Source organism: Acidaminococcus sp. HCP3S3_H5, assembly GCF_052122235.1.
GTDB lineage: Bacteria > Bacillota > Negativicutes > Acidaminococcales > Acidaminococcaceae > Acidaminococcus.
In genome coordinates, this window is record NZ_JBQKCS010000004.1 from 57,329 (window position 1) to 245,677 (window position 188,349).

The window sequence follows — 188,349 nt, forward strand, 5'->3', positions numbered from 1 at the left end:
CCTACGAACTCCAGGGCGGCGGGTATCTGAAGCCGGAGAAATAAGAGTGAAGAGTAAAGAGTGAAGAGGGTCTGATCATGAAACAAACGAAAAAAATCACGGCGTCTCTGCTGGCGGCTCTGGCTTTGACGGCTCCCTGCTTTGCCGCGGGGGCTGCGGCCCAGCCGGCCGGTGATAAAACGGTCCAGACGGCTCCTCTGACCAAAGAAGACCGGGAACGGGCGGAACTGCGGACCAAGACCTACAAGGCCCTGCTGGATCTGTACAAACGGAAACCCCAGTCCCGGAAGGCCATCCAGAACGCTTTTGGCTATGCAGTGTTCGTGGACACCAGCTACAGCGTGGGACTTTTAGGTGGGGGCCACGGCCGGGGACGGGCCATCAACCAGCACAGCGGCCGGGAAGTGTTCATGAAAATGGGCGAGATGAAAGTGGGCCTGGGCCTGGGGGTCCGGCAGTCCAACATCATCTTTGTGTTCGGCAATGAAGACGCCTTCAATTCTTTCATTACCAAAGGATGGACTTTTGGTGGTGAAGCGGTGGCTGCTGCCGGAGACGGAGTCAACGGGGACGCCCTGGAAGGCTCCTTCCAGGTGGCACCGGGCATGTGGATGTACCAGGTGACCACCAAGGGACTGGCCGCTGATCTTACCGTAAAGGGCACCCGGTTCTACGTAGACAAGGGCCTGAACGTGAACACGGTGGTGAAATGACGGAACCTCAATCCCTGGAACAGGGCCTCCTAACCCTCCGGCCGGTGGCCTGGTACCGGGGCCTGCTGCCGGAAAAATTCGGCCTGCCCCGGCAGAGCGGCCTGGTGCCGGATCTGACAGGACGGGTGGAAATGGCGGAAGGGTTCCGGGAACGGGAAGCCCTCCGGGGCCTGGAAGGGTTCTCCCATCTGTGGCTGATCTGGGGCTTTTCCCGGAACCACACCTGGTCGCCTACCGTGCGGCCGCCCCGGCTGGGAGGCAATACCCGGCTGGGGGTCTTCGCCACCCGGTCCCCTTTCCGTCCCAATCCCCTGGGCCTGTCCCTGGTGGAACTGGACAAAATCATTTGGGAGGGCCCCCATGGGCCGGAACTGTGGGTGAAGGGGGCGGACCTGATGGACGGTACCCCCATTTATGACATCAAGCCCTATGTGCCCTACGCCGATGCCCGTCCCGACGCACGGAGCGGCTTCGCCCAGGGGGCGGACAGCACCCTGGAGGTCCGGTGTTCCCCGGACCTTCTGGCCAAACTGCCGGAAGACCAGCGGGGGGCCCTTTTGGGGATCCTGTCTCAGGACCCCCGGCCCCATTACCAGAAAGATCCGGACCGGATCTACGGTATGGCCTTCGGAGAATGGAATGTAAAGTTCCGCATTGCAGAAGAAAATGTAACTGTAATTTCCATTGAAAAGATTCAATAATCATCAAAATAAGAAAAAAAGAGCTGTTACCTGTATTTTACAGAGAACAGCTCTTTTTTTATCTGTCTTGCAATTCCCTCTTCCGACCAGATGCGGCTGTTTATCCAACCGCATCTTTTTATGTTATACTAGGAATATTAAGGAAAAAAGGAGCGTGGAACCATGTTTAAAAAAGCGGCTTTGGCGGCTCTGGCCCTTTGCTTCAGCCTGTCCGTCCCGGCTTTTGCCGAGGTGGAAAGCCAGCAGGCCCAGGTGGGGAACCTGGAAATGACCTGGCCGGTGGTCCATACCAAGAACAAAAAAGCGGATACCATGATCAACAAGGATATCAAGACCTTTATGGATGATTTCCGGGCCGGGTTCGTGGACCGGAAGTTCACTTCCGGCCGGACCTGGTATGAAACCAAATACGAGGACAACCAGCTGGTTTCCCTGGTGCTCAGCGATCTGCGGACCCAGGGCGGCGACAACAAAGTCCGGACCAGCGCCGTGGTATACGAACTGGCCAGCGGCCAGCGGCTGCCTCTGTCCGCCTTTGTCCGGGTGACGGTGGCCGACCTGAACGGATACCTGGCCAACCAGTGCTACAACAGCAGCGATGTGAAGATCCATCCCACCAAACAGGTGACCCGGGTGCCGGAAGATTTCTTCCTGAACCAGGACGGGAGCATTTCCATCCTGTTCCAGACGGACGAACTGGGAACCCTCCTGGACGGGCCGGTGTACATCCGTCTGAGCCAGCCGGACCTCCGGGACCTGAACACCCGGAATCCCCGGGCCTGAGATGGTCCTGAAAAGGAATCAAGGGGGACGGCTGGTCCGTTTTCTGGCGGCCGCTGCCCTGCTGGTGCTGCCCCGGGCGGCCTGGGCGGCATCCCAGTCGGCGCCGGACCGTCCGGTGAAGCAGGCGGCCATGACGGCCATGGCAGCGGCCGTGTGCGCCGGCAGCTATCACCCGGAAAACAGTGAAGAAGTCCGGTATCTGGAAGACTACGGCTGGAAGCTCACCCCCTATACCCTGAAGGACGGGAAGACGGAAGTGAACTTCACCCTGGCCCGGAAACCGGATCCCCTCCGGGGGAAAATCTGGAATGTGCTGGCCTTCCGGGGCAGTGCCTCCAAAGGGGACTGGAAGCTGAATCTCCAGATGGAGACGGTGGACTATCCTTCCGGGAAACCGGCCGCCGAAGAAATGGACAGCCCGGCAGTCCACAAAGGCTTCCTCCAGTACGCCCGGACGGCTCTTTCCCAGCCTCTGGATGTGGATGGGGACGGGAAGACGGAAAACCTGGGGGACTACCTGAAAACCCATCCCAGGGAACGGCTGCTGCTCACCGGCCACAGCCTGGGTGGAGCCGGAGCCACCCTGGTGGGAGAAGAACTGGCGGCCCAGGGGGTATCCCGGGCCCAGATCCCGGTGATCACCTTCGGGGCCCCGGCGGTGGGAAACCGGGCCTTTGCCCGGGAATACGGAACGAAGATCAGCCTGCTCCGGGCGGTGACCTCTTTGGACCCGGTGCCCGGGGCGCTCCAGACCGTGACCCGGTCCGGGTATCAGCAGTTTGGAGAAAAGAAAGAATATGCCCTGTCGGGAAAATACACGGACTACCAGCATCCCATTTCCTATTATCTGGACCTGGCGGTGCGGGATTATTATCAGGAACGGCAGAAGGCAGTGGAAGCGGGAATCTGGCCCCCGGCACCCCGGGAGCAGCGGGAGGGTACCGGTCCCTTGACGGCCCTGGTGATCCTGAGCCGGGACAACGGGGCGGATACCCGGTATTCCCCGGATCTGGGCCAGTTCCTGCTGGATGAATACCGGAGCCTGCTGCCCCGGTATGTGGTGCTGGAGTACCGGCACACCGCCGGCAGCGAGGACCTTTGGTCCCAGGAAGAGATCCGGCAGAAAGCCCGGAAGGCCGGGGCGGACATCCTGGTGGTGGCCCAGGTGGACCGGCACCGGGTGGGCCAGAGCGACAAATGGTCCATCCAGCTGGACCAGGAAGTGCTGGACCTGAGGATTGGCGGAGTCCATAGGGTGACGGCAGGCAGCACCCGGGTGCGCTTCGAGCAGGGAGTGCTCCAGAGCCTGCTGACCCTGTGGGAAGAACAGAAAAAAGAAGTACAGAACGTCCTGCCGGAAGCCAACAGGCAGGAACCATTGTGGATATTTTTGCGGGAAGAGGGGAATTTGAATGAAAATCATTGACGGCCATATGCATTTTTTCCGGTATGAAGGCTTCGACCAGGTGGCCAAAGCCGCCGGCCATGAAAATACAGTGGAGAACTATTTGAAGGCCTGCCGGGAGAACAACGTGGTGCTGTCGGTGGCCATGGGCAACGCACCTCTGGGGCCCAGCCGGTTCGGAGGGGTGGTACCCAGGGTGCCGGATCTGGCGGGCCCCTGCACCCTGGATCCTTACAACCAGCCGGCGGAAATCGCCTTCTGTGCCGGGCTGGAAAGCAACGCCCTTACCAAAGAGAACTGCGAAAAGACCGCCCAGGAATTCGAACCGGTGGTTCGGAACCCCCACTGTGTGGGAATCAAGATCTACACCGGCTACAACCAGGTGTACGCCTATGATCCAAGGCATTTTCCCCTGTATGAACTGGCGGAAGCCTATCAGGTGCCGGTGGTGTTCCATACGGGAGATACTGCCGGAGGCCACGGGCTTTTGAAATATGCCCATCCTCTCACCATCGACGAAGTGGCGGGCCAGTTCCCCCGGGTGAAGTTCGTGATCGCCCACTGCGGCAATCCCTGGATCCTGGACGCCATGGAAGTGGTGGCCAAGAATCCCAATGTGTATGTGGACCTGTCCGGGCTCCTGGAAGGGAAGTTCGACGGGGCCATCTTCTACGAAAAGCACCGGGATTATTTCCGCTATATCCGGATGTGGCTGGACTATGTGGACCGGTACGACAAGGTGATCTATGGCACTGACTGGCCGCTGATCAACATCCACAGTTACATCGACAACATGAAGCTGGTGGTGCCGGAAGCCCACCACGAAGAATTTTTCTACAGGAACGCCCTGCGGGTCTACACCAAGCTGCTGGGGCTCCTGCCCAAGGAGGAGAACGCATGATTACAGGAAATCTGGACCATTTGGACCGGCTGGCAGGCCAGCTTACCGGGCCGGTGAAAAAGGCCCTGGAACTGCTGGCGGAACGGGATGTAACGGAGCTGCCGGTGGGAAAGAAACTGCTGGCCGGAGAAGACATCTTTGCCAGCGTCAACGAGTATGAAACGGAACCGGCCCGGGACCGGCGGCCGGAAAAACACTTTCAGTACATCGACATCCAGATCCTGGGTGTCGGACGGGAAGCCATCGGCTACACCGACGTGGAAAACGCCGGAGAGATCACCGAAGACCGGCGGGAAGCCAATGACGTGGTGTTCTACGGTCAGGTGAAAAAGGAAAACGTGGTGAAGCTGGAAAAACGGGATTTCGCCATTTTCTACCCCTGGGAAGTCCATCGGCCCAACTGCCATTTTGACGGGAAGGCGGAAAAGGTTAAAAAAATCGTAGTCAAGGTACGGATGGATCAATAAAAGCAAGGAGTCAGCCTGCTTTTTATGTGAAAACCCTGCAACATTTCTGCGACTGTTCCGGAGGCGAAGCCAAGCGGGTGTGGATCGCCACGGTGCTGGCCCAGCAGCCGGATCTTCTGTTCCTGGACGAACCAACTGCTTTTCTGAACATTTCCTACCAGGTGGAAGTGATGCAGCTGGTCAAGAAGCTGAATCGGGAAAATGGTATGGGCATCGTCATGGTCCTCCATGACCTGGGCCAGGCTCTGGAAGTCAGCGACCGGGTGGTGGTGATCCAGAACGGGAAGAAATACGCGGAGGGCCCTCCGGAAGAACTGCTGGCTCGCCGGGTCCTGTATTATGCCTTATGGAAGAAAGAAGTCGGAGACAATGCGGCTGGAAAGAGAGAGGAAACATGAACATACTGACTGCAGGCGTGGATTATTTCATCAAAGGGGGCTGGGTCATGTGGCCCCTGCTTTTTTGTTCCATTGCCGCCCTGGCCATCGGGGTGGAACGGATGCTGTTCTTCCGGAAGGCAGACAGCGGCCGGGAATTCACCAAGGCCTTCTGCACCTATGTGGAAAACAATGACTGGTACCAGGCCAAGGAACTGGCGGACCACACCCAGGGAGAAATCGCCAAGCTGGCCACCATTGTCATGGAGCGGCATGACAATTACGGGTACCTGGAAAACTTCATCAGCTACCGGGCGGAACGGGCCCTGGACAAATTCGAGAAGAACCTGCCCTATCTGAACATTATCGTGACCCTGGCTCCGGTGCTGGGACTTTTGGGTACCGTTACCGGGATGATGGGAGCTTTCACCCACCTGACCCAGCGGATGACCAACCCTATGGGAGTTACCTCCGGCCTGGCGGAAGCCCTGATTACCACGGTATTTGGCCTGTGCATCTCCATTATCGCCGTAGTGTCCCATGGATATTTTGAACGGCGGATGAAGACCATCACCCTGAACATCGAGGAAATGGGCAACACCCTTCTGGAAGCGGTGCGGAAGAAGGAAACCTGCAGCGAATTCTGCCATCCGGAACGGAGGCGGGCATGATCAAGCTGAAGGACCGGGAGAAAAACGACCTGGGGATCATGATCAGTCCCATGATCGACATGAGTTTCCTGCTGCTGGTGTTCTTCATCGTTACCACCATGAACATGAGTGAAGTGGAAACGGTGCCGGTCCAGCTGCCAGCGGCCACCCAGACCCGGATTCAGCCGGAAGCCCGGTTCAATGTGGCGGTGAAGGCGGACGGCAGTCTGTACCTGGGGACGAAACCGGTGACCCGGGAAGCCCTCATCGCCCAGGCCAAAGCCGCTGCGGCCAAAGACCCCCAGTTTTCCCTGGTAATCTACGGGGATGGGCAGGTGCCCTATGAAAAGATCCTGGGGCTCCTGGACGACTGCAAGGCCGCCGGGATCCTCCGTGTGGGCCTGGCGGCGGAAAAGGCGGCGGACCATGGGCAGCAGTGACAGCCGGAAGGGGCTGCTGGTGTCCCTGGGGGTCCATCTGGCGGTGCTCCTGGCTCTGGGAAGCGCCGGGTTCCAGGCCTGGCAGAAACAGCAGGAACAGGATAAAGTCTACACCGTAAACATCGTTTCCGGCAGTCCCTATCATGGGTATGGGGAAGTGCCCGGGGCCCGGCTGGGGAACGGGAACCCTCCGGCTCCTGCAGCAGGACAAAAGCCGATGACTGCTGCTTCCCGTCCCCAGGTTCCGGCGGTGCCCCGGATGACGGCCCCGGATGCCATTCCGGAAGAACGGACCGCTGCCCAGAACAGCCCGGCAGCCCCTGTACCGACAGAAAATGCCAGTCCGGCTCTGACCGGCAGCGGAGACGCATCTTCCAGCGGCCAGGCTGCCGGGGATCCGGAAGGGGGCAGTCCTGACGGAGTCTCCAATGGGGGCAATCAGTCAGGCAGCCCGGGAGAACCTCCGGGCCCGGCAGGGGCGGATGGCCCCGGCTTCGACACGGAAGCGGTCCAGTCCGATGTATCCGCCAGCTTCCTGGGAGGGCCGGCGCCGGAATATCCTGATGCGCTCCGGAACCACGGGATCCAGGGCTCCGTCCGGGTCCGGATGATTGTGGGGAAGGACGGCTCCGTGGAAAGCGCCACGGTGGTGTCCAGTTCCGGCTATGGTCCCATGGACCAGGCGGCCCTGGATGCGGCCTACGGCTATGCTTTTGAACCGGCGTACAAGGAAGGATACCCGGTCCGGTGCTATGCAACAAAAACATTTACCTTCCGGCTGAACTGACAGGGGAGACCGACCGCGGCTTTCGGGCGGACCGGTCTCACGGGGGGAATCTGAAACATGCGGAAAGGAATGACCTGCAAAATACAGTGTAGAGGAGCGTTACCATGGATCAAACGTGGCTGAAAAGAAGAATCCTGCTGGCGGTAAGCCTGGCAGCCGTACTGGGCGGTGCCCAGCTGTGCAGTGCCGCAGAGGCATCTGATACTGCGATGGACAATCTGGAACTGGGAGAGACGGTGGTCACCGCCACCCGGACCAAGCTGGAGGAAAAACAGGTCCCCATGGCGGTCCAGGTGATCAAGGCTGACGAAATGAAAAAGAAAGGGGCCTACAACGTCCGGGATGCCATCAAGAACGCCACGGGCATCGACGTGTCCCGGAACGGTACCTCCATGGTGGGGAACAATGTAAGCGTCCGGGGCATGGGAATCACGGAAACCCTGATCCTGGTGGATGGCCGCCGGATTGCCGGAGAAGATTCCGCCAGCACCATGAATGCCTACGAGCTGGACCGGATCAACGTGAACCAGATCGACCGGGTGGAAATCCTCCGGGGATCCGGTTCCGCCGTCTGGGGCAGTGATGCCACCGGAGGCGTGATCAACATCATCACCAAAAAGAACAAGCCCCAGGGCGGCTATGCGGGTACCCGCACCGGCAGCCTGGAATCTTCCGTGTACGGAGGCTTTGCCACCGGGGACATGGGGAAGCTGAACATGAACTTCGATTTCAACCTGACCAAGGTCCGGAAGGAGGACAACAACGGCAGTACCAACATGTACGGCCCCCGGCGGAATTTCTCCTTCAATGGGAACTACCGGTTCAATGACCACAGCGGCCTGGACTTCGGGGCCAGTTTCATGAAAGAACAGCTCACCAGCCTGTCCGGCAGCACCACCGCCGGCACCACCACCAGCTACTATGACAACAACCGGTCCGATTATCATGTGAAGTACTACGGCTTCGACCGGAAGAACGACTGGGAGATCCAGTCCTACTACAGCCGGCTGGGGAAAGTGGGCCGTACCCGGACAGCCGCCTGGGACGATTTCAACCATGCCCGGTATTCCACCTGGGTCAACGAAGCCAAGAACACCTACAAGATGGACAAAAACAACACCCTTACCTACGGCATGGAAGTGAAGAACCAGAAAGCCGGGGGCACCCGGTTCGCCAACTCGGGCGGGGGCACCCGGATCGAACGGTATCTGGGCATGACCAGTCCCTACGGGTCTGCCAGCCAGAATTCCTATGCCTTCTATCTGGAAGACGAAATGAAGCTGGGAGACAAGCTGTTGTTCGTTCCCTCTGTCCGGTTCGATCATCATGACAGCTTTGGCAGCGAATGGTCCCCCCGGGCCGGGCTCACCTACAGCTTCAGCAAGGCCAGCCGGCTGAAAGTGAACTACGGCAAGGCCTTCCGGGCTCCCACCATCTTCGAACTGTACTCCCAGATGATCCATTCCCCCATTGCCTCCATGCGGGTGATCGTGGAAGGGAACCCGGATCTGCAGCCGGAAAAATCCACCAACTTCGACATCAGCCTGGAAGGGGAAAAGGGCAAGGCCACCGGGAAACTCACCTACTTCCGCAACAAGATCTCCAACCTGATTGATTCGGAAAGAGTGTCCCTGAGCTTCAGCGGCGGGATCCGGAACTTCCTGTACAAGTACCGGAACGTGGACAAGGCCACCTTTAACGGGGTGGAAGCGGAAACCCGGTATAAGTTCGACAAACACTGGAGCGCCCGGGCCAACTACACCTACCTGGATGCCCGGGATGGGAACACCAACAAGCGGCTCACCGGCCGGGCCCTGAATACCGGCACTGTGGAACTGTCCTGGACCGATGCCAAAAAGGCTCCCTGGACTGCCACCCTGTACAACCAGTGGTACCAGAACTATCTCACCAGCGCCGACAACAAGTCCTATTCCTACAGCCTTACCAATTTCGTGGTGACCAAGGACATCGGCAGCCTGTCCCTGTACGCAGGGATTGACAACCTGTTCAACAAAAAATTCGACAGCAGCGACAGCATCTGGACCGACGGACGGGTCTGGAGAGCCGGCGCTGAATGGAAATTCTAAGGAGGATGCCCATAAAAACCATCGTACTGTATTCCAGCCGTACCGGCAACAACCGGAAGGTGGCGGAAACCATAGCCGCCGCCCTGCCGGGATCTGGAAAACGCCGCCTGGTTCGCCCGTCCCTTGTTCGAAGCCAAGTGCCTGGTATTTGGCTTCCTTCGGCAGCTGACCATTGACCGTTGACTGTTTTTTCTTTTTCTCCAAAAAAAATTAAAAAACCTGTTGACATTTTGTACCATCTTTTATATAATAACACTCGCAGCGCATGAGCGTCGCAAGAATTCCCCGATAGCTCAATGGTAGAGCACTCGACTGTTAATCGAGTTGTTGTAAGTTCGAGTCTTACTCGGGGAGCCAAGTGGCCGGATGGTCAAGCGGTTAAGACACCGCCCTTTCACGGCGGTATCGGGGGTTCGATTCCCCCTCCGGTCACCACTTCTTTTGGGCGCTTAGCTCAGCTGGGAGAGCGTCTGCCTTACAAGCAGAATGTCAGCAGTTCGATCCTGTTAGCGCCCACCATATTTTTTTTACCTTTTTTTGTTTATAACCAAGTTGGCCTGTACGTGCGACGGGGCGTAGCTCAGTTTGGTAGAGCACCTGCCTTGGGAGCAGGGGGTCGTAGGTTCAAATCCTGTCGCTCCGACCAATTTTTCTCATGCGGGTGTAGCTCAATGGTAGAGCCCTAGCCTTCCAAGCTAGTTACGTGGGTTCGATTCCCATCACCCGCTCCATTTTATTTGGCCCTGTAGCTCAGCTGGATAGAGCAACGGCCTTCTAAGCCGTGTGTCGAGTGTTCGAATCACTCCAGGGTCACCAAGTGAAAGTGCAGAGGATATTGCAGAAATCATGCAGTATCCTCTTTTTTTGTCAGCGGTCAACGGCCGAAGGAAATCAATTTTTGCAAATTGATTTTGAACGAGTACCTCTCAGGCACCTCCCTTTTCCAAATGAAAATAAAAGATTTTCATAAAATATTCATAAACAAATAATAAACTTATACCCCGGATTTTCCTGATGGAAGCAAGTTTGGAAAAAACAACTTAAAACGAATTTTATTTAGACAATCATAACTAAATATGATACAATACAGCTGAATTGCTTTAGGATTGACGCCCTGCCAGATGGATTATGCAACTGAACCGGTCCAGGGAATCCGAAAGAAAGAATCTAAACGGGAGGGGTATTATGAAGAATCAAGAACGCAGAAAGAAAATCCTGGAAATTTTGCGCAGCAGCAATGGCCCGGTGACTGGGGATCAGCTGGCCAAGGACCTGAACGTATCCCGACAGGTGATTGTTCTGGATATGGCTCTCCTGCGGAGCGCCGGTACGGCCATTGTTTCCACCCGGCGGGGGTATCAGATCAACGGCCGGAGCCTGAGCATGGACTTTGAATGCAGATACAAAGCCATGGATACGGACAGCGCCCGGGATGAACTGAACATTGTGGTGGACAACGGGGGCATGATTGCCAGCATTACCCTGGTGCCGGATTTCTGCGGGCCCATCCAGGCGTTCCTGAACCTGAAGAACCGGCGGGATGTGAAGCAGTATCTGGACAATTTCCGAAAATACAACATCCCTCTGATCGCTACCCTTTCCCAGGGGGTCCATACCCTGACCGTGGCCGCGGATTCCCAGGATGAACTGGAAGCCATCCGGGACAGCCTGAAGGAAGGCGGTTTCCTGATTGCGGAAGGGCCGGAAGAAAGCAAATAAAAAGAGGCGCATTTCAGGACGGAAAAGGTTTTTGTCGTGAAATGCGTTTTTTTTGTGTCCTGGCCTCTTTCTTTTCTCGCCAAAAATAGATATAATATCTTTCGACTGAAAACATAGGAATCGCTGATGGCAAGGAGGCTGTATGGATTTGCATGTTGAAACTTCTGCGATAAAAAATGAAAAACTTTCCCCCTATCAGTGGATGGAACGGCACTTTTTTGCCCGGCAGATTCCCCGGGACTGGGCGTCTCTCCTGGATTTGTATCTGAATTTCCACGGCCGTCTGGGCCGGGTGGAGCTGGCCCTCCGGGGGGCTCTCCTGTTGGGTGGGGCCAGCTGCCTGACCTTTTTCCTCATGGGCTGCGTGTTCATCTTCACCCTGTTTGAAAGCGGGGTGGGGGCCATTGCTCTCATGGGCCTGTGGATGCTCACCTATCTGGTGATGTTCCTGTGCGGCCTGTCTCTGTTGGCCCGCCGGTTCCACGATATGGACATGAGCGGCTGGTGGACCCTGCTGTTCCTGGTGCCCATCCTGAACCTGGCCACGTATATTTACCTGATGGTGAAAAAAGGTGACAGCGGAGCCAACCGGTTCGGAGGAGTGCCGGAATAAGGTTCTGCAGCAGGAGCAGCAGAACTGTCAACGGCAGCTGACCGCTGACGATCAGGGGGCATTGCACGTAACGTGCAATGCCCCCTTTTGTGCTATAATAATTACTGATGCAAATGTCAAGCGAGGGGAGCCCTTATGATGCTGGAATTTTTAGAGAGTGAACAAATCAACCCGGAACTGATCCAGGGGATCCGGGCGTACCGGAAGGAATTTCCCACCCCGGAAGACCTGACGGCCCGTGTCCCTGTGCCCCATTTCCATTATTATGGAAAGGATGTGTGGGAAGAGGCCATTGCGGCCCTTCTGTGCGGCCAGAATCTGCTGCTGGCCGGACCCAAGGCCACCGGGAAGAACGTGCTGGCGGAGAACCTGGCAGCGGTGTTCGGCCGTCCCATGTGGAACGTGTCCTTCCACATCAACATGGATGCCACCGGGATGCTGGGCACTGATACCTTCAAAAACGGGGAAGTGGAATTCCGTCCCGGACCGGTGTACCAGTGCGCGGTGAAAGGGGGATTCGGGGTCTTCGATGAAATCAACATGGCCCGGAACGAAGCCATGGCTGTGCTCCATTCTCTGCTGGACTTCCGGCATACGGTGGATATTCCCGGTTATGACCTGCTCCATGCCCACAAGGCCTGCCGGTTCATCGCCACCATGAACTACGGCTATTCCGGTACCCGGGAACTGAACGAAGCCCTGGCTTCCCGGTTTGCGGTGATCCAGCTGCCGCCCATTTCCATGGAATCCCTGGACCGGCTGCTCCAGGACGAATTCCCCAGACTGCGGAAGGAACCCCGGAAGGCCTTCTGTCAGATCTTCAAGGACCTGGAAAAGAAATGCCAGGAAAGCGAAATCTCTGAAAAGGCCCTGGACCTGCGGGGGATGCTGGATGCCATCCACCTGATGGAAGCCGGGCTGGAAGCCCACAAGGCCCTGGATCTGGGAATCGTGAACAAATCCTTCGATGAATATGAACCGGGGCTGATCCGGGACGTGATCAATCTCCACATTCCCGGGAACTATACCAAAAAGGACATTTTCGAGGACTGAGGAACCATGGGAAAACTCAAGTACGATGCCAAACGCCGCCGGGCTTTGAATATCGTATGGGACGTGTCCTGGGACTACCGGTTTGATCCCGATTTCCTGGCCTATACGGAACAGGGTACCCCGGATCTGTATCTGAACGCGGTGGTGGGCTTCACCCGGAAATATTATGATGTGAAGCTGATCCACCAGATGTTCGAGGAAATGGAAGACAGCGCTCTCCGGGATACCTTTACGGACCTGTTCTGGCTGGGACTGGAATACGCCACCTACGCCAAGGAGGCTCCGGTGCGGCCGGTGCTGCCCTATCTCCGGCAGCAGCATGCCAGGGCCTATTTTGACGGCACCAAACTGGACAAAACCGGAGTGGCCCACGAAATGCAGGCGGCACGGTGGCACGAGGTGCTGGGGGAGGGACTGGATCTCCATGACCCCTGGGCCAAGGGGCTCTATGCCAATCTTTGCTTCGATCCGGCCTGGGATACCAAGCAGCTGTGCGACCATTTCCGGAAGATCACCAAAAAGTACTTCGTCTCCCATTTCCTGGTCCGGGAAAGCCTGGAAAAAGTCATCATCAGCAAAGGCCTGGGGGACTTTATCGACTGGCTGCTGCCCCATGTGTTCCGGAAGCAGGAAAGCGTGTTCAATTTTCTCTATTCCAAGAAGCAGGCCATGGACATCCTGGCCGGGAAAAACGCCCACAACGGGCTCATGGCCATTATCACCGGCCAGACGGCGTCGGAAAACTACAACTATATCATCGACTGTTTCGGCGCCAGCATCTACCCGCCCCGGAAAATGCTGGATATTGACCAGGCCTGGTGCAACGGGCCTCATCAGGGGTGCCATCTCCACTTTACCCGGGGCCGGCTGGGGAGCAAAGGGGCCACCGGGGAAGCTTCCCGCTGGCTTGAGGGAGCTCACGCCCAGCGGGTGAAGAACCTGGCCTACTACAAGGATCACGGGGAACAGTGCCGGAAGAGCATTGCCCGGCTCACCAGCCAGCTCCGGAGCGTCATGCGCATGGCCCAGACCCGGCTGCCGGTGCCCGCCAAGGAAGGGGAACTGGTACCCGGCCTGGTGTGGCGGGCCCTGAAGGTGAATGACAGCCGGGTGTTCTTCGAACGGGAGACCGTCTCCAGCCCGGATTTCACCGTGGATCTGATGCTGGATGCTTCCGCCTCCCGGGGGGAGTATCAGCAGGTAATCGCCTCCCAGGCCTATGTGATCGCCGAAAGTCTCCGCCAGTGCGGGATTCCCTACCAGGTGTATTCCTTCTGCACTCTGCGGAACTATACGGTACTCACCCTGTTCAAGGACTATGCGGACAAGAAGCGGTGCACCAATATCTTCAACTATGTGGCCACCGGGTGGAACCGGGACGGGCTGGCCCTCCGGGGAGCCCGGCAGCTGATGGGGGACTTTACCCAGACCAAAAAGATCCTCATCATGCTCACGGATGCGGAGCCCAACGACGACAAGCCTCTGGTGGGAGACGGGCTGTTCAGCTCTTCGGAATACCGGGATGAAAAAGCCGTGGCCAACACCGCTGACGAAGCCGCCAGCCTCCGCCGGGAAGGGATCCGGATTATCGGGCTCATCAACGGAGAGAATCAGCACATCATGAAAGATGCCCGGAAGATCTTCGGGGAAGACTGTGTGGAAGTCCGGGATCTGGATAAAATGGCCGACAGCGTAGGCAAGATGCTGTGCCGGCAGATCGAGGCGCTGTGAAAAAGGGGGTGTTGCACGTTTTGTGCAGCACCCCTTTTCTGTCGGCGTTCAACGGCCGCTGACCGTTGACGGGGATTTGAAAGGGTCCACCCCATTGACAATCCCGCGCCCCCTTGTTACAATGACTCCATACAACCATACAGCCAAAGGCGATGATGGGAAGGAGTACAGCGCCCCTTGTACCGGCAGAGAGGATGCGGGTGGTGGAAGCATCCGGGCAATGCGCTGGAAGTCGTCCTGGAGCCGGCAGGAGGAAAGCCCTGTCCGTCACGGCACGTTACGCCGCTTTAAGGTGCTCAAGCAATTGAGAATGTAGGTGGTACCGCGAACAACTCGTCCTATACAGCAGGACGGGTTTATTTTTTTAAGGAGGCAGAGTTATGGCAGAAGAAAACAACATCCCCAAGGTCTATGATCCGGCTGCGGTGGAGAAGAAATGGTATGCATACTGGATCGATCACGGCTTTTTCCATCAGCCGGTGGACAAGAGCCGGAAACCCTTCAGTGTGGTGATCCCGCCTCCCAACATTACCGGCAAGCTCCACATGGGCCATGCCCTGGACAATACCCTCCAGGACATCCTGGTGCGTTGGCACCGGATGATGGGGGACAACACCTGCTGGCTGCCGGGCTATGACCATGCAGGACTGGCCACCCAGATCAAGGTGGAAGAGGAACTGAAGAAGAAGGAAGGCCTGACCCGGTACGATCTGGGCCGGGAAGAATTCATCAAACGGGTGTGGAAATGGAAGGAAGCCTACGGGGACGAAATCGTCCGGCAGCTGAAGAGCCTGGGGATTTCCTGCGACTGGGACCGGCAGCGGTTCACCATGGACGAAGGCCTGAGCCAGGCGGTCCGGGAAGCCTTTGTGAGCCTTTATGAAAAGGGCCTGATCTACAAGGGTACCCGGATGATCAACTGGTGCGTCAACTGCCGTACGGCTTTGTCCGATGTGGAAGTGGAACACCAGGACGATGCTGGTGCCCTGTGGTACATCAACTATCCCATTGTGGGCGAAAAGGATCAGTACCTGACCATCGCCACCAGCCGTCCGGAAACCATCCCCGGAGATACTGCCGTGGCCGTGAACCCCAAGGATGAACGGTACGGGAAACTGGTGGGGAAGAAAATCGCCCTGCCCACCACCAACCGGGAAATCCCCATTATCGCCGATGAATATGTGGACCTGGAATTCGGTACCGGCGCGGTGAAAATCACCCCGGCCCACGACCCCAACGACTATGAAGTGGGCCAGCGGCACAACCTGGAACAGATCGTGGTCATCGGCCTGGACGGGAAAATGACCAAAGAGGCCGGCAAATACGAAGGGGAAGACCGGTATGAATGCCGGAAGCACATTGTCCAGGATCTGAAGGACATGGGCCTTCTGGTGAAAATCGAAGATGCTCCCCACTCCGTTGGCCACTGCCAGCGCTGCCACCATGTGGTGGAACCCATGGTGTCCACCCAGTGGTTCGTGAAGATGAAACCCCTGGCGGAAGCAGCCATTAAATGCGTCACCGAAGGCCATACGGAATTTGTTCCCAGCCGGTTCACCAAAACCTATCTCCAATGGCTGGAAAACATCCATGACTGGTGCATTTCCCGGCAGATCTGGTGGGGGCACCGGATCCCGGTATGGTACTGCGACGACTGCGGGGAAGTGTCTGCTTCCCGGACGGATCTCACCGCCTGCCCCAAATGCGGCAGCACCCACATCCATCAGGAAGAAGACTGCCTGGACACCTGGTTCAGCTCCGGCCTGTGGCCCTTCTCCACTTTCGGCTGGCCGGAAAAGACGGAAGAACTGGAACACTGGTATCCCACCAGCGTGCTGGTCACCGGCTATGACATCATCTTCTTCTGGGTGGCCCGGATGATCACCATGGGTGAGGAATTCATGGGGAAGGAACCCTTCAAGCACGTGTTCATCCACGGACTGGTCCGGGACGAACAGGGCCGGAAGATGAGCAAATCCCTGGGCAACGGCATCGACCCGGTGGAAGTGGTGAACAAGTACGGGGCGGATACCCTGCGGTTCATGCTGATCACCGGCAATACTCCGGGGAACGACATGCGGTTCTATTGGAACCGGATCGAAAGCACCCGGAATTTTGCCAACAAAATCTGGAACGCCTCCCGGTTCGCTCTCATGAACCTGGACGGTTATGACAAGGATGCGGAAAAAGCACCGCTCACCCTGGCGGACAAATGGATCCTGTCCCGGCTCCAGCACACCATCCGGGATGTATCCAACTACCTGGAAAAATTCGAACTGGGCGAAGCGGGCAGGCTGATTTATGACTTCATCTGGGGAGAAGTGTGCGACTGGTACATCGAACTGGCCAAACCCCGTCTCTACGATCGGGAAAACGCCGCTGCCCGGGCTACGGCCCAGACGGTACTGTGCCGGGTACTGGGCGACGCCATGAAGCTGCTCCATCCCTACATGCCTTTCATTACGGAAGAAATCTGGCAGCACCTGCCTCATGAAGGCCAGAGCATCATGATCGCTCCCTGGCCGGTGGCGGATGAAGGGCTGATGGACGACACCGTGGAAAAACAGATGACTGCGGTGATGGATGTGATCAAGGCCATCCGGAACATGCGGGCGGAAGTGAACGCGGCTCCCGGCCACAAGGCTCCGGCCACGGTGCTGGTGGATGCCGACCTCCGGGATGTGTTTGCCGCCAACGGGGATTACATCCGGCAGCTGGGTACGGTGGATGTCCTGACCCTGGGGGCCATGGATGACGCCGCTCAGGAAAACGCCATGGCGGCCGTGGTGAACGGAGCCAAGGTGTACCTGCCTCTCAAGGGCCTTATCGATGTGGACAAGGAACTGGCCCGTCTCCAGAAGGAACTGGACGGAGCCGAAAAGGAAGCCAAACGGGCTGCCGGGAAACTGAGCAACCAGAACTTCCTGGCCAAAGCACCTGCTGAAGTGGTGGAAAAGGAAAAGACCAAACAGACGGAGATCCTGGCGCGGATCGACGGCCTGAAGGAACGGATGGCAACCCTGCGCAGCCTGTAAAAGGGAAAGGAGCAGACTATGGAATATGCGGACGCAGTAGACTATGTAGAAAGCCTGGGCAAGTTCGGCATCCATCTGGGCATGGAACGGATCCAGGGGCTTACAGCCCTTTTGGACCATCCGGAACGGAAGATCCGGACCGTCCATGTGACCGGGACCAACGGCAAAGGCAGTGTCACCACATTTCTGGCCAACATGCTCCAGCAGGCGGGGCTGAAGGTGGGGAGCTACACCTCCCCCCACTTTGTCCGGTACAACGAGCGGATCTGCCTCAACGGGGAAGAGATTTCCAATGAAGACTTTGCCGCGGTAACGGAAAAGACCAAAGCCGCTCTGGACCGGTTCCTGGCCCAGGGAGGAGAACAGCCCACCCAGTTTGAATTCATCACCGCCATGGCCTTCCTGTATTTTGCGGAAAAGCAGGTGGACTGTGCCGTGATCGAAGTGGGCATGGGCGGCCTGTGGGATTCTACCAACATCATTAGCCCGGAGGTGTCCGTGATCACCAATGTGACCCTGGAACACACGGAACGGCTGGGGAAGACCATCGAAGCCATTGCCGCCCAGAAGGCGGGAATCATCAAACCGGGGGTGCCGGTGGTGACGGAGGCGGAAGGGAAGGCTCTGGAAGTGATCCGGGGTGCGGCGGAAGCCAACCATGCCCCTCTGTATGTATATGGGGATGATTTTTCCACCGAAGAACTCACCAGTTCCATGGACACCCAGACCTTTTTGTACCGGCTGGGAGAAAAGGAACTGGAAGTGGCCATCCACCTGCCCGGGGAACACCAGATCCTCAACGGGGCGGCGGCCCTTACGGCAGCGGAGATCCTCCGGGACAAGCACGGGGTGCCTGATGAGGCGGCCATGCTCCGGGGGATGGAGGCAGCCCGGTGGCCGGGACGGCTGGAGCGGATCCACCGGAACCCGGACATTATCCTGGACGGGGCCCACAATCCCTCCGGGGTGACGGTGCTCCGGAAGGCTCTGGATGAGTATTATCCCAAAGCCCGGCGGATCTACGTGTTCGGTATGATGGCGGACAAGGACGTGAGCCAGGTATCGGACATCCTGTTCTGTCCGGAAGACACCATCTATACGGTGCTGGCCCATGAGGGAGACCGGTCGGAGAAACCGGAAAAACTGGCCCAGCGGCTCCACAAGAATGCGGTTCCCATGGAGGATCTCACCGCTGCCTACCAACGGGCGGTGTCGGAAGCGGGGCCGGAGGACGTGGTGATCGTCTGTGGGTCCCTGTATCTCATCGGCACCTTCAAGGAACTGGGATTGGACCGGTAAGATCATGGGAAGACCGCAAGGCTGGGGTCTCCCCGCATCCTGGAACCTGAATCAGATTATTTTCGGGGTCCTTTCTCTGCTGTTTTTCATCCTGCCCCTGCATCAGCTGGGGGCGGGAATCGTGTTCAGCATCTGTTTCCTGCTGAACCTGGTGAACATCTGGAAGACCGGGCAGTTCTGGCCGGCCATCCAGATTCCCCGGACCATCAGCCGGCCCCTGTGGGCCCTGTTCATCCTGAGCGGGGTCAGCACCCTGTGGTCGGAAAACCCGGCCGCCTGCGCCCTGAACTGGCTGTGGGTGGTGGGCCAGGAGGCGGGGATCTTCTACCTGGTGCTCCGGTACGCCAGTACCGGCCGCCGGACCCTGTTCCTGACCAAGATCTTCATGATCTCTGCCGGGATCGTGGCGGCCTTCGGCATCTGGCAGTATTTCTTCGGCACCAGTCTCCAGAATATGGAATGGATCGACCACCAGGCTTTCAAGCATCTGTCCCGGCGGGCCATTTCCACCCTGGTGAATCCCAACATCCTGGGCACTTTCCTGGTGTCCACGGTGGCTTACTGTGAAGGGCTTTTCGCTCCTCTGAAGGGAGGAAAGACCCGGTGGGCCCTGGTGGGGATCTTCCTTCTCTCCACCGCCTGCCTGATTTTGACCTTTTCCCGGGGCAACTGGGTGGCCTATTTCTGGGTGCTGTTCATCTTTGCCGGAGCCTTCTATCACAAGGCTTTCCTGCCCTTCATTGGAGGGGGCCTGGGGGTGCTGTACCTGTTCTGGAACCAGCTGGCGGAACGGCTCATGTCCATTTTTTCCGTCCATGACACGTCCGCGGAACTGCGGTTCTTCTACCTGGAAAGCTCCCTGGACATGATCCGGGACCATCCTTTCGGAGTGGGCTGGTATGGATATGGCTATGCCTTCCCGGATTACAACTTCTTCATTTCGGAAGATGTGTTCATGTACCACAGCCATAACCTGCTGCTGAACGTAACGGCAGAACTGGGGATACCAGGGCTGCTGCTGTTTCTCTGTGTGATGGTCCGGCTGTTCCTGCTGGCCCGGGAAATCCGGCACCGGAACCGGACCCTGCCCTGGCTGAGGGGGGTGGCCTGCGGGTACATGGCTTCCCTGGTGGGGATCTTTATCAGCGGCCTTACTGACCATACCCTGTTCAACAGTCAGCTGGGCATGCTGTTCTGGGCAGGGAACGCCATCCTGCTCATTGCGGACCGGCTGAGCGGCGGAAGAGGCGGCCCATCAGGCACCGCATCTTCCTGTGTGGCGTCTGAAGTACGGAACAAGTAGAAGCCAAACGCAGTCGGCCTTTGGCCGGGATGGGAAACGCAGCTGACGCTGCTAACCCACCACCAGCCTTGCGGCTGGTCCCCCGCCCTTGAAAAGGGCGGATATATGCTTGGGCCTTCGGCCCAATGCTTTTGTGGCACGAGAGAGCAGCCTGCGTGATAGTATCCGCCCTTGAAAAGGGCGGATATACGCTTGGGCCTTCGGCCCAATGCTTTCGTGACACGAGAGAGCAGCCTGCGTGATAGTATCCGCCCTTGAAAAGGGTGGATATACGCTGGGGCTTTCAGCCCAATGCTTTTGTGGCACGAGAGAGCAGCCTGCGTGATAGTATCCGCCCTTGAAAAGGGCGGATATACGCTTGGGCCTTCGGCCCAATGCTTTTGTGACACGGGAGAGCAGCCTGCGTAATAGTATCCGCCCTTGAAAAGGGCGGGGGACCGTTGCGCTTGCGCAATGGTGGTGGGTTAGCAGCCTACTGGCTGCGTTTTTCTTCAAATGAATCTGGCCAAAGGACAGGTTCTATCCATTGGTCCGAGCCTCACGACTCAAGACCTCAAAAAAGGGGCTGTTGCTTATGCAACAGCCCCTTTTTTTCATAAATATGGTAAAATAGACAAAGAGACAGCGACTGCAGGGGTATATTTTCCTGTTCTTACCAGCTTGCAGACAGTTGTATACGAAAAACATGCAGCACCTATCTTTACAGGAGGCGATGATTTTGAGGAAAATAGAATGTCTGGCTATGATCCTGGCCGGCGGCAAGGGCAGCCGTCTGGGAGTCCTGACCAAAAACGTGGCCAAACCGGCGGTGCTTTTCGGCGCCAAATACCGGATCATTGACTTTACCCTCAGCAACTGCCGGAATTCCGGGATCGGTACCGTGGGGATCCTGACCCAGTACCAGCCTCTGGAACTGAACTGGTACATCGGCAACGGAAGCAGCTGGGACCTGGACAGCGGGGACAGCGGGGGCACCTTTGTGCTGCCTCCCTACATGAACGACAAGGACTCCTCCAACTGGTACCAGGGCACGGCGGATGCCATCTACCAGAACCTGAATTTCCTGGACATGATCGATCCCCAGTATGTACTGATCCTGTCCGGGGACCATATCTATTCCATGGATTACAGCACCATGCTGGCTTTCCACAAAAAGCACCGGGCCAAGGTCACCGTCAGCACCTTCCGGGTACCCCTTTCCGAAGCGTCCCGGTTCGGGATCATGAACGCCAATGAGGATATGAGCATCCGGGAATTCGAGGAAAAACCCGCCCAGCCCAAAAGCAACCTGGCGTCCATGGGCATCTACATTTTCGACAAGGATGTGCTGAAACAGTACCTGATGGAAGATGCGGCCCGGGAGGATTCGGACCATGATTTCGGGAAGAACATCATCCCCCGGCTGCTGGAAGACAAAGTGCCCACCTTCGCCTATCCTTTCGAAGGGTACTGGAAGGATGTGGGGACTTTTGAAAGCCTGTGGCAGGCCAATATGGACCTGTTGTCCGACAACCCGCCCATCAGCCTCAACGACCCCGACTGGCGGATCTATTCCGGGAACCAGTCCCTGCCCGCCCACTATGTGGGACCCAATGCCTCGGTGATCAGTTCTCTCACCGGGGAAGGGGCGGTAATCCTGGGGAACGTGTTCCATTCCGTGATTTTCTACAATGTAACGGTGGAAGAAGGGGCCACGGTCACCGATTCGGTGCTGATGCCCGGTACGGTGGTGGAAAAAGGCGCGGTGGTGGACCATGCCATCCTGGGTGAACGGTGCCGGGTACGGGCTGGCGCAGTGATCCGGGGCGCCGCCGGCAGCATCAAAGTGTTCGGCAACGACCATGTGGTCACCGGCAGCGAAGGACTGGAAGCACAGGTCCAGCCGGCAGGCCCCAGCAGAAAGAAGGACGGGAAAGGAGCGGTGGTCAATGGATAACAACATCATCGGGCTCATCAATCTTCAGGGGCCCAATTACATGGCGGAACTGAGCAGGAAACGGCCCATGGCTTCTGAACCTTTTGCCGGGAAATACCGGCTCATCGATTTTGCCCTGTCCACCATGGTCAACGCCGGGGTGGACACGGTGGGGCTGCTGCTGCCCTTCCACAGCCGTTCCGTACTGGACCATGTCCGGTCCGGTAAGGACTGGAGCCTGGCCCGGAAACAGCACGGTCTGTTCTACCTGCCGGTGGACGAGGCCCGGGAAGTGACCAATCCTCAGACCGGGGACATCCGGACTTATTACAAGAATCTGAGGTTCGTGGAACGGGAACGGAACCACTACCTGCTCCTTTCCGGCTGCGATGTGGTCCACAACATCGACTACAACCAGCTGCTCCACTATCACCGGAACCGGAATGCGGATGTGACATTGGTGTACAAGACCCTGGAAGCGGACTGTGAAGGGGACGGATATGTGGTATCCGTCAACGAAAGCGGCCATGTGACCAAACTGGTGAAATCAGAAACCCTGAAGAAGGGGGACAAAATCTACCTGGGGAGCATGCTCCTGGACGGAGGCCTGTTCGTGGCCATGGTCCGCAGGGCCTTTGCCCAGGATCCCAACCAGTATCTTATGGACGTGATGGCCCGGAACGCGTCCCATCCCGGGATCTACGGCTATGAATACCGGGGTTATGCCAAACGGATCCATTCTCTTAAAAGCTATTACGAAGCCAATATGGACATGCTGAACCTGGACAACTGGAAGGCCGTGTACCGGCCGGACCGGAAAATCTACACCAAGGTGAAGGATGAGGCTCCGGCCAAATACATGGCGGATGCCAAAGTCACCAACTCCCTGGTGGGGGACGGATGTGTCATCGAAGGCACCGTGGAAAACTCCATCCTGTTCCGCCGGGTGCGGGTGGGACGGAATGCGGTGGTGAAGAATTCCATCATCATGCAGAACACGGTGATCGGCGAAGAAGCCCGGGTGGACCGGGTAATCTGCGACAAGAACCAGGAAGTCCAGCCGGAAGCGTTTCTCAACGGAAAGCCGGATGCGCCCCTGTGCGTGATCCAGTATGATATCCTCTGACCTGTCCGGCTGCGGAAAAGGAAGGCGGGGTCATTACGAAAACCTGGAAAAATCCAAAACAATTTGTCAGTCTCTTCACCCAGAAGGCCAAGGTCCTGTTCAATGAGGAACCGGAAGCCCTGAGTCCCAAAAAGGTGTACCTGGTGCTGGCCAATCTGGTGAAGGACCTGATCTATGATGACTGGCTGGCTACGGAACAGCGGTACGATTCCCGGCAGGCCAAGCAGGTGTATTATTTCAGCATCGAGTTCCTGCTGGGCCGGCTGCTGGATGCCAACCTGATGAACTGCGGCATGGAGGACCTGGCCCGGGAAGGACTCCGGGAACTGGGGTTCGATCTGGATGCCATCCTGCCCCAGGAGGCGGATCCGGGGCTGGGGAACGGAGGCCTGGGCCGTCTGGCGGCCTGCTTCATCGATTCCATGGCAGCGCTCCAGCTGCCGGGCCACGGGTGCAGCATCCGGTACCAGTACGGTCTTTTTGAACAGCATATTGTGGACGGTCAGCAGGTGGAACTGCCGGATACCTGGCTCCAGGACGGGTTCCCATGGGAAACCAAACGGTCGGACAAGGCGGTCCATGTCCGGTTCGGGGGGAACTGCTACATGCGCCCGGACGGCAAGGGGGGGCTGGAATGCGTCCATGAGGGATACAGCTCGGTGCTGGCCATCCCCTATGACGTGCCGGTGCCCGGGTACCGGAACCATACGGTGAACACCCTCCGGCTGTGGCAGGCGGAATATGCCCCGGACGGGATCCTGAGCCCCAGCCAGGGCGGGGACTTTCGGAAGATCCTCCAGTACCAGGACACCACCCAGCAGATCTCCCGGTTCCTGTATCCGGATGATTCCACGGAAGAAGGCCGGAAGCTGCGGCTGATGCAGGAATATTTCTTCGTATCCGCCGGGCTTCAGAGCATTGTCCGCCACTACCGGGGGCTCCACCGGGACATCCGGGAATTCCCCCGGCATGTGGCCCTTCACATCAACGACACCCATCCTGCCCTTTTAATCCCGGAACTGATGCGGATCCTTCTGGACGAAGAGGGATTGGGGTGGGAGGAAGCCTGGAACCTTACGGTATCCAGCATATCCTACACCAACCACACCATTATGCCGGAGGCCCTGGAACGGTGGTCCATTCCCCTGTTCCAGAGCCTGCTGCCCCGGGTGTATCTCATTGTGGAAGAACTGAACCGCCGGTGGCTGGCCGCCTACCGGAAGAAATTTCCGGGACGGGAAGACAAGGCGGAACAGGTGGCCATCCTCTGGGGCGGCCAGGTGCGCATGGCCAATCTGGCAGTGGTGGGCAGCCACAGTGTCAACGGGGTGGCAGAGCTCCACACGAAAATCCTGAAGGAAAGCACTCTGCACCCCTTCTATGAGGTGTTCCCGGACCGGTTCAACAACAAGACCAACGGGGTGACCCACCGCCGGTGGCTGCTGGAATCCAATCCACCCCTGGCTTCTCTTATTTCTGACACCATCGGCACGGAGTGGATCCGGCACCCGAAAAAACTCAAGGACCTGATGGCCTACCGGGACGACCCTGTCTTCCAGGAAAAACTGGAACAGGTGAAGCAGGACCGTAAGGATGCCCTGGCACGGTGGGTCCAGGAGACCAAAGGGATCACCCTCGATCCCCATTCCGTCTTTGACATCCAGATCAAGCGGTTTCACATGTACAAGCGGCAGCTGCTGAACATCCTCCATGTGTATTCCCTGTATCTCCGTCTGCTGGAGGACCCGGAAGCGGTGCCTCTGCCCCAGACCTTTATTTTTGGCGGCAAGGCGGCAGCTTCCTACGGGGAGGCCAAGGTGGTGATCAAGCTGATCCATACTGTTTCCCAGCTCATCGACCGAGAGCCCCGGGTGCGGGAAAAACTGAAGGTGCTGTTCCTGGAAAACTACAATGTGTCCCTGGGCCAGCGGCTGTTCCCGGCGGCGGATGTAAGCGAGCAGATTTCCACCGCCAGCAAGGAAGCTTCCGGAACCGGCAACATGAAGTTCATGATGAACGGGGCCATTACCCTGGGGACCCTGGATGGAGCCAATGTGGAAATCCGCCGGCTGGTGGGGGACGCCAACTGCGTGATCTTCGGCCTCCGGGCAGAAGAAGTCCAGAAGTTCTACCGGGAGGGGGGCTATTCCTCCTGGGAACTGTACCGGCAGGATGAGGAAATCCGCCGGGTACTGGAAATCTTCCAGGCCAATCCCCTGTTCAGCCAGCTGTATGAAGACCTGCTCCGGCGGAACGATGAATACTTCGTCCTGAAGGATTTCGATGCCTATCGGAAAGCCCATCAGGAAATCCTCCGCCGGTATCAGGACCGGCCGGGATGGCTCCGGGCTTCGGCGGTGAACATTGCCCAGTCCGGCCATTTCTCCAGCGACCGGACCGTGTCCCAGTATGCCCGGGACATCTGGAAGGTGAAGCCCGTACGGGTCTGAACCATGGAAAGGAGCCCTTATGCGTCTGAGTGCCATTGATTCATACAGTATGTACCTGTTCCACAACGGGACCAACGGAAACAGCTGCCGTCTCCTGGGAGCCCACCGGACCGTATGGCGCAGGAAACCCTGTGTCCGTTTTTCCCTCTGGGCTCCCCATGCCCAAAAGGTCAGTGTGGTGGGGGATTTCAATCACTGGGATCCGGAAGCCAACCCTATGGAACGGGCAGAAGACGGGGAAATCTGGAAAACCTTTGTTCCCGATCTGCCGGAAGGGACCCTGTATAAATATGCCATCATCACCGCTTCCGGGGAAACCATCCTGAAGGCGGATCCCTATGGATTCCGGGCCCAGCTGCGGCCGGACACCGCTTCGGTGGTGGCTTCCCTGAACTACCGGTGGCGGGACGGAGCCTGGCAGAAGAGCCGGGCAAAATACGATTCCTACCATGGGCCCATGAACATCTACGAAGTCCACGCCGGCAGCTGGCGGCGTCATGAAGACGGCAGCTTCCTGAGCTACCGGGAACTGGCGGATGCCCTGGTGCCCTATGTGAAGGACATGGGCTATACCCATGTGGAATTCATGCCCCTGTGTGAATATCCCTTTGACGGGTCCTGGGGGTACCAGGCCACCGGGTATTTCGCTCCCACCAGCCGGTATGGGAAGCCGGAAGATCTCATGTATCTGGTGGACCAGTTCCACCGGAACGGCATCGGGGTGATCCTGGACTGGGTCCCTGGCCATTTCTGCCGGGATGCCCATGGGCTCCGGTTCTTTGACGGGGAGCCTTTATACGAATCGGGGAATCCCCTGCTGGCGGAAAACAAGGACTGGGACACCATGAACTTCGACTACGGCCGGCCGGAAGTACGGAGCTTCCTCATATCCAGTGCCCTGTTCTGGCTGGAGGAATACCATTTCGACGGTCTCCGGATCGACGCGGTGGCCAGCATGCTGTACCTGGACTACGGGAAAAAGGACGGCCAGTGGCAGGCCAACAAATACGGGGGAAGGGAGAACCTGGAAGCAGTGGAATTCCTCCGGCAGCTGAACACGGCGGTGTTCCGGGAAAAGCCCCAGGCCCTTATGGTGGCGGAAGAATCCACCACCTGGCCTCTGGTGTCCCGGCCGGCGGATCAGGGAGGCCTGGGCTTCAACTACAAATGGAACATGGGCTGGATGAACGACATGCTCCAGTACATGAGCACGGATCCCCTGTACCGGAAAGGGTGCCAGGACCTGATTACCTTTTCCCTGTACTATGCTTTTTCGGAAAACTTCATCCTGCCCCTGTCCCACGACGAAGTGGTCCATGGGAAAAAATCTCTCATCGACCGGATGCCAGGGGACTACTGGCAGAAATTTGCCGGGCTCCGGGCCTTTTACGGGTATTGGATGAGCCATCCCGGGAAGAAGCTGCTGTTCATGGGCGGGGAATTCGGCCAATTCATCGAATGGCGGTATGCGGAGCAGCTGGACTGGCTGCTGCTGGATTATCCCAAGCATCAGGAACTGCAGGCTTACAGCCGGGCACTGAACCATTTCTACCTGGACCACCCGGAATTCTGGCAGGTGGATTACGACTGGACCGGCTTTGAGTGGATCAGCTGCGACGACCGGGACAACAGCGTCATTGCCTTTGTCCGGAAGGGACAGGATCCGGATGCGGAAACCGTTGTGGTGTGCAATTTCACCCCGGTGGTACGCCGGGAGTATCGGATCGGGGCCCCGGAGCCGGGGACCTGGGAAGAAGTGTTCAACAGTGACGCCGAAGGGTTCGGCGGCAGCGGAGTCCGGTGCGGGACGCTCCGGGAGGACGGCCGGGTGCTGGTGGAAACGGAAAAGGTGCCTTTCCACGGCCGGGAACAGTCCCTGGTGCTGACCCTGCCGCCTCTGGGTGTGCTTTATTTGAAAAAAATCAGGAAAACCGAAGGGGACGGAACCAAGAAAGTCAATCTCCCGGGTAAAGAAAGAAGAAGGTGATTCCCATGAAAGTGTTATTGGCAGCTTCAGAAGCCGTGCCCTTCATCAAAACCGGGGGCCTGGCGGATGTAATGGGGGCCCTGCCGGCCAAACTCCGCCGGGAAGGGGTGGAAACAGCCCTGGTGATCCCCAAATATGCCCAGGTGGCGGAAAAATACGGTGGTCGGATGGAACAGGTGTGGCAGGGAACCGTGGATCTGGCCTGGCGCCGGCAGTACGTAGGGGTGGAAAAGATCACCCTGGAAGACGGGGTGCCGGTGTTCTTCATCGACAACGAATATTATTTCAAACGGGAGGGCCTGTACGGGTTCTTCGACGACGGGGAACGGTTCGCCTATTTCTGCCGGGCGGTGCTGGCCATGCTGCCCCATATCGGGTTCCGGCCGGATATCATCCACAGCAACGACTGGCATACAGGGCTTATGGGAGTGTACCTGAAGGAGGACTTCCAGAAGGATCCCTTCTACCAGGGCATCAAAAGCCTGTTCACCATCCACAACATGAAATACCAGGGCATCTACGGGCCGGAAATCGTGGAGGATGTGCTGGGGCTGTCCCGGAGCCTGTTTGACAGCGGAAAAATCGAAAACGGCGGCTGCGTCAACTACCTGAAGGCCGGGATGGAATATGCGGATGCTGTGACCACCGTAAGTCCCTCCTATGCGGAAGAGATCCGGTATCCCTATTTCGGGGAAGGACTGGACGGCTATGTGCGGCTGTGCCAGGGGAAGATTACCGGGATCCTCAACGGCATGGATGAAAAGGCCTATGACCCGGCGGAGGATCCTCGGATCCCCTATGGCTATACGGACAAAGACGTGTTCATCCGGAAGCCCCTGGACAAGGAAGCCCTCCAGAAGGAACTGGGACTGCCGGTGAGCCGGCGGGTGCCGGTGTTTGCCATGATCTCCCGTCTGGTGGAAGCCAAGGGGCTGGATCTTCTGACCTGCATCATGGACGAACTGCTCCAGGAGGACATCCAGCTGGTCATCGTGGGCACCGGGGACAAGGCTTATGAACAGGCCCTTACGGACCTGGCCTCCCGGTATCCGGACAAGGTGTCCGTGAACATCCTGTTCAGCGAGGATCTGGCCCATCGGGTGTATGCCGGGGCGGATTTCTTCCTGATGCCCTCCCGGTACGAAGCCTGCGGCCTGAGCCAGATGATCTCCATGAAATACGGCACCATTCCTGTGGTCCATGCCACCGGAGGCCTGCGGGATTCGGTCCAGAACTTCGAAAAGTTCTCCGGGGAAGGGAACGGCCTGTCCTTTGCCCACTTCAACGCCCATGAGCTGCTGTTTACCATCAAACGGGGGCTCAGCGACTATGAGGAGGACACGGTGTGGGAAAAGCTGGTGCTCAATGCCATGCACAGTGACAACAGCTGGGACAAGTCCGCCCGGGCCTACAAGGCTCTGTATGAAAAGATCGCCGGACCGGAGGAAGCCCTGGCCCCGGCTGTGAAGCTGACCCTGGGAGATGTGGCGGTAAAACTGCCGGAAGAGGCACCGGGGGAAGGACTGCGGACCAAAGCTGCCGGCACCCGGAAACGGGCCCTCCGGAAAACCGCCGCCCACAAGAAGACGGCCCGGAAGACGCCGGTCCGGAAAGCCGTCCGGAAAAAACCGGAGTTCCGGTAAGGGACTCCGGGAATCCGGCTGGAGCAGAAAAGGACGATTATCGTGGAAATTACAGCCTATCATGATTCTCATCAGACAGCCTGCCGTTTCCCCTTCGGAGCGGTTCCGGGAGGGACTGCCGTAACCCTGCATCTTGTGGTGCAGGGACGGGGGACGGAGGCTGTCTTTCTGCGTCTCTGGGAACAGGAACGGGAAATCCTCCTGCCCATGGACTGCACAGAGAAAGAACAAGAAGCCCCGGAGAGGGCGGAAGCCCGGCAGCCGGGGGAGGAACCGGAAGTCAGGTCCCGCCGGTACGGAATCACCTTCACCGTGCCGGAACGGGGCTGCCTGGTGTGGTATTATTTTCTGATCCGACAGGGAGAGGAAACCTGCTGGTACGGCAACAATGAGGCCCAACAGGGAGGAATGGGCCAGCTGTGGGACCGGGAGCCCCCTTCCTTCCAGATCACCGTCTACGACCGGGACTCGGTGACGCCGGCCTGGCTGAAACAGGCGGTGGTGTACCAGATTTTTCCGGACCGGTTCTGCCGGGGAAAGGTGCCGGCGGACCGGTTCCAGGGAAAGCCGGGAGCCCTGATCCACAGCGCCTGGGAAGGGAATCCCTGCTATGTAAAGGACAAAGAGGGCCAGGTGGCCTACTACGACTTCTACGGAGGCACCTTGGAGGGAATCCTGGAAAAGCTTCCCTATCTGGAAAAACTGGGCGTGAACTGTCTGTACCTGAACCCCATTTTCCAGGCCCGGAGCAACCACCGGTACGATACTGGGGACTACAAGGCCATCGATCCCTTCCTGGGTTCTGAAGAAACCTTCCGGATCCTGTGCCGGGAAGCACGGCACCATGGGATGCGGATCCTCCTGGACGGGGTGTTCAGCCACACCGGGGCCGACAGCCGGTACTTCAACCGGGCCGGGACCTATAAGGGCCTGGGCGCCTGGCAGGGATCCGCTTCTCCCTATTACAAGTGGTACCATTTCCGGGAATATCCGGAAGACTATGGCTGCTGGTGGGGGGACCGGTCCCTGCCGGAAGTGACGGAAACGGAGCCTTCCTACCTGGATTTCATCATCCGGGACAAAGACAGCGTGCTCCATCACTGGCTGAATGCCGGGATCAGCGGCTGGCGGCTGGATGTGGCCGACGAACTGCCCGACGGGTTCCTTACCTGTTTCTACCAGGAACTGAAGGCAAAGGAGCCGGAGGCGGCCCTTATCGGGGAAGTGTGGGAAGACGCCTCCAACAAGGAAAGCTACGGAATCCAGCGCCAGTACCTGTCCGGGGGGAAACTGGACAGCGTGATGAACTATGTGCTCCGGAACCTGATGCTGGATTTTGCCCTGGGGAAAACGGACGCCCAGGGAGCGGACCGCCGGTACTGGCAGCAGGTGGAGAACTATCCCCGGGAGAACCTGTATGCCATGCTGAATCTTTTGGGGAGCCATGATGTGGAGCGGCTCCGGAATCTGTTGGAAGCCCGGTATGAACCGAAAAAGGCCCGGGCGCTCAACGGACTCCTCCGGGCCTGGCAGATGACCCTTCCCGGGGCTCCGGCAGTGTATTACGGAGATGAAGCCGGGCTCACCGGGGGCAGGGACCCGGAGAACCGGAAGCCCTTCCCCTGGGGGAAGGAGGACAAACAGCTGGAAGGCTGCTGTCGGAGCCTGATCCAGCTCCGCCGGTCTCATACTGCCCTGTCCACCGGACGGTTCCAGACCTTCCGGGCCCAGGGAGACGGGTATGTGTATGGAAGGTTCCTGGAAGGGGGCCGGGACGTGTTCGGCCAGCCGGGTGAAAACGGAGTCTTTGTAATCGCCCTGAACCGGGGAGACCAGCCTCTCCAGGCGGAAGTGGATACGGAAGGCCTGGCGTACGGAGAACTGGAACCGGTATGGAACCTGGGGGACTGGCTGGAAGCAACGCAGACGGAAAGAAAACCGGTGCTGGTTACGGGAGGTTCCTTTGTACTGGAACTGCCGCCCTGGAGCGCTGTAGTGTACCGGTGCCGGGAAAAAGCCCCGGAGAAGGCCCCTGGCAGGCCGGTGGAACGGGGAGCCGGGGTGCTCCTCCATCCCACTTCCCTGCCCGGGGAAAACGGCCGGGAGATCCTGGCTTCTGCTCTTCGGTTCCTGGATTTCCTCCAGGCTGCCGGCCAGAAGATCTGGCAGATCCTGCCCCTCAATCCGCCAGGGCTGGGAGATTCTCCCTATTTGTCCCAGTCTGCTTTCGGAGGTCAGGAAGCTCTGTTTGCCGGGGCCTTCCCGCTGCCTCGGAAAGAGGACCCGGAATTTGCCGTATACTGCCGGAAGAACCGGTACTGGCTAGAGGATTATGCCCTGTTCCGGGCTCTCCAGGGCAGGTTTCCCGGGCAGTCTTGGCAGACCTGGCCGGAAGAACTGAAAAACCGGGAGCCGGAGGCCCTGGAGAAAGCCCGCCGGGAGCTGGCAGACCAGATGACCAGGGCCGCCGGAGGGCAGTTCGTGTTCTGGAAAGCCTGGCAGCAGATCCGCCGGGCCGCCCGGGACCGGGGCATCACCCTCCTGGGGGATATGCCTCTCTTTGTGGCACCAGACAGTGCTGATGTGTGGGCTCACCGGGAACTGTTCCAGCTGGACGGGGACGGATATCCCACGGAAGTGGCCGGAGTACCCCCGGATTATTTCAGCCGGACGGGCCAGGTGTGGGGGAACCCTTTGTACAACTGGCAGGCTATGGAAAAGGAAAACTGGCGCTGGTGGCAGGAACGGTTCCAGGTGCTGGCCACAGAGGCAGACTGGGTCCGGATCGACCATTTCCGGGGGTTTGCAGCGGTTTGGGGGGTGAAAGCCGGTGCGCAGGATGCCCGGGAAGGCCGGTGGATCCCGGGGCCGGGAGCGGCTCTTTTTGAAGCCGTGGAGCAGGCCGTGCCGGACCTGGGCTTTGTGGCGGAAGACCTGGGGATCATCACCCGGGATGTGACAGAGCTCCGGGAAAAACTGGGGTTGCCGGGAATGCGGATCCTCCAGTTCCACAGCCGGACCCGTGAGGACGGAATCAGGGATTTTGCCACGGAACCCGGGTGCCTGGCCTATACCGGAACCCATGACAACAACACCCTGGTGGGGTGGCTCCAGGAAGACCTGGAGGAGGATGACTTCCAGAAAATCTGGGCCATGGTAATGCCCCGGGAAGCCGGAGTGCCGGACCGGAAGCGGGCTGCAGAACTGGTGGAGCCCCTGATCCGGTATCTGTACAGCCGGAACGCCCGCTGGACCATCGTCCCTGCCCAGGACCTGCTGGCCCTTCCGGGAAAATACCGGATGAACACCCCGGGCACCCCCACCGGGAACTGGCAGTGGAAGCTGGAAAAAGGCCAGCTGACAGAGAAACTGGCAGAGCGGCTGAGGAAGATGGTAAAGGAATGGGCCCGCTGAGGCGGGCCCATTCTGTCAACAGACAGCTGACAAAAAAACCACCCCCGAAGGGGTGGCTTTTTTGTATGAATCTTACAGATGGAACAGACCCAGCATCAGGCCGCAGGCCAGGGAGATCCAGGACAGAACCCACAGGCGGGGAGCACAGAAGGTGAGCAGTTCTTTGATGGAGATGCCAGCCAGGCCGCAGGCCAGGAAGGTGGTGGCAGCGTGAGGAGTAACCATAACGCCGTAGTTCTTCCCGATCAGCATGGCCATAGCCATGTTGTGAGGATCAACGCCGAACTGCTGGCCAACGCCGATGGCCAGAGGCAGCAGGCCGAAGAAGTAGGAGTCGGTACCCAGCATCATGCCGATGGGTACGGCGAAGAATCCGAACACATCCTGCAGATGGGGCCCCAGAGCTGCGGGAACAATGGCAATCAGCATCTGGGCCATAGCCTTCATCATGCCGGTCTTGGAGAGAACCCCCAGGAACACACCGGATGCCAAGAGGATCATGGGCATGGTCAGAGCGGTGGCAGCGTGCATCTTAATGGCACGAGCCTGGTCTTTGGCGGAATGGAAGTTGGCAACCAGGGCCACGGCCAGACCGAACATGAAAGCACCGTACAGAGGAATCTTGGTGAAGCACAAGAGGCCGATAACGAACAGGGTCAGGATGCCGTTGAACCAGATCATCTTGGGACGGCGCATGAATTCAGCATCTTCAGCGGACAGGTCATCGTCAGCGGATTTGTCTTCGTCGTCGTCAGACAGCTGAGCCGCTTTGCCGGTAGGATTCAGACCAGCTCCACGGCGTTTTTCCATAACCCCCATGTAAGCGGCGAATACCAGCAGGATGATCAGACCAACGCCCTGCAGGGGCAGCAGTTCCTGCCACAGAGCGTTTACGTCAGCATTCAGCACCACGCCGGTACGGGCTACAGGACCGCCCCAGGGCAGCAGGTTCATGATGGACATGGCCGCGCCGATGATGCACACCAGCACCACAGGACGCATGTGGAGCTTTTTGTAGATGGGGAGCATGGCGGGGATGGTGATCAGTAGGGTGGAAGCCAGAGCGCCGTCCAGGTGGGAAATAACAGCGATGCAGGCGGTGGCCACCGTAACCATCACAATGTTGGAACCGGCTTTTTTCACCAGCCAGTTCACCATGGGATCAAACAGACCCATATCACCCATCATGGAGAAGTAAACGATGGAGAAGATGAACAGTACAGCCGTAGACCAGGTCTTGCTCACCCCGGCTTTTACAAAGCCAAAGATTTCCGCAGGGGAGAACCCGCAGATGAGAGCCGCAATCACAGGTACCATCACAAACAGAGGTACCGGGTTGGATTTACCGCGGATCAGAGCGGCCACGATAATCACAACCATCAGGAAACCAACAATGCCCAAGAACATAATGCATTTCCTCCTTTGAATGGATTTTTGCCTCCGGAGCGGGCAGGCATCCGGGAGCGGATGAAAGATGAATCCTTTTCCTTACGCCACCATGGTAACATATGAACTTTCTGAAAACTAATATAAACATGAATATGCGATATATAAGAAAATTCTTATAAAACAGGCCAGAAACAAGGTGCCATGCGGGGCTCGGGGAATGGATATAATTTTCAGACTTTCACAGCAATAAAAACTTCTTGGGAAAACGCGGACCAGTAACAAAAAAACCACCCCCGAAGGGGTGGCTTTTTTTATGAATCTTACAGATGGAACAGACCCAGCATCAGGCCGCAGGCCAGGGAGATCCAGGACAGGACCCACAGGCGCGGTGCGCAGAAGGTGAGCAGTTCTTTGATGGAGATGCCAGCCAGGCCGCAGGCCAGGAAGGTGGTGGCAGCGTGAGGAGTAACCATAACGCCGTAGTTCTTCCCGATCAGCATGGCCATAGCCATGTTGTGAGGATCAACGCCGAACTGCTGACCAACACCGATGGCCAGAGGCAGCAGGCCGAAGAAGTAAGAGTCGGTACCCAGCATCATGCCGATAGGCACGGCGAAGAACCCGAATACATCCTGCAGATGGGGCCCCAGAGCGGTAGGAACGATGGCAATCAGCATCTGAGCCATAGCCTTCATCATACCGGTCTTGGACAGCACACCCAGGAATACGCCGGAAGCCAGCAGGATCATGGGCATGGTCAGAGCGGTGGCAGCGTGCATCTTAATGGCACGAGCCTGGTCTTTGGCGGAATGGAAGTTGGCAACCAGGGCCACAGCCAGACCGAACATGAAAGCACCGTACAGAGGAATCTTGGTGAAGCACAGCAGGCCGATGACGAACAGGGTCAGGATCCCGTTGAACCAGATCATCTTGGGACGGCGCATGAATTCAGCATCTTCAGCGGACAGATCATCGTCAGCGGATTTGTCTTCGTCGTCGTCAGACAGCTGAGCGGCTTTGCCGGTAGGGTTCAGACCAGCTCCACGGCGTTTTTCCATAACGCCCATGTAAGCGGCGAATACCAGCAGGATGATCAGACCAACGCCCTGCAGGGGCAGCAGCTGCTGCCACAGAGCGTTTACGTCAGCATTCAGCACTACGCCGGTACGGGCTACAGGACCGCCCCAGGGCAGCAGGTTCATGATGGACATGGCCGCACCGATGATGCACACCAGCACCACAGGACGCATGTGCAGTTTCTTGTAGATCGGCAGCATGGCGGGGATGGTGATCAGCAGGGTGGAAGCCAGAGCGCCGTCCAGGTGGGAGATAACGGCGATGCAGGCGGTGGCAATGGTAACCATTACGATGTTGGAACCGGCTTTTTTCACCAGCCAGTTTACCATAGGATCGAACAGGCCCATATCACCCATCATGGAGAAGTAAACGATGGAGAAGATGAACAGTACTGCGGTGGACCAGGTCTTGGAAACACCGGCCTTTACGAAATCGAAGATCTGTACAGGAGTGAACCCGCAGATCAGAGCAGCGATGACGGGAACCATCACGAACAGAGGAACCGGGTTGGATTTACCACGGATCAGAGCTGCCACAATGATGACAACCATCAAGAAACCAACAACGCCCAAAAACATAGTGCAATTTCCTCCTTTGGAAATAAAATGGGGTGTTCCCTGGACGGGCAAGTCCGGGAACCGGAAAATAGTGCATAACACTCATACATAGTAACATATGAACATATTGAAAACGAATATAAAAATCGGAATAAATCCCATAAGCATATACTTATAGAAACGGTGCAACCCTAGGCTGTATGCGGGTTTCAGAAGAAAAGCGAAATTGTTTCATTTGAACATAAATAGAGATAATTTAAGAATATTTTAAAAAAGGGGGTGAGGGATCGGAGAATAAAAAAAAGCCATCCCCGAAAGGATGGCTTTTTCACTTATGGAATTAGAATTCCGCTTTCTTAACCTGACGGACTACGTCCATAACGGAACCGTCACGGGCTTCGATGATGCCCACGATCCGGTCGCCGAACTGTACAGGGTCAGGAGTGCCTACCATCTTGTATGCGGTATCCCGCAGTTCTTCGATGGTGCAGATGGGCAGATCGGTGTCTTTTACAGCATCGATGATATCCTGACGGCGGGGGTTGATGGCAATGCCGTAGTCGGTGACAACCACGTCAACGGTTTCACCAGGAGTGGTGACCGTGGTGCATTCGGTGCAGATAGCCGGGATACGGCCCTGGAGCAGCGGAGCGATGACGATGGTGCATTTGGCACCGGCAGCGGTATCCGGATGGCCGCCCTGAGCCCCGGTGATCACGCCGTCAGAACCTACCACAACGTTGACGTTGAAGTGGGTATCCACTTCAAGTGCGCCCAGGATTACATAATCCAGCTTGTTCACATAAGCGCCCTTGTTGAAGGGATCGGCATACTGGGAGGTGGTGATTTCGTAATGGTTGGGGTTGGTTTTGATGTCTTCGATGGAAGCCATGTCAAAATCCTGGGTGTCGGCAATCTTGTCGATCAGGCCTTCATGCTGGAGTTCGCAGATGGCCTGGGCAATACCGCCCATGGCAACCCCGATGTGGATGTTGTCTTTCCGCAGATGTTCTGCCAGGAATTTGGTGGAGGCAATGGAAGCACCGCCTACGCCGGTCTGGTAGATGAACCCGTCTTTGTACCAGGGAGTGTGCACCATGAAGTCAGCGGCATACTTGGCCATCAGGAGCTTTCTCTGGTCGGTGGTGGGTTTGGCAGCACCGGTGGCAATCTTGGTGGGGTCGCCGATGGCGTCCACTTTGACCACATAGTCCACGTTGGTCATGTCGATGGAAGCAGGCACGTTGGGGAAGGGTACCAGGGTATCGGTAACCACAACCACTTTGTCCGCATACTGGGCGTCTACGGCAGCATAGCCCAGCACGCCGCAGTCAGCGCCGTTCTGGCTGCCTACTGCACGGCAGTTCCCCATGTCATCAGCGCTGGGAGCACCGATGAAGGAAATGTCGATGTGGGTTTCGCCGGATTCGATGGCACGGACACGGCCGCCGTGGCTGCGCATGATGGCCAGGCCTTTCAGTTTGCCGTTGGAGATGGCTTCACCGATCTTGCCCCGTACGCCGGAAGCCTGGATGTTGGTGATGGTGCCGTCTTCGATCATGGGAACGATGGCGTTCTGAGCCTTGCCCAGAGAGGTGGCGCAGATGGTCAGGTCTTTGATGCCCATTTTGTGGACAGCTTCCATAACCATGTTCACCACATAGTCCCCTTCACGGAAATGATGGTGGAAGCCCAGGGTCATGCCGTCTTTGATGCCGCATTTCTTCAGGACTTCTTCAATGGAATCCACTACTTTGCTGTAGTTGGGGTCAATCACAGGGGCAACTTTGTGGGTTGCGGCCTGGTATACTTTCTGATGTTTGGCATAGCTGCCGGCAAAAGCGTCTTTCCCGGTCAGCTTCAGGATTTCTTCAGGAATCTCTCTACCTACTGCGTTCTTCATCTTATAAATCCCCCTTGTACACACCGGCAGCCTTGGCCATGGAAATGGTTCTCTTGGCGCCGTCATAGAAGGCGATATCCAGCATCTTGCCGTTCAGCTGGAATACACCGATACCCATGGCTTTCTTGGTATCGATTTCCCGTACCACAGCTTCCGCCCAGCGGATCTGTTTTTCAGTCGGGGTGAACACGTCATGGCAGACAGGGATCTGACGGGGGTTGATGATGGATTTCCCATCGAAGCCCATTTGTTTGATCATTTCCACATCCTTGCGGAAGCCTTCCATGTCGTCCAGGTCGGTGTACACCGTATCGAAGCACATACGGCCGGTGGCACGGGCGGTGATTACCATCTGCTGACGGGCGCCCATCAGTTCCACACCGCTCTTGGAAATGCTGGTCTGCAGGTCACGGGTGTAGTCCCCGCCGGACAGAGCAATCCCGAACAGACGGTCGGAAGAGGTGCAGATGTCATACAGGTTCAGCATCCCTTTGGTGGATTCGATGGCAGCCATGATCAGGGTGCTGCCGATGGGACGGTGGAATTCCTTTTCAGCGGCCAGGATGTGTTCTTCCACAGTCTTGATGTCCTTGCCGGATTCAGTCTTGGCCAGACGGATGGCGTCGCAGCCGCCGGCAACGGAAACACGGATATCTTCTTTCCAGTGAGGAGTTTCCAGACCGTTGATCCGGACCACTCTTTCACAGCCATGATAATCGATTTCTTTCAGGGCATGGAACAGGGAGTACCGGGCAGCATCCTTCTGGTTTTCTGCAACGGCATCTTCCAGGTCCAGCATAATGGAATCGGGTTTGTATACATACGGGTCTTTGACCAGGCTCGGTTTTTGAGCGTTCAGGAACATCATGGATCTTCTCAGACGCTTGAAGTTCGGATTCGTATTGATAACCATCTTACAGCACCTCCCAGGGATTCGGCGTATCAGGATCCTCGTTGACAGAACGGAACACTGCGCCTTCCACGCGTGCTTTTAAAGTGCAGTCCAGAGCGCCCTTGTCCACAACAGAAACCTTTGCATTGGTTACGTCCAGTTTCTTCAGGGTATCCAGGACAACAGCCTTGATCTGCCGTCCATACTGATGGATGACGCTGCTTTCAATGGTGAGCTCAATGCCGTTGGTCCCGGGTTCTACCGTGATCTGGGCATCGGAAGACTCAACAGTGCCAGCCATGGCTGCCTTCTTCAATTCCATTAAAATCACTCCTTCTGAAAATCGTACATTGTACATTATGATGCACTTTGATAGTATCACAGGAAAAATTGGAAATCGAATATAAATAATGATATAATCTGTATAAGTCATTCCTTATCAAACGGCAGAAACTCCCACTCCATGCGGGGTACGGGGATTTGTGCAATTGTGTCAAAATATAAGAAATTAAAACTTCTTTGGAAATAGGGGAATTTTTGGGAAAAAAAAAGGAAACGGAGGGTGTTATGAACCTGAAACATGCGCAGTATATTATGGAAATCATCAAGGAAGGGAGCATCACCAATGCTTCCAAGACCATGCACGTATCCCAGCCGGCCCTGAGCCAGACCATCAAGGCGGTGGAAAAATACCTGGGGGCTCCCATCTTCCTGCGGAACACCAATCCCATTGTGCTCACGGAAGCGGGGAAAAAATACATTGCAGCGGTGAAACAGGTGATCACCATCAGCTCCAATCTGCTCCATGAGGTGGCGGATATCCAATATGAAGGGTACGGCACCCTGCGGCTGGGAATCCCGGTCCAGCGGGCCATGCAGATGCTGCCCGCAGTGATGCCGGTGTTCCGTCAGCGGTATCCCCATATCAAGCTCCAGATCCATGAAGCGGGCAGCAACATTACGGAAAACGAAGTCCTCAACGGGGGCGTGGACCTGGCTGTGCTCACCACCACGCCCACCAACGACGAACTGAAGTATGAACTGGTGGAAACGGAAGACGTGGTGCTGGTAGCCAACAAAATGACCACCCTGGCCCAGCGGGTGAAGCCCGGGACCCCCATCCACATCACCGAAGCCAAGAACGAGGAATTCGTCTCCATTACCGAAGGCCACAATGTACGCCGGGTCCAGGATACCCTGTTCAGCGTCTATGAAATCAAACCCAATGTGATCCTGGAAACCTCCAGCATCGAAGTGGGGAAACGGCTGGTATCCGCCATGGAGGCAGTGTTCATCTGCCCGGATGTGTATCTGGACAATTACTTCTTGTCACAGGACAAGTGTGTGTTGTATCCTTTACTGGGCGTGGCCAACAAACGGTACTGCTATGTATGCTGCCGGAAGGACGCCTATCTCAGCCCCTATGCCCGGGCCTTCATCGAACTGATCCGGACCCTGGGGAAAACAAGGAAGGAACCATGACTCTATGAAAGAACCTGTAATCCATCTGGCCGGCCCGGCTGTGGAAGTGCCGGATATGCTCCTGGCCCGGGACGGCCGTGCTGCCGCCCAGAAAAAACTGCTGGAGCGGTATCACAAGCCGCTGCTGTTCTTCACCCAGAACATCCCGGGGCCGGTGAAGACTTCTGTCCTGATCCATCTGGGGTTCCTGGAGGGAATCCGCCGGTTGGAAAAGGCCCTGGCAGAAGCCGGGATCCCCATCCTGTTCCAGAAGGTCATTGACTGGAAAACCGGCTATGAAAAATACTATGTACTGGACGGGGATGCCCTCCGTATCAAGAAAATCGCCTGCACCATGGAAGGACAGGACCGGCTGGGCCGGCTCTATGACATGGATGTGCTGGCAGAAGACGGGCACAAGATTTCCCGGACGGACATCGGGCTCCCCGGCCGGCTGTGCCTGGTGTGCTCCCAGCCGGCCCAGGCCTGCGCCCGGAGCCGGAAGCACAGTGTGCCGGTGCTGGTGCGGAACATCCACCGGATATTGGAAAATTTTCTCATGGACCGGGTGGAACAGGCACTGCGCCAGGGACTCCAGGGAGAAGTGGATGCCACTCCCAAACCGGGGCTGGTGGACCGGGACAATCCGGGCGCTCACCGGGACATGGACTGGCACACCTTTGCCCGGAGTACTGACGCCATTGTGCCCCATCTCCGGCAGATGGCTGAAAAAGGCTGGAACTGGGAAGGGGAGGACGAAGCCCTGTTTGCCGCCCTCCGGCCCATGGGGGCGGCGGCGGAAAAGGCCATGTTCCGGGCTACCGGGAATGTGAACACCCACAAGGGAATCATCTTTTCCCTGGGCCTTGTGACCAGCTTCACCCTCCGTCACCTGGCCCGGACCGGAAAGGTGGAAAGCGAGGCGGTGCTCCGGGAAATCGGAGCGGCGGTGACACCTCTTCTGGAACGGGATTTTGCCAAAATCGACCGGTACCATCCCCACACCCACGGAGAAGTGCTCTATGTGGAACAGGGGTGCCGGGGAATCCGGGGGGAAGCCATGGACGGGTTCCCGGCGGTGGCAAAAATCGCCCTGCCGGCTCTGCGGAAGTTTCGGCAGGAAGGGAGACCGGACAACGAGGCCTATATCCAGACTCTGCTGCTGCTCCTGAGCCAAGTGGAAGACACCAACATCCTCAGCCGGTCCGACCAGGCTACCCTGGAACAGGCCCAGAAAGAGGCCGGGGCCGTGCTGGACAAAGGGGGCGCCTTCACCCGGGAAGGGCTCCAGGCCGTCTGGGACCTGAACGAAAGCTTCGTAAAAAAGAACATCAGCCCGGGAGGCTGTGCGGATCTCTTGATCCTGGCCATTTTTTTGGAGAAGATGGAGGGATTGACGGCTGACCGCTGAAAAAAAATGGGGCGTGCTGCTCCATTTTTTTTTCTTGACAAATTCCCACTAATTAGCTATACTTTTCTCATGCATTTAATACATAGTGAAATTATATGAATTCTAAATCTGAAACGGGGAGAAGAATCATGGGAACGTACACGATGTGTTGCTGTTGTTGCCGAATGTGCAGCAGCGGCGGGACGGAGACTGTATAACCGGTCTTTGGACAAATGAACAGCTCTGCACGGAACATCATCAGCAGCGGAGGGACTGGCCCCTGGGAAGCTGCAGCGGCGGGAAATATCCCGGATGCTTGGTCAGCGGGAAAGATCCCGGCAGATGAGTCAGTGCAGACCCATGGTTTTTCTATTGCGCGCCATCTGTCGGACAGGTGGCGCTTTTTTGCGGCCACCGGAGCAAAATACAGATGAGGTGGTTATCATGGCAAACGAAACGAAAATCCCGGCAGTCCGTCCCACAGGGCTGCTGGGCAGCGAAGACTGGTGGGCCGTATGGCTGGGCCTGTTCATTACGCTCCTGGGTCTGGGAAAGATCTGGGGCTTTGACCTTTTGGGATGGGCGGCCACCTTTGGAGTGTGGATCGATCCTGCCAAAGCGGTGGGCACCGGATCCAAGGCCTATGCCTGGCTGGGCAGTGCCGGGGCTCTGGCAGCCACCTGGGTGTTCACCCTGGCAGTCACCTCCCTGGGGGCTCATTTCATGAAGGCGGATGTGAAAAAATTCGCCGGGGGCTTTTCGGTGATCTACTGGATCACCATCCTGTCCAACATCCTGGGGAACTACGCCTACCTGGCCGCCACGCCCAACAAACGGGAAGCCTTCCACATCGGCTGGTCCCTGAGCCTGGGAGAACTGGGCTTTGTGTTCGCCCTGCTGGCCGGACTGGTAATCGGGAACTTCTTTCCCGGCCTGGCCAAATATCTCTCCCATGCAGGCAAACCGGAATGGTACATCAAGACCGGCATCGTGATCCTGGGAGCCAACATCGGGATCCAGGCCATCAGTGCCCTGGGTCTGGCCAGCACCGTAATCCTCCGGGGTTTGTGCGCCGTGGTGGAAGCCTACCTGATTTACTGGCCGGTGGTGTATTTTGTGGCCCGGAAATTCTTCAAGTTTACTCCGGAATGGGCCGCTCCCATGGCTTCCGGGATCTCCATCTGCGGGGTGGCCGCCGCCATTGCCACCGGCAGCGCCATCAAAGCCCGGCAGATCATCCCCACCATCCTGGCTTCCGTAATCATTGTGTTCGTGGCAGTGGAACTTTTGATCCTGCCCTTTGCCGCTGCCTATTTCCTGCCCGGGGATCCCATGGTGGCCGGCTCCTGGCTGGGTCTTGTGGTGAAAAGTGACGGAGGCGCCGTAGCTTCCGGGGCCATTGCGGACAGCCTGATCCGCAGCCGGGCCCTGGAACTGTTCGGGGTCCGGTACCAGGAAGGATGGATCCTCATGGCGGCCACCACTTCCAAAGTGTTCATCGACATTTTCATCGGAGTCTGGTCCTTTATCCTGGCGGTGGTCTGGTCCGTGTACCATCTGAATGATCCCAAGGCTGCTGCCGGCGGCGGAAAGGTATCCAAAAAGGAAATCTGGAACCGGTTCCCCAAATTCATCCTGGGCTTCGTCCTGGCTCTGGTGGGGATCTTCCTGGCGGGCTGGGCCCATCCCTCCATTGTGGCCGGGGCCAAAGCCGGTGCCGGTCAGGCCAACCTGCTCCGGGCGGTGTTCTTCGGCCTGTGCTTCTTCTCCATCGGCCTGGTGACCAATGTGCGGAAGCTGTGGAAAGCCGGCCTGGGCCGGGTGATCGGGGTCTATTCCGTAGCCCTGGCCGGGTTCATCATCTGGGTGGGCCTGGGCATCTCCTACATTTTCTATCACGGCATTCTGCCGCCTACCCTGTAAGATCTTTTTGTGAGAAAGAAGGGATATAATATGGAAAGCGAAATCCTTACCAACGTCCATTCCACCGCCGATCAGTATTATGAAAGACAGGTGGTCCGTCCCACCGGGGCCAAAGTCCATGCCGCCCAACTGGAGGCTGACGAAGAAGAATACTTCCCCCTCCAGCCCATAGAGAAAAAACTCTGCGCCTGGTCCCTGGGAGTGGGACTGACGTTGATGGCCGTGTTCATCGGGGTGTTTGAGAGAATATAAAAAAAGAGCTGTTGCATGCGCAACAGCTCCTTTTTTTATTCCTTCCCAAACACCTGCTCTTTCAATCTCTTCCCTGTCTTGGTGACGGCCAGGCCGCCGCCGGCGGTTTCTCTCAGGGAGGCGGGGAGAGCGCTGCCCACAGCCCGCATGGCTTCTACACATTCATCCACCGGGATACAGGAACGGATCCCGGCCAGGGCCATGTCCGCTGCAGAGAAGGCGATGACCACCCCGCTGGCGTTCCGCTTGATGCAGGGGATTTCCACCAGTCCGGCCACCGGATCACATACCAGGCCCAGCTGGTTGGCAATGGCCATGGCACAGGCGTCCGCCGCCATCTGGGGAGTGCCCCCGGCCAGTTCCACTAGGGCTGCCGCTGCCATGCCGGAAGCACTGCCGCATTCTGCCTGGCAGCCTCCCTGGGCCCCGGCGATGCAGGCGTTCTGGGCGATGACCATACCGAAAGCGCCGGCGGTGAAGATGGACATGATCACATTCTTCCGGTCCATGCCCTTTTCTTCCATCATGGTCAGGAGACAGCCAGGGAGGATGCCGCAGCTGCCGGCGGTGGGGGTGGCCACGATCCGGCCCATGGAGGCATTGCAGCCTGTTACGGACAGGGCCCGGGCAATGGCGTGGTCGATGATGGTGCCGGAGAGGCCGCCGTTGGTCCGGGCGGTGTAGTCGTTCATTTTCCAGCCTTCCCCGCCGGTGAGTCCGGAAGTGGACTTCTGGTCTTTCTTTTCTCCGAATTTCACCGCATCGATCATTACGTCCAGATCGGTGGACATCCGGTCGAATAGTTCTGCCTGGCTTTGTTCCATGGATTCCGCCTGGTCAGCCAGGACCAGTTCGCTGATTTTTTTGCCGCTTTTTTCTGCGGCTTCCACCAGTTCAGCAATGGATGTATAGGTAAACATGGTTTCCTCCTTAAATGGCACGGATCAGGATTACGTTGGTGACGTACTGGACGGAACGGATGGCGTCGATTACATCCGCCGGGGGCATCCCGTCCACTTCGATGGTCATCATGGCAATGCCGCCCTTGACGGGACGGGTGAGCCGGAAGCTGCCGATGTTGATGTCCTTGTGTTTCTGCCACATAATATTGGTTACAGCCGCAATGACCCCCGGCCGGTCGTAATGGGGCACCAGGATGGTATTCCGTTCCCCGGTGAAGTCCACCTTCATGCCGTCCACATAGTCCACCCGGATGTTGCCGCCGCCGATGCTGGCTCCCTGGACCGTGTGCTGGCTGCCGTCAGCACAGGTCACCTGGATCCGGGCGGTGTTGGGATGGGAATTGGGGATCTCCGTGGGGATGTAGGTGTAATGGATGCCTTTTTTGTCCGCAATGGAGAAGATGCTGCGGATCTCTTCAGAATAGCTGTGGTACCCCAGGATCCCGGCCAGCAGGGCCTTGTCCGTGCCGTGGCCTTTGTAGGTTTTGGCGAAGGAACCGGACAGTTCGATTTTAATGTCCTTGGGCTCGCTCTGGAGCAGCTTGTTGGCCACCCGTCCCAGACGGACGGCACCGGCAGTGTGGGAACTGGAAGGACCGATCATCACCGGCCCGATAATATCGAAAATGTTCATGATGAACCTCCTGAAAGTGAAATAAAAAAACGTTCCATTCTCTCTGTCTGACCGGAACCGGACGCAGGGAGCAGGCTGTCAGGGAAATCCGGTAAAACAGGAAGGATTGTCGGATGTTTCCCTGACAGCATACCCATGGTGCCTGAATCTTGTCAAGCAGACAGCTGCAGAAGGGGATCAGATGGAGATGGAACGCTTTTGACGGAAATTATTTTTTGATCCAGGTTTTGTAGATTTTGTCCACCACTACGGCGATGGCATTGTCCCCGGACACGTTGCAGGCGGTCCCGAAGGAATCCTGGGTAATGTACAGGGCAACCATCAGGGCGCAGATGGGGCCGTTGGGGTCGCCCTGTTCTTTCCCGAAGATCATCCACAGGAAGGGCAGGGCCGTCATGATGGAACCGCCGGGAGCACCCGGAGAAGCCACCATGGCAACCCCCAGGGTCATGATGAAGGGAATGACCGTGCCCAGGTGGATGGGGATCTGGTACATAAGGCAGACCGCCGTGGCACAAGCAGTAATGGTGATCATGGAACCGCACATATGGATGTTGGCGCACAGAGGGATCACGAAGTTGCGGATCTGTTCGCAGACGCCGTCAGCCTTGGAGCATTCCAGGTTGACCGGAATAGTGGCTGCGGAAGACTGGGTCCCCAGGGCGGTGGTATAGCCCGGGATCTGGTTCTTCATCAGGGTGAAGGGGTTTTTCCCGCTGAAGGAACCGGCAACCATGAACTGTACGAACAACAGAATCAGATGCATGGCGATGACCACCAGGAAAACTTTCCAGAGAACACTCAGGATCACGAAGGCCTTGCCGGAACGGGTCATGTCCACAAAGGTGCCGCAGATGTACAGCGGCAGGAAGGGAACAATGGCATGGGTCAGGACCTGGTCGATGATCTTGGAGAAATCTTTAAAGCAGTTGTACAGGGTATCCCCGATTTCCTTGCCCCGGAGGGAAGACAGGCACAGGCCCACGATGAAGGCCAGCACCACAGCGGAGATGGTGTCCAGGATGGGCGGAATGGAAATGGAGAAGAAGGGCGGCAGGCTCTTGCCGGCAGTCTTGGCCAGTTCTTCCAGCACCCCGGCGCTGATGAAGGACGGGAACAGGGTGTCTGCTACGGTAAAGGAGAAGGTCCCGCCGATCAGGGTGGAACCGTAGGCGATAATGGCGGTAATCAGGAGCAGCTTGCCTGCGCCCTGGCTCAGATCTGCGATGCCCATGGTCACATAGGCCAGAATCATCAAAGGAATGACGAATTTCAGGAAATTGCTGAAGATGCCGGAAAGAGTAACGACGGTACGGCAGACATCTTCCGGCAGATACTGCCCAATAAGGATACCAATGATAATGGCGATGATGATTTTTGGTACAAGACCGAGTTTCATGAAAACTAACCTCCCCTGAACTTGACAAACCGCTTCCCGCCGGCTGGGAAGCTTGCGTTTGACTTTTCTGTTTATTCAGTGTACTATGGTTGTACTCATAAAGCAAATTAATAAACTCGATTTAATCGATGAAAATTTTTAATAACAACAAGGGGCTGTTGACAAAATGGAACTAAGAGAATTAAAAAGCTTTCTGAAAATTATGGAACTGGAAAGTTTCTCCCGGGCGGCGAAGGAACTGGGGTACTCACAGTCCGCCCTCAGTGTACAAATTCATTCTCTGGAAAATGAGCTGGGGGTCCGTCTTTTTGACCGGCTGGGCAAGCAGGTAACTCTGACTCCTCCTGGCAGGCAGCTGGCCCGGCGGGTACTGCCCATTCTCCAGGAGGTGGAGGAACTGGAGAATGTGATGCACAACCGGCCGCCGGCAGAAGCCCTGCGGATCGGCATGATCGAAAGCCTGTGCAAGGCCCACATGCCCCAGGTGATGGATTACGTATGCCGGAACCTGCCCCAGCTCCATATCACCATCACCATCGATTCGCCCAGTGTGCTGCTGGACGCCCTGAACCACAACAAGGTGGATCTGGTGTATGTACTGGACAAGCCTTTATATGATGGAAAATGGGAAAAGGTTTTCCAGAAACAGGAGAATATTGTGTTTGTGTGTTCTGTGGATTCTCCGCTGGCCCGGGAAAAAGACCTGAAACTGGACCAGGTGATCCGCCAACCCTTTTTCCTGACGGAAAAGGCAGACAACTACCGGCTGAGCCTGGACCAGCAGCTGGCGGCCCGGCAGCTGGCACTGAACCCTATATTGGAAGTCAGCGATACCGGATTCATCCTGGATATGGTCCAGCGGGGACTGGGCCTGTCCTTCCTGCCCCAGTACGTGGTGGAAAACAGCCCCTACCGGGACCGGCTGCAGATCCTCCAGGTGAAGGATTTCCACATGCACATGTACCGGCAGCTGTTCTACCACAAGGACAAATGGCTGACCCAGGCCATGAAAGTGTTCCTCCGGCTGGCACTCCGGGAGAATCCTCCGGACAAAGGGGAGAGAACCCCGGATTTTTCCTGGAATAGGGAGAAGGACTCTTGCACGGACAAGGGGAGTATGATATAATTGTCAAGCGTTAATGTCGGGATATATTAATGCAATTTCAGAAAGAGGTGTTTCATAATGAAAAAGGGTATCCATCCTAACTACGGTGAATGCACCGTGATTTGTGGCTGTGGGAATACATTCAAAACTGGCAGTGTGAAAAAGGAACTGCGGGTGGACGTTTGCTCCAAATGCCATCCTTTCTTCACTGGTAAGCAGCGTGATATGTCTGCCAGAGGCCGGATCGAAAAATTCAACAAACGGTACGGCAAAGACGCAAAATAAAAAATGCGCTTGAACAGGGAGTGACTTGCAGACATTGCAGCACTCCTTTTCTTGTATCCAGGGAGTCATGGTATGACCAAAAAATTAAGTGTCGGTGGCCAAGCGGTCATCGAGGGAGTGATGATGCGGGGACCGGGGAAGATTGCCGTAGCGGTGCGCAAACCCAACGGAGAGATTACCGTGGACCTGAAGCCTGCAGGAAGCATCAGCGACCGGTATCCCATCCTGAAGAAGCCCTTCCTCCGGGGGGTGGTTTCCCTGGTGGAATCCCTGGGGTACGGCATGAAGGCTCTGTCTTTTTCCGCCCAGGTATCCGGGGACGAAGAGGACGGGGAAGAATCCATGAGCAGCCTGGAAATGGCAGGGACCATGGCGGTTTCCATCGGACTGGCGGTGCTGCTGTTCGTGGTGCTGCCCACCGGGGCCATGAAGCTGCTCCAGAACCAGGGAGTGGGGCCCATGGTCCTGAACCTGTGCGAAGGGCTTATGCGGCTGGCCATTTTCCTCCTGTACATCTGGGGGATTTCCCGGCAGAAAGACATCCAGCGGGTGTTCCAGTACCATGGGGCGGAGCACAAGACCATCTATACCTATGAACACGGGCTGCCTCTGCGGGTGGAGAACGTACGGCCCTTTTCCACTCTCCATCCCCGGTGCGGCACCAATTTCCTGATGATTGTCATGCTCATCGGGATCTTCATCTTTGCCTTTCTGGGCTGGCCCAGCCTGTGGGAGCGGATCCTGTCCCGGATCCTCCTGATGCCGGTGGTGGCCGGGATCAGCTACGAAATCATCCGGTTTGCAGGAAAGCATATGGACAAGGCCTGGGTACGGGCCGCCATACTGCCGGGGCTGGCCCTCCAGAAACTGACCACCCGGCAGCCGGACGACGACCAGATCGAAGTGGCCATCGCTTCCCTGAAAGCGGTGCTGCCGCCGGAAGAAATCATTGAATGACGGGGAACGCCTATGTTTGAGAATTTGGATAAACTCCAGGACCTGGAAGACCGGTACCTGGACCTGGAAGCCAAGATCAGCGATCCGGAAGTGATCGCCCGGCAGGAGGAGTGGCTGAAATACACCAAGGCCCATTCCAAACTGACGGAGATCGTCACGGTGTACCGGGACTACAAAAAACTGGTGGACACCTGGAAGGACGATGAAGCCATTGTCAAAGCCAGGGAAGACCAGGAACTCACCGCCATGGCGGAAGAGGAAATGAAGGAACTCCAGCCTCAGCTGGAGGCCTATGAGGAAAAACTGACCCTGCTGCTTTTGCCCAAGGATCCCAACGATGAAAAGAACATCATCATGGAGATCCGGGCGGGAGCCGGGGGAGACGAAGCGGCCCTGTTTGCCGGGGACCTGTTCCGGATGTACACCCGGTATGCAGAACAGAAAGGCTGGAAGGTGGAACTGATGGATTCCAGTCCCACTGGCCTGGGGGGCTTCAAGGAAGTGGTGTTCATGGTGTCCGGCACCGATGTGTACAGCCACATGAAGTTTGAAAGCGGGGTCCACCGGGTCCAGCGGGTGCCGGATACGGAATCCCAGGGCCGGGTCCACACCTCCACGGTGACCGTGGCGGTGATGCCGGAAGCCCAGGAAGTGGATATCGAACTGAACCCGGCGGATATCCGGGTGGATACCTATCGGGCCGGAGGGGCCGGGGGCCAGTACGTGAACAAAACCGAATCCGCCGTCCGGATGACTCACATCCCCACCGGGATCGTGGCCCAGTGCCAGGACGAAAAATCCCAGGCCAAGAACCGGGAAAAGTGCCTGCGGGTGCTCCGGTCCCGGATCCTGGAAGCGGAACAGGAAAAACAGCGGGCGGCCACCGCGGCGGAACGGAAAAGCCAGGTGGGCACCGGAGACCGGAGTGAACGGATCCGGACCTACAACTATCCCCAGGGCCGGGTCACCGACCACCGGATCGGGCTCACCCTCCACAAGCTGCCGGACATCATCAACGGGGACCTGGATGAACTCCTGGATGCCCTGATGATGGCGGAACAGGCCAAGAAACTCCAGCAGGTGAAATAAGATGCAGGAACAAAGAACCGTTTGGACCATATTGAAAATCCTTCAGTGGACTCAGCAGTACTTCAGCTCCAAAGGCGTGGAAAATCCGCGCCTGGATGCGGAAGTGCTGCTTTGTGCTGTGCTGGACAAAAGCCGGATCCAGCTGTACACCAATTTCGATGAGCCCCTGGAAGAACAGGAACTGAAACAGTACCGGAGCTATGTGGCCCGGCGGGCGGCCCGGGAGCCGGTGGCCTATATTCTGGGACACAAAGGGTTCCTCCAGTATGATTTCAAGGTGACCCAGGACACCCTGATTCCCCGTCCGGAAACGGAGCTTCTGGTGGAACAGCTGGTGAGCCTGACCAAAGACCGGGGTCCGTTACGGATCCTGGATCTGGGCTGCGGCAGCGGGGCCATTGTCGATTCCCTGCTGGCAGAACTGCCGGAGGCTCATGGCACCGGGGTGGACATCAGCCCGGGAGCCGTGGAAGTGACCCGGGAAAACGCCCGGAGCCTGGGGGTGGAGGACCGGCTGGATACGGTGGTGTCCAACCTGTATGAAAAGGTCCCGAAGGAACCGAAGTTCCAGGTACTGGTCTCCAACCCGCCCTACATCCCGGAAGGGGATCTGGCCGGGCTCCAGGCGGAAGTCCACCGGGAACCCCGGCGGGCCCTGGATGGGGGCCGGGATGGCCTGGACTTTTACCGGCGGATCCTGAAGGATATCTGGGAGTATCTGGATCCCCAGGGCCTGGCGGCCTTCGAGATCGGCCAGGACCAGGGAGAGGACGTGGCCCGGCTGTGCCGGGAAGCGGGCCTGGATTGTGTGAAAGTACGGAAAGATTACGGGGACAAGGACCGGATGGTCTTTGCCGCCAAAGGGGGTTCTGTCTATGGAAACGCAGTGCTGGAAATTAAAGAACGATGAACCGCTGGATTCCCAGCTGGAACCGGCGGCTGCCCTGCTCCGGCAGGGAGAAGTGGTGGCCTTTCCCACGGAAACCGTGTACGGCCTGGGGGCGGACGGGCTGAACGGAGAGGCCTGCCGGAAAATCTTTGCCGCCAAGGGACGTCCGGCGGACAATCCCCTGATCCTCCACATCAGCGAAATGGAAGAGATCCGGCCCCTTACGTCCGGGCTTTCCCCCATGGCGGAAAAACTCATGGCTGCCTTCTGGCCCGGACCCATGACCCTCATTGTGCCCAAGTCGGAGATCATCCCGGATGTGGTCACTGCCGGTCAGGAGACGGTGGCGGTCCGGTTCCCCAGCAATCCTGTGGCCCGGGCCCTGATCCGGCTTACCGGACGGCCTCTGGCGGCTCCTTCCGCCAACAAATCCGGGAAGCCCAGCCCCACCAACGCCCAGGATGTGCTCCAGGACATGGAGGGCATCATCGGAGGAGTGGTGGACGGAGGCCCCTGTGACATCGGGGTGGAAAGCACCATCATCGACACTACCGGGAAAGAACCGGTGATCCTCCGTCCCGGGGGCATCACCGAAGAGATGATCCAGCAGGTGATGGGGGCCGTGGAACTGGACCCGGGACTGGTGAGCCCGGACCAGAAGCCCAAGGCTCCGGGAATGAAGTACCGCCATTATGCGCCCAAGGCCCCCATGGTGCTCATCGAAGGACCGGATGCGGGAGCAGGGGTGATCCGGGCGGCTATTATGGGGGAAGCCTGGGGACTGAAAGTGGGGGTGCTGGCCCTGGACGAAACGGTCCAACACCTGCCCCATACGCCCCATCTGGTGATCTGTGATGCCGGAAAGGATCTGAAGGATCTGGCAGAGAACCTGTACACGGAACTCCGGGAATTCGACCGGCAGCAGGTGGACATCATCCTGGGAGAAGGGGTCTCCACCCAGGGACTGGGCCTTGCCATCATGAACCGGATGCGGAAAAGCGCCGGTCACAACATCCTGGTCTACGACCGGGGGCTGTACAAAAAACAGAGCGGCCAGGTGCCGGAGTTTTTACAGGGAATGGTAATAGAATAACAGGTGTGTTACAATAAATATGATATGCGGCGAACGCATTTTACTTTGGAGTAGGGAGGCAAAACTTATGAAAATCATGATCGGCTGTGACCACGGCGGTTTTGAATTGAAGGAAGTTTTGAAGAAATATCTGGCGGACAAGGGCTATGAAGTGGAAGATGCAGGGGCTTACACCCCGGACCGGGTGGACTATCCGGACTACGCCAAGAAGGTGGGCGAAGGGGTGGCTGCCGGCAAGGCGGACCAGGGCATCCTGATCTGCGGCACCGGCCTGGGCATGTCCATTGCCGCCAACAAGATCCACGGCATCCGGGCCGCGGTGTGCGGAGACTGCTACAGCGCGGAAAAGGCCCGGGAACACAACAATGCCAATATCCTCTGCCTGGGGGCCCGGGTGCTGGGCACCGGCCTGGCGGAACAGATCGTGGATGCCTATCTGGGGGCTTCCTTCCTGGGCAGCTACCATACCCAACGGGTACAGAAGATCATGGACCTGGAGAAATAAGGTGAGACCATGAATCTGGAGGCACTTGCACAGGAAATCGAGGAAGATGCGGAAGAACTGATCGGTGTGGCCAAGGGCAGAGCCGGTCAGGTACTGGTGGTGGGCTGCAGCAGCAGCGAGGTGCTGGGAAACAAAATCGGCACCGGTGGTTCCATGAAAGTGGCCAAGGTGCTCTACACCACCCTCCGGAAAGTGTGCCGGAAACACAAGATGATCCTGGCCGCCCAGTGCTGCGAACATCTGAACCGGGCCCTGGTGGTGGACCAGAAGGCCATGGAGAAATTCGGCTGGCAGCAGGTGACGGTCCGTCCCATCGAACATGCCGGCGGGGCTTTTGCAGCCACGGCCTACAATGAACTGAAGAACCCGGTGGTGGTGGAAGAAATCCAGGCGGACATGGGGCTGGATATCGGCCAGACCCTGATCGGCATGCACCTGAAACGGGTGGCGGTGCCGGTGCGTCTGTCCCGGAAAAAACTGGGGAATGCGGTACTGACGGCAGCACGGACCCGGCCGCCTCTCATCGGTGGGGAACGGGCTGTGTACAAATAAGCGGAAGACCCTGAAAAGAGCCGATCCGTATCAATCCAGCGAGGAGAAAACGAGATGAACAACCAGAAACTGGGCCTGGCAGATCCCCAGGTGGCGGCGGCCATCGGGGAGGAACTGGGCCGGCAGCGTCACAAAATCGAACTGATTGCTTCGGAAAACTTTGTGTCCCCGGCGGTAATGGAAGCCATGGGGACCGTCCTCACCAACAAGTACGCGGAAGGGTATCCCGGCCACCGGTATTACGGGGGCTGTGAATACGTGGACAAGGTGGAAGAACTGGCCCGTCAGAGAGCCTGTGAGCTGTTCGGGGCGGAACACGCCAATGTGCAGCCTCACTGCGGGGCCAATGCCAACCTGGCCGCCTTCTTTGCCTTTGTCCAGCCGGGAGACACGGTGATGGGCATGAATCTGTCCGAAGGGGGCCATCTGTCCCACGGATCCCCGGTGAACATCTCCGGGAAGTATTTCCACATCGTCCCTTACGGAGTGGATCCTGAAACAGAACGGATCGACTATGACAAGCTGGAAAAAATCGCGGAAGAATGCCGACCCAAAATGATCATCGGCGGGGCCAGTGCCTATCCCCGGATCATCGATTTCGAACGGATGGCGGCCATCGCCCACAAGGTGGGGGCCTTCCTGATGATCGACATGGCACACATTGCCGGTCTGGTGGCGGCAGGACTCCATCCCAGCCCGGTGCCCTATGCGGATGTGGTGACCACCACCACCCACAAGACGCTTCGGGGACCCCGGGGCGGCATGATCCTGTGCCCGGAAAAATACGCCAAACAGATCGACAAGGCGGTGTTCCCCGGCACCCAGGGCGGCCCTCTCATGCACATCATCGCCGCCAAGGCAGTGGCTCTGGGCGAAGCCCTGAAACCGGAATTCAAGGATTACCAGAAACAGATCATCAAAAATGCCGCTGCCCTGGCGGAAGAACTGACCAAACAGGGTCTGCGGCTGGTTTCCGGCGGTACGGACAACCATCTGGTACTGGTGGATACCCGGTCCAAAGGCCTTACCGGCAAGGACGCGGAACACATGCTGGATGCCATCGGCATCACCTGCAACAAGAACACCATCCCCAACGACCCGGCCAGCCCCTTTGTGACCAGCGGCATCCGTCTGGGTGCGCCGGCTGCCACCACCCGGGGATTCCTGGAAGAAGACTTCCGGGAAGTGGCCCGGATCATCGGCCTGGTGCTCAGCAATCCTGGGAAAGAAGAAGCTCAGAAAGAAGCCGCTGCCCGGGTGGCTGCCCTGTGTGAAAAATACCCTCTCTATCCGAATCTGTAATTGGGAAAGGAACCTGAAACCATGCAAATCCATGTTGTGAACCATCCTCTGATCAAAGAAAAAATGACCCACTTGCGTGACAAAAAGACGGCTCCCCGGAATTTCCGCCGGTTGCTGGATGAAATCGCCCAGCTGCTGCTGTTCGAAGTGACCCGGGACCTGCCCATCCGGGAAGTGCCGGTGACCACTCCCATTGCGGAAACCACCGGGTATGCCTTGGACATCACCGGTATCACCGTGGTGCCCATCCTCCGGGCGGGGCTGGGATTCCTGGATGCAGTGCTGGACCTGATCCCGGAAGCACGGGTGGGGCATATCGGCCTGACCCGGGATGAAAAGACTCTGGAGCCCATCAAATATTACTGCAAGATCCCCAAGGACAAGGATGCGGAAATCATCCTCATCGACCCCATGCTGGCCACCGGCGGCAGTGCCGCTGCAGCCCTGTCCATGCTGAAGGCCGATGGCTACAAGCACTTCCGGTTCATGTGCCTGGTGGCCGCTCCGGAAGGGGTGGAACTGGTGAACAAACTGCACCCGGATGTGCCCATCTATACAGCGGCCCTGGATGATCATCTCAATGAGCACGGGTACATTGTGCCCGGGCTGGGGGATGCCGGGGACCGGGTGTTCGGGACGGTGGAATAAGGTATGGACAGACCTGACTGGGACAGTTATTTCATGGAAATCGCGGAAGTGGTTTCCAAACGGTCCACCTGCCTGCGGAGAAAGGTGGGGGCCGTGCTGGTGAAGGACCGGCAGATCCTGGCCACCGGGTACAACGGGACTCCAAAGGGGCTGCCCCACTGTGAAGTGGTGGGATGCCTCCGGGAAAAGCTCCATGTGCCCAGCGGTCAGAACCATGAGCTGTGCCGGGGCATCCATGCAGAGCAGAACGCGGTGATCCAGGCGGCGGTGAACGGGGTATCCACCCTGGGCGCCACCTTGTACTGCACCCATCAGCCCTGTGTGGTGTGTTCCAAGATCCTGATCAACGCCGGGATCAAGCGGATCGTCTACGCCAATCCCTACCCGGACAAACTGGCACAGGAAATGCTCCACGCGGATACTTCCCTGGAGCTGGAAGAGTTTCATAAGAAGTGATGCAAAAAAGGGGCTGGTGCATGCGCAACAGTCCCTTTTGTTGTCAGATCTGCTGGGACAGCAGCAGATCGACATTTTCCGTATCATACTCGATTTGCTCGGACCAGCGGCGGGGGGCTTCCAGCAGGTCTCCGGTGCGGGCGGCCTGGAGCAGGATAAACTGGGTGCTCTTTTGGGCGTAACGGGCCAGGATATCCATGCCGTAAGAGGCTTCCTTGTCCAGCTGCCGATAGAAAATGTACTGGTACAGACGGTCGAAGAAGAGCAGGGGAGCATTCTCCGCAAAAGTATGGTACCGGTCCAGGGCCCCCTCCAGGTCCCTTTCAATTTTCTGGAGGTCCCGGGTCCAGGCTTGGTCGATGGGCTCTGTGGCGGAAAGTTCCCGGATCATTACTTCCAGCTCTTTCCGGGTCAGATCCGGAGAAAAATGGAGCTTTGCTTCCGGCAGGTCCTCCAGCCCCATTTCTTCCAGCAGTTCCGGAAAGGTGAAAACATCTCCGGTTTCTTCCTGGGTAAAGTGGAGGGGCCCCGGCAGCGCCGCCATGACCTCGCAGGTCTTCTCACAGCACAGGCCGGTGCCGCAGAGAATGTATTCATACACATAGGTGAAGAACCGGGGATGGACGGTGCAGATATCGCAAAGGGCGTCTTCCCCCAGTTCCTTGATCACCCGGCACAGTCCGTCCGGATCCAGCAGATGGCAGTATCCCTGGGGATTCAGCCGGAAATGCCAGGTGCCGTCTTCCCGGACCATGGACCGGCGCAGGTCGTCCCCCAGCTTTCCGGGCAGTTGCCGGTAGTATTCCGCCGTGTCTTCATCGATGTCGATTTCCCACACCTGGCAGCAGGTATGGCGGCAGGACCCTCCTTTGCAGGCAAAATCGTTGAACCCTTCCGGGATGATGGAAATCATGGAAACCCCTCCTTTTGACATGACATCATTATAACACGGAAGTTTTGCTGAAAAAATTGGAACACTTTCACAGTTTATGGTAAAATATAAGCTAGGTTTGTGTGTGATTTTAGCGTGCGGCTCCTGGGAGAGCTGCAAAAGAAGTTCGAGGGGATTGACCATGATCAAGAGAGAAAAAACCGCAGTGGAAGCAGCCAGACACCCGTACAAGACCCGCAACGGCGGGGCCACGGTCACTGTTTTTGTGCCTTATGACTGCCGGAACCACTGCCCGTTCTGTGTGAATAAAGAAGAGTATGCCGATATGACGGGATTTTCCCTGGAGGCCATCTGTGAAAGCATCCGGAAAATGGATGCCCTGACTCCTTACTGCGACTTTGTCTTTACCGGAGGGGAGCCCCTGGCCAACCTGAAAAGTCTCCAGGTGATGCTGGACCAGGTGTCCGATACCCATAAAGTGTACATCAACACCACCCTGCCGGTAAGCCGGGAACAGAGCGAAGAGGAAGTGCTGGCCTTCCTGGAGAAGAATGCCGGGAAAATCACCTGCCTCAATATCAGCCGGCACATGCAGCACTATGTGGAGGAATCCAATGACGGACTCCTGGCCCGGCTGCCGGTCCGGTTCCGGATCAACTGCGTCCTGTACAAGAAGTATCCCAAGGATCAGCTGATTCCCTTTATGGAACGGTTCCGGAAGGTCCACGCCCCTTCCATCCAGTTCCGGTTCGACTATACGGAGACCACCCCGGAAAACCTGTATGACGAACCCCATGACCAGATTCTCCGGGACCTGAAGCAGGTGGCCTGTTACACCGGTCTGGACGGCTGCCGGATGCGCTGCGGGTTCCATTTCAAATACAAGGATCTGGAGCTGGTGTACCACAAGACCCTGCCCTACAGCACCATTGTGGAAAAGGATCCGGCAGACGGGGAAACCTATGCCATCCTGTACGATATCCTGATCAAGCAGAATGGACGGATCGATTCGGACTGGGATGGCACGGTAATGGATCTGGACGCCTACGCCCGGTGCAAGTTCGAGCCCTACGATCTGAAATGGCTGGAACGGGTGCCCGCCCGTCAGGTGGAAGAAGAGAAAGAAGAACTGTTGGGGGCCCAGCCCTGTACGGCAGTGTGAAAGAGGGGTGTTGCGCAGGCAACACCCCTTTGCTATAATGGGGAAAAATCCAAGAAGCATGGTAGGAAAGGAAGATTGTTATGAAACTTGACCAAGTGCGTGCCAAAATCGATGCCATCGATCCTCAGATCCGGGCTCTTCTCATGGAGCGGCTGGACTGTTCCAAACTGGTGGCGGAAGCCAAACAGGAAGCCGGGGAGACCAACATTTACCGGGCGGACCGGGAACAGGCCATTCTGGAAAAACTCTCCCAGGGCGTGCCGGAAGACCGGCTGCCGGAATACCTGGCGGTGGTCCGGAAGATCATGGAAACCAGCCGGATGTACCAATACGGCATGCTCTTTGACTGGAATCCCCAACTGTTTGCTCAGCTGGCCAAAGACATTGACATCCACTCCGGAGGCACCCGGGTGGTGGTCCGGCTCACCCGTCCGGATCAGCCCAATGCCATGAGCAGTATCCTGAACATGGTGGGGGATTACGGGTACAACATGCAGTACATGGAACTGCTCCATTTCAATAAACCGGAAAAAACCGTCACTTTCGACCTGACCATCCTGGGGGATCTCAGCGAAACCAACATGCAGAAGCTTATGTTCCAGCTGTCCAAGGAAAGCCAGGATTTCCGGATCCTGAAAAACGAATAAGAGGGAATCATGACTAAATCCCAAAAAGATCTGTTCTGGCTGGCGGCTTCCCTGGCCGCCGGCTTTGCCGTAAGACTGCTGCCGGCACCGGCTCCCTTGACCCAGGAGGGGCTGGCGGTGCTGGGCATCTTCCTCACCTCCCTCATGATGTGGATCACCATTTCCATTGACTGGCCCAGTCTGATCACCGTGTTCCTTCTGGGCTTTTTGCCCCATTTCGGGTTCGGGAACACACTGAAGGGAACCTTCGGGAACACCACCGTGGCCTTCCTGCTGTTCACCTTCATGCTGGTGTATCCCCTGTCCCAGACCCATTTTGTCCGGCGCTGCACGGTGACCTTCATCACCAACGCCATTGCCCGGCGGGGCCCCTGGTCTTTTGTCACCTTCCTGTTCTTTGCGGTGACTTTCATGGGGCTGTTCATTTCTCCTTCCGTGCTGTTTGTGGCCTTCATGCCTTTTCTGGAAGACATTTTCCAGGTGCTGGAGCTGAAGAAGGGGAGCCCTTCTGCCAATATGATCATGCTGGGGACGGCCTTCTGCATCAGCCTGTCCTCTGGGATGACCGCCATCGGCCATGTGTGGCCCACTATGGCCATGGGGTACTATACGGCAGCCACCGGACGGGATGTGAACCAGTTCCAGTACATGGCCATGGGGATCCCCACCGGGGTGCTGCTGGTGATTTTGCTGCTGCTGGTGTTCAAGTTCCTGTACCGGCCGGCGGATATCCAGGCCATCGACCCTCAGAAGGCCATGGGACTCCGGGGCACTGTACCCCGGGCGGACAACCGGGAAAAGATCATCCTGGCCACCATGGCCCTGACGGTGCTCCTGTGGGTGGGGCCCAGCCTGGTAAAAGGCTGGAATCCGGGCCTGTATAAAATGATCAGCAGCTGGACCACTGCCATGCCGCCTCTTCTGGGGTGCATCATCCTGTTCATTGCCCGCCATGAGGGGAAACCCATTATGAACTTCAAAGAAGTGATGACCAAAGGGGTGCTGTGGGCTTCCATCGTCATGACCGGGGCCGCCACCATGCTGGGGTCCGCCCTGACCCACAACGAAATGGGCATCAAGGCCTGGCTCAGCGGCATGCTGGCGCCGGTAGCCAGCGGACTGCCGGTCCTGGGGCTGATTTTGTTCTTCTTTGCCTGGTGTGTACTGGAGACCAACTTTTCCTCCAATATCGTCACTACCACCGTAGTCAGCGCCGTGGCCCTTTCTGTGTGCCAGGCTCTGCCGGCGGGAGTGATTTCCGTAGGGGCGGTAGTGTGTCTCATCGGTTTCGGGGCCGGGATCTGCAACATGACCCCGGCGGGCCAGTCCACCATCAACACCGTGGCCATCGGGTCCGGCTGGACCACCGCCCGGGATATGTTCATCTGGGGAGGCATCTTCGCCCTCCTGGCCATTCTGGTGATGACCTTTGTGGGATATCCCATCGGGAGTGTGGTTCTGGGGTAAGAGGGGGGTGTGAAGAAATTCACACCCCCGGTCACTCGGCCAGTGACCAGTGACCGCTGACCAGTGACAGAAAGGGGCTGTGAAAAAATGATTTCTCATTTTTTCACAGCCCCTTCTTTTTGCTATAATAAACAGTATGGATAAGACAGGAGGTTGGAAAAGATGATCAGATTTTGTCCTCACTGCGGGAAGGAACTGGAGCCCGGGGTACGGTTCTGCCCTTCCTGCGGGAAAGCGGTTCCGGAAATACAGAGCCAGGGAGCAGAGAGCACCCGGCCGTCTGCACCGGCGGGAGGGAACCCTGCCTCTGCCAACAGGAACAGGATCCTGGCAGGAGGGCTTGTCGTCCTGCTGCTCCTGGGCGGAGGAGCCTTTTACTTCCAGCATCAGAAATCCCAGGAAGCGTCCCAGGCAGCAACTATGGCGGCTCAGGAAGCCAAAACGGAAAAGACGGAAAAAACGGCGGAGCCACAGGAAACAAAAGACCCTGTCGGGACCGTCCAGAAAATCCTGGATCAGGAAGGTCTTTCCGGAAAGGTGATGGCCACCTCCTATGGTCATGATCCCAACGGCAGTCTGAGCCTGATCGGGGGCAAGGGACGCCGGCTGCTGGTCATTGATGAAAAAAATCACCAGAAGGCTTTTGTGGATGCCACGTCCAGGCTGTACCAGTTCATCAATCATCGTACCGGGAACCTGCCTCCTGTCACCTTTCAGATGCGGGTCCTCAGCGAGCAGCCAGGCGACGATGAAAAAGCCGGGTATTGGGATGGAACCAGCCATGTAATTCCCGTTTATGCCCAATATTCCTTCGATGGGGAGGGAAAAGTGGTCCCGGGGATGCTGAATACGGGAGTTGGCGCCAGACCGTCCCATTACCATGACTATCTCAAAGAACAGCGCCATGTGGATCTGGCCAATCTGGTCCTTACAGAAATGCAGGCCCTCCACGAAAACGCCGATGCCAATCATGTGCAGCTGTAATCCCTGCAAATTTTCAAGAAAGAGGTTTTGACCCTATGGAATTTTTTCTTTTTGTACTGCTTCTGACCCTGGTTTCTTTTTCCATGGCTGTGCTCTGCTATGGACTGACCATGCGGTTTTTCAACGGATCCAAACTGGCCCGGTACATTCTGACCCCTCTGGCAGTGGTGGGGTGGGACTTCCTGGTGGTAATCCAGGACCAGACCATGCGGTGGGTTTTGGGGCTTCTGCCCATTGCTGCCCTGGCGGCCCTTTTCCTCTACGCCCGGAAAAAGTATGCGGAGGATCCGGAACCGCTGGAACTGGCCCGGAGACAGAACGGCTTTACCCCGGATCGGAAAATGCGCCGGTACCAGAAAAGAAATCAGAAAAAAAGCAAAAAATAAAAGGGATTTTTCGCAAAAAGGCGAATAATATCCATAAAGAGCAAGGAAGGGGATGAATGTATATGTTCCAAAAAATCTTGGTGCCGGTAGATGGATCGGATACGGCGTGGAAGGCCCTGAAAACAGCGGCAGCGCTGGCGTCCAGATTTCAGGGAGAAATCCGGGTATTCACTGTTATGGAACCGTACAACAGCCTCAGCCTGTTCCAGATTACCCTGGATCAAAACCTCATGGACCGCAGCAACCGGGAAATGAAAAAAGCCAGTCTGGCGGTCCTGGATACGGCCAAAGAAAAACTCACGGAATATGGCTTCCATGGCAAGGTTTCCTATGAAGACGGTGAAGGAAATCCGGCAGAACTGATCCTGGAGAAGTCCCGGGAAGACGGCTGTGACTCGGTGGTCATCGGCAGCCGGGGCCTCAGCGGGATCACGGAATTCCTGTTGGGCAGTGTCAGCTCCAAAGTGTCCCAGTATGCGGAAGTACCTGTATTCGTAGTGAAATAAAGGGGGAGATTCTATGTTCAAAAAAATCCTGGTGCCGGTGGATGGTTCCCAGACTTCTTGGAAGGCTCTGGAAACGGGGAAATCCCTGGCGGAAAAATATGACGGCGTCCTGATGGTCATTACGGTGATGCTGCCCTACGGGGCCGGCGGCCTGCTCCAGATGTCCCTGGACCAGACCCTGATCGATCAGAACAATGCAGCTATGAAAAAAGCCGGTTTTGCCACCCTGGAACTGGCCAAGGAAAAACTCAGCGGCTATAAGGGTGAAGTGGAATATGTGGAAGAAACCGGGAACCCGGCGGAACTGATCCTGGACGCCTGCAAGAGCAAGGGCTGCGATACCATCGTCATCGGCAGCCGGGGCCTCAGCGGAGTGGAGGAATTCCTGTTGGGCAGTGTCAGCAGCAAGGTGTCCCAGTATGCCAAAGTCCCTGTTATGGTAGTGAAATAACCTGACAAAAAAATTGCTGCTTCGGCAGCAATTTTTTTTCGGAAAAAGCAGGAATTTACAATCTTTCGGTGAATATACTCTATAAGAAAGAAAAAATTGTAACGAAAAATGCGTTGGAGGTGGTTGTATGTTTGAAAAAATCTTGGTTCCGGTGGATGGGTCTGAAACGTCCTGGAGAGCCCTGGCGGAAGCCCGGGAACTGGCGGAAGCCTTCAAGGGAGAACTGCTGGTGGTGAACGTAATCCAGCCCTACAACAATTCGGCCATGCTGGTGGTGCCTTTGGATCAGGCAACCATCAGTCAGGGAAATGAAGAACTGACGAAAATCGGCAACAGTGTCCTGGATACAGCCAAAGAAAAGCTGAAGGACTTCAAAGGCAAGGCAGAATTCGACCTGGAAGTGGGCCATCCGTCTGAACGGGTGCTGGCCGTATGCAAGGACAAGAAATGTTCCGCCATCGTCATCGGCAGCCGGGGCCTCAGCGGCATTGCGGAATTCTTCCTGGGCAGCGTCAGCAGCAAGGTGTCCCAGTATGCCGATGTGCCGGTGCTCATTGTGAAATAACCCAAGATTGTTCCGGAAAAGGGGGAATATCTTATGATCAACAAAATCCTGGTTCCTGTAGACGGTTCGAAAATTGCCCTCCGGGCTCTGGATTTTGCCATGGAACTTGGCAGCAAATTCGGATCCCAGATCATTGTGATCAATATTGACGTGCCTTATGACCTGAGCCGGATCAAACCTCCCCGGAAGGACAAAAACGGCAATATCATCCCGCTGGAAGCGGCTGCTCCCACTCCGCTGGAAGAAGCAGAACGGGAAGCCAAGAAAGTTTCCTACAGCACCATCACCTTCAAGAAAGTGGTTGACATCGATCCGGCAGAACGGATTTGTGGGGAAGCCGAGAAGGATGATGTGGACATGATCATCATGGGCAACCGGGGTATGGGTGTACTGGCAGGGTTCTTCCTGGGCAGTGTCAGTACCAAGGTATCCCAGAGCGCTCATTGCCCGGTGACCATCGTAAAGTAAGAAGGAACCGGCCACAACTCCAAACGCGGGAATAAAAAGGGGGTGTTGCACATAAGGTGCAACACCCCCTTTGGTTACAGGTGTGAATTTTTTCACACCCCTTTTTTCTTCAATCTCATTCTGGCCCGTCTGTGGAGCAGGAACAGGGCCAGCAGCAGAAGACCGATGCCGGTGATGAGGGTCAGGACCACGCTGCCCCCGGAGAAACCGGCGGCCAGGTAGGCCATGAAACAGCAGGCGGCCACCAGGCAGGCGTAGGGGATCTGGGTCCCCACATGCTGGATGTGGCTGCATCCGGCCCCGGAAGAGGAGAGGATGGTGGTGTCAGAAATGGGGGAGCAGTGGTCCCCGAACACGGAGCCGGCCAGGGTGGCGGACAGGGTCACGGTCATGATGGTGGGAGTGGCGGACTGGCAGATGAACACCACAATGGGGATGAACAGACCGAAGGTGCCCCAGGCAGTACCGATGGAGAAGGAAAGCCCGGCTGCCACCAGGAATACAATGGCCGGCAGCAGTTCCATGGGTAGATGGCTGGTCTGGACCAGCATGCCAATGTATTTCCCGGTGCCCAGGTAGTTCTGGCACAGGGTGCCGATGGTCCAGGCCAGGGTCAGGATGATGTAGGCAGGGACCATGGTGTTGATCCCGGCACCGATGCTGTCCATGAACTGCCGGAAGCTCAGGAGCCTGCGGGGAACGAACTGGACAAAGGCCACCACCAGGGCCCAGAACCCGCCCAGCACCAGCGCGGCGGAAGAATTGCTGTTGCCGATGGCGGCCTGGAAGGAGAGCCCTTTGGACCAGTAGCCTCCGTTGTACAGCATGGCCAGGATGGTAAAGACGATGAGAGCGGCAATGGGGATCAGCAGGTCATACACGGTGCCTTTGGCAGTCACCGGCTGCTGCTGTTCCCGGGCTTTCTGATCAATGGCGCCCAGTTCTCCTTTGGTTTCCGCCAGGTCTTCCACTGTGGCCATGGGCCCGAATTCCAGGTCCGTAACGGACAGGACGGTGACCATCAGGATGGACAGGATGGTGTACATGTTGTAGGGGATGGTGGCGAAGAAAGCGGACATTTCATTGGGGAAGGCGCCGGTTTCGTACAGGGTGGACCCTACGGCAGCAGCCCAGCTGGAAATGGGGGCGATGATGCACACGGGGGCGGCGGTGGTATCGATGATGTAGGCCAGCTTGGCCCGGGAAATCCGGTACTTGTCCGTTACCGGCTTCATGACCGTACCTACGGTGAGGCAGTTGAAATAGTCATCGATGAAAATCAGGATCCCCAGGATGCTGGTGGCCAGTTCTGCAGCCCGGCGGCTGGTGATTTTTTTGGTGGCCCACTGACCGTAGGCCTGGGAACCGCCGGCCTTGTTCACCACAGCCACCAGGGAGCCCAGCAGGGCCAGGAACAGGATGATGTTGAACTTGTCCGGAGTACCGACGGTTTTGGACATGATCTCAAAGGCGGCGGAGCTCATGTCCACCAGGCCTCCGCCGGAAGCGGCCGCATAAATCAGACCGCCGGACAGGATCCCCAGCATCAGGGAGGAAATCACTTCTTTGGTGATGAGCGCAAGAGAAATGGCAATAATCGGGGGCAGCAGGGACAGGATCCCCACATCTACAGGTTCCATAATTGACTCCTTTTCTTACAGGGTATAGATTGATTTTGGAAAAAATATGTTTTATTTTATCATATTTCTACCGTCATTTCACAAAGACGACGAAATTTGTTGAAAAACTTTCAGACTATGTTATAGTAAAAGAATAAAAATATGAATGAGGGAGATGCTTATGGAGAATTTGTTTGCATGGATCAACTCTGTCCTGAAGTTCGTCGGCCCCCTGTCCGACTTCTTCTGGGACATTCCTACCCAGTTTGCATGGTACAAAAACCTGCCCCTGTTGGGAAGCTTTTCGTTCGCCATTATTGTGCTGGTAGGATCCGGCATCTATTTCACCTGCCGGCTCCACTGTATCCAGCTGACCCATATGGGAACGGCCATCCGGCTGCTGGTCCACCGGCGCAGTGCCGCCACCGGGATCTCGCCGCTGGCGGCCTTTATGCTCAGTTCCGCCATGCGGGTGGGCCCCGGGAACATCCTGGGGGTCACCGGGGCCATTTCCGTAGGGGGACCGGGAGCCCTGTTCTGGATGTGGGTATCTGCGTTCTTCGGCATGGCTACCGCCTTTGTGGAAGGGACCATGGCCCAGCTGTTCAAGGAAAAACGTCAGGGACAGTTTGTAGGGGGACTGCCCTTTTACGGACGGGCTCTTTTCGGAGGCAGCCAGGGTGTGGGCATCTTCCTTTCTCTCCTGTACATCTTCTATGCCCTGGGATGTCTGCCGGCCCAGGGATACAATGTGGTTTCTTCTGTAGGGGCCATCGGGTCCATGGTCAGCGGTACGGAGATTCCCACCAACTCCCTCTTCTATTACGGCACGGCAGCTGTGGTACTGGTCTTTACTGCCCTGCTGGCCTTCGGGGGCATCAAAAAGGTGACAAAGGCCACCAATGCCATGGTTCCGGTGATGGCGGTGGTATACGTGGCCACTACGGTGCTGCTGATTGTGGGCAATGTACGGTCCGTTCCTTACTTTTTTGAAGCGGTGTTTGCGGGAGCCTTCCGGCCGGAAGCCTTTTTCGGCGGGGTGTTCGGTACCGTCCTGGTCCAGGGAGTGAAACGGGGGCTGATGAGCAACGAAGCGGGCCAGGGGACCATTACCATGTCCGCCGCATCCGCCGATGACGAACATCCCTGCGAACAGGGGCTCCTGTCCGCTGCCGGGGTGTTCCTGGACACTCACATCATCTGCACCATGACCGGGTTCATTGTGATCATGGCCCATGCCTGGACCCAGGATCCTGCCGCCTGGAAAGCCGCCGGGAAGCTGCCCAAATATCTCCTTTCCGTGACCCAGCTGACGCCCACTGCCGGGATCAATACGGCGGTGAACCTGGCCCTTACCCTGTGCTTCTGCCTGTTTGCCTACACCTGTCTCATCGGAATGGTGTCCTTTTCGGAAATCGCCGCTGCCCGTCTGAGCAAAAATCCCCAGGTGATCGTCACTGTCCGGTGCCTGTGCCTGCTGGTGGCCGCCTTCGGCATCCTGGTGAACATTGCCGGCTATGACCTGAGCAACCTGTGGGCCTTCTCCGACCTGGCCAACATCATCATGGTCTACTGCAACGTGCCCCTTTTGTACAAGGGATTCCAGTACGTGCTGAAAGCCCAGCGCCACTTTGTCAGCGAAAGCCCTGAACCCTTCGACGGAAAAAAGATCCTGGGCATTGATACCCCCTGCTGGCCGAGAAAATAAGGGGGTGAAAGATTCGCGACCCGCGACCCAAAAATGGGGCTGTTGCTTATGCAACAGCCCCATTTTTTACTTCCCTTCTTTGATCTCCTTCAATGCTTCAGCCATCCGTTTTACCCCTTCCACAATCCGGTCATCAGGCATGTTGGAGTAGTTGATCCGCATGTGCCGGTCGTTCTTGATGTTGGGGTAGAAGAATTCGCCCAGTACACCGGCCACGTTCTTTTCGATGCACTTGTCGAACACCTTCCGAGCGCTGACCCCTTCCGGGAAGGTCAGCCACAGGAACAGGCCCCCTTCCGGATGGGTCCAGGTGGTGCCGTCGGTGAAGGTTTCTTCCATGGTCTTCAGCAGCAGGTCACGGCGGTGCTTGTACAGCTTGTTGATTTCCGCCACATGGTCATCCAAGCTGTATTCATCCATGTACCGGTCGATGATGGCCTGGTCAAAGGCGGAGGTGTGCAGGTCGGCACTCTGTTTTACCTTGACGAATTCCTTCATCAGGGTGGTGGGAGCGGCCAGCCAGCCAATCCGCAGCCCCGGGCAGAAGGTCTTGGAGAAGGTCCCCATGGCCATCACCAGGTCTTTGGTGTCCATGCTCTGGAGGGAGGGGAGGGTTTCCCCTTCATAGCGCAGTTCCCCGTAGGGATTGTCTTCCAGCACCGGGATATTGTATTTGTTGACGATTTCCATGAATTTCTGCCGCCGTTCCAGGCTCCAGCAGATGCCGGTGGGGTTCTGGAAATCCGGGATCACATAGATCAGTTTGGCCCGGGGCGTTTCCGCCAGGATCTTGTCCAGTTCTTCCGGGATCATGCCCTTTTCGTCAGTGGGGACTTCCTTGAACACCGGCTGGTAGGCCTTGAAGGCATTGATGGCAGCCAGGTAGGTGGGGCTTTCCATCAGCACCACATCCCCTTCGTCAAAGAAAATCTTCCCGGCCATGTCCAGGTTCTGCTGGGAGCCGGTGGTGATCAGGATGTTTTCCGCTTTCAGATGGGATTTGTATTTCCGGTTCATCCGGTCGGCAATCTTGGCCCGGAGGGTGGGACGGCCTTCTGTGGTGGCGTACTGGAGCACCTTGTGGCCTTCAGCGGCGCAGACTTCCTGACACACCTTGCCGATTTCTTCCACCGGGAACAGTTCCGGTGCCGGCAGCCCCCCGGCAAAAGAAATCACTTCCGGACGCTGGGTCACTTTCAGGATTTCCCGGACCGCAGAAGCCTGCATCCCGGCCATCCGTTTGGCAAATTTGTATTCCATAATAAAAACCTCCCCCAAAATCAGCTGTCTTTTCAGGACAGTACCAATTTCATTGTATCCTAGAAAATGCTATCACTATTGATTTTTACCGTCAAGAAAATGCATTTAATATATTGTATACAAAAGTCCTAAAGAGTTATTTCTGTACAGTTCTATACAAAAACAGAAGAATAGAAAAAATACAGTAATGTAGTATGGATTTATCAGCAGGCAACGGCCGCTGACCGTTGACGGGAACTGCTGCCCCCGCAACAGCTCCCCCTGTCCCTTTCAAATATGGTATAATAATACGATTAGAATAACACTGAGGATGGTGCGCAATGGACGAAAAATTCCTTCTTATTGACGGCAGCAGTCTGATCCACCGGGCTTTCTTTGCTCTGCCGCCTTTGACCAATAAAAAAGGGGTCAACACCGGGGCGGTGTACGGCCTGTGCAATATGATCCTGAAGCTGCTCCAGGAGATCAAACCCAGCTACATGCTGGTGGCTTTCGACAAATCCCGGAAAACCTTCCGAACGGAAAAATTCCCGGACTATAAGGGCCAGCGGAAGGCTACGCCTCCGGAACTGAAGGAACAGTTCCCTCTGTCCATCCGACTGCTCCAGGCCATGGGGATCCCCACCCTGGAAGTGGACAACTACGAAGCGGATGATATTATCGGCACCCTGTCCAGCGGGGCTCCGGACAGTGTCCAGGTCCGGATCGTCACCGGGGACCGGGATGAATTCCAGCTGATCAAAAACAATGTCCAGGTGCTGTTCACCAAAAAAGGGATTTCCAATATTGCCGTCTATGACGAAAAGGCCTTCGGGGAAGAATACCAGGGACTGGAACCCCGGCAGATCATCGACCTGAAAGGGCTCATGGGGGATACCAGCGACAACATCCCCGGGGTACCGGGAGTGGGCCCCAAAACGGCCCTGAAGCTGATTGCCCAGTACGGCACCGTGGAAAACACCCTGGACCATGCGGAAGAAGTGAAGGGAAAAGCCCTTCAGGAGAAGCTCCGGAACAACCGGGATCAGGCCCTTTTGTCCAAAGACCTGGCCACCATCTGTCTCCAGGTACCCATTGAAAAGGATCCGGCGGCCTATCCTCTCACAGGTCTGACGGAAGAAAGCCGGAAACTGATGCAGGAACTCCAGTTCAAGAACCTGTGGGACCGGTTCGTACCGGTACTGGGCTGCGCAGCAGGCACGGAAGGGGCCAACGATGATCCTCTGTCCCTGTTCGGTCAGCCGGTAGCTGCAGATACCCTGGAAAGGGTGGAAATCAGCGACGATGCCCAGGGAGACAGGCTGGTGGAAGAAATCCGGGCCAAAGGGGACCAGGTGGCCCTGGCCTATGTTCTCCAGGGCAATCTGCCCAGCCAGCGGCTGGAACAGCTGGACCTGGTCTTTGCCGGAAAGCATTATGTCTTCCACCCGGAACAGGCGGGGAAACAGGCGGTGCTGGCACTTCTTGAGAATCCGGATCTGCCCAAGGCGGTGGCAGATCCCAAGGAGCTGTACAAATATATGATGGGACAAGGGAAAGCCCTTCAGGGAGTCACCGACGATCCTTCCCTGGCCGGCTATCTTTATGAACCGGGAGCCAGCAGCTACGGGATCCAGGGTTTGGGAGAAGAATTCCTCCCGGCGGCCAGCGGAGAAGCCGCCCAGGATACAGCGGCCCTGGTGCCGGTGCTCCGGGACAGGCTCCAGGAACGGGGACTTACCCGGCTCTATGAAACCATCGAACTGCCCCTTACGGAAAACCTGGCGGAAATGGAATGGAACGGGATCACCATCGACCAGGCCATGCTGGACGAAGTCACCGAAGAAATGACCAAAAAGGTACAGGCTCTGGAACAGCAGGCTTTTGACCAGGCAGGGGAACAGTTCAACCTGAATTCTCCCAAACAGCTGGGGGCCCTGCTCTTTGAAAAACTGGGGCTGCCCGTTATCAAAAAGACCAAGACCGGCTATTCCACTGATGTGTCGGTACTGGAAGCTCTCCAGGGGGAACATCCCATCATCGAGACTCTGATCAGATATCGGCAGCTGTCCAAACTCCTGTCTACTTATCTCCTGGGTCTCCATCCCCTGATCAACCCGGCCACCGGCCGGATCCACACCCATTTCAACCAGATGGCCACAGTGACCGGCCGGCTGTCCAGCACGGAACCCAACCTTCAGAACATCCCTACCCGGACAGAAGTGGGGAAACGGATGCGGGAAATGTTCGTGCCCGGGAAAGATTACGATCTGCTCATGAGCTGCGATTATTCCCAGGTGGAACTCCGGGTGATGGCCAGCATTGCCCAGGATGAACTGCTGCTGGATTCCTTCCGTCACGGCCAGGATGTCCATGCCCGGACCGCTTCGGAAATCTTCGGGGTGCCTCTGGACCAGGTGACACCCTACATGCGGAGCAAGGCCAAGACTGTGAATTTCGGGATCATCTACGGGATCAGCGATTTCGGCCTGGCCCGGCAGCTGGGGGTGCCCCGGGGAGAGGCGGCCCAGTATATTGAAAGCTATTTTGCCCGGTACACCGGGGTGAAGGATTATATGGAACGGGAAAAACAGAAGGCTCGGGAAATGGGCTATGTGGAGACCCTGTTCGGACGCCGCCGGTACCTGCCGGACATCAACGCCAAGAATTTCAACCGCCGGAGCTTTGCGGAACGGACTGCCATCAACACTCCCATCCAGGGAACGGCGGCGGACATCATCAAGGTGGCCATGCTGAAAGTAGCGGAAAACCTGAAGAAAGCCCAGGTGAAAAGCCGGGTGCTGCTCCAGGTCCACGACGAACTGGTGTTGGAAGTCACGGAAGAAGAAAAGGACCAGGTGGCCCAAATCGTCAAGGACACCATGGAACACGCGGTGGAACTGGCGGTACCCCTGGTGGCGGATGTAGCCACCGGGAAAAACTGGGCTCAGGCCAAGTAAGGAGGAACCATGCCGGAACTGCCGGAAGTGGAACAGGTACGGATCAGCCTGCTTCCTCATATAACAGGAAAAACCATCGAAAAGGTCCGGGTGGATCTGCCCAAAATGATCCTCCATCCGGATCCGGGAACTTTTGTCCAAAAGCTCCAGGGAGCCCGGTTCACCGGAGTGGAGCGCCGGGGAAAATACCTGCGGCTGGACCTGGAAAAAGGGGACTGGCTGCTGATCCATCTCCGGATGACCGGAGCTTTGCTGGCCCTGCCCAAAACCGCTCCGGAACCGCCCCATACCCGGATGGCTTTTTATCTGTCCGGAGACGAAAACCTGTACTTCAGTGACATCCGTACCTTCGGAGTGGCAGCCCTGGTGGGGGAAGATGAATGGAAGGACAAAGGGTACGAAAGCCTGGGACCGGAGCCTCTGGATCCGGTTCTGACTCCGGAGTATCTCCGGGAAAAGGCACGGGGAAAGACCGCCGTAGTGAAAGCCTTCATCCTGGACCAGACCATTATTGCCGGCCTGGGAAACATCTATGCCGATGAGGCCCTGTTTGCTGCCGGGATCCGCCCCACCCGCCGGGTGAACCGGATGACCCGGAAGGACTGGGAAGCTCTGGCTATGGCCATCAAAGGGGTGATCCGCCAGGGGCTGGAACACCATGGTACCACCTTCCGGAACTACCAGGATGCGGACGGGCACATGGGGGACAACAGCCTGTATCTCCAGGTGTACCATCGGAAGGGCCTGCCCTGCAAACACTGCGGTACCCTGCTGAAGCAGATCAAAGTGGCCGGCCGGGGCAGTGTTTACTGTCCCCGGTGCCAGAAATAAGGAGGAACCATGAAGGTAATCGGACTCACCGGAGGCATTGCTTCCGGGAAGAGCACGGTCAGTGCCTATCTGAAAGAAAAGGGAATCCCGGTGTTCGACGCGGATGCGGCCGCCTGGGAAGTGGAAAAGGCCGGATCCCCCTGTCTCCGGCAACTGGTGGAGGTTTTCGGGCCGGCCATCCTGACGGAGAAAGGGGAATTGGACCGGAAGGAAATGGCCCGGCTGGCCTTCCATGACCCGGCGGTGCTCCGGCAGCTGAATGCCATTGTCCACCGGGCCGTGGAGGAAAAACGGGATGCTTTTCTGGCTGCCCACCGGCAGGACCCCGTGGTGATTTTGGATGCCCCTCTCCTCCTGGAATGCGGCTGGGAAAAGGTGACGGATACCGTATGGCTGGTGTATATTCCGGAAGAGGAGCAGATCCGCCGGGCCATGGCCCGGTCCGGCATGACCCGGGAAGAGGTAAAAGACCGGATCCGGAAGCAGCTGTCCCTGGAAGAAAAACGGAAACAGGCCCAGGTGGTGCTGGACAATCGGGGTACCCTGGAAGATTTGTACCGGCAGGTGGACCGGGAACTGGACCGGCTCTCTCTCTGAGTTTGCCGTAATGTTGCAAAGAACAGTTGAAACACCGCCGGCAGATTTGATATGATAGTAGGAAAAAAGAAATGGACGCCTTCCGGAAGAGCAGGGACTTTTCCGGAAGAGCGCGGAAGATAGATTTATTGTGAGGGATTGTTTTGGAACGGAAGAGAAAGACAAAGCGGCCCGGGTGTCTGCCGGTGGTGCTGGTGTTCCTGCTGCTGATGGTGGCTGGGTATTTTGGCTGGAAGACGGATACTGCCCAGCGGAAGTTCGTCTACAACTGGCCTTATGCCCGGGAAATCCATCTGTACAGCGCCCAGTACCGGGTGGATCCCTTCCTGGCGGTGGCTGTGATCAAAAACGAAAGCAACTTCAAACCGGAGGCCCAGTCCAAAGCCGGAGCCATGGGACTTATGCAGATCACCCCGGAAACCGGGGCCTGGATCGCCAAATGCACGGATTTTCCCAATTTCCGGGATTCCATGCTGCTGAAGCCGGAGCTGAACATCAAATTCGGCTGCTGGTACCTGGCGGAACTGGAAAGCGAATTCCACGGCAATGAGGTGCTGATGCTGGCCGCCTACAACGCCGGCCGGGGCACGGTGAAGGAATGGATGAAGGATTATGGATGGGATTATGATTTCAACAATCCTGCCCAGATCCCCTTCAGTGATACCCGGGCCTATGTGCAGAAGGTTTTGAACGACAGGGACAACTACCAAAATTTATATAAAAAAACATTAAAAAACTATTGACGAAGATTCCTGATTGTGGTATTATTTCTTTGTTGCCGATTGAGAAATAAACAAGCGGGCATGGCGGAACTGGCAGACGCGCTAGCTTCAGGAGCTAGTGGGGGCAACCCCGTGGAGGTTCAATTCCTCTTGCCCGCACCAAACTTTTCACCTCAGCAATCACACAACTTTGCGGTTGTGGCGGAAAGGCAGACGCGTCAGCTTGAGGGGCTGGTGAGGGAAACCTCATGCGGGTTCAAGTCCCGCCAACCGCACCAACTTTCCAATACCGGGGGAAAAGCGAGAGGGCTCGACAACAAATTTCATATGCGGGCATGGCGGAACTGGCAGACGCGCTAGCTTCAGGAGCTAGTGGGGGCAACCCCGTGGAGGTTCAATTCCTCTTGCCCGCACCATTCAAAGAATGAGCACACTGTGGAAACAGTGTGCTTTTTTGTTGTTGCATACCGGGACGGGCGTGCCCCGGCCCGCTCTTTCTGTTCAAAGGCAAATGGAGCGTATTTGCCTTCCTTCGGCCGCTGACCATTGACAAAGAGGGGCGCCTGGCGCCCCCCCTCTACTTATACACTCCCAAAATCCGCTCCGCTTCCTGGGCCATCTTTTCCCTGACCCATTCCGGCCGGGTGATTTCCACCCCCGGGCCCAGGGCCATGATCCACCCCAGGAACTGGGCACTTACGTCCACCTTTACCGTAAGCCGTACCTGATCTGGTCCATCCGGGACCAGCATGATGTTCTGACCGAACCGGTCGATGAAGATCCCCACTTTCTCATTGTGAATCTTCAGCTCCACTTCCGTTTGTTCTCCGTTGAACATGCCGAAATGCACATCGGTGTATTTGGGGATATCCAGCTGGTCATAGGCTTCCTGTCCTTCCCGGGGCTGGCCTTCCAGCAGTTCCAGGTCCGTGATCTTGTCCACCCGGTAGTGGCGGATTTCCCCGGTTTCCGCATAGTAGGCGGCCAGGTAGTAGTTTTCTTCCGACAGGATCAGCAGCCAGGGGCTGACCTGGAACCAGTTCCCGTTGTTCCGGGGCACCAGCTGCTTTTTGGCATTCCACCGGTTGTAGTGGAACCGGACCTGGACATTGGCATTGATGGCCTGGTTGAGCCGGTCCACAGTCAGGTAAACAGTCTCGTTGGGGGTCTTGACCCGTCCGGCGATCACCACTTGGCACTGGAGACTTTTCCCCTGTTCCCGGCTGGCCAGCCCTTCCAGCTTGCCGATGAGCTTGTGGGACTTTTCGTCGGACAGGAACCGGGCCGCCTGGACGGAATCCACCAGCAGCTTCAGCTCGGGGATCTGGAACCGCCGGTTCCCCAGATGATAGGCGCAGTTCCGTCCGTCGTTGGAACAGATGATGTCCAGGCCGTAATTCCGCAGTTCTTCAAAATCCGTATACAGGGTTTTCCGGTCTGCGTTGACGCCTTTTTCATGGAGCTTTTCCGTGATTTCCTGGAGGGTGAGACTGTGGTCGTCGTCAGTTTCCTTTTCGAAGATTTCCTCCAGATAGAGCATTTTCAGTTTCTGGTTGATCCCTTTGGTCATGGCACATCCTCCCTGGGCTTTTTCTTTTATCATACCCTTTCTGGGCAGAAAAGGGAACAGATAAAAGAAGAAAAGAGAGTGGCCATTAGAAAAAATACCGTTTACATTTTTAGCGAACAGCGTATACTATAAGGCGAGAGGCCGAAATATTCAAAATACTTTGAGGGGATGTGAGGAAATTGACAGGCTTACCGTTGATTTTTGCTTTTGTCATTGCCATTATCGTTATGATCATAGCCATTTCCAAATTCCGCATCCATCCTTTCCTGGCAATCCTGGGAGTTTCCGTGATCTTCGGCCTGATCGGCGGGATTCCTCTGGTGAAGCATGGGAAAGTGCTGGGGATTGCTGATGTGGTCAGTGCCGGATTCGCCGGTACCTTTACCAGCATCGGCATTGTGATCATTATGGGGGCCCTGATCGGCACCATTCTGGAAAAAACAGGGGCGGCCCTGAAAATGGCCGACTGTGTGGTCCGTCTGGTAGGGAAGAACAATACCAGTCTGGCCGTACTGATCATGGGGTGGATCGTATCCATTCCCGTGTTCTGTGACAGCGGGTTCGTCATCCTGAACCCCATCCGGAAGGCTCTGGTGCGCCGGACCCATTGTTCTGCCGTTGCCACGGCTGTAGCCATGTCCATGGGGCTGTATATTTCTCACTGCTTCATTCCTCCTACACCGGGGCCCATTGCCGCTGCCAACACCATTTATGAAGGGATGGGCCTGGAACCCAACCTGATCCTGATCATCGGTCTGGGCACTGCGTCTTCCATCCTGCCCATGATTGCCGCCTATTTCTATGCCAACTATATCGGTACAAAAGTGAAGTCCAAGGAAGAACGGGCAGAAAGCGCTGACCCGGCTGAAACCCAGCAGACCTATGAAGACCTGATTAAAAGCTATGGCCAGCTGCCCAGTGCGTTCATGAGCTTTGCTCCCATTGTGGTCCCCATCATCCTCATGGGACTGTCCAGTGCCATGGCCATGGCCGGCACCAAAACGGACGTAATCACCTTCCTGGGGACTCCCATCATCGCCATCAGCGTGGGTGTGCTCCTGGGGATCCTGGTGCTGATGCAGAGCACCATTCCGGACAAAATGAAGGCTTTCTACGATATTACCAATGATACCCTGAAAGTGGTGGGACCCATCCTGTTCATCACCGCCGCCGGCGGGGTGTTGGGCAAGGTCATTGCCTCCACCAGCATGGTGGCTTTCATTAAAGCCAATTCCAACACTCTGGCCAACCTGGGGATTTTCTTCCCCTTCCTGCTGTCCGCCATCCTGAAGACGGCCCAGGGCTCTTCCACGGTGGCCATTACCACCACCGCCGGGATCATGGCGCCCTTGATGGGGACCCTGGGACTGGGTACACCCATGATGGCCGCCATGACGGTTATCGCCATCGGCGCCGGTGCCATGACCGTGTCCCATGCCAATGACTCCTATTTCTGGGTGGTCACCAACTTCGGGGACATGGAGGTCCAGGACGGCTACCGGGCCCAGACCATGGGAACCCTGGTAACCGGTATTGCCGCTATGATCAATGTGTATATTTTGTATCTGATTCTGGGGTAAGCAAAAGGGGCTGTTGCATATGCAACAGCCCCTTTTTGAGGTCTCGGGTCTCCAGTTGTGAGTCTCGGGCCATTGGATAGAACCTGTCCTTCAGCCAGGTTCTTTTGAAGGTACAGAACCAGGGTCGTACTGGATATAGAAACGGATATCTCATCGAGAACGGGTCAGATTTAATACGTTCAAAAATTTGCCTGCAAATTTTTCATTCGGCTCGAGACTAGAGACTCGAGACCGAGCCGCTATGCGGCTCATGAGACCTGGGGTGTTGCACAGAACATGCAACATCCCCTTTTGGTCGCGGGTCGCGACCTGCGACCGGGGGTGTGGATTTTTTCTCACACCCCCTTTTTCTGTTTCACCCGTAACAAAAACCTTTTCAAAAATCACAAAAAAATTCCCCTGTTTGCACTATGATATATTGTGGAACTGGAGAAAATCATTTATAATAGGGAAAGGATTTCAGGTGAATATTTTTTGATTACAGTAGAACCGGAAATCCGATCCCTATTCTTATTTCCCCCGGACCCGTTCCCATGCGCAGGGCAGGGATCCGGAGCGGTAAGATACAGCAAGATACAAATTCAGTACACAGGCGTTGAAGGGCCTGTGGGTAGGAGAGGTTAGTATGAGTGAATTATTACGCGTGGAAGGATTGAAAGTTGCCGTTGAAGGTAAGGAAATCCTGAAAGGCCTGGATCTGGTCATCAACAAAGGCGAAACTCATGTGATCATGGGCTCCAACGGTGCCGGCAAATCCACCCTGTTCAACACCATTATGGGCAACCCCAAATACGTTGTGACCGAAGGCCACATTTATTTTGAAGGCAAGGAAATCACCCACGAACCGGTGAATGAAAGAGCCAAGGCCGGGATCTTCATGGCCTTCCAGGCTCCCATCTCCGTCCAGGGGATCACTGTGGAAAACTTCATCCGCAATGCCAAGGGCACCATTTCCGGGGAAAAACAGCGGATCATGCCCTTCCGGAAAAAACTCCATCAGGAAATGGACGCTCTGTCCATGGACCGGAGCTATGCGGAACGGTATGTGAATGACGGCTTTTCCGGCGGGGAACGGAAGAAAAATGAAATTCTCCAGATGTGCATGCTGGAACCGAAACTGACCCTGCTGGATGAAATCGACTCCGGTCTGGACGTGGATGCGGTACGGATCGTTTCCCAGGCTGTAAACAAGTATCATGACGAAAACAACTCCCTGTTGATCATCACCCACCACAGCGAAATCCTCCAGAAGCTCCATTCGGATGTGGTCCATGTGCTGATCAACGGCCGGATCGTCAAGACCGGCGATGCTTCCCTGATCGGGGAAATCGAAGCCAACGGCTACGACGCTTACAAGAAATAACAGGCGGGTGAGCAGAATGACGGAAGAGAAAAAAGATACGCTGGTCCGGGAAACCGCGGCTGACGAACAGAAACTCCAGAAGGAACGGAAGACCATTGACGCCCTGACGGATTTCAGCAATATGTATGATTTCAAGAAGGACTCCAACCACGAATACAAGACGGAAGCCGGCCTGACTCCTGATGTGGTCCGGGAGATTTCTTCCAAGAAGAATGAACCCAAGTGGATGCTGGATGCCCGTCTGAAATCCCTGGATCTGTACTATCAGATCCCCTACCCGGAATGGGGTCCGGACATCAGCGGCCTGGATATGGCCAACATCGTCACTTACGTACGCCCCAATGCCCGGATGAGTGCCAACTGGAACGATCTGCCGGAAGACATCAAGGACACCTTTGACCGTCTGGGAATCCCGGAAGCGGAAAAGACCTCCCTGGCCGGGGTGGGAGCCCAGTATGACTCCGAAGTGGTGTACCACAGCATCCAGGACGAACTGGTAAAGCAGGGTGTCATCTACACCGACTTCGATACGGCTGTGAAAAAATATGAAGACATTGTCCGGAAGCATTTCATGAAGCTGATTCCTCCCACGGACCACAAGTTCGCCGCCCTCCACGGGGCAGTATGGTCCGGCGGATCCTTTGTGTACGTGCCGGAAGGGGTGGACGTGTCCATTCCCCTCCAGAGCTATTTCCGGCTGAACGCACCGGGAGCCGGTCAGTTCGAACATACCATGATCATTGTGGAAAAGGGCGCCAAGGTCCATTTCATCGAAGGCTGCTCCGCCCCCAAGTACAACGTGGCCAACCTCCACGCCGGGGCGGTGGAACTGTTCATCGGGGATGACGCCACCCTGACCTATTCCACCATTGAAAACTGGTCCAAGAACATGTACAACATGAACACCAAACGGGCCATTGTAGGGAAAAACGGTACCATCAACTGGGTCACCGGGTCCTTCGGGTCCCACACCTCCTGCCTGTACCCCATGAGCATCCTCAACGGGGAAGGGGCCCACTGTGAATTCACCGGGGTCACCTTTGCCGGCAAGGGTCAGTACCTGGACACCGGGTCCAAGGTGGTCCACAATGCTCCCCACACCACCAGCAACATTAACTCCAAGTCCATTTCCAAGGACGGCGGGGTGTGCATCTACCGGGGCAGCGTGGTGATCAACGAATGTGCCGAAGGGTCCAAATCCAACGTAAGCTGCGAATCCCTGATGCTGGATGAACAGTCCCAGTCCGATACCATTCCGGCCATTGTGATCAAGAACGACAATGTGGACCTGGGCCATGAAGCCAAGATCGGCCGGATCTCTGACGAAGCCATCTTCTACCTGATGAGCCGGGGCCTTAGTGAGGACGAAGCCCGGGCCATGCTGGTACGGGGCTTTGTGGACCCTGTTTCCAAGGCCCTGCCTCTGGAATATGCTGTAGAAATGAACAATCTGATCAATCTGGAACTGAAAGGTTCCATGTAAAAGGGAGGCGGAGATTATGACCAAAGAACAATTCAATGAACTTCCGCGTCCCACCTTCCGGTGGATGAAAGTGAACCATCTGGAACTGGATCCCCTGGCGGCCCAGGACCTGAAACCGGTGGAACTGGCGGTGCGCCAGGAAGGGAACGTCCAGGTGGAAACCTATGAGGGAAACCGGCTGCCGGATCTGGGAGATTTCCAGGGAGCCAGCCGGGAAGCCCTGGCAGAAGCCCAAAAAGGCGGCAATGTGAACTGCAGCGTTACGGTGGCCGATGGGGAAGAAGCCTCTGTATGGGTCACCTACACAGTCACCGAGGATGTGCCCCGCCTGGTGGGCCAGCTGAAGATCCAGGCCGGGAAGAACAGCCGTCTCCATGTGTATGAACTGTTTGACGGTGACGGAGAAAACGGGCTGGTGAACCTGCTCCAGTTTGTGGAAGCCGGAGACGGCGCCCAGGTTACCATCAGCAAGGTCCAAATCCATGGGGAGAAGGTCCGGCACATCGACCAGCGGCTGACCCGGGAAGGGAAAGAATCCCAGGTGAAGTTCGTCAGCGCCGAAGTGGGGGGCCATCAGAACCTGGTGTATGTCCGCACGGACCTGGATCATGATGAAGCCCGGTTCAAGAGCGCTTCCATGTATCTGGGCAGCGATGATCAGCTGTTCGACTACTCCTACTGGGTGCCCAACAAGGGCTGCAAGACCGATACGGATATCCTGACCACCGGGGCCCTTATGGGCACCAGCAGGAAATATTTCCGGGGGACCATCGACTTCCTCCGGGGCGGCAAGAAGGCGGTGGGCAACGAATCTGACGTGTGCCTGCTGCTGAACAAAGGCGTCCACTCCATTTCCGTGCCTCTGCTGTTGTGCAAGGAGGACGATGTGGTGGGCAACCATGCTTCCAGTTCCGGCCAGATCGACCAGGACATGCTGTTCTATCTCATGAGCCGGGGCTTCAATGAAGCCGGGGCCCAGCTGATCATCGTGGAAAGCAACATCCGTCCTGTCATCGACCAGCTGGGAGATGAAACACTGGAAAACAAGGCGCTCCAGGCTGTACGGACGAAGATGCAGTTCTGCCACCAGAAAGGAAATTGCCATGATAAATGTACGCAGAGATTTCCCCATCTTGACTAAAGTCCACAATGGACATCCTCTGGTGTACCTGGACAATGCAGCCACCACCCAGAAGCCCTATCAGGTGATCCACGCCATGGTGGATCTGCTGGAACATCACAACGGGAACCCTCACCGGGGGGCCCATGTGCTGTCCATCGAAGCCGGGGAACTGTATGATCAGGCCCGGGAAGCAGTCCGGAAGTTCATCAACGCCAAGCACTTCGAAGAAGTGATCTTTGTGCGGAACTCCACCGAAGGGCTGAACCTGATTGCCCGGAGCTACGGGGAAACCCATCTGAAACCGGGGGATAAAGTGGTGATCCCCATTTCCGAACACCATTCCAACCTGGTGCCCTGGCAGAGAGCCTGCCGGAAGACCGGAGCGGAACTGGTTTACATGTACCTGGATGAAACCGGGCACTTTACGGAAGAGGATCTGGCCAAGATCGATGAACGGACCAAGATTGTTTCCTTTGCTGCGGTGAGCAACGTGCTGGGCATGGTGCGGCCGGTGAAGGAAGTGGTGGAACGGGCCCACAAAGTGGGGGCCATTGCCATTGTGGACGGGGCTCAGTCCACTCCTCACATGAAGACCGATGTCCAGGATCTGGACTGCGACTTTTATGTATTCTCCGGCCACAAGATGCTGGGTTCCACCGGCACCGGTGTGGTGTACGGGAAAAAGGCTCTGCTGGAAGAAATGGAACCTTTCCTGCTGGGTGGGGACATGATCGAATACGTCCAGGAACAGACCACCAGCTTCAATGAACTGCCCTACAAGTTCGAAGCCGGGTCCCAGAACGTGGAAGGAGCCGTGGCCCTCCATGCGGCCATCGACTACCTGGATGACATCGGCATGGATAAGGTGGAAGAACACGAACGGGAGCTGACCGACCGGTGCCTGGCAGGGATGCTGAAAATGCCCCACATCCACATTATCGGCAGCACCAATCCCAAGGAAAAGACAGGGGTGATCTCCTTCACCATCGACGGGGTCCATCCCCACGATGCGGCTACCATCCTGGACAGCTTCGGCATTGCCATCCGCAGCGGCCACCACTGTGCCCAGCCTCTGGGAGCTCATCTCCATGTGGAAGCTTCCAACCGGGTCAGCTTCTATATCTACAATACCCTGGAAGAAGTGGATTACTTCCTGTCCAAACTGCCGGAAGTCCGGAAAGTCATGGGCTTCAAAGATTGATGGAAACAGGTGAATGATAATGGAAGACATGAACCAACTGTACTCTGACATTATTCTGGAGCACAACCAGGACCAGGCCAACAAACATGAGCTGGATCCCCACAATCTCCAGGAACACGGCCACAACCCCAGCTGCGGGGATGACATTACCCTCCAGGCGGATATCCAGGACGGGATCATCAAAGATGCCGCCTACACCGGCCACGGCTGCGCCATCAGCCAGGCCTCCACGGATATCATGATCGACCTGATCCGGGGGAAATCCGTCAAGGAAGCCCTCCGTCTGGTGGATCTGTTCCTGGCCATGATCAAGCGGGAAGAAACCGATGACGGGAAACTGGAAGAACTGGACGACGCCATCGCCCTGAAAAATATCTCCAACATGCCCGCCCGGGTAAAATGCGCCGTCCTGGCCTGGCATACCCTGAAGGATGCTTTGGAGAAGGAAGAGAATAAATAAGGTGCTGTTTCGCAGCACAATGGCCCTGTCAATGGTCAATTGCCAGAGAAAAGAACCCGCCTTGTTGGACGGGTTCTTTTTTATTTGGCAATCCATAGGATATTTGATGAGGAAACAAGTATTCTTTGAAAAGGTTGGTATACCATATTCAAAAATTTGCTTTGGCAAATTTTATCATTTAGCCATTGACAATTGACTGTTGACAATTGACAAAAGAGGGCAAAGCCCTCTTTTTTATAGCTTTTTCCCCGCTGGTGTAGTATAATCTACCCATAATGTCAAGAGTGAAACATAAGGAGGATGCAGAGGATGCATAGTTTTAGCACGGATTTTGGAGGTCGGACCCTTACCATTGAAACGGGGAAGATTGCCAAACAGGCCAATGGCGCTGTTCTGGTCCGCTACGGCGAAACGGCTGTAGTGGTGGCTGTGACGGGTACCGATACCCCCAGGGAAGGGGTGGATTTCTTCCCGCTGACAGTGGATTTCGAAGAAAAGATGTACGCAGTGGGCAAGATCCCCGGCGGGTTCCTGCGGAGAGAAGGGCGGCCGGCAGAAACGGCCATCCTCACGTCCCGGCTCATCGACCGGCCCATTCGGCCTATGTTCCCGGACGGCTACCACAACGATGTACAGATCGTGTGCACGGCAGTTTCCGTGGATCCGGACAATGCCCCGGACATTCCGGCCATGATCGGCGCTTCCTGTGCCCTGTCCATTTCTGATATCCCCTTTGAAGGCCCCATCGCCGGGGTCCGGGTAGGCCTCATCGATGGCCAGTTCATTGTGGAACCCACTGTGGAACAGGCCAAGGTCAGCGAACTGAACCTGGCAGTGGCCGGTACCAAAGACGCCATCCTGATGGTGGAAGCCGGCGCCAAGGAAGTTTCTGAAGAAGTGATGCTGGATGCCATCTGGTTTGCGCACGGCGAAATCAAGAAACTGGTGGAATTCCAGGAAAAGATCCAGGCCGAAGTGGGCAAGCCCAAAATGGACTTCGAAGTCTACACTCCCCCCGCAGAACTGGCCCAGGAAATCGAAGCCTATGGGGAACCCAAGATCCACGATGCCCTGATGGATCCGGACAAGCTGCACCGGGACAAAATGGTCAGCGAAGCCAAGGAGGAAATCCTGGCCCACTTTACGGAACTGTATCCGGACAATGAAATCGATATTGCCCATGTGGTGGCCAAACTGGTGAAACGGGTGTTCCGGCACATCATCACCGTGGACAAGATCCGTCCGGACGGCCGTGCCCTGGATGAAGTCCGTCCCATCAGCTGTGAAGTGGGGCTCCTGGCCCGTCCTCACGGCTGCAGCCTGTTCACCCGGGGACAGACCCAGGTGCTCAACTGCCTGGCCCTGGCTCCGCTCCGGGAAGCCCAGAACCTGGAAACCCTGGCCGGGGACATCCAGAAACGGTACATCCACCATTACAACTTCCCGCCTTACAGTGTGGGCGAAACCAAACCTCTGCGCAGCCCGGGCCGTCGGGAAATCGGTCACGGGGCGCTGGCGGAACGGGCTCTCCTGCCGGTGATTCCTTCGGAAGAGGAATTCCCCTATACCATCCGGCTGGTTTCTGAAGTGCTGGAATCCAACGGTTCTTCCTCCATGGCCAGCACCTGTGCCAGCACCCTGTCCCTGATGGATGCCGGCGTGCCCATTAAAGCTCCGGTATCCGGGGTGGCCATGGGCCTGGTGAAGGAAGGAGAAAACTTCACCATCCTTACCGATATCCAGGGCCTGGAAGACGCCAACGGGGATATGGACTTCAAGGTAGCTGGTACCTCCAAGGGTATCACCGCCATCCAGATGGACATCAAGGTGGACGGCCTGACCAAAGACATCCTCCAGGCGGCCCTGGCCCAGGCCAAGAAAGGCCGTGCCTTCATCCTGGGCAAGATGCTGGAATGCATCTCCGAACCCCGGAAGCAGCTGAAGAAATACGCACCCAAGATCACCACCATTAAGGTGAACCCGGAGAAGATCAAAGACATCATCGGACCTGGGGGCAAGGTGATCAAGAAGATCGTGGAAGATACCGGTGCCCAGATCGACATCAACGATGACGGTACCGTGTACATTGCCGCCGCCGACAGCGCATCCGCCGATGCGGCCATCAAGACCATCCAGGACATCACGGCAGAACCGGAAGTGGGCAAGGTGTACACCGGCAAAGTCACCCGGATCATGAACTTCGGGGCCTTTGTGGAATTCATGCCCGGCCGGGAAGGGCTGGTGCACATTTCCCAGCTGGCCAAGGAACGGGTGGAAAAAGTGGAAGATGTAGTCAGCGTAGGCGACGAAATCGTCGTGAAGCTGGTGGAAATCGACTCCAAAGGACGGCTGAACCTGTCCCGGAAAGCCTGCTTGAAATAAGAAAAAAGGGTGCTGCTGTGCAGCACCCCTTTTTTCATGTTACAATAATATGGTACACACAGGAAACAAGGAGATCATACTATGGGATTGTTTTTCAGAAAGACGAAAGTGACCTTGCTGGCTCCTTTGACCGGGGAACTGGTGTCCCTGGATCAGGTGCCGGACAAGGCTTTTGCCCAGAAAATGCTGGGAGACGGGGTGGCGGTACGGCCGGAAGAAGGACGGCTGGCAGCCCCCTGTGACGGAACCATTTCCTATGTGCCGGATACGGCCCATGCCATTGCCCTCACGGAAGGCCACGGACTGGAAATCCTGCTCCATGTGGGACTCAATACGGTGGCCCAGAATGGGGCGGGCTTCAAGGCCCTGGTTAAAACCGGGGACAAGGTAAAGGCCGGCCAGCCTCTGATCGAATTCGACCGGGAGAAACTGGGAAGCTGCGGCTGCAATCTGACTACCCCCATGGTGATCACCAATGGGGATAAGGTGGGGAAGATGGAAAAGGCACAGTCAGGACCGGTGGCGGCCGGTAAGGACATTGTCCTGACCATTACCCTGAACTGAGGGGGAAGGAACCATGAAAGTAAACGGCAGCGGCGGAAGTTTTGTGGAACAGGTCTACAACCTGGCACCGGCAGTGGCCTGGGAACTGGGGCTTCAGGTATGCCGGGAAATGGAAGTGGAAATCGAAAAACAGGATGATGCCGGGATGCTGCTGAACGGCTCCCTGGTGTCGGAAGAAAAATCCTTCCTGTTCGGGAAACCCAAACGGAAGGAAATCGTTTTTGCCGTACAGCCTTTGGAACAGGGCTGCAATGTAATCGTGGACATCCACAAAAAACGCATGGAAGTGTACAGCCTGAAGCCCCAGAACCGGGAAACGGATAAATTTGTGGCCCTGTTCGAGGAAAAGGCCCAGGCTTACCTGGATCAGCGGATTTGTCCCCAGTGTCATGCAGCGCTGCCCAAAAACGTGGCCTTTTGCCCCTTCTGCGGGGCGAAGCTGTAGAGAGAAACAAAAAAGCTGGCTGCCGAAGCAGTCAGCTTTTTTATGTTGTAACCTATAGCTTAGATGGCGCGGGTTACCTTGCCGGAACGTAAGCAGCGAGTGCACACGTTGATGCTCTTCACTTCACCGTCTACCACCGCTTTAACCTTTTGAACGTTAGGTTTCCAAGAACGTTTTACATGTCTATTGGAATGGCTGACGTTGTTGCCGGACAGCTCACCTTTGTTGCAGATTTCACAGATGCATGCCATGGTCCCACCTCCTTCAAGTTATAAGGCAATGCTTTATTTTTAAAACTCAATGTAGCTATTTTAACACAAATTGGATTATAATTGCAAGTAGAAAACCATGAGAAAAGGAGAAAATGACCATGTGGTGGCAGGAACCTGTAAGCAAACTCAAAGGCATCGGGCCCAAAAAGGCCCTGGAATTCGCAAATATCAACGTAGAGACCATCGGCGACCTGCTGAATCATTTTCCCCGGCAGGGCTGCTATCTGGATTATTCCCACATCCGGACCATCGGAGAACTGACCACCGGTGGGGAAATGCAGCTGTTCCGGGGGACCATCGTCCGGCTGAACAACCGGCGGAGTGCCCGGAACATGAAATACGCCACCATTACCCTGGGGGACGGCACGGGCTTTGCGGAAATCGTCCTGTTCGGGGCACAGACCTACATGACCCGGGTGTACCATACCGGAGATGAGGTGCTGGTCATCGGCAAGGTGAACCTGGGCCGCACCGCCAAAAGTGTCACCAGCGCCAGTCTGTCCCATGTAAAGGATGAAAAGGCGGAGGCCCCCGGCATCCTGCCCACTTATGCCCTGACCGGCAGCCTGACCCAGAACCAGGTCCGGGGGGCGGTGCGCCAGGCTCTGGCCCTGGCCCGGAAGGAACTGCCGGAGTGCCTGCCGGAAAAGATCCTCCAGGCCAAGCATTTCCTGCCCCGGCTGGAAGCCCTGGAGAACATTCACTTTCCCAAAAGTCCGGAACTGCTGGAAAAGGCCCGGCAGCGGCTGATTTTTGAAGAGCTGTTCTTTCTCCAGTGCGGGCTGCTCCATCACCGGGTGGAAATCAAGAAGGACAGCCGGGGCATCAAGATGGCCCGGTCCGGAGAGCTGGTGCAGAAGGTACGGGAAGGTCTGGGCTTTGCGCTTACCGACAGCCAGAAAAAAGCCTGGCAGGAAATCGACGACGACATGCAGAGCCCGGAACCCATGAACCGGCTGGTCCAGGGGGATGTAGGCTCCGGGAAGACGGCCCTGGCCCTTCTGGCCCTGGCCAAAGCAGTGGAAAACGGCTACCAAGGCTGTCTCATGGCTCCTACAGAGATCCTGGCGGAACAGCATTACCAGGAAATGCAGAAGGTGCTGGAACCGGCCGGAATCCGGACGGCCCTTTTGACCGGAGGCCTGACTGCCAAAAAACGCCGTCAGGTGCTGGAAGGCCTGGCAGACGGCTCCATCCAGGCAGTGGTGGGGACCTACGCCCTGATCCAGGACAAGGTGGTGTTCCATTCCCTGGCCCTGGCCATTACGGACGAACAGCACCGGTTCGGGGTGGCCCAGCGGGCCAAACTCCAGGCCAAGAGCCAGTATGCGCCCCATGTGCTGGTGATGACCGCCACCCCGATTCCCCGGACTCTGGCTCTCACCGTGTACGGGGACCTGGACGTGTCCCTGATGAAAGGAATGCCCCCGGGACGGAAACCGGTCCGGACCCTGTGCTACACCGAGGACAAACGGCCGGCAGTGTACCAGGGGATGGTCCATCAGATCCAGGAAGGCCACCAGGCCTATGTGGTGTGCCCCCTGATCGAGGAAAGCGAAGGGGTGGACGCCAAGGCGGCGGAAGAACTCTACGAGGAACTGACTTCCACCTATCTGAAGGGGATCCCCTGCGGGCTCCTCCACGGCCGTCTGAAGCCGGAAGAAAAGGATGCGGTGATGGAAAGTTTCGCCCGGAACGAAACCAAGGTGCTGATCACCACTACGGTGGTGGAAGTGGGGGTGAACGTGCCCAATGCCACACTGATGGTCATCGAGGGAGCGGACCGGTTCGGCCTGGCCCAGATGCACCAGCTCCGGGGCCGGGTAGGACGGGGCAGCGCCCAGTCCTACTGCGTGCTGCTTACCGCTTCCACCAATCCGGTGACCCTGGAACGGCTCCAGATCATGCGCAGCTGCAGCGACGGGTTCCTGCTGGCGGAAAAGGATCTGGAACTCCGGGGGGCCGGCCAGTTCTTCGGCCTGCGCCAGCACGGCCTCAGCGACCTGTACATAGCGGACATCCTCCGGGATACGGATACCCTGGTGGAAGCCCGGAAAGCGGCCCAGTGGGCCATGGGAGACCCGGACACGGCCCAGGAAGTGATCCGCGCCGCTGCCACCACCCAGTTCGACGGACGGTTCGAGAGGATATTCAATGCATAAGGTGGAGCTGCACGCTGCGTGCAGCTCCCCTCGCTGTCAGCGGCCCCCTTCTTTCACCTTTCTTTACATGCAGTTTTCATTTCTGTAACAAGTTCCGGCTATAATAAATAAAATCCACTATTGACCTTTCATTGATTTTGTCATAAGGAGCCGTATCATGGAAGCACCTGTACAATCACAACCGCAATATCCTGCCCAAGACCGCTGTTCGGAACGGACTTTCAAACTTCTGGCTTTTGCCGGGCTGTTGGGGGTCCTGGTCCTGATCCATTTTCTGGACCCCGGATTCTATCACCAGATCGTCCACCTGGCCCGGGGTGGGAACATCCAGGAAACCGTGGACTTTCTCCGCTCCTTCGGCCCCTGGGCCGTAGTCATCAGTTTCCTGCTGGATGTGTTCATCAACGCCGCCGGCTGTCTTCCCTCCATTTTCCTGTCTACGGCCAATGGGGTGGTGTTCGGGCTGCCGGTGGGGATCCTGGTATCCTGGTCCGCGGAAAGCGTGGGGGTGATTCTCAGTTTCCTCATTATGCGGTATTTCCTCCGGTCCACAGCGGAAACCGTCATTGCCAAAAGCAACAATCTCCAGAAACTGGACGAGATGAGCAGTGAAAACGGCCTGGTGGCCATGGCACTGGCACGGACCCTGCCCTATTTCCCTTCCGGGATCCTCACCTGCTTGGGAGCCATCAGCCGGATGAAGTTCCGGGACTATGTGATTGCCACCTTTATCGGGAAACTGCCCTCCACGGCCCTGGAAGTGGTGGTGGGCCACGACATCGTCCATTTCCGCCAGCATATGGACCGGCTGGCCATCCTGGTGACTCTGGTGCTCCTGGTCTACGGAACGCTGCTGTACAGCCGGTACCGGAAACGTCGGGCCTGAGAAAGAGCTGCAGAAGGAATGTGTATCTATCGTTACACATTCCTTTTTCTTTTGGGAGAATTTCAAAAGTTTTCTGTAAAAAGCAGGAAAAAGGCTGTCTTTCCCCGAAAAAGAGTACCATCAGACTTGTTGAGGACCCTGTTTCGGCAGCGGTACCTCCTGCACCATACGGAACAAAGGGGGCTGTACAGTGAAAGAGTATACAGGTGATAAAATCAGAAACGTGGCAATCGTAGGTCATGGAGGCGCAGGCACCACTTCCCTGACGGAAGCTCTGCTCTACCGCAGCGGGGCCATCAGCCGGATGTGCAAGGTGGAAGACGGCCAGACCACTACGGACTTTGAACCGGAAGAAATCAAAAGAGGGGTTTCTGTCAGCGCCACCCTGGCACCGGTGGAATGGCGGGATGTGAAGATCAACTTCATCGATACCCCGGGGTTTGCGGATTTCGTGGCGGAAGTGAAAGGGGCCTTCCGGGCGGTGGACAGCGTGCTGATCGTGGTCAGCGCCACCAGCGGGGTCCAGATCGGGACGGAACAGTGCTGGAAGCTGGCGGAAGAAGCAGGTCTGCCCCGGCTGATCTTCGTGAACAAAATGGATCGGGAAAACGCTGATTACGACAATATCCTGGACAATCTCCGGGCCAAGATCGGGAAACGGATCCTGCCTCTGGAACTGCCTTTGGGCAAGGAAGCGGATTTCTGCGGGGTCATCGACGTGTTCAACCAGAAGGCCTACCGGGGCAACGGCAACGGGGCCGACGAAATCGAGGTCCCTGCTGATCTGAAGGAATGGGTCCAGGATGCCCATGACAAAATGGTGGAAGCGGCGGTCGAAGCCGATGACGAAATCATGGAACGGTATCTGGAAGGGGAAACCATTTCCGATGAAGAAGTGATGAGCTGTCTGGTGAAGGGCATCCGGCAGGGAATCATCTTCCCGGTGCTCTGCGGCTCCGCCTTCAAGAACATCGGCCTGGGCCGGACCCTGTCCGCCATTGTGGACTATACCTTCCCGGCCATCCTGAACGAATACCATGTAACCAACCTGAAAACCGGAGAAGTGGAACGGCGGGATTCCAACGCACCGCTGGCCGCTCTGGTGTTCAAGACCACCTCCGATCCCTTTGTGGGACGGATGAGCTTCATCCGGGTGTTCTCCGGGGTTATCAACGCCGACAGCACTGTGTATAACGCCAGCCGGGATGAAATGGAAAAGGTGGGGGCCATCTGTACCCTCCGGGGCAAGAACCAGATCCCCATGAAGGCCATTACCGCCGGGGATATCGGGGTGATCTCCCGTCTCCAGTTCACCATGACCGGGGATACCCTGAGTGCCAAGGAGGCACCGGTGCAGTTTGCACCCATTGAATACCCTCTGCCCATGTACAGCCGGGCCATCGCTCCCAAAAAGAAAGGGGACGAGGACAAAATTGCGGCGGCTCTGAACAAGCTCATGGACGAAGATCCTACCTTTATCGTCAGCCGGAACCCGGTGACCAAGGAAACTCTGATCAGCGGCATGGGAGACCAGCATCTGGACATCCTGATGGAACGGATGAAACGGAAATTCGGGGTGGAAGCCGTTTTGAAACCGCCCATGGTGGAATACCGGGAAACCATCCGGGGTTCTGCAGAAGTGGAAGGCAAATACAAGAAACAGACCGGGGGCCACGGCCAGTACGGCCATGTGGTCATCAAAATGGAACCTCTGCCTCCGGGAAGCGGTTTTGAGTTCGTGGACAAGATTTTCGGAGGTGCCGTGCCCCGGCAGTACATCCCGGCGGTGGAAAAGGGCATGAAGGAATCCATGGAACACGGGATCCTGGCCGGATATCCGGTGGTGGATCTGAAGATCACCCTGCTGGATGGGTCCTATCATACGGTGGACTCTTCGGAAATGGCCTTCAAAGTGGCTTCCCACATGGCCTTCCAGAAAGCGGCGGAACAGTCCAAGCCTGTGCTGATGGAACCCTATTACAACCTGGATGTGTATTGTGACGAACGGATGACCGGGGACATTATTTCCGACCTGAACAGCAAACGGGGACGGATCCTGGGGATGCAGTCTGCAGAAGACGGCCGGGCTGTGGTAAAGGCCCAGGTGCCCTATGCGGAAATCCTGGATTACGCTGTGGATCTCCGGGCCCTGACCCAGGGGACCGGGACCTTCGAAATGAAGTTTGACCATTACGAAGACGTGCCTCCCAAGATGGCGGACAAGATCATTGCTGAAGCCAGAGCCAAGGCAGAAGCCGCCAAAAAGTAAAAATATGCGTTTACCGGACCTGCCGGCCATTGCCGGAGGTCCGGTTTTTGTGTAAACTGAAAGGGATCGATTGTACAAGGAGGAATGGATGTGACACTGACTACTGAAAAAAAGGGCATCTTGGCTTCCATCCTGGCGGCGGTGTTCTTTACCACCATGGATGTGGGAGCCAAGAAACTGCTCCACCTGGGCACCGGGGAAATCACCTTCTTCCGGGGACTGGTGGGGATGCTGTTCCTGCCCTTTATGGCCCGGATGGAAACCCTGCCGGTGTTTTCCGGGAAGGACCGGGGGCTGCTCCATCTCCGGGGCCTGTTCGGATGTGCCTGCCTGCTGTTCTTTTTTTACTGCCTCAATGGATTGAAACTGGGGGACGCGGAAATCCTCACTCAGCTCTCTGCCTTTTTCATGTGTCTCCTGTCCCCGATTTTCCTCCGGGGCAGTCTCCAGAAGCGGTCGGTGCCCTGGCTGGGGGTGATCGCCTTGGGAGCGGCCATCGTCCTTCAGGTGTGGAATTTCCACTCGTTCAACCTTTATGCCCTGTTTGGAATCCTGTCCGCCTTCTTTGCAGCCAGCGCTTACGTGTGCATCGGGAAGATGACGGAGCGGGGAGGCCACACCCAGACGGAACTGGTGCTGTATTTCCAACTGTACAGCACTCTGGGAGGACTGGTGCTCATGGGTATGGACCGGTGGACCCTGCCGACAGGGGCCGAATGGGGATGGATCCTGGAAATGGCCCTGTCCGCCCTGATGGGGCAGGTGTGTCTCACCTGGGGGTGCACCCACATCCATCCTACTATGGTGAACTTTCTCATGTATACCGGCATCCTGTTCCATATCCTGGCGGGAGCTCTGCTCTGGGGCGAAGTCCTGACTGGGTATTCCTGGGTGGGCGGCAGCCTGATTGTGCTGGGGAGCGTGCTGCTGCTGAGACAGTGAGAAGAAGGGCGGTTGACAGATGACCGTTGACAGTGCTGCTGTCCATGCAGCCTTAGTGTAAAATAGTTCTCGGTAAAATGAATAAACCCTTATAAACTTGCAAAAAGGAAGACCTTCATCATATAGTATAAGTCTCTACACCAACACTATAGATAGGAGAAGGTCTTCCATGGATTTCATTGTATCAGAATTCATCAACCTAATAAAGAGGTGTTCCAACGGGCTGGCTTTGGAAAAAGAGATCTGGCGGCGGGGAATCGAGCTCCAGTGCCGGGCTTTCGCCCAGGCTCTGGAGACTTACGATGCTGAGATGGCCAGGCAGTATGCGGGAAAACAGGAAGTACTGCGGATTGACCGGCGTACTGTGCTTTGCATGTTCGGGACGGTCACATTTTCCCGCCGTCTGGTCCGGCGCGAAGGCGGAAAGCCATTCTATCCTTTGGATAATATCCTGGGTCTGTCACCTTATCAACGGTATTCTCCGTTGCTCCTGTACTCAGTAACCAAAGTGGCAGCCGGCAGCGTCTATCGGGCTGCGACTGAGGCAGTGAATACCCTGACTCCGCTGGATATCAGCCATCAGACAGTAGGCAGGATAGTCAGGACGGTGGGAGACAAGTACGCCCAGCATGAAAAAGCCCAGGCCAATTCGGCTTTCTGCAGCGAGGAATCGTTGGAAAAGCCGAAATACCTGTTCATTGAAGGCGACGGTGTCCTGATGAAGGCACAGCCGAAAGGCAGTGTTGAAATGCACCGGTTCCAGGTGGCGACTGTGGTAAAGCAGATTGGCAAGAGGCGGATCCTGACAGGGTTCCGCGTTTTTGCCGGCTTTGACCGGAAGCATGTGCTGGAGCTGCTGGAGGCCTACCTGGGCAACCATTATGACCTGTCCCAATGTATTGTCTTGAGCAACAGCGATGGAGGCAGCGGGTACACAAAGGATGTGTTCGATGAGCTTGCGGCTGGCAGCCAGCGTCACGAGCATTTCCGGGATCAGTACCATGTGAACGAAAAAATCCGTCAGCGGCTTGGGTGGGTCAGAAAGCGGGGCATGGTGGACCGTCTGCATCACAAGGTTTGGAAACACAATCTGGAAGACGTCCGCTGCTGCCTGGACATGCTGGAAAGAGAAACCAGCAACGCCGACGAGGAAGAGAACGTCAGGAAACTGCGGGCTTACCTGGGGCGGAACTGGGAATACCTGACGTCCCTGGCAATGCGGGAAGGACTGGAAGAGTACCAGAAAGGTCTGGGAACATGTGAGAGCAACCATCGGACGTACACCTGCCAGATGAAGAAGCAGGGCCGGCGCTGGAGCAAAGACGGCGGTCTGGCGATGGTCAAGGTGATCAGTGGTTTGAAGAACGGAGACCTGGAGCAGGCCCTGGCAGGGGACTTGTACGGTATGTTGCTGAAAAACCGGAAAGAGTACCGGAATGCTGTGCGGGAAGCCCTGAAAAAACCGCTCTTTGTCCCTCACGTAGGTGTCCACCAGTGCTGCATTGCCAATTACGGACCCAGCAGCAGTCCCATGGGATATTTGGCCGCAGTACTGAACTGGTGATAAGAACGGTCCCAAAGTCCGCCCTGGGAGGGGCGGGGGACCATCCGCAAGGATGGTGGTGGGGGCATCGGCGACAGCCGATACTTCGCAGGACCGGCAGACAACAATGGAGTGTACGGATAAGAGCAAGGCCTCAGGGTTTGCAGTTTCCGTTGTTGTATCCCTGGAAAGTGTGACCGTACCCCCGCCAAGGTATTCGGTCCTTTCAGGACCTCATGCCCCCACCACCGGGCAAGCCCGGTCCCCCGCCCCTGCAGGGCGGACTTGGTCTCCGGCCTTGCTGGTACTTTGTACGAGTATACATCGATTCTCCGGGAGCCGGGAGGGCAGGCCCAGGAGGAGTCGGCGGGACAACATCGGGTGTTGTCGCTCCTGGGGTGGAGCACGCGGGCGATAGGGTCCGGCTTCCTGGTCCGTAGCCGCTGCCTTTGACCGTTAGGGCAAGGCGATAGGCTGTGAGCCTCCCGACAGGGACGAACGGGTCTGCCCTCCCGGCGGAGAGCCCTCGCGGGTGTAGGGTATAGAAGTTTTTGCCCTCTGGGCGGCCGGGACGGGTTTGCCTGCGGCGAAACCCCTACGTCGTCGACCTCAAAGCAACGATAAAAAATTTTTGACCCCATTTCTGAATAACTATACGGCGATGAAGGATTCACCGAGAACTTGTTGACACATACCATGCAGCAGCACCCCTTGCGTTACCCCCTCAAATGGCCTATAATCAGAATGAATGACTGTGTATACCACTTTTTTACATCCGCTATGGAGGGATTTTTTTCATGCAAAATATTGATACTGAAAGCATCAACACCCTGCGTTTTTTGTCCATCGATGAGGTGCAGGCGGCCAATTCCGGTCACCCGGGCCTTCCTCTGGGAACCGCGCCCCTGATGTACACCATTTGGGACCGGTTCATGAAATACAATCCTGAAAACCCCAACTGGTTCGACCGGGACCGTTTCGTCCTGTCCCCGGGCCACGGCAGCGCCCTGCTCTATGCCATGCTCCATGTGGCCGGCTATGATCTGTCCCTGGAAGATCTGAAGAACTTCCGTCAGTGGGGCAGCAAGACTCCGGGCCATCCGGAATACGGTGTGACCCCCGGGGTGGATGTGTCCACCGGTCCTCTGGGCCACGGCTTTGCCATGGCAGTGGGACTGGCCATGGCGGAAGAAATGATGGCCGCCCGGTACAACAAGGAAGGCTACAAGGTGGTGGACCATTACACCTACGGCATCACCTCCGACGGGGACCAGATGGAAGGGGTGGCTTCTGAGGCCGCTTCTCTGGCCGGTACCCTGGGTCTGGGAAAACTGATCTTCCTCTATGATGACAACAAGATCACCATCGAAGGCAGCACGGACATTGCCTTCCGGGAAGATGTGGGAGCCCGGTTCAAAGCCTATGGCTGGCAGGTGCTGCGGGTGGCTTCTTCTGAAGATGTGGAAGCTTTGGCCAAAGCCATTGAAGCCGCCAAGAAGGAAACCCGGAAACCGTCCCTGATCATCGTGAAGACCCATATCGGCTTCGGCAGCCCCCGGCAGGATATGGCCAGTGCCCACGGGGAACCCCTGGGGGCGGAAAACGTGGCCAAGACCAAGGAAGCCGCCGGCTGGGACGGCAGCCAGTCCTTTGTGGTGCCGGAAGTCGTGAAGAAACATTTTGCGGACAAACTGCCCCAGTGCCGGAAAAACGAAGAAGACTGGAACAAACTGCTGGAAGACTACGGCCGGGCTTATCCGGAACTGGCACAGGAACTGGCTGACCGGCTGGACGGGAAAATGGATCTGGATGTGAAAGACCTGATGGCTGCCTTCAAGGATACGGACAGTGTGGCCACCCGGGCCGCCTCCGGTTCCGTACTCCAGCTGCTGGCTGACAAGATTCCTGCTCTTACCGGGGGCAGCGCTGACCTGGGGCCCTCCAACAAAACGGAAATGAAGGGCAAAGGCTTCTTCTCCGCCGAAGACCGGACCGGTCGGAACATCCACTTCGGCATCCGGGAACATGCCATGGGCTGCATCGTCAACGGTCTGTGCCTCCATGGCGGTATCCTGCCTTTCGGGGCCACCTTCCTGGTGTTCGCCGACTTCATGCGGCCGGCTGTGCGGATGGCGGCTCTCATGGGCATCGGCAGCGTGTTCGTCTACACCCATGACAGCGTGTTCGTAGGGGAAGACGGGCCCACCCATGAACCCATCGAACAGACCATGAGCCTGCGGCTGATCCCCAACGTATCCGTGTTCCGCCCGGCGGACGCCCTGGAAACGGCTGTGGCCTGGAAAGCCGCCTGCGAAAACCGGAAGCAGCCCACCTGCCTGCTGCTCACCCGTCAGGGTCTGCCGGTGCTCCATGGGTATGAAAAGACCATTGCCAAGGGTGCGGCCAAAGGGGCCTATGTGCTGAGCCCCTCCGCCAAAGACAAGGTGAAGGCTGTGATCATTGCCACCGGCAGTGAAGTCCATCTGGCTCTGGATGCCCAGAAAGCCCTGGAAGAAAAAGGCATTGGGGTCAATGTGGTGTCCATGCCCAGCTGGGATGTGTTCGAACAGCAGAGCAGTGCCTACAAGAAGAAAGTCCTGCCCAAGGATGTGCCTGCCATCGCCCTGGAAGCCGGAGTACGCACCGGCTGGGCCCGGTACACCGGCAGCGAGGACAGAGTCCTGGGCATCGACCGGTTCGGCGCTTCCGCCCCCGGCAAGACCGTCTACAAAGAATTCGGCTTCACCGTGGACCATGTGGTGGAAATGGTGAAGAAACTGAAGTGATTGGATGAAAAAGGCTGTCGCTCAGGCGGCAGCCTTTTTCAGAAAGAAGGAGAAAACATGTTCCATCTGTTGACCATTGCCGGGTCGGATTCTTCCGGCGGAGCCGGCATCCAGGCTGACCTGAAGACTTTTGCCGCTCATGGCTGCTACGGCATGAGCGTGATCACTGCCGTGACTGCCCAGAACACCACCGGGGTCACCGCCATCCAGAACATCGACCCGGAAGTGGTGGAAGCCCAGATCGATGCCGTATTCCAGGATATCCGGGTGGACGGGGTCAAGGTAGGGATGGTGTCCAATTCCGCTTTGATCCGGGCCATTGCCCGGAAAATGGAGGAGTACGCTCCCAAAGTGCTGGTGGTGGATCCGGTGATGGTGGCCACTTCCGGCAGCTATCTCTTGGAAAAAGAGGCCCGGAAGGACCTTCAGGAAAAACTGCTGCCTCTGGCCACCCTGATCACTCCCAACATGCAGGAAGGAGAAGTATTGTCCGGCCTTTCCATCCGCAGCCAGGATGACATGGAAAAGGCTGCGGCGGTGATCTGCCAGAAAGGGGCCAGGGCCGTGCTGCTGAAAGGCGGCCATCTGGCGGATACGGCCGATGACTACCTTCTGTATCCCGGGGAAGGGGACTGGCTGAAGGGAAAATGGTTCCCGGGCCAGCGGTTCGACAACCCCAATACCCATGGCACCGGCTGCAGCCTGTCTTCTGCCCTGGCCGCGGAACTGGCCGCCGGTCAGCCACTTCCGGAAGCCGTGGAAAAGGCCAAGGCCTATGTGGCCCTGGGCATCCAGAACGGTCTGGCGGTGGGCAAGGGCCACGGGCCCATCCACCATTTCGTGGATCTGTACCGGCATGCCGGCTGGGAGTGATGCATCATGAAAAAATTTGATTTGAGCCTGTACCTGGTCACTGACCGGAACTGTCTCCAGGGCAGGGATTTTTATGAAGCGGTGGAGGAAGCCCTCCGGGCCGGGGTGACCCTGCTCCAGCTCCGGGAAAAGCATCTGGGCCTGGAAGACCTGGTGGCGGAAGGGAAAAAGGTAAAGGCCCTGTGCCGGAAGTACCAGGTGCCCTTCCTGGTGGACGACAATGTGGAAGCGGCCAAAATCCTGGAAGCAGACGGTGTCCATCTGGGCCAGGAAGACGAGGCCATCCAGAAGGCCCGGGCGGCTCTGGGGCCGGACGCCATCATCGGCATTTCCGCCCACAATCTGGAGGAAGCCCTGGAAGCCCAGGCCCAGGGGGCCGATTACCTGGGAGTGGGGGCCCTGTATCCCACCGGGAGCAAAAAAGATGCCTCTCTGCTGCCTGCCGGAATGCTGGAAAAAATCGTCCAGGCGGTCCGGATCCCGGTTGCAGGCATCGGAGGCATCCAGGAAGACCGGATGGAGGAAGTACTGGACCAGGGTGCCGCCGGCTGTGCCATGATCAGCGCTATCCTGGGAGCTCCTGACATCACCGCTGCTGTCAGCCGGATGAAGGCCCTGATCCAGGCCCGGCAGCAGTGACGGGAGGCAGCCATGGCAAGCGACCTGAAAACGGAAAAACTGGGGAAGAAGCTCCTGTCCCGGTTCACCCGGCAGCTGACGGACCAGGTGTTCCTGTTCCTCCAGCAGGACCCGGAGCTTTATGAGGAATACCAGGCCCTGGTCCGGGACAGCAGTCCCAATGGTGTGAATTCCGTCCTGGGCCGGATGATCACCGAAGCCTATGATCTGGTGAATCTGAACAAGGAAACCCATCCCCAGTCCCCTCTTTTGAAAAAATACACCCGCCATGCAGTCCGGTGGGAAAAGGAGGACCTGGAAGTCCAGAAAAAAGTCCTTTACGGGGACCGGGACCTGTTTACGCCCCAGCCGGCCAAATCCGGTGAGGAACGGAAAGCCCCCAAAAAGAAGGGACCGGACCAGGAAAGTCTCTTCTGAGAAAAAAACTTTGCCTGTCAAGGAAAAATCCTTGACAGGTTTTTCTCTTTATAGTACAATAGCACCCGGTGATATTCATGCAGGATGAAGGCTTTGAAAAAAGGATCCGGTTCGGTCAGCTCTATGCCATCTACGGCGGGCTGCTCACGGAGAAACAGCAGAAAATCATGGAAGAGTATTTCTACGATGACCTGTCATTGGGAGAAATCGCGGAAAATACCCAGACCAGCCGTCAGGCGGTCTATGATCTGCTGCGGCGTGTGGAACAGACCCTGGAAAAGTACGAAAACAGACTTCACCTGCTGCACCAGGATCAGGAACGGCAGTTCAAGCTCCGGGGAGCGGTAAAACTCCTGGAAGCCTGCCGGATCAGTGACAGCACCGATCCCCGTTTGGGGAAGGTGGAAGATATCCTGAAAAGCATCATTGACGAAAGCAGGTAACTATGGCTTTTGAAATCCTAACCGACAAACTGACGGCAGCCATCCAGAAGCTCCGGGGACAGAAGACGGTTTCCGAACAGGATCTGAAAGAGACCCTCCGGGAAGTCCGGCTGGCCCTGCTGGAAGCGGATGTGAACTTCAAGGTCGTCAAAGAATTTACCGCCAAGATCAAGGAGCGGGCCATGGGGCAGCAGGTTGACCCCAATCTCACTCCAGGCCAATATATTGTGAAAATCGTCCATGAGGAGCTCATCGAGCTCCTGGGGGGCACCCAGAGCAAGCTGAACCAGGCGGCCAATCCGCCTACGGTAATCATGCTGGTGGGGCTCCAGGGCGCCGGCAAGACCACCACTCTGGGCAAGCTGGCCAACTACCTGCGGAAAAACGGGAAGAAGCCGCTGATGGTGGCCGGGGACGTGTACCGTCCTGCCGCCATTACCCAGCTGGAAGTCATCGGCAAACAGCTGGATATGCCGGTGTTCTCTCTGGGAGACCAGGTTTCTCCAGTGGAAATCGCCAAAGAATCCCTGAAGCGGGCCAATGCCCTCCTGTGCGATACCGTGCTCATCGATACCGCCGGCCGTCTCCATGTGGACGAGACCCTGATGAATGAGCTGAAAGACATGAAAGCCGCGGTCCATCCGGACGAAATCCTGCTGGTGGTGGATGCCATGACCGGCCAGGACGCCGTTACGGTGGCCGATTCCTTCAACAAAGCCCTGGGCATTACGGGGCTGATTGTGACCAAGCTGGACGGTGACGCCCGTGGGGGCGCCGTACTCAGCGTCAAGGCAGTGACCAACTGCCCGGTGAAGTTTGTAGGGATGGGAGAAAAACTGGATGCCCTCCAGCCCTTCTATCCTGACCGTATGGCTTCCCGGATCCTGGGCATGGGGGACGTGCTCTCCCTGATCGAAAAGGCTCAGGAAGCCATCGATGTGGATTCGGCCAAAAAAATGGCGGAATCCCTGAAGAAGAATGAATTCACCTTGGACATGTTCCTGGACCAGATGAAACAGGTCAAGAAACTGGGGTCCCTGGAATCCATTCTCAGCATGATCCCCGGCATGGGTAAATTTGCCAAGCAGCTGGAAGGGGTGGATCTGGACGGCAAGGAAGTCCGCCGGCTGGAAGCCATCATCTATTCCATGACGCCTCAGGAGCGGCAGAATCCCCGGATCATCAACGGGTCCCGGCGCAAGCGCATTGCAGCCGGCTGCGGCCAGCGGGTCCAGGATGTGAACCGGCTGCTGAAGCAGTTCGAAGAGAGCAAGAAGCTCATGAAGACCATGCAGGGTATGAACAAGTATGCACGGAAAGGCAGATTCAAACTGCCTTTCATGCAATAAAACCAATCTGGTAAGGAGGTGAATGTTGTGGCAGTTAAAATCCGTCTGAAACGTATGGGTGCCAAAAAGAGCCCCTTCTATCGTATCGTCGTTGCTGACGAACGGGCTCCCCGTGACGGCCGTTTCATCGAAACCGTAGGTACCTACGATTCCACTGTTGATCCCGCCGTGGTTACCATCGACGAAGAAAAAGCTCTGTCCTGGATGAAAAAGGGCGCACAGCCGACTGATACGGTTCGTTCCATGTTCAGCAAACAGGGTCTGATGGCGAAACTGGCTGGCGAAAAAGCAGCCAAATAAGGAGGATGACTATGAAAGAGATAGTTGAAGTGATTGCTAAGGCTATCGTGAATAATCCCTCCGAGGTCCAGGTGGAGGAAGAAAGGACCGGATCTTCCGTGATCCTGAAACTCCACGTGGCGCCTGAAGATATGGGTAAAGTGATCGGCAAACAAGGCCGCATTGCCAAGGCCATCCGTCTGGTGATGAAAGCAGCTGCTACCCGCGAAAACGTGAAAGTCATCGTTGATATCGACTAAAGGTGGTTACCATGGATAAAATGATCGTTCGGGTGCCTGTAGTCATCAAGGCCAAGGTCACTGAAGACCTGAAAGCCAAGATCATTGCAGATATGAAGCGTCAGGTCCAGGCGGCAGAACTGGATTTCGAACAGTTCCAGTTCAATGCCAAGCGGGCGCTGAATGAACAGTCCGCTGCCGGTCCGGAGGCTGTCCGGGGGCTCCAGGAGCAGATCCAGTATGAAAAGGCCCAGCGGGGCCATGCTCTCCAGGAACTGAAAGACAAGCTGGAACGGGCTGAAAACCTGGAAATCGGCAGTGAAGTCGGTCATGGTACACTGGAACGTTCTGTAGAAATCGCTGTAGGCAGCGACCTGGAAGCCCTTATGGGGGCGGAAATCGTCGTGGAAGACGGCAAAGTCGTCGGCTTCAGAGAATAAGCCTATGGAACAGCATATCGTGATTGGCAAAATTGTCGCCCCGCATGGCGTGCGGGGCGAATTTCGCATTATGCCGCAGACGGATCATCCGGAGCGGTACGCCAAAATGAAGAAGATCACCCTGGACAACGGCCGGGACTACACGGTCCAAAGCCTCCGTCAGCACAAGAATGTGTACCTGATGAAGGTGGAGGGCATTGAGACCATGAACGATGCGGAGACCCTCCGGGGCCGGACCATCGTCCTGCGGCCGGAAGAACTGCCTCCTCTGCCGGAAGGCCAGTTCTATGTCCGGGACATCATCGGCTTTGCCGCCGTGACTCCGGAAGGGGAAACGGTGGGGATGCTGAAGGATGTGATCAGCCCCGGTTCCACCGATGTGTTCGTCATTGCTCCGCCCCAGGGGGAAGATATCCTGGTGGCGGCCATTGCGGACAATATCCGGAACATCGACTGGGAAAAGAAGCAGATCACTGTGGTGCTGCCGGAGTGGATCTGAGATGAAATTCGTATTTGTCACTCTTTTCCCGGAGATGATCCGGAGCGCCTGCAGCTGGAGCATCCTGGGCCGGGCGGCTCAGGAAGGGCTCCTGTCCGTGGACTGTGTGGATCCCCGGGACTATGCCACCGACCGGCACCGGAGCGTGGACGATACCACCTGCGGCGGCGGAGCAGGGATGGTGCTGAAGCCCCAGACCTATCTGGCGGCCCTGGAACGGGCCCGGGAGCTGGCACCGGGAGCCCTGGTGGCGGCCCTGACCCCGGTGGGAGAATCCCTCCGGCAGGAACGGGTGTGTGAACTGGCCCGGAGCGGGCAGGATCTGATCCTGCTCTGCGGCCATTATGAAGGCTTTGACGAACGGATCCTGGAGGAAGCTGATCTCCGGCTTTCCATCGGGGATTTTGTGCTGACCGGAGGAGAACTGCCGGCCCTGTGCATCATGGATGCAGTGGCCCGGTTCATTCCCGGGGTGCTGGGCAAGCAGGTAAGCGCCGAGGAAGATTCCTTCCATGACAGCCTGCTGGAATACCCCCAGTACACCCGTCCGGTGGAGTACAGGGGCAAAGCCGTGCCGGAAGTCCTGCTTTCCGGCGACCACGGTAAAATCGGCCAGTGGCGGAGGAAGGAGAGCCTGCGGGCCACCTTCCTCCACCGCCCGGAACTGCTGCGGACCATGCAGTGGCAGAAGGGGGACGGGAGACTGTTCCTGGCCATGGAAGAAGAAGAAAAAGAGAAGTCCCGGACGGCCGGGAAAAGCAGGGAATCCTGACTTTTTCGGTTGCACCGGGAGCCGGCTGTATGGTATAATACAGCGTATGCATTAACGGGCGGTCCGCTGTTAGCACGTGGCTAGACATGAACGTCTTGGATTCTGAGGAGGAAATTAATAATGAACGTTATTGAAGCAATTGAAAAGGAACAGCTGCGTTCCGACATTCCCGAATTCCGTCCTGGCGATACCCTGAAGGTATATGTGAAGGTTGTGGAAGGCACCCGTGAACGGGTTCAGCTGTTTGAAGGCGTATGCATTGCCCGGAGCGGTTCTGGTGCCCGGGAAATGTTCACTGTTCGCCGCGTTGCTTCCGGCGTTGGTGTGGAAAGAATGTTCCCTGTCCATTCCCCGCGTCTGGAAAAAATCGTTGTATCCCACAGAGGTGTGGTACGCAGAGCAAAACTGTACTATCTGCGTAAACTGACCGGTAAAGCCGCTCGTATCAGAGAACGTCGGTAATCGGATCAATGAGGCAGTTGCTCCGGCAACTGCCTTTTTTATTGCAAAGGAGAAGGCATGAGCGAAGAAAAGAAATCCGGCTCCTGGCAGGATACGGTCAGTGACTGGCTGATTTCCATCATTGTGGCCGTGGTCCTGGCATTCGGGATCCGTACCTTCCTGGTGGAACCCTATATGGTATCCGGACCTTCCATGATGAACACCCTCCAGGACCAGGAACGGCTGCTGGTGAACAAGCTGGTCTATTACACCCGCCAGCCCAAACGGGGAGAAATCATCGTGTTCAAGTATCCCAGTGACACCCGGCGGGACTTCATCAAACGGGTCATCGCCGTGGGCGGGGACACCATCGAGATCCGGGACGGGAAGACCTATGTGAACGGGGAAGCCCTGGATGAAAGCTATATCCGGGAACCCTTCCACACCAACCTGCCCAAGACCACCGTCCCTGCCGGCCATATCTTTGTTATGGGGGACAACCGGAACAACTCCGAAGACAGCCGGTTCCGGGATGTGGGCTTCGTGGATCTGAGCCTGGTGAAAGGCAAAGCCAGCCTGATCTTCTGGCCCCTGGGACAGATACGGGCGCTGCCGTGAAAAAAAGGGGCTGTGAAAAAATGAAAGATCATTTTTTCACAGCCCCTTTACTACACCAAATTCCCGTTAATGCCCCGCTTTTTCCACAATTCGCTTCTGAATGGGAAGCATGGTATAATGGGGCCTATGCATATTGACAGGCGTTGCCTGTTTGGATAAGAAAGGATGTACCCATGGAAAATACAATCGGCGGAAAGAAATTCCATATCCAGTGGTTCCCCGGCCATATGACCAAGGCCAAACGGATGATGGAAGCCAACCTGAAACTGGTGGATGTGGTGGTGGAACTGCTGGACGCCAGGATTCCCCGGTCCAGTGCCAACCCCATGCTCCAGCAGCTGATCGGCAGCAAGCAGAAAATCGTGGTGCTGAACAAGACGGACATGGCAGATCCGGACCGGACCCGGGACTGGCTGGCCTATTTTAAGAAGCACAGCTTTACGGCCCTGGAGGTGGACTGTCAGAAAGGCAAGGGAGTCAAGGCCCTGGTGAATGCCATCCAGAAAGCCGGAGAACCCACCCTGGAAAAATGGCGGAAAAAGGGCGTACGGAACCGGTCCATCCGGGTGATGATCGTAGGAATCCCCAATGTGGGGAAATCCACCCTGATCAACCGGCTGCTGGGGAAGAACAAAGCCGCAGCCCAGAACAAGCCGGGGGTGACCCGGGGGCCTCAGTGGGTGATCCTGGGGAAGGGGCTGGAACTGCTGGATACCCCCGGTGTCCTGTGGCCCAAATTCGACAATCCGGAAACCGGGTTCTGCCTGGCGGTGACCGGTGCCATCCGGGAAGAGGTCTTTGATCAGGAAACCGCCGTCCATATCCTGGTCCAACGGCTGATGAAGCTGTATCCCCAGGAATTGTCCGCCAGTTACCGGATCGAACTGACACCGGAAGATACCGTGGAAGCGGCGGAGGAAAAAATCGCCCGGGCCCGGGGCTGCCTGAAAGCCGGCGGAGTCCTGGATATGAACAAAACAATCCAGATGATTCTCCGTGACTTCAAGACCGGGAAACTGGGATCCTTCTCCCTGGAAGCCGCTCCCCGGGACGAGGCCTGACATGGAAAAAAAAGAGAGCATCCAGGTAATCCGGGAACAGCTGAAACTGGGGCCGGAAGAAGCAGAACTGGAACGCTGGCGGAAGGATGGGCGGACCGGTGTCCGGAAACTGCTGGAAGCCTATGACCGGAAACAGGCAGCCCGGAAACTGGAACGGGAACGGCTGGAACGGCTCCAGGATCTGGAACGGGACTTTTGGGAACGGGGTATGGATCAGGTGGCCGGCTGCGACGAAGCGGGCCGGGGGCCGCTGGCCGGACCTTTGGTGACGGCGGCAGTGATCCTGCCTCACGGAATCTGGCTGCCCGGTCTTACCGATTCCAAAAAGGTCACTCCTGCCCGGCGGGAAACCCTGTATGGAGAGATCCTGGAACAGGCGGTTAGCGTTACCGTCAGCATCCTGGGACCCAGGGAAATCGATCGGCTGAACATCTACCAGGCGGCCAAAACCGCCATGACCCTGTGTCTGACCCATATGAAGGTGCACCCTCAGGGGGCCATTACCGATGCCATGCCCCTGGAAATCCCGGGGATCCCTGTGGAGGATATGGTTCGGGGGGACAGCAAAAGTGCAGCGGTGGCGGCCGCTTCCATCATCGCCAAGGTCACAAGGGACCATATCATGGAAGACCTGGACCGGGACTATCCCCAGTACGGATTTGCCAAACACAAGGGATACGGTACGGCCCGGCACATCCAGGCCATCCTGGACTGCGGCCCCAGCCCCTGGCACCGGAGAAGCTTCGAACCTCTGAAGTCCATGGATCTGAAAGAACCCGCCGTCAGTGAAAACAAACTGCTGAAGTTGAAATAGGGGGCTGTTGCCAGGGCAACAGCCCGGTCAGCGGTCAGCTGTCAACGGCTTAAGGAAGTCAGCAAAGCTGACATTGAACAAAAAAGGAGGGAATCAGTATGGTCCACCAACGCCGCCGGTTCGGGAACTGGGGGGAGGAGGCGGCCGTCCGCTATCTGGAAAAACAGGGATATGAGATCCTGGACCGGAACTACCGGAGCAGTTGGGGAGAAATCGACATCATTGCCCGGCACTGGGGAGTGCTGGCCTTTGTGGAAGTAAAGACCCGGCACAGTCTGAAATTCGGCCGCCCTGCCGCCGCCGTGACCCGGGACAAACAGATCCGCCTCCGGAAAACCGCCTGGTGCTACCTGCGGGAGAATCCGGTGATCCGGTACAGGAGCCGGTTCGATATTATCGAGATCCTGGATCTGTATGGGAAAATTTCTCTGAATCATTTGAAGAATTGCTTTTAAGTATAAAATCTGTCAATGGTCAACTGCCGATGGATGCCAGCGTGGGTGGCTTTGGATGAAGAAATCGGTGGTTTCTCCAATCACGGCAAACGACACACGATGAACGACTCACGATACACGACAAAGGAGCTGATTCCATGTACGCACGGACCTGGGGGGAAACCACCCGCGGGATCAACGGAGAAATGGTTACAGTGGAGGTGGATGTGACCAACGGCATGCCTGCCTTTGAAATGGTGGGGCTGCCGGATACGGCAGTGAAAGAGGCCCGGGAGCGGGTGAAGACTGCGGTGAAGAATTCCGGCTTCCGGTTCCCGGACACCCACATAACCGTGAACCTGGCTCCGGCAGACCTGAAAAAGGATGGGGCCGGACTGGATCTGCCCATTGCCCTGGGGGTGCTGGCTGCCAAGAAGTATGTGAAACTGCCGGACCCCATGCCTGTGTTCGCCGGAGAGCTGGCCTTGGATGGATCCCTGCGCCCGGTCAACGGGATCCTGCCCATGATCCTCCGGGCCCGGGACGAAGGGCTTCCGGCCATTTTCATCCCTTCCGGCAACGCCACCGAAGGGGAACTGGTGGACGGGATCCAGGTGTATACCGCGGACAACCTGGGGCAGATCGTGGACCATTTCCAGGGAAAGCTGCCTCTGGAGCCTCTGGCCAAAAAGGTGCTGGAACTGGAGAAACCCCTGGAGGATACCGTGGACTTTGCAGACGTCCAGGGCCAGAAAGTGGCCAAGCGGGCCCTGGAGATTGCTGCGGCGGGAGGCCACAATGTGCTGATGGTGGGGGCGCCCGGAGCCGGAAAGACCATGCTGGCCCGGCGGTTGCCTTCCATCCTGCCGCCCATGACCGAGGAAGAAGCCCTGGAAGTGACCAAAATCTACAGCATCTCCGGCCTTTTGAAAGGCCACCACGGCATTATGGTGGAACGGCCTTTCCGGAGCCCCCACCACACGGTTTCCCAGTCGGCACTCATCGGAGGGGGCAGCATCCCCCATCCCGGAGAGGTGACCCTCAGCCATCACGGAGTCCTGTTTCTGGACGAGCTGCCGGAATTTTCCCGGAGCGCCCTGGAAGTGCTCCGGCAGCCCCTGGAAGACGGGATGGTCACCATCAGCCGGGTCCAGGCCTCTCTCACCTATCCCGCCCGGTTCATCCTGGTGGCGGCCCAGAATCCCTGTCCCTGCGGGTTCTGGGGAGAAGAGGACAACCTTCACCAGTGCACCTGCCGGCCCGGGGACATCGCCCGGTATCAGAAGAAAATTTCCGGGCCCCTCCTGGACCGGATCGACATCCAGATCCACGTGCCCCGGCTCCAGTACCAGGAAATGAAAAGCAGAAAGAAGGGGGAAAGCTCCGCGGCCATCCGGGAACGGGTGGTGGCAGCCCGTCAGATCCAGCGGGAACGGCTGAAAGGCACCCACCTGTTCTGCAACGCCAGTATGGGCCGGCGGGAGGTCAAGGCCTTCTGTCCTCTGACACCTCAGGCGGAAGCCCTGCTGGAAAAATATTTCGTCAGCCTGGGCCTCAGTGCCCGGAGCCATGACCGGATCATCAAAGTGGCCCGGACCATTGCGGATCTGGCCGGCAGTGAGGACATCACGGCGTTCCATCTGGGCGAAGCCATCCAGCTGCGGACCAGCATCCAGGGATAGGAGGGCGGAACCATGATTTCCCTTCCATGGCTGTCTTTGCTCATTTCCTTTTTCTGGTTCGCCCTGGGCTCCTGTCTGGGCAGCTTCCTGAATCTGTGCGCCAACCGGCTCCGGCGGGAAGAATCCATTATCTGGGGCCGGTCCCATTGTGACAGCTGCGGCCATATCCTGGGGCCGGGAGAACTGATCCCTCTGGTCAGTTATCTGCGCCAGAAGGGAAAATGCCGGCACTGCGGCAAAGAACTGACCGTATCCCTGTTCTGGCGGGAAGCGGAAGCCGGAGCCCTGTTCCTGCTCCTTTCCCGGATGCCCGGGCCTCCGGCGGTACTGGCTCTGAGGCTGGCTTGTGTGAGCCTACTGCTCTTTATGGCTTGGACGGACAGGGACGAAATGCAGCTGTACGAAGTTTTTTTCCTTCCCCTGGGACTGTTGTTCCTGCTTCTCCACGGACTGACGGACGGAGATTTTTTGTCTCCTCTGACAGGGGCCGGACTGCTGGGGGGACTGCTCCAGCTGATCCACTGGCGGTATCCCCAGGGCATGGGAGCCGGGGATCCCAAACTGGCAGCGGTGATGGGTCTGTGGCTGGGACCCTGGACAGGGCTCCAGGGCCTTTTCCTGGCTGCCGGCCTTGCTTTTGTTTCCGTCTGTCTGTTTGCCTTTAATCCGGAAAACAACGGATGGGACAAGGCACCAGTACAGGTGCCCCTGGCTCCCTATTTCGTCCTGGCCGGACTGCTGCTCCGGTTCCGTTCTGTCTTTGGGCTGATGGAACCGGACAGGATGCTGCTGTGTGTCCTTGGGCTTGCAGGACCGGGGCTGGAAGAAGGAAAAGCCCGGCTGGGCCAGGCTGCAGGGTGGCTCCGGCGCCGGCTGTCTCCCTGGCCCCGGCAGCTGCTGGGTGTTCAGATCAGCGGAGACCGGGTGACTCTGGTTCAGGTCCGGAAAAAGAAGAAAGCCTGGGAAGTGGAACGGTACCAGGAACTGGCCTGGCCGGAACGGATCCGGCTGGCCCTGTACCGGCAGCAGGGGGAGGAACCGGCCCTGTGGCTCCAGGAAGTCTGTGCCAAACGGGGGGTTACAGCCCAATCTATCCTGTGGCTCCTGGGGCCGGATCTGTTGGAATTCCGGAATCTGTCCCTGCCCGGTCTGTCCCGGAAGGAACAGATCCAGGCGGCATCCTGGGAGATCCTACAGCAGATCCCCTATCCCCCGGGTTCTTTTGCCCTGGGGACGGAACCCTGTCCGGACCGGAAGGAAGAAATCCTGGCGGGAGCCGTGCCCCTGGCCCTGCTGGATACCGTAGGGGTCATCAGCCGGCAGCTGGATTGGGAAATCCTGCAGGTGGAAGGGGCTCCGGCGGCCTGGGGATGGTGGCTGGAAAAAGAGGAGGCGGGATTTCTCCTGATCCTGGGAGAAGAAGGCCTCCAGGGGGCCTGGTATGCCCGGGGCCGTCTCCTGGCCTGTCGGAACCTGCCGGGATCCGGTCGGGGAGAACCTTTCCGGGACCAGCGGGACGAGGCGGTGGAAACCCTGTGGGAACATCTGTCTCCCGGGGTCCGGGACCGGTTCCAGGACGGGCCGTCCGGTCTGTATCTGGCCGGCGGTACGGAACAGGAACAGGCTGCCTGGCTGGAATTCTTCCGGCAGCAGTGGGAATGCCCTGCTCAGGTCCTGGAACTGGAACCCCGCTTCCAATGGGCTCCCTATTATGAAGAGAAAAAGCAGGCGGTTCTTACAGCTGGCCTGTGGGGTGTTTTGGGAGGGATCCTGGGGGCCGGACGGGAGAGTGGTTTCTGCTTTTCCCTGTTCCGGCAGGGAACGGGAAGGCTGTCCCGGATCTCCTGGTCGGCCCTGGGAAAGAAACTGGCGGCGGTTTCCCTGATCCTTTGTCTATGGCTGGCCGGATGCCTTTTCCTGGCCCGGAAGGAACAGGAACGGTGCATCTTACAGCTGCAGCAGGTCTCCGGCTGGGAAACCTTCTGGCAGGCACAGCAGCAGCGGCGGAAACAGCTGGCCCGGCAGCAGAAAGAAAAAAAGCAGCGGATCCGGCAGCAGGTGAACTGGGGGGATTTCCTGACTCTCCTGGGGAACCAGGTGCCGTCAGACTGCTGGCTTACCCGGGTGGAACAGCAGAAGGAGGGAAAGGTCCTGCATCTGGAAGGCCGGAGCCTGAAAAGGAATGGGGCTCTCCAGCTGGTAAAACGCCTCCAGCAGCGGCCGGAAGTGATCCAGGTGAAACTGGACCGGCTGGAACAGGAAGAAAGGGAATCAGATCTGACCGGTTTTGCCCTCCAGATCCGTCTGAAAGAGGAGGAAACTCATGGATGAAAAGAAACCGCTGGTTTCCCGGCTCCGGGAGGATCCGTTCCAGGGAGCCCTGCTAGGCCTGGGCGTACTGTGCCTGTGGACCTGGCTGGTGCTCCCTCTGGGCCGGGAACTGCTGACTGTGAAAAGACAGAATGAGGTCCGGAAGGAGAAACTGGAGCAGCTGGCCCTTTTTGCAGCCCGGTGGGATCCGGAACAGGAGGCCCGGGAAAAAAGTCTGCTGGAACAGGGAAAACGGGAGAATCCCTCCCTGCCTCCGGAAGCCTGGCTGGGGGCCCTGGAAGCTGCCGCTGCCCGGAACGGGCTCCAGGTGATCCGACTGGCTCCCCTGACTCCGAAAGGAAAAAAGGATCCGGCTGGCCTGGAAGCGGAACTGGAAGGCTCCTATCCCCGGCTGGTGACTTTTTTCCGCTGGTGGGAAGCCCGGTATCCCGGGGTGTGGACCCGGGAGGGGCGGCTGGAGGCCCGGGAAAAAGGGGAAAAAGTGCTGTTTCACGGAAAATTCATAACAGGCCCTGTGAAAAGTTCCAAATCGGGAGAAATACACACTTCTTATTGACCGATTTCGTTAATAATGAGATAATAGAATGTACAACGATTATTCTCGTTTTAAAAACGTTCGCTTTTTACTGAGGGGAGGACCTATTATTATGATGAACAGCTGTGTTGCACCACATGCCCAGAAGAAGACCAAGCCGTCCAAGGACCGTATTTTTGGAGCCAGCGAAGCGGCCCAGAAACGGATCAGCGAAATCGGCGCAGATGCGGTGATCAATGCCACCATCGGCTGCATCCTGGACAATGATGAAAACTTTGTGGTGCTGCCCACAGTCAGCAAAGTATACCGGAGCCTGAAAGACGCGGAATATTTTAAATATGCCCCCATCATGGGCCTGCCGGAATATCTGGAACTGGTTCAGAACGCCTGCTTCAGCCAGTCCCGTCCGGAAGGGTTTACGGCAGCCATTGCCACCGCCGGAGGCACCGGGGCCATCCATCATGCTGTCTGGAATTATGCGGAAGCCGGAGATACCGTTCTGACCTCTGCCTGGTACTGGGGAGCCTACAACCAGATCTGCGAGGATATGGACCGTCACCTGGCCACTTATCCCATGACCACCCCGGAACACAAGTTCAACCTGGCCGGCTGTGAAGCCAAAGTCCGGGAAATCCTGGCCCAACAGGACCGGATCCTGCTGATTATCAATACTCCGGCCCACAATCCCACCGGGTTCAGCCTGACTCCGGAAGACATTGAAAATGTGGTGAAGATGCTGGAAGCCGCCATTGCCGGTACCGACAAAACCGCCGCTCTGTGCCTGGATGTGGCTTACATCGACTATGCCGGGGAACGGGAAGAAGTCCGGAAAATCTTCCGGAAGCTGTCCAACCTGCCCAAAAACATCTTTGGCCTGATCGCCTACAGCCTGTCCAAGAGTTTCACCATGTACGGCCAGCGCTGCGGAGCTCTTATCGGGGTCACCAGTGATGAAAAACAGATCCTGGAATTCATCAACGCCAACAAATACACCAGCCGGGCCTGCTGGTCCAACTGCAACCGGGGTGCCATGGATACCCTGGACACCATCTACAGTGATCCGGAACTGCTGGAAACCATCCAGAAGGAACGGGCCCATTACTACAGCATGATCCAGGAACGGGGAGACATCTTTACGGATGAAGCCAAAAAGTGCGGCCTGAAGATGCTGCCCTACATTTCCGGTTTCTTCCTGTCCATTCCCGCCAAGGATCCGGAAGCGGTCTGCGACCGGCTCCATGAAGACAATATTTTCTGCGTGCCTCTGGCAGCCGGGGTCCGGGTAGCCGTATGCGGAGTGCCCAAGCATAAAGTCTACGGCATGGCAGCCAAAATCAAAGCAGCCATGGACGAAGTGGGAGAAGACTAAAAAACAAAAGGAGCCGGAAAGCAGCACAGGCAGCCTGCGGGCTGACAGATCCAGAAAACAGAAAAGGGGAGCGGAACAGATGCAGATTACAGGACCAGACGGAAAACCAAAAGCATTTCAGGACGGGACGCCTCTCGGAGTCATCGCCCAATCCTACAAACAGCTCTACAGCAGTCCCGTGGCGCTGGGGGTGGTGAACGGCCAGCCCCAGCCGCTGCAGCTGTGTCCTCAGGACGGGGATCATGTGACCTTCTATCCCCTGGACAGTGAGCAGGGATACCGGTCCTACATTGCCACCTTCCAGTTTGCCCTGATTGCCGCCATGAACCGGAGACGGCCGGAAATCCAGCTGGAAGTGGAAAACACCTTTGGTCATGGCCTTTTCTGTTCGGTCAAGAACAAGATCTTCCTGAGCAAATATGATCTGGAAGATGTGACCCACTGCATGGAAGAGATGATCCGGGATCAGGAACCGGTCCAGATCCGGCAGCTGAGCCGGGATGAAGCCCGGTCCTATGTGAAGCCCCAGTTCTTCCAGGATGAGGCTCCTTTGCTGGATGCCCTGCCGGAGGATTACCGGATCAACCTTTACGGGGTGGGGGACCGGTTTGCCTATTCGGTGATGCCCCTGCTGCCCAATCTGGGCTGCCTGAAGGCCTTTGAACTGGTGTGGATGGGGTCCGGGATCCTGCTCCGGTACGGCCGCCAGGACCAGCTGGACCGTCTGGAACCCTATGTGGAACGGAAAAAGCTGGCGGCAGTCTATGCCCAGTCGGAAAAAATGGGCCAGGTGATGCACTGTCCTACGGTGGCAGCCCTGAACCAGTACATCCGGGAAGGGAACAGCCGGGGCATCATCCAGATGTGCGAAGCCTACCATGAAAAATCCATTGCCCGGATCGCTGATGAAATCGACGCGGATGGACGGAATGTACGGCTGGTGCTGATCGCCGGCCCCTCTTCCTCCGGGAAGACCACCTTTTCCCAGCGGCTGGCAGTGCAGATGCGGGTGAACGGCCTGCGGCCCATTCCCATTTCCCTGGACAATTATTTCAAGGAGCGGGAGCAGACCCCTCGTCTGCCGGATGGCAGCTACGATTTTGAATCCATTGAAGCCCTGGATACAGAATTGTTCAATGAGCATATGGAACGGCTGCTCCGGGACGAAACCGTGGAAATCCCTTACTTCAATTTCAAGACCGGCCACCGGGAATATCGGGGCCAGAAGGTGTATCTGGGGGATGACGGAGTCCTGGTAGTGGAAGGCATCCATGGGATGAACGAGAAGCTTTCCGCCCGGGTCCGGCGCAGGAACAAGCTGAAGATCTACATCAGCGCCCTGACGCCTCTTTCTTTTGATGATTACAACCGGATTCCCACCACCGATATGCGGCTGCTCCGCCGGATGGTCCGGGATTCCCAGTTCCGCTCCCATGATGCCCGCCAGACCATCCAGAACTGGCACAAGGTGCGTCAGGGAGAAGAACGGAACATTTTTCCCTTCAGCGAAGAAGCGGACATTATGTTCAATACCACCCTCATTTATGAGCTGGCCGTATTCAAAAAATATGCCTGCCCCCTGCTGGAACAGATTCCCCGGGATGCAGCAGAATATCCGGTTGCCCGCAATTTCCTGGATATGCTGCAGATCGTAGAATCCATAGACGACAAGGCCATTCCCAACAACTCCATTATCCGGGAATTCATTGGCCATTCGATTTTTGGAGATTTACTGTAAGGAGGAACAAGAACCATGCACATTTCCCAACGGACGCTGCACATTCCCACATCCCCCATCCGGAAACTGGCGCCTATTGCCAACCGGGTGGAAAAGACCAAAAAGATCTATCATCTGAATATCGGACAGCCGGATATCCCCACCCCGGAAAGTTTCTTCGAAGGGGTGGCCTCCTACCATCCCAAAGTGGTGGCCTATGGAAAATCCCAGGGGGATGCCAAACTGCTGAAAGCCATCCAGGGATATTATGAATCCTGGGATATGGACTATGCCCTGGACGATATTTTTGTCACCAACGGGGGCAGTGAAGCCATTTCCTTTGCCATTATGACCACCTGTGACCCGGGGGACAATGTGCTCATGTTCGAGCCCTTCTATGCCAACTACAAGAGCTTTACCGGGGCCTACAATGTGGAAATCAACGGGGTTCCCACCTCTCCGGACACCGGCTACCATCTGCCGGATCAGGAAACTGTGGAAAAATACATCAATGACAAGACCCGGGCCATCCTGATTTCCAACCCGGGGAATCCCACCGGGGTAATCTACACCCGGGAAGAAATGGACATGCTGTCCCGGATTGTCCGGAAATATGATCTGGCTCTCATTGCCGATGAAGTGTACCGGGAATTCGTCTATGATGGACAATACACCAGCTTCGGACGGCTCCGGGAACTGGATGACAACCTGGTGCTCATCGATTCTGTCTCCAAACGGTACAGCGCCTGCGGCGCCCGGAGCGGCTGCGTGATCACCCGGAACAAGGCTCTCCAGCAGGAACTGCTGAAATGCTGCCAGGCCCGGCTTTCCTGTCCGGACATTGTGCAGCTGGGAGCTGCGGCTCTGTACACCACCCCCAAATCTTACTGGGAAGATGTGAAGAAAGAATATACCAAACGAAGGGATACCATCAAGGGATTCCTGGCCCAGATGCCCGGCGTGATTTCCTCCGATCCCAAAGGGGCCTTCTATGTCATGGTGAAAATGCCCATCGACGATACGGAAAAATTTGCCAAGTGGCTGTTGGAAGACTTTGACATCGACGGGGAAACTGTGATGATCACCCCCGGCAACGGGTTCTATGCTTCTGATGTAACCAGAGGACAGGACGAAGCCCGTCTGGCCTACGTACTGAACGTAAAAGACCTGGAAAAAGCCATGCACATCCTGGCGGAAGGATTGAAGCAGTATCCGGGGAGAAAATAAAAAAAACCGCTGCCCAGGCAGCGGTCTTTTTTTATTTGCAAATGGAATCGATCCAGGCAAACAATTCTTCCAGATCGTAGTCTCCCGCGTGGCCTTTGCCCCAGGCGGTTGACGGATTTTCCCTCCAGATAGGCGGAAGGAATGAAAATGTTCATCTTTTCATAGTCTGCATTTTTGGGATGGGATACATACACCAGATCCCGCCAGGCATAGTAGGAAACCTGCCGGGCTTTGAGATGTCAGCGTTGTTCGATACAGCAGCAGGCCAGATTTGCTTATTGCGGGCCAAGCTGATAGCTGACTTCTGATAGACCCACAAGATACGGTCTGATTTCTTCTTACTCGCCGCCCCATCCCCCTTTTTCCTTCCCTTCCTCCGGTTTTTACGCTATAATAAAGGGTACGATTGAAAAATGAGAGGAGATGATTCCATGGCGGCAGGTTTTGCCCAGCTGAAAGTGGACGAGGCGATGGTGGAGAAGCTCCATCGGACGGGGAAGGACATCCCCACCCCTGTACAGGAGCGTGCCATCCCGGCCCTTCTGAACGGCCGGGACGTAATCGCCCGTGCCCAGACCGGGGTAGGGAAGACACTGTCCTTTGTGATCCCCCTGTTTGATAAAGTGGACCCGAAGAAGGAATTTGTCCAGGCCCTGATCCTTTCCCCCACCCGGGAACTGGCTCAGCAGACGGCCGGGGAAATCCGGAAACTGGACGGGGATACGGGAATCCATACCCTGACGGTCAGCGGCGGACGGGATTTTGAAGAGGAAAAACGGAAAATCGGGCACAGGGCCCAGGTGCTGGTGGGAACTCCCGGCCGGCTGCTGGATCACCTGCGGAAGGGGAACACCAGCCTGGGCGGGGTGAAATACCTGGTGCTGGACGAAGTGGATGAAATGCTCCGCCAGGGCTTCGGGGAGGATATCGAAACCCTCCTGAGCCTGATGCCCCAGCCCCACCAGACCATGATGTGTTCCGCCACATTGGATGAGGAAGTCCGGAAACTGGGCCGGCAGCTGACCACCAATCCCCTGGTCATCGACATTGCCCCCAGGGAAGCCACTGCTTCCACTATCCATCAGATCTGCATCAAGGTCAGCGAAGACCACAAGGCAGAGGCCCTGGCTTCCCTGATCCGCCGGTACAACCCCTTCCTGATGCTGGTGTTCTGCTGCAGCAAGGAACGGGCCATCGAACTCAGCGACTGGCTCTATGGGGAAGGGTTCAATGTGGATGTGCTCCACGGGGACATGTCCCAGACCAAGCGGCGCCAGGTGATGGAAAACTTCCGGAAGGCCAAGCTCCAGATCCTGGTGGCCAGCGACATTGCCGCCCGGGGCCTGGATGTGGAAGGCATCACCCAGGTGGTGAATTACGACATTCCCCACGATCCGGACTGGTATGTCCACCGGATCGGACGGACGGGCCGGGCCGGCAGCGAAGGTACGGCCATCACCTTCTATACGGCGGATGAGACCCGCTGGCTCCAGAACCTGGAGAAGAAGCTGAACATCACCCTGGAACGGCAGAATCTGGCCGGGGAGAAGGTCCGCCGGACGGTGAAGCCGGTGCGTCCCAAGAAGAAACGGGTGCCCAAACGGGGCAAAAGCGCTGTAGGTCCCAACAAACGGGGAACCAAATATGCGGAAGCGTCCCGGAAACAGAAACCCAAAGAAAAATAATCAATCATTGAAATGGAGAGGTGCTAACCATGAGTGAAGTACGTGTACGTTTTGCTCCCAGTCCCACTGGGTATCTGCACATCGGCGGGGCCCGGACGGCTCTGTTCAACTGGCTGTTTGCCCGGAGCCAGGGGGGGAAGATGGTCCTGCGGATCGAAGATACCGACCGGGACCGGCTGAAGGAAGATTCCGTCTCCCAGATCATCACCAGCCTGAAATGGCTGGGCCTGGACTGGGACGAAGGCCCGGAAGTGGGCGGGGACCATGGCCCCTACTACCAGTCTGAACGGCTGGACCTGTACCGGAAATACTGCCAGCAGCTGGTGGATGAGGGCAAGGCCTACTACTGCTTCTGCTCCGCCGCCGATCTGGAAGCCCAGCGGGAAGAACAGCGGAAGAAAAAGCAGCCTTTCCATTATGCAGGCACCTGCCGGGACCTGGATCCGGCGGAAGCCAAGAAACGGGTAGAAGCGGGAGAAGCCCATTCCATCCGGATCAAACTGCCCAAAGAAGGCACCATCACCGTCCATGACATGATCCACGGGGACGTGACCTTCAACTGGAACCAGTTCGATGATTTCGTCATTATGAAGACCAACGGGATCCCCACCTACAACTTTGCCGTAGTGGTGGACGACCATCTCATGGGCATGACCCATGTGCTTCGGGCGGAAGAACATCTGACCAACACTCCGAAACAGCTGGTGATCTACGATGCCCTGGGCTGGAAAGCACCGGAATTCGGCCATATGCCCATGATCCTGGCACCGGACCGGAGCAAACTGAGCAAACGGCATGGGGCCACCTCTGTGGAAGAATTCCGGGACAAAGGGTACCTGCCGGAAGCCATTATCAACTACCTGACCCTGCTGGGCTGGGCGCCCGGCAATGACCAGGAAATCTTCACCCTGGAAGACACGGTGAAAGCCTTTGACTTCAGCAAAATGTCCAAAAAGGCTGCCGTATACGATGTGAAAAAGCTCACCTGGCTCAACGGCCAGTATCTTTCCGACCTGCCTCTGCGGAAAATCGCCGATGCAGCCGTGCCTTTCTTCAAGAAAGCCGGACTCATCGATGACAGCTATCTGCCGGCTCATCAGGAATACTTCGACCACCTGGTGGATGTGGTCCGGGTGCGGGTAAAGACCCTGGAAGAACTGGCGGATGGTGCCAGCTATTTCTTCAAGGATTTTGACAGCTACGATCCCAAAGGCGTGGCCAAGTCCTTCAAGCCGGAAGCCGCTGACCTGCTCCAGAAAGCCCATGATGCCCTGGCAGCCCTGCCGGTGTTCGATCTGAAGACTACGGAGGAATGCTACAACAAGCTGGCGGAAGAAATGGGCCTGTCCCTGGGCAAAGTGATCCATCCCACCCGTCTGGCCCTGACCGGTCGGACCTTCAGCCCGGGCATGTTCGACGTGATGGTGCTCCTGGGCCGGGAAAAGACCCTGGAACGGATGGAAAAAGCCATCGCCTTCATCAAGACACAGGGCTGAACCCATGGATAAATACATCTGCCTGGATATTGGGGGCACCGCCATCAAATACGGCCTGGCAGACAGCAGAGGGAGACTGTTCAACAAGGACAGTCTCCCCAATGTTATTGCCAAAGACGGAGTGGACGCCTTCCTGGACCAGGTGCTGGGGCTGATCGGCTCCTACCAGAAATACTTCAAGATCCAGGGGGCCGCCATTTCCATGGCTGGCATGATCAATCCCCAGACCGGGGAAGTGCTCCATGCGGCTCCGCATTTTCCCGGGCTCACCGGCACCAATCTGGTCCAGCTGGTATCCCGGAAGCTCCAGCTGCCCTGCCGGGTGGAAAATGACGTGAACTCTGCAGCCCTGGGGGAATACTGGCTGGGGAACGGCCGGGGAGCCAAAAGCCTGTTCTGCATCACCATCGGCACCGGCATCGGGGGCGCCTTTGTACTGGACGGCAAACTCTGGCCCGGGAATTCCTTCACTGCCGGGGAAGTGGGACAGGCCAAACTGGGCGGCCGGAACCACTGGGAGGACGCCGCTTCCGTCACTGCCCTGGTCCAGAAAGCCGCCCGGCTGAAAGGAGTGGATCCGGAAACCCTCAACGGGAAGATCCTCTGTGAAATGGTCCGCCACGGGGACAAACCTCTCCACAGGCTGCTCCGGGAAACCGTCCACCAGTGGGCCACAGGAATTGCGGCCATCTGCTACATGATGAATCCCCAGCGGGTGATCCTGGGGGGCGGCATCATGGCCCAGCAGGACCTGCTGGAACCCATGCTCCAGGACAGCCTGAAAAAGGAACTGCTGCCGGTGGTACTGGACAAGACCACCGTGGCCTTTGCGGGCCTGGGCAATGATGCAGGGCTGATCGGCGCCTTGTACAACTTCCTGGCCAGAGAAAAGAAAAGAAGTTGACAACAGCTGTAATATACTGTACAATATTACGGTATCACTTTGAGCATGCGCCGTTAGCCCCGGCCCGTACCCAAAGACTCATCACTGGATACAGTTCAAGATTGAGTTTTTATTAGGAGGAATAAGGATGAAAACATACATGGCCACCCCGGCTACCATTGAACGCAAATGGTATGTAGTGGATGCCGCTGACAAGACTCTGGGCCGTCTGGCTGCAGAAGTTGCCAAAGTGCTCCGCGGTAAAAATAAACCGACTTTTACCCCGCATATGGATACCGGTGATCACGTGATCATCATCAACGCTGCTCAGGTGAAACTGACCGGCAAAAAACTGGTGCAGAAGGTTTACTTCCGTCATTCCGGGTATCTGGGCGGCGACAAATACACCAAAGCAGGGGATATGCTGAAGAACAACCCTGTAAGAATGGTGGAACTGGCTGTTCGGGGTATGGTTCCCCACAACCGTCTGGGCAATCAGATCATCAAGAAACTGCATGTATACGCTGGTTCTGAACATCCTCATGCTGCACAAAAGCCTGAAGTTCTGACCATCGATATTCGCTAAGAGGAGAGGAGAACTAGAAAATGGCAAAAGTTACGTATGATGCAACTGGCAGCCGCAAAAGCTCCGTTGCCCGTGTTCGCCTTGTTCCGGGCGAAGGCAAAATCGTTGTAAACGGCCGTGAACTGAGTGAATACTTCGGCCTGAAAACCCTGGAACTGGTTGTTCGGCAGCCGCTGGACACCACCGAAACCCTGGGCAAATATGATGTACTGGCCAACGTTGTTGGCGGCGGCATCTCCGGCCAGGCTGGCGCAATCCGTCATGGTATTGCCCGCGCCCTGCTGAAAGTTGACGCTGATTTCCGTCCTCTGCTGAAGAAAGCCGGTCTCCTGACCCGCGATCCTCGGGAAAAGGAACGCCGCAAGTACGGTCTGAAAAAAGCAAGAAAGGCTTCCCAGTTCTCCAAACGGTAATTTTCCGTTCCGGATCATGGAAACCTCAAACGAGGGTATTGCATATTCTGTGCAATACCCTCGTTTTTTTTGCATATCCAACGAATCTTTTCCTTCAGCCATTGACCATTGACATAAAAAACAGGGGCCATCCAGGCCCCTGTTTTTTATTTGCTCTTCTTCGCCTTGATTTCGTCCATGTATTCGTTCATGATTTTCACGGCGCAGTAGTCTCCGCACATGGAGCAGTATTCTTCGCTGCTCTTGTTCTTGGCAGACCGGATGGCTCTGGCTTTTTCCGGATCGATGGCCAGGCTCAGCTGTTTGTCCCAATCCAGGACTTTCCGGGCTTTGGCCATGGCCAGATCCTGGGCTACCGCAGAGGGCAGGCCTTTGGCCACGTCGGCGGCATGGCCGGCGATCCGGGCGGCTACTACCCCTTCCCGGACGTCATTGATGTCCGGCAGGCCCAGGTGTTCGGCCGGGGTCACATAGCACAGGAAGTTGGCGCCGGTAAAGGCGGCCAGGGTACCGCCGATGGCGGAAGTGATGTGGTCGTAGCCGGGAGCGATATCGGTGACCAGGGGCCCCAGCACATAGAAAGGAGCACCGTGGCAGATCCGTTTCTGGAGCTGCATGTTGGTGGCGATCTGGTTGTAGGGAACATGTCCCGGGCCTTCCACCATCACCTGTACCCCTTTGGCCCAGGCACGCTGGGTCAGTTCGCCCAGGTTCAGCAGTTCCTGGATCTGGGTCCGGTCGGTGGCGTCTGCCAGGCAGCCGGGCCGGCAGCCGTCGCCCAGGCTGATGGTTACATCATATTTGGCGCAGATGTCCAGGATTTCATCGTAGAATTCGTAGAACGGATTTTCCTTCCCGTTGTGGAGCATCCAGCCGGACAGGAAAGAGCCGCCCCGGCTGACAATGTCCATTTCCCGGCCTTCGTTGATCAGGTTGTGGAGGCATTGGCGGGTGAGGCCGCAGTGCATGGTCATGAAGTCAGCCCCGTCCTTGGCCTGCTGTTCCACTACGGTGAAAATGTCGTTCTTGTCCATTTCCGTCACTTTGCCATGGGCCTTGATGGCCTGGACAGTGGCCTGATAAATGGGTACGGTGCCCACCATGACGGTGGAATGTTCAATGATGGCCTTCCGGGAGGCGTCGATGTTGTTGCCGGTGGACAGATCCATCACCGCATCAGCTCCGGCGTCGATGGCTGCTTTCAGTTTGTCCAGTTCCGGAGCGGGATCCGGAAAAGCGGAAGAAGTCCCGATGTTGGCGTTCACCTTGGTGGAAAGGCCTTCGCCCACACCCCGGGGGACCAGGTTCTTGTGGTTGATGTTGGCGGGGATGCAGATGGTGCCTTTGGCCACTCCGTCCCGGATGAATTCCGGGGTGACTCCTTCCTGGCGGGCCACTTCCGCCATCTGGTCAGTGATTTTACCCTGCAGTGCAGCTTGTCTTTGGGTCAGCATAAAACAAATCCTCCTTCATGGATACAAAAAGGGCCGCTTTCCTGACATAAAGGAAAGCGGCCCGACAAAACAGCCTCACCACTTTCCTTCGGCGGTATTAACCGCATCAGGTTCAAAGGGTCGACCGTCAGGTCTCTCAGCGATAGCGCCCCTAGTGATGCTTCAACTTTAACAAAAAATAGAAAAGAATGCAACAGGAAAAATTCAAATTGCTAACTTCTGAGTAGTTAGACAATTCACAATAAATCTAGGCGGCCTAATTGCGTTTATGTTCGCAACAGACCGTAAACGTAGAATCCATGCGGGTTTTCGGCTTTTTCGTCACCTTCTTTATGTTCGATGAAATCCGTAAAAATAACAACGCTCTGCACAATTTCTGCACATTTTTAGATGGTCAGTTTTTCAAGGGCTTCCCGTTCTTTTTCCTTCATTTTACTGGTGACATGGGTGTAAATCTTCATCGTGGTTTGCGGGTTGGAATGTCCGACCCTTGCCATAATGGTTTTGAGGGGGAAGTTTTCTTCTACCAACATACTGATATGGGTGTGACGAAAAATATGAGAAGTGATGTGCTTGCCATTGACCCGAACCTTTTTGAGAGTCGATTCAATGGTATTATAGTCATAGGGAGAACCAGAGCGACCCGTAAAAATGTAACCTTTGTCCTTGTAACCGTCCGTCCACAGAGATTTCCTTTTATCATCCGTGATGAACCATTCAAGGATACTGACGGCACGGGAGTTGATTGCCACGGTGCGACAGGAAGTCGCATTTTTAGGAGTGCTACGGCGGGTGGGCAATTCCTCGTATTCTACACGAGTTATTGTCCCATTGACATGGATTTCCTTCTTTTTAAGGTCGATATCTTCCCGCCGCAAGGCCAGAAGTTCCCCAATCCTCAGCCCCGTCAAGCTGATGAACTCCATAGCGTATCCGATTCTCTCGTTTATCGCTACAAGTTGGTGAAGACAATCCTTCAATTCATCCCGTTCCAAAAACTTGTTGGCGGTCTTGCCTTCTTCTTCCATCGTCATGGGACGGCGGGGAAGTCGGATTTCCAGAAATTCGTTGATATTGTCGATATAGTGGGCCTTTTTCGCATAGCGCATGGAATTCTTGATGATTCCCAACACTGCATTACAGTACCCTCGTGAATTTGCGTTCATGGATTTTATGGCCCTTTCCACAAGGGCGGGGGTAACGTCACGGAACAAAATCCCATCGGGAAGCAAGGAGAGAATCTTGCGAACTTGATTGATGTGATTTTGTTGTGTCTGCGGCTTTACCTCGCTTTTCACAGAGTCGAGCCATTCGCCCAACAGTTGCCGCATGGTCAACGTTTTGGCTATCGTTTCAGCCCTTTTCGGTTTGGCCATCCTCTTGACGTTGTACTTCTTCAACAACATCCGCCGTGCCTGGCCCTCAGCCTGTTTCGTGTGTTTGGCAAGGGTGACGGCAATGGAATAGGTCTTCCCATTCTCATCGGTGAACCGTTCACGGTAGACATACCGTGTACCTTTCGAATTTTTCGTTTCAGTTATCCACATATACAATACCTCTTTCCCGTTCCACGCTGCCCCTGTAAGCCGCCAGACATGGGATAAAGGTATCAGCCCCCGCATGGACGGGGGTTATTTTTTGGGAACTGTGGACAGGTCGAACGGGTGATACCGCTCTTCCAGATATTCGCAAACATCGAAAAAGTTCGGGTTCAGTGAAGTGAATTTCGCTCTCAGTTCCTTGTATTTTGGGTCTTTATCTAACTCCATCATAGCGGGGTAGAGTGATTCTTCCTGTAGAAGACGGAAGGCGTTATCCAGTTGCCGCCGTTCAACATGGTTGCCCTTTGACTGTAAAAGACTGACGATTTCAACAACTCTTTCATATGGTAAATAGTAGGATTGCACGGGCGGCGCATACAGTTTGGTAGAACGGTCTTTAGAATCCGACATTCTGAACGGAAACCCCTCAACGCTTTCAGTAGAAAGAAGTTCAACGGTCGTGGAACCATCTCTTTCGAGAAATTGCAAACGATACCCATAGGATTCCAAAAAGTTTACAAGTTTTTCTTTCTCGCTTTCTGGTTCGTAATCTATGAGCCTGTCAAGCGATAATCCCAACACCCTTGCGATTTTCCAACAGATTTCAATGGACGGTGTTCTTCTTCCACCCTCGTAATTTATGAGGGCTTGCCTAGAAATATTGGCCCCGTGTGCAAGTTCTTCTTGTGTCAGTTCGGCACGTTCTCTGTAGAACTGGATTGCCTTTCCCAATTTACCTGCAAATGAATCATCTTTAGCGGTTGCGACCATTCTTATCACCTCATCTCAATTATACAGTTGCGTTTAACTCTAGTCAACAACTGAATCGTAATTTCTATTATGGTCGCCCCTTGTAATTTTAGAAAAAGTGTGCTACTGTATAAATGTAATCAAATGGAATAGTAAAAATAAATGCTGTTCCAAATGTTCAGACACTAGAGAAAGGAAGTGTTCCTCATGAGAATCAACGTTTACGCCGTGTTGGACGCAATGGCAAAGAAGGAAGTCAACCAAACCGCCCTCGCCAAAAAATCGGGCGTGACAAGGCAAGCCATAAACAACGTGCTGAAAGGACAGAAGAGGGGTGTGCGTATCGACACGATTGGCAAACTTGCCGCCGCACTCGATGTTCCGCCCCTCGAACTCATCCAAAAATAAAATGCTGACTACGCTGCCCCTGTAAGCCGTCAGCCTGGACAGTTCAACGAATCGGGAAGGAGATATTTGTATGGAAAAGTACACATTGAAGAAGGCACGGGAACAGTTGGGCCTTCCACAAGACATGGCCGCATTTATCATCGGGGTGACTTCCACCACCTTGCGGCGTTGGGAACGGGGTGAATCAACCCCGACCCTTGAAGGGTTTTGGAAACTCTGCAAACTCTATGGGGTTGAACCCGACAAAATCTGTCTAATGGAAAGGAGATGATTTCCATGAAGGAGAACGAGATGGTCAAAATCGGCGGCAAGCTGTTCCGTCAGTTCGCCCCCATCGATTTTGATGGGAACCAATGGTTACGGACGACCCAACTTGCAAAGATGTTCTCTCTGACACGTAGCACGATTTGGAAGTTCGTGGGAATCATGGAAACCGAACCACGGTACAAGAACAGCATTCTTCATGTCAGCCCCCGTGCCACGCTCATCAAGGGGCGGGATTTCCTCGCATACCTGCAAGACCGTAACCGAAACTACATGAGGGGGTGAAGACAGACGGCGGCAAGGGTATCACGGAAGAACATGGACGGAAAAGGCCCAAAAACAGCGAGCAAGGGGCCAGATTTTCAAAATAAAAAATCAGCCGTGATAGATTCCATGCACCAAATAGATGACACGGAAATACCACGGCTGATGGAAAGGACGATTTTTCATGAAGAAGAAAATCATTGTTACTGAATCGAAAAAAACGCCGATACGGGCCATTCGTGAATATTGCCTAGAGTGTAGCGGGGGGAGCAACGTAGAAGTGAAATTGTGCGCTCTGGAACGCTGTCCCCTGTATGCGTTTCGGTTCGGGGTGCGCCCCGCAACGGCGGCAAAGAGATTTGCCAGTCAAGGCAATGACGTAATAAAAAAATCCGCTCTGTGAAGGACAAAAACACGAAGCGGATTGGAACAGTACAACGGGAAAGAAGTATCTGTTTTTTCTATTGTAACACGATTTGTTACATTTTACAAGTGAAAGGAGAATTTGATGATATATCAAATTTTAAAATCCCGTCATGCTGACAGCCCCGAAACGGCTGTCACTACAGATGAACTGATTGAAGCGACTGGACTCAGCAAACGACAGGTTGTTGAACAGGTCAAGAAAGAGCGTGAACATCACTTCATCAATAGTATTACGAAAGACGGCGGCGGCTACTACCGACCCCGTACAAGGGCGGATGTGGCGAAGTACAACAAAATCCGTGAATACAGGATTGCCCAAACGGCTATTACCATGAGGATGTCCAGAAAGTTCTTGAAGCGTTGGGGGAACTGAAACCCGTGGGGGCTGCCGTTGTGCGGCCCCTCTTCCATTCTAATCAACTCTACAAGGAAGTGATAAATTTGGGCAAGAAGCGAAATAAGAAAAATAATCTGAACCCGTGGTTGACAGCAAACCGACCAGAGCAGAAAGATTCCTTCATACAAGTTGGTGTAAGCCTTGCAACTCATCCCGCTTTTAAAGATTTATCATACTCAGCAAAGTTTACATATGAACAGATGTGCCGTGCGGCGAACTATGCTAAAAATAATGGTCTATCAGAATTCGTTTTCCCTCAGTCTGTGTTTAGTAAATATGGAATAACCAGAAGCACGTTCCAAAAAGCGAAAGAACAACTAATAAGCCACGGCTTTATAGTCTGCACGTTTTGCGGAAAAAATCAACGAGTTGAATCAAAATACAAGATGGTGAATTGGTGGAAAGAGTGGAATCCTTTAAACGGCTGTCTGAAATGGGGGCGGCTACTGTCTAAAAATGGTACGGCTAACAACGTTGGCGCACCCGATGTTGAGTGTCAGCCCCTTCCTAAAATGGATATTACAATTTCCGGAAATGATGAAACCCCGCATGAAACCTAGCTTTTTGGGATTGTAGGCTGTTTCTTGTGCCGTACCAATTTTAGACAAGGGGTGTACCGAATTCAGACAGATATTATAATAATATAACCATGGCTAGGGGCTTATTTAGTGGTTGTATGTTTGTCACCCTGTTGAAATGCTCATGTACGGTAAGGAAGCAAGCAACCGAAAACAAGAGATAGACCGCCAGCACTACACTATTCCGAACCAAAGACCAAAAGATAAGCATTGTGGGAAAATCTAAACTTTTGGATTTTCCTACAATGCCAACTACGGCGGAATCCCTCCCACTCCTTATATCTTTCTGTATACATTGAATTTGTATTTAGTAAAATGCAGACAACACCACGGATCGGCTTTTGGTTGGACAATTCCAACCAAACACCACAGCAGACAGCAGAAAACATTCTGAACGCTAGGAAGCCGGTATGATTGTTACATATAAGGGGAAGAAAAATTTCTTTTAGGTACTTGCTTTCCTAAAACTGATGTGATACAATGATTTAATCCAGAAAAGGAGTAAAAAATATGCGGCAAGGTATTATTAAATAAAACTATAATCAAATAGTGGGAACAAAGGATTATGATAGCTCCTTTTGTAGGGGCTTAGTTTTTTGTACCCAATTTAAGAATACTTTTGCCTTATCAATTTTGACATATCCCCAAAAACAGCAATCACAAACAGGTGTATGCTGTATATGTGTATGTCCGCAACTTATAATCCCCAGTGGTAAAAGTATTTTACTGCTGGGGATTTTTATGCCCTTTGGGGCTGTAAAGGGAGGACAATCACATGAAAATAATCAATATTGGAATTCTTGCCCATGTAGACGCTGGAAAGACGACCTTGACGGAGAGCCTGCTATATGCCAGCGGAGCCATTTCAGAACCGGGGAGCGTCGAAAAAGGGACAACGAGGACGGACACCATGCTTTTGGAGCGGCAGCGTGGGATTACCATTCAAGCGGCAGTCACTTCCTTCCAGTGGCACAGATGTAAAGTCAACATTGTGGATACGCCCGGCCACATGGATTTTTTGGCGGAGGTGTACCGCTCTTTGGCTGTTTTAGATGGGGCCATCTTGGTGATCTCCGCTAAAGATGGCGTGCAGGCCCAGACCCGTATTCTGTTCCATGCCCTGCGGAAAATGAACATTCCCACCGTTATCTTTATCAACAAGATCGACCAGGTTGGCGTTGATTTGCAGGGCGTGTATCAGTCTGTTCGGGATAAGCTCTCCGCCGATATTATCATCAAGCAGACGGTGTCGCTGTCCCCGGAAATAGTCCTGGAGGAAAATACCGACATAGAAGCATGGGATGCGGTCATCGAAAATAACGATGCATTATTGGAAAAGTATATCGCAGGAGAACCAATCAGCCAGGAAAAACTTGCGCGGGAGGAACAGCGGCGGGTTCAAGAAGCCTCCCTGTTTCCGGTCTATCATGGCAGCGCCAAAAAGGGCCTTGGCATTCAACCGTTGATGGATGCGGTGACAGGACTGTTCCAACCGATTGGGGAACAGGGGAGCGCCACCCTATGCGGCAGCGTTTTCAAGGTTGAGTACACCGATTGCGGCCAGCGGCGTGTCTATCTGCGGCTATACAGCGGAACGCTGCGCCTGCGGGATACGGTGGCCCTGGCCGGGAGAGAAAAGCTGAAAATCACAGAGATGCGTATTCCATCCAAAGGGGAAATTGTTCGGACAGACACCGCTTATCCGGGCGAAATTGTTATCCTTCCCAGCGACAGCGTGAGGTTAAACGATGTATTAGGGGATCAAACCCGGCTCCCTCGTAAAAGGTGGCGCGAGGCCCCCCTCCCCATGCTGCGGACGACGATTGCGCCGAAAACGGCAGCGCAAAGAGAACGGCTGCTGGACGCTCTTACGCAACTTGCGGATACTGACCCGCTTTTGCGCTGCGAAGTGGATTCCATCACCCATGAGATCATTCTTTCTTTTTTGGGCCGGGTGCAGTTGGAGGTCGTTTCCGCTTTGCTGTCGGAAAAATACAAGATTGAAACAGTGGTAAAGGAACCCACCGTCATTTATATGGAGCGGCCGCTCAAAGCAGCCAGCCACACCATCCATATCGAGGTGCCGCCCAACCCGTTTTGGGCATCTATCGGACTGTCTGTTACACCACTCCCGCTTGGCTCCGGCGTACAATACGAGAGCCGGGTTTCGCTGGGATACTTGAACCAGAGTTTTCAAAACGCTGTCAGGGATGGTATCCGTTACGGGCTGGAGCAGGGCTTGTTCGGCTGGAACGTAACGGACTGTAAGATTTGCTTTGAATACGGGCTTTATTACAGTCCAGTCAGCACGCCGGCGGACTTCCGCTCATTGGCCCCGATTGTATTGGAACAGGCATTGAAGGAATCGGGGACGCAGCTGCTGGAACCTTATCTCTCCTTCACCCTCTATGCGCCCCAGGAATACCTTTCCAGGGCTTATCATGATGCACCGAAATACTGTGCCACCATCGAAACGGCCCAGGTAAAAAAGGATGAAGTTGTCTTTACTGGCGAGATTCCCGCCCGCTGTATACAGGCATACCGTACTGATCTGGCCTTTTACACCAACGGGCAGAGCGTATGCCTTACAGAGCTAAAAGGGTATCAGGCCGCTGTCGGCGAGCCGGTCATCCAGCCCCGCCGTCCAAACAGCCGCCTGGACAAGGTGCGCCATATGTTTCAGAAGGTAATGTAAAGATACATAATCGTCAAGACGGCAACAATCAGAAGTTATGGAGGGTAACAATGGAATATCGTAAGGAAGATTTAATGGAAGCAAAAAAGCAAATTTTGGGAGTGGGAGAGAACATGGGAACAGAGGAAAGTAAAAAAATCTGGGAGGAGAACGCACAATTTTGGGATAATGCAATGGGTGACGAATCTAATGAATTTCACAGAGAGGTAGTGCGTCCCAAAGTAACGGAACTTCTATCTCCTAATCCTGCGGATTATATTTTGGATATTGCGTGTGGCAATGGAAATTATTCTTCGTATCTTGCACAAAGAGGCGCTTCGGTTGTCGCTTTTGATTACAGCAAAAAAATGATAGAATTGGCTAAAAGACGGCAATCACAATATGCAAAACAAATTGAATTTTGTGTGGCGGATGCGACCAATAGAAAAAGTATATTAGAATTAAAAAGAAATCGAGCCTTTACGAAAGCAGTTTCTAATATGGCAATTATGGATATTACGGATATTGAACCACTTCTTATGGCTGTTTATGAACTGTTGCAGGAAAGCGGAATTTTTGTCTTTGCAACGCAACACCCTTGTTTTGTCACGTTGACTGAAAAATATATGACACCGCACAGTTACTATGATATAGCGATTGAAGGGCAACCGAAAGAGCAGATTTATTATCATCGTTCCATACAAGATATTTTTAACCTTTGTTTTAGAGCTGGATTTGTCATTGATGGATTTTATGAAGAATGTTTCAAAACCAACAAAGAAATTCCTATGGTAATGATAGTAAGGCTTAAGAAGGTAAAACGTGATAGCTTAAAATAAATTCAAGTTTGTCGGGTAAATAGCAAACCCAGCCGAGCCAGTCAACGGTCAAGATGAACGGCGCATATGCGCAGCCGTTGACAGCCCCGCCCGGTTTCGCAGTTAGGCAGTCAAGGAGCGACAGCAAGGAGTGCTGCCGCCCCGCACTATTATTCAGAGAGGGGGAATTTCCATGACAGACCAGAAAGCCTATCAAGAATATATCCAGCGCAGGTACAACGCCTCTTGCAAGGCTGTTATCCGCTGTGCCGCCTTGGACAAGATTTTGAAGCTTAAACGGCAATGGGAACGGCAAGTTTCCCTTGACTATCTGATGAACGAGAAGTTTGTCCAGTTTGCCGCGTCGGAGCCGGACGAGGAATACCCATTTACCGTCTGCGGTCAGACCGTCCTGCTCTGCAACGCCGCCCTTGCCGACGCGATCTCTGTTTTGCCGGAGCAGACGCGGGAAGAAATCCTGCGCTATTACTTTCTGCGCCAGCCGCAGCGCGTGATCGGCGCGTGTATTGGCCGGTCACGCAGCACAGCGGGGCGGCATATCCAGCTTGCCTTGCAGCGGCTACGCGAAGAAATGGGGGTGAGCCGGTATGAGTAGACTTCTCCCCTATGAAACAATCCTCAAAGCCCGTGAGGGCGACCCAGAAGCCGTGAACGCTGTCCTGCTCCACTACGCCGGATATATCCGCTATTTCTCAAAAGTGAACGGGCAGGTCAACGCCGAGGTGGAGGACTATGTAAAGCAGCGGTTAATTGACTGTCAATTCAAGTTCCGGCTTGACGAACCACCGGACAAGTCATAAAAACTGAATACCAGCCGCCACCGACGCGGCCAGCGAAAGCAGTAAGTCTTGAAAAAGATTTACTGCTTTTTTTGTTGTCCGGCTCCGCTCCCGGCCATTTTGCCCCCTGCCGGTTGTAGTAGTAAGCGAGGAGGGAATTTTTCTGCCCTGGTGTTTGGCATTTGGAGCATTTACCCGTAGTAGAGGGCAAAGAGAAAGGATTTCTCCAACACCGGGTAGAAACCACTGCGTCCGGTGTCATTTTAGCGAAAGCGGGCAGGAATGCCCTTTACAGGATTAGTAGTAGCAGAAAAAGAGAAACAAACTTTTGTGGTTGCAGTTTTCCAAAAAAGTGGCGGACGGAAGTGAGAGAAAGTTTGCAGTCACGGAGAGCAAGTTTCTACCACGGTGCCAAAATCCGCAATTCTGCAGTTTTGCCCCTCGCGGGAAACTTGTTGGGGAGTGCCTTCCCCAAACCCTGCTCATGCGCCCTTACGGGCGAGAAAGGAGGTCACACCATGCGAAAGAAATACAACACGCCCCACCGCAGCCGCGTTGTGAAAACCCGGCTGTCCGAAGATGAGTATGCCGACTTCACAGCGCGGCTTGCGCCCTATGGTATCAGCCAGTCCGAATTTCTCCGGCAGGCGATACGGCGGGCGACCATACGCCCGGTTGTCCATGTGTCGTCGGTCAATGACGAGTTGCTTTCCGCTGTCGGGAAGCTGACAGCCGAGTACGGCAGGATCGGCGGCAACCTCAATCAGATTGCCCGGTATCTGAACGAATACGGCGTACCCTACAACACCCTTTCCGGCGAGGTACGCGCCGCCATATCCGACCTTGCCGTCCTCAAGTATGAAGTCCTCAAGAAAGTAGGTGACGCGGTTGGCAACACTCAAGCATATCAACTCTAAAAACGCCGACTACGGAGCCGCCGAGCAATATCTTCTCTTTGAGCATGACGAGTTTACCATGAAGCCCGTCCTTGATGAAACCGGCAGGCTTATCCCCCGCGAGGACTACCGGCTGTCCACGCTGAACTGCGACGGGGAGGATTTTGCCGTTGCGTGTATGCGGGCCAATCTCCGCTATCAGAAAAACCAGCGGCGGGAAGATGTGAAAAGCCACCACTACATCATCAGCTTTGACCCGCGGGACGGGCCGGACAACGGCCTGACCGTAGACCGGGCGCAGGCGTTGGGGGAACAATTCTGTAAAGAGCATTTTCCCGGCCACCAGGCCCTTGTCTGCACCCACCCGGACGGGCATAACCACAGCGGCAACATTCATGTGCATATCGTCATAAACAGCCTGCGGATTGAGGAAGTGCCGTTCCTGCCCTACATGGACAGGCCGGCCGATACGAAAGTCGGCTGCAAGCACCGATGTACCGACGCTGCCCTGCGCTACTTCAAATCCGAAGTCATGGAGATGTGCCACCGGGAGGGGCTTTATCAAATCGACCTCTTGAACGGCAGCAAGAACCGCGTCACCGACCGGGAGTATTGGGCGCAGAAAAAGGGACAGGCCGCGCTGGACAAGCAGAACGCCCCCATGATTGCCGATAGTATCACGCCCCGGCAGACCAAGTTTGAAACGAACAAGGAGAAGCTGCGGCAGACCCTACGGAAAGCCCTTGCCACCGCCGCCAGCTTTGACGAGTTTTCCTCTCTGTTGCTGCAGGAGGGTGTGACCGTCAAGGAGAGCCGGGGGCGGCTTTCCTACCTCACGCCGGACAGGACAAAGCCAATTACCGCCCGGAAGCTGGGCGACGATTTTGACCGCGCCGCTGTCTTTGCCGTTTTAGAGCAAAACGCCGCCAGAGCAGCCGAAGCGCCAGCCAGATCCCCCGATCCCCCACGCACCATAAAAGACCGCTTGCAGGTTGCCAGAGCCGAGATAGCCGCCCCGAAACAGGACGGAGTGCAGCGGCTTGTGGACATTGAGCAGAAAATGGCCGAGGGCAAAGGCCGGGGCTATGAACGCTGGGCGAAGATACACAATCTGAAGCAGGCCGCCAAAACGCTGTCCGTCTACCAGCAATACGGCTTTACTTCCCCGGAGCAGTTAGAAGCCGCCGTTGACACCGCCTATCAGAAAATGCGCCAGACCAGCGGCGAACTGAAAGCACTGGAAACGAAGCTGCAAGGGAAAAAGAAGTTGCAGCGGCAGGTGTTGGCCTACGCCCAGACCAAGGCCGCCCGCGACGGGCTGCGGGCACAGAAATCCGAGAAAGCCCGCGCCGCATACCGGCAGGCCCATGAGAGCGATTTTATCATAGCCGACGCAGCAGCCCGGTATTTCAAGGCGCATGGCATTACCAAGCTGCCCGCCCGGAAAGCGTTGCAGGCCGAGATCGAGCAGCTTATCTCCGAGAAAGACGGCCTGTATAACACCTATCACGAACAGAAACAGCGGTTCAAGGAGTTGCAGACCGTCAAGCGGAACATCGACCAGATTTTGCGCCGGGACGAGCCGCACCGCAGAAAGGAGCAGAGCCATGAGCGATAACCTGCCCCACATGGACTACCGCCAGCACCGGCGGGCGCGGCGGCTGGTACATGAGTGCTGTAACTACGATGAGGGGAACTGCCTGCTATTGGACGACGGGGAGCCTTGCGTGTGCGTCCAGAGCATTTCCTTTTCCCTCATGTGCCACTGGTTCCGTGTGGCTGTCCTGCCCCTTGACGGGGAGCTGGCCGCAGCCCTCTTGTGCCGGGGAAGCCGGAAACGGTGTGCCGTCTGCGGGGCGGCCTTTGTCCCCAAATCCAACCGGGGAAAATACTGCCCCGACTGCGCCGGGCGCATGAAGAAAATCAAAGCCGCCGAGAGAAAGCGGAAACAAAGGCAGAGATGTCACGCTTTAGAGCCTTTCAAACCCGCATAAATCAAGGCTTTTTTCGTGGGTGTCAAAGGGTACGCGATACATTTATCCTTTTCCCCCGGAAACGGCGTTTTAATGCGTGACAATACGCCAAAATCAACCCGAACACAGGGAGGTGATCCTATCGCTGATTATATCAGGGCAGACACGCGGCTGCCCGCCTATCTGCCGTATCCCCGTTTCCTGCTGAAAATGGAGATTTCACAGACCGCCAAGCTGCTGTATTCGCTGCTGTTAGACCGTTCCACCCTCTCCCAGAAAAACAAGTGGCTGGACGACGAGGGCAGGATTTATATTATCTATCCCATCGCGGAGATAGCAGAAATACTGGATAAAGGCAGCACCACCATCAAGGGGGCGCTTAATGAACTGGACACGGCGGGGCTGTTGGAACGGGAACGGGGCGGCTTCTCCGCACCGAACCGGCTTTATGTCAAAGTACCGCCAGTGCCACAGGTACAGTTTTCAGACCAACTGATGGCCGGAAGTCCGCCCCTCATAGAGCCGGAAAACCGTCCTACTGATGGTCAGAAAACCGACCTTATGATGGTCGGAAAACCGTCCCCTAACCAAACTACTATAAACAACCTTACAGAGAGCCAAACAAAGGGAGTGAGTGGGGGGCCGTCCGCGCCCTATGGCCGATATGGAAATATTTTTCTGTCACAGACCGAATACGACGAGTTGCAGGCAGAGTACCCTGACAGGCTGGAACGGTTCATCGAGGAAATGAGCCGCTACCTTGCCGCCAACGGGAAAAGCTACCAGAACTATGCCGCCGCCCTGCGGATATGGGCGGGGAACGACAAAAAGGAAGCCCCTAAAAAGGGCATACCAGACTACTCATGCAAGGAGGGCGAGAGTTTATGAAGAATGAAATCAACGCGGTTTTGGAGAATATGACGACCACCATCCCGGAGCCGGAGGACTACACCGGCGAGGACGGTTTACTGTACTGCGGCAAGTGCCGCAAGCCGAAAGAAGCCTATTTTGCGCCGGATAAGGCCGCTATCTTCGGGCGCGACCGCCACCCGGCAGAGTGCGACTGCCAGAGAACCGCCCGCGAGGAACGGGAAGCCGCCGAAAAGCGGCGCAGACACCTTGACACCGTGGAAGAACTGAAACGCCGGGGCTTTACCGACCCCACCATGCGGGACTGGACTTTCGAGAACGACAACGGCAGGAACCCGCAGACCGGGCTTGCCCGCCGGTATGTGGAGCATTGGGAAGATATGCGGACAGACAATATCGGCTGCCTGTTCTGGGGCGGCGTAGGCACCGGCAAAAGCTACCTTGCAGGCTGTATCGCAAACGCCCTCATGGAGAAAGAAATCCCCGTCCGCATGACGAACTTTGCTCTTATCCTCAATGACCTTGCCGCCAGCTTTGAGGGGCGCAACGAGTACATTTCCCGCCTTTGTCGTTATCCGCTGCTGATCCTTGACGACTTCGGCATGGAACGCGGGACGGAATACGGGCTGGAACAGGTGTTCAATGTGATTGACAGCCGTTACCGCAGCGGCAAGCCGCTGATCGTCACGACCAACCTTACGCTGGACGACCTGCACAACCCGGAGGACACCGCCCATTCCCGGATTTATGACCGCCTGCTTTCCATGTGCGTCCCGGTACGCTTTACCGGCGACAACTTCCGGCAGGAAACCGCCAAGCGGAAAATGGAGAGCATGAAGAAACTGATTACCGACTGAAAGGAGTATTGCCTATGGCAGATAACAAGCAGCACGACACCCGCACCACCCGCCGCCCTGACTGTGTGACGGAAATCCGCATGGGCAATTCCGTCCTTGTCGTGTCCGGCTATTTCAAGAAAGACACCACAACCACAGCCGCCGACAAAATGGCGCGGGTACTGGAAGCGGAAGCCGCTGCTACACAGGAGCCGACTTATCCGGCGTGAACCGGGGCATGGAAAAGCGGCCATGCCAGGGAGCATGACCGCTGGAACGAAAATCGGAAGTGCTTTAGCAATTCTTAATCTCATTCTCTATAAAATAATTTGCAATTTCAAAGGCTTTTATTCTTCTCTTTGCCAATGTGATTTGTGATTTATAACGCTCGGAATTATCCTTTGATTCAAATGTTTTTACTGTTTCTCTTAGCTTGTGCAGAGTTGAATCAATTTGCCTTTTGGCCGCGGTTAATTCATCTATTGTATACTTCATGTTTTCTCCTTTAACTTCTGATTTTTTTGTTAAATCAGAGTATACCACGGAGTTATGAACTTTTCTACTGCAAATATGGGACGACAACCCATACCATAAAAATCGGAAAATTGAAAAGCTGTAAAGAAGCAAATTTAACGCTTTTGCCGCTGTACAGCCCCCGCCGTTCCGTGGTACAATGAAACCACGGAATAGTGGGGCTGGCTGTCGGAAACGGAGGATTTTATGTTAAGACAAGCCACCCAAAACCTCATTACCGCCCTTTATCCGAGATTGTCCCACGAGGATGAATTGCAAGGCGAGAGTAATTCCATATCGAACCAAAAAAGGATACTCGAAACCTACGCAAAACAGAACGGCTTTACCAATCTGCGCTGGTACACCGACGACGGTTTTTCCGGCGCGAACTTCCAGCGGCCCGGATTTCAAGCCATGCTTGCGGACATTGAAGCCGGGAAAGTGGGTACGGTCATCGTCAAGGACATGAGCCGGTTAGGGCGAAACTACTTGCAGGTAGGGTTTTACACGGAAATGCTGTTCCCTCAAAAGGGTGTGCGTTTTATCGCTGTCAACGATAATGTGGACAGTGCCAGCGAGGGCATGGACAACGATTTTACCCCGCTGCGAAATCTGTTCAATGAATGGCTGGTGAGAGATACGAGCAAGAAAATCAAGGCAGTGAAAAAGTCAAAAGGCATGAGCGGCAAGCCTGTTACCAGCAAGCCGGTTTACGGCTATGTGATGGACGAGGACGAGAATTTTATTATAGACGAGGAAGCCGCCCCGGTGGTGCAGCAGATTTACCAGCTTTGCCTTGCCGGGAACGGCCCGACCAAGATTGCCCGTATGCTGACGGAGCAGCAAATCCCCACGCCGGGGACGCTGGAATATCAGCGGACAGGCAGCACCCGCCGTTATCACCCAGGCTATGAGTGCAAATGGGCGACCAACACCGTCGTTCATATCCTCGAAAACCGAGAGTACACCGGATGTCTGGTGAACTTCAAAACGGAAAAGCCTTCTTATAAGGTCAAGCACAGCATAGAGAACCCCGTCGAGAAGCAGGCCATTTTCGAGAACCACCATGAGCCGATCATCGACAAGGAAACATGGGAACGGGTGCAGGAGTTACGCAAACAGCGCAAACGCCCGAACCGCTACGATGAAGTGGGGCTGTTCTCCGGGATTTTGTTCTGCGCCGACTGCGGCCATGTGCTGTATCAGCAGCGGTATCAGAACAAAGACCGCAAACAGGACTGCTACATCTGCGGCAGCTACAAGAAGCGCACCCGCAACTGTACGGCGCACTTTATCCGCACCGATCTGTTGACCGCTGGTGTCCTGGCAAATCTCCGGCAAGTGACCGAATACGCAGCCAAGCATGAGAGCCGGTTTGTGAAACTACTTGTCCAGCAGAACGAGATCGGCGGCAAGCGAAAGACCGCCGCAGCCATCAAGCAGCTTGAACAGGCGCAGGAACGCATTTCTGAAATCAGCCGCATTATCAAGCGGCTGTATGAGGACAATGTAAACGGCAAAATCAGCGATGAGCGTTTCATGGAACTGTCGGCTGACTACGAAGCCGAGCAAGCGGAGCTGAAAAAGAGAGCCGCCGCCCTGCAAGCCGAACTGGACAAGTCACAGGCAGCTACCGTCAACGCCGAGAAATTTATGGGCATTGTCCGCAAGCACCTTGCCTTTGAAGAACTGACCCCCACTCTCTTGCGGGAAATGATCGAGAAAATTGTGGTGCATGAGTGCAGCTATGATGAGAACGGCACCCGCAGGCAGGACATTGAGATTTATTACAGCTTTGTCGGCAAGATTGACTTGCCCGAATAACCGCCCGACCTATCCGACACAATGGCCAAGTGTCGGATAGGAACGGCAAAATTTTTTGCACTTCTATTGCTTCTTTATCACACATAAGCAAACAGATGGGGCATGAACCACCACCACAACCACACCCCTGTATGACCATTGAAGATGTCAACAACCATTGGAACCATGAGTTGTAGACCATTCCACAAGGAAACCCCTTCCTGTCTATGGGGAGAAGAAGGAAGCAAAATCGTTCGGCGTTCTGCTTGAAGGCCAGACCATCGGGGGCCAGAAGTGCGGCAAATTCCCAAAAGGGCGTGCGCTGCTGTTCGTCCTGGCCAATGCGGGGGCTGTGATTTGCGGCCCCCTCTTATTCATGATGAGGAAAATCATCGAGTATACGCCCCATTTTCAAGAAGAAAATCATGGGGATATATAAACCCTTGCACAGAACACAACGAAAGCCCATTGGGATAGAAGCGGCGGCTTCCATGAACCAGTAAGAGGGAATCCCTGTAGCTGAACCGTCCCCGATTTCGTCAAGGTACTGGTTCGGGCCTTCAATGTGCGAGGGTCGGGCGCACGGCGGCGGGTCTTGTGAGAAATTTCACAGATTTGTCACATTCTATACAGTGCCGCATGGATTCCCCCGCATGATGTTCGGCGGCGTGACATGGCGTGACCGTCACGTGACATCACCGTGACGTCACGTTTTTGGGAAGTTGCTTCTAAAAGTGGAAATTTCTCTTTTCCCTGTGGAAGCGTTGAAGAACCCAAATAAAAAAGGCCCGATTCTTCATCGGGTCTGGACGGCTTACAGGGGAAGCGTGAAGTTTTATGTTATGCTCATTTTTTGCACAATCGGTGGTTTATGGCCCGCAAAGCCAGTAACCACGAGATGTTAGACAATTCACAATAAATTGTCTACAAATAAGAAAAAATTTATTTGAGATTCTGTTCATTTTGATATATAATTATAGGCGACTAGGGGGACTATGGAAGTCTTACTATCGTAGTCAGTATCTCTTAGAAAGAGGGGCTATTTAAATGAAAAAAATGAAGACAATGGATGGCAACACCGCGGCCGCATATGCTTCTTATGCGTTTACGGAAGTTGCAGCGATCTACCCGATCACTCCTTCTTCTCCTATGGCAGAAGCAAGTGATGAATGGGCTTCTCATGGCAAGAAGAACATTTTCGATCGCCCGGTACAGATCATGGAAATGCAGTCTGAAGCAGGTGCTGCCGGTGCTGTGCACGGCTCTCTGGCTTCCGGTGCTCTGACCACGACCTACACTGCATCCCAGGGGTTGCTGCTGATGATCCCGAACATGTACAAGATCGCTGGCGAACTGCTGCCCGCCGTATTCGACGTTGCAGCCAGAGCTTTGGCTACCAGCTCTCTGAACATCTTCGGTGACCACAGTGACGTTATGGCCTGCCGTCAGACCGGCTTTGCCATGCTGGCAGAAAGCGGCGTTCAGGAAGTTATGGACCTGACCGCAGTTGCTCACCTGTCCGCCATCAAAGGCCATGTGCCTTTCCTGAACTTCTTCGATGGGTTCCGTACTTCTCACGAAATCCAGAAGATCGAACTGCTGGACTATGATGAACTGAAAAAACTGGTTGACTACGATGAACTGAAGAAATTCCGTGAAAATGCGCTGAACCCGGATCATCCTGTAATCCGTGGTACCAACCAAAACCCGGATATCTACTTCCAGACCCGTGAAGCTGTAAACAAATACTACGAAGCCCTGCCGGAAATCGTAGAAGATTACATGAACAAAATCAGCAAGCTGACTGGCCGTGACTACAAGCTGTTCAACTACACCGGTGCTCCCGATGCTGAAAACGTTGTAGTAATCATGGGCTCCGGCGCTCAGACCGTGGAAGAAGTTGCCAAGATCCTGAACGCTCAGGGCGAAAAAGTCGGCGTGCTGAACGTACATCTGTATCGTCCGTTCTCCGCCAAACATTTCTTCCAGGCCATGCCTGCAACCGTAAAACGGATTGCTGTTCTGGACCGGACCAAGGAAGCCGGCTCCAACGGCGAACCTCTGTACCTGGATGTCCGGGACATCTACTACAACAAGGCTGACCGTCCTCTGATCATCGGCGGCCGTTACGGCATGGGTTCCAAGGAATTCTATCCTGGCGATGCTCTGGCTGTGTTCGACAACCTGAAGGCTGCTGAACCCAAAGACCACTTCACCGTAGGCATTGTGGATGATGTGACCAACACCTCCCTGCCGAAGGAAAAGACCCTGGACATCACCCCGAAAGGCACCATCTCCTGCAAGTTCTGGGGCCTGGGTTCCGATGGTACCGTTGGTGCCAACAAGAGCGCCATCAAGATCATCGGCGACAAGACCGACATGTACGCACAGGGCTACTTCGCTTATGACTCCAAGAAGTCCGGCGGTATCACCGTATCCCACCTGCGTTTCGGTCATACTCCGATCCATATGCCGTTCCTGATCAACTTCGCTGACTATGTTGCTGTACACAATCCTTCTTATGTACATCGTTACAACGTAGCCTCCGGCCTGAAAAAAGGCGGCGTGTTCCTGCTGAACTGCCCCTGGAACGCTGAAGAACTGGACAAGGAACTGCCTGGCCAGCTGAAACGCTACCTGGCAACCAACGACATTCAGTTCTACACCATTGACGCTGTGAAGATCGCTTCTGAAATCGGTCTGGGCGGCCGTATCAACATGATCATGCAGGCTGCATTCTTCAAACTGACCGGCGTAATCCCTGTGGATGATGCTGTGAAGTACCTGAAGGAATCCATTGTTACTTCCTATGGCAAGAAAGGCCAGAAGGTCGTTGACATGAACAATGCCGCTGTTGATCAGGGCGTCAATGCCATCAACAAAGTGGAAATCCCCGCTGCATGGGCTGATGCAAAAGACGAAGACCTGTACAAGAAGACTGGCAACGCCTTCGTTGACAACATCATGATCCCCATGAACGAACAGGAAGGCGACAAGCTGCCGGTCAGCGCTCTGATGGGCCAGGCCGATGGTACCTTCCCCTCCGGTACTGCTGCTTATGAAAAACGCGGTATCGCCATCAACGTTCCTGAATGGAACATTGAAAACTGCATCCAGTGCAACCAGTGCGCCATCATGTGCCCGCACGCTGCCATCCGTCCGTTCCTGCTGACTGACGAAGAAGTGAAGAACGCTCCGGAAGGCCTGAAGACCAAACCGGCTCTGGGTGCAAAAGGCCTGAACTTCTGCATCACCGTGAGCCCCATGGACTGCCAGGGTTGCTCCAACTGCGTGGATGCCTGCCCGGGCATGAAAGGCAACAAGGCTCTGGCCATGAAACCTTTCGCTACTCAGGAAGGCCGCGCTCCCATCTGGGATTATGTGGTGAACAAGGTTGCTCCGAAAGCCAACCCCATGACCACGGCTACTGTGAAGGGCTCTCAGTTCGAACAGCCCCTGCTGGAATTCTCCGGTGCCTGCGCTGGCTGCGGCGAAACCCCGTATGCCAAACTGGTTACCCAGCTGGTTGGTGACCGTATGATGATCGCCAACGCTACCGGCTGCTCCTCCATTTGGGCTGCTGCTGCTCCTTCCATGCCTTACACCACCAACCACAAGGGCCATGGTCCTGCCTGGGCCAACTCCCTGTTCGAAGACAACGCTGAATATGGTCTGGGTATGTACCTGGGCGTAAAGGCTGTCCGGGATCGTCTGGTTGACGAAATGAAGGCTGCTGAAGCTGTTGCTTCCGCTGACCTGAAGGCTGCCATGGAAGACTGGATTGCCAACAAGGACGAAGGCGAAGGCTCTCGTGCCCGTGCTGAAAAACTGGTTGAACTGCTGGAAGCTGAAAAAGCCGGCAAACCGGAACTGGAAGCTCTGTACGAAAACAAACAGTTCTTCGTGAAACGTTCTCAGTGGATCTTCGGCGGCGACGGCTGGTCCTATGATATCGGTTACGGCGGACTGGACCATGTACTGGCATCCGGCGATGATGTAAACGTAATGGTATTCGATACCGAAGTTTACTCCAACACCGGCGGACAGTCCTCCAAGTCCACTCCTGAAGCTGCTGTTGCTCAGTTTGCCGCTTCCGGTAAACGGACCAAGAAGAAGGATCTGGGCATGATGGCCATGACCTATGGCTATGTATACGTAGCTCAGATCAACCTGGGCGCTGACAAGAACCAGGCTCTGAAGGCCATCCGGGAAGCTGAAGCTTACCATGGTCCTTCCCTGATCATCTGCTACAGCCCCTGCATCAACCACGGCATCAAGAGAGGCATGAACCACTCCTTCCTGGAAGCCAAGGCTGCTGTTGACTGCGGTTACTGGAGCTGCTTCCGGTACAACCCGACTCTGAAGGCTGAAGGCAAGAAGTCCTTCTTCCTGGACAGCACCAAGACTCCGAACTTCGATGAATTCGAAAACTTCCTGAAGGGCGAAGTACGGTATGCATCCCTGGCCAAAGGGTTCCCTGACATTGCAGAAGATCTGTATGCCAAGACCAAGAAAGACGCTGAAGAACGTCTGGCCGGCTATGTAAAACTGGACGCTGAATAAGTCTCGATTCTTCAAAATCTCCTGTCACGAAAGTGACAGGAGATTTTTTTTTTAATAATGTTCAGAATGTTGCATATTTCCATTATGAACTGGTGTAAACAGGAGATATGTGGTAAAATTTAGTCATATCGCTATTCCACCAATCTATAAGTACAATTGAAAACGCAAACTGCGGAGGAGATTATTTTGGTTCAGCTATTCTTGTTTTTAGGCGGCATTTCTCTTTTCCTGTACGGTATGCAGCTGATGGGCGACGGCCTGCAGCAGGCGGCTGGGGCCAAGCTCCAGAAAATCCTGGGGCAGCTGACAAAGAAGACCATCTACGGGGTGGCTCTGGGGGCCGGGGTTACGGCAGTGCTCCAGTCTTCCAGTGCTACCACGGTTATGACCGTGGGGCTGGTCAACGCAGGACTGATGAACCTGGAACAGGCCTTCGGCATCGTCATGGGGGCCAACATCGGGACCACCATGACCGCACAGCTCATTGCCTTCAATCTGACCGACTACATCACCCTGATCATTGCCATTGGCTTTGTGATGCAGATCATCTGCAAAAAACGGACCCTGAAGAACCTGGGTTCCGTGCTCCTGGGCTTTGGTATCCTGATGCTGGGCATGAGCATGATGAGCAATTCCGTCATTCCCCTGCGCCAGGATCCCCGGATCGTAGATATCCTGGGAAGATTCTCCACCCATCCCATTATGGGGCTCCTTACCGGTCTGGGCATGACCCTGGTAATCCAGTCCTCCTCCGCAACCATCGGTATCCTGATGGCTATGGCCAGCCAGGGGCTGATCCCTCTGGAAGGGGCCATTCCCGTAATCCTGGGTGATAACATCGGTACCTGTATCACCGCTGTCATCGCCACCCTCCAAAGCGGTCTCAACGCCAAGCGGGTAGCCTGTTCCCATGTCATGTTCAATCTGTGCGGCAGTATCATTGCTCTGCTTCTGCTGCCTTTCTTCATTTCTTTTGTAAAGGATATTTCTCCGGCTGGGAATATCGGCCGGCAGATCGCCAACGCCCACACTACCTTCAACGTGGTGAACACCTGTATTTTCCTGCCTCTGGCACCGTATTTCACCCGGTTCATCAAAAAGATCATGCCTGGGGAAGACAATGATATTTCCTATCAGCCCAAGTATCTGGACAAGAACGTGCTGAACACTCCGGCGGTCGCTCTGGGACTGGCTACTAAGGAAGTGGTCCGAATGGGGGAACTGGCTCTGGAAAATATCCGGAAATCCTTTACCTGTGTGGATAACTACAATAAAAAGGACGTGGAATTCGTTCTGGAACATGAACCGGTCATCGACAGCCTGGAAGAGGCCATTACCGTGTATCTCACCAAGATGAGCGAAAAGAACATGACCAAGGAAATGTCCAACCTGCACACCGGTCTGATCCATGCCTGCAACGATATTGAACGGATCGGGGATCATGCGGAAATCATCGCCAAACGGGTCCGGAACATGAGAGAAGACGGAACCACCTTCTCACCGGAAGCCAACCGGGAAATGAAGGAGCTGGAAGTGCTGGTGGTAGCCGCTGCCACCAAGGCCATCAAGGCCCTGGAAACCAATGACAAAGATCTGGCCCGGGAATCCCTGGATTTCTCCCATCAGGTGAAGCTGAAACAGAAAGCCATGCGGAAGAGCCATGTGGAACGGCTGAACGAAGGGGTCTGCACCCCGGAAACCGGTTTTGTGATGCTGGAACTGCTGATCAACATGAAACGGGTCAGCGACCACAGCAAGAATATTTCTCAGCTTGTACTGGGGGATTTCTGAGAATTGATTGTCAATGGTCAATTGTCAATGGCCGATGGCTGAAGGATAGGAGCTGCATGGAGCAGCTCCTTTTTTATGAAAAGGAGAGGAAATGAACATCACTGTTTATCTGGGAGCCAATCCGGGGAACCGTCCGGAATATGCCCGTTATGCGTATGAACTGGGACAATGGATTGCCGGTCATGGCCATACTTTGATCTACGGAGGCAGCCGTACCGGACTTATGGGGAAACTGGCCGACGGCGCTCTGGAGCAGGGCGGACGGGTGATCGGGGTGGAACCCCGGTTCTTTATGGAAAAAGAACTCCAGCATCAGGGCCTGACAGAACTGATCGTCACCGAAAACATGGCCCAGCGAAAAAAGAAGATGCTGGAACTGGGGGACCTGTTCCTGGCCTTCCCGGGCGGCATCGGGACCCTGGAAGAAATCAGCGAAATCATGAGCCTGAACAAATTGGACATGGTGCCCAAACCTTTTGCCTTTTTGGACTACGAAGGCTACTGGCAGCCCATGAAGGCCCTCCTGGACCGGATGGCGGAAGAAGGGTTTGTGTGGAAAGAATGGGTGGAAAGAGTTCCGTTCATCAGGGATCTGGAAGAACTGGAACGGTACTGCAACGGAATGAAACAGTGAAAATCAGCTCCAAGGGATTCCTGCCGACTTACACGGTACCGCAGGGCGCACGCCGGGCGGCCCGCCGGCCCTGGTCAGCCGGGTCGTCGACTTACACGGTACCGTAGGGGCCGCACGCCGGGCGGCCCGCAAAAAGGTTCTTTCCCTTGACATAAGCTAAATACTGTAATATACTATACAAGTAATCCATTTGCGGAAGTAGCTCAGTGGTAGAGCATCACCTTGCCAAGGTGGGGGTCGCGAGTTCGAATCTCGTTTTCCGCTCCATAACGAAATGAAGGGGCTGTTGCTGACTGCAACGGCCCTTGTTTTTATTCAGAGCCGGCAGCAAGCCGGTTTCCAGAAGACGCTGACCATTGACTGCTGAAAGGGTGGATTTTTACAAAATCCCCCTTGCCGTCTTGCCTTTCCTCCCCCTTTACGGTAGACTAAAGGTTGAATGAGAAAAGGAGATTCATCATGGGAACCTGTACGGTAGTTATCCTGACGAAAAACGAGGAAAAACATATCCTGGCGGCCCTGGATTCTGCCCGGCCCTGTGCCGATCAGCTGCTGGTGGTGGATTCCGGGAGTACGGACCATACGGTGGCCCTGGCCCGGGAAGCCGGGGCGGACATTGCTTTCCGGGAATGGGACGAGGATTTTGCCGCCCAGCGGAATTTTGCCCTGGCCCAGGCTGCAGGAGACTGGATCCTGTACCTGGATGCAGACGAGCGGCTGACTCCGGCCCTGGCGGAAAAAATCAACGCCATCAAAGCCGGCAGCCTGGACCATCAGTATGGGTTCCGGCGGATCAACATCGCCTTCGGTCATGAATTCCACCATGGAGCCTTTAGTCCGGACCGGGTGAAGCGGCTGTTTCCCCGGGAAAAGGTCTGCTGGGTGGGGAAGGTCCATGAGCGGCCGGAATGTCCCCTGCCGGTGACAGAATTAAAAGAACCTCTGGAGCATTATACCTACGACACCTTTGCCCAGTGGTGGAACAAGGCCGGTCATTATACCACCCTGTGGGCGGAAGAAGCCTATGGCCGGGGGAAAAAGGCCACTGCAGGGACCGCTGCCGGCCACGCCCTGATGGGAATGGTGAAAGCCTATGTGCTGGAAGGGGGCTTCCTGGAAGGGAGCATGGGGTTTGTGGCCACCCTCCAGCACGGCATCTACACAGCCATGAAATACATGAAATTGGCGGAACTTTGCAGGAAAAAGTGACAAGACATAAATCAAGCAAAAGAGGTGACAGAAATGGACGAAATTTCCATTGTACTGGCTTCTGATGACAATTATGCCCAGCATGGGGCTGTAGCCTGTGCTTCCATCCTGGCCAACCACCGGGGAATGGTCCCCATCCATTTTTACTATTTCGAGGATGGGATCAGTGAAGAAAAGCAGGCAGGGATCGCCGCCACGGTGACAACGGGCAGGGGAACCATCACCTTTGTTCCCACTGCCCAGAAGGAAATCCAGGCCCATACCAGCGGCCATGTGAACCGGGCGGCCTATCTCCGGCTGCTGATCCCGGAACTGGTACCGGAAAACGTAAACCGTGTGATTTATCTGGATACGGACCTGGTGGTACTGGACGACATCCAGGAACTGTGGGAGATGGACCTGGAAGGGAAACCTCTGGGGGCGGTGCCCGATCTGGGAATCCTGGCTTCTTCCCGGATGCGCCGGCAGAAAGAGGAAACCCTGGGAATTGAAGAGGGGGAGCTGTACTTCAATTCCGGGGTGATGGTAATGGATCTGAAGGCCTGGCGGGAAAACCAGTATGGGCCCCAGGTGATCCGGTGTGTGGAAGAGGGGAACTTCCGCCATCATGATCAGGACGGGCTGAACAAGGTGTTCCAGGACAACTGGAAGCCCCTGCCCCTCCGGTGGAATGTGATTCCGCCGGTGTTCACCCTGCCGGTGAAAGTGCTGAAGAAATCCCGCTGGCGGAACCTGGCCCTGGAGGCCCTGGAACGGCCGGGGGTGTTCCACTGGGCCGGCCGGTACAAGCCCTGGGAGTTTCCGCCCAAGGGCCATTTCAACGAAAAATACTATACCTACCTGGCCAGCACAGCCTTTGCCGGGGCAAAAATGCCCCAGCCGGGAAAGGATATGAGGGGAAAATCCGTAACCCGTCAGGAACTGCGGCTGAAGCTGGCTGAATTGTGGAAGAAACTGTTCTAAGGAAGTTGGGGGAGAATTGAAAGAATGATTTCGGACAATCGGCTGCAGTGGCTGCTGATGGCAGCTACCAATCTGTATCTGTTCTTTCTGTGCAGTACAAAATGGAATGCAGGGTACAGCATCAGTCTGGGATTGGTTGTTGTTGTAATGTTGATTTATTGGAAACGGAAGAAAAAAATCGCAATACCGGTCCACAAAGTATGGCTTTTGTGTTATGGCTTATTTATGGGGCTTATTTTTCTGGCGGCGGTAGCGTCGGGAAAGACTGTCGTCATAAAAAGTGCAATGAATTTTATTTTCTATACGATTCCTTTTTGGGTTTTGGTGATGGCTCTCCAGTACAAGGAGAAGCCCATCAGGGCATATGCGCAGTGGGGCCTTTGGGGTGGGTCTCTTGTTTTATGCGGGGTTGCTTTTTATCAGCATGTTCTCCAAAATTTCCCTGCCCGGCTCCAAGGGCCTTTTCCCAATCCCAATAATTTCGCACTGGCTCTGGAATGTCTTCTTCCTTTTCAGGGCTGGCTTCTTTGGGACACTTGGAAAGGGGAAAAAACTGCAAAATGGGAGTGGCTTGGAATTATACCTTTTGCCTGTAGTATTGTTGCTTTGTGGATGACTCGTTCCAGAGGAGGTATTGCAGGGGTTTTTGCAGGAATGGCTATTGTTATTGTGTATCATTGGATCATAAAACGAAAATGGAGTGCAAAAAAACAGATAGCCATATTTTTGTTGTTCCTTACCAGTATGGGAATCTGTACAGCATTTGGCACTGTGAATTTAGCCCGTCGCAAGTATGATGGCGAACGGGTGCTGCTGTGGAAATCATCGTATTCCATGTGGCTTGATCATCCTGTTATCGGTGTGGGATTTGGACAATGGAGTAAAATTTACAAGGCAAAATATATTTTGCCGGAAGCAAAGGAACCGGATTTGCCCGTACCTCACAATAATTTTATGACTTTTTTATCTACTGCTGGATTACTGGGGGGAGTTGGATATTTTTGCTTTGCGGCAGGGACTCTGCTTCTTATGATGAGAGCCATACAACTGCACTCTGAGGAATATGTCTGTTATGCTGTATTGTGGCTTTGCCTTGCCAATCTTATTCATGGAATGGTGGACAATACCCTTTACTCAAAATCAACTATGAGATTATATTTTGCCATGTGGGGCATTGGCTGCAGTATACAGACTTCTTCGAAGGGTAAGGCTGATTATCGTACGATTAAATAGCAGGGGTGAGTCATGGGGATGATGGAAATTTATCATTATATAATCAGTTCACCAGTTGCATATCAGAGACGGACTCAAATTGATAAAAATTTTAGGGAATATGGAATAAAACCCAATTTTTTTAACGCCATTATGGGGAATCAGCTGACTGAACAGGAGTTGCAGCAATTCACTGCAAAACATAATATTTTAAATAAAGGGGCAATTGGCTGTGCCCTTTCCCATCTTGAAATTTACAGGCAGTTGTTGAAAAGTGAAGAACCTTATGTTTTTGTATTCGAAGATGATGTTCGCCTATCTCCGGACTTTGTCCAATATTTCCCTAAAATCAAGGAATTTTTGAATCAGATGACTAAACCGGCAGTACTGCTTCTTTATAGAGTAAAGGCTCCGACAAAAACCGTTTTTTCATTGGGGAATGGATATAAAATTCTTCATGCGTTGGCTGGAACAGCTGCTCATGGATATGCAATCAATCGAAAAGCGGCAGAAAACTTGCTAAAGGCACAGAATCCCATACAGTTTGAAATTGATGCTTGGAATCTGTATTATAAATTAGGTTATTTAACCATATACTGCATAAATCATGAGTTTGGCTATTTGGATTCAAATGTTTCGCGGAACTCTGTTATTGAACAGGTTGCCGAAAAAGAAAGAAAGTCATCAAGATATGTCAATCAATATAAAAAAGAACATTTCATGAAATTATATTTCCGGTATCCAATCTGGAAACGGTGTATACTTCAACTGAAAAGAATTCAGCGTCATTTTATGGAAATGTACTATGACAAGGAAAATAAATGACTTACAAAAATATTTTTGTTGATGGTATCATGCATATGGGAGATATGATTATGACCGCCTCTGTGTTTCCGGTGCTTCGGAAGCATTGCCCCGGGGCTAGGATTACGTATCTCTGCAGCGCCAACCTGGCCTTTGTGGCAGAATTGCTGGAGGGTGTGGATGAAGTGATCCCTTACCGTTATGCCAGCGGAGGCGGGTATGGGGATGTGTGGCGGATGGGGCGGCAGCTGTCCCAGCGTCATTTTGACCTGGGGATTTCCCTGGACCCCCGGGAACGGGTAACGCTGATGAAATGGTTTGCCCGGATTCCGGAACGGATCAGCATGGAACAGGCACTGGGCTGGAAACTGGGATGGGAAAAATGGTTCTATACCCGGGACCTGGAACTGCCTGCAGGCTGGTCCTATCAGGAACATTCCATGGCGGCCAGCTTTCAGCAGATGATGCGGGGCTTTTTCGGAGATCCTTCCCAGGAATTCGTGCCGCCCCGGCTGAAACCCATGGCGGCGGAACAGGAACGATGGGCACAGAAGCTGCTGCAGAAAGCGCCGGCCGCCGGGAAGAAGATTGCCTTGTGCATCCAGACGACCTCCCGGACCAAGGACTGGCCGGCGGAAAAGTTCAGCCAGGTTTGTGACTGGCTGGCAGAAACTTATGGAGCTACCCTGTACCTGACGGGCATTCCTGCCCACCGGGAACGGGGAAATGCCATCCTCCAGGAAATGAAACACCGGGAGGCCGTGGTGGATCTGATCGGGAAAACCAGCTTTCTGGAACTGACGGCTCTTCTGGCCCATATGGACCTGCTGCTGACCCTGGATACCGGGACTGCTCATATTGGAGCAGCGGCAGGTTGTCCGGTGGTTACCCTCTTTACCTTCAATTCCCCGGTGATCTATCGGGCGCCGGGAAAACATTGTGTCGGGGTCAGCGGGCATCTGCCCTGTTCTGGCAAACATATCTGCATCGGTCCCAGCCGGTGTACAAAATCCGACTGTGTGGATGCAGTGACCGTTCCCATGGCGGAAGCGGCCATAGAGACATTATTTCAGGAGACAGCATGAAAACATTTGAACCGGGCTTTTTTGCCCTGGAGAATTTTATTCGGAAGCAGGAAACCTTCGATTTTCTGGATCCCCATTCTGGGGAACCCTGGCATATGGCTTACAATGTGAACGACCCCTTTTTCCAGATCATGGGGGCTTCTATGGTTTCGGTGCTGGAAAACAATCCGGCCCATCCTTTTGTGTTCCACTTGTTTACCGACGGCTACAGCCGGGAAAACGGGGACAAAGTCCGGCAGCTGGCAGAAAAATGGCACTGCCGGTGCACTCTATATGAACTGGATATGGCACCCTTCCAGGATTTCCATGTAAAAGTGGCCCGATTTTCCCGGATTACCTACGGCCGGCTCTATATGGCCAAAGTTCTGAAGGGGGAAACGGACCGGTTCCTGTATCTGGATGCGGATACCATGGTGATCCGTTCCCTGGAGGATCTGTTTGGTCTTTCCATGGAGGGCGAGGCTATGGGGGCTGTTTCCGAACGGCCGAAAGATGCGGCCTATCGGGGCGGCTATCTGAAGCTGAAGAACGGAAAGTATTTCAACGACGGAATCATGGTGATCAATATCCCGGAATGGGAAAAGCAGGGGATTACGGAAAAAGCCTTTTCCTTCCAGAAGGAACCCCGGGAACGGTTCCTGGGACAGAGCCAGGACGTGCTGAATCTGACTTTTGACGGCACCAATCTGTTCCTGCCTCCGGTGTACAACGAATTCGGAGGTGGGGAAGACGACAAGGGTGAGGGAGTGATCATCCACTGGACCGGCCGGCGGAAGCCCTGGCAGATGGTACTGGCCCCCTTCGATGCCCAGTGGCGGCAGTACAATGCCCTGTCTCCCTGGGAGACCATCACCAATACCCTGCCCATCAAGAAGCCGGAAAACTACCATGACTTCAAACAGTGGGCCAAATACCGGAAAAAAGACAGCCTGGCAGATTATCTGTGGGGAATGGGCTGGTATGCAATTTTGAAAATGCGGTATAAGCTGTAACCGTGCGTCACCCTTTTACAGGTGGAGAGAGGGTGACGCTTTTTATTTATTCTTTTGATCCGTAAAGATAATTATATGTACTACTGAGATGATGGAGATGGATTATTTTGGATAGAAAAAACAGTTTTGAAAAATATAAGGGGTATGGACATAAAATTCTCGTATCATTAATTGTTTTTCTGGGGATACTGCTTATCTCCCGGCTGCCATCTACTGTTTATGATTCTTATCTTCGATATAAAGACATAATAGGAATTACAGCTGTCTGCTTTTTATCGGTTGTGACCCTAATGGACTTCCGAAAAAGAGCTTTTGTTTGTTGGATTTTAATGCTTTTACTTTATGAGGTTCCAGCTTATATAAAGTTATCAGTAGGAAGTCCATTAAGCATGGATGAGATAACCGATACTTACTGTCTTGCCACATCGCTGTATTCGTTTATCAGTGGTGGTTTGGTTGCCATTCACTGGATCTCTAATCGAAAAATTCGGCGGATAGTTGGTGCTGCCTGGAATTTACTGGCTTTGGCGGTCATTTTTGCACCGCTGGGGCTGATTGGTTACTACTTTTTAAGTGGTCATTTGCTGACATCCAGTATTGTGCTGACTCTTTTTCAAACCAATCTTCATGAAGCGGTGTCCTATCTGAAAAATGATAACCCTGTTTTATGGGGGGTGTCTTTTGCAGTTGTTTTCAGTATTGCGGGAATCTATATCTATCAGCTGAATCGGACGGCAGATAAGGTACTTAATAAAGAACTGGCGCCAGGTTTTACAGTAGTTTTGCTGGCGGCAATAATTCTCTGTGGAACCAAGGGCGTTGCCAAAGTCAGGTATGCATCGGTTACCAGTCTGATAAAACAAACCAGCCAGAGTTTAGAACAATATAAAGAGTACACCAATGCCAAACGGCGAAGAGAGGAAAATCTGAAAGAACTAATACATCTGTCTGTCGATTCTCAAAAGAGCGGTACGTTTGTGTTGGTCATTGGGGAGTCTGAATCACGGGATCATATGCATGCTTATGGTTATCAACGGGAGACGACACCCTGGTTGGATCAGGCTGTTTCGCAGCCTGAAAATATTTTGTTTACCCATGCATATTCCAATCATACGCATACAGTTCCCACCTTGACATATGCTTTGACTGAAAAGAATCAATATAATGCGGTGCCTTTGGAAAAGGCTTATTCTATTATAGAAGTGGCAAAAGCAGCCGGATACCGAACCTATTGGATCAGCAATCAAGTTAAATATGGGGCTTATGATACTCCCATAGCCGCTATTGCAAGCTCGGCAGATCAGGAAATTTGGATTAACGGAAATTCTGGATATACTACTTGGACGAATTATAATGATGGTGAATTGGCTAATAAGCTGCGTCAAATCAAATTCGATTCCCAGAAAAACAATCTGGTGATTATCCATCTTATGGGCAGCCATACCGATTATCAGGAAAGATATCCCAAAAAGCAAGAGAAGTTCTCAGTGAAAGACAAGAAAACAAGAAGAATCAATTCCTATGATAATACCGTCTTTTATACGGATGCGGTTTTGCACCAGATTTATGATATAATGCGAGCAAGAGATGAGTTCCAGGGAATGGTCTACTGTTCTGATCATGGAGAAGATATGCAGCACAGCCATGAAGTGACAAAATTCACTTGGTCTATGGCACGGATTCCTTTTGTCGTTTTTCTGTCCCAGAACTATTGCCAAAGGAATCCTGCAACATTCCAGAATCTGGTAAAGCATAAAGAGGATTATTGGACCAATGATTTACTGTATGATGTACTGATCGACTTGATGGGAATTCAGAATCTGCATGGAAGAGAGGAAACAAAAGACATTGCTTCAGATCAGTATTTTCTTCCATTGGAGCAAGGAAAAACCTGCCATGGGACAAAGTCCCTGGCTGATGATCCTGGCGTAGGTTCCGACAATCAATAAAAAATGAAATAAGAAGGAGAAGCAGTTTAGTACTGCGGGAGAAATATGGAAATTACGGCAACAATAGAAACCCAAAAAATTGAATTTGGCAGTCCGGATGTACTGGCAGGAAAAGAATCAGTGCATATTGGGTACGGAACAGATGAGAATTTTGTGATGCCTATGGGCGTTTCCATGATTTCTGTTTTGGAAAACAATAAGGAACTGCCGATTGTTTTTCATATCCTGACGGAAAATATCAGCGAGAAGAGTATTAACCAACTGAAAACCATAGCATCTAGATATCCAAATTGTGGAGTACAAGTTCATTTTACAGATTTGAGCATTATTGATGGTCTGCCTATGTTTGCCCTTGGCAAAGCAACCTATATCCGGGTGTTTTTGGGGCAGATTTTGGATCCTGCAGTGGAGAAAATTCTCTATTTGGATGGAGATATCGTTTGCCTTCAGTCAATTCAGAATCTGATTCATAGAGATTTTTCTGGGAAAACGGTAATGGTGGTAGAAGATGTACCAGCAACAGCCAGAAAGCAGGAAAAAAAGTTTCAGCTGCAGCAGTATTTTAATGCTGGAATGATTTTTATGAACATGGTTCAATGGCGGCAGGAAAAAATCTCCGAGAAATTTCTTGATGTATGTTTTGAGTATAAAGAGAGATTGAATTATTTAGATCAGGATGCATTGAATATAGTGTTGGAAAAGAAGAAACTGATGGTAGGAAGGGAATATAATTTTATTCCACTTTCTGCCGAGGAAACTGAAGTCCCAGATAACGCGGTATTTCTTCATTATGCAGGGACGAAGCCGTGGTATTGCTGGTTGGATTTTCCCCTGAAAAGATATTTTATAAAATATTATAAGATGTCTCCCTGGAAAGATGAATCGCTGCAGCAACCCCGAAATTACCGGGAAATGCATTATATGTCCCGTGCCCGATGGAGACAGGGAAAATATTTTGATAGTGTGTACTGGTTTATCCAATATATTTCTACTAAAATCAAGAAAAAATAATTTGTTGAATGTTGGTAAAAGGGGAGTAGAAGATGGCATCTAAAAATCTCTTACAGATACGGATGGAGACAGCCAAAAAAATCCTCACCAAACTCCACGAACTGGCCGTAAAACCGGATCTGTCCGAGGTGGAACGGGATGCCCTGATCCAGCGGTTCGAATTTTCTTTTGAACTGCTTTGGAAATGCGCCAAAGAATACCTTTATGTGGAAGAAGGGATTGATGCGGCGTCTCCTAAAAAGGTCATCCGGTGCTGCCGGGAACTGGGGCTGCTGGATGAGGGGCAGACCCAGGAAGCCCTGCAGATGGCAGATGACCGGAATCTGACCTCCCATACCTATGATGAAACTTTTGCCCAAGCGGTGGTGGAACGGATCCGCCAGTATGATCCGCTGCTCCAGTCCTGGCTGGATAAAATAGGCGATGCCAGGTAGAAAAAGAAGCGTATAAATCGGAACCGTAGGGGCGGCAGACCCGGCCGCCCGCAGATACATCGTTTGTTCATGTGTTCTGCGGGCCGCCGGCTGTACAGTTCCTGCGGTTTTTTTCGTTGCAAACGCAAATGCAACGCAAAATTTACGTTGCATTTGCGTTGCAATTTTTATTATAATTGATGCAACGCAAATCACAGAACTGTGAAAGGGGGCGAAGTTTTTGGGAAGAAAAAGCAATACGCTGGACCGCCTGGCTTTGAACCGGTTGATCCTGGAAGGGTCCCACCGGTATTTTGAAGATTTGCCGGCGAAGGATTCTTCTTTAACCTTTTCCGTTCTGTCCCGGGAAATGGAAAAACAACTGGGGGTTTCTCAGGTGGATACGGATGTATTGAAAACATTGGGATTTTATACGGCAGGAGGCAAGTTCTCCCATGTGGCGGAACTTTTTTCTGATCAGAATACCTTTCCGGGGGTGGATATGATGGTCTTTGGCCGGTCCATCAACGAAATCCGGGAACGGATCAAAATCCATGGATGTTCCGTATTGTCGCTGTTCCACCAGGCTGTGGAACGGATTGCCCGGGAATACCAGGTGGAGAAAATCGATGGAGTGGAACGGCGGATGGTGGAGAAGATTCCCGGCCAGGCCATCAGAGAAGCCATGGCCAACGCTCTGGTACATCGTACCTGGGATATTCCCACTGCTATACGGGTGGCCATGTATCCGGACAAGGTGGAAATTACCTCGCCGGGAGGACTGCCGGCAGGCATCAGCCAGGAAGAATATCTCCATCATCAGATTTCCATTCTGCGGAATCCCAAACTGGCCAATGTGTTCTATCGGCTGGGGTATATTGAAGCCTTTGGAACGGGCATCCAGCGGATCCTTTATGCCTACCGCCAAAGCCGGGTCAAACCGGATTTTCAGGTAACGGATCATATTATTCAGGTGATCCTGCCTCTGGTGGATGCCATGCCGCCCTTGGACCAGGAGGAGCAAAGAATCTGTGCCGTATTTCCGGAAAATGGCCTGCTGAGCCGGCAGGAAATCGAACAGGCCACCGGTTTTGAAAAGACCAAAGTCATCCGTCTGTTGAACCGGCTGGTGGGGAAAAAGGCCGTGCTGAAAGTGGGCAAAGGCCGGGGTACCCGGTACCAGCGGCAGTAATCCAAAAGGAGGGAAATTTTGTTCAGTCTATTCTACGCATCGCTGCAGCAGGATGGAAAGCTGTTTTTGTTCTTTCCCATTCTGTGTGCTGTTTTTCGTCTGATTTTCATTGCCGTGTACAATCCGTACCGGAGCCTGAAGGGCAAGGGGAAGGTAATCTGGCACTGTTTCCGGTACGGGTTCTGGTGGGGGATGGATTTCAATGCCTACGTGTTCCTGATTCCCCTGGTGGTGCTGTCCATTCCAGGGGCTTTTTTTACCGACTGGTACCGGAAAGGGGACCTGCTGCGGATGGCGGGAGGGCTTACCTACAGCCTGGTGCTGTACCTGGCCTTTGCCGGGAAGATGCTGTTCTACAAGCATTTCCATGATATCTTCAACCAGACCATGAAGCTGGGGGCCAAAGCGGAAAAGCACAACCTGGTGGATATTTTCTTCCATCAGGACCACGGGGTCTGGATCCTCTTGGGCATCCTGCCCTATCTGGGGGTGTGCGGCTTCTGCATCCACAAGCTGCTCCAACTGCCCAGCTTCCAGTATCTGATCTTTTTCAGCCCGGTGCTCCAGTACGCCTACAATACGGTGATCGTCCTGGGGGCTGTGGCGGCTTTTTACTGGTTCCGGTACGGGGGGACTTTCTGGCATGACGACAAGCCGGAATGGGATACCATCCCCAGTGTGGTAAAAAAAGACATTTTCTTTGCCAAGGCCACGGTGGACGACCTGGTGGCCCTGGAACAGGTGATGAAGCACAAACTGAATCCGGCCTATGAGCACACCGATGCCCAGGACCTGAAAGCCATCCAGCCCTTCTTTACGGAAAAGGTCCCGGCGGACAAGCTGCCCAACCCGGCCTATGGGTTCAAAAGGACGGCCAAAGGGGCCCGGATTACCAAACCCACCCATATTTTCCTTTTTGTGGGAGAAACCTATCTCCAGCAGTTCTTTGATCCCCAGTTCGCCTGTCTGAACCTGGTGGAAGGGGGCCGGCAGCTGATGGAGGATCCTCATACGGCGTCCCTGACCAGTGCGCTTTCCGCCGGCATCATCTCCCGGCCTTCCATTGTAAGCCTGATGAGCGGGATATTCGATGCAGGGCTGGAACTGAACGAAAAAGAAAGCTTTTGGCGCAACAACCTGCCCACGGCCCTGCCCCGGCAGCTGAAAAAACTGGGTTACCATTCCACTTACTGGTACGGTGGGAATGTAACCTATGGGAACTTCAACCAGTTTGCTCCCGCCTGCGGCTTCGACCAGGTGATGACCGCCACGGATTTCTGTGGTAAAGACGCTCCCAAGACCTGGGTGGGGGTCTATGACAATGTGTTCCTGGAAAAGGCGGCGGAACTGATCCTCCAGCAGGAAGAGGCCAACGGGCCCTACCAGTTCCATTTCCTGTACACCACCAGCTACCACGGGCCCTTCAAGATTCCCCTGAAGGAGTACGGGTATGACCCGGAAAAGGTGATGCCTGAGGCGCCCCGGGACATCCGGCGGAACAAGGAAATCCAGAAAAATCTGGGGACCTTCTGGTTCTCGGACCAGGCCCTGGGGAAATTCATCCGGACCATGCGGAAAGCCTATCCGGACTGTCTGTTCATCCTTACCGGGGACCATTCCATCGATATGAGCCCGGTGCTGGGGAAAACCTCTCTGATGGGACGGGACTGCAACCTGCGGGAACGGCACAGCCCGGTGCTGCTGGTGAACCACCGGGAGCTGAATCCCCACAGCCTGGCCGGGAATACCATCGGGAGCCACATGAACATTGCCCCCACCATTTTCGAACTGATCGCCCCCAAGGGGTTCACCTATTATTCCCTGTATCCTTCTCTGCTGGAACCCATCGATCATGTGGTATCGCCTTACCACTGGCTGCGGAAAGACGCCTACGGCAGCTACAGCCAGGACTTCTATCAGCCCCTGGGGCCCCAGTATGGTCCCGAAGACCTCCAGGAAGGCCCCAAACCTTACACGGAAGAAAGGGAAGCCTGGATGGACCTCACCGGTTATCTGGTCCGGCATCCGGAGGTGCTGGAAAGATAAAATCTGTCAGCGGTCAACGGCCGGTGGAAGGAACCCACAGCTGTGGGTTCCTTCTGAAGGGAAACGCAGCCCTATGGGCTGCTAACCCACCACCCATGCTGCGCATGGATACCCCCGCCCTTGTAAAGGGCGGATATACGCTCGGGCTAACGCCCATTGCCCCCGTGACACGCAGCCTGAGCTCCAGAGTCACTATCCGTCCCTTTCCAATGGCTGCTGACCGTTGACAGTTGACCGTTGACGGGGTGCCGCACGCAATGTGCGGCACCCCCTTTTTTTATGGTATAATATTCTTATTGCAGGAAAGGAGCCGTTTTTATGAAAATCGCTATTGCAGGCACCGGCTATGTGGGCCTTTCCAACGGGCTCCTGCTGGCCCAGCACCAGGAAGTGGTGGCGCTGGACATTGTGCCGGAAAAAGTACAGATGCTCAACGAAGGCCGGTCCCCTCTGGTGGATGCGGATATTTCCCGCTTCCTGAAACGGAAGGATATCCGGTTCCGGGCCACCCTGGATCCCCAGGACGCCTTCGAAGGAGCTTCCTATATCATTATCTCCACCCCCACCAACTACGATCCCCAGAAAAACTTCTTCGATACTTCTTCCGTGGAAAAGGTCATTGAAGAAGTGCTGGCCATCAACCCGGAAGCGGTGATGGTGATCAAATCCACGGTGCCGGTGGGCTATACGGAAGAAATCCGGAAACAGTACCATACGGACAACATCATCTTCTCTCCGGAATTCCTCCGGGAAGGGAAGGCCCTGTACGACAATCTCCATCCCTCCCGGATCGTAGTGGGGGAGGGTTCTCCCCGGGGCCGGCAGTTTGCGGCTCTCCTGGCAGAAGGGGCGGAAAAAAAGGACATCCCCCAGCTGTTCACGGGTTCTACGGAAGCGGAAGCCATCAAGCTGTTTGCCAACACATATCTGGCTCTCCGGGTGGCCTACTTCAATGAACTGGATTCCTATGCGGAAATCCGGGGGCTGTCCACGGCCCAGATCATCAAAGGGGTCTGCCTGGATCCCCGGATCGGGGACTTCTACAACAATCCTTCCTTTGGGTACGGGGGCTACTGCCTGCCCAAGGATACCAAACAGCTCCTGGCCAACTACCAGGATGTGCCCCAGAACCTGATTTCCGCCATTGTGGCGGCCAACCGGACCCGGAAGGACCACATTGCTGACGAAATCCTGGCCCGGAATCCCAAAACGGTGGGAATCTACCGGCTGACCATGAAAAGCGCTTCGGACAATTTCCGTTCTTCCGCCATCCAGGGTGTGATGAAACGGATCAAGGCCAAGGGGATCCCGGTGGTGGTCTATGAACCCACCCTGAAAGAAAAGGACTTTTTCCGGTCCCCGGTGTGCCGGGACCTGGACCAGTTCAAAAAGGAATGTGACCTGATCGTGGCCAACCGCTGGTCAGAGGATCTGGCGGATGTGAAAGACAAAGTCTATACCCGGGACCTGTTTGACCGGGACTAAGGAGCAGTTATGGAACCTTTTGACGCCAACAAGAAAATCCTGATCACCGGAGCCGCCGGCTTCATCGGCTATCACCTGGCCAGACGGCTGCTGTCCCTGGGGGCCCGGGTGGCCGGAATGGACAACATGAACGCCTATTACGATGTGCAGCTGAAGAAGGACCGGCTGGCCCGGCTGGAACTGTACCCGGCCTTTTCCTTCACCCAGGGAGACCTGGCGGACAAGGAAACGGTGGACCGGATCTTTGGGGATTTCCGGCCGGACATTGTGGTGAACCTGGCGGCCCAGGCCGGGGTCCGCTACAGCATCGACCATCCCCGGGAATACATCGATTCCAACATTGTGGGGTTCTTCAACATTCTGGAAGCCTGCCGGCATTTCCAGCCGGAACATCTGCTGTTCGCTTCCAGTTCCTCCGTATACGGGAACCAGAAGAAGACCCCCTTTGCCACCACGGATAATGTGGATCATCCCATCAGCCTCTATGCGGCCACCAAGAAATCTGACGAACTGATGGCCTATACCTACTGCCATCTGTACGGGATCCCGGCCACCGGTCTCCGGTTCTTTACGGTGTACGGGCCTTTCGGCCGGCCGGACATGGCGTATTTCAAATTCACCAACAAGATCATGAAGGGGGAACCCATCACCATCTTTAACCAGGGGGACATGTACCGGGACTTCACCTATGTGGACGATATTGTCACCGGCATCCAGAACATGCTGTGCAATCCGCCCAAGGCCAATGAGGAGGGGGACCGGTACAAGATCTACAACATCGGGAACAACCACCCGGAAAAGCTCATGACTTTCATCGAGACCCTGGAAAAGGCCCTGGGAAAAACGGCGGAGAAGGAATACCTGCCCATGCAGCCCGGGGACGTGTACCAGACCTATGCGGACGTAAGCGAACTGGAACGGGACTTCGGATTCCGGCCCAGCACCACCATTGCCGAAGGGCTGGGGAAGTTCGCCCAGTGGTACCGGGAGTATTATCATGTTGAGTGAAGAGGGAAGAACCCACCACCAGCCTTGAGGCTGGTCCCCCGCCCTTAAAAAGGGCGGATATACAAGGGGGGCACAAGGCTGGCTGCCTGCCAATTTACAGCGATACTGTAGGGGCACAAGGCTGGCTGCCCCGCCAATTTACAGCGATACTGTGGGGGCACAGGGCTGGCTGCCCCGCCAATTTACAGCGATACTGTGGGGGCACAAGGCTGGCTGCCCCGCCAATTTACAGTGATACTGTGGCGGTGCAGGTCTGTTGCCCCGCTGAAAGGAGACTGCTATGACCAAATTCATTGCTGCTGCTGTCCAGATGGACTCCCAGGATGATAAAAATGCCAATCTGGCTGCGGCCGAAGGCTATATCCGGGAGGCGGCCGCCAGGGGAGCCAGTCTGGTGGTGCTGCCGGAATCCATGAACTACATCGGCCGGGATATGGCCGGAGAAGCAGAAACCATCCCTGGAGGTCCCACCTTCCGGAAGATGGCGGAACTGGCCCGGGAACTGGGAATCTGGCTGGAAGCCGGGAGCATTTATGAAAGCAATCCGGAAGACCCGGCCCGTCCCTTCAACACCACCTTCCTGGTGCGCCCGGACGGAACCCTGGCCGCCAAATATGCCAAGCTCCATCCCTTTGACGTGGTGTTGCCCAACGGGGTAACCAGCCGGGAAAGCGACCGGGTGTGCCCGGGGAAGACCCTTGCCCTGGGGGATACGGAATGGGGGAAACTGGGCCTGGCCATCTGCTACGATGTCCGGTTCGGAGAGATGTTCCGGATCATGGCCCTGGAAGGGGCGAAGATTTTCGCTGTCCCTGCCAATTTCACCGTGAACACCGGGAAGGACCACTGGGAAGTGCTGGTCCGGGCCCGGGCCATCGAGAATGAATGTTACGTAATCGCTCCCAACCAGATGGGGAAGAAGCCCCGGTTCACCGCCTACGGGAATTCTCTGATCGTGGATCCCTGGGGCACGGTAATTGCCAGGGCGTCGGACAAGCCGGGGGTCATCACCGCCGAAATCGACCTGGATTACGTGACCAAAGTCCGCCAGAGCACCTTTACCCTGGACAACCGGCGGCCGGATGTGTATGAATTGAAAATGTTGTAAAAATGGGGTGTGAATTCTTTCGCACCCCATTTTCGTACATTATTTTTACGGAAACGTGTCAATTTCTTGTCCATAGTGTATAATGTAAAGTATCATATTACGCTTTTTTCTGCAGAGGAACAGGAAAAAGCCCTGAAAGGGAGGACAAATGTCAATGTCACAAATACTTACCACCATGGACGACGTACTGTATTATCCCATCCTGGTCATCGTGCTGCTGGCAGCCGGCCTGTTCTTTACGGTTCGGACCCGACTGATCCAGTTCCGCTGGTTCCGGGAATGCATCCGAGTGGTCATGCAGAAGCCCAGCAAGGAAGGGTCCGTATCTTCGTTCCAGGCTCTGATGGTTTCCACCGCTTCCCGGGTGGGTACCGGGAACATCATCGGGATCTCCACCGCCCTGTGCCTGGGTGGCTTCGGTTCCGTGTTCTGGATGTGGGCCATTGCCATCATCGGCGGTGCCACGGCCTTCATCGAAAGTACTCTGGCCCAGGTGTACAAACGCCGGGATGCCAACGGGGACAGCTACGGCGGACCGGCCTACTACATTGAAATCGCTCTCCACAACAAACTGCTGGCAGGGGCCTTTGCCTTCTTCCTGATCATCACCTATGCCGGCGGGTTCAATGCCCTGGCTTCCTACAACCTCCAGTCCACCTTCAGCGTGTACGGATTCTATGAAAAAGGGGTCACCTCCTGGGTCATCGGGGCCATCCTGGCTGTGCTGGTGGGCTACTGTCTCATGGGCGGCGGCAAACGGATCATGCGGGTGACGGAAGTGCTGGTGCCCTTTATGGGGGTTCTGTATGTAATCCTGGCCCTGGTGATCATTGTGATGCACATCGGGATGATTCCCTCCGTGCTGTCCGCCGTGTTCGCCGATGCCTTTGACTTCCAGAAGATCCTGGGGGGTATCAGCGGTTCCTGCATGATGTATGGCATCAAACGGGGCCTGTATTCCAACGAAGCCGGTGTAGGGTCCGCCCCCAACGCCGCCGCTGCGGCTGATGTGGCCCATCCGGCCCAGCAGGGTCTGGTGCAGATGCTGTCCGTGTTCATCGATACGGTGCTCTGCACGGCTACCGCCCTCATGTGCATATTCTCCGGGGTGGTACCCACCAAGGCCATGGCCGGGGCTCCCTATGTACAGGCTGCCACCCAGACAGACTTCGGGGCTTTCGGTCCCATTATGATCACCGTGGCCATGGTGCTCTTTGCCTTTACCACCCTGATCGGGAACCTGTTCTATGTGGACAACTGCCTGGCCTACCTGAACGGGAAAAAGACTCCCAGTGCCGGCTTCATGAAGGGCTTCCGGCTGCTGGCGGTGCTGGTGATCTTTGTGGGCGCCGGCATGTCCATGGACAACGCCTGGGCTGTGGCTGATATTTGCATGGCCTTCATGTGCCTGATCAACATCCCTTCCATCCTGGCCCTGAACGGCACGGCCATTGCAGTGATGGACGATTACGGCAAACAGCTGGATGCCGGAGTGGAAAACCCGGTATTCAAGGCATCCAATATCGGTCTGGACGAATCCGAGCTGGATTACTGGAAATAATTCCGGACAACCAAACTCTCCCTGCCTCCTCACAGGGGGAGTTTTTCTTTTGCCTTTTTCCTGTCTGTCTGACTTTTGGTTGCTTATTTCCACCTTTTGTGCTATGCTATATGAGCGGTTTTTTAAGCAATTACGACAGACTGTTAAGCATGAGACAAATAAAAATGGCTGACAGCATGTGAGGAGGATTTTTTTAAATGAGCGTTTCCGTAGAAAGAAAAGGTAATGAAGCAACTCTGAAAGTCACTTTGCCGGTTGAAGACGTAGCCAAGGCTTTTGAAAAAGCAGTTGCCAAGATCAACAAACAGGTAACGATCCCTGGCTTCCGTAAGGGCAAAGCTCCCCGTCGTGTGCTGGAAATGCACGTAGGCAAAGACGCCATCAAAGAAGAAGCTTTCGAAATCGCTGCCAACAGTGAATATAGAGAAACCCTGAAAGAAAACCAGTGGGTTCCCGTTTCTGATCCTGAAATCAAAGATTCCAAGTTCGAAGAAGGTCAGCCCATGGAAATGACCCTGGTGGTCACCCTGCGTCCGGAACCGGAACTGGGCCAGTACAAAGACCTGGATGTGGTGAAGGACGAAAAGGAAATCACCGACGCTGACGTGGACAAGGAAGTGGAAAACCTGCAGAAACGGGCTTCCAAGATGGTGGAAGCTCCGGAAGGCAAGGCTCTGGAAAAAGGCGACCTGGCCATCATCGACTTTGCCGGCACCATTGACGGCGAAGCTTTCGAAGGCGGCGAAGGCAAGGGCTATCCTCTGGAAGTGGGCAGCAACAGCTTCATCCCCGGCTTTGAAGATCAGCTGGTGGGCCTGAAAAAGGGTGAATCCACGGATGTGAACGCAACCTTCCCGGAAGACTACTTCTCCAAGGAACTGGCCGGCAAGAAGGCTGTGTTCAAAGTCACTGTCCAGGATGTAAAAGTGAAGGAAGTTCCCGAAGTCAATGATGAACTGATCGCCGCCAACAGCGACAGCAAAACCGTTGCTGAATTCCGGGAAAAGACCATGGACCGTCTGAAGAAGGCTGAAGCTCAGCGGGCTCAGTCCGACTACGAAGCCAACCTGATCAAAAAGGCCGTGGAAAACGCCAAATTCGAAGTGCCTGATGTGATGGTGACCCAGCGTGCCAACCAGATGATGGACGAACTGGCCATGAACCTGGAAGCCCACAAAATGAGCCTGCCTCTGTACCTGCAGTACCTGGGCAAGGATGTGAAGACCTACCGGGATGAACAGAAACCGGTGGCTCTGGAAAACATCAAGACCGACCTGGTCCTGGATGCCATTGCCCTGAAGGAAGGCATTAAAGTCAGCGAAGACGAAATCCGCAGCGAAATGGAACAGCTGGGTGCCATGCACGGTGCTACCCTGAAACAGGTGGAAAAAATCGTGAAAGAAAACGGTTCCCTGGCTGTGCTGGTAAGCAACATTGCCCGCCGGAAAGCTGCCCGTCTGGTCATTGACAGCGCCAAAAACGCTCCCAAGGCCGCAGAAGCTGCTGAAGAAAAATAAAATCCCAGGAGGTGGACGGCATGAGCTATGTGCCTATTGTGGTGGAACAGACCAGTAAAGGCGAACGGAGCTATGACATCTATTCCCGGCTGCTGAAGGATCGGATCATCTTCGTCACCGGGGAAATCGAAGATCACATGGCCAACCTGATCATTGCCCAACTGCTGTTCCTGGAGTCCGAAGATCCGGACAAAGATGTCCATCTCTACATCAACAGCCCGGGCGGCAGTGTCAGTGCCGGGCTGGCGATTTATGACACCATGCAGTACATCCGGCCGGATGTTTCCACCATCTGTGTGGGAATGGCGGCTTCCATGGCTTCCGTACTGCTGGCAGCCGGCGCCAAAGGAAAACGCTATGCCCTGCCTCATTCCAGAGTGATGATCCATCAGCCTCTGGGAGGGGCCCAGGGGCAGGCTACGGACATTGAGATCCATGCCCGTGAAATCCTGCGGATCCGGGAAGAGATGAACCAGATTTTGGCCAGCCACACCGGTCAGACCCCGGAACAGATCCGTCTGGATACGGAACGGGATCATTTCATGACTGCTGAGGAAGCCGCGAAGTACGGTCTGATCGACCAGGTGGTCCATCAGATCAAGACCCAGAAATAAGGGGTAAGTGTCCATCTTGCCCTGGCTGTAAGGAGGGTTTCAGATGGGTTACGATGACAAGAACAACGGCCTGGAGGGTCCGGACTATACCTGCTCCTTCTGCGGGAAAAAGCAGAGCCAGGTAAAGAAACTGATCGCCGGCCACAATGTGTTTATCTGTGATGAGTGCATTGCCCTGTGCAATGAGATGCTGGAGAAGGATTTGAAAGCTCCGGCGGAAGAAACCATTACGGATCTGCCCAAGCCCAAGGAAATCAAGGCCATCCTGGACCAGTATGTAATTGGTCAGGAAGAGGCCAAGAAGACCCTGGCTGTGGCGGTATACAACCACTACAAACGGATCAACTATGAACAGGGACACCACCAGGATGTGGAACTTCAGAAGTCCAACATCCTGATGCTGGGGCCTACGGGCAGCGGCAAGACCCTGCTGGCCCAGACCCTGGCCAAAATCCTCAAGGTTCCCTTTGCCATTGCGGATGCCACCAGCCTGACAGAAGCGGGCTATGTGGGGGAAGATGTGGAAAACATCCTGCTCCGGCTGATCCAGAATGCAGACTATGATATTGCCCGGGCTGAACGGGGCATTATCTATATCGACGAAATCGACAAGATTTCCCGGAAGTCCGAGAATCCTTCCATTACCCGGGATGTGTCCGGGGAAGGGGTTCAGCAGGCTCTACTGAAGATCCTGGAAGGTACGGTGGCCAATGTTCCTCCCCAGGGAGGACGGAAGCATCCTCATCAGGAACTGATCCAGATCGATACCACCAATATCCTCTTTATCTGCGGCGGTGCTTTTGCCGGTTTGGAGAACGTGATCAACGCCCGGACCGGAAAAAAGAGCATGGGCTTTGGGGCGGACATCCCCACCCAGGCAGAAAAGAAAAGCGAAAACCCCTTCCGTCACGTACTGCCGGAGGATTTCGTGAAGTACGGCCTGATCCCCGAGTTCGTGGGACGGCTGCCGGTGGTGGTGACTCTGGACAACCTGGACGAAAAGGCTCTGATCAAGATCCTGACGGAACCCAAGAACGCCCTGACCAAGCAGTATGAACACCTGCTGGCCATGGACCATGTGGAGCTGGATTTCGACGAGGGAGCCCTGAAGGCCATCGCTCACGAAGCCCTGGCCCGGAATGCAGGGGCCCGGGGGCTGCGGGCTATCATCGAAGGCATCATGAAGAACGTGATGTACGAGGTGCCCAGCCGGGACAATGTGGAAAAATGCATCGTGACAGCAGATGTGGTGACCAAGCACAAGGAACCCAAGCTGCTGCTGAAGCAGGAAGATAACGATACAAGAAAGAATGCCTAGAGAAAAGGAAAAGGGGTGCCGGCATCCCTTTTCCCTTTTTCTCTATTCAACAAAAGGACGGTGAAACAAGATGTTGGATGCCAATACTATGAGACTGCCGCTGCTGCCGCTCCGGGGGATCCTGGTGTTCCCCGGGATGATCATCAATCTGGATGTGGGACGGGACCGTTCCATCCGGGCGGTGGAAAGCGCCATGAATATGGGAAAGCGAATCCTGCTGGTGACCCAGCGGTCTGCGGAAGAAAATGATCCTACTGCCAAGAGCCTGTACAATTTTGGGGTAATCGCGGAAATCAAACAGCTGCTGAAGCTGCCCAACGGGGCCATGCGGATCCTGGTGGAAGGCCTTACCCGGGTGGAAGTGATCTCCGTGGTGGACGCGGTAGGGATGAACCTGGAAGCCTATGTGGCGGAACGGGAAGACATCAATGACCACTCCAACGAAGTGGAAGCCCTGAAGCGGATGCTGGTGGAAACCTTCGAACAGTGGGTGCTGGCCAGCAAGAAAGTGAACACGGAAGTGCTGCTCACCTTTAAGGATCAGCCGGATCCCGGGAAAATCGCCGATATGATCGCCGGGTACCTGACCATCGATGTGGAGGAAAAGGAAAAACTCCTGGAAGCGGTGGATGTGAAGGAACGGCTGCACCTGCTCTATGGGTATCTGTGCAAGGAACTGGAAATCGTCAACCTGGAAAAGGACATTTCCCAGCAGGTCCGGAAGCAGATCGAGCAGAACCAGCGGGAATACTACCTGCGGGAACAGCTGAAGGCCATCAATAAAGAACTGGACGAAGGAGGCGAAAAAGGCTCCGAAGTCAAGGAATACCAGGAAAAGATGCAGCAGATGAAGCTTCCTGACGATGTGAAGGAAAAGCTGGACAAGGAGCTGGACCGGCTGTACAAGATGCCTCCCATGATGGCGGAAAGCGCAGTGATCCGGAACTATCTGGACACGGTGCTGAGCCTGCCCTGGGGGAAGATGACCCAGGACAACTACGACCTGAAGAAGGCGGCTGCGGTGCTGGACAAGGACCACTACGGCCTGAAAAAGGTGAAGGAACGGATCCTGGATTACCTGGCAGTGCGGGCTTTGACCCACAGCAACCGGGGACCCATCATCTGTCTGGTTGGGCCTCCTGGTGTTGGGAAGACCAGTCTGGCCCAGAGCATTGCCCGGGCTGTGAACCGGAAGTTCACCCGGATCAGCCTGGGGGGCATCCGGGATGAAGCGGAAATCCGGGGCCACCGGCGGACCTATATCGGGGCCATGCCCGGCCGGCTCATCAACGGGATGATCGACTGCGGCACCGACAACCCGGTGTTCCTGTTGGACGAAGTGGATAAAATGGGGGCAGATTTCCGGGGTGACCCGGCTTCCGCCCTGCTGGAAGTGCTGGATCCGGAACAGAACAGCCATTTCAGCGACCATTACATCGAATTCCCCTATGACATGAGCAATGTGTTCTGGATCGTGACCGCCAATACGGTGGAAACCATCCCGCCGGCACTTTTGGACCGTTTGGAAGTCATCGAGCTGTCCAGCTACACCGATGAGGAAAAGCTGAAGATCGCCCAGCTCCACCTGCTGCCCAAGGAACGGAAGGCCAACGGCCTGACCGGCAAACAGCTGAGCCTGGGGGCTGCTTCCATCCAGCACATCATCCGGGACTACACCCGGGAAGCCGGGGTCCGGAACCTGGAACGGAAGATTGCCACTGTCTGCCGGAAGGCAGCCCGGAAAATCGTGGAAGACGGCCTGTCCAGGGTCAGCGTCACGCCCGCCCATCTGAAGGACTACCTGGGACCAGCCATTTTCCTGGAAAGCGATATGCGGGCCCGGTCCGAAGTAGGGGTCTGCACCGGTCTGGCCTGGACCAGTGTAGGCGGCGAACTGCTGAAGATCGAAGTGGTGGTCTGCGAAGGCAAGGGCAAACTGGTCCTCACCGGGCAATTGGGAGATGTGATGAAGGAAAGCGCCCAGGCGGCCTTTACCTACATCCGTTCCCGGGCCAAGGAACTGGGGCTGGATCCGGATTTCAATGAGAAAGTGGATATCCACATCCATGTGCCGGAAGGGGCCATTCCCAAAGATGGTCCTTCTGCGGGGATTACCATGGCCACGGCCATGGAAAGTGCCCTGACCAAACGGAAGGTGAAGGCGGACCTGGCCATGACCGGGGAAATCACCATCACCGGCCATGTGCTGCCCATCGGCGGCCTGAAGGAAAAGGTCCTGGCAGCTCACCGGTATCGGGTGAAGACGGTGCTGATTCCCCGGCAGAACCAGCAGGATCTGGAGGAAATCCCGGAAAAAGTCCGGAATGACATGACCTTTATCCCTGTGGACAGTATGGACCAGGTGACCAAACTGGCCCTGGAGGCATAACATGGCAGGAAAAGAGTGGGACATCATCGGTGCTTCCTATGTGGCTTCGGCGGTAAAGGCCACCCAGTATCCCCAGGATACCATTGACGAGGTGGCGTTCATCGGACGGAGCAATGTGGGAAAATCTTCCCTGCTGAATTCCCTGGCCCGGCGGAAGGGCCTGGCCAGGGTCAGCAGCTCTCCCGGCAAGACCCAGACCATCAACTTCTATTCCTTCCAGGCCAAGCGCCAGCAGGAGGAAAAAGTGGACCGGCACACCTACTATGCAGTAGATTTGCCGGGGTACGGATTTGCCCGGACCAGCAAAGGGAACAAGGAGCAGTGGTCCGCCTTTATCTGCAAGTACATGGAGAATTCCCAGTACCTGAAGCTGGTCTGTGTGCTTATGGACATCCGCCATGCACCCATGGAAAGCGACATCGACTGCTACCAGTGGCTGCTGAGCCTGGGACTGCCTATTATGGTGATCCTGACCAAAAGCGACAAGCTGAGCAAGGGCGCCGTGGCCAGCCAGAAGGCCCTGTACCAGAAGACCTTCGGCCTGGGGGACGAGCAGATCATGACCTACAGTTCTACCAGTCATACCACAAGAAAAGAACTGATCAACCGGATCATGGAGCATTTGGAATAAAAGAAAGGGGCTGTTGCGAAAGCAACAGCCCCTTTACCATTTCCTAAAAATATTGTACAATTCTGTTATGTTCGATACAAAAACGAAGGGAGAAACGGGTATGAGTCAGGAAATGGAACAGCGGCAGAAACTGGCCGGGCTTTGGCCGGACCAGCGGCAGCGGGTGGATAAAACCCTCCGGCTTTGGGAAAGCGCCGTGCTGCTGCCTTTGCGCTGGACCAAACATGGGTGGGAAATCCTTTTTGAGGTCCGGGCCGCCAACATGAGCTGGCAGCCGGGAGACATCTGCTTTCCCGGAGGCCATCGGGAGGATTCGGATTCCAACTTCTGCGCCACTGCCCTCCGGGAGACCCGGGAAGAACTGGGCATCCCGGAAGACAAAATCCAGGTACTGGGGCCTTTGGACTATTTCTACGGCTATTCCGGTCCCATGATCTATCCCTTTGCCGGGATCCTGCCCAGCCAGGTCTCTCTCCAGCTGGACAAGCAGGAAGTGGGGGAAGTGTTTTCCGTCCCGTTGAAGGACCTGTTGGCCATCCATCCGGTGGTGGGGAAACTGTCCCTGGCCAGCCGGCAGGAACCGGGATTTCCATCTCAGTGGGCCTATGGCTTCCAGGACGGCTGGAACATCCGGGGCGGCTATGAAGTGTTCTTCTACCCCTGGAAGAAGCGGATCATCTGGGGCATTACCGGCCGGATCCTCCATCAGTTCCTGGAACGGGTCCGGCAGGGAGGGATCCTTCCGGAGGCAGCACACCGGGATCACTGAGATAGGGGGTCAGGATCATGCATACCTCCGTCCGGTTCCGGCTCTGGCTCCGGAACTTGAAAATCTCTCCCAGAAGGGGCAGTTTGGACAGCAGGGGAATGGCCTCCAGCCGGTGCTGTTCCTGTTCGCTGATCAGCCCGCCGATCACCAGGGTTTCCTTTTCCCGGAGCCGTACATGGGTATCCGCCGTACGGCTGGTGATCCGGTAGTTTTTCAGTTCCGCGATCAGGGTGGGAGTGCTCACTTCCGTGTGGACTTTGGCGGTGATCAGTCCGTCCTGGCTCAGGTATGGAGTGTAGGAAAGCCGGATCCCCGCATCCACATATTCCGTAGTGCTGGTGGTGGTGCTGTTGGTGACCTTTTCCGTCACCACCGGGATATGGTCCCCAATGAAAATACTGGCTTCCCGGCCGGGAAGAGTGATGATCCGGGGGGTGGCCAGCACCTTGGCCTTTCCTTCCTGGCAAAGGGCACTGAGCCGGGCCTGGAAATTGGCTCCGTACCCGTGGCCCAGATGGATCCGGCCGGCCATGTTTTCTTCTCCCTGGTCTTTGCCGGCCGGCAGAGGACTCCAGTCCCACTGGAGCCCCAGTTCCCGGGAGGCGGTTTCCCCCAGGGACAGGATCCGGGCTTCCAGGGTGATTTGCCGGGTGGGCCGGTCCAGGGCCTTCAGGGCCTCCTTCAGCCGGTTTTCCTCTCCCGGGGATCCGTGGAACAAAATGGCGTTGGCTCCTTTTGACCAGGCCAGGGGAGCGGAAAACAGGGGCTTTAGGGATTCGGCGGTTTCCCGGGCGGAGATGTATTCCAGCGGATGCACCGACAGACGGCCGTCCAGGGCGTCCATCCGTTCCGGCCGGGCCACCCACAGGGTATCTCCTTCCAGGTTCCAGCAGAGCCCCTGGCTGCGGGTGACGGCTTCCAGCGCCTGGGACAGGGGCATCTCATGGAGCTCCAGGGACAGGGTGCCGGAGGCCGGCTCGTCCAGGATCAGGCTCCGGCCGGACAGCTGGGCAATGCTCTGGAGCACGGCACCGGTGGGGGCATTTTCCACGGAAAGGGAAATGGGATCTTCCAGAGAAGCGGCCAGAACCCATTTGACCGGTGTAAAAAAGCAGAAAATACAGAAACAAATGACAGAAAGTCTTTTCATGGCCATACCTCCCCGATCCGGATCTGACGGGCCCCGCATTCCAGGGCAGAGGGCAGGACCTGGGTGATGGAACCCAGGCCAGGGAGTTCATCTCCTTTGCCCAGGAGACGGTGTCCTTCCGGCAGGGCCGCCAGAGCTTTCCGGGTGCCGTTCATTTCCAGGATCCCCAGGAGACGGCAGACCTGGAGGGAAGGAGCCGGCTGGGAAGCAGCCGGAGCCGCCGGGATTCCGGAGGGAATCGGGACGGCTGGAACTTTTTTCCCGGGGGCAAGGGTCCCGACCGGATGATCCAGAGGCCGAAAGGGGTCCCGCCGGGGCAGAGGCTTGGGACGGACCGGCTTTTTCAATGGTTCCGCCGTTTCTTCTTCTGCAAGAGCAGGCAGGGGCGGAAAATCCGGCAGAGAGGGAGAAGGGAACAGATACAGGGCGGAACCGGTGCCGGCGGCTGCCAGCATCAGGCCTAGTCCCAGCCGGGAGGACAGAGCGGGGAGCGAAGAAAAAGAAAACGGTAAGGAAAACATGGGAACCTCCTTCATGAAATGGATTCAGGTTCCATTATAGGAAATTTCAGGAAATTTTCCTACCCCTCGGGTCATGAACGGAGGAAAAGAGACAGTGAACGGTCAGTCAGAAAGGAGAAGAGCCATGTTCGGGCATCCCTATGGCAGTGTTTCCGGTGGAAACCGGTGGAACAATCCTCTGGAAGGAGGAAGAGAGGATACGGCATCGCCGGCTGTCCGTCTGGCCCGGCAGGTGCTGGAAAAGGCCCTGGAACGGGGAGCCAGCGACATCCATCTGGAACCGGAAAAAGACCGGATGACGATCCGCTGCCGGGTGGACGGAGTGCTCCAGCCCCTTTGCCAGGTGGAACGGAACCTCCAGGATCCGCTGCTTTCCCGGTTCAAAATCCTGTCCGGGCTGGACATTGGAGAAAAACGGCTGCCCCAGGACGGACGGTTCCAGATCCGGTGGCGGGACCGACCGGTGGACGTGCGGGTGTCCTCCCTGCCCACCCTGTTCGGAGAAAACCTGGTGCTTCGGCTGCTGGACCAGGAGGCTCTGCCCCTGGATCTGTCCCGGCTGGGGTTCAGTGATGCCAACCGGCAGCGGCTGTCCCAGTGTCTCCGGCAGCCCCACGGACTGTTCCTGGTCACCGGGCCCACAGGCAGCGGCAAATCCACCACCCTGTATGGGGCTCTGGCGGCCCTGGACCGGGAGCACCAGAACATCATCACCGTGGAGGACCCGGTGGAGTATCAGCTTCCGGGGATCCGGCAGGTGGCAGTGCGGCCTAAAATCGGGCTGACTTTTGCCCGGTGCCTCCGGAGCATCCTCCGCCAGGACCCGGACTGCATCCTGATCGGGGAGATCCGGGACGGAGAAACGGCGGCCATGGCCATCCAGGCAGCTCTTACCGGACACCGGGTACTGAGTACCCTACACACCAACCGGGCGGCAGGGGCGGTGAACCGGATCCTGGACATGGGAGTGGAGCCCTATCTGGCGGCTTCTGCTCTCCAGGGCGTAGCCGGACAGCTGCTGGTCCGGAGACTGTGCAGGGAGTGCAAAAAGGCGTATACTGTAACGGAAAGGGACTGGGAATGGAAGTATCTGGGGCTGGAAGAGCCACGGACCCTGTACCGGGCCCAGGGATGCCCCCACTGCCGTCATACGGGCTATGCCGGCCGGCTGCCTCTCCAGGAGGTGCTGGTGATGGACGGCGGGCTGCGCCGGGGGATCCTGGAAGGATGGAGTGAAGAACGGCTGGAACAGGAGGCCCGGAAAGGGGGCTTCCGTTCCCTCCGGGAAGACGGCCGGGACAAGGTACTGGCTGGAGAGACCAGCGGAGAAGAACTGCTGAGAGTGTTGGGATAAAGGGAGGATGTATGCTGCAGCTGTGGAATCTGTTTGAAATCGCCGGGACTGTTTCTTTTGCGGCTTCCGGTGCCATTGTGGGCATGGTGAAGAACATGGATGTGTTCGGAATCACGGTGCTGGCGGTGCTTACCGCCGTGGGAGGCGGGATGATCCGGGATGTGCTGGCAGGCTATACCCCTCCCATGGCTCTGGAGAACCCGGGAAACCTGCTGCTGGCGGTGCTTACGGCTCTGGCCATGTCCTGGCTCTTTGCCTCCTACCGGATCGCGGGACGGAAACGGCAGATCGTGACTTTTTTCTATATTGCGGCGGATACGGTGGGACTGGCTTCCTTTACGGTGACCGGGACCCTCACCGGCCTGTCCCAGGGCAAGCCCCACACCTTTGTGTATCCCATTATGCTGGGGCTCCTGACAGCGGTGGGAGGCGGGGTGCTCCGGGATCTGATGGCCCAGCGGGTGCCCAGTGTGCTGAACACCGATGTGTACGCCACCGCCTCCCTGGCCGGCAGCCTGGTCATGTGCCTGTGCTGGCATTACGAAAGCCAGGACCTGGCCCCCTGGCTGGGCGCCTTCATGGTGATTGCCCTCCGGTTCTTCGCTGTCCGCTTCCGCTGGCAGCTGATCCATCCCATGGAGAGGAGGAAGAGGGGGAAGGAATAAAAAAAGGGGGTGAAAAAATTCACACCCCCGGTCACTGGTCTCTTGTCACCAGTCACTGGACGAAGGAAGGCAGCCGGGTTGCGGCTGCCTTTTCTCATCTCATATTGATAAACTGCATATCGATTCCGAAATCCTGTCCTTTGACCAGCTGGATCACGGCTTGGAGATCGTCTTTTTTCGGGCCGGACACCCGGATCTGGTCGTCCTGCTGCTGGGTGGTCACCTTGATCTTGGCGGCTTTGATGGCAGCGATGACCTTTTTGGCGGTTTCCTTGTCGATGCCCTGTTTCAGCTTTACGGTCTGCCGGACGGTGCCTTTGGCGGCAGGTTCCACTTTGCCCGGGTCCAGGCTGCGGAGAGACAGGCCCCGTTTGGCCATCCGCTGACGCAGGATGTCCAGGATGGCACCCAGTTTGTATTCGTCTTCCGCTGCCAGTTTCAGGTCTCCGTCAGAGAGCTCGATGGTGGCGTTGGAGCCCCGGAAGTCATACCGCTGTTCGATTTCTTTCCGGGTCTGGTTCAAAGCGTTGTCCAGTTCCTGCATGTCAATCTGGGAAACAATGTCGAAAGAGCTGTTCTTGGCCATAAATAAATCCTCCTGTAAATACATAGTTAAAATTTGTTCAAAGCCGGCGGCAAGCCGGCTTCCAGTGGCTAGAGACTAGAGACTGGAGACTAGTGACCAGCCAGGCTGCAGCCTGGCCTCACTTCACTCTCACATCCACCTCGAACATCCGGTTCCAGGGGAATTCCACCGTATAATGGGTGCCCTTCAGGGTGGGTTCGTCTTCCACGTACTGGCGGAACAGCCGGTTGGTACCGCTGAGGATCCGGTTGTAGTATTTCCCCAGATCGTACTTCAGCTTGAAATCGTGCTGGTCGATGCCCAGGCTGATCCGGTACCGGACATTGGCCTGGTAGATCCAGTCGTCCAGGAGCCGGGTCTTCAGCAGCCGTTCCCGTTCCGCCGGTTTGATCCGTTTGCCCAGGATCCCCTGGCTCAGAGCATAGCCGATGCTGTTGTCCGCAGTGTTCCAGCCGGAATAGGCGGTGAGCCCCAGCAGGGCTTTGGCATCGGTCATGGCCAGCATGAACCCGTTGTCCGCCCCGTTGGCATAGGAAATATCCGCCAGAGCCACGGGCTTCTGGGTCTCCAGGTCCGCCAGTTCTGCAGCGAAGGCCCGGTTGGCCCGGCTGGCGTAGGGGGCGTTGTCATTGGCGGTGGAATCCAGGCAGACCCCGTCTTCCGGAGTGTTCACTGCCAGCACCAGATCCGCCTTCTTCAGGTGGCTGGTTTCCACTGCCCCGCTGGCCAGGATCTGGTTCCGGACAGAATCTTCCGCCCGTTCATCGGAATACAGGGGCACGGTATCGCCGCCGGCTCCGGGTGCAAACAGGGGATAGACCCTGGGCTTTTCCCCCCGGATCTCATTGATGGCCCGGGTCACCAGCAAAAGCCCCACCTGGTCCACCCCGGGCAGGATCTGGAACCGGTTTTCCGTAACCCCGTCGCCCACAAATTTCAGGTGCCGGGCTTCCATATGGGTCTGGGACAGGGGCGCATCGTCATCCTTGCCCAGGGCAAAATAATGGAAGGTGCCGTTCTGGCACAGCCGGATCAGCCGTTTGTTGGTCTGGAAATTCATCAGCCGCCGGGTCCGCCAGTCCTTCATGACGGAATCGGGAATCTGGGCCAGCAGGGTCTGCCGTTCCTGGATTTCCGGATAGCTCAGGGATCCGTCCCGGTCCTCCTTGTCCTGGAGCTGGGAATAACGAAAGATCTTGGGGCCGTATTCCTGGTAGTACCCAGGTTCCACTTTCCCGATGCTCTGCTGGGGCGTCCGCATAATGGTGCTGAAGGCATAGATCTTCAGCCCCGGGTTGTCCTTTTTCAGCTTTTCCAGACGATGGACCTTTTCCTTCAGGTATTTTTCCAGATGGTGGTGTTTCCGGGAAGCCACCAGGCCCCCGTAGTTCAAGCTGTCCGTAGCCAGCACCGCTGCCTCTGCATGAGGGGCTTCCTTTTCCAGCCAGTTCCACAGGGCTTCATTGTCCCCGGAACCCCGATGGTCGGACAGGTCCTTTTCCGGAGGGGTGGTCAGGGGATAGCCGGCCGCCTTGGCGGTGTCCACGGTATATTCCAGACACACAGGCCGGTTGTCCAGGGGAACGTACAGAATCTTTGGTGAGGCTTCTGCGCCCGGTGCCAGGGAAAACATCAGCAGGGCGCCAGCCAGTACCGATTTGAACGATAAATGCATGGTTTCCTCCTTCTTACAGAATCATTTTATTATACACTATCTGTATGGCTAAAAGAAAGACTTTAGACTCACCAGTCAGTACTTTTTCCGTATGATATAATGATAGAGATACTGAAAGAACAAGGAGAAACCATTATGCCATTTGAAATCCATGCTCCTTTTGCTCCGGCAGGAGACCAGCCGGAAGCCATAGAGGCCCTGGCCAGAGGGGTGGAGGACGGGCTCCATACCCAGGTGCTGCTGGGGGCCACCGGCACCGGGAAAACCTACACCATTGCCCAGGTGATCCAGAAGGTCCAGAAACCCACCCTGGTGATCGCCCACAACAAGACCCTGGCGGCCCAGCTGTGCAGCGAATTCAAGGAATTCTTCCCCAACAATGCGGTGGAATACTTTGTGTCCTATTACGATTACTACCAGCCGGAAGCCTATATCCCGGCCACGGATACCTATATTGAAAAAGATTCTTCCATGAACGATGAAATCGACAAGCTGCGGCACTCGGCCACTTCCGCCCTGATGGAACGGCGGGACGTGATCGTAGTGGCGTCGGTGTCCTGCATCTATGGCCTGGGCGGCCCCAAAGACTACTACGACAGTGTCCTGTCTCTGCGGGTGGGCCAGACGGTGGAACGGGATGCCATCCTGGAGAAACTGGTGAAGATCCGCTATGAACGGAATGACCTGTCCCTGGAGCGGGGCAAGTTCCGGGTCCGGGGAGATGTGATCGAAGTGGTCCCGGCCAGTTACGGAGAAAAGGCCATCCGCATCGAACTGTTCGGGGACGAAGTGGACAGCCTGGAGGAAATCGACGTGCTCACCGGCCAGGTGGTGGACAAACGGACCCATGTGGCCATCTTCCCGGCCAGCCATTATGTAACCAGCGATGAAAACCTGGAACGGGCCCGGAAAGACATCCGCCGGGAACTGAATGAACGGCTGAAGGTGCTGAAGGGGGAAAACAAGCTCCTGGAAGCCCAGCGGCTGGAACAGCGGACCAATTACGACCTGGAGATGATGCAGGAGCTGGGGTACTGCAGCGGCATCGAAAACTATTCCCGGCACCTTACGGGACGGAAGCCTGGAGAGCCGCCTTTTACCCTGGTGAACTACTTCCCCAAGGATTTCCTTACGGTAATCGACGAAAGCCATGTGACCCTGCCCCAGCTCCGGGCCATGTACGCCGGGGACCGGGCACGGAAGGAACAGCTGGTAAAGTACGGGTTCCGGCTGCCTTCCGCCATTGACAACCGGCCGCTCACCTTTGACGAATTCCAGGCCCAGCGGGGGCAGATCATCTATGTATCTGCCACTCCCGGGCCTTACGAAATGGAAACCACCGACCAGGTGGTGGAACAGATCATCCGGCCCACCGGGCTTTTGGACCCCCAGATCGAAGTGCGGCCCATCAAGGGACAGATCGACGACCTGCTGGGGGAAATCCACAAGGTCACCGGCCAGAAGGAACGGGTGCTGGTAACCACCCTGACCAAAAAAATGGCGGAAGACCTGACGGAATATCTTACCACCGCCGGGGTCCGGGTCCGGTACCTCCATTCGGACATTGCCACCATCGAACGGGCGGAAATCATCCATGACCTGCGGGCCGGGAAGTTCGACGTGCTGGTGGGCATCAACCTGCTCCGGGAAGGGCTGGACATGCCGGAAGTGAGCCTGGTGGCCATCCTGGATGCGGACAAGGAAGGATTCCTCCGCAGCGACACCGCCATGATCCAGACCATCGGCCGGGCAGCCCGGAATGCCCACGGCCGGGTGATCATGTACGCGGACACCATTACCGGATCCATGGAGCGGGCCATCAGCGAAACCGCCCGGCGACGGGAAAAACAGGAGGCCTTCAACAAGGCCCACGGGATTGTACCCAAGACCATCCAGAAAAAAGTGGTGGAACTGATCAAACTCACCAAGGTGGAAGAGGACGATACCGCCGCCAAGGGATATACGGCCAAAACCGTGAAGAAACTGAAGCCTCGGGAACTGGACAAACAGATCCGGGCCATGGAAAAGAAAATGAAGGAAGCGGCCAAACAGCTGGACTTTGAACTGGCTGCGGAATACCGGGACCAGCTGATCCTGCTGAAAGGAGAGCAAAGAAAAGCTCATGAATGAAGACGCCATTGTGATCCAGGGTGCGCGGCAGCACAACCTGAAAAATATCTCCCTGAAGATCCCCCGAAACAAGCTGGTGGTGATCACCGGACTGTCCGGAAGCGGAAAATCCTCCCTGGCCTTTGACACCATCTATGCGGAAGGCCAGCGCCGGTATGTGGAAAGCCTGTCCGCCTACGCCCGGCAGTTCCTGGGACAGATGGACAAACCGGATGTGGACTATATCGGAGGGCTGTCCCCGGCCATTTCCATCGACCAGAAGACCACCAGCCGGAACCCCCGGTCCACCGTGGGGACGGTGACGGAGATCTACGACTATCTCCGGCTGCTGTTTGCCCGGATCGGGATCCCCCACTGTCCCAAATGCGGGAAGGTGATCGAACGGCAGTCCCCCCAGCAGATCGCCGACAAGGTGCTGGAACTGCCGGAAGGGACCAAGTTCATGATCCTGGCCCCGGTGGTGTGGGGACGGAAAGGGGAACACAAAAACATCCTGGAAACCGTCCGCCGGGCCGGCTATGTGCGGGTGAAGGTGGATGACCACATTTATACCCTGGATGAGGAGATCCAGCTGGACAAAAAGAAAAAGCATTATATTTCCGTAGTGGTGGACCGGCTGATGGCCCGTCCCAGCCTGGGGAGCCGGCTCACCGATTCCCTGGAGACAGCCCTGAAGCTGGGGGAAGGCACCGTGGCCATCGAAGAAATCGGGGGAGAGACCCATGTGTACAGCGAAAAGTTCGCCTGTGCGGAATGCGGCATCAGCCTGCCGGAAATCGAACCCCGGCTGTTTTCCTTCAATGCCCCCTACGGGGCCTGCCCGGATTGTATGGGCCTGGGCCAGCACATGGAATTCGACCCGGATCTGATCATCCCGGACAAGACGAAGCCTTTTGACCAGGGGGCCATTGCGGCAGTAAGCTCCAATGTGAAGTCCTATTTCCTGTGTCAATTGGCAGCCGTATTGAAAAGCCGGGGCTTCTCCCTCCAGAACTGCTGGAAGGATCTGCCGAAAAAATTCCAGCAGCAGCTGTTGGAAGGGATCCCGGACGAAATCTTCACCTTCTCCTATCAGAATCTCATGGGGGAAATCAACGAACACAATACCCCTTTTGAAGGGATCATTCCGGTGCTGAAACGGCGGCTGAAGGACGCCATGAGCGAAAGCCAGCGGCTGGATTACGAATCCTTCATGACCGCCATCGAATGTTCCACCTGCCACGGGGCCCGGCTCCGTCCGGAAGTCCTGGGGATCACTGTGGATGGGAAGAATATCCAGCAGGTGTGCCAGCTGCCGGTACGGGAATGTCTGGATTTCTTCAACCATCTCCAGCTTTCGGACCGGGATGCCTTTATCGCCAAACAGATCCTGAAGGAAATCCGGGCCCGGCTCAGCTTCCTGAACAATGTGGGGCTGGATTACCTGACCTTGGACCGGGCGGCGGCTACTCTGTCCGGGGGAGAAGCCCAGCGGATCCGTCTGGCCACCCAGATCGGCTCCGGACTGGTGGGGGTGCTGTACATCCTGGATGAACCCAGCATCGGCCTCCACCAGCGGGACAATGACAAACTGCTGGAAACCCTGAAGAACCTCCGGGACATGGGGAACACCCTGATTGTGGTGGAACATGACGAAGACACCATGCGGGCGGCAGACCAGATCATCGATATCGGGCCCGGGGCCGGGGAAAACGGAGGCTATGTGGTGGCCCAGGGCACGGCAGAAGAAATCAGCCAGGTGCCGGAATCGGTCACCGGCCAGTACCTCAGCGGCCGGAAGAAAATCCCTGTGCCGGCCCAGCGCCGGAAGGGCAGCGGGAAGACGCTGACCATCAAGGGAGCCCGGGCCAACAACCTGAAGAACATCGATGTGTCCATTCCCCTGGGAACGCTGACAGTGGTTACCGGGGTCAGCGGCAGCGGCAAAAGTACCCTGATCAACGATATCCTGTACAAGGCCCTGGCCAAGAAGCTGATGGGGGCCCGGGAACGGCCTCTGGCCCACGACCGGATCACCGGGATCCAGCATATCGACAAGGTGATCAACATCGACCAGAGCCCCATTGGCCGGACTCCCCGGTCCAACCCGGCCACCTACACCGGCACCTTCGACCTGATCCGGACCCTGTTCAGCACCACCAACGACGCCAAGCTCCGGGGCTACAAGCCCGGCCGGTTCAGCTTCAACGTGAAGGGCGGCCGGTGCGAAGCCTGCCACGGGGACGGGATGCTGAAAATCGAGATGAACTTCCTGCCCGATGTGTACGTGCCCTGCGAAGTGTGCAAAGGCACCCGGTACAACCGGGATACTCTGGAAGTCCGGTACAAGGGAAAGAACATTGCGGAAGTCCTGGACATGACCGTCAGCGAGGCCTGCCAGTACTTCAGCAACCAGCAGCGGATCCTCCGGAAGCTCCAGGTGCTGGAAGACGTGGGCCTGGGCTACATCCGGCTGGGCCAGGCGGCCACCACTCTCTCCGGCGGGGAAGCCCAGCGGGTGAAACTGGCCACGGAACTGGCCAAGGTGAACACCGGCCGGACCCTGTATATTTTGGATGAACCCACCACCGGGCTCCACATGGCGGATGTGCACAAGCTGCTGGAAGTGCTCCAGCGGCTGGTGGATGCCGGGAGCACCGTAGTGGTCATCGAACACAACCTGGATGTGATCAAAAGTGCTGACTGGCTTATCGACCTGGGGCCGGAAGGGGGCGACCGGGGCGGTACGGTAATTGCCACCGGGACTCCGGAACAGGTGGCGGAAGTGCCGGAATCCTACACCGGCCAGTATGTAAAGAAGGTCCTGGAATGAACGATGCCATCAAAGAGACCCTGGCGGTGCTCCCCAACGCCCCGGGAGTCTACATCATGCACGACGCCTCCGGAAAGGTGATCTATGTGGGTAAGGCGGTGATCCTGAAAAACCGGGTGCGCAGCTACTTCCGCCCGGCCAGCCAGGTGTCCCCCAAGGTCCGGGCCATCAACGCCCATGTGGCCTCCATCGAGACCATTGTCACCGCCAGCGAGATGGAAGCCCTGATCCTGGAATGCAACCTGATCAAAAAGTACCGGCCCCGGTACAACATCGACCTGAAGGATGACAAGACCTATCCCTATCTGAAGATCACCGTAGGGGAGGCCTATCCCCGTATGGTGCTCACCCGCCGGGTGCAGAAGGACGGGGCCCGGTACTATGGTCCCTTTGCAGATGCGGGAGCCCTCCGGGACACCATGAAGCTGATCCGGACCATGTTTCCCCTCCGGCACTGCCGAAACCTGAATGCCAAACGGCCCTGCCTCCAGTACCATCTCCACCGGTGCCTGGCTCCCTGTACCGGGAAGGTGCCTGTCAGCGAATACAAGCAGATGGTGGATGCAGTGCTGCTGCTGCTGGACGGGAAGGTGTCCCAGCTGGAAAAGGATCTGACCGCAAAAATGCAGCAGGCTTCGGACAATCTGGAATTTGAGGCGGCGGCCCGGTACCGGGATTCCCTGCTGAGCCTCCGGAAGCTGGCGGAAAAACAGAAAGCCACCACGGAAAGCGGGGACCGGGATGTGGTGGGGCTGGCCATGGATGACAGCGGGGTCTGTGTCCAGGTGTTCTTTATCCGCAGCGGCAAGATCCTGGGCCGTGACAGCTTCTTCCTGGACCAGGAAATCGGGGAACCGGGAGGAGAAGTGCTGGCAGATTTCCTGAAGCAGTACTACCATGAAAACCACCGGCCGCCCCGGGAGATCCTGGTGAGCGAAGATCTGGCAGACAGCGACCGGACCCTGCTGTCCCAGTGGCTCAGTGGTCTGTGCGAAAAGCCGGTGAACCTGCTGGTGCCCCAGCGGGGCCTGAAGCACGACCTGGTGCTCATGGCGGTGAACAATGCCCGGAAGAATCTGGAAGAGCGGCTCCGCCGGGGCCATGCCTTTGGAGGGACGGACCTGGATGCGGCGGAACAGCTCCAGAAGGCCCTGGGACTGGAGAAGCCCCTGGAACGGATGGACTGTTTCGATATTTCCCACAACCAGGGCCGGGAGACGGTAGCTTCCATGGTGGTGTTCCGGAACGGTGCCCCCAGCAAGAAGGATTACCGGAGGTACAAGCTCCGGTCCACAGAAGGGAAGCCGGACGACTTCAAATCCATGGAAGAAGTGGTGTATCGGCGGTACAGAGACCTGGAAGATCTGCCCAGCCTGATTATCATCGATGGGGGCAAGGGACAGCTGAGTTCCGCCTGTGCCGTGATCCGGGGCCTGGGAATCACCCCGGAGGAGGTGCCCGTCATCGGTTTGGCCAAGCGGGAAGAAGAAATCTTCAAAGAGGGGGCCCACACCAGTATCCTGCTGGACAAAATGTCTCCGGCCCTCCACCTGATCCAGCACATCCGGGATGAGGCCCACCGGTTCGCCATCACCTACCACCGGAAACGGCTGGGGAAACGGAACCTGGTGTCCGTCCTGGACCATCTGGAAGGGCTGGGGCCCAAACGACGGTCCGCTCTGTGGAAACGGTTCGGTTCCCTGGATGCTATGCGCCAGGCTTCTGTGGAAGATCTGGCGGCAGTGGATTCCATGACCCGGCCGGTGGCGGAACGGGTCCATGCTTTTCTCCAGGGCAGCCTGCTGGAAAAAACGGCCCTGCTGGAACAGGGGCAGGAGAGCCTGAAAAAGGGAAAATAAAAATAAGTTATTAGCCAATAATTTTTCTTAAAAATTTCTTTAAAACCTATTGCCACAGGAAAGAACCTTTGGTATAATCGAGGGCGAAGAAAACAAATAATCCTGAGGGGGATACGAACAATGAAAAAATACGTTTGTGACGTTTGCGGTTATGTATATGATGAAGCTGCCGGTGATCCGGAACACAACATTGCTCCCGGCACCAAATTCGAAGACCTGCCGGAAGATTGGGTCTGCCCCATCTGCGGCGTAGGCAAAGACCAGTTCTCCGAAGAAGCCTAAAAAGCCAGAAAGGCTGTCGCATTCCAGCGGCAGCCTTTTTTTGTTGGGAAAACGAGAAGGAGGAAACCCATGTCCCTGAAAATGATTGCCATGGATCTGGATGGCACTCTGCTGGATGAAGAAAAGAACATTGCCCCGGAAGATGCGGCGGCGGTAAAAGACGCGGTAGCTGCCGGCTATTTCGTGACCCTGGCCACGGGACGGATGTACCGGTCGGCCCTGCCCTATGCCCGGGAACTGGGCATTACCCGTCCTCTGGTGGTCTACAACGGGGCTCTGATCCGGGATCCCCGGACCGGAGAGACCCTGGGAGCCTGGCCCCTGCCTCTGGAAGTGGCCCAGCCTCTTCTGGATGACTGCCTGGGCCGGGGAATCTATATCCAGGCCTATGTGGATGACCATCTGTGGGTGCCTCGGGACTGTAAGGAAGCCCGGTTCTATTCCCATTTTTCCCGGGTGCCCTATGAAGTGAAAACGGAAGAAATCCATCACCTGTCCCAGGCTCCCCACAAACTGCTGGTGATTTCTGACCAGGTGAAGACCCTGCGGCCGGAACTGGAAGAGAAATATGCCGGGAAGATCAAAATCGTCAGCTCTTCCAAAGGATTCCTGGAAGTCACTGCTCCCGCCACCAACAAATGGCATGCCCTCCAGGCTCTGGCGGCCCGGGAAGGGATCAAAGGAGAGGAAATCCTCTGTGTGGGGGATTCGGACAATGATCTGGACATGATCACCCACGCCGGCCTGGGAGTGGCCATGGGGAACGCCAGCGATCCGGTGCGCCAGGCGGCCCGGGTGGTGACGGCTCCCAATACCCGGAACGGGGTGGCCCGGATCCTTCGGACGGTGATGACTGAACAGGTGGAGGTACCGGTATAAAGAACCGGGGAAGACTTTACACGGACTTTTTTTCCATTGTATAATAAAAACATTGAAAACTTTGCAGGGGGTGTGGATGGAAATGGCGAGAACGTTGCTGATAACCGGGATGTCCGGTGCGGGGAAGACGCAGGTAATGCGGACCCTGGAAGATCTGGGCTATTTTTGCGTGGACAATCTTCCCCCTACTTTTATTCCCAAATTCATTGAACTGTGCCTCCAGAACAAGAACGGAGGGGCCCAGCTGGCACTGGTGGTGGATATCCGGGGAGGGAAATTTTTCAAGGATCTGAACCAGGTCCTGGACCAGCTGAACCAGAGCAGCGTGCCTTATGAACTGGTCTTCCTGGATGCGGATGATGCCACCCTGATCCGGCGGTACAAGGAAACCCGCCGGCGCCATCCTCTGGCAGGGCGCAACGGACTGAGTGCTGACATTGCCCGGGAACGGGATATCCTCAGCCAGATCCGCCAGCGGGCCACCACCATCATCGATACGTCCAAGACCAGCACCAAGGAACTGCGCAGTAAAATCGTCCAGCTTTTCGGCAAGGGAGGGGAACTGCCTCCCATGAACATCGTGGTCCAGTCCTTCGGATTCAAATACGGCATTCCTCTGGACTGCGACATGGTCTTTGATGTGCGGTTCCTGCCCAATCCCTTCTATATTCCGGAGCTGAAGAATCTCTGCGGCAACGACCAGCCGGTGATGGATTACATCCAGGAAAAACCGGTGACCGGGGATTTTGAGGAGAAGCTGTTCGGGCTGATCCAGTTCCTGCTGCCCCAGTATGTCCAGGAAGGGAAGAGCCAGCTGATGATCGGCGTGGGCTGCACAGGGGGACGGCACCGGAGTGTGTTCATAGCCAACGCCCTGGGCCGGTTCATTGAAAAATGCGGCTATGGGGTGCAGGTCATCCATCGGGATTTAATAAAGAAATAGGTGAATGCGTATGAAATGGATTAAGTGGTTGTACCCGGGGCTGAACCTGAAGCGCTGGCTGTTCCTTTTTGCGCTGGGCGCGGTGCTGGCCTGTGTGGGAGTCACTTTAATCTTCAACTATCAGTTCGTGGGGCTGTTGGAAGCCTTGGTACTGAAGTTCATCAATTCTGTGGGAGGCGAATACTACCAGTCCACCATTACGGCCCTGGGGGCTTTCAATGTAGGCCTGGGCATCCTCTTTATGCTTCTGGGGGCCACCCATGTGGTGAAGACCATCATCAATGCAGTGATGCCGGGGGAAAAGGAATCCCTCCGGGAACTGATTTTTACCCAGCAGAAGCTGGACAAGGGCCCCAGCGTGGTGGTCATCGGCGGGGGCACCGGGCTGTCCGTGCTGCTCCGGGGTATCAAACTGATCACCAACAACTGTACGGCGGTAGTGACCACGGCCGACGACGGGGGATCATCCGGCCGGCTGCGGAAGGAACTGGGGATCCTGCCTCCCGGTGATATGCGGAACTGCCTGGTGGCGTTGTCTGATACGGAACCGCTGATGGAAAAAGTCATGCAGTACCGGTTCAAAAGCAGCGCCCTCAGCGGCCACAATCTGGGGAACCTGTTCATCGCCGCCATGAGCGATGTGGAAGGCGGGGACATGGAAAAAGGCATTGCCGCTACCTGTGAGATCCTGAAAGTGCGGGGCCATGTATGGCCCAACACCACGGACAACATCCAGCTGAAGGCAAAGATGGACGACGGCAGTACCGTGGTGGGGGAAAGCTCCATTACCGCTTCTCCCCACAAAATCGTCCGGCTGATGACGGAACCGGAAAATCCCCGGGCCTCCCAGCGGGCGGTGGATGCCATCATGAAGGCGGATGCCATCATCCTGGGGCCCGGCAGTCTGTACACCAGCGTCCTGGCCAGCCTTATCGTCCCCGGGATCCGGGATGCGGTGATCCGGTCCAAGGCCGTGAAAATCTACGTGTGCAATGTGATGACCCAGCCTGGGGAAACCGACGGCTACGGGGCCTATGAGCATGTCCAGGCCCTGATCAGGCACATGGGCTGCCAGTGCCTGGATTATGTTGTGGTCAACGAGCAGAAGGCCTCTCCGGAGATTTTGGCCAAGTACGAAAAAGAAGGGGCCATGCCGGTGTCTCCCGATGTGGAGAAAATCGAAAAGCTGGGCATCGACTGTGTGCCTGCCAAGCTGCTGAATGACAGCGACCTGGTCCGGCACAATCCTTTGAAGCTGGCCAAGACCATCATCGCCCTGATCTACCGGCTGAAGCTGTTCGGCAAGGGAATCCGGTTTTTCGACTACTTCTTTGCCCGGCAGACCATGCAGGAACTGCGGAAAAATGCCAAAAAGGAGAACTGACCATGTCTTTTTCCCATGATGTGAAAAACGAAATTGCACGGTCAGAAGGAGAAAACCACGACTGTGAACAAGCGGAGCTGTTCGGGCTGCTGCGGATCAGCGGGGCAGTTTCCCTCAGCGGCCGGAAGGTGGGCATCCACTTCACCACGGAAAACGCCGCCCTGGCCCGGCGGGTGCTCCGGCTGCTGAAAAACAATTTTCCGGTCCAGACGGAAGTGATCGTTACCCGGAGCCGACGGCTGAAGAAAAACAACCGGTATCAGGTCCATGTGATCCCTTCTGACGAAGCAAGGACGGCTCTCAGCCGGCTCCATCTCCTGTCCCCTCTGGAAGAGGCAGGCAGCGCCCTGCTGAAAAAGGAAGGAGAGAAGCGGGCCTTCCTTCGGGGGGTATTCCTGGCCGGGGGATCGGTGAACAAGCCCATCAGCGACTATCATCTGGAACTGATCTGTGACAGCCTGGAAATGGGCCAGTTCATCCAGAAAATCATGAAGGGCTTCAGCCTGCCTGCCCGGATCGTGGACCGGAAGAATTCCTACATCGTGTATCTGAAGGAAGGCAATGCCATTGCCGGGTTCCTATCCCTGATCGGGGCCAGCAATTCCTACCTGGAATTTGAAAATGTCCGGGTCCTGAAGGATATGCGGAACAAGGTGAACCGGCAGGTGAACTGCGAAACTGCCAACCTGAACAAGGTAGTCCAGGCGGCGGTGCGGCAGCTGAACGCCATCCGGGTCATTGAAGAAACGGTGGGGCTGAGCACCCTGCCGGAACCTCTCCAGGAGGCGGCCCGTCTCCGGAAGGATCACCAGGATCTGTCCGTGGGGGAACTGGCGGCCCTGACGGAAGACAATGTGGGCAAATCCGGATTCAATCACCGGTTGAAGAAATTGGAACAGATTGCAGAGAAATTGAAGGATGGGGAGCAATGAAGAAACTGATTATTTTTTTGGCCATTGTAGCGGCTTTGTGCGGCCTGGGATACGGGGGATATGTTTATGTGAAGCAGGATTTTCCCCGGTTCTGTGAAGAGACCGTGCCGATTTTTGCCTACCACCGGGTGGAACCGGGCCATGACGACCCGTATACCATGCCTCCGGAACAGTTTGACGAACAGATGAAATATCTGAAGGAACAGGGCTGGAAGACCATGACCCTGGCGGAATACGTGAAGGGCCGGAAGGAAGGACGGAAGTTCCACAAGGAATGTGTGCTGATCTTTGATGACGGGTATCTGGACAACCTGACTTACGCTGCCCCTATCCTGAAAAAATACGGCTTTGTGGGGAACATGTACATGGCCGTGAAGTATGAAGGCTGGCCCGGATATCTGGACTGGCACCAGGAACATGAACTGCTGAAATACGGGTGGGCCCTGGGGTCCCATACCTTCAACCACAAGCCTCTCCAGTCCATGACACCGGAACAGATCGACTATGAACTGACCAGCTCCATGGAACACATGCGGGGCATCTACAATCCCCCGGAAGGACTCACCTTCTCTTATCCCAACGGGTCCGCCAGCGATGCCATTGCAGCCCAGGTGAAAAAAGCCGGGTACATTGCCGGGGTGGACGGCCGTGTGGGGGTGAATACGGACAAGACCGATCTGATGCGGCTGCACCGGGTGAACGTGTTCCAGAACAAACCGGAGAACCTGGGATGCTTCCAATATGATTTGAAACGGGCTCAGATCCAGAGCTATATTGATCAGACAGGGGTGAATACAGACTGGATCATCCACAAGTATTATGAACTGAAGGCGAAATTCCATCTGTAAGAAAGATAGAAACGGTTGAAAGACTTGCGTTCTTTCAGAAAAACAGATACAATGAATTATAAACATGAAGATAGGGAGGAATCGATGATGGCAAAGAGAATCAAGACTGTGAATAAAGAAATGCTGAAGAAAACCCTGAGAACCGGCGGCTGCGGCGAATGCCCGGCATCCTGCCAGTCTGCCTGCAAAACTTCCTGCACGGTAGGCAACCAGGTTTGCGAAAAAGCATAATTCCATTATGCGCGGAAGCTCCCTGCATGCGCAGGGAGCTATTTTCTTGTACCAAACAAGCAATATAAGAAGGGCGGATAGAAACTTGCTGATCCATAGAATGCATCTGGACGACAATTATGTGGTCCTTGACGTGAACAGCGGCGCCGTGCATATCATCGACGCCATGATTTATGACCTGCTGGGCTTTTACGACGGCACCAATCCGGAAGAAACCAAAGCCCATTTTGCCGGCAAATACCCGGCGGAAGACGTGGCCGAAGCCCTGGAGGAACTCCAGGACCTGCAGAAGGCCGGTCTGCTGTTTTCTCCGGATTTCCCGGTGCCGGATACCTTTTCTGATGAACCGGTGCTGAAATCTCTGTGCCTCCATGTGGCCCACGACTGCAACCTGCGCTGCGGCTACTGCTTTGCAGACACCGGAGACTTTGGGGGCCACCGGGCTCTCATGAGCAAGGAAGTGGCCCGGAAGGCCATTGAATTTGCCATTGCCGGCAGCAAACAGCGGCACAACCTGGAACTGGACCTGTTCGGCGGGGAACCTCTGATGAACATGCCTGTGGTGAAATACATTGTGGACTATGTGCGCCAGCGGGAACAGGAAACCGGGAAGAACATCAAACTGACCCTGACCACCAACGGCACCCTGCTTACCGATGAGATCGTCAAGTATCTCAACGACAACCGGGTGATGCTGGTCCTGTCCCTGGACGGCAGCAAAAAGACCCATGATCACATGCGGCCTTATCCCGGCCATGTGGGGTCCTATGATGCGGCGGTGAAGGGCTTCAAAAAAGTCATCGAATCCCGCCATGGGAAGAACTACTATCTGCGGGGGACCTATACCCATTACAACACCCATTTCTGCGATGACGTGCTGGCTATGCTGGATGTGGGATCTGAGATTTCCATGGAACCGGTAGTGGGCACCACGGAACCCTGGGTGCTGACAGAAGAAGACTGGTCTACCCTGGACAAAGAATACGAAAAACTGGCCCGGGCCTATCTGGAAAAGAAGCGGGCAGGAGTGCCTTTTGACTTCTTCCATTTCAACGTGGCTCTGGACAACGGGCCCTGTGTGGCCAAACGGCTGGCAGGCTGCGGGGCCGGTCATGAATATTTTGCCATTACTCCGGAAGGGGACATTTACCCCTGCCACCAGTTCGTGGGACGGGAAAAATACAAAATGGGTACCCTGGATACAGGCATCGTGAAGAAGGATATGGTCCAGTACTTCCGTCACATGCATGTGATGAAGAAGGAAGACTGCCGGACCTGCTGGGCCCGGTTCTTCTGCAGCGGCGGCTGCCATGCCAATGCGGATCTGGTCAACGGGACCATTGAAAAGCCCTATGCTTATGGGTGCAAGATCCAGAAGAAACGGCTGGAAATGGCCATTATCGTCCAGGCTCTCCTGACGGAAGATGTGAAAGAAGGCGGTGCAGACTACCGGCCTGTAATCGACAACTTCAAATTCCAGGTGGAGAAAAAGTAACTGGATTGTCAGCGGTCAGCTGTCAATGGTCAGCGGCCGATGGAAGGGATTGGCAGAGTATATCCTGCCAATCCCTTTTCACTTTTTTTAGAAATCCTGTTGACAAAAATATAATCCCATGATATTATAATCAAGTCGCCGATGAGCGACGAGGTTGGAACCCTGAAAACTGAATATTGTTGACAGATGTGCGGGTCAAGTCACTTTTAGTGATGAGATCGAGTCACCTGGATGACAACCAGGTTAAAAAATCAAAGCTAGTTTTTCGAGAGCCATGA

The 188,349-nt window shown here is 55.7% G+C and carries 170 protein-coding genes, 10 tRNA genes, 1 riboswitch and 1 other annotated feature (1 of these 182 running past the window's edge); of the genes, 159 read left to right on the plus strand and 21 right to left on the minus strand.

Annotation, left to right across the window (positions count from 1 at the left end; all coding sequences use genetic code 11):
- The 31 genes from ACTQY5_RS05955 to malQ form a co-directional block, all read left to right on the plus strand.
- Window positions 1-44: the 3' portion of a hypothetical protein gene (locus ACTQY5_RS05955; RefSeq protein WP_329777848.1), read on the plus strand. Its footprint begins 1,387 nt before the window's first position; the window shows 44 of its 1,431 coding nt (coding positions 1,388-1,431); its start codon lies beyond the left edge, outside the window; its stop codon occupies window positions 42-44.
- A gap of 33 nt (window positions 45-77) precedes the next feature.
- Entirely contained in the window at window positions 78-713 is a 636-nt protein-coding gene (locus tag ACTQY5_RS05960; protein ID WP_441368940.1) for a YSC84-related protein, read from the plus strand.
- Window positions 710-1,414, plus strand: a complete 705-nt coding sequence (gene tsaA / locus ACTQY5_RS05965) for a tRNA (N6-threonylcarbamoyladenosine(37)-N6)-methyltransferase TrmO (RefSeq protein WP_441368941.1) — start codon at window positions 710-712, stop codon at window positions 1,412-1,414. Before ACTQY5_RS05960 ends, tsaA begins: the two co-directional genes overlap by 4 nt.
- Window positions 1,415-1,576: 162 nt before the next feature.
- Window positions 1,577-2,197 carry a hypothetical protein gene (locus ACTQY5_RS05970; protein ID WP_441368942.1) on the plus strand — a complete coding sequence of 207 codons (621 nt, stop codon included), beginning with the start codon at window positions 1,577-1,579 and terminating at the stop codon, window positions 2,195-2,197.
- Window position 2,198: 1 nt separating this feature from the next.
- The gene (locus ACTQY5_RS05975) at window positions 2,199-3,623 is read left to right on the plus strand and encodes a lipase family protein (protein WP_441368943.1); all 1,425 of its coding nucleotides are present in this window, start codon (window positions 2,199-2,201) and stop codon (window positions 3,621-3,623) included.
- A complete protein-coding gene (locus ACTQY5_RS05980; protein ID WP_022487188.1) occupies window positions 3,610-4,503 on the plus strand; it encodes an amidohydrolase family protein in 894 nt (297 codons plus the stop codon). The genes ACTQY5_RS05975 and ACTQY5_RS05980 overlap by 14 nt, the downstream gene beginning before the upstream one ends.
- Window positions 4,500-4,970, plus strand: a complete 471-nt coding sequence (locus tag ACTQY5_RS05985) for a YhcH/YjgK/YiaL family protein (protein ID WP_022487189.1) — start codon at window positions 4,500-4,502, stop codon at window positions 4,968-4,970. The genes ACTQY5_RS05980 and ACTQY5_RS05985 overlap by 4 nt, the downstream gene beginning before the upstream one ends.
- A 26-nt stretch (window positions 4,971-4,996) precedes the next feature.
- Window positions 4,997-5,368: an ATP-binding cassette domain-containing protein gene (locus tag ACTQY5_RS05990; RefSeq protein ID WP_441368944.1), complete on the plus strand. Its 372-nt coding sequence runs from the start codon at window positions 4,997-4,999 to the stop codon at window positions 5,366-5,368.
- The gene (locus tag ACTQY5_RS05995) at window positions 5,365-6,018 is read left to right on the plus strand and encodes a MotA/TolQ/ExbB proton channel family protein (protein WP_441368945.1); all 654 of its coding nucleotides are present in this window, start codon (window positions 5,365-5,367) and stop codon (window positions 6,016-6,018) included. The genes ACTQY5_RS05990 and ACTQY5_RS05995 overlap by 4 nt, the downstream gene beginning before the upstream one ends.
- On the plus strand, window positions 6,015-6,437 hold the full coding sequence (locus ACTQY5_RS06000) for an ExbD/TolR family protein (RefSeq protein ID WP_441368946.1): 423 nt from the start codon (window positions 6,015-6,017) through the stop codon (window positions 6,435-6,437). The genes ACTQY5_RS05995 and ACTQY5_RS06000 overlap by 4 nt, the downstream gene beginning before the upstream one ends.
- On the plus strand, window positions 6,424-7,224 hold the full coding sequence (locus tag ACTQY5_RS06005; RefSeq protein ID WP_329777856.1) for an energy transducer TonB: 801 nt from the start codon (window positions 6,424-6,426) through the stop codon (window positions 7,222-7,224). Before ACTQY5_RS06000 ends, ACTQY5_RS06005 begins: the two co-directional genes overlap by 14 nt.
- Window positions 7,225-7,328: 104 nt before the next feature.
- Window positions 7,329-9,311 (plus strand): TonB-dependent receptor plug domain-containing protein, encoded by a 1,983-nt coding sequence (locus tag ACTQY5_RS06010; protein ID WP_441368947.1) that lies wholly within the window; start codon window positions 7,329-7,331, stop codon window positions 9,309-9,311.
- A gap of 282 nt (window positions 9,312-9,593) precedes the next feature.
- Window positions 9,594-9,668: transfer RNA gene (locus ACTQY5_RS06015), tRNA-Asn, on the plus strand.
- A 3-nt stretch (window positions 9,669-9,671) separates the two neighbouring features.
- Window positions 9,672-9,746: transfer RNA gene (locus ACTQY5_RS06020), tRNA-Glu, on the plus strand.
- A gap of 8 nt (window positions 9,747-9,754) precedes the next feature.
- Window positions 9,755-9,830 (plus strand) — tRNA-Val (locus tag ACTQY5_RS06025).
- Window positions 9,831-9,880: 50 nt separating this feature from the next.
- A tRNA-Pro gene (locus ACTQY5_RS06030) sits at window positions 9,881-9,957 on the plus strand.
- 11 nt (window positions 9,958-9,968) lie between these two features.
- Window positions 9,969-10,042 (plus strand) — tRNA-Gly (locus ACTQY5_RS06035).
- Between the two features lie 8 nt (window positions 10,043-10,050).
- A tRNA-Arg gene (locus tag ACTQY5_RS06040) sits at window positions 10,051-10,127 on the plus strand.
- Window positions 10,128-10,496: 369 nt separating this feature from the next.
- Window positions 10,497-11,030, plus strand: coding sequence for a transcription repressor NadR (locus tag ACTQY5_RS06045; protein WP_022487195.1), 534 nt, complete (start codon window positions 10,497-10,499; stop codon window positions 11,028-11,030).
- A gap of 142 nt (window positions 11,031-11,172) precedes the next feature.
- Window positions 11,173-11,643: a DUF805 domain-containing protein gene (locus tag ACTQY5_RS06050; RefSeq protein WP_022487196.1), complete on the plus strand. Its 471-nt coding sequence runs from the start codon at window positions 11,173-11,175 to the stop codon at window positions 11,641-11,643.
- Between the two features lie 135 nt (window positions 11,644-11,778).
- Window positions 11,779-12,696: an AAA family ATPase gene (locus tag ACTQY5_RS06055; protein ID WP_022487197.1), complete on the plus strand. Its 918-nt coding sequence runs from the start codon at window positions 11,779-11,781 to the stop codon at window positions 12,694-12,696.
- Between the two features lie 6 nt (window positions 12,697-12,702).
- On the plus strand, window positions 12,703-14,427 hold the full coding sequence (locus tag ACTQY5_RS06060) for a VWA domain-containing protein (RefSeq protein ID WP_022487198.1): 1,725 nt from the start codon (window positions 12,703-12,705) through the stop codon (window positions 14,425-14,427).
- Window positions 14,428-14,570: 143 nt separating this feature from the next.
- Window positions 14,571-14,771, plus strand: a binding site (T-box leader).
- A gap of 36 nt (window positions 14,772-14,807) precedes the next feature.
- Entirely contained in the window at window positions 14,808-17,462 is a 2,655-nt protein-coding gene (locus ACTQY5_RS06065; protein WP_441368948.1) for a valine--tRNA ligase, read from the plus strand.
- 18 nt (window positions 17,463-17,480) lie between these two features.
- Window positions 17,481-18,761: a bifunctional folylpolyglutamate synthase/dihydrofolate synthase gene (locus ACTQY5_RS06070; protein ID WP_441368949.1), complete on the plus strand. Its 1,281-nt coding sequence runs from the start codon at window positions 17,481-17,483 to the stop codon at window positions 18,759-18,761.
- 4 nt (window positions 18,762-18,765) lie between these two features.
- A complete protein-coding gene (locus tag ACTQY5_RS06075; protein ID WP_154487722.1) occupies window positions 18,766-20,064 on the plus strand; it encodes an O-antigen ligase family protein in 1,299 nt (432 codons plus the stop codon).
- Between the two features lie 718 nt (window positions 20,065-20,782).
- On the plus strand, window positions 20,783-22,000 hold the full coding sequence (locus ACTQY5_RS06080) for a glucose-1-phosphate adenylyltransferase (protein ID WP_022486967.1): 1,218 nt from the start codon (window positions 20,783-20,785) through the stop codon (window positions 21,998-22,000).
- Window positions 21,993-23,105 (plus strand): glucose-1-phosphate adenylyltransferase subunit GlgD, encoded by a 1,113-nt coding sequence (glgD, locus tag ACTQY5_RS06085; RefSeq protein WP_441368950.1) that lies wholly within the window; start codon window positions 21,993-21,995, stop codon window positions 23,103-23,105. Before ACTQY5_RS06080 ends, glgD begins: the two co-directional genes overlap by 8 nt.
- Before the next feature lie 95 nt (window positions 23,106-23,200).
- Complete coding sequence (locus ACTQY5_RS06090; RefSeq protein WP_370834560.1) at window positions 23,201-25,555, plus strand: glycogen/starch/alpha-glucan phosphorylase; 2,355 nt, start codon at window positions 23,201-23,203, stop codon at window positions 25,553-25,555.
- A 19-nt stretch (window positions 25,556-25,574) separates the two neighbouring features.
- Window positions 25,575-27,542: a 1,4-alpha-glucan branching protein GlgB gene (gene glgB, locus ACTQY5_RS06095; RefSeq protein WP_441368951.1), complete on the plus strand. Its 1,968-nt coding sequence runs from the start codon at window positions 25,575-25,577 to the stop codon at window positions 27,540-27,542.
- Between the two features lie 5 nt (window positions 27,543-27,547).
- Entirely contained in the window at window positions 27,548-29,185 is a 1,638-nt protein-coding gene (glgA, locus tag ACTQY5_RS06100; RefSeq protein WP_441368952.1) for a glycogen synthase GlgA, read from the plus strand.
- A 42-nt stretch (window positions 29,186-29,227) separates the two neighbouring features.
- On the plus strand, window positions 29,228-32,599 hold the full coding sequence (malQ, locus tag ACTQY5_RS06105; RefSeq protein ID WP_441368953.1) for a 4-alpha-glucanotransferase: 3,372 nt from the start codon (window positions 29,228-29,230) through the stop codon (window positions 32,597-32,599).
- Window positions 32,600-32,671: 72 nt separating this feature from the next.
- Here the strand turns inward: malQ and ACTQY5_RS06110 are convergent, their stop codons facing one another.
- From ACTQY5_RS06110 to citD, 5 genes are all read right to left on the minus strand, one after another.
- Window positions 32,672-34,006 carry a CitMHS family transporter gene (locus ACTQY5_RS06110; RefSeq protein ID WP_441368954.1) on the minus strand — a complete coding sequence of 445 codons (1,335 nt, stop codon included), beginning with the start codon at window positions 34,004-34,006 and terminating at the stop codon, window positions 32,672-32,674.
- A gap of 302 nt (window positions 34,007-34,308) precedes the next feature.
- On the minus strand, window positions 34,309-35,643 hold the full coding sequence (locus ACTQY5_RS06115) for a CitMHS family transporter (RefSeq protein ID WP_308664311.1): 1,335 nt from the start codon (window positions 35,641-35,643) through the stop codon (window positions 34,309-34,311).
- A 319-nt stretch (window positions 35,644-35,962) separates the two neighbouring features.
- Complete coding sequence (citF, locus tag ACTQY5_RS06120) at window positions 35,963-37,525, minus strand: citrate lyase subunit alpha (protein WP_022486946.1); 1,563 nt, start codon at window positions 37,523-37,525, stop codon at window positions 35,963-35,965.
- A 1-nt stretch (window position 37,526) separates the two neighbouring features.
- Window positions 37,527-38,438, minus strand: coding sequence for an aldolase/citrate lyase family protein (locus ACTQY5_RS06125; RefSeq protein WP_022486945.1), 912 nt, complete (start codon window positions 38,436-38,438; stop codon window positions 37,527-37,529).
- 1 nt (window position 38,439) lies between these two features.
- Window positions 38,440-38,739: a citrate lyase acyl carrier protein gene (gene citD / locus ACTQY5_RS06130; protein ID WP_022486944.1), complete on the minus strand. Its 300-nt coding sequence runs from the start codon at window positions 38,737-38,739 to the stop codon at window positions 38,440-38,442.
- Between the two features lie 245 nt (window positions 38,740-38,984).
- Between citD and ACTQY5_RS06135 the strand changes: the two genes are divergently transcribed.
- The 4 genes from ACTQY5_RS06135 to ACTQY5_RS06150 all read left to right on the plus strand — a co-directional run bounded on the left by ACTQY5_RS06135 (window position 38,985) and on the right by ACTQY5_RS06150 (window position 43,443).
- Window positions 38,985-39,899 (plus strand): LysR family transcriptional regulator, encoded by a 915-nt coding sequence (locus ACTQY5_RS06135; protein ID WP_022486943.1) that lies wholly within the window; start codon window positions 38,985-38,987, stop codon window positions 39,897-39,899.
- Window positions 39,900-39,903: 4 nt separating this feature from the next.
- Window positions 39,904-41,289, plus strand: a complete 1,386-nt coding sequence (citG, locus tag ACTQY5_RS06140; protein WP_022486942.1) for a triphosphoribosyl-dephospho-CoA synthase CitG — start codon at window positions 39,904-39,906, stop codon at window positions 41,287-41,289.
- Between the two features lie 423 nt (window positions 41,290-41,712).
- Window positions 41,713-43,191 carry a putative sulfate exporter family transporter gene (locus ACTQY5_RS06145; protein WP_308664310.1) on the plus strand — a complete coding sequence of 493 codons (1,479 nt, stop codon included), beginning with the start codon at window positions 41,713-41,715 and terminating at the stop codon, window positions 43,189-43,191.
- Between the two features lie 30 nt (window positions 43,192-43,221).
- Window positions 43,222-43,443, plus strand: coding sequence for a hypothetical protein (locus ACTQY5_RS06150; protein WP_022486940.1), 222 nt, complete (start codon window positions 43,222-43,224; stop codon window positions 43,441-43,443).
- Between the two features lie 35 nt (window positions 43,444-43,478).
- Here ACTQY5_RS06150 and sdaAA read toward each other — a convergent pair whose 3' ends face one another.
- The 3 genes from sdaAA to ACTQY5_RS06165 all read right to left on the minus strand — a co-directional run bounded on the left by sdaAA (window position 43,479) and on the right by ACTQY5_RS06165 (window position 46,438).
- Window positions 43,479-44,363 carry an L-serine ammonia-lyase, iron-sulfur-dependent, subunit alpha gene (gene sdaAA, locus ACTQY5_RS06155; RefSeq protein ID WP_441368955.1) on the minus strand — a complete coding sequence of 295 codons (885 nt, stop codon included), beginning with the start codon at window positions 44,361-44,363 and terminating at the stop codon, window positions 43,479-43,481.
- Window positions 44,364-44,373: 10 nt separating this feature from the next.
- Entirely contained in the window at window positions 44,374-45,039 is a 666-nt protein-coding gene (sdaAB, locus tag ACTQY5_RS06160; RefSeq protein ID WP_022486938.1) for an L-serine ammonia-lyase, iron-sulfur-dependent subunit beta, read from the minus strand.
- Between the two features lie 208 nt (window positions 45,040-45,247).
- Window positions 45,248-46,438 carry a dicarboxylate/amino acid:cation symporter gene (locus ACTQY5_RS06165; RefSeq protein WP_441368956.1) on the minus strand — a complete coding sequence of 397 codons (1,191 nt, stop codon included), beginning with the start codon at window positions 46,436-46,438 and terminating at the stop codon, window positions 45,248-45,250.
- Window positions 46,439-46,604: 166 nt separating this feature from the next.
- Here ACTQY5_RS06165 and ACTQY5_RS06170 point away from each other — a divergent pair, with 166 nt between their 5' ends.
- The 11 genes from ACTQY5_RS06170 (at window position 46,605) to ACTQY5_RS06220 (ending at window position 55,319) form a co-directional block, all read left to right on the plus strand.
- Window positions 46,605-47,564 (plus strand): LysR family transcriptional regulator, encoded by a 960-nt coding sequence (locus ACTQY5_RS06170; protein WP_441368957.1) that lies wholly within the window; start codon window positions 46,605-46,607, stop codon window positions 47,562-47,564.
- A gap of 57 nt (window positions 47,565-47,621) precedes the next feature.
- Window positions 47,622-47,828, plus strand: a complete 207-nt coding sequence (gene rpmE / locus ACTQY5_RS06175) for a 50S ribosomal protein L31 (protein WP_012937812.1) — start codon at window positions 47,622-47,624, stop codon at window positions 47,826-47,828.
- Between the two features lie 72 nt (window positions 47,829-47,900).
- A complete protein-coding gene (locus ACTQY5_RS06180) occupies window positions 47,901-48,785 on the plus strand; it encodes a DUF1385 domain-containing protein (RefSeq protein ID WP_022486935.1) in 885 nt (294 codons plus the stop codon).
- Window positions 48,786-48,797: 12 nt separating this feature from the next.
- A complete protein-coding gene (gene prfA / locus ACTQY5_RS06185) occupies window positions 48,798-49,874 on the plus strand; it encodes a peptide chain release factor 1 (RefSeq protein ID WP_022486934.1) in 1,077 nt (358 codons plus the stop codon).
- Window position 49,875: 1 nt separating this feature from the next.
- Window positions 49,876-50,784 carry a peptide chain release factor N(5)-glutamine methyltransferase gene (prmC, locus tag ACTQY5_RS06190; protein ID WP_022486933.1) on the plus strand — a complete coding sequence of 303 codons (909 nt, stop codon included), beginning with the start codon at window positions 49,876-49,878 and terminating at the stop codon, window positions 50,782-50,784.
- A complete protein-coding gene (locus ACTQY5_RS06195) occupies window positions 50,750-51,856 on the plus strand; it encodes an L-threonylcarbamoyladenylate synthase (protein ID WP_022486932.1) in 1,107 nt (368 codons plus the stop codon). The genes prmC and ACTQY5_RS06195 overlap by 35 nt, the downstream gene beginning before the upstream one ends.
- Window positions 51,857-51,923: 67 nt before the next feature.
- A complete protein-coding gene (gene rpiB / locus ACTQY5_RS06200; RefSeq protein WP_022486931.1) occupies window positions 51,924-52,361 on the plus strand; it encodes a ribose 5-phosphate isomerase B in 438 nt (145 codons plus the stop codon).
- 9 nt (window positions 52,362-52,370) lie between these two features.
- The gene (locus ACTQY5_RS06205) at window positions 52,371-52,913 is read left to right on the plus strand and encodes a TIGR01440 family protein (protein WP_022486930.1); all 543 of its coding nucleotides are present in this window, start codon (window positions 52,371-52,373) and stop codon (window positions 52,911-52,913) included.
- A gap of 54 nt (window positions 52,914-52,967) precedes the next feature.
- A complete protein-coding gene (gene glyA / locus ACTQY5_RS06210) occupies window positions 52,968-54,215 on the plus strand; it encodes a serine hydroxymethyltransferase (protein WP_022486929.1) in 1,248 nt (415 codons plus the stop codon).
- Window positions 54,216-54,236: 21 nt separating this feature from the next.
- Window positions 54,237-54,863 carry a uracil phosphoribosyltransferase gene (upp, locus tag ACTQY5_RS06215; RefSeq protein WP_022486928.1) on the plus strand — a complete coding sequence of 209 codons (627 nt, stop codon included), beginning with the start codon at window positions 54,237-54,239 and terminating at the stop codon, window positions 54,861-54,863.
- Between the two features lie 3 nt (window positions 54,864-54,866).
- Window positions 54,867-55,319 (plus strand): deoxycytidylate deaminase, encoded by a 453-nt coding sequence (locus ACTQY5_RS06220; RefSeq protein WP_154487731.1) that lies wholly within the window; start codon window positions 54,867-54,869, stop codon window positions 55,317-55,319.
- A 43-nt stretch (window positions 55,320-55,362) separates the two neighbouring features.
- On the opposite strand, the gene fliB is transcribed toward ACTQY5_RS06220, so the two are convergent.
- Window positions 55,363-56,232 (minus strand): flagellin lysine-N-methylase, encoded by an 870-nt coding sequence (fliB, locus tag ACTQY5_RS06225; RefSeq protein WP_441368958.1) that lies wholly within the window; start codon window positions 56,230-56,232, stop codon window positions 55,363-55,365.
- Window positions 56,233-56,392: 160 nt separating this feature from the next.
- Here fliB and ACTQY5_RS06230 point away from each other — a divergent pair, with 160 nt between their 5' ends.
- The 9 genes from ACTQY5_RS06230 to ACTQY5_RS06270 all read left to right on the plus strand — a co-directional run bounded on the left by ACTQY5_RS06230 (window position 56,393) and on the right by ACTQY5_RS06270 (window position 62,847).
- Entirely contained in the window at window positions 56,393-57,373 is a 981-nt protein-coding gene (locus ACTQY5_RS06230; RefSeq protein WP_022486925.1) for a 4Fe-4S cluster-binding domain-containing protein, read from the plus strand.
- Between the two features lie 80 nt (window positions 57,374-57,453).
- The gene (locus ACTQY5_RS06235) at window positions 57,454-58,020 is read left to right on the plus strand and encodes a chorismate mutase (protein ID WP_154487733.1); all 567 of its coding nucleotides are present in this window, start codon (window positions 57,454-57,456) and stop codon (window positions 58,018-58,020) included.
- A 9-nt stretch (window positions 58,021-58,029) separates the two neighbouring features.
- Window positions 58,030-59,487 (plus strand): SLC13 family permease, encoded by a 1,458-nt coding sequence (locus ACTQY5_RS06240; RefSeq protein ID WP_022486923.1) that lies wholly within the window; start codon window positions 58,030-58,032, stop codon window positions 59,485-59,487.
- Window positions 59,488-59,649: 162 nt separating this feature from the next.
- Complete coding sequence (locus tag ACTQY5_RS06245) at window positions 59,650-60,471, plus strand: zinc-ribbon domain-containing protein (RefSeq protein WP_441368959.1); 822 nt, start codon at window positions 59,650-59,652, stop codon at window positions 60,469-60,471.
- A 35-nt stretch (window positions 60,472-60,506) separates the two neighbouring features.
- Window positions 60,507-60,857, plus strand: coding sequence for a hypothetical protein (locus ACTQY5_RS06250; RefSeq protein WP_022486921.1), 351 nt, complete (start codon window positions 60,507-60,509; stop codon window positions 60,855-60,857).
- A 62-nt stretch (window positions 60,858-60,919) separates the two neighbouring features.
- Window positions 60,920-61,363 (plus strand): universal stress protein, encoded by a 444-nt coding sequence (locus ACTQY5_RS06255; RefSeq protein ID WP_154487734.1) that lies wholly within the window; start codon window positions 60,920-60,922, stop codon window positions 61,361-61,363.
- A 13-nt stretch (window positions 61,364-61,376) separates the two neighbouring features.
- A complete protein-coding gene (locus ACTQY5_RS06260; protein ID WP_441368960.1) occupies window positions 61,377-61,814 on the plus strand; it encodes a universal stress protein in 438 nt (145 codons plus the stop codon).
- A gap of 127 nt (window positions 61,815-61,941) precedes the next feature.
- Window positions 61,942-62,379: a universal stress protein gene (locus ACTQY5_RS06265; protein ID WP_022486918.1), complete on the plus strand. Its 438-nt coding sequence runs from the start codon at window positions 61,942-61,944 to the stop codon at window positions 62,377-62,379.
- Window positions 62,380-62,412: 33 nt separating this feature from the next.
- Window positions 62,413-62,847, plus strand: coding sequence for a universal stress protein (locus ACTQY5_RS06270; RefSeq protein ID WP_154487735.1), 435 nt, complete (start codon window positions 62,413-62,415; stop codon window positions 62,845-62,847).
- 92 nt (window positions 62,848-62,939) lie between these two features.
- Here the strand turns inward: ACTQY5_RS06270 and ACTQY5_RS06275 are convergent, their stop codons facing one another.
- On the minus strand, window positions 62,940-64,487 hold the full coding sequence (locus ACTQY5_RS06275; RefSeq protein WP_441368961.1) for a Na+/H+ antiporter NhaC family protein: 1,548 nt from the start codon (window positions 64,485-64,487) through the stop codon (window positions 62,940-62,942).
- Window positions 64,488-64,647: 160 nt separating this feature from the next.
- On the opposite strand from ACTQY5_RS06275, the gene ACTQY5_RS06280 reads away from it, so the two are divergent.
- Entirely contained in the window at window positions 64,648-66,174 is a 1,527-nt protein-coding gene (locus tag ACTQY5_RS06280) for an alanine/glycine:cation symporter family protein (RefSeq protein ID WP_022486916.1), read from the plus strand.
- Between the two features lie 66 nt (window positions 66,175-66,240).
- Here the strand turns inward: ACTQY5_RS06280 and ACTQY5_RS06285 are convergent, their stop codons facing one another.
- Window positions 66,241-67,434, minus strand: a complete 1,194-nt coding sequence (locus ACTQY5_RS06285) for an aminotransferase-like domain-containing protein (protein ID WP_022486915.1) — start codon at window positions 67,432-67,434, stop codon at window positions 66,241-66,243.
- A 320-nt stretch (window positions 67,435-67,754) separates the two neighbouring features.
- On the opposite strand from ACTQY5_RS06285, the gene polA reads away from it, so the two are divergent.
- The 7 genes from polA to ACTQY5_RS06320 all read left to right on the plus strand — a co-directional run bounded on the left by polA (window position 67,755) and on the right by ACTQY5_RS06320 (window position 72,939).
- Window positions 67,755-70,373 carry a DNA polymerase I gene (polA, locus tag ACTQY5_RS06290; protein WP_441368962.1) on the plus strand — a complete coding sequence of 873 codons (2,619 nt, stop codon included), beginning with the start codon at window positions 67,755-67,757 and terminating at the stop codon, window positions 70,371-70,373.
- A gap of 9 nt (window positions 70,374-70,382) precedes the next feature.
- On the plus strand, window positions 70,383-71,204 hold the full coding sequence (gene mutM / locus ACTQY5_RS06295) for a bifunctional DNA-formamidopyrimidine glycosylase/DNA-(apurinic or apyrimidinic site) lyase (RefSeq protein WP_022486913.1): 822 nt from the start codon (window positions 70,383-70,385) through the stop codon (window positions 71,202-71,204).
- Window positions 71,205-71,213: 9 nt separating this feature from the next.
- The gene (gene coaE, locus ACTQY5_RS06300) at window positions 71,214-71,801 is read left to right on the plus strand and encodes a dephospho-CoA kinase (protein WP_022486912.1); all 588 of its coding nucleotides are present in this window, start codon (window positions 71,214-71,216) and stop codon (window positions 71,799-71,801) included.
- Window positions 71,802-71,944: 143 nt separating this feature from the next.
- Window positions 71,945-72,544, plus strand: coding sequence for a lytic transglycosylase domain-containing protein (locus ACTQY5_RS06305; RefSeq protein WP_022486911.1), 600 nt, complete (start codon window positions 71,945-71,947; stop codon window positions 72,542-72,544).
- 54 nt (window positions 72,545-72,598) lie between these two features.
- Window positions 72,599-72,685, plus strand: a tRNA-Leu gene (locus ACTQY5_RS06310).
- 30 nt (window positions 72,686-72,715) lie between these two features.
- Window positions 72,716-72,801: transfer RNA gene (locus tag ACTQY5_RS06315), tRNA-Leu, on the plus strand.
- Window positions 72,802-72,852: 51 nt separating this feature from the next.
- A tRNA-Leu gene (locus ACTQY5_RS06320) sits at window positions 72,853-72,939 on the plus strand.
- 161 nt (window positions 72,940-73,100) lie between these two features.
- On the opposite strand, the gene ACTQY5_RS06325 is transcribed toward ACTQY5_RS06320, so the two are convergent.
- Window positions 73,101-74,093, minus strand: a complete 993-nt coding sequence (locus ACTQY5_RS06325; RefSeq protein WP_022486607.1) for a helix-turn-helix transcriptional regulator — start codon at window positions 74,091-74,093, stop codon at window positions 73,101-73,103.
- Between the two features lie 179 nt (window positions 74,094-74,272).
- Here ACTQY5_RS06325 and ACTQY5_RS06330 point away from each other — a divergent pair, with 179 nt between their 5' ends.
- From ACTQY5_RS06330 to ACTQY5_RS06370, 9 genes are all read left to right on the plus strand, one after another.
- Window positions 74,273-75,673, plus strand: a complete 1,401-nt coding sequence (locus ACTQY5_RS06330; protein ID WP_154487738.1) for a GntP family permease — start codon at window positions 74,273-74,275, stop codon at window positions 75,671-75,673.
- Window positions 75,674-76,298: 625 nt separating this feature from the next.
- Window positions 76,299-77,036, plus strand: coding sequence for a Fe-S cluster assembly ATPase SufC (gene sufC / locus ACTQY5_RS06335; protein ID WP_441368963.1), 738 nt, complete (start codon window positions 76,299-76,301; stop codon window positions 77,034-77,036).
- 121 nt (window positions 77,037-77,157) lie between these two features.
- A complete protein-coding gene (gene sufB / locus ACTQY5_RS06340) occupies window positions 77,158-78,519 on the plus strand; it encodes a Fe-S cluster assembly protein SufB (protein WP_195839602.1) in 1,362 nt (453 codons plus the stop codon).
- Between the two features lie 16 nt (window positions 78,520-78,535).
- Window positions 78,536-79,660 (plus strand): SufD family Fe-S cluster assembly protein, encoded by a 1,125-nt coding sequence (locus ACTQY5_RS06345; RefSeq protein WP_022488094.1) that lies wholly within the window; start codon window positions 78,536-78,538, stop codon window positions 79,658-79,660.
- Complete coding sequence (locus ACTQY5_RS06350) at window positions 79,623-80,843, plus strand: aminotransferase class V-fold PLP-dependent enzyme (RefSeq protein ID WP_441368964.1); 1,221 nt, start codon at window positions 79,623-79,625, stop codon at window positions 80,841-80,843. Before ACTQY5_RS06345 ends, ACTQY5_RS06350 begins: the two co-directional genes overlap by 38 nt.
- 19 nt (window positions 80,844-80,862) lie before the next feature.
- Window positions 80,863-81,303: a Fe-S cluster assembly sulfur transfer protein SufU gene (gene sufU / locus ACTQY5_RS06355; protein WP_022488096.1), complete on the plus strand. Its 441-nt coding sequence runs from the start codon at window positions 80,863-80,865 to the stop codon at window positions 81,301-81,303.
- 309 nt (window positions 81,304-81,612) lie between these two features.
- Window positions 81,613-83,685: a polyribonucleotide nucleotidyltransferase gene (locus ACTQY5_RS06360; protein WP_022488097.1), complete on the plus strand. Its 2,073-nt coding sequence runs from the start codon at window positions 81,613-81,615 to the stop codon at window positions 83,683-83,685.
- Between the two features lie 81 nt (window positions 83,686-83,766).
- Window positions 83,767-84,249, plus strand: a complete 483-nt coding sequence (locus ACTQY5_RS06365; protein WP_022488098.1) for a PTS sugar transporter subunit IIA — start codon at window positions 83,767-83,769, stop codon at window positions 84,247-84,249.
- Window positions 84,250-84,262: 13 nt separating this feature from the next.
- Window positions 84,263-84,694 carry a zinc-ribbon domain-containing protein gene (locus tag ACTQY5_RS06370; RefSeq protein WP_154487740.1) on the plus strand — a complete coding sequence of 144 codons (432 nt, stop codon included), beginning with the start codon at window positions 84,263-84,265 and terminating at the stop codon, window positions 84,692-84,694.
- A 59-nt stretch (window positions 84,695-84,753) separates the two neighbouring features.
- Here ACTQY5_RS06370 and rpmB read toward each other — a convergent pair whose 3' ends face one another.
- On the minus strand, window positions 84,754-84,945 hold the full coding sequence (gene rpmB / locus ACTQY5_RS06375) for a 50S ribosomal protein L28 (RefSeq protein ID WP_012937850.1): 192 nt from the start codon (window positions 84,943-84,945) through the stop codon (window positions 84,754-84,756).
- 119 nt (window positions 84,946-85,064) lie between these two features.
- Here rpmB and recG point away from each other — a divergent pair, with 119 nt between their 5' ends.
- The 32 genes from recG (at window position 85,065) to rpsI (ending at window position 118,796) form a co-directional block, all read left to right on the plus strand.
- Window positions 85,065-87,128 carry an ATP-dependent DNA helicase RecG gene (recG, locus tag ACTQY5_RS06380; protein ID WP_022488100.1) on the plus strand — a complete coding sequence of 688 codons (2,064 nt, stop codon included), beginning with the start codon at window positions 85,065-85,067 and terminating at the stop codon, window positions 87,126-87,128.
- Between the two features lie 157 nt (window positions 87,129-87,285).
- Window positions 87,286-88,014, plus strand: coding sequence for a TVP38/TMEM64 family protein (locus ACTQY5_RS06385; RefSeq protein WP_022488101.1), 729 nt, complete (start codon window positions 87,286-87,288; stop codon window positions 88,012-88,014).
- A 190-nt stretch (window positions 88,015-88,204) separates the two neighbouring features.
- Complete coding sequence (gene fusA, locus ACTQY5_RS06390) at window positions 88,205-90,283, plus strand: elongation factor G (RefSeq protein WP_308664570.1); 2,079 nt, start codon at window positions 88,205-88,207, stop codon at window positions 90,281-90,283.
- Window positions 90,284-90,367: 84 nt separating this feature from the next.
- Window positions 90,368-91,225, plus strand: coding sequence for a DMT family transporter (locus ACTQY5_RS06395; protein WP_154487741.1), 858 nt, complete (start codon window positions 90,368-90,370; stop codon window positions 91,223-91,225).
- A gap of 169 nt (window positions 91,226-91,394) precedes the next feature.
- Window positions 91,395-92,789: an ISLre2 family transposase gene (locus ACTQY5_RS06400; protein WP_308664668.1), complete on the plus strand. Its 1,395-nt coding sequence runs from the start codon at window positions 91,395-91,397 to the stop codon at window positions 92,787-92,789.
- A gap of 776 nt (window positions 92,790-93,565) precedes the next feature.
- Window positions 93,566-95,554: a transketolase gene (tkt, locus tag ACTQY5_RS06405; RefSeq protein ID WP_441368965.1), complete on the plus strand. Its 1,989-nt coding sequence runs from the start codon at window positions 93,566-93,568 to the stop codon at window positions 95,552-95,554.
- Between the two features lie 57 nt (window positions 95,555-95,611).
- Window positions 95,612-96,427 (plus strand): bifunctional hydroxymethylpyrimidine kinase/phosphomethylpyrimidine kinase, encoded by an 816-nt coding sequence (gene thiD, locus ACTQY5_RS06410; RefSeq protein ID WP_154487743.1) that lies wholly within the window; start codon window positions 95,612-95,614, stop codon window positions 96,425-96,427.
- 6 nt (window positions 96,428-96,433) lie between these two features.
- Complete coding sequence (thiE, locus tag ACTQY5_RS06415; protein ID WP_022487041.1) at window positions 96,434-97,066, plus strand: thiamine phosphate synthase; 633 nt, start codon at window positions 96,434-96,436, stop codon at window positions 97,064-97,066.
- 12 nt (window positions 97,067-97,078) lie between these two features.
- A complete protein-coding gene (locus ACTQY5_RS06420) occupies window positions 97,079-97,483 on the plus strand; it encodes a hypothetical protein (protein WP_022487040.1) in 405 nt (134 codons plus the stop codon).
- 77 nt (window positions 97,484-97,560) lie between these two features.
- Complete coding sequence (gene ylxM / locus ACTQY5_RS06425) at window positions 97,561-97,926, plus strand: YlxM family DNA-binding protein (protein WP_022487039.1); 366 nt, start codon at window positions 97,561-97,563, stop codon at window positions 97,924-97,926.
- A 2-nt stretch (window positions 97,927-97,928) separates the two neighbouring features.
- Window positions 97,929-99,275: a signal recognition particle protein gene (gene ffh / locus ACTQY5_RS06430; protein WP_022487038.1), complete on the plus strand. Its 1,347-nt coding sequence runs from the start codon at window positions 97,929-97,931 to the stop codon at window positions 99,273-99,275.
- Between the two features lie 27 nt (window positions 99,276-99,302).
- A complete protein-coding gene (gene rpsP / locus ACTQY5_RS06435; RefSeq protein ID WP_012937860.1) occupies window positions 99,303-99,575 on the plus strand; it encodes a 30S ribosomal protein S16 in 273 nt (90 codons plus the stop codon).
- An 11-nt stretch (window positions 99,576-99,586) separates the two neighbouring features.
- Window positions 99,587-99,814 (plus strand): KH domain-containing protein, encoded by a 228-nt coding sequence (locus ACTQY5_RS06440; RefSeq protein WP_012937861.1) that lies wholly within the window; start codon window positions 99,587-99,589, stop codon window positions 99,812-99,814.
- Between the two features lie 11 nt (window positions 99,815-99,825).
- On the plus strand, window positions 99,826-100,233 hold the full coding sequence (locus ACTQY5_RS06445; protein ID WP_022487037.1) for a YlqD family protein: 408 nt from the start codon (window positions 99,826-99,828) through the stop codon (window positions 100,231-100,233).
- A gap of 4 nt (window positions 100,234-100,237) precedes the next feature.
- The gene (gene rimM / locus ACTQY5_RS06450) at window positions 100,238-100,732 is read left to right on the plus strand and encodes a ribosome maturation factor RimM (RefSeq protein WP_022487036.1); all 495 of its coding nucleotides are present in this window, start codon (window positions 100,238-100,240) and stop codon (window positions 100,730-100,732) included.
- Window position 100,733: 1 nt separating this feature from the next.
- The gene (trmD, locus tag ACTQY5_RS06455; RefSeq protein ID WP_279126921.1) at window positions 100,734-101,504 is read left to right on the plus strand and encodes a tRNA (guanosine(37)-N1)-methyltransferase TrmD; all 771 of its coding nucleotides are present in this window, start codon (window positions 100,734-100,736) and stop codon (window positions 101,502-101,504) included.
- A 120-nt stretch (window positions 101,505-101,624) separates the two neighbouring features.
- Window positions 101,625-101,966, plus strand: coding sequence for a 50S ribosomal protein L19 (gene rplS, locus ACTQY5_RS06460; protein WP_012937865.1), 342 nt, complete (start codon window positions 101,625-101,627; stop codon window positions 101,964-101,966).
- Window positions 101,967-102,023: 57 nt separating this feature from the next.
- The gene (gene lepB / locus ACTQY5_RS06465) at window positions 102,024-102,563 is read left to right on the plus strand and encodes a signal peptidase I (RefSeq protein ID WP_022487034.1); all 540 of its coding nucleotides are present in this window, start codon (window positions 102,024-102,026) and stop codon (window positions 102,561-102,563) included.
- 173 nt (window positions 102,564-102,736) lie between these two features.
- On the plus strand, window positions 102,737-103,624 hold the full coding sequence (gene ylqF, locus ACTQY5_RS06470) for a ribosome biogenesis GTPase YlqF (protein WP_022487033.1): 888 nt from the start codon (window positions 102,737-102,739) through the stop codon (window positions 103,622-103,624).
- Window position 103,625: 1 nt separating this feature from the next.
- Window positions 103,626-104,438, plus strand: coding sequence for a ribonuclease HII (locus tag ACTQY5_RS06475; RefSeq protein WP_441368966.1), 813 nt, complete (start codon window positions 103,626-103,628; stop codon window positions 104,436-104,438).
- A 98-nt stretch (window positions 104,439-104,536) separates the two neighbouring features.
- A complete protein-coding gene (locus ACTQY5_RS06480) occupies window positions 104,537-104,893 on the plus strand; it encodes a YraN family protein (protein WP_022487031.1) in 357 nt (118 codons plus the stop codon).
- A gap of 137 nt (window positions 104,894-105,030) precedes the next feature.
- The gene (locus ACTQY5_RS06485; RefSeq protein ID WP_441368967.1) at window positions 105,031-106,554 is read left to right on the plus strand and encodes a YifB family Mg chelatase-like AAA ATPase; all 1,524 of its coding nucleotides are present in this window, start codon (window positions 105,031-105,033) and stop codon (window positions 106,552-106,554) included.
- A 12-nt stretch (window positions 106,555-106,566) separates the two neighbouring features.
- Window positions 106,567-108,885: a prepilin peptidase gene (locus tag ACTQY5_RS06490; protein WP_441368968.1), complete on the plus strand. Its 2,319-nt coding sequence runs from the start codon at window positions 106,567-106,569 to the stop codon at window positions 108,883-108,885.
- Window positions 108,878-109,441 (plus strand): hypothetical protein, encoded by a 564-nt coding sequence (locus ACTQY5_RS06495; protein WP_022487028.1) that lies wholly within the window; start codon window positions 108,878-108,880, stop codon window positions 109,439-109,441. The genes ACTQY5_RS06490 and ACTQY5_RS06495 overlap by 8 nt, the downstream gene beginning before the upstream one ends.
- A gap of 91 nt (window positions 109,442-109,532) precedes the next feature.
- The gene (locus ACTQY5_RS06500; RefSeq protein ID WP_022487027.1) at window positions 109,533-110,789 is read left to right on the plus strand and encodes a pyridoxal phosphate-dependent aminotransferase; all 1,257 of its coding nucleotides are present in this window, start codon (window positions 109,533-109,535) and stop codon (window positions 110,787-110,789) included.
- A gap of 79 nt (window positions 110,790-110,868) precedes the next feature.
- Window positions 110,869-112,527: a nucleoside kinase gene (locus tag ACTQY5_RS06505; RefSeq protein ID WP_022487026.1), complete on the plus strand. Its 1,659-nt coding sequence runs from the start codon at window positions 110,869-110,871 to the stop codon at window positions 112,525-112,527.
- Window positions 112,528-112,542: 15 nt separating this feature from the next.
- The gene (locus tag ACTQY5_RS06510; protein WP_022487025.1) at window positions 112,543-113,733 is read left to right on the plus strand and encodes a pyridoxal phosphate-dependent aminotransferase; all 1,191 of its coding nucleotides are present in this window, start codon (window positions 112,543-112,545) and stop codon (window positions 113,731-113,733) included.
- 431 nt (window positions 113,734-114,164) lie between these two features.
- A complete protein-coding gene (locus ACTQY5_RS06515; RefSeq protein ID WP_022487024.1) occupies window positions 114,165-115,418 on the plus strand; it encodes a DEAD/DEAH box helicase in 1,254 nt (417 codons plus the stop codon).
- A 29-nt stretch (window positions 115,419-115,447) separates the two neighbouring features.
- Window positions 115,448-116,914: a glutamate--tRNA ligase gene (gltX, locus tag ACTQY5_RS06520; RefSeq protein ID WP_441368969.1), complete on the plus strand. Its 1,467-nt coding sequence runs from the start codon at window positions 115,448-115,450 to the stop codon at window positions 116,912-116,914.
- Window positions 116,915-116,918: 4 nt separating this feature from the next.
- Window positions 116,919-117,818 carry an ROK family protein gene (locus ACTQY5_RS06525; protein ID WP_022487022.1) on the plus strand — a complete coding sequence of 300 codons (900 nt, stop codon included), beginning with the start codon at window positions 116,919-116,921 and terminating at the stop codon, window positions 117,816-117,818.
- A 127-nt stretch (window positions 117,819-117,945) separates the two neighbouring features.
- On the plus strand, window positions 117,946-118,383 hold the full coding sequence (gene rplM / locus ACTQY5_RS06530; RefSeq protein WP_022487021.1) for a 50S ribosomal protein L13: 438 nt from the start codon (window positions 117,946-117,948) through the stop codon (window positions 118,381-118,383).
- A gap of 20 nt (window positions 118,384-118,403) precedes the next feature.
- A complete protein-coding gene (rpsI, locus tag ACTQY5_RS06535; RefSeq protein ID WP_012937880.1) occupies window positions 118,404-118,796 on the plus strand; it encodes a 30S ribosomal protein S9 in 393 nt (130 codons plus the stop codon).
- A gap of 146 nt (window positions 118,797-118,942) precedes the next feature.
- On the opposite strand, the gene thiC is transcribed toward rpsI, so the two are convergent.
- The 3 genes from thiC to ACTQY5_RS06550 all read right to left on the minus strand — a co-directional run bounded on the left by thiC (window position 118,943) and on the right by ACTQY5_RS06550 (window position 122,562).
- The gene (gene thiC / locus ACTQY5_RS06540; RefSeq protein WP_303225243.1) at window positions 118,943-120,250 is read right to left on the minus strand and encodes a phosphomethylpyrimidine synthase ThiC; all 1,308 of its coding nucleotides are present in this window, start codon (window positions 120,248-120,250) and stop codon (window positions 118,943-118,945) included.
- 66 nt (window positions 120,251-120,316) lie between these two features.
- Window positions 120,317-120,413: riboswitch (TPP riboswitch) on the minus strand.
- A 223-nt stretch (window positions 120,414-120,636) separates the two neighbouring features.
- Window positions 120,637-121,797, minus strand: coding sequence for a tyrosine-type recombinase/integrase (locus tag ACTQY5_RS06545; RefSeq protein ID WP_022487019.1), 1,161 nt, complete (start codon window positions 121,795-121,797; stop codon window positions 120,637-120,639).
- Between the two features lie 84 nt (window positions 121,798-121,881).
- Window positions 121,882-122,562, minus strand: a complete 681-nt coding sequence (locus ACTQY5_RS06550; RefSeq protein WP_022487018.1) for a helix-turn-helix transcriptional regulator — start codon at window positions 122,560-122,562, stop codon at window positions 121,882-121,884.
- 186 nt (window positions 122,563-122,748) lie between these two features.
- Between ACTQY5_RS06550 and ACTQY5_RS06555 the strand changes: the two genes are divergently transcribed.
- From ACTQY5_RS06555 to ACTQY5_RS06630, 16 genes are all read left to right on the plus strand, one after another.
- Window positions 122,749-122,949, plus strand: a complete 201-nt coding sequence (locus ACTQY5_RS06555; protein WP_022487017.1) for a helix-turn-helix domain-containing protein — start codon at window positions 122,749-122,751, stop codon at window positions 122,947-122,949.
- A gap of 70 nt (window positions 122,950-123,019) precedes the next feature.
- Complete coding sequence (locus ACTQY5_RS06560; protein WP_022487016.1) at window positions 123,020-123,220, plus strand: helix-turn-helix domain-containing protein; 201 nt, start codon at window positions 123,020-123,022, stop codon at window positions 123,218-123,220.
- A gap of 5 nt (window positions 123,221-123,225) precedes the next feature.
- Entirely contained in the window at window positions 123,226-123,498 is a 273-nt protein-coding gene (locus tag ACTQY5_RS06565; protein WP_022487015.1) for a hypothetical protein, read from the plus strand.
- Window positions 123,499-123,661: 163 nt separating this feature from the next.
- Window positions 123,662-123,880 (plus strand): hypothetical protein, encoded by a 219-nt coding sequence (locus ACTQY5_RS06570; protein ID WP_022487014.1) that lies wholly within the window; start codon window positions 123,662-123,664, stop codon window positions 123,878-123,880.
- Between the two features lie 105 nt (window positions 123,881-123,985).
- Window positions 123,986-124,276, plus strand: a complete 291-nt coding sequence (locus ACTQY5_RS06575) for a hypothetical protein (protein WP_154487750.1) — start codon at window positions 123,986-123,988, stop codon at window positions 124,274-124,276.
- A gap of 68 nt (window positions 124,277-124,344) precedes the next feature.
- Complete coding sequence (locus tag ACTQY5_RS06580) at window positions 124,345-124,860, plus strand: hypothetical protein (protein ID WP_154487751.1); 516 nt, start codon at window positions 124,345-124,347, stop codon at window positions 124,858-124,860.
- Between the two features lie 793 nt (window positions 124,861-125,653).
- Window positions 125,654-127,573 (plus strand): tetracycline resistance ribosomal protection protein Tet(W), encoded by a 1,920-nt coding sequence (gene tet(W) / locus ACTQY5_RS06585; protein ID WP_441368970.1) that lies wholly within the window; start codon window positions 125,654-125,656, stop codon window positions 127,571-127,573.
- Window positions 127,574-127,623: 50 nt separating this feature from the next.
- Window positions 127,624-128,391: a class I SAM-dependent methyltransferase gene (locus ACTQY5_RS06590; protein ID WP_441368971.1), complete on the plus strand. Its 768-nt coding sequence runs from the start codon at window positions 127,624-127,626 to the stop codon at window positions 128,389-128,391.
- A gap of 172 nt (window positions 128,392-128,563) precedes the next feature.
- Complete coding sequence (locus tag ACTQY5_RS06595; protein ID WP_441368972.1) at window positions 128,564-128,986, plus strand: sigma-70 family RNA polymerase sigma factor; 423 nt, start codon at window positions 128,564-128,566, stop codon at window positions 128,984-128,986.
- Complete coding sequence (locus tag ACTQY5_RS06600) at window positions 128,979-129,191, plus strand: helix-turn-helix domain-containing protein (RefSeq protein ID WP_002586615.1); 213 nt, start codon at window positions 128,979-128,981, stop codon at window positions 129,189-129,191. Before ACTQY5_RS06595 ends, ACTQY5_RS06600 begins: the two co-directional genes overlap by 8 nt.
- Before the next feature lie 497 nt (window positions 129,192-129,688).
- Window positions 129,689-130,087 (plus strand): plasmid mobilization protein, encoded by a 399-nt coding sequence (locus tag ACTQY5_RS06605; protein ID WP_002596229.1) that lies wholly within the window; start codon window positions 129,689-129,691, stop codon window positions 130,085-130,087.
- A complete protein-coding gene (locus ACTQY5_RS06610; RefSeq protein WP_002596230.1) occupies window positions 130,059-131,684 on the plus strand; it encodes a relaxase/mobilization nuclease domain-containing protein in 1,626 nt (541 codons plus the stop codon). Before ACTQY5_RS06605 ends, ACTQY5_RS06610 begins: the two co-directional genes overlap by 29 nt.
- Complete coding sequence (locus tag ACTQY5_RS06615; protein ID WP_002596231.1) at window positions 131,674-132,060, plus strand: cysteine-rich VLP domain-containing protein; 387 nt, start codon at window positions 131,674-131,676, stop codon at window positions 132,058-132,060. The genes ACTQY5_RS06610 and ACTQY5_RS06615 overlap by 11 nt, the downstream gene beginning before the upstream one ends.
- Window positions 132,061-132,132: 72 nt before the next feature.
- Window positions 132,133-132,927, plus strand: a complete 795-nt coding sequence (locus tag ACTQY5_RS06620) for a replication initiator protein A (protein ID WP_006356266.1) — start codon at window positions 132,133-132,135, stop codon at window positions 132,925-132,927.
- Window positions 132,924-133,766 carry an ATP-binding protein gene (locus ACTQY5_RS06625; protein WP_002596233.1) on the plus strand — a complete coding sequence of 281 codons (843 nt, stop codon included), beginning with the start codon at window positions 132,924-132,926 and terminating at the stop codon, window positions 133,764-133,766. Before ACTQY5_RS06620 ends, ACTQY5_RS06625 begins: the two co-directional genes overlap by 4 nt.
- A 14-nt stretch (window positions 133,767-133,780) precedes the next feature.
- Window positions 133,781-133,975: a transposon-encoded TnpW family protein gene (locus ACTQY5_RS06630; protein ID WP_002596234.1), complete on the plus strand. Its 195-nt coding sequence runs from the start codon at window positions 133,781-133,783 to the stop codon at window positions 133,973-133,975.
- Between the two features lie 64 nt (window positions 133,976-134,039).
- Here ACTQY5_RS06630 and ACTQY5_RS06635 read toward each other — a convergent pair whose 3' ends face one another.
- Window positions 134,040-134,240 carry a hypothetical protein gene (locus ACTQY5_RS06635; protein WP_002596235.1) on the minus strand — a complete coding sequence of 67 codons (201 nt, stop codon included), beginning with the start codon at window positions 134,238-134,240 and terminating at the stop codon, window positions 134,040-134,042.
- Between the two features lie 225 nt (window positions 134,241-134,465).
- Between ACTQY5_RS06635 and ACTQY5_RS06640 the strand changes: the two genes are divergently transcribed.
- The 26 genes from ACTQY5_RS06640 (at window position 134,466) to ACTQY5_RS06765 (ending at window position 168,325) form a co-directional block, all read left to right on the plus strand.
- Window positions 134,466-136,082, plus strand: coding sequence for a recombinase family protein (locus ACTQY5_RS06640; protein WP_002596236.1), 1,617 nt, complete (start codon window positions 134,466-134,468; stop codon window positions 136,080-136,082).
- A gap of 1,026 nt (window positions 136,083-137,108) precedes the next feature.
- Window positions 137,109-140,624, plus strand: coding sequence for a pyruvate:ferredoxin (flavodoxin) oxidoreductase (gene nifJ, locus ACTQY5_RS06645; RefSeq protein WP_022488152.1), 3,516 nt, complete (start codon window positions 137,109-137,111; stop codon window positions 140,622-140,624).
- A gap of 186 nt (window positions 140,625-140,810) precedes the next feature.
- On the plus strand, window positions 140,811-142,415 hold the full coding sequence (locus ACTQY5_RS06650) for a Na/Pi cotransporter family protein (protein WP_288311110.1): 1,605 nt from the start codon (window positions 140,811-140,813) through the stop codon (window positions 142,413-142,415).
- Between the two features lie 91 nt (window positions 142,416-142,506).
- Window positions 142,507-143,049, plus strand: coding sequence for a TIGR00730 family Rossman fold protein (locus ACTQY5_RS06655; protein WP_288311111.1), 543 nt, complete (start codon window positions 142,507-142,509; stop codon window positions 143,047-143,049).
- Between the two features lie 192 nt (window positions 143,050-143,241).
- Window positions 143,242-143,316: transfer RNA gene (locus ACTQY5_RS06660), tRNA-Gly, on the plus strand.
- Between the two features lie 192 nt (window positions 143,317-143,508).
- On the plus strand, window positions 143,509-144,258 hold the full coding sequence (locus ACTQY5_RS06665) for a glycosyltransferase family 2 protein (RefSeq protein ID WP_154487755.1): 750 nt from the start codon (window positions 143,509-143,511) through the stop codon (window positions 144,256-144,258).
- A gap of 33 nt (window positions 144,259-144,291) precedes the next feature.
- Entirely contained in the window at window positions 144,292-145,221 is a 930-nt protein-coding gene (locus ACTQY5_RS06670) for a glycosyltransferase family 8 protein (RefSeq protein ID WP_288311112.1), read from the plus strand.
- A 24-nt stretch (window positions 145,222-145,245) separates the two neighbouring features.
- Complete coding sequence (locus ACTQY5_RS06675) at window positions 145,246-146,454, plus strand: O-antigen ligase family protein (RefSeq protein WP_022488147.1); 1,209 nt, start codon at window positions 145,246-145,248, stop codon at window positions 146,452-146,454.
- A gap of 12 nt (window positions 146,455-146,466) precedes the next feature.
- A complete protein-coding gene (locus tag ACTQY5_RS06680) occupies window positions 146,467-147,258 on the plus strand; it encodes a glycosyltransferase family 25 protein (RefSeq protein WP_441368973.1) in 792 nt (263 codons plus the stop codon).
- Window positions 147,259-147,308: 50 nt separating this feature from the next.
- A complete protein-coding gene (locus tag ACTQY5_RS06685; protein ID WP_229778410.1) occupies window positions 147,309-148,322 on the plus strand; it encodes a glycosyltransferase family 9 protein in 1,014 nt (337 codons plus the stop codon).
- Window positions 148,319-149,314 carry a glycosyltransferase family 8 protein gene (locus ACTQY5_RS06690; RefSeq protein WP_154487759.1) on the plus strand — a complete coding sequence of 332 codons (996 nt, stop codon included), beginning with the start codon at window positions 148,319-148,321 and terminating at the stop codon, window positions 149,312-149,314. Before ACTQY5_RS06685 ends, ACTQY5_RS06690 begins: the two co-directional genes overlap by 4 nt.
- Before the next feature lie 107 nt (window positions 149,315-149,421).
- Complete coding sequence (locus ACTQY5_RS06695; protein ID WP_441368974.1) at window positions 149,422-151,263, plus strand: phosphoethanolamine transferase; 1,842 nt, start codon at window positions 149,422-149,424, stop codon at window positions 151,261-151,263.
- Between the two features lie 45 nt (window positions 151,264-151,308).
- Window positions 151,309-152,274 carry a glycosyltransferase family 8 protein gene (locus ACTQY5_RS06700; RefSeq protein WP_154487761.1) on the plus strand — a complete coding sequence of 322 codons (966 nt, stop codon included), beginning with the start codon at window positions 151,309-151,311 and terminating at the stop codon, window positions 152,272-152,274.
- 32 nt (window positions 152,275-152,306) lie between these two features.
- Window positions 152,307-152,708 carry an HI0074 family nucleotidyltransferase substrate-binding subunit gene (locus ACTQY5_RS06705; protein ID WP_154487762.1) on the plus strand — a complete coding sequence of 134 codons (402 nt, stop codon included), beginning with the start codon at window positions 152,307-152,309 and terminating at the stop codon, window positions 152,706-152,708.
- Window positions 152,709-152,928: 220 nt separating this feature from the next.
- Entirely contained in the window at window positions 152,929-153,879 is a 951-nt protein-coding gene (locus ACTQY5_RS06710; RefSeq protein ID WP_441368975.1) for an ATP-binding protein, read from the plus strand.
- 18 nt (window positions 153,880-153,897) lie between these two features.
- On the plus strand, window positions 153,898-155,925 hold the full coding sequence (locus tag ACTQY5_RS06715; RefSeq protein WP_308664371.1) for an LTA synthase family protein: 2,028 nt from the start codon (window positions 153,898-153,900) through the stop codon (window positions 155,923-155,925).
- Window positions 155,926-156,243: 318 nt separating this feature from the next.
- Window positions 156,244-157,410 (plus strand): nucleotide sugar dehydrogenase, encoded by a 1,167-nt coding sequence (locus tag ACTQY5_RS06720; protein WP_308664370.1) that lies wholly within the window; start codon window positions 156,244-156,246, stop codon window positions 157,408-157,410.
- A 9-nt stretch (window positions 157,411-157,419) separates the two neighbouring features.
- On the plus strand, window positions 157,420-158,418 hold the full coding sequence (locus ACTQY5_RS06725) for an NAD-dependent epimerase (RefSeq protein ID WP_288311645.1): 999 nt from the start codon (window positions 157,420-157,422) through the stop codon (window positions 158,416-158,418).
- Between the two features lie 280 nt (window positions 158,419-158,698).
- Window positions 158,699-159,526, plus strand: coding sequence for a carbon-nitrogen hydrolase family protein (locus tag ACTQY5_RS06730; RefSeq protein ID WP_022488136.1), 828 nt, complete (start codon window positions 158,699-158,701; stop codon window positions 159,524-159,526).
- 154 nt (window positions 159,527-159,680) lie between these two features.
- Window positions 159,681-161,087 carry an alanine/glycine:cation symporter family protein gene (locus tag ACTQY5_RS06735; protein WP_022488135.1) on the plus strand — a complete coding sequence of 469 codons (1,407 nt, stop codon included), beginning with the start codon at window positions 159,681-159,683 and terminating at the stop codon, window positions 161,085-161,087.
- 197 nt (window positions 161,088-161,284) lie between these two features.
- Window positions 161,285-162,604 (plus strand): trigger factor, encoded by a 1,320-nt coding sequence (tig, locus tag ACTQY5_RS06740; RefSeq protein ID WP_154487764.1) that lies wholly within the window; start codon window positions 161,285-161,287, stop codon window positions 162,602-162,604.
- A 20-nt stretch (window positions 162,605-162,624) separates the two neighbouring features.
- Entirely contained in the window at window positions 162,625-163,218 is a 594-nt protein-coding gene (gene clpP, locus ACTQY5_RS06745; protein WP_022488133.1) for an ATP-dependent Clp endopeptidase proteolytic subunit ClpP, read from the plus strand.
- 43 nt (window positions 163,219-163,261) lie between these two features.
- On the plus strand, window positions 163,262-164,536 hold the full coding sequence (gene clpX / locus ACTQY5_RS06750; RefSeq protein ID WP_022488132.1) for an ATP-dependent Clp protease ATP-binding subunit ClpX: 1,275 nt from the start codon (window positions 163,262-163,264) through the stop codon (window positions 164,534-164,536).
- A gap of 70 nt (window positions 164,537-164,606) precedes the next feature.
- Window positions 164,607-166,925: an endopeptidase La gene (gene lon / locus ACTQY5_RS06755; RefSeq protein ID WP_441368976.1), complete on the plus strand. Its 2,319-nt coding sequence runs from the start codon at window positions 164,607-164,609 to the stop codon at window positions 166,923-166,925.
- A gap of 1 nt (window position 166,926) precedes the next feature.
- Window positions 166,927-167,556, plus strand: a complete 630-nt coding sequence (gene yihA / locus ACTQY5_RS06760) for a ribosome biogenesis GTP-binding protein YihA/YsxC (RefSeq protein WP_022488130.1) — start codon at window positions 166,927-166,929, stop codon at window positions 167,554-167,556.
- 100 nt (window positions 167,557-167,656) lie between these two features.
- Complete coding sequence (locus ACTQY5_RS06765; RefSeq protein ID WP_154487766.1) at window positions 167,657-168,325, plus strand: NUDIX hydrolase; 669 nt, start codon at window positions 167,657-167,659, stop codon at window positions 168,323-168,325.
- On the opposite strand, the gene ACTQY5_RS06770 is transcribed toward ACTQY5_RS06765, so the two are convergent.
- Both ACTQY5_RS06770 and ACTQY5_RS06775 read right to left on the minus strand, forming a co-directional pair.
- Window positions 168,243-169,475, minus strand: a complete 1,233-nt coding sequence (locus ACTQY5_RS06770; protein ID WP_441368977.1) for a type II secretion system protein GspD — start codon at window positions 169,473-169,475, stop codon at window positions 168,243-168,245. The two genes, ACTQY5_RS06765 and ACTQY5_RS06770, sit on opposite strands and share 83 nt — an antisense overlap.
- Entirely contained in the window at window positions 169,472-169,996 is a 525-nt protein-coding gene (locus tag ACTQY5_RS06775) for a hypothetical protein (protein WP_154487767.1), read from the minus strand. Before ACTQY5_RS06775 ends, ACTQY5_RS06770 begins: the two co-directional genes overlap by 4 nt.
- 124 nt (window positions 169,997-170,120) lie before the next feature.
- On the opposite strand from ACTQY5_RS06775, the gene ACTQY5_RS06780 reads away from it, so the two are divergent.
- A complete protein-coding gene (locus ACTQY5_RS06780) occupies window positions 170,121-171,350 on the plus strand; it encodes a GspE/PulE family protein (RefSeq protein WP_154487768.1) in 1,230 nt (409 codons plus the stop codon).
- An 11-nt stretch (window positions 171,351-171,361) separates the two neighbouring features.
- On the plus strand, window positions 171,362-172,015 hold the full coding sequence (locus ACTQY5_RS06785) for a trimeric intracellular cation channel family protein (RefSeq protein WP_022488125.1): 654 nt from the start codon (window positions 171,362-171,364) through the stop codon (window positions 172,013-172,015).
- 94 nt (window positions 172,016-172,109) lie between these two features.
- Here ACTQY5_RS06785 and ACTQY5_RS06790 read toward each other — a convergent pair whose 3' ends face one another.
- Together ACTQY5_RS06790 and ACTQY5_RS06795 are read right to left on the minus strand one after the other, a co-directional pair.
- Window positions 172,110-172,601, minus strand: coding sequence for a YajQ family cyclic di-GMP-binding protein (locus ACTQY5_RS06790; protein ID WP_022488124.1), 492 nt, complete (start codon window positions 172,599-172,601; stop codon window positions 172,110-172,112).
- Window positions 172,602-172,719: 118 nt separating this feature from the next.
- On the minus strand, window positions 172,720-174,276 hold the full coding sequence (locus ACTQY5_RS06795) for a DUF4127 family protein (RefSeq protein WP_154487769.1): 1,557 nt from the start codon (window positions 174,274-174,276) through the stop codon (window positions 172,720-172,722).
- A gap of 135 nt (window positions 174,277-174,411) precedes the next feature.
- Between ACTQY5_RS06795 and uvrB the strand changes: the two genes are divergently transcribed.
- The 11 genes from uvrB (at window position 174,412) to scfB (ending at window position 188,071) form a co-directional block, all read left to right on the plus strand.
- Window positions 174,412-176,406 carry an excinuclease ABC subunit UvrB gene (gene uvrB, locus ACTQY5_RS06800; RefSeq protein WP_302157261.1) on the plus strand — a complete coding sequence of 665 codons (1,995 nt, stop codon included), beginning with the start codon at window positions 174,412-174,414 and terminating at the stop codon, window positions 176,404-176,406.
- Window positions 176,399-179,218, plus strand: a complete 2,820-nt coding sequence (uvrA, locus tag ACTQY5_RS06805) for an excinuclease ABC subunit UvrA (RefSeq protein WP_154487771.1) — start codon at window positions 176,399-176,401, stop codon at window positions 179,216-179,218. The genes uvrB and uvrA overlap by 8 nt, the downstream gene beginning before the upstream one ends.
- A complete protein-coding gene (gene uvrC, locus ACTQY5_RS06810; RefSeq protein WP_441368978.1) occupies window positions 179,215-181,077 on the plus strand; it encodes an excinuclease ABC subunit UvrC in 1,863 nt (620 codons plus the stop codon). Before uvrA ends, uvrC begins: the two co-directional genes overlap by 4 nt.
- Before the next feature lie 120 nt (window positions 181,078-181,197).
- Window positions 181,198-181,359 (plus strand): rubredoxin, encoded by a 162-nt coding sequence (gene rd, locus ACTQY5_RS06815; RefSeq protein ID WP_012937911.1) that lies wholly within the window; start codon window positions 181,198-181,200, stop codon window positions 181,357-181,359.
- 69 nt (window positions 181,360-181,428) lie between these two features.
- Window positions 181,429-182,238 carry a Cof-type HAD-IIB family hydrolase gene (locus tag ACTQY5_RS06820; RefSeq protein ID WP_154487773.1) on the plus strand — a complete coding sequence of 270 codons (810 nt, stop codon included), beginning with the start codon at window positions 181,429-181,431 and terminating at the stop codon, window positions 182,236-182,238.
- A gap of 76 nt (window positions 182,239-182,314) precedes the next feature.
- Window positions 182,315-183,181, plus strand: a complete 867-nt coding sequence (gene rapZ, locus ACTQY5_RS06825; protein WP_022488118.1) for an RNase adapter RapZ — start codon at window positions 182,315-182,317, stop codon at window positions 183,179-183,181.
- Window positions 183,182-183,191: 10 nt separating this feature from the next.
- The gene (locus ACTQY5_RS06830) at window positions 183,192-184,565 is read left to right on the plus strand and encodes a gluconeogenesis factor YvcK family protein (RefSeq protein WP_022488117.1); all 1,374 of its coding nucleotides are present in this window, start codon (window positions 183,192-183,194) and stop codon (window positions 184,563-184,565) included.
- Window positions 184,566-184,567: 2 nt separating this feature from the next.
- A complete protein-coding gene (whiA, locus tag ACTQY5_RS06835; protein WP_022488116.1) occupies window positions 184,568-185,497 on the plus strand; it encodes a DNA-binding protein WhiA in 930 nt (309 codons plus the stop codon).
- A complete protein-coding gene (locus ACTQY5_RS06840; RefSeq protein WP_154487775.1) occupies window positions 185,494-186,345 on the plus strand; it encodes a polysaccharide deacetylase family protein in 852 nt (283 codons plus the stop codon). The genes whiA and ACTQY5_RS06840 overlap by 4 nt, the downstream gene beginning before the upstream one ends.
- Before the next feature lie 87 nt (window positions 186,346-186,432).
- A complete protein-coding gene (gene scfA / locus ACTQY5_RS06845; RefSeq protein WP_071142269.1) occupies window positions 186,433-186,576 on the plus strand; it encodes a six-cysteine ranthipeptide SCIFF in 144 nt (47 codons plus the stop codon).
- An 85-nt stretch (window positions 186,577-186,661) separates the two neighbouring features.
- The gene (gene scfB / locus ACTQY5_RS06850; protein ID WP_441368979.1) at window positions 186,662-188,071 is read left to right on the plus strand and encodes a thioether cross-link-forming SCIFF peptide maturase; all 1,410 of its coding nucleotides are present in this window, start codon (window positions 186,662-186,664) and stop codon (window positions 188,069-188,071) included.
- The last annotated feature ends 278 nt before the right edge of the window (window positions 188,072-188,349 follow it).

What these genes read in the sequence shown, in the direction of transcription:
- ACTQY5_RS05960 (WP_441368940.1), top strand. Translation starts at nt 78, where the DNA reads ATGAAACAAACGAAAAAAATCACGGCGTCTCTGCTGGCGGCTCTGGCT.
- tsaA (WP_441368941.1), top strand. Translation starts at nt 710, where the DNA reads ATGACGGAACCTCAATCCCTGGAACAGGGCCTCCTAACCCTCCGGCCG.
- ACTQY5_RS05970 (WP_441368942.1), top strand. Translation starts at nt 1,577, where the DNA reads ATGTTTAAAAAAGCGGCTTTGGCGGCTCTGGCCCTTTGCTTCAGCCTG.
- ACTQY5_RS05975 (WP_441368943.1), top strand. Translation starts at nt 2,199, where the DNA reads ATGGTCCTGAAAAGGAATCAAGGGGGACGGCTGGTCCGTTTTCTGGCG.
- ACTQY5_RS05980 (WP_022487188.1), top strand. Translation starts at nt 3,610, where the DNA reads ATGAAAATCATTGACGGCCATATGCATTTTTTCCGGTATGAAGGCTTC.
- ACTQY5_RS05985 (WP_022487189.1), top strand. Translation starts at nt 4,500, where the DNA reads ATGATTACAGGAAATCTGGACCATTTGGACCGGCTGGCAGGCCAGCTT.
- ACTQY5_RS05995 (WP_441368945.1), top strand. Translation starts at nt 5,365, where the DNA reads ATGAACATACTGACTGCAGGCGTGGATTATTTCATCAAAGGGGGCTGG.
- ACTQY5_RS06000 (WP_441368946.1), top strand. Translation starts at nt 6,015, where the DNA reads ATGATCAAGCTGAAGGACCGGGAGAAAAACGACCTGGGGATCATGATC.
- ACTQY5_RS06005 (WP_329777856.1), top strand. Translation starts at nt 6,424, where the DNA reads ATGGGCAGCAGTGACAGCCGGAAGGGGCTGCTGGTGTCCCTGGGGGTC.
- ACTQY5_RS06010 (WP_441368947.1), top strand. Translation starts at nt 7,329, where the DNA reads ATGGATCAAACGTGGCTGAAAAGAAGAATCCTGCTGGCGGTAAGCCTG.
- ACTQY5_RS06045 (WP_022487195.1), top strand. Translation starts at nt 10,497, where the DNA reads ATGAAGAATCAAGAACGCAGAAAGAAAATCCTGGAAATTTTGCGCAGC.
- ACTQY5_RS06050 (WP_022487196.1), top strand. Translation starts at nt 11,173, where the DNA reads ATGGATTTGCATGTTGAAACTTCTGCGATAAAAAATGAAAAACTTTCC.
- ACTQY5_RS06055 (WP_022487197.1), top strand. Translation starts at nt 11,779, where the DNA reads ATGATGCTGGAATTTTTAGAGAGTGAACAAATCAACCCGGAACTGATC.
- ACTQY5_RS06060 (WP_022487198.1), top strand. Translation starts at nt 12,703, where the DNA reads ATGGGAAAACTCAAGTACGATGCCAAACGCCGCCGGGCTTTGAATATC.
- ACTQY5_RS06065 (WP_441368948.1), top strand. Translation starts at nt 14,808, where the DNA reads ATGGCAGAAGAAAACAACATCCCCAAGGTCTATGATCCGGCTGCGGTG.
- ACTQY5_RS06070 (WP_441368949.1), top strand. Translation starts at nt 17,481, where the DNA reads ATGGAATATGCGGACGCAGTAGACTATGTAGAAAGCCTGGGCAAGTTC.
- ACTQY5_RS06075 (WP_154487722.1), top strand. Translation starts at nt 18,766, where the DNA reads ATGGGAAGACCGCAAGGCTGGGGTCTCCCCGCATCCTGGAACCTGAAT.
- glgD (WP_441368950.1), top strand. Translation starts at nt 21,993, where the DNA reads ATGGATAACAACATCATCGGGCTCATCAATCTTCAGGGGCCCAATTAC.
- glgB (WP_441368951.1), top strand. Translation starts at nt 25,575, where the DNA reads ATGCGTCTGAGTGCCATTGATTCATACAGTATGTACCTGTTCCACAAC.
- glgA (WP_441368952.1), top strand. Translation starts at nt 27,548, where the DNA reads ATGAAAGTGTTATTGGCAGCTTCAGAAGCCGTGCCCTTCATCAAAACC.
- ACTQY5_RS06110 (WP_441368954.1), bottom strand. Translation starts at nt 34,006, where the DNA reads ATGTTCTTGGGCATTGTTGGTTTCCTGATGGTTGTGATTATCGTGGCC.
- ACTQY5_RS06115 (WP_308664311.1), bottom strand. Translation starts at nt 35,643, where the DNA reads ATGTTTTTGGGCGTTGTTGGTTTCTTGATGGTTGTCATCATTGTGGCA.
- citF (WP_022486946.1), bottom strand. Translation starts at nt 37,525, where the DNA reads ATGAAGAACGCAGTAGGTAGAGAGATTCCTGAAGAAATCCTGAAGCTG.
- ACTQY5_RS06125 (WP_022486945.1), bottom strand. Translation starts at nt 38,438, where the DNA reads ATGGTTATCAATACGAATCCGAACTTCAAGCGTCTGAGAAGATCCATG.
- citD (WP_022486944.1), bottom strand. Translation starts at nt 38,739, where the DNA reads ATGGAATTGAAGAAGGCAGCCATGGCTGGCACTGTTGAGTCTTCCGAT.
- ACTQY5_RS06135 (WP_022486943.1), top strand. Translation starts at nt 38,985, where the DNA reads ATGAACCTGAAACATGCGCAGTATATTATGGAAATCATCAAGGAAGGG.
- citG (WP_022486942.1), top strand. Translation starts at nt 39,904, where the DNA reads ATGAAAGAACCTGTAATCCATCTGGCCGGCCCGGCTGTGGAAGTGCCG.
- ACTQY5_RS06145 (WP_308664310.1), top strand. Translation starts at nt 41,713, where the DNA reads ATGGCAAACGAAACGAAAATCCCGGCAGTCCGTCCCACAGGGCTGCTG.
- ACTQY5_RS06150 (WP_022486940.1), top strand. Translation starts at nt 43,222, where the DNA reads ATGGAAAGCGAAATCCTTACCAACGTCCATTCCACCGCCGATCAGTAT.
- sdaAA (WP_441368955.1), bottom strand. Translation starts at nt 44,363, where the DNA reads ATGTTTACCTATACATCCATTGCTGAACTGGTGGAAGCCGCAGAAAAA.
- sdaAB (WP_022486938.1), bottom strand. Translation starts at nt 45,039, where the DNA reads ATGAACATTTTCGATATTATCGGGCCGGTGATGATCGGTCCTTCCAGT.
- ACTQY5_RS06165 (WP_441368956.1), bottom strand. Translation starts at nt 46,438, where the DNA reads ATGAAACTCGGTCTTGTACCAAAAATCATCATCGCCATTATCATTGGT.
- ACTQY5_RS06170 (WP_441368957.1), top strand. Translation starts at nt 46,605, where the DNA reads ATGGAACTAAGAGAATTAAAAAGCTTTCTGAAAATTATGGAACTGGAA.
- rpmE (WP_012937812.1), top strand. Translation starts at nt 47,622, where the DNA reads ATGAAAAAGGGTATCCATCCTAACTACGGTGAATGCACCGTGATTTGT.
- ACTQY5_RS06180 (WP_022486935.1), top strand. Translation starts at nt 47,901, where the DNA reads ATGACCAAAAAATTAAGTGTCGGTGGCCAAGCGGTCATCGAGGGAGTG.
- prfA (WP_022486934.1), top strand. Translation starts at nt 48,798, where the DNA reads ATGTTTGAGAATTTGGATAAACTCCAGGACCTGGAAGACCGGTACCTG.
- prmC (WP_022486933.1), top strand. Translation starts at nt 49,876, where the DNA reads ATGCAGGAACAAAGAACCGTTTGGACCATATTGAAAATCCTTCAGTGG.
- ACTQY5_RS06195 (WP_022486932.1), top strand. Translation starts at nt 50,750, where the DNA reads ATGGAAACGCAGTGCTGGAAATTAAAGAACGATGAACCGCTGGATTCC.
- rpiB (WP_022486931.1), top strand. Translation starts at nt 51,924, where the DNA reads ATGAAAATCATGATCGGCTGTGACCACGGCGGTTTTGAATTGAAGGAA.
- ACTQY5_RS06205 (WP_022486930.1), top strand. Translation starts at nt 52,371, where the DNA reads ATGAATCTGGAGGCACTTGCACAGGAAATCGAGGAAGATGCGGAAGAA.
- glyA (WP_022486929.1), top strand. Translation starts at nt 52,968, where the DNA reads ATGAACAACCAGAAACTGGGCCTGGCAGATCCCCAGGTGGCGGCGGCC.
- upp (WP_022486928.1), top strand. Translation starts at nt 54,237, where the DNA reads ATGCAAATCCATGTTGTGAACCATCCTCTGATCAAAGAAAAAATGACC.
- ACTQY5_RS06220 (WP_154487731.1), top strand. Translation starts at nt 54,867, where the DNA reads ATGGACAGACCTGACTGGGACAGTTATTTCATGGAAATCGCGGAAGTG.
- fliB (WP_441368958.1), bottom strand. Translation starts at nt 56,232, where the DNA reads ATGATTTCCATCATCCCGGAAGGGTTCAACGATTTTGCCTGCAAAGGA.
- ACTQY5_RS06230 (WP_022486925.1), top strand. Translation starts at nt 56,393, where the DNA reads ATGATCAAGAGAGAAAAAACCGCAGTGGAAGCAGCCAGACACCCGTAC.
- ACTQY5_RS06235 (WP_154487733.1), top strand. Translation starts at nt 57,454, where the DNA reads ATGAAACTTGACCAAGTGCGTGCCAAAATCGATGCCATCGATCCTCAG.
- ACTQY5_RS06240 (WP_022486923.1), top strand. Translation starts at nt 58,030, where the DNA reads ATGACTAAATCCCAAAAAGATCTGTTCTGGCTGGCGGCTTCCCTGGCC.
- ACTQY5_RS06245 (WP_441368959.1), top strand. Translation starts at nt 59,650, where the DNA reads ATGATCAGATTTTGTCCTCACTGCGGGAAGGAACTGGAGCCCGGGGTA.
- ACTQY5_RS06250 (WP_022486921.1), top strand. Translation starts at nt 60,507, where the DNA reads ATGGAATTTTTTCTTTTTGTACTGCTTCTGACCCTGGTTTCTTTTTCC.
- ACTQY5_RS06255 (WP_154487734.1), top strand. Translation starts at nt 60,920, where the DNA reads ATGTTCCAAAAAATCTTGGTGCCGGTAGATGGATCGGATACGGCGTGG.
- ACTQY5_RS06260 (WP_441368960.1), top strand. Translation starts at nt 61,377, where the DNA reads ATGTTCAAAAAAATCCTGGTGCCGGTGGATGGTTCCCAGACTTCTTGG.
- ACTQY5_RS06265 (WP_022486918.1), top strand. Translation starts at nt 61,942, where the DNA reads ATGTTTGAAAAAATCTTGGTTCCGGTGGATGGGTCTGAAACGTCCTGG.
- ACTQY5_RS06270 (WP_154487735.1), top strand. Translation starts at nt 62,413, where the DNA reads ATGATCAACAAAATCCTGGTTCCTGTAGACGGTTCGAAAATTGCCCTC.
- ACTQY5_RS06275 (WP_441368961.1), bottom strand. Translation starts at nt 64,487, where the DNA reads ATGGAACCTGTAGATGTGGGGATCCTGTCCCTGCTGCCCCCGATTATT.
- ACTQY5_RS06280 (WP_022486916.1), top strand. Translation starts at nt 64,648, where the DNA reads ATGGAGAATTTGTTTGCATGGATCAACTCTGTCCTGAAGTTCGTCGGC.
- ACTQY5_RS06285 (WP_022486915.1), bottom strand. Translation starts at nt 67,434, where the DNA reads ATGGAATACAAATTTGCCAAACGGATGGCCGGGATGCAGGCTTCTGCG.
- polA (WP_441368962.1), top strand. Translation starts at nt 67,755, where the DNA reads ATGGACGAAAAATTCCTTCTTATTGACGGCAGCAGTCTGATCCACCGG.
- mutM (WP_022486913.1), top strand. Translation starts at nt 70,383, where the DNA reads ATGCCGGAACTGCCGGAAGTGGAACAGGTACGGATCAGCCTGCTTCCT.
- coaE (WP_022486912.1), top strand. Translation starts at nt 71,214, where the DNA reads ATGAAGGTAATCGGACTCACCGGAGGCATTGCTTCCGGGAAGAGCACG.
- ACTQY5_RS06325 (WP_022486607.1), bottom strand. Translation starts at nt 74,093, where the DNA reads ATGACCAAAGGGATCAACCAGAAACTGAAAATGCTCTATCTGGAGGAA.
- sufC (WP_441368963.1), top strand. Translation starts at nt 76,299, where the DNA reads ATGAGTGAATTATTACGCGTGGAAGGATTGAAAGTTGCCGTTGAAGGT.
- sufB (WP_195839602.1), top strand. Translation starts at nt 77,158, where the DNA reads ATGTATGATTTCAAGAAGGACTCCAACCACGAATACAAGACGGAAGCC.
- ACTQY5_RS06345 (WP_022488094.1), top strand. Translation starts at nt 78,536, where the DNA reads ATGACCAAAGAACAATTCAATGAACTTCCGCGTCCCACCTTCCGGTGG.
- ACTQY5_RS06350 (WP_441368964.1), top strand. Translation starts at nt 79,623, where the DNA reads ATGATAAATGTACGCAGAGATTTCCCCATCTTGACTAAAGTCCACAAT.
- sufU (WP_022488096.1), top strand. Translation starts at nt 80,863, where the DNA reads ATGGAAGACATGAACCAACTGTACTCTGACATTATTCTGGAGCACAAC.
- ACTQY5_RS06360 (WP_022488097.1), top strand. Translation starts at nt 81,613, where the DNA reads ATGCATAGTTTTAGCACGGATTTTGGAGGTCGGACCCTTACCATTGAA.
- ACTQY5_RS06365 (WP_022488098.1), top strand. Translation starts at nt 83,767, where the DNA reads ATGGGATTGTTTTTCAGAAAGACGAAAGTGACCTTGCTGGCTCCTTTG.
- ACTQY5_RS06370 (WP_154487740.1), top strand. Translation starts at nt 84,263, where the DNA reads ATGAAAGTAAACGGCAGCGGCGGAAGTTTTGTGGAACAGGTCTACAAC.
- rpmB (WP_012937850.1), bottom strand. Translation starts at nt 84,945, where the DNA reads ATGGCATGCATCTGTGAAATCTGCAACAAAGGTGAGCTGTCCGGCAAC.
- recG (WP_022488100.1), top strand. Translation starts at nt 85,065, where the DNA reads ATGTGGTGGCAGGAACCTGTAAGCAAACTCAAAGGCATCGGGCCCAAA.
- ACTQY5_RS06385 (WP_022488101.1), top strand. Translation starts at nt 87,286, where the DNA reads ATGGAAGCACCTGTACAATCACAACCGCAATATCCTGCCCAAGACCGC.
- ACTQY5_RS06395 (WP_154487741.1), top strand. Translation starts at nt 90,368, where the DNA reads ATGGATGTGACACTGACTACTGAAAAAAAGGGCATCTTGGCTTCCATC.
- ACTQY5_RS06400 (WP_308664668.1), top strand. Translation starts at nt 91,395, where the DNA reads ATGGATTTCATTGTATCAGAATTCATCAACCTAATAAAGAGGTGTTCC.
- tkt (WP_441368965.1), top strand. Translation starts at nt 93,566, where the DNA reads ATGCAAAATATTGATACTGAAAGCATCAACACCCTGCGTTTTTTGTCC.
- thiD (WP_154487743.1), top strand. Translation starts at nt 95,612, where the DNA reads ATGTTCCATCTGTTGACCATTGCCGGGTCGGATTCTTCCGGCGGAGCC.
- thiE (WP_022487041.1), top strand. Translation starts at nt 96,434, where the DNA reads ATGAAAAAATTTGATTTGAGCCTGTACCTGGTCACTGACCGGAACTGT.
- ACTQY5_RS06420 (WP_022487040.1), top strand. Translation starts at nt 97,079, where the DNA reads ATGGCAAGCGACCTGAAAACGGAAAAACTGGGGAAGAAGCTCCTGTCC.
- ylxM (WP_022487039.1), top strand. Translation starts at nt 97,561, where the DNA reads ATGCAGGATGAAGGCTTTGAAAAAAGGATCCGGTTCGGTCAGCTCTAT.
- ffh (WP_022487038.1), top strand. Translation starts at nt 97,929, where the DNA reads ATGGCTTTTGAAATCCTAACCGACAAACTGACGGCAGCCATCCAGAAG.
- ACTQY5_RS06440 (WP_012937861.1), top strand. Translation starts at nt 99,587, where the DNA reads ATGAAAGAGATAGTTGAAGTGATTGCTAAGGCTATCGTGAATAATCCC.
- ACTQY5_RS06445 (WP_022487037.1), top strand. Translation starts at nt 99,826, where the DNA reads ATGGATAAAATGATCGTTCGGGTGCCTGTAGTCATCAAGGCCAAGGTC.
- rimM (WP_022487036.1), top strand. Translation starts at nt 100,238, where the DNA reads ATGGAACAGCATATCGTGATTGGCAAAATTGTCGCCCCGCATGGCGTG.
- trmD (WP_279126921.1), top strand. Translation starts at nt 100,734, where the DNA reads ATGAAATTCGTATTTGTCACTCTTTTCCCGGAGATGATCCGGAGCGCC.
- rplS (WP_012937865.1), top strand. Translation starts at nt 101,625, where the DNA reads ATGAACGTTATTGAAGCAATTGAAAAGGAACAGCTGCGTTCCGACATT.
- lepB (WP_022487034.1), top strand. Translation starts at nt 102,024, where the DNA reads ATGAGCGAAGAAAAGAAATCCGGCTCCTGGCAGGATACGGTCAGTGAC.
- ylqF (WP_022487033.1), top strand. Translation starts at nt 102,737, where the DNA reads ATGGAAAATACAATCGGCGGAAAGAAATTCCATATCCAGTGGTTCCCC.
- ACTQY5_RS06475 (WP_441368966.1), top strand. Translation starts at nt 103,626, where the DNA reads ATGGAAAAAAAAGAGAGCATCCAGGTAATCCGGGAACAGCTGAAACTG.
- ACTQY5_RS06480 (WP_022487031.1), top strand. Translation starts at nt 104,537, where the DNA reads ATGGTCCACCAACGCCGCCGGTTCGGGAACTGGGGGGAGGAGGCGGCC.
- ACTQY5_RS06485 (WP_441368967.1), top strand. Translation starts at nt 105,031, where the DNA reads ATGTACGCACGGACCTGGGGGGAAACCACCCGCGGGATCAACGGAGAA.
- ACTQY5_RS06490 (WP_441368968.1), top strand. Translation starts at nt 106,567, where the DNA reads ATGATTTCCCTTCCATGGCTGTCTTTGCTCATTTCCTTTTTCTGGTTC.
- ACTQY5_RS06495 (WP_022487028.1), top strand. Translation starts at nt 108,878, where the DNA reads ATGGATGAAAAGAAACCGCTGGTTTCCCGGCTCCGGGAGGATCCGTTC.
- ACTQY5_RS06500 (WP_022487027.1), top strand. Translation starts at nt 109,533, where the DNA reads ATGATGAACAGCTGTGTTGCACCACATGCCCAGAAGAAGACCAAGCCG.
- ACTQY5_RS06505 (WP_022487026.1), top strand. Translation starts at nt 110,869, where the DNA reads ATGCAGATTACAGGACCAGACGGAAAACCAAAAGCATTTCAGGACGGG.
- ACTQY5_RS06510 (WP_022487025.1), top strand. Translation starts at nt 112,543, where the DNA reads ATGCACATTTCCCAACGGACGCTGCACATTCCCACATCCCCCATCCGG.
- ACTQY5_RS06515 (WP_022487024.1), top strand. Translation starts at nt 114,165, where the DNA reads ATGGCGGCAGGTTTTGCCCAGCTGAAAGTGGACGAGGCGATGGTGGAG.
- gltX (WP_441368969.1), top strand. Translation starts at nt 115,448, where the DNA reads ATGAGTGAAGTACGTGTACGTTTTGCTCCCAGTCCCACTGGGTATCTG.
- ACTQY5_RS06525 (WP_022487022.1), top strand. Translation starts at nt 116,919, where the DNA reads ATGGATAAATACATCTGCCTGGATATTGGGGGCACCGCCATCAAATAC.
- rplM (WP_022487021.1), top strand. Translation starts at nt 117,946, where the DNA reads ATGAAAACATACATGGCCACCCCGGCTACCATTGAACGCAAATGGTAT.
- rpsI (WP_012937880.1), top strand. Translation starts at nt 118,404, where the DNA reads ATGGCAAAAGTTACGTATGATGCAACTGGCAGCCGCAAAAGCTCCGTT.
- thiC (WP_303225243.1), bottom strand. Translation starts at nt 120,250, where the DNA reads ATGCTGACCCAAAGACAAGCTGCACTGCAGGGTAAAATCACTGACCAG.
- ACTQY5_RS06545 (WP_022487019.1), bottom strand. Translation starts at nt 121,797, where the DNA reads ATGTGGATAACTGAAACGAAAAATTCGAAAGGTACACGGTATGTCTAC.
- ACTQY5_RS06550 (WP_022487018.1), bottom strand. Translation starts at nt 122,562, where the DNA reads ATGGTCGCAACCGCTAAAGATGATTCATTTGCAGGTAAATTGGGAAAG.
- ACTQY5_RS06555 (WP_022487017.1), top strand. Translation starts at nt 122,749, where the DNA reads ATGAGAATCAACGTTTACGCCGTGTTGGACGCAATGGCAAAGAAGGAA.
- ACTQY5_RS06560 (WP_022487016.1), top strand. Translation starts at nt 123,020, where the DNA reads ATGGAAAAGTACACATTGAAGAAGGCACGGGAACAGTTGGGCCTTCCA.
- ACTQY5_RS06565 (WP_022487015.1), top strand. Translation starts at nt 123,226, where the DNA reads ATGAAGGAGAACGAGATGGTCAAAATCGGCGGCAAGCTGTTCCGTCAG.
- ACTQY5_RS06570 (WP_022487014.1), top strand. Translation starts at nt 123,662, where the DNA reads ATGAAGAAGAAAATCATTGTTACTGAATCGAAAAAAACGCCGATACGG.
- ACTQY5_RS06575 (WP_154487750.1), top strand. Translation starts at nt 123,986, where the DNA reads ATGATATATCAAATTTTAAAATCCCGTCATGCTGACAGCCCCGAAACG.
- ACTQY5_RS06590 (WP_441368971.1), top strand. Translation starts at nt 127,624, where the DNA reads ATGGAATATCGTAAGGAAGATTTAATGGAAGCAAAAAAGCAAATTTTG.
- ACTQY5_RS06595 (WP_441368972.1), top strand. Translation starts at nt 128,564, where the DNA reads ATGACAGACCAGAAAGCCTATCAAGAATATATCCAGCGCAGGTACAAC.
- ACTQY5_RS06600 (WP_002586615.1), top strand. Translation starts at nt 128,979, where the DNA reads ATGAGTAGACTTCTCCCCTATGAAACAATCCTCAAAGCCCGTGAGGGC.
- ACTQY5_RS06605 (WP_002596229.1), top strand. Translation starts at nt 129,689, where the DNA reads ATGCGAAAGAAATACAACACGCCCCACCGCAGCCGCGTTGTGAAAACC.
- ACTQY5_RS06615 (WP_002596231.1), top strand. Translation starts at nt 131,674, where the DNA reads ATGAGCGATAACCTGCCCCACATGGACTACCGCCAGCACCGGCGGGCG.
- ACTQY5_RS06620 (WP_006356266.1), top strand. Translation starts at nt 132,133, where the DNA reads ATGCGTGACAATACGCCAAAATCAACCCGAACACAGGGAGGTGATCCT.
- ACTQY5_RS06625 (WP_002596233.1), top strand. Translation starts at nt 132,924, where the DNA reads ATGAAGAATGAAATCAACGCGGTTTTGGAGAATATGACGACCACCATC.
- ACTQY5_RS06630 (WP_002596234.1), top strand. Translation starts at nt 133,781, where the DNA reads ATGGCAGATAACAAGCAGCACGACACCCGCACCACCCGCCGCCCTGAC.
- ACTQY5_RS06635 (WP_002596235.1), bottom strand. Translation starts at nt 134,240, where the DNA reads ATGAAGTATACAATAGATGAATTAACCGCGGCCAAAAGGCAAATTGAT.
- ACTQY5_RS06640 (WP_002596236.1), top strand. Translation starts at nt 134,466, where the DNA reads ATGTTAAGACAAGCCACCCAAAACCTCATTACCGCCCTTTATCCGAGA.
- nifJ (WP_022488152.1), top strand. Translation starts at nt 137,109, where the DNA reads ATGAAAAAAATGAAGACAATGGATGGCAACACCGCGGCCGCATATGCT.
- ACTQY5_RS06655 (WP_288311111.1), top strand. Translation starts at nt 142,507, where the DNA reads ATGAACATCACTGTTTATCTGGGAGCCAATCCGGGGAACCGTCCGGAA.
- ACTQY5_RS06665 (WP_154487755.1), top strand. Translation starts at nt 143,509, where the DNA reads ATGGGAACCTGTACGGTAGTTATCCTGACGAAAAACGAGGAAAAACAT.
- ACTQY5_RS06670 (WP_288311112.1), top strand. Translation starts at nt 144,292, where the DNA reads ATGGACGAAATTTCCATTGTACTGGCTTCTGATGACAATTATGCCCAG.
- ACTQY5_RS06675 (WP_022488147.1), top strand. Translation starts at nt 145,246, where the DNA reads ATGATTTCGGACAATCGGCTGCAGTGGCTGCTGATGGCAGCTACCAAT.
- ACTQY5_RS06680 (WP_441368973.1), top strand. Translation starts at nt 146,467, where the DNA reads ATGGGGATGATGGAAATTTATCATTATATAATCAGTTCACCAGTTGCA.
- ACTQY5_RS06685 (WP_229778410.1), top strand. Translation starts at nt 147,309, where the DNA reads ATGACCGCCTCTGTGTTTCCGGTGCTTCGGAAGCATTGCCCCGGGGCT.
- ACTQY5_RS06690 (WP_154487759.1), top strand. Translation starts at nt 148,319, where the DNA reads ATGAAAACATTTGAACCGGGCTTTTTTGCCCTGGAGAATTTTATTCGG.
- ACTQY5_RS06700 (WP_154487761.1), top strand. Translation starts at nt 151,309, where the DNA reads ATGGAAATTACGGCAACAATAGAAACCCAAAAAATTGAATTTGGCAGT.
- ACTQY5_RS06705 (WP_154487762.1), top strand. Translation starts at nt 152,307, where the DNA reads ATGGCATCTAAAAATCTCTTACAGATACGGATGGAGACAGCCAAAAAA.
- ACTQY5_RS06720 (WP_308664370.1), top strand. Translation starts at nt 156,244, where the DNA reads ATGAAAATCGCTATTGCAGGCACCGGCTATGTGGGCCTTTCCAACGGG.
- ACTQY5_RS06725 (WP_288311645.1), top strand. Translation starts at nt 157,420, where the DNA reads ATGGAACCTTTTGACGCCAACAAGAAAATCCTGATCACCGGAGCCGCC.
- ACTQY5_RS06730 (WP_022488136.1), top strand. Translation starts at nt 158,699, where the DNA reads ATGACCAAATTCATTGCTGCTGCTGTCCAGATGGACTCCCAGGATGAT.
- ACTQY5_RS06735 (WP_022488135.1), top strand. Translation starts at nt 159,681, where the DNA reads ATGTCACAAATACTTACCACCATGGACGACGTACTGTATTATCCCATC.
- tig (WP_154487764.1), top strand. Translation starts at nt 161,285, where the DNA reads ATGAGCGTTTCCGTAGAAAGAAAAGGTAATGAAGCAACTCTGAAAGTC.
- clpP (WP_022488133.1), top strand. Translation starts at nt 162,625, where the DNA reads ATGAGCTATGTGCCTATTGTGGTGGAACAGACCAGTAAAGGCGAACGG.
- clpX (WP_022488132.1), top strand. Translation starts at nt 163,262, where the DNA reads ATGGGTTACGATGACAAGAACAACGGCCTGGAGGGTCCGGACTATACC.
- lon (WP_441368976.1), top strand. Translation starts at nt 164,607, where the DNA reads ATGTTGGATGCCAATACTATGAGACTGCCGCTGCTGCCGCTCCGGGGG.
- yihA (WP_022488130.1), top strand. Translation starts at nt 166,927, where the DNA reads ATGGCAGGAAAAGAGTGGGACATCATCGGTGCTTCCTATGTGGCTTCG.
- ACTQY5_RS06765 (WP_154487766.1), top strand. Translation starts at nt 167,657, where the DNA reads ATGAGTCAGGAAATGGAACAGCGGCAGAAACTGGCCGGGCTTTGGCCG.
- ACTQY5_RS06770 (WP_441368977.1), bottom strand. Translation starts at nt 169,475, where the DNA reads ATGAAAAGACTTTCTGTCATTTGTTTCTGTATTTTCTGCTTTTTTACA.
- ACTQY5_RS06775 (WP_154487767.1), bottom strand. Translation starts at nt 169,996, where the DNA reads ATGTTTTCCTTACCGTTTTCTTTTTCTTCGCTCCCCGCTCTGTCCTCC.
- ACTQY5_RS06780 (WP_154487768.1), top strand. Translation starts at nt 170,121, where the DNA reads ATGTTCGGGCATCCCTATGGCAGTGTTTCCGGTGGAAACCGGTGGAAC.
- ACTQY5_RS06785 (WP_022488125.1), top strand. Translation starts at nt 171,362, where the DNA reads ATGCTGCAGCTGTGGAATCTGTTTGAAATCGCCGGGACTGTTTCTTTT.
- ACTQY5_RS06790 (WP_022488124.1), bottom strand. Translation starts at nt 172,601, where the DNA reads ATGGCCAAGAACAGCTCTTTCGACATTGTTTCCCAGATTGACATGCAG.
- ACTQY5_RS06795 (WP_154487769.1), bottom strand. Translation starts at nt 174,276, where the DNA reads ATGCATTTATCGTTCAAATCGGTACTGGCTGGCGCCCTGCTGATGTTT.
- uvrB (WP_302157261.1), top strand. Translation starts at nt 174,412, where the DNA reads ATGCCATTTGAAATCCATGCTCCTTTTGCTCCGGCAGGAGACCAGCCG.
- uvrA (WP_154487771.1), top strand. Translation starts at nt 176,399, where the DNA reads ATGAATGAAGACGCCATTGTGATCCAGGGTGCGCGGCAGCACAACCTG.
- uvrC (WP_441368978.1), top strand. Translation starts at nt 179,215, where the DNA reads ATGAACGATGCCATCAAAGAGACCCTGGCGGTGCTCCCCAACGCCCCG.
- rd (WP_012937911.1), top strand. Translation starts at nt 181,198, where the DNA reads ATGAAAAAATACGTTTGTGACGTTTGCGGTTATGTATATGATGAAGCT.
- ACTQY5_RS06820 (WP_154487773.1), top strand. Translation starts at nt 181,429, where the DNA reads ATGTCCCTGAAAATGATTGCCATGGATCTGGATGGCACTCTGCTGGAT.
- rapZ (WP_022488118.1), top strand. Translation starts at nt 182,315, where the DNA reads ATGGAAATGGCGAGAACGTTGCTGATAACCGGGATGTCCGGTGCGGGG.
- ACTQY5_RS06830 (WP_022488117.1), top strand. Translation starts at nt 183,192, where the DNA reads ATGAAATGGATTAAGTGGTTGTACCCGGGGCTGAACCTGAAGCGCTGG.
- whiA (WP_022488116.1), top strand. Translation starts at nt 184,568, where the DNA reads ATGTCTTTTTCCCATGATGTGAAAAACGAAATTGCACGGTCAGAAGGA.
- ACTQY5_RS06840 (WP_154487775.1), top strand. Translation starts at nt 185,494, where the DNA reads ATGAAGAAACTGATTATTTTTTTGGCCATTGTAGCGGCTTTGTGCGGC.
- scfA (WP_071142269.1), top strand. Translation starts at nt 186,433, where the DNA reads ATGGCAAAGAGAATCAAGACTGTGAATAAAGAAATGCTGAAGAAAACC.